General features: G+C 68.7%; 205 protein-coding genes, 8 tRNA genes, 1 other RNA gene and 3 pseudogenes (1 of these 217 only partly in view). 106 read left to right on the top strand and 111 right to left on the bottom strand.

What is annotated here, in order from left to right; all coding sequences use genetic code 11:
• Positions 1–233 precede the first annotated feature (233 nt).
• The 4 genes from WOA58_RS08445 to WOA58_RS08430 all read left to right on the top strand — a co-directional run bounded on the left by WOA58_RS08445 (position 234) and on the right by WOA58_RS08430 (position 3,736).
• Positions 234–1,058, top strand: a complete 825-nt coding sequence (locus WOA58_RS08445) for an FkbM family methyltransferase (RefSeq protein WP_340603743.1) — start codon at positions 234–236, stop codon at positions 1,056–1,058.
• Complete coding sequence (locus WOA58_RS08440) at positions 1,051–1,815, top strand: CDP-alcohol phosphatidyltransferase family protein (protein WP_340603742.1); 765 nt, start codon at positions 1,051–1,053, stop codon at positions 1,813–1,815. Before WOA58_RS08445 ends, WOA58_RS08440 begins: the two co-directional genes overlap by 8 nt.
• A gap of 92 nt (positions 1,816–1,907) precedes the next feature.
• Positions 1,908–2,918: a zinc-binding dehydrogenase gene (locus WOA58_RS08435; protein ID WP_340603741.1), complete on the top strand. Its 1,011-nt coding sequence runs from the start codon at positions 1,908–1,910 to the stop codon at positions 2,916–2,918.
• Positions 2,915–3,736, top strand: coding sequence for a class I SAM-dependent methyltransferase (locus tag WOA58_RS08430; RefSeq protein WP_340603740.1), 822 nt, complete (start codon positions 2,915–2,917; stop codon positions 3,734–3,736). Before WOA58_RS08435 ends, WOA58_RS08430 begins: the two co-directional genes overlap by 4 nt.
• Here WOA58_RS08430 and WOA58_RS08425 read toward each other — a convergent pair.
• Positions 3,733–5,022 carry an O-acetylhomoserine aminocarboxypropyltransferase/cysteine synthase family protein gene (locus tag WOA58_RS08425; protein WP_340603739.1) on the bottom strand — a complete coding sequence of 430 codons (1,290 nt, stop codon included), beginning with the start codon at positions 5,020–5,022 and terminating at the stop codon, positions 3,733–3,735. The genes WOA58_RS08430 and WOA58_RS08425 overlap by 4 nt on opposite strands.
• 67 nt (positions 5,023–5,089) lie before the next feature.
• Here WOA58_RS08425 and WOA58_RS08420 point away from each other — a divergent pair, with 67 nt between their 5' ends.
• A complete protein-coding gene (locus WOA58_RS08420) occupies positions 5,090–5,389 on the top strand; it encodes a MazG-like family protein (RefSeq protein ID WP_340603738.1) in 300 nt (99 codons plus the stop codon).
• Here the strand turns inward: WOA58_RS08420 and WOA58_RS08415 are convergent, their stop codons facing one another.
• Both WOA58_RS08415 and WOA58_RS08410 read right to left on the bottom strand, forming a co-directional pair.
• A complete protein-coding gene (locus WOA58_RS08415; protein WP_340603737.1) occupies positions 5,390–5,587 on the bottom strand; it encodes a hypothetical protein in 198 nt (65 codons plus the stop codon).
• Positions 5,588–5,611: 24 nt separating this feature from the next.
• Positions 5,612–6,160: an Ntn hydrolase family protein gene (locus WOA58_RS08410; protein WP_340603736.1), complete on the bottom strand. Its 549-nt coding sequence runs from the start codon at positions 6,158–6,160 to the stop codon at positions 5,612–5,614.
• A 109-nt stretch (positions 6,161–6,269) separates the two neighbouring features.
• On the opposite strand from WOA58_RS08410, the gene WOA58_RS08405 reads away from it, so the two are divergent.
• Together WOA58_RS08405 and WOA58_RS08400 are read left to right on the top strand one after the other, a co-directional pair.
• On the top strand, positions 6,270–6,788 hold the full coding sequence (locus WOA58_RS08405) for an amino acid-binding protein (protein ID WP_340603735.1): 519 nt from the start codon (positions 6,270–6,272) through the stop codon (positions 6,786–6,788).
• Positions 6,785–7,732 carry a homoserine dehydrogenase gene (locus WOA58_RS08400; protein ID WP_340603734.1) on the top strand — a complete coding sequence of 316 codons (948 nt, stop codon included), beginning with the start codon at positions 6,785–6,787 and terminating at the stop codon, positions 7,730–7,732. The genes WOA58_RS08405 and WOA58_RS08400 overlap by 4 nt, the downstream gene beginning before the upstream one ends.
• Positions 7,733–7,741: 9 nt before the next feature.
• On the opposite strand, the gene WOA58_RS08395 is transcribed toward WOA58_RS08400, so the two are convergent.
• The 3 genes from WOA58_RS08395 to WOA58_RS08385 form a co-directional block, all read right to left on the bottom strand.
• Positions 7,742–9,208 carry a proton-conducting transporter transmembrane domain-containing protein gene (locus WOA58_RS08395; protein ID WP_340603733.1) on the bottom strand — a complete coding sequence of 489 codons (1,467 nt, stop codon included), beginning with the start codon at positions 9,206–9,208 and terminating at the stop codon, positions 7,742–7,744.
• An 87-nt stretch (positions 9,209–9,295) separates the two neighbouring features.
• The gene (locus WOA58_RS08390) at positions 9,296–11,050 is read right to left on the bottom strand and encodes a proton-conducting transporter transmembrane domain-containing protein (RefSeq protein WP_340603732.1); all 1,755 of its coding nucleotides are present in this window, start codon (positions 11,048–11,050) and stop codon (positions 9,296–9,298) included.
• Positions 11,047–12,636 carry a proton-conducting transporter transmembrane domain-containing protein gene (locus WOA58_RS08385; protein ID WP_340603731.1) on the bottom strand — a complete coding sequence of 530 codons (1,590 nt, stop codon included), beginning with the start codon at positions 12,634–12,636 and terminating at the stop codon, positions 11,047–11,049. Before WOA58_RS08385 ends, WOA58_RS08390 begins: the two co-directional genes overlap by 4 nt.
• Before the next feature lie 255 nt (positions 12,637–12,891).
• On the opposite strand from WOA58_RS08385, the gene tuf reads away from it, so the two are divergent.
• From tuf to WOA58_RS08365, 4 genes are all read left to right on the top strand, one after another.
• Entirely contained in the window at positions 12,892–14,157 is a 1,266-nt protein-coding gene (gene tuf / locus WOA58_RS08380) for a translation elongation factor EF-1 subunit alpha (RefSeq protein WP_340603730.1), read from the top strand.
• Positions 14,158–14,160: 3 nt separating this feature from the next.
• Entirely contained in the window at positions 14,161–14,469 is a 309-nt protein-coding gene (gene rpsJ / locus WOA58_RS08375; RefSeq protein ID WP_340603729.1) for a 30S ribosomal protein S10, read from the top strand.
• A gap of 100 nt (positions 14,470–14,569) precedes the next feature.
• Positions 14,570–15,160, top strand: coding sequence for a rhomboid family intramembrane serine protease (locus tag WOA58_RS08370; RefSeq protein ID WP_340603728.1), 591 nt, complete (start codon positions 14,570–14,572; stop codon positions 15,158–15,160).
• A gap of 93 nt (positions 15,161–15,253) precedes the next feature.
• Positions 15,254–15,325: transfer RNA gene (locus WOA58_RS08365), tRNA-Ala, on the top strand.
• Positions 15,326–15,439: 114 nt separating this feature from the next.
• On the opposite strand, the gene WOA58_RS08360 is transcribed toward WOA58_RS08365, so the two are convergent.
• The 5 genes from WOA58_RS08360 to WOA58_RS08340 all read right to left on the bottom strand — a co-directional run bounded on the left by WOA58_RS08360 (position 15,440) and on the right by WOA58_RS08340 (position 20,559).
• Positions 15,440–15,691, bottom strand: coding sequence for a hypothetical protein (locus WOA58_RS08360; RefSeq protein WP_340603727.1), 252 nt, complete (start codon positions 15,689–15,691; stop codon positions 15,440–15,442).
• Between the two features lie 54 nt (positions 15,692–15,745).
• On the bottom strand, positions 15,746–17,845 hold the full coding sequence (locus WOA58_RS08355; protein WP_340603726.1) for a beta-glucosidase family protein: 2,100 nt from the start codon (positions 17,843–17,845) through the stop codon (positions 15,746–15,748).
• A gap of 106 nt (positions 17,846–17,951) precedes the next feature.
• Positions 17,952–18,338 (bottom strand): DUF7522 family protein, encoded by a 387-nt coding sequence (locus WOA58_RS08350; RefSeq protein ID WP_340603725.1) that lies wholly within the window; start codon positions 18,336–18,338, stop codon positions 17,952–17,954.
• Positions 18,339–18,914: 576 nt separating this feature from the next.
• Entirely contained in the window at positions 18,915–20,192 is a 1,278-nt protein-coding gene (locus WOA58_RS08345; RefSeq protein ID WP_340603724.1) for a ribonuclease R family protein, read from the bottom strand.
• 61 nt (positions 20,193–20,253) lie between these two features.
• A complete protein-coding gene (locus WOA58_RS08340) occupies positions 20,254–20,559 on the bottom strand; it encodes a DUF7562 family protein (protein WP_340603723.1) in 306 nt (101 codons plus the stop codon).
• Between the two features lie 95 nt (positions 20,560–20,654).
• Here WOA58_RS08340 and WOA58_RS08335 point away from each other — a divergent pair, with 95 nt between their 5' ends.
• Together WOA58_RS08335 and WOA58_RS08330 are read left to right on the top strand one after the other, a co-directional pair.
• Positions 20,655–20,930, top strand: coding sequence for a hypothetical protein (locus tag WOA58_RS08335; protein ID WP_340603722.1), 276 nt, complete (start codon positions 20,655–20,657; stop codon positions 20,928–20,930).
• A gap of 44 nt (positions 20,931–20,974) precedes the next feature.
• Positions 20,975–21,454 (top strand): RNA-binding protein, encoded by a 480-nt coding sequence (locus WOA58_RS08330; protein WP_340603721.1) that lies wholly within the window; start codon positions 20,975–20,977, stop codon positions 21,452–21,454.
• Here the strand turns inward: WOA58_RS08330 and WOA58_RS08325 are convergent.
• On the bottom strand, positions 21,451–21,918 hold the full coding sequence (locus WOA58_RS08325) for a GNAT family N-acetyltransferase (protein ID WP_340603720.1): 468 nt from the start codon (positions 21,916–21,918) through the stop codon (positions 21,451–21,453). The genes WOA58_RS08330 and WOA58_RS08325 overlap by 4 nt on opposite strands.
• Before the next feature lie 81 nt (positions 21,919–21,999).
• On the opposite strand from WOA58_RS08325, the gene WOA58_RS08320 reads away from it, so the two are divergent.
• Complete coding sequence (locus WOA58_RS08320; RefSeq protein ID WP_340603719.1) at positions 22,000–22,374, top strand: cell division protein SepF; 375 nt, start codon at positions 22,000–22,002, stop codon at positions 22,372–22,374.
• On the opposite strand, the gene WOA58_RS08315 is transcribed toward WOA58_RS08320, so the two are convergent.
• Together WOA58_RS08315 and WOA58_RS08310 are read right to left on the bottom strand one after the other, a co-directional pair.
• A complete protein-coding gene (locus WOA58_RS08315; RefSeq protein WP_340603718.1) occupies positions 22,375–22,710 on the bottom strand; it encodes a NifU family protein in 336 nt (111 codons plus the stop codon). It lies immediately after the preceding gene.
• Between the two features lie 127 nt (positions 22,711–22,837).
• Positions 22,838–23,815: an ROK family protein gene (locus WOA58_RS08310; protein WP_340603717.1), complete on the bottom strand. Its 978-nt coding sequence runs from the start codon at positions 23,813–23,815 to the stop codon at positions 22,838–22,840.
• A 119-nt stretch (positions 23,816–23,934) separates the two neighbouring features.
• Between WOA58_RS08310 and WOA58_RS08305 the strand changes: the two genes are divergently transcribed.
• The gene (locus tag WOA58_RS08305) at positions 23,935–24,828 is read left to right on the top strand and encodes a putative sodium/potassium/calcium exchanger (protein WP_340603716.1); all 894 of its coding nucleotides are present in this window, start codon (positions 23,935–23,937) and stop codon (positions 24,826–24,828) included.
• 3 nt (positions 24,829–24,831) lie between these two features.
• On the opposite strand, the gene WOA58_RS08300 is transcribed toward WOA58_RS08305, so the two are convergent.
• Positions 24,832–25,278: a universal stress protein gene (locus WOA58_RS08300; protein WP_340603715.1), complete on the bottom strand. Its 447-nt coding sequence runs from the start codon at positions 25,276–25,278 to the stop codon at positions 24,832–24,834.
• Between the two features lie 79 nt (positions 25,279–25,357).
• On the opposite strand from WOA58_RS08300, the gene WOA58_RS08295 reads away from it, so the two are divergent.
• The 9 genes from WOA58_RS08295 to WOA58_RS08255 all read left to right on the top strand — a co-directional run bounded on the left by WOA58_RS08295 (position 25,358) and on the right by WOA58_RS08255 (position 35,970).
• Positions 25,358–26,095 carry an SDR family NAD(P)-dependent oxidoreductase gene (locus WOA58_RS08295; RefSeq protein WP_340603714.1) on the top strand — a complete coding sequence of 246 codons (738 nt, stop codon included), beginning with the start codon at positions 25,358–25,360 and terminating at the stop codon, positions 26,093–26,095.
• Positions 26,096–26,275: 180 nt separating this feature from the next.
• A complete protein-coding gene (locus WOA58_RS08290) occupies positions 26,276–27,802 on the top strand; it encodes an ABC transporter substrate-binding protein (protein ID WP_340603713.1) in 1,527 nt (508 codons plus the stop codon).
• A 52-nt stretch (positions 27,803–27,854) separates the two neighbouring features.
• Positions 27,855–28,844 (top strand): ABC transporter permease, encoded by a 990-nt coding sequence (locus WOA58_RS08285; protein ID WP_340603712.1) that lies wholly within the window; start codon positions 27,855–27,857, stop codon positions 28,842–28,844.
• Positions 28,841–29,851: an ABC transporter permease gene (locus tag WOA58_RS08280; protein ID WP_340603710.1), complete on the top strand. Its 1,011-nt coding sequence runs from the start codon at positions 28,841–28,843 to the stop codon at positions 29,849–29,851. The genes WOA58_RS08285 and WOA58_RS08280 overlap by 4 nt, the downstream gene beginning before the upstream one ends.
• Before the next feature lies 1 nt (position 29,852).
• Complete coding sequence (locus WOA58_RS08275; RefSeq protein WP_340603708.1) at positions 29,853–31,112, top strand: ABC transporter ATP-binding protein; 1,260 nt, start codon at positions 29,853–29,855, stop codon at positions 31,110–31,112.
• On the top strand, positions 31,109–32,389 hold the full coding sequence (locus tag WOA58_RS08270) for an ABC transporter ATP-binding protein (protein ID WP_340603707.1): 1,281 nt from the start codon (positions 31,109–31,111) through the stop codon (positions 32,387–32,389). The genes WOA58_RS08275 and WOA58_RS08270 overlap by 4 nt, the downstream gene beginning before the upstream one ends.
• 158 nt (positions 32,390–32,547) lie before the next feature.
• Entirely contained in the window at positions 32,548–34,635 is a 2,088-nt protein-coding gene (locus WOA58_RS08265) for an acetate--CoA ligase family protein (RefSeq protein WP_340603706.1), read from the top strand.
• Positions 34,632–35,696 (top strand): phosphotransacetylase family protein, encoded by a 1,065-nt coding sequence (locus tag WOA58_RS08260; protein WP_340603705.1) that lies wholly within the window; start codon positions 34,632–34,634, stop codon positions 35,694–35,696. Before WOA58_RS08265 ends, WOA58_RS08260 begins: the two co-directional genes overlap by 4 nt.
• Before the next feature lie 97 nt (positions 35,697–35,793).
• The gene (locus WOA58_RS08255; protein ID WP_340603704.1) at positions 35,794–35,970 is read left to right on the top strand and encodes a DUF7511 domain-containing protein; all 177 of its coding nucleotides are present in this window, start codon (positions 35,794–35,796) and stop codon (positions 35,968–35,970) included.
• Position 35,971: 1 nt separating this feature from the next.
• Here the strand turns inward: WOA58_RS08255 and WOA58_RS08250 are convergent, their stop codons facing one another.
• The 6 genes from WOA58_RS08250 to WOA58_RS08225 form a co-directional block, all read right to left on the bottom strand.
• Entirely contained in the window at positions 35,972–36,202 is a 231-nt protein-coding gene (locus WOA58_RS08250) for a DUF2061 domain-containing protein (RefSeq protein ID WP_340603703.1), read from the bottom strand.
• A 69-nt stretch (positions 36,203–36,271) separates the two neighbouring features.
• Complete coding sequence (locus tag WOA58_RS08245; protein WP_390220743.1) at positions 36,272–36,733, bottom strand: GIY-YIG nuclease family protein; 462 nt, start codon at positions 36,731–36,733, stop codon at positions 36,272–36,274.
• A 60-nt stretch (positions 36,734–36,793) separates the two neighbouring features.
• The gene (locus WOA58_RS08240; protein ID WP_340603701.1) at positions 36,794–37,438 is read right to left on the bottom strand and encodes a helix-turn-helix domain-containing protein; all 645 of its coding nucleotides are present in this window, start codon (positions 37,436–37,438) and stop codon (positions 36,794–36,796) included.
• A gap of 55 nt (positions 37,439–37,493) precedes the next feature.
• On the bottom strand, positions 37,494–37,898 hold the full coding sequence (locus WOA58_RS08235) for a MoaD/ThiS family protein (RefSeq protein WP_340603700.1): 405 nt from the start codon (positions 37,896–37,898) through the stop codon (positions 37,494–37,496).
• Positions 37,899–38,005: 107 nt separating this feature from the next.
• Positions 38,006–38,332 (bottom strand): hypothetical protein, encoded by a 327-nt coding sequence (locus tag WOA58_RS08230; RefSeq protein WP_340603699.1) that lies wholly within the window; start codon positions 38,330–38,332, stop codon positions 38,006–38,008.
• A 76-nt stretch (positions 38,333–38,408) separates the two neighbouring features.
• On the bottom strand, positions 38,409–39,584 hold the full coding sequence (locus WOA58_RS08225; RefSeq protein WP_340603698.1) for an MFS transporter: 1,176 nt from the start codon (positions 39,582–39,584) through the stop codon (positions 38,409–38,411).
• 76 nt (positions 39,585–39,660) lie between these two features.
• On the opposite strand from WOA58_RS08225, the gene WOA58_RS08220 reads away from it, so the two are divergent.
• On the top strand, positions 39,661–40,602 hold the full coding sequence (locus tag WOA58_RS08220) for an ABC transporter substrate-binding protein (RefSeq protein WP_340603697.1): 942 nt from the start codon (positions 39,661–39,663) through the stop codon (positions 40,600–40,602).
• Here the strand turns inward: WOA58_RS08220 and WOA58_RS08215 are convergent.
• A complete protein-coding gene (locus WOA58_RS08215; protein WP_340603696.1) occupies positions 40,581–41,222 on the bottom strand; it encodes a TVP38/TMEM64 family protein in 642 nt (213 codons plus the stop codon). The two genes, WOA58_RS08220 and WOA58_RS08215, sit on opposite strands and share 22 nt — an antisense overlap.
• A gap of 91 nt (positions 41,223–41,313) precedes the next feature.
• Here WOA58_RS08215 and WOA58_RS08210 point away from each other — a divergent pair, with 91 nt between their 5' ends.
• Both WOA58_RS08210 and WOA58_RS08205 read left to right on the top strand, forming a co-directional pair.
• Complete coding sequence (locus WOA58_RS08210) at positions 41,314–41,913, top strand: TetR/AcrR family transcriptional regulator (protein ID WP_340603695.1); 600 nt, start codon at positions 41,314–41,316, stop codon at positions 41,911–41,913.
• Positions 41,910–43,385 carry an MATE family efflux transporter gene (locus WOA58_RS08205; protein ID WP_340603694.1) on the top strand — a complete coding sequence of 492 codons (1,476 nt, stop codon included), beginning with the start codon at positions 41,910–41,912 and terminating at the stop codon, positions 43,383–43,385. Before WOA58_RS08210 ends, WOA58_RS08205 begins: the two co-directional genes overlap by 4 nt.
• On the opposite strand, the gene WOA58_RS08200 is transcribed toward WOA58_RS08205, so the two are convergent.
• Complete coding sequence (locus WOA58_RS08200; protein ID WP_340603693.1) at positions 43,382–44,728, bottom strand: MFS transporter; 1,347 nt, start codon at positions 44,726–44,728, stop codon at positions 43,382–43,384. The two genes, WOA58_RS08205 and WOA58_RS08200, sit on opposite strands and share 4 nt — an antisense overlap.
• A gap of 172 nt (positions 44,729–44,900) precedes the next feature.
• Between WOA58_RS08200 and WOA58_RS08195 the strand changes: the two genes are divergently transcribed.
• Positions 44,901–45,302: a VOC family protein gene (locus WOA58_RS08195; RefSeq protein WP_340603692.1), complete on the top strand. Its 402-nt coding sequence runs from the start codon at positions 44,901–44,903 to the stop codon at positions 45,300–45,302.
• A 67-nt stretch (positions 45,303–45,369) separates the two neighbouring features.
• Here the strand turns inward: WOA58_RS08195 and WOA58_RS08190 are convergent.
• Positions 45,370–46,071, bottom strand: a pseudogene (locus WOA58_RS08190) (metallophosphoesterase family protein); the annotation flags it as partial.
• 17 nt (positions 46,072–46,088) lie between these two features.
• Here WOA58_RS08190 and WOA58_RS08185 point away from each other — a divergent pair.
• The 5 genes from WOA58_RS08185 to WOA58_RS08165 all read left to right on the top strand — a co-directional run bounded on the left by WOA58_RS08185 (position 46,089) and on the right by WOA58_RS08165 (position 49,450).
• Positions 46,089–46,679, top strand: a complete 591-nt coding sequence (locus WOA58_RS08185) for a hypothetical protein (RefSeq protein ID WP_340603691.1) — start codon at positions 46,089–46,091, stop codon at positions 46,677–46,679.
• Between the two features lie 64 nt (positions 46,680–46,743).
• The gene (locus WOA58_RS08180; protein WP_340603753.1) at positions 46,744–47,514 is read left to right on the top strand and encodes a GTP cyclohydrolase III; all 771 of its coding nucleotides are present in this window, start codon (positions 46,744–46,746) and stop codon (positions 47,512–47,514) included.
• A gap of 151 nt (positions 47,515–47,665) precedes the next feature.
• A complete protein-coding gene (locus WOA58_RS08175) occupies positions 47,666–47,932 on the top strand; it encodes a hypothetical protein (RefSeq protein ID WP_340603690.1) in 267 nt (88 codons plus the stop codon).
• Positions 47,933–48,023: 91 nt separating this feature from the next.
• On the top strand, positions 48,024–48,401 hold the full coding sequence (locus WOA58_RS08170) for a 6-pyruvoyl trahydropterin synthase family protein (protein WP_340603689.1): 378 nt from the start codon (positions 48,024–48,026) through the stop codon (positions 48,399–48,401).
• Positions 48,401–49,450 (top strand): glycosyltransferase family 4 protein, encoded by a 1,050-nt coding sequence (locus tag WOA58_RS08165; protein ID WP_340603688.1) that lies wholly within the window; start codon positions 48,401–48,403, stop codon positions 49,448–49,450. The genes WOA58_RS08170 and WOA58_RS08165 overlap by 1 nt, the downstream gene beginning before the upstream one ends.
• A gap of 8 nt (positions 49,451–49,458) precedes the next feature.
• Here WOA58_RS08165 and queC read toward each other — a convergent pair whose 3' ends face one another.
• Both queC and WOA58_RS08155 read right to left on the bottom strand, forming a co-directional pair.
• Entirely contained in the window at positions 49,459–50,127 is a 669-nt protein-coding gene (queC, locus tag WOA58_RS08160) for a 7-cyano-7-deazaguanine synthase QueC (RefSeq protein ID WP_340603687.1), read from the bottom strand.
• Positions 50,128–50,158: 31 nt separating this feature from the next.
• Positions 50,159–50,920 carry a 7-carboxy-7-deazaguanine synthase QueE gene (locus WOA58_RS08155; RefSeq protein ID WP_340603686.1) on the bottom strand — a complete coding sequence of 254 codons (762 nt, stop codon included), beginning with the start codon at positions 50,918–50,920 and terminating at the stop codon, positions 50,159–50,161.
• 87 nt (positions 50,921–51,007) lie between these two features.
• Between WOA58_RS08155 and WOA58_RS08150 the strand changes: the two genes are divergently transcribed.
• The 3 genes from WOA58_RS08150 to WOA58_RS08140 all read left to right on the top strand — a co-directional run bounded on the left by WOA58_RS08150 (position 51,008) and on the right by WOA58_RS08140 (position 53,219).
• Positions 51,008–51,562 carry a hypothetical protein gene (locus WOA58_RS08150; protein WP_340603685.1) on the top strand — a complete coding sequence of 185 codons (555 nt, stop codon included), beginning with the start codon at positions 51,008–51,010 and terminating at the stop codon, positions 51,560–51,562.
• Between the two features lie 68 nt (positions 51,563–51,630).
• Positions 51,631–51,774, top strand: a complete 144-nt coding sequence (locus WOA58_RS08145) for a hypothetical protein (protein ID WP_340603684.1) — start codon at positions 51,631–51,633, stop codon at positions 51,772–51,774.
• Positions 51,771–53,219: a sodium/proline symporter gene (locus tag WOA58_RS08140; protein ID WP_340603683.1), complete on the top strand. Its 1,449-nt coding sequence runs from the start codon at positions 51,771–51,773 to the stop codon at positions 53,217–53,219. The genes WOA58_RS08145 and WOA58_RS08140 overlap by 4 nt, the downstream gene beginning before the upstream one ends.
• Here the strand turns inward: WOA58_RS08140 and WOA58_RS08135 are convergent, their stop codons facing one another.
• Positions 53,220–53,615, bottom strand: a complete 396-nt coding sequence (locus WOA58_RS08135) for a hypothetical protein (RefSeq protein WP_340603682.1) — start codon at positions 53,613–53,615, stop codon at positions 53,220–53,222. It lies immediately after the preceding gene.
• 97 nt (positions 53,616–53,712) lie between these two features.
• Here WOA58_RS08135 and WOA58_RS08130 point away from each other — a divergent pair, with 97 nt between their 5' ends.
• Together WOA58_RS08130 and WOA58_RS08125 are read left to right on the top strand one after the other, a co-directional pair.
• Complete coding sequence (locus WOA58_RS08130) at positions 53,713–55,440, top strand: aldehyde ferredoxin oxidoreductase family protein (RefSeq protein ID WP_340603681.1); 1,728 nt, start codon at positions 53,713–53,715, stop codon at positions 55,438–55,440.
• On the top strand, positions 55,437–56,174 hold the full coding sequence (locus WOA58_RS08125; protein WP_340603680.1) for a DUF7124 domain-containing protein: 738 nt from the start codon (positions 55,437–55,439) through the stop codon (positions 56,172–56,174). The genes WOA58_RS08130 and WOA58_RS08125 overlap by 4 nt, the downstream gene beginning before the upstream one ends.
• On the opposite strand, the gene WOA58_RS08120 is transcribed toward WOA58_RS08125, so the two are convergent.
• The 5 genes from WOA58_RS08120 to WOA58_RS08100 are packed head-to-tail and all read right to left on the bottom strand — an operon-like array spanning position 56,171 to position 59,779.
• Positions 56,171–56,344, bottom strand: a complete 174-nt coding sequence (locus tag WOA58_RS08120; RefSeq protein ID WP_340603679.1) for a hypothetical protein — start codon at positions 56,342–56,344, stop codon at positions 56,171–56,173. The two genes, WOA58_RS08125 and WOA58_RS08120, sit on opposite strands and share 4 nt — an antisense overlap.
• A 38-nt stretch (positions 56,345–56,382) precedes the next feature.
• Positions 56,383–56,700: a hypothetical protein gene (locus WOA58_RS08115; protein WP_340603678.1), complete on the bottom strand. Its 318-nt coding sequence runs from the start codon at positions 56,698–56,700 to the stop codon at positions 56,383–56,385.
• On the bottom strand, positions 56,700–56,960 hold the full coding sequence (locus tag WOA58_RS08110) for a hypothetical protein (RefSeq protein ID WP_340603677.1): 261 nt from the start codon (positions 56,958–56,960) through the stop codon (positions 56,700–56,702). Before WOA58_RS08110 ends, WOA58_RS08115 begins: the two co-directional genes overlap by 1 nt.
• A 46-nt stretch (positions 56,961–57,006) precedes the next feature.
• A complete protein-coding gene (locus WOA58_RS08105; protein ID WP_340603676.1) occupies positions 57,007–57,630 on the bottom strand; it encodes a TorD/DmsD family molecular chaperone in 624 nt (207 codons plus the stop codon).
• A gap of 1 nt (position 57,631) precedes the next feature.
• Positions 57,632–59,779, bottom strand: a complete 2,148-nt coding sequence (locus WOA58_RS08100; protein WP_340603675.1) for a 4Fe-4S binding protein — start codon at positions 59,777–59,779, stop codon at positions 57,632–57,634.
• Between the two features lie 190 nt (positions 59,780–59,969).
• Here WOA58_RS08100 and WOA58_RS08095 point away from each other — a divergent pair, with 190 nt between their 5' ends.
• Genes WOA58_RS08095 through WOA58_RS08080 form a run of 4 tightly spaced genes read left to right on the top strand, consistent with a single transcriptional unit; the run spans position 59,970 to position 65,548 of the window.
• Complete coding sequence (locus WOA58_RS08095) at positions 59,970–63,296, top strand: formate dehydrogenase subunit alpha (RefSeq protein ID WP_340603674.1); 3,327 nt, start codon at positions 59,970–59,972, stop codon at positions 63,294–63,296.
• Between the two features lies 1 nt (position 63,297).
• Positions 63,298–63,972 carry a 4Fe-4S dicluster domain-containing protein gene (locus tag WOA58_RS08090; RefSeq protein ID WP_340603673.1) on the top strand — a complete coding sequence of 225 codons (675 nt, stop codon included), beginning with the start codon at positions 63,298–63,300 and terminating at the stop codon, positions 63,970–63,972.
• Positions 63,969–64,547 carry a hypothetical protein gene (locus tag WOA58_RS08085; protein WP_340603672.1) on the top strand — a complete coding sequence of 193 codons (579 nt, stop codon included), beginning with the start codon at positions 63,969–63,971 and terminating at the stop codon, positions 64,545–64,547. Before WOA58_RS08090 ends, WOA58_RS08085 begins: the two co-directional genes overlap by 4 nt.
• Complete coding sequence (locus WOA58_RS08080) at positions 64,544–65,548, top strand: cytochrome b/b6 domain-containing protein (protein WP_340603671.1); 1,005 nt, start codon at positions 64,544–64,546, stop codon at positions 65,546–65,548. Before WOA58_RS08085 ends, WOA58_RS08080 begins: the two co-directional genes overlap by 4 nt.
• Before the next feature lie 294 nt (positions 65,549–65,842).
• Here WOA58_RS08080 and WOA58_RS08075 read toward each other — a convergent pair whose 3' ends face one another.
• Entirely contained in the window at positions 65,843–66,241 is a 399-nt protein-coding gene (locus tag WOA58_RS08075; RefSeq protein WP_340603751.1) for a hypothetical protein, read from the bottom strand.
• A gap of 87 nt (positions 66,242–66,328) precedes the next feature.
• Here WOA58_RS08075 and WOA58_RS08070 point away from each other — a divergent pair, with 87 nt between their 5' ends.
• A complete protein-coding gene (locus WOA58_RS08070) occupies positions 66,329–66,505 on the top strand; it encodes a hypothetical protein (protein WP_340603670.1) in 177 nt (58 codons plus the stop codon).
• Here WOA58_RS08070 and WOA58_RS08065 read toward each other — a convergent pair.
• Positions 66,471–67,724 (bottom strand): MBL fold metallo-hydrolase, encoded by a 1,254-nt coding sequence (locus tag WOA58_RS08065; protein WP_340603669.1) that lies wholly within the window; start codon positions 67,722–67,724, stop codon positions 66,471–66,473. The two genes, WOA58_RS08070 and WOA58_RS08065, sit on opposite strands and share 35 nt — an antisense overlap.
• Before the next feature lie 111 nt (positions 67,725–67,835).
• Here WOA58_RS08065 and WOA58_RS08060 point away from each other — a divergent pair, with 111 nt between their 5' ends.
• From WOA58_RS08060 to WOA58_RS08050, 3 genes are read left to right on the top strand one after another with little or no spacing between them, the layout of a single operon-like run.
• Positions 67,836–68,240, top strand: a complete 405-nt coding sequence (locus WOA58_RS08060; protein ID WP_340603667.1) for a 30S ribosomal protein S6e — start codon at positions 67,836–67,838, stop codon at positions 68,238–68,240.
• Between the two features lie 9 nt (positions 68,241–68,249).
• Positions 68,250–68,678, top strand: coding sequence for a DUF7112 family protein (locus tag WOA58_RS08055; RefSeq protein WP_340603666.1), 429 nt, complete (start codon positions 68,250–68,252; stop codon positions 68,676–68,678).
• Complete coding sequence (locus WOA58_RS08050) at positions 68,675–69,112, top strand: DUF5807 family protein (protein ID WP_340603664.1); 438 nt, start codon at positions 68,675–68,677, stop codon at positions 69,110–69,112. The genes WOA58_RS08055 and WOA58_RS08050 overlap by 4 nt, the downstream gene beginning before the upstream one ends.
• Before the next feature lie 70 nt (positions 69,113–69,182).
• Here the strand turns inward: WOA58_RS08050 and WOA58_RS08045 are convergent, their stop codons facing one another.
• The gene (locus WOA58_RS08045) at positions 69,183–70,004 is read right to left on the bottom strand and encodes a BtpA/SgcQ family protein (protein ID WP_340603663.1); all 822 of its coding nucleotides are present in this window, start codon (positions 70,002–70,004) and stop codon (positions 69,183–69,185) included.
• Between the two features lie 107 nt (positions 70,005–70,111).
• Here WOA58_RS08045 and WOA58_RS08040 point away from each other — a divergent pair, with 107 nt between their 5' ends.
• Together WOA58_RS08040 and WOA58_RS08035 are read left to right on the top strand one after the other, a co-directional pair.
• On the top strand, positions 70,112–70,807 hold the full coding sequence (locus WOA58_RS08040; RefSeq protein ID WP_340603661.1) for a hypothetical protein: 696 nt from the start codon (positions 70,112–70,114) through the stop codon (positions 70,805–70,807).
• A 36-nt stretch (positions 70,808–70,843) separates the two neighbouring features.
• Complete coding sequence (locus WOA58_RS08035; RefSeq protein ID WP_340603660.1) at positions 70,844–71,434, top strand: arsinothricin resistance N-acetyltransferase ArsN1 family B; 591 nt, start codon at positions 70,844–70,846, stop codon at positions 71,432–71,434.
• Here the strand turns inward: WOA58_RS08035 and WOA58_RS08030 are convergent.
• Together WOA58_RS08030 and WOA58_RS08025 are read right to left on the bottom strand one after the other, a co-directional pair.
• On the bottom strand, positions 71,417–72,586 hold the full coding sequence (locus WOA58_RS08030) for a DHH family phosphoesterase (RefSeq protein ID WP_340603659.1): 1,170 nt from the start codon (positions 72,584–72,586) through the stop codon (positions 71,417–71,419). The genes WOA58_RS08035 and WOA58_RS08030 overlap by 18 nt on opposite strands.
• A gap of 50 nt (positions 72,587–72,636) precedes the next feature.
• On the bottom strand, positions 72,637–73,092 hold the full coding sequence (locus WOA58_RS08025; protein ID WP_340603658.1) for a universal stress protein: 456 nt from the start codon (positions 73,090–73,092) through the stop codon (positions 72,637–72,639).
• An 80-nt stretch (positions 73,093–73,172) separates the two neighbouring features.
• Between WOA58_RS08025 and WOA58_RS08020 the strand changes: the two genes are divergently transcribed.
• Positions 73,173–73,625, top strand: a complete 453-nt coding sequence (locus WOA58_RS08020) for a universal stress protein (RefSeq protein ID WP_340603657.1) — start codon at positions 73,173–73,175, stop codon at positions 73,623–73,625.
• Here WOA58_RS08020 and WOA58_RS08015 read toward each other — a convergent pair.
• Together WOA58_RS08015 and WOA58_RS08010 are read right to left on the bottom strand one after the other, a co-directional pair.
• Complete coding sequence (locus WOA58_RS08015; RefSeq protein ID WP_340603656.1) at positions 73,622–74,158, bottom strand: GNAT family N-acetyltransferase; 537 nt, start codon at positions 74,156–74,158, stop codon at positions 73,622–73,624. The two genes, WOA58_RS08020 and WOA58_RS08015, sit on opposite strands and share 4 nt — an antisense overlap.
• Positions 74,159–74,527, bottom strand: a complete 369-nt coding sequence (locus WOA58_RS08010) for a universal stress protein (RefSeq protein ID WP_340603655.1) — start codon at positions 74,525–74,527, stop codon at positions 74,159–74,161.
• A gap of 75 nt (positions 74,528–74,602) precedes the next feature.
• Between WOA58_RS08010 and WOA58_RS08005 the strand changes: the two genes are divergently transcribed.
• Positions 74,603–75,265, top strand: coding sequence for a DUF5806 family protein (locus tag WOA58_RS08005; RefSeq protein ID WP_340603654.1), 663 nt, complete (start codon positions 74,603–74,605; stop codon positions 75,263–75,265).
• A 13-nt stretch (positions 75,266–75,278) separates the two neighbouring features.
• Here the strand turns inward: WOA58_RS08005 and WOA58_RS08000 are convergent, their stop codons facing one another.
• Together WOA58_RS08000 and WOA58_RS07995 are read right to left on the bottom strand one after the other, a co-directional pair.
• Positions 75,279–76,580, bottom strand: coding sequence for a dihydroorotase (locus WOA58_RS08000; protein WP_340603653.1), 1,302 nt, complete (start codon positions 76,578–76,580; stop codon positions 75,279–75,281).
• Between the two features lie 24 nt (positions 76,581–76,604).
• Entirely contained in the window at positions 76,605–77,291 is a 687-nt protein-coding gene (locus WOA58_RS07995) for a lipoate--protein ligase family protein (protein WP_340603652.1), read from the bottom strand.
• Positions 77,292–77,343: 52 nt separating this feature from the next.
• On the opposite strand from WOA58_RS07995, the gene WOA58_RS07990 reads away from it, so the two are divergent.
• Positions 77,344–78,159, top strand: coding sequence for a hypothetical protein (locus WOA58_RS07990; RefSeq protein WP_340603651.1), 816 nt, complete (start codon positions 77,344–77,346; stop codon positions 78,157–78,159).
• 30 nt (positions 78,160–78,189) lie between these two features.
• Positions 78,190–78,639 carry a PaaI family thioesterase gene (locus WOA58_RS07985; protein ID WP_340603650.1) on the top strand — a complete coding sequence of 150 codons (450 nt, stop codon included), beginning with the start codon at positions 78,190–78,192 and terminating at the stop codon, positions 78,637–78,639.
• Between the two features lie 53 nt (positions 78,640–78,692).
• On the opposite strand, the gene WOA58_RS07980 is transcribed toward WOA58_RS07985, so the two are convergent.
• A complete protein-coding gene (locus WOA58_RS07980; protein ID WP_340603649.1) occupies positions 78,693–79,265 on the bottom strand; it encodes a cysteine hydrolase family protein in 573 nt (190 codons plus the stop codon).
• Positions 79,266–79,343: 78 nt separating this feature from the next.
• Between WOA58_RS07980 and WOA58_RS07975 the strand changes: the two genes are divergently transcribed.
• On the top strand, positions 79,344–80,900 hold the full coding sequence (locus WOA58_RS07975) for an Hvo_1808 family surface protein (RefSeq protein WP_340603648.1): 1,557 nt from the start codon (positions 79,344–79,346) through the stop codon (positions 80,898–80,900).
• A 39-nt stretch (positions 80,901–80,939) separates the two neighbouring features.
• On the top strand, positions 80,940–82,079 hold the full coding sequence (locus WOA58_RS07970) for a nicotinate phosphoribosyltransferase (protein WP_340603647.1): 1,140 nt from the start codon (positions 80,940–80,942) through the stop codon (positions 82,077–82,079).
• A 5-nt stretch (positions 82,080–82,084) separates the two neighbouring features.
• Here WOA58_RS07970 and WOA58_RS07965 read toward each other — a convergent pair whose 3' ends face one another.
• The gene (locus WOA58_RS07965) at positions 82,085–82,696 is read right to left on the bottom strand and encodes a TIGR00296 family protein (RefSeq protein ID WP_340603646.1); all 612 of its coding nucleotides are present in this window, start codon (positions 82,694–82,696) and stop codon (positions 82,085–82,087) included.
• Positions 82,697–82,801: 105 nt separating this feature from the next.
• On the opposite strand from WOA58_RS07965, the gene rnpB reads away from it, so the two are divergent.
• From rnpB to WOA58_RS07930, 7 genes are all read left to right on the top strand, one after another.
• Positions 82,802–83,152: RNase P RNA component (gene rnpB / locus WOA58_RS07960), an RNA gene on the top strand.
• 169 nt (positions 83,153–83,321) lie between these two features.
• A complete protein-coding gene (locus WOA58_RS07955; RefSeq protein ID WP_340603645.1) occupies positions 83,322–84,248 on the top strand; it encodes a cation diffusion facilitator family transporter in 927 nt (308 codons plus the stop codon).
• Between the two features lie 31 nt (positions 84,249–84,279).
• Positions 84,280–84,960, top strand: coding sequence for a metal-dependent transcriptional regulator (locus WOA58_RS07950; protein WP_390220696.1), 681 nt, complete (start codon positions 84,280–84,282; stop codon positions 84,958–84,960).
• Between the two features lie 292 nt (positions 84,961–85,252).
• Positions 85,253–86,236 carry a metal ABC transporter substrate-binding protein gene (locus WOA58_RS07945; RefSeq protein WP_340603644.1) on the top strand — a complete coding sequence of 328 codons (984 nt, stop codon included), beginning with the start codon at positions 85,253–85,255 and terminating at the stop codon, positions 86,234–86,236.
• 66 nt (positions 86,237–86,302) lie between these two features.
• Positions 86,303–87,049, top strand: a complete 747-nt coding sequence (locus tag WOA58_RS07940; protein WP_340603643.1) for a metal ABC transporter ATP-binding protein — start codon at positions 86,303–86,305, stop codon at positions 87,047–87,049.
• On the top strand, positions 87,046–87,999 hold the full coding sequence (locus WOA58_RS07935; protein ID WP_340603642.1) for a metal ABC transporter permease: 954 nt from the start codon (positions 87,046–87,048) through the stop codon (positions 87,997–87,999). Before WOA58_RS07940 ends, WOA58_RS07935 begins: the two co-directional genes overlap by 4 nt.
• 80 nt (positions 88,000–88,079) lie before the next feature.
• A complete protein-coding gene (locus WOA58_RS07930; RefSeq protein WP_340603641.1) occupies positions 88,080–88,994 on the top strand; it encodes a ZIP family metal transporter in 915 nt (304 codons plus the stop codon).
• Positions 88,995–89,002: 8 nt separating this feature from the next.
• Here the strand turns inward: WOA58_RS07930 and WOA58_RS07925 are convergent, their stop codons facing one another.
• The 4 genes from WOA58_RS07925 to WOA58_RS07910 form a co-directional block, all read right to left on the bottom strand.
• Positions 89,003–89,251: a hypothetical protein gene (locus WOA58_RS07925; RefSeq protein WP_340603640.1), complete on the bottom strand. Its 249-nt coding sequence runs from the start codon at positions 89,249–89,251 to the stop codon at positions 89,003–89,005.
• A gap of 79 nt (positions 89,252–89,330) precedes the next feature.
• Positions 89,331–90,422, bottom strand: a complete 1,092-nt coding sequence (locus WOA58_RS07920) for an aminopeptidase (protein ID WP_340603639.1) — start codon at positions 90,420–90,422, stop codon at positions 89,331–89,333.
• Between the two features lie 43 nt (positions 90,423–90,465).
• Complete coding sequence (locus WOA58_RS07915; RefSeq protein ID WP_340603638.1) at positions 90,466–90,900, bottom strand: CBS domain-containing protein; 435 nt, start codon at positions 90,898–90,900, stop codon at positions 90,466–90,468.
• A gap of 137 nt (positions 90,901–91,037) precedes the next feature.
• Positions 91,038–93,656: a valine--tRNA ligase gene (locus WOA58_RS07910; protein ID WP_340603637.1), complete on the bottom strand. Its 2,619-nt coding sequence runs from the start codon at positions 93,654–93,656 to the stop codon at positions 91,038–91,040.
• 175 nt (positions 93,657–93,831) lie between these two features.
• Between WOA58_RS07910 and gnd the strand changes: the two genes are divergently transcribed.
• Positions 93,832–94,737, top strand: a complete 906-nt coding sequence (gnd, locus tag WOA58_RS07905; RefSeq protein ID WP_340603636.1) for a phosphogluconate dehydrogenase (NAD(+)-dependent, decarboxylating) — start codon at positions 93,832–93,834, stop codon at positions 94,735–94,737.
• Between the two features lie 18 nt (positions 94,738–94,755).
• Here the strand turns inward: gnd and WOA58_RS07900 are convergent.
• A pseudogene (locus WOA58_RS07900) lies at positions 94,756–95,373 on the bottom strand (DJ-1/PfpI family protein); the annotation flags it as partial.
• A 78-nt stretch (positions 95,374–95,451) separates the two neighbouring features.
• Between WOA58_RS07900 and WOA58_RS07895 the strand changes: the two are divergent.
• From WOA58_RS07895 to WOA58_RS07880, 4 genes are all read left to right on the top strand, one after another.
• On the top strand, positions 95,452–96,621 hold the full coding sequence (locus WOA58_RS07895; RefSeq protein WP_340603635.1) for an MFS transporter: 1,170 nt from the start codon (positions 95,452–95,454) through the stop codon (positions 96,619–96,621).
• A gap of 50 nt (positions 96,622–96,671) precedes the next feature.
• Positions 96,672–97,259: a 2Fe-2S iron-sulfur cluster-binding protein gene (locus WOA58_RS07890; protein ID WP_340603634.1), complete on the top strand. Its 588-nt coding sequence runs from the start codon at positions 96,672–96,674 to the stop codon at positions 97,257–97,259.
• Between the two features lie 76 nt (positions 97,260–97,335).
• Positions 97,336–98,802 (top strand): MATE family efflux transporter, encoded by a 1,467-nt coding sequence (locus WOA58_RS07885; RefSeq protein WP_340603633.1) that lies wholly within the window; start codon positions 97,336–97,338, stop codon positions 98,800–98,802.
• A gap of 47 nt (positions 98,803–98,849) precedes the next feature.
• Positions 98,850–98,922: transfer RNA gene (locus WOA58_RS07880), tRNA-Arg, on the top strand.
• Between the two features lie 275 nt (positions 98,923–99,197).
• Here the strand turns inward: WOA58_RS07880 and WOA58_RS07875 are convergent.
• Positions 99,198–99,851 carry a ribonuclease HI family protein gene (locus WOA58_RS07875; protein WP_340603632.1) on the bottom strand — a complete coding sequence of 218 codons (654 nt, stop codon included), beginning with the start codon at positions 99,849–99,851 and terminating at the stop codon, positions 99,198–99,200.
• A 437-nt stretch (positions 99,852–100,288) separates the two neighbouring features.
• On the bottom strand, positions 100,289–102,481 hold the full coding sequence (gene katG, locus WOA58_RS07870) for a catalase/peroxidase HPI (protein WP_340603631.1): 2,193 nt from the start codon (positions 102,479–102,481) through the stop codon (positions 100,289–100,291).
• A gap of 83 nt (positions 102,482–102,564) precedes the next feature.
• On the opposite strand from katG, the pseudogene WOA58_RS07865 reads away from it, so the two are divergent.
• Both WOA58_RS07865 and WOA58_RS07860 read left to right on the top strand, forming a co-directional pair.
• A pseudogene (locus WOA58_RS07865) lies at positions 102,565–102,861 on the top strand (hypothetical protein); the annotation flags it as partial.
• Positions 102,862–102,916: 55 nt separating this feature from the next.
• Positions 102,917–103,132, top strand: coding sequence for a hypothetical protein (locus WOA58_RS07860; protein WP_340603755.1), 216 nt, complete (start codon positions 102,917–102,919; stop codon positions 103,130–103,132).
• A gap of 159 nt (positions 103,133–103,291) precedes the next feature.
• Here WOA58_RS07860 and WOA58_RS07855 read toward each other — a convergent pair whose 3' ends face one another.
• Complete coding sequence (locus WOA58_RS07855) at positions 103,292–103,609, bottom strand: hypothetical protein (protein ID WP_340603630.1); 318 nt, start codon at positions 103,607–103,609, stop codon at positions 103,292–103,294.
• A gap of 257 nt (positions 103,610–103,866) precedes the next feature.
• Between WOA58_RS07855 and WOA58_RS07850 the strand changes: the two genes are divergently transcribed.
• Positions 103,867–104,067 carry a hypothetical protein gene (locus WOA58_RS07850; protein ID WP_340603629.1) on the top strand — a complete coding sequence of 67 codons (201 nt, stop codon included), beginning with the start codon at positions 103,867–103,869 and terminating at the stop codon, positions 104,065–104,067.
• 9 nt (positions 104,068–104,076) lie between these two features.
• Here WOA58_RS07850 and WOA58_RS07845 read toward each other — a convergent pair whose 3' ends face one another.
• A complete protein-coding gene (locus tag WOA58_RS07845) occupies positions 104,077–104,862 on the bottom strand; it encodes a hypothetical protein (protein ID WP_340603628.1) in 786 nt (261 codons plus the stop codon).
• A gap of 232 nt (positions 104,863–105,094) precedes the next feature.
• Here WOA58_RS07845 and WOA58_RS07840 point away from each other — a divergent pair, with 232 nt between their 5' ends.
• On the top strand, positions 105,095–105,331 hold the full coding sequence (locus WOA58_RS07840) for a DUF7385 family protein (RefSeq protein ID WP_340603627.1): 237 nt from the start codon (positions 105,095–105,097) through the stop codon (positions 105,329–105,331).
• Positions 105,332–105,352: 21 nt separating this feature from the next.
• Here WOA58_RS07840 and WOA58_RS07835 read toward each other — a convergent pair whose 3' ends face one another.
• The 4 genes from WOA58_RS07835 to WOA58_RS07820 all read right to left on the bottom strand — a co-directional run bounded on the left by WOA58_RS07835 (position 105,353) and on the right by WOA58_RS07820 (position 106,781).
• Positions 105,353–105,514, bottom strand: coding sequence for a hypothetical protein (locus tag WOA58_RS07835; RefSeq protein ID WP_340603626.1), 162 nt, complete (start codon positions 105,512–105,514; stop codon positions 105,353–105,355).
• Between the two features lie 128 nt (positions 105,515–105,642).
• Positions 105,643–105,879 (bottom strand): hypothetical protein, encoded by a 237-nt coding sequence (locus WOA58_RS07830; RefSeq protein ID WP_340603625.1) that lies wholly within the window; start codon positions 105,877–105,879, stop codon positions 105,643–105,645.
• A gap of 476 nt (positions 105,880–106,355) precedes the next feature.
• Positions 106,356–106,430: transfer RNA gene (locus WOA58_RS07825), tRNA-Ile, on the bottom strand.
• A gap of 278 nt (positions 106,431–106,708) precedes the next feature.
• Positions 106,709–106,781: transfer RNA gene (locus tag WOA58_RS07820), tRNA-Asn, on the bottom strand.
• 93 nt (positions 106,782–106,874) lie between these two features.
• Between WOA58_RS07820 and cca the strand changes: the two genes are divergently transcribed.
• Entirely contained in the window at positions 106,875–108,224 is a 1,350-nt protein-coding gene (gene cca, locus WOA58_RS07815; RefSeq protein WP_340603624.1) for a CCA tRNA nucleotidyltransferase, read from the top strand.
• Here cca and WOA58_RS07810 read toward each other — a convergent pair.
• The 5 genes from WOA58_RS07810 to WOA58_RS07790 all read right to left on the bottom strand — a co-directional run bounded on the left by WOA58_RS07810 (position 108,206) and on the right by WOA58_RS07790 (position 112,984).
• Entirely contained in the window at positions 108,206–109,210 is a 1,005-nt protein-coding gene (locus tag WOA58_RS07810) for a histone deacetylase family protein (RefSeq protein WP_340603623.1), read from the bottom strand. The genes cca and WOA58_RS07810 overlap by 19 nt on opposite strands.
• 16 nt (positions 109,211–109,226) lie before the next feature.
• Positions 109,227–109,658 carry a histone gene (locus tag WOA58_RS07805; protein ID WP_340603622.1) on the bottom strand — a complete coding sequence of 144 codons (432 nt, stop codon included), beginning with the start codon at positions 109,656–109,658 and terminating at the stop codon, positions 109,227–109,229.
• Between the two features lie 43 nt (positions 109,659–109,701).
• On the bottom strand, positions 109,702–111,012 hold the full coding sequence (locus tag WOA58_RS07800) for an aminotransferase family protein (RefSeq protein WP_340603621.1): 1,311 nt from the start codon (positions 111,010–111,012) through the stop codon (positions 109,702–109,704).
• 34 nt (positions 111,013–111,046) lie between these two features.
• Positions 111,047–112,492 (bottom strand): single-stranded DNA binding protein, encoded by a 1,446-nt coding sequence (locus tag WOA58_RS07795; RefSeq protein WP_340603620.1) that lies wholly within the window; start codon positions 112,490–112,492, stop codon positions 111,047–111,049.
• An 81-nt stretch (positions 112,493–112,573) separates the two neighbouring features.
• Complete coding sequence (locus WOA58_RS07790; protein WP_340603619.1) at positions 112,574–112,984, bottom strand: universal stress protein; 411 nt, start codon at positions 112,982–112,984, stop codon at positions 112,574–112,576.
• 270 nt (positions 112,985–113,254) lie between these two features.
• Between WOA58_RS07790 and WOA58_RS07785 the strand changes: the two genes are divergently transcribed.
• Complete coding sequence (locus WOA58_RS07785) at positions 113,255–114,016, top strand: DUF5781 family protein (protein ID WP_340603618.1); 762 nt, start codon at positions 113,255–113,257, stop codon at positions 114,014–114,016.
• Positions 114,017–114,113: 97 nt separating this feature from the next.
• On the opposite strand, the gene WOA58_RS07780 is transcribed toward WOA58_RS07785, so the two are convergent.
• Together WOA58_RS07780 and WOA58_RS07775 are read right to left on the bottom strand one after the other, a co-directional pair.
• Entirely contained in the window at positions 114,114–114,728 is a 615-nt protein-coding gene (locus WOA58_RS07780) for a 30S ribosomal protein S7 (protein WP_340603617.1), read from the bottom strand.
• Complete coding sequence (locus tag WOA58_RS07775; RefSeq protein WP_008416337.1) at positions 114,728–115,156, bottom strand: 30S ribosomal protein S12; 429 nt, start codon at positions 115,154–115,156, stop codon at positions 114,728–114,730. Before WOA58_RS07775 ends, WOA58_RS07780 begins: the two co-directional genes overlap by 1 nt.
• A 121-nt stretch (positions 115,157–115,277) precedes the next feature.
• On the opposite strand from WOA58_RS07775, the gene WOA58_RS07770 reads away from it, so the two are divergent.
• Positions 115,278–116,159, top strand: coding sequence for an MBL fold metallo-hydrolase (locus tag WOA58_RS07770; RefSeq protein WP_340603616.1), 882 nt, complete (start codon positions 115,278–115,280; stop codon positions 116,157–116,159).
• Between the two features lie 33 nt (positions 116,160–116,192).
• Here the strand turns inward: WOA58_RS07770 and WOA58_RS07765 are convergent, their stop codons facing one another.
• The 6 genes from WOA58_RS07765 to WOA58_RS07740 are packed head-to-tail and all read right to left on the bottom strand — an operon-like array spanning position 116,193 to position 124,393.
• Positions 116,193–116,612 (bottom strand): NusA-like transcription termination signal-binding factor, encoded by a 420-nt coding sequence (locus tag WOA58_RS07765; protein WP_340603615.1) that lies wholly within the window; start codon positions 116,610–116,612, stop codon positions 116,193–116,195.
• Entirely contained in the window at positions 116,612–117,799 is a 1,188-nt protein-coding gene (gene rpoA2 / locus WOA58_RS07760; protein WP_340603614.1) for a DNA-directed RNA polymerase subunit A'', read from the bottom strand. Before rpoA2 ends, WOA58_RS07765 begins: the two co-directional genes overlap by 1 nt.
• Positions 117,792–120,755 carry a DNA-directed RNA polymerase subunit A' gene (locus WOA58_RS07755; RefSeq protein WP_340603613.1) on the bottom strand — a complete coding sequence of 988 codons (2,964 nt, stop codon included), beginning with the start codon at positions 120,753–120,755 and terminating at the stop codon, positions 117,792–117,794. The genes rpoA2 and WOA58_RS07755 overlap by 8 nt, the downstream gene beginning before the upstream one ends.
• Positions 120,756–120,768: 13 nt before the next feature.
• Positions 120,769–122,595 (bottom strand): DNA-directed RNA polymerase subunit B, encoded by a 1,827-nt coding sequence (gene rpoB / locus WOA58_RS07750; protein WP_340603612.1) that lies wholly within the window; start codon positions 122,593–122,595, stop codon positions 120,769–120,771.
• Between the two features lie 7 nt (positions 122,596–122,602).
• Complete coding sequence (locus WOA58_RS07745) at positions 122,603–124,168, bottom strand: DNA-directed RNA polymerase subunit B'' (RefSeq protein WP_340603611.1); 1,566 nt, start codon at positions 124,166–124,168, stop codon at positions 122,603–122,605.
• A complete protein-coding gene (locus tag WOA58_RS07740) occupies positions 124,169–124,393 on the bottom strand; it encodes a DNA-directed RNA polymerase subunit H (RefSeq protein ID WP_340603610.1) in 225 nt (74 codons plus the stop codon). It abuts the gene before it with no gap.
• A gap of 187 nt (positions 124,394–124,580) precedes the next feature.
• Here WOA58_RS07740 and WOA58_RS07735 point away from each other — a divergent pair.
• Positions 124,581–124,653, top strand: a tRNA-Asp gene (locus WOA58_RS07735).
• Between the two features lie 191 nt (positions 124,654–124,844).
• Here the strand turns inward: WOA58_RS07735 and WOA58_RS07730 are convergent.
• The 9 genes from WOA58_RS07730 to gap form a co-directional block, all read right to left on the bottom strand.
• Entirely contained in the window at positions 124,845–125,024 is a 180-nt protein-coding gene (locus WOA58_RS07730) for a hypothetical protein (RefSeq protein ID WP_340603609.1), read from the bottom strand.
• Between the two features lie 30 nt (positions 125,025–125,054).
• Entirely contained in the window at positions 125,055–125,798 is a 744-nt protein-coding gene (locus WOA58_RS07725) for a protein-L-isoaspartate O-methyltransferase family protein (protein ID WP_340603608.1), read from the bottom strand.
• Positions 125,799–125,869: 71 nt separating this feature from the next.
• The gene (locus WOA58_RS07720; RefSeq protein ID WP_340603607.1) at positions 125,870–126,781 is read right to left on the bottom strand and encodes a methyltransferase; all 912 of its coding nucleotides are present in this window, start codon (positions 126,779–126,781) and stop codon (positions 125,870–125,872) included.
• Positions 126,782–126,808: 27 nt separating this feature from the next.
• Complete coding sequence (locus WOA58_RS07715) at positions 126,809–127,432, bottom strand: protein-L-isoaspartate(D-aspartate) O-methyltransferase (RefSeq protein WP_340603606.1); 624 nt, start codon at positions 127,430–127,432, stop codon at positions 126,809–126,811.
• Positions 127,433–127,434: 2 nt separating this feature from the next.
• Positions 127,435–128,082 carry an HVO_0476 family zinc finger protein gene (locus tag WOA58_RS07710; RefSeq protein WP_340603605.1) on the bottom strand — a complete coding sequence of 216 codons (648 nt, stop codon included), beginning with the start codon at positions 128,080–128,082 and terminating at the stop codon, positions 127,435–127,437.
• A gap of 60 nt (positions 128,083–128,142) precedes the next feature.
• Positions 128,143–129,084 (bottom strand): aminopeptidase, encoded by a 942-nt coding sequence (locus WOA58_RS07705; RefSeq protein ID WP_340603604.1) that lies wholly within the window; start codon positions 129,082–129,084, stop codon positions 128,143–128,145.
• A gap of 37 nt (positions 129,085–129,121) precedes the next feature.
• Positions 129,122–130,054 carry a sodium:calcium antiporter gene (locus tag WOA58_RS07700; protein ID WP_340603603.1) on the bottom strand — a complete coding sequence of 311 codons (933 nt, stop codon included), beginning with the start codon at positions 130,052–130,054 and terminating at the stop codon, positions 129,122–129,124.
• A 4-nt stretch (positions 130,055–130,058) separates the two neighbouring features.
• On the bottom strand, positions 130,059–131,258 hold the full coding sequence (locus WOA58_RS07695; protein ID WP_340603602.1) for a phosphoglycerate kinase: 1,200 nt from the start codon (positions 131,256–131,258) through the stop codon (positions 130,059–130,061).
• Between the two features lie 55 nt (positions 131,259–131,313).
• Complete coding sequence (gene gap, locus WOA58_RS07690; RefSeq protein WP_340603601.1) at positions 131,314–132,363, bottom strand: type I glyceraldehyde-3-phosphate dehydrogenase; 1,050 nt, start codon at positions 132,361–132,363, stop codon at positions 131,314–131,316.
• A 222-nt stretch (positions 132,364–132,585) separates the two neighbouring features.
• Between gap and WOA58_RS07685 the strand changes: the two genes are divergently transcribed.
• Positions 132,586–133,638, top strand: a complete 1,053-nt coding sequence (locus WOA58_RS07685) for a type II glyceraldehyde-3-phosphate dehydrogenase (protein ID WP_340603600.1) — start codon at positions 132,586–132,588, stop codon at positions 133,636–133,638.
• Positions 133,639–133,679: 41 nt separating this feature from the next.
• A complete protein-coding gene (locus tag WOA58_RS07680) occupies positions 133,680–134,057 on the top strand; it encodes an Hsp20/alpha crystallin family protein (RefSeq protein ID WP_340603599.1) in 378 nt (125 codons plus the stop codon).
• A 244-nt stretch (positions 134,058–134,301) separates the two neighbouring features.
• Here WOA58_RS07680 and WOA58_RS07675 read toward each other — a convergent pair whose 3' ends face one another.
• Complete coding sequence (locus WOA58_RS07675; RefSeq protein WP_340603598.1) at positions 134,302–135,150, bottom strand: ATP-grasp domain-containing protein; 849 nt, start codon at positions 135,148–135,150, stop codon at positions 134,302–134,304.
• Positions 135,151–135,681, bottom strand: a complete 531-nt coding sequence (locus WOA58_RS07670; RefSeq protein ID WP_340603597.1) for a 50S ribosomal protein L16 — start codon at positions 135,679–135,681, stop codon at positions 135,151–135,153.
• Positions 135,682–136,107: 426 nt separating this feature from the next.
• On the opposite strand from WOA58_RS07670, the gene WOA58_RS07665 reads away from it, so the two are divergent.
• The 3 genes from WOA58_RS07665 (at position 136,108) to WOA58_RS07655 (ending at position 140,508) form a co-directional block, all read left to right on the top strand.
• Positions 136,108–138,501, top strand: a complete 2,394-nt coding sequence (locus WOA58_RS07665; protein WP_340603596.1) for a carboxypeptidase-like regulatory domain-containing protein — start codon at positions 136,108–136,110, stop codon at positions 138,499–138,501.
• Positions 138,502–138,652: 151 nt separating this feature from the next.
• Positions 138,653–139,546: an archaeosortase A gene (gene artA, locus WOA58_RS07660; protein WP_340603595.1), complete on the top strand. Its 894-nt coding sequence runs from the start codon at positions 138,653–138,655 to the stop codon at positions 139,544–139,546.
• Positions 139,543–140,508: a hypothetical protein gene (locus tag WOA58_RS07655; protein ID WP_340603594.1), complete on the top strand. Its 966-nt coding sequence runs from the start codon at positions 139,543–139,545 to the stop codon at positions 140,506–140,508. Before artA ends, WOA58_RS07655 begins: the two co-directional genes overlap by 4 nt.
• Here the strand turns inward: WOA58_RS07655 and WOA58_RS07650 are convergent.
• Positions 140,505–141,209 (bottom strand): DUF7504 family protein, encoded by a 705-nt coding sequence (locus WOA58_RS07650; protein ID WP_340603593.1) that lies wholly within the window; start codon positions 141,207–141,209, stop codon positions 140,505–140,507. The two genes, WOA58_RS07655 and WOA58_RS07650, sit on opposite strands and share 4 nt — an antisense overlap.
• 158 nt (positions 141,210–141,367) lie before the next feature.
• Here WOA58_RS07650 and WOA58_RS07645 point away from each other — a divergent pair, with 158 nt between their 5' ends.
• Positions 141,368–143,482, top strand: coding sequence for a caspase family protein (locus tag WOA58_RS07645; RefSeq protein WP_340603592.1), 2,115 nt, complete (start codon positions 141,368–141,370; stop codon positions 143,480–143,482).
• Here WOA58_RS07645 and WOA58_RS07640 read toward each other — a convergent pair whose 3' ends face one another.
• The gene (locus WOA58_RS07640; protein WP_340603591.1) at positions 143,483–143,617 is read right to left on the bottom strand and encodes a DUF7503 family protein; all 135 of its coding nucleotides are present in this window, start codon (positions 143,615–143,617) and stop codon (positions 143,483–143,485) included.
• A 623-nt stretch (positions 143,618–144,240) separates the two neighbouring features.
• Positions 144,241–144,314, bottom strand: a tRNA-Phe gene (locus WOA58_RS07635).
• Between the two features lie 337 nt (positions 144,315–144,651).
• On the opposite strand from WOA58_RS07635, the gene WOA58_RS07630 reads away from it, so the two are divergent.
• Genes WOA58_RS07630 through WOA58_RS07610 form a run of 5 tightly spaced genes read left to right on the top strand, consistent with a single transcriptional unit; the run spans position 144,652 to position 151,294 of the window.
• Entirely contained in the window at positions 144,652–146,583 is a 1,932-nt protein-coding gene (locus WOA58_RS07630; RefSeq protein ID WP_340603590.1) for an asparagine synthase-related protein, read from the top strand.
• Complete coding sequence (locus WOA58_RS07625) at positions 146,580–148,190, top strand: alkaline phosphatase family protein (RefSeq protein WP_340603589.1); 1,611 nt, start codon at positions 146,580–146,582, stop codon at positions 148,188–148,190. The genes WOA58_RS07630 and WOA58_RS07625 overlap by 4 nt, the downstream gene beginning before the upstream one ends.
• On the top strand, positions 148,187–149,197 hold the full coding sequence (locus tag WOA58_RS07620; protein WP_340603588.1) for a lipid II:glycine glycyltransferase FemX: 1,011 nt from the start codon (positions 148,187–148,189) through the stop codon (positions 149,195–149,197). The genes WOA58_RS07625 and WOA58_RS07620 overlap by 4 nt, the downstream gene beginning before the upstream one ends.
• A gap of 8 nt (positions 149,198–149,205) precedes the next feature.
• The gene (locus tag WOA58_RS07615) at positions 149,206–150,351 is read left to right on the top strand and encodes a DegT/DnrJ/EryC1/StrS family aminotransferase (RefSeq protein ID WP_340603587.1); all 1,146 of its coding nucleotides are present in this window, start codon (positions 149,206–149,208) and stop codon (positions 150,349–150,351) included.
• A gap of 31 nt (positions 150,352–150,382) precedes the next feature.
• Positions 150,383–151,294 carry a TIGR03571 family LLM class oxidoreductase gene (locus tag WOA58_RS07610; RefSeq protein ID WP_340603586.1) on the top strand — a complete coding sequence of 304 codons (912 nt, stop codon included), beginning with the start codon at positions 150,383–150,385 and terminating at the stop codon, positions 151,292–151,294.
• A gap of 1 nt (position 151,295) precedes the next feature.
• Here the strand turns inward: WOA58_RS07610 and WOA58_RS07605 are convergent, their stop codons facing one another.
• Together WOA58_RS07605 and WOA58_RS07600 are read right to left on the bottom strand one after the other, a co-directional pair.
• Positions 151,296–151,691, bottom strand: a complete 396-nt coding sequence (locus WOA58_RS07605; RefSeq protein WP_340603585.1) for a hypothetical protein — start codon at positions 151,689–151,691, stop codon at positions 151,296–151,298.
• Between the two features lie 283 nt (positions 151,692–151,974).
• A tRNA-Val gene (locus WOA58_RS07600) sits at positions 151,975–152,048 on the bottom strand.
• 83 nt (positions 152,049–152,131) lie between these two features.
• Here WOA58_RS07600 and WOA58_RS07595 point away from each other — a divergent pair.
• Together WOA58_RS07595 and WOA58_RS07590 are read left to right on the top strand one after the other, a co-directional pair.
• Positions 152,132–152,611, top strand: a complete 480-nt coding sequence (locus WOA58_RS07595; RefSeq protein WP_340603584.1) for a DUF192 domain-containing protein — start codon at positions 152,132–152,134, stop codon at positions 152,609–152,611.
• Between the two features lie 57 nt (positions 152,612–152,668).
• Positions 152,669–154,585, top strand: coding sequence for an ABC transporter ATP-binding protein (locus WOA58_RS07590; protein WP_340603583.1), 1,917 nt, complete (start codon positions 152,669–152,671; stop codon positions 154,583–154,585).
• Positions 154,586–154,687: 102 nt separating this feature from the next.
• Here WOA58_RS07590 and WOA58_RS07585 read toward each other — a convergent pair whose 3' ends face one another.
• Entirely contained in the window at positions 154,688–155,068 is a 381-nt protein-coding gene (locus WOA58_RS07585) for a DUF5789 family protein (protein ID WP_340603582.1), read from the bottom strand.
• A 92-nt stretch (positions 155,069–155,160) separates the two neighbouring features.
• Here WOA58_RS07585 and WOA58_RS07580 point away from each other — a divergent pair, with 92 nt between their 5' ends.
• Entirely contained in the window at positions 155,161–155,898 is a 738-nt protein-coding gene (locus WOA58_RS07580; protein ID WP_340603581.1) for a creatininase family protein, read from the top strand.
• Positions 155,899–155,901: 3 nt separating this feature from the next.
• Here WOA58_RS07580 and WOA58_RS07575 read toward each other — a convergent pair whose 3' ends face one another.
• Together WOA58_RS07575 and WOA58_RS07570 are read right to left on the bottom strand one after the other, a co-directional pair.
• Positions 155,902–156,378, bottom strand: a complete 477-nt coding sequence (locus tag WOA58_RS07575) for a DUF5790 family protein (RefSeq protein WP_340603580.1) — start codon at positions 156,376–156,378, stop codon at positions 155,902–155,904.
• Positions 156,379–156,442: 64 nt separating this feature from the next.
• The gene (locus WOA58_RS07570) at positions 156,443–156,781 is read right to left on the bottom strand and encodes a dihydroneopterin aldolase family protein (protein ID WP_340603579.1); all 339 of its coding nucleotides are present in this window, start codon (positions 156,779–156,781) and stop codon (positions 156,443–156,445) included.
• 92 nt (positions 156,782–156,873) lie between these two features.
• On the opposite strand from WOA58_RS07570, the gene WOA58_RS07565 reads away from it, so the two are divergent.
• Both WOA58_RS07565 and azf read left to right on the top strand, forming a co-directional pair.
• Positions 156,874–157,485, top strand: a complete 612-nt coding sequence (locus WOA58_RS07565; protein WP_340603578.1) for a translation initiation factor IF-2 subunit beta — start codon at positions 156,874–156,876, stop codon at positions 157,483–157,485.
• Positions 157,486–157,578: 93 nt separating this feature from the next.
• Positions 157,579–158,322 carry an NAD-dependent glucose-6-phosphate dehydrogenase Azf gene (gene azf, locus WOA58_RS07560; RefSeq protein ID WP_340603577.1) on the top strand — a complete coding sequence of 248 codons (744 nt, stop codon included), beginning with the start codon at positions 157,579–157,581 and terminating at the stop codon, positions 158,320–158,322.
• Here the strand turns inward: azf and WOA58_RS07555 are convergent.
• Both WOA58_RS07555 and WOA58_RS07550 read right to left on the bottom strand, forming a co-directional pair.
• A complete protein-coding gene (locus tag WOA58_RS07555) occupies positions 158,313–158,609 on the bottom strand; it encodes a hypothetical protein (protein ID WP_340603576.1) in 297 nt (98 codons plus the stop codon). The genes azf and WOA58_RS07555 overlap by 10 nt on opposite strands.
• Before the next feature lie 40 nt (positions 158,610–158,649).
• Complete coding sequence (locus tag WOA58_RS07550) at positions 158,650–159,270, bottom strand: DUF309 domain-containing protein (RefSeq protein ID WP_390220741.1); 621 nt, start codon at positions 159,268–159,270, stop codon at positions 158,650–158,652.
• Between the two features lie 180 nt (positions 159,271–159,450).
• Between WOA58_RS07550 and WOA58_RS07545 the strand changes: the two genes are divergently transcribed.
• Positions 159,451–159,597, top strand: a complete 147-nt coding sequence (locus WOA58_RS07545) for a DUF1328 family protein (RefSeq protein WP_340603574.1) — start codon at positions 159,451–159,453, stop codon at positions 159,595–159,597.
• Between the two features lie 284 nt (positions 159,598–159,881).
• Here the strand turns inward: WOA58_RS07545 and WOA58_RS07540 are convergent, their stop codons facing one another.
• Entirely contained in the window at positions 159,882–160,382 is a 501-nt protein-coding gene (locus tag WOA58_RS07540) for a hypothetical protein (RefSeq protein ID WP_340603573.1), read from the bottom strand.
• Positions 160,383–160,850: 468 nt separating this feature from the next.
• Positions 160,851–160,923, bottom strand: a tRNA-Arg gene (locus WOA58_RS07535).
• A gap of 189 nt (positions 160,924–161,112) precedes the next feature.
• Here WOA58_RS07535 and WOA58_RS07530 point away from each other — a divergent pair.
• The 4 genes from WOA58_RS07530 (at position 161,113) to WOA58_RS07515 (ending at position 167,281) form a co-directional block, all read left to right on the top strand.
• Positions 161,113–162,363 carry a hypothetical protein gene (locus WOA58_RS07530; RefSeq protein ID WP_340603572.1) on the top strand — a complete coding sequence of 417 codons (1,251 nt, stop codon included), beginning with the start codon at positions 161,113–161,115 and terminating at the stop codon, positions 162,361–162,363.
• A gap of 195 nt (positions 162,364–162,558) precedes the next feature.
• Positions 162,559–163,827: an Nramp family divalent metal transporter gene (locus WOA58_RS07525; protein WP_340603571.1), complete on the top strand. Its 1,269-nt coding sequence runs from the start codon at positions 162,559–162,561 to the stop codon at positions 163,825–163,827.
• A 101-nt stretch (positions 163,828–163,928) separates the two neighbouring features.
• Positions 163,929–164,696, top strand: a complete 768-nt coding sequence (locus WOA58_RS07520; protein ID WP_340603570.1) for a sulfite exporter TauE/SafE family protein — start codon at positions 163,929–163,931, stop codon at positions 164,694–164,696.
• A gap of 395 nt (positions 164,697–165,091) precedes the next feature.
• Positions 165,092–167,281, top strand: coding sequence for an elongation factor EF-2 (locus WOA58_RS07515; RefSeq protein WP_340603569.1), 2,190 nt, complete (start codon positions 165,092–165,094; stop codon positions 167,279–167,281).
• A gap of 267 nt (positions 167,282–167,548) precedes the next feature.
• On the opposite strand, the gene mce is transcribed toward WOA58_RS07515, so the two are convergent.
• The 3 genes from mce to WOA58_RS07500 form a co-directional block, all read right to left on the bottom strand.
• The gene (gene mce, locus WOA58_RS07510) at positions 167,549–167,935 is read right to left on the bottom strand and encodes a methylmalonyl-CoA epimerase (RefSeq protein WP_340603568.1); all 387 of its coding nucleotides are present in this window, start codon (positions 167,933–167,935) and stop codon (positions 167,549–167,551) included.
• A 78-nt stretch (positions 167,936–168,013) separates the two neighbouring features.
• Positions 168,014–168,883 (bottom strand): 2-oxoacid:ferredoxin oxidoreductase subunit beta, encoded by an 870-nt coding sequence (locus WOA58_RS07505; RefSeq protein ID WP_340603567.1) that lies wholly within the window; start codon positions 168,881–168,883, stop codon positions 168,014–168,016.
• The gene (locus tag WOA58_RS07500) at positions 168,880–170,628 is read right to left on the bottom strand and encodes a 2-oxoacid:acceptor oxidoreductase subunit alpha (RefSeq protein WP_340603566.1); all 1,749 of its coding nucleotides are present in this window, start codon (positions 170,626–170,628) and stop codon (positions 168,880–168,882) included. The genes WOA58_RS07505 and WOA58_RS07500 overlap by 4 nt, the downstream gene beginning before the upstream one ends.
• 224 nt (positions 170,629–170,852) lie before the next feature.
• On the opposite strand from WOA58_RS07500, the gene WOA58_RS07495 reads away from it, so the two are divergent.
• A complete protein-coding gene (locus tag WOA58_RS07495) occupies positions 170,853–171,473 on the top strand; it encodes a ferredoxin--NADP reductase (protein ID WP_340603565.1) in 621 nt (206 codons plus the stop codon).
• A gap of 291 nt (positions 171,474–171,764) precedes the next feature.
• Here WOA58_RS07495 and WOA58_RS07490 read toward each other — a convergent pair whose 3' ends face one another.
• Positions 171,765–173,159 (bottom strand): dihydrolipoyl dehydrogenase family protein, encoded by a 1,395-nt coding sequence (locus WOA58_RS07490; protein WP_340603564.1) that lies wholly within the window; start codon positions 173,157–173,159, stop codon positions 171,765–171,767.
• Positions 173,160–173,216: 57 nt separating this feature from the next.
• On the bottom strand, positions 173,217–174,170 hold the full coding sequence (kdgK1, locus tag WOA58_RS07485) for a bifunctional 2-dehydro-3-deoxygluconokinase/2-dehydro-3-deoxygalactonokinase (protein ID WP_340603563.1): 954 nt from the start codon (positions 174,168–174,170) through the stop codon (positions 173,217–173,219).
• Between the two features lie 104 nt (positions 174,171–174,274).
• Between kdgK1 and WOA58_RS07480 the strand changes: the two genes are divergently transcribed.
• On the top strand, positions 174,275–174,532 hold the full coding sequence (locus WOA58_RS07480) for a hypothetical protein (RefSeq protein WP_340603562.1): 258 nt from the start codon (positions 174,275–174,277) through the stop codon (positions 174,530–174,532).
• Between the two features lies 1 nt (position 174,533).
• On the opposite strand, the gene mutL is transcribed toward WOA58_RS07480, so the two are convergent.
• From mutL to WOA58_RS07465, 3 genes are read right to left on the bottom strand one after another with little or no spacing between them, the layout of a single operon-like run.
• Positions 174,534–176,501, bottom strand: coding sequence for a DNA mismatch repair endonuclease MutL (gene mutL, locus WOA58_RS07475; RefSeq protein ID WP_340603561.1), 1,968 nt, complete (start codon positions 176,499–176,501; stop codon positions 174,534–174,536).
• The gene (gene mutS / locus WOA58_RS07470; protein ID WP_340603560.1) at positions 176,498–179,173 is read right to left on the bottom strand and encodes a DNA mismatch repair protein MutS; all 2,676 of its coding nucleotides are present in this window, start codon (positions 179,171–179,173) and stop codon (positions 176,498–176,500) included. Before mutS ends, mutL begins: the two co-directional genes overlap by 4 nt.
• Positions 179,174–179,217: 44 nt before the next feature.
• Positions 179,218–179,586, bottom strand: a complete 369-nt coding sequence (locus tag WOA58_RS07465; RefSeq protein WP_340603559.1) for a cupin domain-containing protein — start codon at positions 179,584–179,586, stop codon at positions 179,218–179,220.
• An 80-nt stretch (positions 179,587–179,666) separates the two neighbouring features.
• Between WOA58_RS07465 and WOA58_RS07460 the strand changes: the two genes are divergently transcribed.
• Positions 179,667–180,365: a 5-formyltetrahydrofolate cyclo-ligase gene (locus WOA58_RS07460; RefSeq protein ID WP_340603558.1), complete on the top strand. Its 699-nt coding sequence runs from the start codon at positions 179,667–179,669 to the stop codon at positions 180,363–180,365.
• On the opposite strand, the gene thiD is transcribed toward WOA58_RS07460, so the two are convergent.
• Together thiD and WOA58_RS07450 are read right to left on the bottom strand one after the other, a co-directional pair.
• The gene (gene thiD / locus WOA58_RS07455; RefSeq protein ID WP_340603557.1) at positions 180,362–181,669 is read right to left on the bottom strand and encodes a bifunctional hydroxymethylpyrimidine kinase/phosphomethylpyrimidine kinase; all 1,308 of its coding nucleotides are present in this window, start codon (positions 181,667–181,669) and stop codon (positions 180,362–180,364) included. The genes WOA58_RS07460 and thiD overlap by 4 nt on opposite strands.
• Positions 181,666–182,688, bottom strand: a complete 1,023-nt coding sequence (locus WOA58_RS07450; protein WP_340603556.1) for an AIR synthase family protein — start codon at positions 182,686–182,688, stop codon at positions 181,666–181,668. Before WOA58_RS07450 ends, thiD begins: the two co-directional genes overlap by 4 nt.
• 88 nt (positions 182,689–182,776) lie before the next feature.
• Here WOA58_RS07450 and WOA58_RS07445 point away from each other — a divergent pair, with 88 nt between their 5' ends.
• The 3 genes from WOA58_RS07445 (at position 182,777) to WOA58_RS07435 (ending at position 183,597) form a co-directional block, all read left to right on the top strand.
• Positions 182,777–182,917 (top strand): hypothetical protein, encoded by a 141-nt coding sequence (locus WOA58_RS07445; RefSeq protein WP_340603555.1) that lies wholly within the window; start codon positions 182,777–182,779, stop codon positions 182,915–182,917.
• A 65-nt stretch (positions 182,918–182,982) separates the two neighbouring features.
• On the top strand, positions 182,983–183,126 hold the full coding sequence (locus WOA58_RS07440) for a hypothetical protein (RefSeq protein ID WP_340603554.1): 144 nt from the start codon (positions 182,983–182,985) through the stop codon (positions 183,124–183,126).
• Positions 183,127–183,171: 45 nt separating this feature from the next.
• A complete protein-coding gene (locus WOA58_RS07435) occupies positions 183,172–183,597 on the top strand; it encodes a zinc ribbon domain-containing protein (protein WP_340603553.1) in 426 nt (141 codons plus the stop codon).
• Here WOA58_RS07435 and WOA58_RS07430 read toward each other — a convergent pair.
• The 6 genes from WOA58_RS07430 to trpC all read right to left on the bottom strand — a co-directional run bounded on the left by WOA58_RS07430 (position 183,584) and on the right by trpC (position 189,289).
• Entirely contained in the window at positions 183,584–184,765 is a 1,182-nt protein-coding gene (locus tag WOA58_RS07430) for a 3-dehydroquinate synthase II (RefSeq protein WP_340603552.1), read from the bottom strand. The genes WOA58_RS07435 and WOA58_RS07430 overlap by 14 nt on opposite strands.
• A 63-nt stretch (positions 184,766–184,828) precedes the next feature.
• Positions 184,829–185,617, bottom strand: a complete 789-nt coding sequence (locus WOA58_RS07425; RefSeq protein ID WP_340603551.1) for an SDR family NAD(P)-dependent oxidoreductase — start codon at positions 185,615–185,617, stop codon at positions 184,829–184,831.
• A gap of 41 nt (positions 185,618–185,658) precedes the next feature.
• Positions 185,659–186,453: a 2-amino-3,7-dideoxy-D-threo-hept-6-ulosonate synthase gene (locus WOA58_RS07420; protein WP_340603550.1), complete on the bottom strand. Its 795-nt coding sequence runs from the start codon at positions 186,451–186,453 to the stop codon at positions 185,659–185,661.
• Between the two features lie 27 nt (positions 186,454–186,480).
• Complete coding sequence (gene trpA / locus WOA58_RS07415; protein ID WP_340603549.1) at positions 186,481–187,311, bottom strand: tryptophan synthase subunit alpha; 831 nt, start codon at positions 187,309–187,311, stop codon at positions 186,481–186,483.
• A complete protein-coding gene (trpB, locus tag WOA58_RS07410) occupies positions 187,308–188,540 on the bottom strand; it encodes a tryptophan synthase subunit beta (RefSeq protein WP_340603548.1) in 1,233 nt (410 codons plus the stop codon). Before trpB ends, trpA begins: the two co-directional genes overlap by 4 nt.
• Positions 188,537–189,289: an indole-3-glycerol phosphate synthase gene (trpC, locus tag WOA58_RS07405; protein WP_340603547.1), complete on the bottom strand. Its 753-nt coding sequence runs from the start codon at positions 189,287–189,289 to the stop codon at positions 188,537–188,539. Before trpC ends, trpB begins: the two co-directional genes overlap by 4 nt.
• A gap of 77 nt (positions 189,290–189,366) precedes the next feature.
• Between trpC and WOA58_RS07400 the strand changes: the two genes are divergently transcribed.
• Entirely contained in the window at positions 189,367–189,825 is a 459-nt protein-coding gene (locus WOA58_RS07400; RefSeq protein WP_340603546.1) for an MGMT family protein, read from the top strand.
• Here WOA58_RS07400 and WOA58_RS07395 read toward each other — a convergent pair whose 3' ends face one another.
• Together WOA58_RS07395 and lonB are read right to left on the bottom strand one after the other, a co-directional pair.
• The gene (locus WOA58_RS07395; RefSeq protein ID WP_340603545.1) at positions 189,826–190,533 is read right to left on the bottom strand and encodes a CPBP family intramembrane glutamic endopeptidase; all 708 of its coding nucleotides are present in this window, start codon (positions 190,531–190,533) and stop codon (positions 189,826–189,828) included.
• 3 nt (positions 190,534–190,536) lie between these two features.
• A complete protein-coding gene (gene lonB / locus WOA58_RS07390) occupies positions 190,537–192,573 on the bottom strand; it encodes an ATP-dependent protease LonB (protein ID WP_340603544.1) in 2,037 nt (678 codons plus the stop codon).
• Positions 192,574–192,692: 119 nt separating this feature from the next.
• Here lonB and WOA58_RS07385 point away from each other — a divergent pair, with 119 nt between their 5' ends.
• Genes WOA58_RS07385 through WOA58_RS07375 form a run of 3 tightly spaced genes read left to right on the top strand, consistent with a single transcriptional unit; the run spans position 192,693 to position 194,420 of the window.
• Positions 192,693–193,214 (top strand): nicotinamide-nucleotide adenylyltransferase, encoded by a 522-nt coding sequence (locus tag WOA58_RS07385; protein ID WP_340603543.1) that lies wholly within the window; start codon positions 192,693–192,695, stop codon positions 193,212–193,214.
• Entirely contained in the window at positions 193,211–193,990 is a 780-nt protein-coding gene (locus WOA58_RS07380; RefSeq protein ID WP_340603542.1) for an SAM hydrolase/SAM-dependent halogenase family protein, read from the top strand. Before WOA58_RS07385 ends, WOA58_RS07380 begins: the two co-directional genes overlap by 4 nt.
• Before the next feature lie 34 nt (positions 193,991–194,024).
• Positions 194,025–194,420 carry a hypothetical protein gene (locus tag WOA58_RS07375; RefSeq protein ID WP_340603541.1) on the top strand — a complete coding sequence of 132 codons (396 nt, stop codon included), beginning with the start codon at positions 194,025–194,027 and terminating at the stop codon, positions 194,418–194,420.
• A gap of 1 nt (position 194,421) precedes the next feature.
• Here the strand turns inward: WOA58_RS07375 and WOA58_RS07370 are convergent, their stop codons facing one another.
• Positions 194,422–195,306, bottom strand: coding sequence for an SDR family oxidoreductase (locus tag WOA58_RS07370; RefSeq protein WP_340603540.1), 885 nt, complete (start codon positions 195,304–195,306; stop codon positions 194,422–194,424).
• A gap of 104 nt (positions 195,307–195,410) precedes the next feature.
• Here WOA58_RS07370 and WOA58_RS07365 point away from each other — a divergent pair, with 104 nt between their 5' ends.
• Positions 195,411–196,187: the 5' portion of an MFS transporter gene (locus tag WOA58_RS07365; protein ID WP_340603539.1), read on the top strand. It continues 432 nt past the right edge of the window; the window shows 777 of its 1,209 coding nt (coding positions 1–777); it begins with the start codon at positions 195,411–195,413; its stop codon lies off the right edge, out of view.

Raw genomic sequence — 196,187 nt, 5'->3', positions numbered from 1 at the left:
TCGGTGAGGCCCTTGCCGGAGCGAAGCGCGCTTCGCTCCTCGTTTTTGTGATCGAAGCGCTCCTGGTTCTTCGTGAGTTCTTCCGAGCTCATGTCTTCGGGTACGGAGCGAACGCGTAAGAACCTGTGCACGAACTCCCGATGTCGAAACCGTTAGTGGTTACGCGGTCGCGCTTCCGTGGCCGATACCCGGGGAAACACCAAAGCCCGTCCCGCCCGTCGTTCGGGACGTTCATGCCCCGGACCACCGCCCTCGGGAGCGCCGTCGGCCGTGCCGCACGAGCGCTCCGTCGGGGCGTCTCGGCCGGGCGCCACCTCCCCGACGCGCTCTACTACCGGTTGGCGGCGGCGAACCACCGCCATCGTGCGGTCGCGACCGAGAAACGGGTCCACGACGGCTCCTTCCGGAGCTACGAGCTCTACGACCGCCACGGGAACGACTGGCTGCTCGCGGCGCTGCTGGATCGCTGTCGCGACGGCCAGATCGTCGTCGACGTCGGCGCAAACACCGGCGTTTACGCCCTCTCGGTCGCCGCCGAGCACCCCGACGCGACGGTGGTGGCGATCGAGCCCAACCCCGACACGGCCGCGGCGCTGCGGGCGAACGTCGAGGCCAGCGGGTTCGAGGATCGGATCGCTACCCTCGAGCTCGGGCTGGGCGAGGAGGACGGCACGCTCCCCTTCCATCGCTCCTCGTACCACGAGCTGAGCTCGTTCAATCGGTTCAACGCCGAGCGCTGGGGCGCCCGGGTCGTCGGACGCGAGGAGGTACCCATCCGGACGCTCGACGGCCTGATCGACCGGGGCGAGATCCCGCCGCCGGACCACCTCAAGATCGACGTCGAGGGGTTCGGCCCCGCGGTGCTGCGGGGCGCACGCGGGACCCTCCGAACCCACCGCCCGACGGTCTACCTCGAACCCCACGCCCGCACCGAGGGCGAGTCCGACGCGACCGGCGGGACCGCGGACGAGCTCGAGGCGCTGCTCGGGGCGGCGAGCTACGACGTCATCCGCGCCGAGGAGGGGTGGGTCGGCGTCCCGGAGGGCGATCGTGGGTGACGCCTACGCCGGCCGGACGCTCCGACGGCTCCGGCTGCGCTGGGTCCTCGTCGCCTGCCTCGCGGCGTGTGCGACCGCCCTCGCGTTCGCCGGGCTGCGCGCGCTGCTCGCCGACGCCCTCGCCCGGCGCTGGCTCCTCCTCGTCGTTCCGGTCCTGGCCTACGAGCTCGCCCTGCTCTGGCGCTTCCTCCCCAGAAACCGGGCTGGCGAGCGCCTGCTGCCCTCGCTGGGCCCCGGGACGCTGCTGACGATCGCCCGCGGCGTCCTGATCGCCTTCCTCGCGGGCTTCCTCCTCCTCCCCCAGCCCACGGAATCGCTCGTCTGGCTGCCCGCCGTCCTCTACGGGACGGCCGCGCTCGCCGACTACGCCGACGGGACGGTCGCGCGGCTGGCCGACCACGTCACGACGCTCGGCGCGCGCCTCGACACCGAGTTCGACGCGCTGGGGATCCTGATCGCGCCGCTGCTGGCCGTCCTCTACGGTCAGCTCCCCCTGTGGTATCTCGCGGTCAGCGCCGCGCGCTACCTGTTCGTCCTCGGACGATGGCTCCGGCGACGGCGCGGGCTCCCGGTCTTCGACCTGCCGCCCCGGCGGAGCCGCAGGGTCCTCGCCGGCCTCCAGATGGCGTTCGTCGCGCTGGCCCTCTCGCCCGCGGTCGGCCCGCCCCTGACGACCGCCGGGGCCGCCCTCGTCGCGACCCCGTTCGTCGCCGGCTTCGTCCGGGACTGGCTCCACGTCTCCGGGCGGCTGTCCTGAGCCGACACAAGAACAATGTCGCCGTCGGCCGTACTCCCCGCCGTGTCACGCTCGCGTTCGACGACGGCCCGGCCCCTCTATGGAGGGTGTCGATGACCGCCCGCGAGGTCTCCTTTCGCGCGCCCGGCGAGATTCGAGTCGAGGAGCGTCCCGTCCCGGAGCCCGGCTCCGACGAGGTCCTCGTCGAGACCGAGTGCTCGGCGATCAGCCCCGGCACCGAGCTGCTGCTCTACCGCGGCGAGGCCCCCGAGGACCTCCCCGCCGACGAGAGCATCCCCGCGCTATCGGGCGGCCTCGAGTACCCGATCTCCTACGGCTACGCCGCCGTCGGCAGGGTGATCGAGGCCGGTGAGGGCGTCGAGGAGGGGTGGCTCGGCGAGCGGGTCTTCGCCTTCCACCCCCACGCGAGCCACTTCCGCATCGACCCCGCCGACCTCCAACCCGTTCCCGAGGAACTCTCCGCGGCCGAGGCGGCCCTGCTCCCGAACGTCGAGGCCGCCGTCAACGTCGCCATGGACGCCGCGCCGATCGTCGGCGAGCGTGCGGTCGTGTTCGGACAGGGCGTGCTGGGCCTGCTCACGACCGGCATACTCGCCCAGCACCCGCTCGAGGCGCTCTACACGGTCGATCACCACCCGCTGCGCCGGGAACGTTCTCGCGCCCTCGGGGCCGACCGGGCGTTCGAGCCCGGCGCCGACCTCCGGGGGGAGCTGACCGACGACCATCGGGAGGGCGCGGACCTCGCGGTCGAGCTCTCGGGCAACCCCGCGGCGCTCGACGCCGCGATCGAGGCGACGGGCTACGACGGGCGCGTGCTCGTCGGATCGTGGTACGGGAACAAACGCGCGGAGCTCGATCTGGGCGGCTGGTACCACCGCAGTCGGATCGAACTCGAGAGCACGCAGGTCAGCACCGTCGCCCCCTCCCTCCGGGGCCGTTGGGACAAGGACCGCCGGCTCGCCCTCGCGTGGGACCGTCTGAGCGGCCTCGCTGCCGACGCGGTCCTGACCCACCGTCTCCCGGTCGGGGAGGCCCCTGAGGCCTACCGGCTGCTCGACGAGCACCCCGAGGAAGCGATCGGGGCGGTACTGACCTACCCATGAGCGACTTCCGGGAGTACCTCCGCGCGAAGCGGGCCGTTGACGACCGCGCGCTGAACCGCCGGGTGCTCGAGGAACTCCGTGGGGAGCTTCCCGAGGGCCCCCTCGACGTCGTCGAGGTCGGCGCGGGAATCGGCACCGGGATCGTCCGCCTGCTCGAGTGGGAGGTGCTGCCCGAGGCGGTCTCCTACACGGCGATCGACCGTCGGCCGGGGAACGTCTCCGCCGCCCGCGAGCGCCTCCTCGACCGAGGGTTCGTTGAGGGCGACGACGGCCGGCTCCGGCGGGACGAGACGACGGTCTCGCTCGTCGCCGGCGACGCCTTCGACGTTCTGGGGGAGGGAAACGAGGAGTACGACCTGCTGGTCGCCCAGGCCTTCCTCGACCTCGTGGAGCTCGACGACGCGCTCCCCGCCCTCCTCGCCTCGCTCTCGCCGGGCGGGCTCGCGTACTTCCCGATCACCTTCGACGGGGAAACGATATTCGAGCCCGCCCACCCGCTTGACGATCCGGTTCTGGAGGCCTACCACCGCGACATGGAGCGCGAGGGCTCGAGCGAGACGGGCCGGCGGCTGCTCTCGGCGATCCCCGCGGCGGGCGGGGAGATCCTCGCGGCCGGGAGCTCGGACTGGGTCGTCTACCCGCCCTACCCCGACGACGAGCGGCTCTTCCTCGCCCACGTCCTCGACACGATCGAGGGAGCTCTGGCAGGGGATCTCGGCGACGGTTTGGAGGAGTGGCTCGCGGCGCGCCGCGGGCAGCTCGAACGCGGCGAGCTGGTCTACGTCGCCCACCAGCTCGACGTCCTCTGCCGTGGTTAGGTCGCCGCCTCGATCGCTTGCTCCAGATCGGCGATGACGTCCGCGGGGTCCTCGATCCCGATCGACAGCCGGACGAGGTCGTTCGTGACGCCGCCCGCGGCCTTCTCCTCCTCGGAGAGCTGCTGGTGGGTCGTCGAGGCGGGGTGGATGATCAGCGTCTTCGCGTCGCCGACGTTCGCGAGCATGCTCGCGAGCTCGACCCCGTTGCAGACCGCCCGCCCGGCCTCGTAGCCCCCTTCGAGGCCGAAGGCGATCATCCCGCCGTAGCCCCCGTCGAGGTACTCGCTCGCGGTTTCGTGGGTCTCGTGGCCCTCGAGCCCAGGGTAGTAGACCCACTCGACCGCGGGATGGTCCGCGAGGAACTCCGCGACCAGTTGGGCGTTCTCGCAGTGTTTCTCCATCCTGAGGGGAAGGGACTCGAGCTTCTGGAGGGTGACCCAGGCGTCGAAGGGCGACTGCTGGTTGCCCAGATCGCGCAGCCCGCGGGCCCGGGCCGCGTAGGCGAAGGCCGCCTCGCCGAAGGTCTCCCGGAAGTTCAGGCCGTGGTACGCGGGGTTGGGCTCGGTGATCTCCGGGTAGTCGCCCGCCTCCCAGTCGAACGTGCCGCCGTCGATCAGCGCGCCGCCGACCGTCGAGCCGGCTCCATGAATCCACTTGGTGGTCGAGTTCCAGACCAGGTCCGCGCCGTGTTCGATGGGGCGACACAGGTAGGGCGTCGCGAAGGTGTTGTCGACGAACAGCGGGACGTCGTTGTCGTGGGCGATGTCGGCGACGCGCCGGATGTCCGGCGTCACCAGCGCGGGATTGCCGATGGTTTCGAGGTGGACGTACGCGGTGTCCTCGTCGATCGCTTCTTCATACCCCTCGTAGTCGAGCGTGTCGACGAACCGGGTCTCGATCCCGCGCTTCTCGACGGTGTGGGTGAGGTAGGTGTAGGTGCCGCCGTAGAGCGCCGACGCGCTGACGACGTTGTCGCCGGCCTCCGCCAGGATGAAGGTCGCCAGATCGAAGGCGGCCATCCCCGAGGCGGTGGCGATCGCCGCGACCCCGCCCTCGAGCGAGGCCAGGCGCTCCTCCAACATCGCGTTCGTCGGGTTCATGATCCGCGAGTAGATGTTGCCCGGCTCCTCGAGGGCGAACAGCCGCGCGGCGTGGTCGGTGTCCTCGAACTCGTAGGAGGTCGTCTGGTAGATCGGCGGCGCGCGCGCCCCGGTGGTCTCGTCGGGCTCCTGGCCGGCGTGGATGCTCCTGGTAGCGAACCTCTCGCTGTCGTCTCCATCTGCCATGCGAGGGGTGTGAACGCGTATCGAGGTAAAACCCTACTACTAATCGTCCGGGACCCGACCTACCGCCATGTCCCGCGTGAGCGAGTTCAACGACGAACACGGCCTCGCGATGGAGCCGGAACACCGCCTGCTCGACCTCGAGAGCGAGACGGGCGAGCTCGCGAAGGAGCTGCTGAAGGCGAGCGAGTACGGCACGGACGAGTTCGAGGCGACCGAGGGGTTCGAGGACGAGTTCGGCGACGTGTATTACTCGCTGCTCTCGCTGGCCGACGAGTGCGGGATCGACCCCGAGGAGGCGCTCGAATCGAGCATGGGGAAGTACCGCGAGCGCTTCGATTCCTCGGACTCGGTCGGCTCCGGCGCGTAGCTACCCGCGCCAGGGCTCGGGCGCGACCCCGAGCGCGAGGACCAGCGGCCGGTAGAGCGCGCCGATCCCCAGCGCGAGGACGACCCCGATCCAGAACGGGAAGTCCACGAGGAGGTCGATGCCGGCCACGACGACGAACACGAGGACCATCACGGCGACGTAGTGCGGGGCCACTTGTTTCGCCTCAGTCCTGTCCATGTCGGGACGTGTGGGCCCCGCCGATCATAGACCCCCCGACTCCGCGTCCGGGAGCGTCCAGACCTCGCAGTCGGCGCCCGTCTCCGTGTCGCGCTCGGCCACGCTCCCGATGATCGATTCGAGCGCGTCGACGGCCTCCGCGACCCCTTGCTCGCGGTCCATCCCGTCGAGCCCGCCGAGCGCGAACTCCGCGCCGGTCCCGCGCGCGGCGACCTCCTCGTCGAGCTCCCCGCCCGCGGCATCGACCGCTCGCAGCCGAACGACGCCCTCGCCGTCGCGGGCGGCGACGACCGCCTCGACGCCGGCCTCGTCCGCCAGATCGCTCGCGAGCCGCGAGAGGGGGTCGATCCGGATCGCCTTGCCCCGTTCGGTTTCGCGGCTGCGGACCTCGCTCTCGAGCTTCCGGCCGAAGGTCTGGATCGCGCCCGGCTCGCCCACGGCGGCCGCGGCCGCGGCGTCGAACGCGAACAGTTTCTCGAGGCTCTCGCTTCTGACCGCGCTCCCGCTCGTCGCGCGTTTGTCGGCCGCAAGCGCGACGCCGTCCGCCAGTCGAACCCCGACGATGGTTCCCATACCGGGGCGAAGGCGGCCCGTTACAAGAACGTTGGTCTCCGAATGACTCAATCCTTATAACCTCCCACGCGCGAGGGGGAGGCATGTACCGACCACGAGGTGGGCGTCGGTGAGCGACGCCCGCGCGCACACCGTCCGGCTCGAGCTCTCCGACGAGCCCGGCGAGCTGCTGAACGCACTGCGCCCGATCGCCGAGAACGGCGGCAACCTGCTGTCGATCTACCACGAGCGGGGCAACCTCACCCCGCGCGGGCGGATCCCCGTCGAGGTCGACCTGGAGTGTGCCCCCGAGCGCTTCCCGGGCATCGTCGAGGCCCTCAGGAACGCCGGCATCAACGTCATCCAGGCCGGCGAGGAGCGCTACGCCGAGGAGGTCTCGGTGATCCTCGTCGGTCCGCTCATCGAGACGGACCTCTCCGATACGCTGCGCTGGTTCGAGGAGTGTGCGAACGTCTCCGTGCTCGACCTCTCGCTTTCGGCCCCCGAGGACGATCGCCCGAGCGCCCGGCTCCGGCTGGCCGCCGAGGCCGGCGGCGTCTCCGACGCCCTCGCGCGGGTCCGCGAGCTCGCCGACGAGAAGGGGCTGCTCGCCATCGAACCCCAGCTCGACCGCGGGGTGGAGGCATGAGGCTCGCCGTCGTCGGTGCGGGCGCGGTCGGCCGCTCGGTGATCGAGCTCGCCGGGGAGTACGGCCACTCGGTCACGGCGGTCGCCGACTCGCGGAGCGCGGCGATCGCCCCGGACGGGCTGGATCCCGAAACGGTCCTCGCCGACAAGGACGGGGAGGGCCGGGTCGGGTCGTCGGCTCCCGAGGAGGCACTCGACGCGGAGTACGACGCCCTGATCGAGGCGACGCCCACGACGCTCGGCGACGCCGAGCCCGGCTTCTCGCACGCCGTCGGGGCGCTCGAACGCGATCGCCACGTCGTGCTCGCGAACAAGGGACCGGTCGCCGAGCGCTACGGCGAGCTGCGTGCCGCCGAGCGCGAGAGCCGGGGCGAGATCCGCTTCGAGGCGACCGTCGGGGGAGCGATCCCCGCGCTCTCGACGATCGAGGACTTCGGCCCCGACCACATCACCGCCGCACGGGGCGTGTTGAACGGCACCGCGAACTTCATCCTCACCCGGATGGCCGCCGAGGGGCTGGACTACGAGCACGTGCTCGCGGAGGCCCAGGACCTCGGCGTCGCGGAGGCCGACCCCTCCTTCGACGTTGAGGGGACCGACGCCGCCCTCAAGTGTGTGATCATGGCGAACGTGCTCTCGGAGGGCGAGCGGGAATTCAGCCTCGCCGACGCCGAGGTCGAGGGGATCGAGGGCGTGCCGGGAAGCGCGCTCGAACTGGCCGGCGAGGACGGCCGGACCGTCCGGCTGATCGGCGAGGCGACCCCTGAAGGAGTGCGGGTCGGCCCGCGGCTCGTGCCCGGGAACGGCACCCTCGCGGTCTCAGGTACGAGAAACATCGTCCAGTTCGAGACGACCAATGCGGGCCGGCTGAACGTCAGCGGGCGCGGGGCGGGCGGGCCCGAGACGGCGACGGCGGTGCTGTCTGACGTCGGCCGGCTGGGCTGATCGCGCGGCTCACAGCAGTCCGTCGATTGCGGGGCGGAGGAGGCTCTCGATCCACGCCGAGGAGAGCCCGATCGCGAAGGCGCTGGCGGCCGCGATCGCGACGAGTAGCAGCGTCCAGCGGGTGACCGTCCCGCCCCCGACGCGCTCGGCCCCCGGGTCCGGATCGTGGAAGTAGAGCCGGTCGATAAAGGGGACGACGTAGCCCAGCGAGAACAGCGTGCTCACGAGGACGACCCCGGCGACGGGCCACAGCCCCGCCTCGACCGCGCCCAGCGCGATGTACCACTTGCCGACGAAGCCGACCGTCGGCGGCAGGCCGATCATCGCGATCCCGAGCGCGACGAACGACGCGCCGACGACCGGCATCCGTTTCGCGAGCCCCGCGTACTCCTCGAGGGACTTCGCGCCGAAGCGAACGAAGAGGATCCCGGCGACGACACAGAGCGCACCCTTGACCAGCCCGTGGCCCACGAGCTGGAAGATCGCGCCGAAGACCGCCGTCTCGTTGGCGATGGCCAGACCCGCGACCACGAGCCCGAACTGCGAGATCGTCGAGTACGCGAGCATGAGCTTGATCTCGGTCTGGGCCAGCGCGAAGAGGCTGCCGATCAGCACGGTCGCGACGCCGAACCCGATCAGCCCGACGACGACGACGCGGTTGGCCGCGAGGAACTCGGCGGTGAAGACGGTGTAGACGACGCGGACGAACGCGTAGACGCCCGCGGCGGGCACCACCCCGGAAAGCAGCGCGCTCACCGCGTCGGGAGCGACCGCGTGGGCCTCGGCGAGCCAGGTGTGAAACGGCACCATCGAGACGACCACCGCGAGCCCACCCGCGCTCGCGACGAACGCCGCCACGACCAGCGGGTCGGAGTGGCCGATCGCCGCGACCCCCTCGGCGACCGTCTCCATGTAGACCGAGCCGGTCGCCCGGGCGAGCAGGGCGGCGCCGAGCAGGTAGACCCCGCTTCCGACCGAGCCGACGACCAACAGTTTTCGAGCGGCGTAGTCGGCCCGCTGGGAGTCGGCGCTGGTGACGAGGCGAGCCGACGCGGCGATCATCACCTGGACGCCGAGAAAGGTCGTCAGCAGGTCGCCCGCGAGCGTGATCGCGAGGACGCTCGCGACGAACAGGAGATACCCCCCATAGAAGCGGTTGCCCCGCGGGCCCGCGTGGCGCGTGTACGCGAGCGCGCCGAGCGCGAGCACGACGTCGAGCAGCGCGATGATCGCCGAGAAGGCGTCCGCCCGGACCCCGATCTCGACGAACCCCTCGCCGCCCAGCGTCGCGCGGACCGGGCCGCCCGCGGCGATCAGGACCGCGAGCCACGCCGTCAGCAGCGTCGTCGCCCCGAGCGCGAGCACGGCGATCGGCCAGCCGGTGCGCTCGACCCGTCGGCCGGCGAGGACCGAACAGAGCGCGCCGAGGAGGGGAGCGGCGATCACCGCGCCCGCGAGCCACGTCGCGTCGGTCATTCCGTGGGGCCGCGCCACGGATCTCCGGTCGACGGGCGCCCCTCTCTCATTGCCCGTACGTGGGTCGATCGACACATGAGGGTTTCTCTACACGGCCAGGGCGACCAGCAGCGAGGCCGCGAGCACCGCCAGGACGAGGGCGACGCTCGGCCCGATCGCGAGCGTCGCGCTGAGCTCGCCGTCCTCGCCGCGCAGCCATACGGGTAGGACCGTCCTGATCGGGGCCTCGGCCCCCCGCGTCAGCCCCTCCACGCGGGCGGCGACCACGGCAGCGAGCCGGTCCGCTCGCTCGAAGCCCCACGCGAGCGCGCCCGAGACGGCCCGCGTCCCGTAGAGCGCGAGCGGATCGTGGAGCGCGTCGACGTCGGTCCCGCCCTCGAGGCGCTTCAGGAGGGGCTTCGAGACGAGGAAGGCGACCGCTCCGACCGCCCCCAGCGCGAGCTTCTCGAGGACGGTCCCCGTCGCGTAGGGATCGACGGACCACGTTCCCGCGGCGGGCAGCAGGGCGAACAGGAGGTCGTAGCGGAGCCCGAACAGGAGACAGCACCCGGCCAACGGGAGGGTGAGGGCGGCGTACGCGCGCCCGGACGCGACGCCCTCGGGGATCCCGCGGTCGGGCGGCTCCCCGTCGAGGAAGGCGTAGTAGCCGAACTTGGCGAAGGAAGCGGCCGTCCCGACCGAGCCGGCGAGCAACAGCCAGTACAGCGGCCGAGCCCCGGCGTCGTCGGCGGCCGCGAACACCAGCTCCTTGCTGACGAAGCCGTTGGTCCCCGGCATCCCCGCGATCGAGAGGGCGGCCACGGTGAACGCGGCCAGCACGACCGGCATCGTCGCGCCGAGCGCGCCGAAGTGGTCGAGGCGTTCCTCCTTCAGCCGGAGGAGGACGATCCCGGCGAGCATGAACAGCAGCCCCTTGTAGAGGACGTTGTTGAACAGGTGCGCGAACCCGCCGGCGACTCCCAGCGCGCCCCCGATCCCGACGCCCGCGAGCATGTAGCCGACCTGGGCCTGGATGTGGTAGGCCAGCAGCCGGCGCATGTCCGATTGGGCGAGCGCGTAGCCCGCGCCGTAGACCGCCATCGCCCCGCCCGCGTACGCCAGCAGGAGGTTCCCGTCGGGAAAGGCTCGGTGGGCGGTGTAGACCGCGACCTTCGTCGTGTAGGCACAGAGGAAGACCGACGAAGCGACGTGCGGGCGGGCGTAGGAGTCGGGCAGCCAGGCGTGGACGCCGATCACGGCGGCGTTGACCGCGATCCCGATCCCGACGCCGGCCGCCGCGAGCCCCGGGGCGATCCCGTCGCCGAACCACAGCGCGTCCGGGGCGGGTCCGACCGAGGAAGTATGGATGGCGAGCCCGACCAACAGCGCGGTGCCGCCGATCGCGTGGGCGAGCGCGTAACGGTAGCCAGCCCGAACGGCCGGCCCCCGATCGAGCCAGAGCAGCAGCGTCGCGCTCACGGCGAGCAGCTCCCAGCCGACGATCAACGAAAGCCAGTCGCCGACCGTCACCGTCCACAGCGCCGCGGCGGCGTAGACGAGCGCGCAGGTCAACCGTATTCGCCCCATCCCCGAGAGGTGGGCGTAGCCGACCGCGGCGAGCCCGAATCCGCCGAAGACCAGCGTGACGAGCCGGGTCACGGCATCGACGCGGACGACCCGGAGTTCGAAGCCGAGGAACGTGGTCGTAGGGCCGACCCCCGCGGGGACCGCGAGCGCCCAGGCGACGACCAGCGCGAGCGAACCCCCTGCGACCGCCGAGCCGACCCGTCGGGAGAGCAGCGGGACGAGCGCCGCGGCCGCGAGGACGAGGAGCGCCGGCGGGAGCTGCAGCAGCCCGTTCACGGGACGCTCACCCCGAAGGCCCCCTCGGCGACGAGCCGGGCGGCATCGAGCACGAACAGGTGGTCGGGGGCGATCCCGAGCGCGACGACGAGCCCGGCGGTCGCGAGCACCGGCCAGAGCATCGCGGGGGCGGCCTCGGAGCCCGGCCGACCCGATCCTCCGTCGGCCCTGACCTCCCCGCCCCCGTTCTCGCTGCCGCCGAGCGGCCCCGTCGTGACGGGTTTGAGGTCCGCGCTTCCGGGCGTCTCGAAGAACGCCGTGTAGACGACCGGCCAGAGATAGGCGACGGTGAGCACGCTCGACCCGAACAGAACGGCGAGGGCGGCGGGGTTTGCCTCGGCGCTCCCGACCAGCAGGTACCACTTGCTCGCGAAGCCCGCGAACGGCGGAATGCCGGCGAGGCTGAGGCTACCGACGGCGAAGGCGCCCATCGTCAGCGGCAGGCGCCGGCCGACGCCGGCACAGTCGCTGACGCGTTTGACCCCGCACTCGGTCGCGAGGACGCCGGCACAGAGAAAGAGCGTGAGCTTCCCGACGGCGTGGGCGGGCAGGTGGACCAGCGCGCCGACGACGCTCGCCGGGGCCAGCAGCGCGAGCCCGAGGACGATGTAGGAGAGCTGGGCGACCGTCGAGTACGCGAGGCGGCGTTTCAGCTCGTCCTGGCGGAGCGCGAGCAGGCTCGCGACCAGAACGGTCACGCCCGCGACGGCCGCGAGCGCGGCGGCCCCGCCGAGGGCGGTCGAGAGCTCGGGCCCGAAGACGTCGAGGATCACTCGAGCAATGCCGAAGACGCCCGACTTGACGACGGCGACCGCGTGGAGGATCCCCGAGACGGGGGTGGGCGCGACCATGGCGCTCGGGAGCCACGAGTGAAGCGGGACGAGCGCGGCCTTCACGCCGAAGCCGGCAACGAGTAGGCCGAAGGCGAGGCGGGCGGGCCACGGGTCGGCCGAGGCGGCCTCGGCGAGGGCGTCGACGCCGCCGGCCGCGAAGTCGACGGTGCCGGCCATCGAGAAGACCAGCACGGTGCCCGCGAGGATCGGGACGCCGCCGCCGAGCACGTAGGCGAGATACTTGTAGCCGACGTGTCGGGCCCTCTCCGACTCCTCGTGGACCACCAGCGGGTAGGTCCCGACGGTCATCAGCTCGTAGCAGACGAACAGCACGAGCAGGTTTGGGGCGAAGGCGACGCCCATCGCCGCGCCGAGACAGATCGACAGGGCGACGAAGTAGCGCGTCCTCCCCGCGGCATCGAGGTAGCCGACGCTGTAGACGACGGTGACGGCGTAGAGCACGCTCGCGGTGGCGGCGAAGAGGAGCCCGAGGGGATCCGCGCGAAAGGCGACCTCGATGCCGGCGACGAGGGTCCCGACCGGGGTAACGTACGTCACTCCGACGAGGGCGCCGGGGAGCATGCTGCAGACGGTGCCGGCCATCGCGAACGCCGAGCCGACCGCGGCGCCGTCGCGCAGTCGCGGTCTGTCCGCCAACGCGCCGATCAGGACGACCGCGACGGCGGCGAGGCCGACGGCGGCGAGCGGCCTGAATGACATGACCTCCGTCGTCCCCGTGACCGCGCCGCTCATCGCGAGCCCCCCTCGGCGGGCCGTTCGATATCGCCGTCGGTCACTGGTCGTCCGTCGGGTCCGCCGGCGCACAGGTGTTGTGGTTTCGGAGCGTTCCGGACGCCGACCGCGGGCGCCCCGTGCGCGTTCAGCCCGTGGCAGTGGTTGGCAGGAATCGCCCGAGGGCGGCGGTCTCGGGCGGGTAGCGTATCGAAATCGTTTTATGAACAACTGCCGAAACCACCTGTATAGCGCCACCCACGCGCGAGACACATCATGGCTGACCAACCACACCAGAACCTGGCCATCATCGGCCACGTCGACCACGGGAAGAGCACGCTCGTCGGGCGACTGCTGTACGAGACCGGCAGCGTCCCGGAGCACGTCATCGAACAGCACAAGGAGGAGGCCGAGGAGAAGGGCAAGGGCGGCTTCGAGTTCGCCTACGTCATGGACAACCTCGCCGAGGAGCGAGAGCGCGGTGTAACCATCGACATCGCCCACCAGGAGTTCGACACCGACGAGTACAACTTCACCATCGTCGACACGCCCGGCCACCGTGACTTCGTCAAGAACATGATCACCGGGGCCAGCCAGGCCGACCACGCCGTGCTGGTCGTCGCCGCCGACGACGGCGTCGCACCCCAGACCCAGGAGCACGTCTTTCTGGCCCGGACGCTGGGGATTGGCGAGCTGATCATCGCGGTCAACAAGATGGACCTCGTCGACTACAGCCAGAACGACTACGACGAGGTCGTCGAGGAAGTCAAGGACCTCCTCAATCAGGTCCGCTTCGACACCGAGAACGCGAACTTCATCCCGGTATCGGCGTTCGAGGGCGACAACATCTCCGATCGCTCCGAGAACACCGACTGGTACGACGGCAAGACCGTCCTCGAGGCACTGAACACGCTTCCGGAGCCCGAGCCGCCGACGGACGCGCCGCTTCGCCTGCCCATCCAGGACGTCTACACCATCTCGGGCATCGGTACCGTCCCCGTCGGACGCGTCGAGACCGGGATCCTCGAGACGGGCATGAACGTCTCGTTCCAGCCCAGCGACGTCGGCGGCGAGGTCAAGACCGTCGAGATGCACCACGAGGAGGTCCCCCAGGCCCAGCCCGGCGACAACGTCGGATTCAACGTCCGCGGCATCGGCAAGGACGACATCCGCCGCGGCGACGTCTGTGGTCCCGCCGAGGACCCGCCGTCGGTCGCCACCACGTTCCAGGCCCAGATCGTCGTGATGCAGCACCCCTCGGTGATCACCGCGGGCTACACGCCGGTCTTCCACGCCCACACCGCGCAGGTCGCCTGTACGATCGAGTCGATCGATCAGAAGATCGACCCCGCATCAGGCGAGGTCGAGGAGGAGAACCCCGACTTCATCCAGTCGGGCGACGCAGCGGTCGTCACCGTCCGACCGCAGAAGCCCCTCAGCCTCGAGCCGTCCTCGGAGATCCCCGAGCTCGGGAGCTTCGCAGTGCGTGACATGGGCCAGACCATCGCGGCCGGTCGGGTCCTCGAGGTCAACGAGAACTAAACGATGCAACAGGCACGCGTCAGACTCGCCGGCACGAGTCCGAACGACCTCGACGACATCTGCGACGACGTGCGAGAGATCGCGGACAAGACCGGCGTCTCGGTGTCGGGTCCGATCCCGCTGCCGACCAAGACGCTCGAGGTACCGGCACGGAAGTCGCCGGACGGCGAAGGGACCGCGACCTGGGAGCACTGGGAGATGCGTGTCCACAAGCGCCTGATCGACCTCGACGCCGACGAGCGCGCGCTCAGACAGCTCATGCGCATCCAGGTCCCCAACGACGTCTCGATCGAGATCGTCCTCGAGGACTGATCCGAGCGACGACGCCCCGCGGGACCGTTTTCCGTTCTTCCGACCGCGAGCCGCAGCGTTCGATGTAGCGATTTTTGGTCGTCCGTTCCCTGGGTTCGCTATGAGCCGCCGCGGAAACCCGACGATCGAGACGCTGTTCGTCATGGGGATCGTCTTCCTCCTCCAGACGGCGGTGGATATCGTCGGGCTGATGACGTTCCTGTTCGTCCTCGCGCCCCCCGTCGACGTCCGGCCGTGGACGCTCGTGACCAGCGTCTACGCCCATGGCGGGCTGGGCCACCTGCTCTCGAACGCGCTCGCGCTGTTGATCTTCGGCCTGCTGGTCGAGCGCCGCACCAGCCGGGCTCGCTTTCATGCCTTCTTCGTCACGACCGGCATGCTCGCAGGTGTCGCCCAGATCACCCTGGGCGGCCTCGCGGGACCCGCACAGGGCGTGCTCGGGGCCAGCGGCGCGATCTTCGCGCTGATGGGCTACGTGCTCGCGGGCAACGTCGTCTCGGCGACGCTGCTCGATCGGGTCCGATTGAGCCGGCGCATGCAGTTCGTCCTGGCCGTCGTCCTCGCCGCCGTGGTGACGCTCGCAACGGGCGCGCCGGGGGTCGCGCTGATCGCCCACTTCACCGGGCTCGTTCTGGGCCTCGTCGCCGGACGGGCGGGGCTGCTCGACGTCCGAAACGGAAGTCACAAATAACCCGAGCCGGTAGNGCCTCGTCGCCGGACGGGCGGGGCTGCTCGACGTCCGAAACGGAAGTCACAAATAACCCGAGCCGGTAGGAACGGATGCGGGCTCGTAGATCAGTGGTAGATCGCTTCCTTCGCAAGGAAGAGGCCCTGGGTTCAAATCCCAGCGAGTCCACTTCCCTTCGTCTCGCTTCGCTCGACTCCGGTCAGTGGACTCGCTAAGTCCCCCTCGCTCACTTCGTTCGCTCGCGGGACTCCCAGCGAGTCCACGAATCGCGGTGTTATCAGTTCAGTCGAGCCACCGGATCTCGGTCCGGCCGTCGTGGCCGTGGACTCGGATCGCGTCCTCGATCCCGCCGGGGTAGGAGGCGTGGCCGTTCATCCGCGCGTCGACGTCGTTGCCGTCGTCGTTGAGCCACTGCAGCTCCACGTAGCCGTTTGGGAACTCGACCCCGACCGCGACGACGCCCGTCCCCGAGACCCCCGACTCGTCCTCCTTCCTGACGAGGTCGAACCGCCGCACGTCGGTCGCGTCGGTCATCCTTCCCCCGTTTTTCGTGTGGGATTCCCTAACTCTGTCGCTCCCTCGGGAACCCTACCGCTCGAACTCCGCCGTTACCCTGATATCGCGCGAGGAGCGGCCCACCTCGACGGTGTAGGTCCCGGGGTCGGTCGTCCACCCCTCCTCGGGGTCGTACCGGGCGAACGCCCGCTCGTCGAGCTCCACCTCGACCCGCTGGGACTCCCCCGAGTCGACCTCGACGGACTCGAACCCGGCGAGCTCCCGGACGGGCCGCTCGACCCCCTCGGGTGCGGCCGGGGGCCGGACGTACGCCTGGACCACCTCGCGGCCCGCCCGCTCCGAGGCGTTCTCGACCTCGACCCCGACGGTCGAGCCGTCGGTCTCCACCTCGCCGTAGCGGAACTCGGCGTAGGACTTGCCGTGGCCGAAGGGGTAGGCGGGCTCGGTGTCGGTCGCGTCGAAGGCCCGATAGCCGACGAAGACCCCCTCGTCGTAGCGCGCCTCGTCGTCAATTCCCGGATACCGCTCCTCGTCGGCGGTCGGGTACTCCTCCTCGGCGCCGAAGCTGACCGGGAGCCGGCCCGAGGGGTCCCGATCGCCGTAGAGCACCGACGCGATCGAGCTTCCGTCGGCCTGGCCGGGGTACCACGCCTCTAGGACCGCCGCGACCTCCTCGCGCCAGGGCAGCTCGACGGGTCCACCCGAGTTGACGACGACCACCGTGCGGTCGTTGGCGTCGGCGACGGCCTCGACGAGCTCGTCCTGCTCGCCCGGCAGGCGGAGGCTCTCGCGGTCCCGCCCCTCGGTCGTGGCGTCGCGGACGAACACCACCGCGACGTCGGCCGCCTCCGCGGCCGCGACCGCGTCGGACAGCGAGGGTTCCGGGCGCTCCTCGTCCGCGTCGTCCGCCTCGCCCCCGTCGCCGTGGCCGCCATCGACGAAGGGCAGGAGGTCGAACAGTGAGAGGTCCTCGATTGCGTCGATTCCCCGCTCGACGGTCACCGACCCCTCGGCTCGGTTCTCGATCCCGTCCCGGGGAGCGACCGAGCGGAACGGCGTCGTCTCCGAGGAGCCCCCGCCGCCGAGCTTCGGCTCGCCGACGTTGGGGCCGATCACGGCGACCGTGGCGTCCTCGTCGAGCGGGAGGAGAGCGTCGTTCTCCAGCAGGACCGTCCCGCGGGCGGCGACACGCTCGGCGAGCGCGCGGTGCTCGGGCGTGTCGAGCGCCCCGTCGTCGCGCTCGCCGTCGAGCGCTCCCGTTCGAGCCATCGCGCCGAGGACACGTCTCACCATGTCGTCGAGGCGCTCCTCGGGGACCTCGCCGCTCCCGATGGCCTCGGCGAGCGGCTCGCCGAACAGCCCGGCCTTCGTCCCGTCGGGGATCCCGTCGATCGAGCCCATGTCGACCTCCTCGCCCTCCGGGGCCGCTACTGGAACGCCGGGCATTTCCAGGTCGAGTCCGGCGTTCGCCGCGCCGACGGTGCTCTCGATCCCGTACCAGTCTGAGACGACGTAGCCGTCGAACCCCCATTCGCCCTTGAGGACGTCGGTCAGCAGCCGCCGGTGGTCGCTCATGTGCGTGCCGTTCACCCGGTTGTAGGCGGTCATCACCGAACCGGCCCCGGCCCCGACGGCCGCGCGAAAGGCCGGCAGGTAGAGCTCGCGAAGCGCCCGTTCGCCGACCTCGGCGCTGACCTCCGTGCGACCGGTCTCCTGGTTGTTCGCGACGTAGTGTTTCGCCGTCGCGACCACGCTTTCGCCCTCGATCCCGGCGACGAGTTCCCCCGCGAAGCGCGCGGCGTGGTGGGGGTCCTCCGAGAGGTACTCGAAGTTCCGGCCACAGTTCGGCACCCGCAGCAGGTTCATGCCGGGCGCGAGCAGCGCGTCCTGCCCGTGGGCCTTCGCCTCGCGGGCCATCGCGGCCCCCTGCTCGCGTGCGAGATCGGGATCGAACGTCGCCGCGAGCGAGAGCGAAGCCGGGAACGCCGTCGAGCGTTTCCCTTCGGCACGCACCCCGAGCGGGCCGTCGACGAGCCTGAACGAGGGAATGTCGAGGCGCTCGACGTCCGGGACGTAGCCCGTCGCCGTTCCGTCGGGGTCTTCGGCCCCTCGAACGAGCCGTAGCTTCTCCTCGAGCGTCAGTTCGTCCACCAGTTGATCGACGCGGTCCATATGTCGGTCCGTTGTGCGACTCGACTGTTAGGTGTTGAGATCCCGGCACCTCGAACCGCGTTCGCTCGGCCGACCTCGCGACCCGTCGACCGCCGCCGCCGACCCGCTACGCCGTATCGTACTCGCCCAGTACCGACTTCAGGGCGGAGGAGAGCTCCTCGAACCGGTCGATGTCCATCGAGTCGGTCGTCACCCAGACGCCGTGTTCGCCCTCGATGACGCGGGTGAGAAAGCCGTACTCGAACATCCGGATCGTCGCGCCGTACTCGCCCAGCTGGGTGTCGCGGTAGGCCGACTGGGAGCGAAAGCCCATCCGCTCGTGGTCGGCGAAGCCGACGAGGTCGGCCGTCCGCTCGAGGTCGCTTCGCAGATACACCTGCTCGACCTCCTCCTCCGTGAAGTAGGTGACGCTGCGCAGCTCGTCGCCCACCGTGGTTCGACACACGCTGATCAGCTCGTCGACCTGCTCGGGGTCGATGGCCCTTTCGTCCATACTACCACCCCGACCGCGAACCGCAATAGTATGACGGTGTGGAATGATGACGTTTCACTTACTACCGTCCGTCTTCCACGATCGTCCCCCAAATTACGGGGCGGATCATGACGACTTCATTATATTCCGATCGATGATCAACGAAGTGTCAACGTTCCATAGGACTTTTACCGTTCGGGCGTATATTAACTCGTGTATGAGTAAAGCAGAGAACTACCGATTGCTCGCACAGGACGCGAAGAAATGGGCCACGAAGAAGGTCAACGGCAGCGAGCGGCATTACTGAGCCAGCGCGCTTCCATTCGACTCTGTCAGTCGTTCGCTTCGACCCCCGAACGGACGGGCCATGAGATCCTCCCTGCCGACAGGACCGATCGGCAGAGAGGCCCCATCTTCCTGGTTTTCGACTCCGTCTCGTCACCCATGGCGATAAGCTCGCCCCCCGACTCGCTACCGATCGAGTCCTGTTCGGATTCGACGACAGCGCGAAACGGCGTTTCGTTGGCAATCGACTCGCTACTCTTCGTCGACGACAACGAGAGACTCGCTAACGCTCGTCTCTCTGGCCGTCGAGTCCTACTCGGACTCGACGACTTCGATCCCGCGGTTGTTCACCGCGCTGGGATCGAGTCCGACCTCCTCTAAGAACTTCTTGTACTCGCGCTCGCACTGTTCGCCGGCCTTCTGGCGCTCGGAGGCCCGGTCACAGAGCGCGACGAGGTCCTCGGGAACGTCGTTCGTGTGGACGATCCAGTGGTTGATCAGGTCGCTCAGTCGGCGGATCGGGCTGGTGAAATGCCCATAGATCTCGAAGTTGAGCGCGTGGTGCCCGCCGAAGGGGTCGTTCATGTACTGGGCGCGGGGCATCACCTTCATCACCGCCCACTGGATCTTCCCCAGCTGTCTGCCGGGCGCCTCCTCGAGGGTGGCGTTGACGGCCATCCGGGGGTCGTCCCAGGCCTCGCCCGGGATCGAGACGCCGTCGAGCTCCTGGATCTCCTGGAGCGCCTTGTCCCACTCGTCGGGGCTGGGCTGGGGGTGAACGCGGTACATGGCCTCGACCCCGCGGCCCCACATCAGCTCGTGGGTGACTGCTTTGTTCGCCTTCAGCATGCACTCCTCGATGATCGTGTGGGCGCGATCGCGCGCCGGGTTGAGCACCAGAGAACCGTCCTCCTTTCGCTGCTCGTGCATTCGGTCGGCCACCTCGTGGACCAGCACGCACTCCTCGTGAAGCGGCGCGTCGGGTTCCTCGAGGCGCTGTTCGGCCTGCGCGTAGGTCAGGCGTTCGTCCGACTCGATCACCGACTTGTAGATTTCGATCTCCTCGTAGCCCAGGGTCTCCTTGTCGAGGTGCATCTCCACCGTATGTGCGAGCCGGTCCTCGTTGGGGACCAGCGAGCAGACCGTCTCGGCGAGGATCGGCGGCAGCATGTGGACGGTGTAGGCGGGGAGATAGACGGTGTTGGCCCGCTCGACGGCCGAGGACCACATCGAGGTCTCGGGGGTGACGTAGTGGGTGACGTCCGCGATGTGGACCCAGAGCACGTACTCCTCCTCGCGCTCCTCGATGGAGATCGCGTCGTCGAAGTCCTGGGCGTCGATCGGGTCGGTCGTCCAGGTCGTCATCTCCCGGAGGTCGCGGCGCTCGTCGACCTCCTCCTGGATCTCCGTCTGGATGTCCTCGGTGCGGGCTTCCGCCTCCTCGATCACCTCGGGCGGGAACTCGTCGGGGATCTCGAACTTCTCGAAGAGCTCCTCGCGTTTGTTCTCGAGGTGGCGGGCCATCTCCTCGTCGATCTCGACGGGGCCCTGGCCCTCGACGGTGCCGGCCTCGGACTGGGCGTCGCTCATAGCGCGGCCTCCTGCGTGTTCATGCCTTCGCCTACGAACGAAAGGAAAGTATAGGTGTCGCCTACCGCTCGCGCTCGCGTTCCGACACCGAGCCGTAACGCTCCTCGACGAGCGCGCAGTACCACGAGAGGAACTCCGCCTGGGGGTGGCTGCCGGCGTTGATCTCGACGAGCAGCCCCTCGAGCTCCTCGCGGGGCTGGTGACAGAGGTCGCGATAACAGCCCTTACAGAGGTGTTCGAACTCCTTGCCGTCGCGATCCCAGCGATCGCCGTACTTGTCGTATTCGCGCGCCTCGGACCTGCCGACGGAGCTTCCACAGGCGATGCAGGTGACCGTCCGCTGGCCCTGATTGTGGGGGCCCCACATACCGACACAGAGGGAAGGGGGCCACTTAGCACTTTTCGCGCCGTTCCGAGACGTTCGCCGCCGGGGTTTAGTGTGCGAGGCGCCTCCCTCCGGCCATGGCATCGACCGAGGAGTTCGAGGCGCTGCGCGAGCGGGCGATCGAGGGGCTGGAGGACGACGACGTCGTCTCGCTATACGTCGGGCTCGTCCACGAGGAGGGGCGGGACGCCTACTACTTCGCGAACGACGTCGACGACGAGGAGCTCCAGGAGATGGCCGCAAGACAGCTGGGCATGCTCACCCGGGTGCTCGCGACCAAGTCCGACCTGAGCCTCGAGGAGGTAACGGACCTCGCACTGGAACAGGCCGACGAGATGGGGCTCCAGCCGTAGGGCGGAACGGATCGTTTATTGACGAGCCCCGAGAGAACCCCCGTATGGAGATCTCATCCCGCCACCACCTGCGCAGCGACGAGGTACGAACGCTCGAGGAGCGCGTCGAGGACGCGCTCGGCGTCTCGCTCGACGGCGACGCCTACGAGCTCGTCGAGCTCGCCGACAGCCCGTTCGACCTCGTGCTCGTCGACGGCGATCCCGACGCGCTGTACTACGAGGACGAGCCCTTCGTCACCGTCCGCGGGGCCAACGCCTACGAGCCCGCACGCGGGATCGTCACCGTCGACGCCGGTGCGGTCTCGTTCGTCTCCGACGGCGCCGACGTGATGCGCCCCGGCATCGTCGGGGCCGACGACTCGATCGCCGAGGGCGACCTCGTGGCGATCGCAGAGGAGTCCCACGGGAAGGTGCTCGCGATCGGCCGGGCGATGACCGCGGGCGACGAGATGGTCGGCGACTCGGGGAAGGTCGTCGAGTCGATCCACCACGTCGGCGACGACCTCTACACCTTCAGCGTCTAGAGCGACTCGACGAACCGGTAGCCGTCCCGTTCCATCCCCTGTTCCTCGTAGAACTCGTGGGCCCGCTCGCGGTCGATCGCCGAGCACAGCACGAGCGACTCGTAGCCCTCCTCGCGCGCGCGATCTTCGAGGCGCTTGATCAGCTCCCGACCGAACCCCTCCGAGCGCCGGTCGGTGGCGACGACGGCGTCCCGGATCCGGACGTGTTTGCCGTACCAGACGTCGAGGTCGGGGTAGACCCCGACGGCCGCGATCGGCTCGCCGTCCTCGCGGAGCGCGAACAGCTGGTACTCCCGGTCGCGCAGCCGCCGGCGGTAGTCGAGGAACTCCTCGCGGCCCATCTCGGGCCAGAAGGGTTCCATCACGGGCCAGGCGGCGAGCCAGTCGTCCTCGGTCTCGAGCTCCACGAACTCCACCGATCGGTCCTCCTCAGTCCGTCCGTCGGCGCGTGTTTCAGTCGTCATAGGGGTCGTAGGTCGCACAGAACGAAAACCCCCTCGCTCGTCTGACGCAAGAACTATACGCGCCCGGGCGGACCCTCGGCTATGGGGTTTATGGACAAGCTGCTGGGCGAACAGGGCACCCAGCGCCGGAGCCGAGGACGGAGCGTCGAGGACTACGCCGAGGTCGACGTCGGCGACCTCGCGGCGGCCCCCGACGAGGCGGGCACGCAGGTACACATCGCCGAGATCGACGGCCAGCGCGATCTCATCGCGATCAAGGACGCCATCTACGACGGCGACGTCGTCGTCGCCGATATCGTTCGTCTGCGGACGACCGACAGCACGGTCGAGCACGTCATCGACGAGCTCCGACAGGTCGCCGACGAGGTCAACGGCGACATCGTCCAGAAGGGCGACGACCAGATCATCGTCACGCCGACGGGCGTCTCGGTCAACCGCAGCAAGCTCGGGCGCTGATCAGCCCCGCCCGCCCTCCGAGCGGTCGATTCCCATGATGCTCTCGGGCTGATCGACGCCGAGGCTCTCGCCGCTCTCGGGCGCGCGGACCGTTATCTCCTCTATCTCGGGCCACTGCAGCAGCTCGGCCTCGATGTTGCCGGTGGTGATCTCGCTGACCTCACAGCCCCGACAGCCCCCGCCCAGCTCGATGATCACCTCGCCGCCGGGCTCGGCCTTCCGGACGGCGCTGGTCCCCCCGTGCATCTGGATGATCGGCATCTGTTTTACGAGCCACGTCTCGACCCGGGACTCGAGGTCCTCGGCGTCGTCGGGCTCGCCGGTGTCGGTGCTCATTGCCGGACCTAGGCCGCCAGGACTCGAAAGGGTTTGGGTCCCACCCGCCACCGTCCCCGTCGGGGGAGCTCCGGCCGCATCCGGGCGTGATCGCCGGTTCCGCCGATCGAAGCCCTGGTGCAGGACCTCAGCTTCGCATTCGGCCCCGGTCACCGGTGCCGCCGGTCATCGCGCTCGCGATCGCCCCGTGGAGCACGACGTCGTCGCCGAGCGTCGTCAGCTCGATCTGCGGGATGTTGACGAAGACCATCTCATCGAGCTGCTCGCGGATGGGGTCGAGCGTGAGTTCGGGGTTGTTGATCGCGACCGCGCCCCCGACGTAGACCACCAGCGGCGCGTAGGCGTGGACGAGGTTCGCGACGCCCATCGCGTTCCAGTGGCCGAGCTGCGTGATCACGTGGCGCGCGAACTCGTCGTTCTCGGCGTTCTCGAAGACGTCCACGGCCGAGAAGTCGGGGTCGGCGATCGGGAGGGCGGTGTCGATCTCCCGGGCGTCCTCGTAGAGCAGGCGGGCGTACTCGGGGATGTTGTTGCCCGAACAGTACGCCTCCCAGTGGCCGTCGTGGCCACAGCCACAGGTCCGGCGTCCCTCGGGGTCGATCGTCATGTGGCCGACCTCGCCGGCGTTGCCGTCCCAGCCCGAGAGGACGTTGCCGTCGACGCAGACCCCGGCGCCGATCCCCGAGGAGATGGTGAGATACACCATGTCGTCGGGGTTGCGCTCGGCGTGGAAGCGCTCGCCGATGACGCCCGCGATGGTGTCGTTGTGGAGGTAGACCCGCTCGGAGCCGATCAGCTCCTCGACGGGGCCGGTCAGCGGGACCGTCTCGACGGTATCGGGGAGGTTCGCGGGGCTCTCGATCGTCCCGGCCGCCAGATCGAACGGGCCGAAGCTGCCGATCCCGGCCGCCTCGACCGCCCGGGGGTCGACATCGGCCGATCCGCAGGCTTCCCGGAGGGTGCGAAGGACGGCCTCGGTCACGTCGATCCCCGTCGGACCCTGTGGGGTCTCACGCCGGGCGACCGCCAGTATCTCTGCCTGCTCGTCGGCGACCGCCGCCCGGATGTTCGTCGCCCCGAGGTCGACGCCGGCGTAGTGCGCCATTACTTCCGAAACGACCCGCGCGCCACTTAACTGCATAGATTCGACGAACTGATGGTGGATACGCTATCCATGCACAGTCCGGGTCGTGTTTTATCCCCCTCGGCGCCCTCGTTCGGGGTATGGCAACCGACGACCGGACCCGACCGACCGAGGACGACGAGGGGAAGAACGTGGTCGACTCGACCGGCGAGCGGATCGGCATCGTCAGCGCCGTCGAGGGGGGGACGATCCACGTCGAGAGCGACCCCGGGCTCACCGACAGCCTCAAGGCGACGCTGGGCTGGGGGGACACCGAGGACACCCAGACCATCGAGGGCTCGCACGTCGCGGAGATCACCGACGACACGATCCATCTGGCGGCCGACGACCCCGCCGCGACCGCCGTCGACACCGAGGACGTCTCGGAGGGCGACGCCGCCGCGGGCTCGACGATCGCGGGCGATACGGGCACCGGGACGGGCCACGAGGAGAACGCCACGACCGACCGCGACGACCTCCCGCCGGAGGAGCGAGACGACGACCCCGTCGACGGCGACATCTCGGGCGACGAGACCGCCGCCGAGATGGACGACGCGGGCGACGTCACCGACGAGCGGACGATCGACGAGGGCGGCGCGGGCGCCATGGGCGACGAAGGGGTCTCCGAGCGAAGCGAGGACGACGCCGCCGATGAGATGGGCGTCCCCGCCGGCGACGACCCCGACCCCGACGACGTCGGCGGGATGGAGGGTCGCGACGCCAACGAGCGCCCGCCGGCTACCGAGGACACCCCCGGACGTGGCGACGTCCAGGACGCCCAGACCGACGCCCCTCGCGGCGAGGAGGACGTCCAGGACCCGGTCCCCGAGGAGCCACGCGATGCGGAGGACGTCCGGGAGACGGCCGGGGAGCTGGACCCCGAGTCGGAGGCCGACCCCGAGGACCAGCCCTCGACGGGCGAGGCCGCGACCCGCGGGGCCGAGGAGGACGCCGACCTCGGGCGTGACGACGAGGACGAGGACGACCTGCTCTGAGGGTCAGTCCCGGACGAACGTGACGGGACAGGGCGAGGAGAGCATCACTTCCTGTGCGGTGCTGCCGAAGACGGCCTTGCCGGTCGGGCTGCGCCGCCGGCCGCCGACGATCACGCGGTCGGCGTCGACCTCCTTTGCGAGCTCGACGATCGTCTCGCCACGATCGCCGATCGAGCCGCTGATCTCGTAGTCGACGTCCGCGGCGTCGAGCGACTGGGCGATGGTTCGAGTCGTCACGTGTCGCGAGGCGACGTCGCTCGGGTCGGGGCTGTCGCTCGCGTCGAAGTCGAGCCGGTCGACCACCTGGTCGAACTCCCGGTCGGTGAAGACGTGCGAGAGGATCACGGTCGCGCCCGTCGGCTCCGCGACGTCGATCACGGTCTCGGCCAGGCGCTTGGCCCGGTCTTCGTCCTCCTGTCCGATCGCCAGTAGGATGGTTTCGATCGCCATATCGCCCCGTACACGCCCCGCAGTTATAAACATGGGTCGACATCGACAAGGGCTATGCGGCCGGGGGCCAAGCGGGGCCATGATCGAGCCCGACCTGGAGGGGCGGACCGTTCTCGTGACCGGCAGCGCGATCGGCCTCGGGCGCGCGTTGACCCTCGCCTGCGCCGAGCGGGGAGCGGACGTCGCCGTCCACTACAACACCAGCGAGGGCGCCGCCCGAGAGGTCCGCGAACACGCCCGCGAGGCGGGCGCGGAGGCGACGACGGTCCGGGCCGACGTCACCGACCCCGGGGCCGTCGACCGGCTCTTCGGGACCGTCGAGGACGCGCTCGGCCCGGTCGACGTGCTCGTGAACAACGTCGGCGCGTTCGCCCCCCAGCACTGGGAGGAGATGGAGTTCGGGACCTGGCAGCGAGTCATGGAGACCAACGTCAACGCCACCTACCTCTGCTCGAAGCGCGCGCTGCCGGGGATGCGCGAGCGGGGCTGGGGCCGGATCGTCAACGTCGGCTACGCCTCCGCCGAGAAGGGACTGACCAACCCCAAGAACGCCCCCTACTTCATGGCGAAGACGAGCGTGCTGCAGTTCACCCGGATGCTCGCCGCCGACACCGAGTCCGATGGAATCACCGTCAACGCCGTCTCCCCCTACGTGATCGAGAACTCCGACGAGTTCCCCGACGAACTCCCTCGCGACCGTCCGGCGAGCTTCGAGGACGTCGTCCAGGCGGTCTTCACCTTCCTCGAGGAGGGAAGCGACTACATCAGTGGCGCGAACCTCGAGGTCTCGGGCGGCTGGCTGCCGGAGGACGTCTGACCGTCCGCACACCCGAGGCGCGAACTGGTTCATAGATATCCATTTATATGCACTAGAGTGCCATATAGTCCATCGCTGGATCCGGTCGGCGGTCGTTCGCGTACCAACACATATTAATACCAACACTGATTCCAACAGGTCATGCGAAGTAACCGCAAACGATCGGTGGGACGTCGACGGATGCTGCAGCTGCTCGGGACGGGCGTCGCATCCGCGGGGATCACGGCGACCGCCGGCTGTCTGGGCGGGGACGGCGACGACGAGGACGAGGTCGAGGAGTTCGTCGTCACCCAGGGGGAGTTCATCGAGAACACCGACCCGAACGACCACAATGCGACGCCGTACTACAACGTCCTGGATCAGGTCTACGAGCCGCTCTTCAACGTGACCGACGACGGCGAGATCGAGGAGCGGGTCGTCACCGACTGGGAGCACCCCGAGGACGGGGTCGTCGAGCTGACGATCCGCGACGACGTCGTCTTCCACGAGGGCGAGGAGCTGGTCGCGAGCGACGTCGCCTACACGATCAACCGCCAGATCGACGAGGACGTCGGCATCGTCAGCGACCAGGTCGCCGGCATGACCGCCATCGAGGGCGCCGAGGCCGACGGCGACACCACGGTGCTCGTCGAGCATAGCGCCGCCGAGTCGCTCGCGGAGTTCCAGCTCGCGAACTTCGCGCGGGCGGTCAACGAGGAGTGGATGGAGGGCCAGGACCAGCCGGTCGATGGCGAGATGAACGGCACCGGCCCCTACCAGCTCGAGGAGTACGAGTCGGGCGTCCAGGCGGTCTACACCCGCTTCGACGACTACTGGGGCGACGAACCCGCCTTCGAGACGGTCCGGTTCAACGCCGCGGCCGAGTCGAGCTCGCGGGTCGGCGGGCTCCAGGCCGACGAGAGCGACCTCGTGGTCAACGTCCCGCCGACGGACGTCGAGACCGTCGACACCGAGGACGGGATCGAGGTCCGCAACGTCACCAGCTTCCGGAACATCTTCCTCGTGATGAAGAACGAGGTCGAGCCGTTCGACAGCCAGGAGTTCCGCCAGGCGCTGAACTACGCCGTCGACAACGAGGGGATCATCGACAGCGTGCTCGGCGGGTTCGGCGCGCCGATGACCCAGCCCATCCCGGAGGGGCTGTTCGGCTACAACCCCGAGCTCGACCCCTACGAGCAGGACCAGGAGCTCGCCGAGGAGCTGATCGAGGAGAGCGGCTACGCCGGCGAGGAGATCACCCTCCAGTCGATGGAGGGCCGGTACCTGAACGACGCCGAGGTCGCCCAGACCGCCGCCGACCAGATCGACCAGCTCGGGAACGTCTCCTGTGACTTCGAGACGGTCCCGTTCGACCAGATCTCCGACGCCGCGGGCGAGGGGCCCGACTTCGAGGAGATCCCCTTCTTCCTGATCGGGTGGGGCAACCCGACGGGCGACTCGGACTACGGGCTCTCGCCGTGGTTCACCAGCGGCGGCGGGCAGTTCAACTTCCGCGACGAGGAGCTCGAGGAGCGCCTGATCGAGAGCCAGCAGGAGGACGACGAGGACGAGCGCGAGGCGCTGCTCCAGGGGATCAACGCCGACCTCCGCGAGGAGGCCCCGTGGGTGTTCCTCCATCTCGAGGAGAGCATCTACGGCGTCCGCGACGACCTCGAATGGGAGCCCCGTCAGGACGAAAGCATCTACATCGACGAGATGGGGCTGTAGCCCCGGGATCGAAAACGTATTGCTGATCAACTGATACGGTTCGCACACTTCGATGTCATTCGGGAAGTTTCTGAGCAAACGGATACTACAGGGGGTGATCGTCGTCTGGGGGGTCATCACGGGGACGTTCGCCCTTCGGGCGGCCTCGCCGGGCGATCCGGTCAACCTGATCGTCGACCCGGCGGCCAGCCCCGAGCTCCGCGAGCGGATCCGCGAGGAACTCGGGCTCAACGAGCCGCTGTACGTACAGTACGCAGACTATCTCGGGGGGATCCTCACCGGCGACTTCGGCTACTCCTATCAGTCGGGCCAGGACGTCCTCCCGTTGGTCGTCCAGCGCCTCCCGGCGACCCTCGAGCTGGCGGTCGCGGCGACGGTCGTCGCGATCGTCATCGCGATCCCGCTGGGCGTGGTCAGCGCGACCCGGCGCAACCAGCCCGCCGACTACGGCGCGACGCTGTTCTCGCTGGTGGGCATCAGCACGCCGAACTTCTGGCTGGGGATCATGCTGATCCTCGTGCTCGCGGTGCAGTTCGGGATCTTCCCGACGGGCCAGCGCCCCGTCGGCTTCGCCGAGGCGATGGGGACGTTCGTGACGACGCTGCACGCCGACGAGCTGCTCACCTGGGTCCGGCATATCACGCTGCCGGCGATCGCGCTGGGGACCTACTTCACGGCGCTGATCACCCGTCTGACCCGCAGTGGGATGGTCGACGAGCTCGGGAAGCCCTACGTCACCGCGACGGAGGCCAAGGGGCTGCCGGCGGTGCTCATCAGGTACAAACACGTGTTGCGAAACACCATGATCCCGATCATCACCGTTCTGGGCCTCCAGCTGGGAACGCTGATCGGCGGGGCGGTGATCACCGAGACCGTCTTCGCCTGGCCCGGCCTCGGGCTGCGCCTGATCAACGCGATCTACACGCTCGACTGGCCGCTCATCCAGGGGATCATCATCGTCATCGGCGTCGGCTTCGTACTGATCAACATCGTCGTCGACTCGCTGTACGCCTATCTCAACCCGCGGGTGATCGACGAGTGATCTCCGATCGGCTGAAGTCCAACCTGAAACGCGAGTTCGGCCGGAGCCTGCTCGCGAAGCTCGGGCTCGCGATCGCGGTCGTCATCGTCTTCATGGCACTGTTCGCGCCGGTGCTCGCGACCCACCACCCCGGAACGACCGGGCAGTTCGACGAGCACGGCAACTCCTACCCGCCGTGGGGGGTCAGCCACGACACCCACACCTGGGAGGAGGGCGAGACCGGCCAGGAGCGGGTCTCCTACACGGTCGAGCCGAGCTCCGAGCACTACCTCGGGACGAACAACATCGGCCAGGACGTCTACTCGCGGGTGCTGTTCGGCGCGCGCACCTCGCTGCTCGTCGGGGTGATCGGGACCGGGCTGGCGACGCTGTTCGGCGTCCCCTACGGGCTGATATCGGGCTACTACAGCGGCCGGGTCGACGACGCCATGATGCGGGCCGCCGACGTCATGCTCGCCTTCCCGTCGCTGGTGCTCGCGATCGCGCTGATCGGCGTCTTCGGCGCGGGCACGCAGCTCATCCCCGACCCGATCGTCAGGGCGGGCTTCGCCGAGGGGATGCCCGAGAACGCGATCCTCCCGGGGACGGTGACGCTGGTCGTCGCGCTGGTCAACTGGGTCTGGTTCGCCCGGGTTGCCCGCGGCGAGGCGCTCTCGATCCGCGGCGAGGAGTACGTCAAGGCCGCGAGAAGTCTCGGAGCCAGCAACTGGACGATCCTGTTCAAGCACGTTCTGCCCAACAGCCTCACGCCGATCATCGTGCTGGCGACGATCCAGGTCGCCGCGATCATCCTGCTCGAGAGCTCGCTGTCGTATCTGGGCTTCTCGGGGACGACCCTCTCGTGGGGCTACGAGATCCAGCAGGGCCAGGACTACCTCGCGACCGCCTGGTGGATCGCCACCATCCCCGGGATCGCGATCCTGCTGGCGGTGGTCAGCATCAACCTGCTGGGCGACTGGCTTCGCGACTCGCTGGACCCGAACATCGGCGGGGAGGGGGGTGTCTGAGATGGCCGAGGACGTCCTCCGCGTCGAGGGGATCTCGACGCGTTTCTTCACCGAGCAGGGCCAGGTCAACGCCGTCGAGGACCTCGACCTGCGAATCGAGCGCGGCGAGGTCTTCGGGATCGTCGGCGAGAGCGGCTCCGGGAAGAGCGTCACCGCCCGCTCGGTGATGGACCTGATCGACTCGCCGGGCCGGATCACCGAGGGCGCGATCCGCTATCGCGACGCCGATCTGGCCGCGGCGGTCCGCGAGGACCACCCCGAGGCCGTCGACGGCGAGTTCGTCGACCTGCTCTCGGTGCCCGAGGCGGTCCGCCGGTCGCTGCGTGGCTCGTCGTTCAGCATGATCTTCCAGGACCCGATGAGCAGCTTCAACCCGAGCCTGACGGTCGGCGAACAGCTCGCGGAGGCCGCGGAGGTCCAGCGCCGCGCCAGCGCGAACCCGCGTTCGACCCGCGCGCGGACGACGTCCGCGGAGTACTCGCTCGGTTCGTACGCGCTCTCGACGCTCATGCCCTCGAAACGCTACGTCTCGAGCGAGAGCCGCGACCGCGCGGTCGAGCTGCTGGAGATGGTCGGCATCCCCGACCCCGCGAAGCGCGCCGAGGAGTACCCCCACGAGTATTCGGGCGGGATGCTCCAGCGCGCGATGATCGCCCAGGCGCTCGCGGGCGAGCCCGACGTGCTGATCGCCGACGAGCCGACGACGGCGCTCGACGTGACGATCCAGGCCCAGATCCTCGACCTGCTCGCCGACCTCCAGGCCGAGACCGACATGACGATCCTGCTGATCACGCACAACCTCGGCGTCGTCGCCCGGATGTGCGACCGCGTCGGCGTGATGTACGCCGGCGAGATCGTCGAGCGGGGCACCCTGGGGGACGTCTTCGACGACCACGTCCACCCCTACACCGAGGGGCTGCTCGGGAGCGTTCCCGACCTCCAAGGAGCGGCCGGCCGCCTCGAACCCATTCCGGGCAACGTCCCGAGCCTGCTCGACCACGAGATGGGCGATCGCTGCTACTTCGCCGATCGCTGCCCGAAGGCGATGGAGGAGTGTCTCTCCCACCCGCCGGAGTACGACGCGGAGGGCTCGGGCGAACACCAGGTACGCTGCGTGCTCGCCGAGACGGAGTACGACGAGGCGCGGGCGCTGCCCGATGGCTACTTCGAGGACGGAAACGGATCGACCGGGGCCGTCGATTCCGAACGGCCGGAGCACGACGCGGCCGAGGAGCCCGAACCGGAGGTGGAGGGCCGATGAGCGCCGACGACCCGCTGGTCCGCGTCGACGGCCTCCGCAAGTACTTCTGGGAGCAGGACTCGGTCATCGACCGGCTCATGCGCCGCGAGCCGGTCCCGGTCCGCGCGGTCGACGGCATCAGCTTCGACGTCCGGCGCGGCGAGACGCTGGGGCTCGTCGGCGAGTCGGGCTGCGGGAAGTCGACCGCGGGCGAGACCCTGCTCGGCCTCCAGGAGCCGACCGAGGGCCGCGTCGACTTCGAGAGCGAGGACGTCTTCGGGATGGGGAGCGACGAGCGCGACGCCTTCCGCCGGGAGGCCCAGATCGTCTTCCAGGACCCCTTCTCCAGCCTCGACCCACGGATGACGATCGGCGAGAGCGTCGCCCAGCCGCTCGCGATCCACGACGTCGGCTCGAAGGCCGAACGCCGCGAGCGCGTCGAGGAGCTGCTCGAGCGGGTGGGGCTGTCGGCCGACCAGTTCGACCGCTACCCCCACGAGTTCTCGGGCGGCCAGCGCCAGCGCGTCGGCATCGCCCGCGCGCTCGCGCTCGAACCCGAGTTCGTCGTCCTCGACGAGCCCACGAGCGCGCTCGACGTCTCGGTGCAGGCCCAGGTGCTCAACCTGCTCGACGACCTCCAGGAGGAGTTCGACCTGACCTACCTGCTGATCAGCCACGACCTCTCGGTGATCCGCCACGTCTGTGACCGGGTCGCGGTGATGTACCTCGGCGAGCTCGTCGAGATCGGGCCCGTCGCGGAGATCTTCGAGGAGCCCAACCACCCCTACACCGAGGCGCTGCTCGAGAGCGTTCCCCGGGCCTCGACCGACGAGCGCCACCGCGAGCGCGAGACCATCTCCGGGGACGTCCCCTCGCCGCGGGACCCACCCTCGGGCTGTCGGTTCCGCACCCGGTGTCCAAAGGTGATCCCGCCCGAGGGGTTCGACGCCGACCAGGGGCTCTACCGCGAGCTGATGACGTTCCGCCAGCGCGTCGAGGGCCGCGACATCACCGTCGAGGCCGTCGGCGACGACGACTTCGAGGTGACCGACGAGGGCGTCCCCGAGGAGGACGTCCCCGCGTTCGTCGAGAGCGTCACGGACCGGCTCTTCGACCACGAGCTACCCGCGCCCCACGACGCGATCGTCGAGGAGGCGCTCGCCGCGGTCGCAAAGCGGGACTGGGAGGCCGCCGAGGCCCGGCTCCGAGAGGAGTACGAGAGCGTCTGCGAGCGGGAGAACCCCGCGCTCACCGGCGAGCCCCACCCCGCCGCCTGCCACCTCCACGGCCCCCGGTAGGCGGGGAGGCCGTTCGGCTAGCCCGCGATCCGGCATGACCGATCGTGTGGTTTCTGTCCGTCGCGTGACTTATACGACCCGCGGGCGAAGATCCGGCGTATGGAGACCGTACCGAACCCGAGCCGTCGCTCGCGTGATCGCACGGAGGTGGCGCCTCGATGGCGGAGCTGACGGGCCTGTTCTCGCCCGGCCGGGTCGCGGTCGTCGGCGCGACCCCCCGGGAGGGGGCGGTCGGCCACGCCATCACGTCGAACCTGATCGAGGGCTTTTCCGGCGAGGTCGTCGGCGTCAACCCGAACCACGACGAGGTGCTCGGCGTCGACTGTGTCGATTCCCTCGCCGACGCCGGCGACCCGGACCTCGCGGTCGTGGTCGTCCCGCCGGGGATCGCCGTCGACGCGGTCCGCGAGGCCGGCGAATGCGGGGTGGGGGACGTCGTCGTCATCACCGCCGGCTTCGGCGAGACCGGGAGCGAAGGGGCGACCCGCGAGCGCGAGCTCCGCGAGGTCGCCGAGGAGTTCGACCTGAACCTCGTCGGGCCCAACAGTCTGGGCGTAATGAGCACCCCCGTCGGGATGAACGCCACCTTCGGGCCGGACGACGCCCTCGAGGGGAGCCTCTCGTTCATGAGCCAGTCGGGCGCGTTCATCACCGCGGTCGTCGACTGGGCCAACGACCAGGGGATCGGCTTCAAGGACGTCGTCTCGCTGGGCAACAAGGCGGTGCTCGACGAGGGCGACTTCGTCGAGGCGTGGAACGACGACGAGGAGACGGACGTGATCATCGGCTACCTCGAGGGGATCTCCGAGGGCCGGGAGTTCATCGAGACGGCCCGCGAGGTCACCCGGGAGACGCCGGTCGTGCTCGTCAAATCGGGGCGGACCGACGCGGGCGCGCAGGCGGCCTCCTCGCACACGGGGACGATCGCCGGCTCCGAGCGAGCCTACGAGGCCGGCCTGGAACAGGCTGGGGTCCTCAGGGCGGAATCGGTCCAGGAGCTGTTCGACTCCGCGCAGATGCTCGCGAACCAGCCCCTACCCGCGAACGAGTCGATCGCCGTCATCACCAACGCGGGCGGCCCCGGCGTGATGTCGACCGACGCGGTCGGCGACTCGCGGCTCTCGATGGCCTCCTTCTCGGAGGACACCCTCGATAGCTTCCGCGAGGCGCTGCCCGCGGAGGGCAACGTCCACAATCCCGTCGACATCGTCGGCGACGCCGACGTCGAGCGCTTCACGGGCGCGCTCGAGGCGGCGCTCGCGGACCCGAACGTCGGGATGGCCCTCGTCCTCTCGGCGCCGACCGCTGTGCTCGATTACGAGGAGCTGGCCGAACGGACCGTCGAACTGCGCGAGAAACACGACAAGCCCGTCGCGGCCTGCTTCATGGGCGGCGAGCGGGTCGCACCCGCGGCCGAACTCCTCCGAGAAGCCGGCATCCCCAACTACTTCGACCCCGCCCGCGCGGTCGAGAGCCTCGACGCGCTCGCGGAGTACCGTGAGATCCGGGGGCGAGAGTACGACGACCCGACGGAGTTCGACGTCGACCGCGAGCGCGTTCGGGAGCTGCTCGACCGCGCCGAGCAGCGGGGCGACAACCGGATCGGCGTCGAGGCGATGGAGATATTGGAGGCCTACGGCATCCCGATCCCGGACGGGGAGGTCGTCTCGGACCCCGCCGAGGCAGAACGCGTCGCGGGGTCGATCGACGGCGAGGCCGTGATGAAGATCGTTTCTCCTGATATCATGCACAAGTCGGACATCGGCGGGGTGAAGGTCGGCGTTCCCGAGAGCGAGGTCTACGACGCCTACGAGGACCTCGTGACCCGCGCGCGCAACTACCAGCCCGACGCGACCCTGCTGGGCGTCCAAGTGCAGGAGATGGTCGACCTCGATTCGGGGGTCGAGACCATCGTCGGGATGAACCGCGACCCGCAGTTCGGCCCGCTTCTCCTCTTCGGCCTGGGCGGGATCTTCGTCGAGACCCTCGAGGACGTGACCCTCCGGGTCGCGCCCGTCAGCGAACGCGAGGCGGACGCGATGATCGACGAGATCGACGCCGCGCCCCTGTTGCGGGGCGCCCGCGGGCGCGAGCCCGTCGACGAGGCGGCGATCACCGAGACGATCGGACGCCTCTCGCAGCTCGTGACCGACTTCCCCGAGATCGTGGAACTGGACATCAACCCGCTGGTCGCCACTCCCACTGGAACGACGGCCATCGACATCGCCCTCACCGTAGAGCAATGACCCGAACCGTACTCATCACCGGCACCGAGGACAGCACAGGAAAGACCGCGATCGCGCTCGCGCTCGGCCAGTTGGCGGTCGAAAACGGCCTGAGCGTCGGCTACATGAAGCCCAAGGGCACGCGCCTCCAGAGCAACGTCGGCAAGACGATCGACGAGGACCCGATGCTCGCCCGGGAGCTGCTCGATCTGGACGCGGAGATGCACGAGCTCGAACCGATCGTCTACTCGCCGACGTTCGTCGAGCAGGCGATCCGGGGACGCGAGAACCCCGCGCAGCTGCGCGAGACGGTCCGGGAGAACTTCGAAGCGCTCGCCGCCGAGAAGGACCTGATGCTCGTCGAGGGCGCGAGCGACCTCGACGTCGGCGGGATCGTCGACCTCACGGACGCCGACCTGGCCGAGCTGCTCGACGCCGAGGTCGTGCTGGTCTCGCCGTTCGAGACCGCGGGCGACGCCGACGCGGTCCTCGGGGCCGCAGACCGGCTGGACGAGCGCCTCTCGGGCGTGATCTTCAACGCCGTCGCCGACGCGAGCTTCGATACGCTCGACTCGGACGTGATCCCCTTCCTCGAGGGGCGGGGGATCCCGGTCTTCGGCGCGCTCCCGCGGACACAGGAGCTCGCGGGCGTCACCGTCGGCGAGCTCGCCGACGAGCTCGGCGCGGAGCTGCTGACGAGTGCGTCCACCGACGAGTTCGTCGAGCGATTCCTCGTCGGCGCGATGGGCGGGGACTCGGCGCTCCGGCACTTCCGGCGCACCCGCAACGCCGCGCTGATCACCGGCGGGGACCGCTCGGACGTTCAGACGGTCGCCATGGAGGCCTCGGGCGTGAAGTGTCTCGTCCTCACCGGTGGGCTCCGCCCCTCCAGCGCGGTGATCGGCACCGCAGAGGAGAAGGGCGTTCCGATCATGGCCGTCCAATCGGACACCCTCGCGACGATCGACCGCGCGGAGGACGTCGTCCGCCGGGGACGGACCCGCAGCCCCGAGACGGTCGAGCGCATGCGGGCGTTGCTCTCGGAACACGCCGACAGCGGGGCAATCGTCGACACCGAGTAGGCCGCTCGAGCCGGATCACCCGCTTCGGTACGGCGAATCGGCCACTGCATCTGCAAGCGTGCCGTAGTTATCCCGTCGCCCGTAACGTGTTGGTGTGATGAGGACCTCCCTCTCGCACGGTGGCGGTGGATCGCTCCGGTTCATCACCCACGAGGACGGCGATCCGCTCGACGAGTGGACGCTCGTCCCCGAGGACCTCGACGAGGGCCAGCGCTACACCGCCTGGATCAGCGCCGACCCGTCGTCGGTCGTCGACCTCGACGGACATCGATAGACTACCGAACGCCCCACGTCACGCGTGCCCAGGCCCGTTCGTAGACGTAGTACGTCCCCGTTTTCAGGAGGTTCGTCGCCAGTCCGATGCTGAGCGCCTCGCTCGCCGTCCCGGTCACGAGAAAGGCCACCGCCGCCGTGATGGCGAACATGAAGAGCCGATAGCAGACGGTCTTCACGAGCGCGCGCGACCGGGTCTGTGTCGGTCGCTGTGAGATGGTCGCGGCTCCCATACCCGTTGCCCGGGGTCCACCCACTTCGATCTACCGATCACGGTTATCTATTCGAAACAAATAACCGAATCAGGTTACATCGCCCGTGGCGGCCCGGTGGGCCCGCTCGACCCGTCCGAGCAGGCCTCGCTCGGCGGACGCCAGATGTGACCCGCAGCCGCAGTCCGAGGCACCGAAGCCCCCGATCCCGGCATCGGGCAGCGCCCGGGCGACCGCGCACTCGACGTCCCGCTCGGGCGTGCGAACGACCTCCTCGATCGTCGCGGCGGGGTGGCCGAGCAGGTAGTCGACGTGCCAGTGACGGACCTCGCGCTCGCCGCGTGCGAGCTCGCGGTGGCGGTCACGCGTATCCCGCGTGACCACCTCGGAACACAATTTCCGATGGCGGTCGATCCGCGAGAAACCCCCGGGGCCGAACGCGCTGCCGGTGTAGGCGTACTCGCCCGCCGGGAACTCGCATTCGCCGAGCGCGCCGACCCCGATCGTCGCCGGCTCGGCGAGCGCGATCACGAGCGTGTAGGTGCCGCCCATGTCGGGTGATGGACGGGCCATGGGAAGTACGCCCCGTCTCGCCGCCCGACCGTCGTCCTGTCAGTCGACGGGATCCGCCGCCAGCCCCGCCACGAACCGCTCGATCACGGCCCCCTCGGCGCGGTGGAGCGTCTCGCTCGCGGTCGACTTCGCGATCCCGAGCTCGTCGGCCAGATCGGTGAGCGAGCACCGACGGGGCGTCTCGTAGTAGCCGCGTTCGACAGCCAGCGAGAGGACCTCGCGCTGGCGCGCCGAGAGCAGCCGCTCGGGGTCGACCCCCTCGCGGACGTACTCGACGTCGAAGGAGAGCCCGAACGCCCGGAGCTGCTCGCCCAGCTCCGAGAGGCGCTCGCGAGGGGCGGTCACCTCGACCGTCGCGACCCCGTCCCGGATGTCGATCGGGAGCTCGATCGGCACCCCGGCCTCCCGGGCCGAGAGCACCAGGAGTGGCTGGTTCGTCTCGAACCGGACGACGGCCCCCCGATCACCCCGGTGGAGCACCGACAGCGACGTGACGTCGCCCGCGGCGCCCATTCCCTCGATCACCGACTCGACGTCGGGGCCCGTGATCCGCACCAGCCCGAACCCGACTCCCTCGTCGGGCATCGCCGCCAGCACGCGGACGGTCGCCTCGGGGTGGGCCCGCGAGAGCTCCCCGATCCAGACGCCCTCGGGGAGGTCGATCGCCAGCCTCGCCTCGGTCATCGCCCCGCCCCCCGGGGACGGCACGCGCCCCCGACGACTCGCGGGACCCATGGCCCTAACAGCAGAACATGAACGGGTAGATCAGGCCCACGCGGTCGCCCTCCGTGAGCTCGGTGTCCAGCCCCTCGTAATGCTCGTTGAACCGGCCGTTGACCGTGACGCGGGCGTACGCGCGGGTCTGTTCGCTCTCGGGGTTCTTCCGCCAGGTGCCGGGCAGCTCCTCGGGCGCGGGCGCCCAGCCGTGGGCGGTCGCGTCGGCCTCGGTCTCGGCGATCAGCAGGTCCGCGATGTCGTACTCGGCGAACAGCTCCGCGAGCAGCTCTCTGAGCGTGGTTCCCTCGAACGTGTAGGGGAAGCGGTGTTTCCCGACCGCGCTGTAGACGTGGCCCGTACAGACGACGGTGACGGTGGTTCGCTCCGACTCGTCCCGGCTTCCGGCCTCGGCCTCGGTCGTGCTCATACCCGAAGGAAGGGTCCGACCGACCGAAACCACGGCCCCGAACGTGTTCGGCCAGACGGGCCGACGGCGCTCGGGGCGGGGCCGGGGTGGCGCTCACGGGTCGTCCGTCACCCGGTTTCGCCGTCCGCGTCGTTCCCGCTCCCGTCACCATCGCTGTCCCCGTCTCCCGCATCCTCGCCGGCAGTCTGTTCGCCGTCCACGTCCACGCCCTCCTTATCGACGCCCCAGTCGTCAGTCTCGCTCTCTTCGGCCCCCTCGCTTCCGTCCTCGTCGGCTTCGCCCGCGTCGTCGGCCATCTCGCCGGCGTCCTCCGGCGGGCCCTCCGGCGGATGCCTGTGGAGGACGGCGGCGAAGAGCAGCGGGGAGAGCAGCGCCACCCCGATGATCGATCCGATCACGACCAACACCAGCGTCAGCCCCGGCCCCAGCGTCATCCCGCGACCCCCGGTGTGTCCGTGCGTGTGACGTCCATGTCCCTCCGTGTATCGAGACCCGACATAAGCATGCCCCTCACAGGCCCAGTTCGAGGCCCCGGTTGGCACCGATGGCGAGGACCACGACCGAGAGCAGGCCGACGAACACCGAGAAGGCGATCCCCCACGTCGAGAGGTCCGCGACGGCGCCGACGACGACGCTGCCGGTCGCGCTCACCAGCATGTAGCTCGTGCGCACGAGCCCGAAACCCGCGCCGCGCTCCTCGGGCGAGAGGTGGTCCATGAACCGGGGTAGCACCGCCGCCCCCCAGCTCATCGCCGTGCCCACGAGCAGGATCGCGATCCCCATGGCGAGCAGGCCCGAGCCGACGATCAGCAGACCGTAGCCCGCGATCCCCACCGCCGCACAGCCCGCCGCGACGCGATCGCGGCCGAACCGATCGGACAGCGAACCGATCCCCGGCTGGGTGAGGCCGTGGATCACGAAGTACGCCGAGAACAGCGCGCTCGCGAGCCCGATCGAGTAGCCGTGATGGACCACGAGAAACGTCGGCAGGAAGGAGGCCGTCGCCTGCCAGACGAACTCGAAACAGATCGCCAGCAGCGCGGTGAAGGCGATCTGCGGGCGGGTCAACAGCTCCGTCACCGGCCCCAGCGCGATCCGCTCGCGCATGGGCTGGTCCGGGCGAGCGGGCTCGGTTTCCCTCACTTTCCAGGCGAACAGGAGGGCGATCGGCGCGGCACACAGCGCCCCGAGCGCGATCGAGTAGCGCCAGCCGACCCAGCCGGCGACCGCCGCGGCGGCGATCGGCGCGAGCAGGCCGGCAAGCGGCGCCCCGGAGTTGTGGATCCCGATCGCGGCGCCGATGTCGTCGAACTCCTTGGTCAACAGCGTGGTCGCGACGCTGTAGTGGAGCCCCGCGACCCCGCCGAGCACGATCGTCAACAGGAGGAAGGCCCATATCGACGGCGAGAGCGCGAGCAGCCCGCTCGCGAGCGCCGTCAGCCCGACCGCCGCGAGGATGATCGTCCGCTCGCCGTAGCGATCGGCGAGGATCCCCGAGGGGAACTGCGAGAGCGAGTAGGCCATCCACATCCCCGTGAGCGCGGCGCCCGTGACCGTCGAGGTGACGCCGAACTCCGCCTCGATCTCGGGGACCACGGGGCTGATCACGAGCCGGGCGACCATCGTCGCGAAGAACGCGAGCGTACACAGCGTGATGACCGTCGCCCGGTAGCTCCACCGACCCATCGGCCTAGGCTCGACGGCCCGCCCCGAAGTCCCCATCGGTCCCGGAAGCTATGTCGCACCGTGTCGTACGGAGTCCATGAACGTCGTCACCCTGTTGCCCTCGGCCACGGAGATCGTCTCGGCGCTCGGCGTCTCGCCCGTCGGGACCTCCCACAGCTGCGACCACCCGCCCGAGGTGCGCGAGCTGCCCGAGATCACCCGCTCCTCGGTCGACGAGGACGCCGACAGCGCGACCATCGACGAGCAGGTGCTGAGCGCCGAACGGGCGGGCGGGGTCTACGAGGTCCGCATGGACGCCCTGGAGCGCGCCGACCCGGACCTGATCGTCACCCAGGGGATCTGCGACGTCTGTGCGGTCGACACCGTCCTCGTCCGGGAGGCCGTCGCGGAGCTGGACCTCGACTGCGAGGTGCTCACGACCGATCCCCATAGCCTGGAGGACGTCTTCAGCGACATCGAGCGGATCGGGCGCGCACTGGGTCGGGAGGAGCGGGCCGCGGAGCTGGTCGCGGACTGCCGGGCGCGCGTCGAGCGGGTCCGCGAGCGCGCGCCCGCCGACCCCGAACAGCGCCCTCGCGTCCTCGACATCGACTGGATGGACCCGGTGATGATCGGGGGCCACTGGGTGCCCGAGCTGGTGGAGGTCGCGGGCGGGGAGTACGGCATCGTCGATCCCGGCGAGGCCTCGACGCCCGTCGAGTTCGAGCGAGTCGGGGAGTACGACCCCGAGGCGCTCGTGGTCGCGCCCTGCGGGTTCGGGATCGAGCAGACGACGGAGAACATAGACGAGCTCCGCGAGCGCGAGGGCTGGTCCGATCTCGCGGCCGCCCGCGCGGGCCGGGTGAGCCTGATCGACGGCTCGGCGTACATGAACCGGCCGAGCCACCGGCTGGTCGACTCCCTGGAGCTCGTCGCGAGCGCGCTCCATCCCGACCGCTTCGACCCGCCGGCCGACGCGATCCGCCGGCTCCCGACCGATCCCGGGCGGCGGGCGGCTCACCCCCGCAGCCGCACGTAGAGGGGCTTGCCGACGAGCAGGAGGGCGATCAGCGCGAGGAGGGCAACGGCCTCGACGGGCAGCGCGTCGATCCCCTCGGTCGTCAGCGTCTCCAACTGTGTCCCGACGTAGACCAGCCCGAGCAGCCACGGCAGGTCCCCGATCAGGGTGCCGAGGGTGAACGCCCGCGGCGAGACGCCGGCGACGCCGGCCCCGTAGGAGACCAGGTCGGCGGGGATCGGCAGCAGGCGTGCGCTCGCGACCGAGCGGGCCTCGCCCGCCGCGTCGGTGAAGCGCTCGCCGAACGCGCCCAGGCGCTCGAGCGCGCCCTCGTCTTCGCCCAGATACCGCCCGACCGCGAACGGCGGCAGGCAGGTCAGCACGAGCCCGACGAACGCGACGAGGCTCCCGCCGAGGAAGCCGAAGTAGAAGCCTGCGGCCGCCGGAAACGGGCTGTGGGGCCAGCCGATGAAGGGGCGCAGGAGATACAGTCCGAACAGCAACGGGAGCAGCCAGGACGAACTCTCGAGCCCCAGCAGGACCTCGATGACCCGCTCGGGGCCCAGCGCGAGCGCAGCGAGGAGGATCGCCACGAACAGCCCGATCCCGAGGACCGTTCGGAGCCGAGCGCGCCCGTCCATACCCCTCCCGTAGGCGGACGGGCCGAATGAAACCCCCAGTCCGACCGCCGGCCGAAACCCCTTTCAGCGTTGCTGACTGACTAGTCAGTCAATGACCGACGACTCCCGTGAGGCGATCATGGAGGCGACCCATCGCGCGCTTCGCGAGCACGGCTACGCCGATCTGACGATGCAGGACATCGCCGACGAGTCGGGCAAGAGCACGTCGCTGCTGCACTACCACTACGACACGAAACACGATCTGCTGGTCGCGTTCGTCGGGTACCTGATCGAGGAGTTCGAGGCCGAGGAGCGCGGGATGGCCGAGAAGCCCGCCGAGGAGCGCCTACGGGAGTTCGTCGACTGGTTCGTCTTCGCACCCGGAGAGGACGACCGGGCGGCCTTCCACCTCGCGTTGCTCGAGCTGCGCGCGCAGGCGCCGTTCGACGAGGCCTACCGCGAGCAGCTCCGGCGAAGCGACGAGCTGGTCAGGGGGACGATCGTCGGGATCGTCGAGGACGGCATCGAGAGCGGGGTCTTTCGCGCGGACGCCGAGCCCGAGGCGATCGCCCGACTCGTTTTCGCGACGATGGACGGCGCACGCACCCGCCAGGCGACGCTCGCGGAGGCCGGCTACGCGGCCGAGGTCCGCGACGCGCTCTACGAGCACGTCCTCGACGACCTCCTCGTCGATCCCGAACGGGCCGAATGAGCAAGCGAGACCGCTCCGTCAACGTCACCGACGGGGCGCTGTTCAAGCCCCTGGTCGTGCTCTCGGCGCCGATCGTCGGATCGCAGGTGCTCAACGTCGGCTACAACCTCGCCGACACCTACTGGGTCGGCCGACTGGGTGCCGACGCGGTCGCGGCGCTCTCCTATGCCTGGGTGATCGTCTTCCTGATGGTCAGCGTCGGCGGCGGGCTCACGGTCGCGGGGACGATCCTCGTCTCCCAGAACAAGGGCGCGGGCAACCTGCTCGAGAGCCACCACGTCGCCGGCCAGACGCTCTCCTTCGTCACCCTGGTCGCCGCCGTCTTCGGGGTCGTCGGCTACCTGACGACGCCGTGGCTGCTGGCGCTGGTCGGCGCGACGCCGGGGACCGATCCCCACACCTACGCGGTCCAGTACACGCGGATCGTCTTCCTGGGCGTCGTCTTCATGTTCTGGTTCTTCATCTTCGATGCCCTCTCGCGGGGCTGGGGCGACACGCGGACGCCGCTGTACCTGATGGCGATCAGCGTCGCGATCAACGTCGTCCTCGACCCGTTCCTGATCCTCGGGTTCGCGGACAACCCGGTCTTCGCCTGGGTCGGACTCTCGGGGCTCGAGGGTACCCTCCACGCCGCCACCGGCTTCGAGGGGTTCGGCGTGATCGGCGCGGCGGTCGCGACCGTGTTCTCGCGGGCGACGGCCGCCGGGGTCGGGCTCTACCTGCTCTTCTCGGGGCGAGTCGGGCTCGAGCCCTCGCTGTCGGACCTGTGGCTCGACCGCGGGACGGTCTATAAGATAGTCGACATCGGCGGGCCGACCGCGCTCGAACAGAGCCTCCGGGCGGTCGGGATCGGCGCGCTGACCGCGATCATCGCGCTCGCGGGCGACGACGCGGTCGCCGCCTACGGCATCGTCAACCGCCTCTCGTCGCTGATGTTCCTGCCCGCGCTCGGACTCGCCCGCGGCACGGAGACCGTCGTCGGCCAGAACCTCGGGGCCGACCAGATCGATCGCGCCAAACGGGCGGTGCTCATGAGCGGCGCGATGGTCGTCTCGGTGTTCGCGGTCGTGATCGCGCTCGCCTACCCCTTCGCCGAGTCGATCGTCGGCTTCTTCATCGCGGTCGACGGCGGAGGCGCCGAACGGAGCGTCGTCGAGATCGGCGCGGCCTACATCGCCATCGCGGGCCCGGCCTACCTCTTCCTGGGCGCCTTCCAGATCGCGCTGGGTGGCTTTCGGGGCAGCGGTAGCACCAAGCTCGCGATGGCGTTCTCGATCCAGGAGCTCTGGCTCTACCGGATCCCGATCGCGTACGTCCTGCTCGCGTGGGTCGGCATGGGCGTCACCGGGGTGTGGTACGCCGTCGCGGCCTCCTACGTCCTGAGCGCGCTCACCACCTGCGGCTGGTTCCTCCGGGGGACCTGGACCGAGGGGGTCGTCGAGCGCGGACCGGACGTCGCGCCGGGTGATTAGGCGTACGCCTCGAACTCCTTCCCGAACGCGAGGAAGTACGCCGTTCCGACGACCCCGATCAGGCTCGCGAGCGCGAACGCGACGGTCGGGCTGCCGGCGTAGGCGAGGTCGGTGCCGGGGATCGAGAGGCCGCCGTAGATCGCCCCGCCGAGGGCAGCGCTGGGGACCACGACCGCGTTTCGCACGAGGTAGTACGCTCCCGAGACTCGCCCTCCAGTGTCGCGCTCGGCGGGCCCGACGATCAGCGCCTTGTGGGCCGGGAGGCCGGCGAAGCGAAGCCCCGAGAACGCGAAGAGCAGCGCGACGATCAGGGCGCTGTCGGGCGCGGAGATGAGTAGTACCGGAAAGACCGCATACACCGCGAAGCCGAGCGCGACGACGGGTTTTAGACCGACTGACTCGGCGAGCTTCGCGGCGGGGGGCATCGAGACCAGCGCGACCACCATCTCGATGGCCAGCAGGACGCCGAAGAAGACGGCGGGCGAGAGCGAGAGTGGGCCGAGTTCGAGGCCGACCTCGAGGAACTGGGTGACGACGATGACGAAGAAGACGTAGACCATGCCGTTGGCGAAGCGCACGAGGCTGTCGCCGATCAGGAGGGGGCGGAGTTCAGGAGGGAGGTCCCGCAGGTCGTTGCGGATCGCGACCAGCCCCTCGAACTCCTTGCCGAAGGAGTCCTCCTCCGATTCATAAAGGAAGTGCTGGGCGGCCGTCGCGATCACGCCGAAGACGACCGCGATCGCGAGCACGTACTGGAAGCCGACGGCGAAGTCCGTGAAGAAGTACAGGACGCCGGCGGCGATGAGCGGGCCGACGAGGAAGGCCGAGCGCCGGAAGACCTCGGTGCTCGCAAAGCCGCGGGCGAGCTGTGAGGGCGGGACCGACTGCTTGACGATGGCGAACGTCGCGCCCAGCCCGAAGGACTTCCAGGCCTGTGCGAGGAAGAGCCCGACGAAGATCCAGATCCAGGGCTCGAGGACGACTCCACCGACGACGATCGTCCCGAGGTTCGGCGCGAGAAGCCAGAACAGGAAGCCGAGACTGGAGAGCAGGCCGAAGACGGTGAGCGAGATCCGCGAGCCCATCCGATCGGAGAGCGCGCCACCGGGATAGGGGTAGACGGCGCTGATGACGTTGCCGACGGTACCGAACAGGCCGATGACGAACGCGCTGGCGCCCAGTGCGGCCATGTACTCGGGGACGTACCGCGAGGTCATCTGGAAGCCGAGGCTGAACGCGAACATCGCGAGCGAGAGCACCAGCACGTCGCGTTCGAGCGAGAAGAACTGCCGGTAGGCCGCGAAGGTGTCGGGCGATTCGGCGTCCGGGTCCTCGGTGGCCATGGCGCGGAGATCGTTCGCGATCGGTATCAAGCCAGGGGTTCAGTGGGCGGCCGAACGGCGGGTCCCCACAAGCTTTGGCCTTCGGCCCGCATCGTCCGGGCATGGACCGCCATTCGACCGGCCGGGCGGACGGATCGTCGGGCGAGCCGATCGGGAACTGCGGGGGTGGGCGATGATCGAGGTCTCGGACCTCGACCACGTCGCGATCCGCGTCGGCGACCTCGAGGAGGCCCTGGGGTTCTACCACGACCTGCTCGGGCTGCCGATCAGGGATCGGGGGAAGTTCGAGGACGGCGAGCTGCCGTTCGTCGCGGTCGCCGCCGGCGGCAGACACCTCCACCTCGTCCCCGTCGACGAACCGTTCGACGTCGGCGGCAAACACGTCTGCCTGCTGCTTCGCTCGGACGACACCGACACCCGGGCGGCGATCGAGGAGTATCTCGACGAGCTCCGGGAGGCCGGCGTCGAGGTGGAGGAGGGCGAACCGCGCGAGCGTTTGGGCGCCTACGGCCGGGACTGGGCCGCCTACGTCCGCGATCCCGACGGTCGGCGCGTCGAGCTGAAGTTTCACTGAATTCTACTCGGGATCGCTGCGACGTCGAGTTCTTCGCCGCGTTCCGGCCGTAGAGTGCCGCGGACTGTTACTCCGACGGCGCCTCGTGACGTTCGAGCGCGAGCGTTCCCGGATCGAGCGTGTAGTAGCCCTCCCAGACGGGGGCGAGGCTCACGACGCGGGCGTCGCCGACCCTCGCCTCGGCGTGGCGATGGTGGTGGCCGACCAGACAGAGATCCGGCGAGAGCTCCTCGATCAGCCGGTCGACCGGCTCGCAGCCCACGTCGTGGCCCGCGGTCTCCAACAGCCCGTGGGGCGCCTCGTGGGCCAACAACACGTCCACCTCGGGGAGCGCCATCGCCCGCTCGACGTCATCACGGACGAAGTGGCGGCGTCGCTCGCCCGAGAGCTTCCCCCGAGAGCGGTCGTACTGCGTCGGGGCGTGGTTGCCCGAGAGGCCGGCGATCCGCAGTCCCTCGAGCTCGACGGCACTGCTCGCGAGCAGGCGCGGCCGGGAGTCAGGGTCGAAGAGCGCCGCGTCGCCCCGGCGGAGCGACTCGACGACGTCGAACGCCTCGTTGTTGCCGGCGACGAACCACGTCGGTAGGGGGAGATCGTAGTGTAGCAGGTCGCCGACCTGGAGGGCGCGCTCCTCGTCTGCCGCGCGATACGCCGAGAGCAGCGCCTCGCGGTTGTCGGGGTCGTCCGCGTGGGCGTCGCCGAGGACGAGCATGGCCTCCCGTTCGTCGTCGCTCGGGGTAAGTGCCGCGACGACAGGGATAAGTCGCTGCTGGCGCTCGTGAACACGTGTCTCGGCTCACGAGGCGGGAGCGCCGCGCGGCCCGGCGCGTCCCCCGCGAGGAGGTCGTCCGCGCGTGGCTCGCGCGCGAGCGGGAGGGGAGCGAGCCGCCCCCGACGGCGAGCGGGGCGTTCGACGCGCTGTTGAGCGAGAACCCCGGCGCGGCGGCCTTCCTCTGGCGCGACGCGCCCCACACCTGTTACCGACTGCCCCTCTCGCGGGCGCGCTTCGACCGCCTGCACGTCGTCGAGGGGCCCTCCGAACTCGGCTGGGGCGCGCTCTCGCCCGACGGCACCGTGCGAGGATGCGCCCGCCGGATCGACCGGGGTGATCCCGACCGGCTGGCCCACGCGACCGGCGTGGACGTCCCCCGGATCGAACGCCTCTCGGCGGAGCCGTCCGACGACGACCCGCTGGTGCTCTCGACGCGCCGGGGGGCGGTGCCGTGGCACGTCGCCGACGGCAACCACCGGGCGGTCGCGCTCGCGCTCTCGCTCCGTCGCGGCGCGGGCTACGAGCCGGCGGCGGCGTACCTCTGTGTCGGCGCGAACCCCGTCCTCGGGCCGCTCGTGCAGCGCCTGTGGGGCCGTCTACGGTAGCGACCGTCCGTTTCCGTGGTCCCATTTCCAAAACGCAATAAGGGCATGGCCCCACTGTTCGCCCATCGTGACGACACAGATCACGCTGGTCCAGATCGACAACTACGGTCCGTGGACCGTCACCCCGGAGCCGCGCCGGGAGGTCGATCTCCAGACGCTGCAGTCGCGCCTCTACGCCGACCTCTCCCAGCAGGTGGGCCGGGAAGGGGGGTACGTCTTCTTCACGCGCTTCGACAACATGATCGCCGTCACCAACGGGCTCTCGCGTGCGGACCACGAGCTGATCCAGGAGTCGGTCGCCAACCGCTATCCCGTCACGGTCAGCATGGGTATCGGCACCGACCCCTCCCCACGGGTCGCGCTGGCCGACGCGACCCGGGTCCTCCAGACCGCCGGCAGCGCCCAGGACCGCGACCGCCGCGAGATCCTCGGCGGCGACCTCCTCCCGGAGGACGACCGCACCGACGGGGACGTCCGGATCGCCCATTTCGACGTGATCGACGCCACGGGGACCTACACCGACCGGGTCGACGCCTTCGAGACCTTCATCGCCATCGAGCAGGGCTACGCCGCGCTGATGCGCCACATGCACGCCGAACACGACTCGCTCTCCTTCTTCGTCGGCGGCGACAACATCATCGCGACCTGTCCCGACCTCTCGGCGGCCGACTACGAGGACGCCATCGCCCACGTCTCGAACGAGGTCGGCGTCGAGCTCCAGGTCGGCGTCGGGCGCGGCCGCACGGCCCACGACGCCGGCATGGCCGCGAAACACGCCCTCGAGGACTGTCGCCACAACGGCACCCGCGTCGAGCGCGCGCTGCCCGCCGACTGACCCTCGCCTTCCCTCCGAGCCCACCGCGATCAGCACCGACACCAGCGGTAGCGCCGGCGCCGTTCGGTCAACCGAACGCCGGCCGGTACGTTTCTTCGGACTGTAGTTAATCATGGAAAGGATTAATACCCATGCCCACTAGTAGCATACCATGAGCATTCAGGAGACCGCCGGTCGATCCGGAGCCGCCGACCGGAAGCTCGCGATCCTCGACGCCGTCCACCAGCGCGACAACGTCCGTCTCAGCGCCCTGACGGGGCCGAGCCCGTTCGACGCGGAGCTCCGGGCGACCGTCGAGGAGCTGCGGGCCGACGGCCTCGTCTCGGCCGCCCCGGTCGAGGGCGACCTGGTCCTCACCTCGCTGCCGCGTCTGCGCGCCCAGGAGCGGACGAAGCTCCACCGTCTGCTGTACAACTAGCGCGCCCGACGCGATCCGTGGCTGTTCGCTGGCCGCGCCCGCTCAGACGCGGCGCCGAGTTATTTGGGAGTGCGGTCCCTACCTCCGCCCCATGTACCGGGTTTCGGTCTCGACCGAGTTCGTCGCACAGCACTTTCTCACGGTACCCGATCCCGGCCCGGAGGGCGAGGTCCACTCCCATCACTACGGGCTCGACGTCGCATGCGAGGGTCCGGAGCTAAACGAGTACGGCTACCTGCTCGACATCGACGACCTCACCCGCGCGGTCGACGGAATCGAGGAACGCTACCGCGACGAGCTGCTGAACGACCGCGAGGAGTTCGCGGGGCTGAATCCGAGCGTCGAGCACTTCGCGCGGATCGTCGCCGACCGGCTCGCCGGCGACCTCTCGATGCCGGAGGTCGAGACCGTTCAGGTGACCCTCCACGAGGACGACGTCGCTCAGGTCTCCTACGAGCGGGCGGTCTGATGCACGTCGGTCTCGCCGTCTACGGCGACCTCGAACCCCGCTCCGGAGGATATCTCTACGATTGGCGCCTCGCCGAGGGGCTCAGGGCGCGGGGCGATCGCGTCGACGTGGTCTCGCTGCCCGAGACGAGCTATCCCCGGAGCCTCGGGCACAACCTCTCTGGGCGGCTCAAACGCGAGCTCGAACGTCCCTTCGACGTGCTGTTGCAGGACGAGCTCTGTCACCCCTCGCTCGTGGGCTTGAACCGTCGAATCGATCGGGAGTACCCGATCGTCTCGATCGTCCACCACCTCCGCGCGAACGAGACGACCGGCCCGAAACGGCACCTGTTTCGCGCGATCGAGCGGGCATACCTCTCGACGGTCGACGCCGTGGTCTGCAACAGCCGGCCCACGCGGGCGGCCGTCGCCGAGCTGACCGACGTCCCCGGCGTCATCGCCTGGCCCGGCGGCGACCGCTTCGGGAGCTACCCGTCGGACGACGCGATCGTCGAGCGCGCCCGCGAGGAGCCCTTCGAGGTCGTCTTCGTCGGCAACCAGATCCCGAGAAAGGGCCTCGACTCGCTGGTCCGCGGGCTCTCGCGGGTCGAGGAGGAGTGGCACCTCACCGTCGTCGGCGGGGCGGCCGACCCCGAATATAGCGAGGGAGTCCGCGCGCTCGTCCGCGAGAACGGCCTCGCGGATCGCGTCGAGTTCACCGGCCGGCTCGAGGAGGAAGCCCTCGCCGACCGGCTCGCGTCCGCCCACCTGCTCGCGGTGCCCTCGATCCACGAGGGGTTCGGCATCGTCTACCTCGAGGGGATGGCCTTCGGGCTGCCCGCGCTCGCGACGACCTCCGGGGGCGCCAGCGACGTCGTGACCGACGGCGAGACGGGCTATCTCGTCGAGCCGGGCGACGAGGCGGCGATCGCCCGCGCGGTCGAGGAGTGTGCGAGCGACCGCGACCGCCTCGTCGAGCTGAGCCTCGCGGCCCGCCGGCGCTTCGAACGCCACCCCACCTGGGACGGGATGGCCGGGCGGATCCGGTCGTTCCTCGAGACGCGCGTATAAGTCCCCGTTCAGCCCTCGGCGTACTCGATGGGGTCCTCGCCGCCCGCGTTCTCGAAGGCCTCCCGACGGTAGGTACAGGAATCACAGGTCCCACAGGCCGGCGCCTCCTCGCGATAACAGCTCCAGGTGTGCCCGTAGGGGACCCCGAGTTCGAGCCCGCGCTCGGCGATCTCGGTCTTCGAGGCCTCGACGTAGGGGACCTCGATCGAGATCCCCGTTTCGGGGCGCGTTCCCGTGTCGACTACGTCCTGAAAGGCCTCGAAGAAGGCGGGCCGGCAGTCGGGATAGCCCGCGAAGTCCTCGGTGTGCGCGCCGACGTAGATCGCCTCGGCGCCGCGGGTCTCGGCGTACGAGACCGCCATCGACAGCAGGTTCGCGTTGCGAAACGGGACGTAGGTGTCGGGGATCCCCTCCTTCTCGTCAGCGTCGCCGACCGCCATCGACTCGTCGGTCAGGCTGGAGCCCCCGATCGCTTGGAGGTGGTCGGTCTCGACGTGCAGGAAGTCGGCGGCGTCGAGCTCGCCCGCGAGCCACCGGGCGCACTCGTACTCCTTTCCCTCCGTTCGCTGGCCATACGAGGTGTGTAGCGCCGCGATCTCGTAGCCCTTCTCGCGCGCCTCGTAGGCGGCAGTCGCGCTGTCCATGCCCCCCGAGAGGAGGACGACGGCTTCTGGCATGGGTGGGTTTCGTCGGCCGCTCGTATCTCCGTTACGTCCCCGGCGCGTCGTTCCACAGGTCGACGTGCAGCCGGGGGGTGTACCGGAAGCCGTGCTCCATCGCCAGCTCGGCCACTCGATTGCGGGTCTCGTCGAGGCGTTCCCGGGTCGCCCCCTCGGGCATCAACAGTACGTCCTCGTCCCTGACCTCGACCCGCTCGTGCAGGCGAGAGAGCAGGTCGGTGATCTCGGCCATGTCCTCTCGACCCGTGACAACGAACTTCAGCTGGTGGTCGTAGCGCTCGCAGATCGTCGCGAGCGCCTCGTAGTCGATCCGCCGCTCCTCGTGGCGTTCTTCCCACTCGCCCTCGCCCTTCGGGTCCTTCTCGGGGGTCGGTGTGCTGCTCGCGAGTTTGGGGCTGACGCTCGCGAGGTCGACGGGTGCGTCGGGGGCGATCGTCCCGTTGGTTTCGACGGTGGTGTGATAGCCCCGTTCGGCGAGCCGCTCCAACAGGACCTCGCTCGCGTCGTGGAGCAGCGGCTCCCCGCCGGTGAGGACCACGTGCTCCGCGCCGTGGCCCTCGACCTCCCCGAGGACCTCCTCGATCCCCATCCAGTCGCCCGCGGGCTCCCAGGAGGTGTGATAGGAGTCGCAGAACCAACACCGGAGGTTACAGCCGCTCGTCCGGACGAACGTCGAGGGAACCCCCGACAGCTTCCCCTCGCCCTGCAGCGAGTGAAAGAGCTCGTTGACCGGCAGGGCGGGTTCGTCCCCGCTCTCGTCGGGTTCGGCGACCTCCAGCGAATCGCTCATACCAGTCCGAGGCCCCCGAGGGGGGTGAGGGTTACGTCTCGGACGGGCCGCCTGCACTTTTAAGGGGCCCACGGCTGTGGATAGGGTATGGCACTCATCGACGTCACGATCGAGAACCCGTCGCTGGTCAGCACCGGCGGGGAGGGATCGCAGACCATCGCCTCGCCCTCCGGAACCGAGAGCGAGGACGCGGACGCCGACTCCGAAGCCGATTTCGAGGAGCCTACCGCGGACGCCGCCGCGGAGGGGACCGACGACGACCTCGCGGAGACGCTGAAGACCGTCAGCACGCTGCTGACCGCGGCGACGACGGTCGCGGGCGTCCTCAAGCAGCTCCGCTCCGAGGACGAGAGCGAGGGCGAGGCCGGCTCGGCGGTCGAGGCCGCCGAGGGGCTGTTCGAGGACGAGGAGGTCGGCGGCGAGGACGAGGTCGAGTCCTTCGAGGAGGAGCTCGTCGAGGACGACGTCGACGAGGAGGGCGACGAGCTCGGCGAAACCGACGAAACCGACGAGGTCGACGAGGACGACTCCGGGCGCAGGCCCGGCCTGAAGGTCGCGTTCGTGCTCGTGGTCCTCCTCGTCGCGCTCGTGCTCTGGACGCGCGGCGACGACGAAGAGGACCTCGACGACGACTGGGACTGAGCCCCAACCCAGCGACGTCCCGTCCGATGTACGTATGATTTTTTGAGCCCCGGGTGGGAACGGATCGCATGATCGCTACAGGGACGGCGCTCCCGCTCGATACGACCATCGCCCTCGTACTCGTCACAGTCGGCCCCGTTCTCGCCGTGCTGCTCTACCTCGTCGACCGCCGCCGTGGCGACGGCGAGGTCTCCGTCGCGGGGCGGCGATGAGCCTCGGCCTCCAGCTCACCTTCGGGGCCTACCTGCTGGTCCTGATCGCCATCGGCGTCTACTTCTTCCTGACGACCGAGACCAGACGGCTCTCCGATTACCTGCTCGCGGGGCGGGACGTCGGCGCGTGGCCGATCGCGGTCTCGGAGGTCTCCTCGGTCGCGAGCGGCTGGACGTTCTTCGCGTGGGTCGGCGTCGGCTTTACCGTCGGGCTGGGCGGCCTGTGGTTCTCCGTGACGATGGTCTTCCTCGTGCTCCTGATGTATCGGTACGTCGCCTCGCCCTTTCGCCGCCAGTCCGAGGCACTTGACAGTTTGACGGTCGTCGACCACATCTCCGCGGCGTTCGGCGACGACCGCCTCGGCCCCGCGATCCGGGTCGTCGCGACGCTCGCGCTCGTCGTCTTCATGGTGAGCTACGTCGGCGCGCAGGTCATCGCGGTCGGCCAGGCGATGGACACCGGGCTGGGGATCGACTACACCACCGCGATCGTCGTCGGCGGGCTCGCGGTCGGCCTCTACACCGTTCTCGGCGGGTTCAACGCCTCCGTCTGGACCGACTTCTTCCAGGGGATCCTGATCTTCGTCGCCGCGATCGCGCTGCCGGTCGTCGCGATCATGGAGATCGGCGGCTTGACGGCCTTCCTCGCCGAAGCCAGCGCCGAGAGTCCCGCGCTCCTCTCGCTGTCGGCCGGCGAGGCCGGCACCGGGCTCGCGATCTTCGCGCTCGGCTACATCACCTTCGCGATGGGGACGATCGGCCAGCCCCACTCGCTGATGCGCTTTCAGGCGATCCGTTCGACCCGCCTGGTGAGCGCCGCCTCGGCCATCGCCGTGACCTTCCAGGCGCTCCGGCTCGTCGTGCCGCTGTTCATCGGGATCGCCGCGCGCGTGCTCTACGACCTGCCCGACGCCCAGGCCGAGAACGCCGCGATGGTGATGCTCGTCGACCTCTTCCCGGCCGCGATCGCCGGGATCCTGCTCGCGGCGATCGTCAGCGCGATCCTCTCGACCTCCGACTCGATGCTGATCGTCACCTCCTCGGACGTCACCCGCTTCTACGAGACGTACGTCGACCCCGAGGCGAGCGAAACCGAACTCATCGCGTTCGGTCGGGTCGTCGTCGCCGTCGTCGCGCTGCTGGGGATCGCGCTGGCGTGGGTCCAGCCGGGGACGATCTTCGAGATCATCGAGTTCGCCTACGTCGGCATGGGCGTCACCTTCGGGCTGCCCCTGCTGTTCGTCCTCTTCTGGGAACGCACGACCGCCGAGACGGTGCTGGCCGGCGTCTCGGTGGGGCTCGCCAGCTCCGTGATCAACCTCTACGTCCCGCCGTTCGACGCGCTGTTCCCGATCCTCGTCTGGCCCGCCACCCTCGGGGCGATGGTGCTTGCGACCTACCTCACGGCCGACCGGGGGACGACCGCCGCGGCCGGCGCGGACTGATCACTTCCAGTCCCTTTGGGAGCGCTCGCGCCACCGCGCCTGCTGTCTCCGCTCGTGGAGGTGGGGCGTGCCGTCGGCCAGCTCCTCGCGCAGGTCGCGCTCGAAGGCGGCGGTCGACGCGAGCATTCCGGTTCGGAACCCCTCGACGAGCTCGTAGCTCCACCTGTCGTCGATCACCCCCGCCGGCAGGTGGTCGTCGCGCAGCTCGTCGGCGAGCGCCCCGTGGCCCATCGCGCGCAGCTCCCGCTCGGCGACGGCGAAGCGATCCATCGCGTGGCCGACCGCGTGGTGGAACGCCAGCAGGTCGCCGTAGGCGCGATGGAGGTACTCGATCGCGAGCTGGCACTCGTGGAGCACCTCGAGCTCCTTCCCGTCGACGTCGCTGTACTCCTCCATGTTCCTTGATAACACATATGTCATCATAACCCTTGCCCGGCCGGCGGCTCGCCCATGGCAGGGTTTATGCACGCCTCGGCCCCTAACGGTGTCACAGATGGCCCAGCCCCCTCATTGCCTGCTCCGGGTCGATCTCTCCGCCGGGTCGGTCTCGCGGGAGCCGATCCCCGACCGGTGGCTCCGACGGTACGTCGGCGGCAAGGGGCTGGGTGCACGCTACCTCTACGACGAGCTCGACCCCGGAGCCGACCCGCTGGGCCCCGAGAACGCGCTGTTGTTCATGGTCGGGCCGCTCACCGGGCGCGCCCCGGGCGAGCCCCGGTACGCCGCGATCACCAAGTCCCCGCTCACGGGGGCGTTTCTCGACTCCTACAGCGGCGGCGAGTTCGCCGGCGCGCTCGCGGGCGCCCTTGACGACTGTCTCGGGGTTCTGATCGTCGGGCGGGCCGACGAGCCGATGGCGCTCACCGTGGAGAACGGCGGGGCGAGCCTCGAACCCACCGACGCGTGGGGGATGGACGCCGCCGAGGCCGACGGGGCCTTCGAGGGCCGGGTCGCCTGCATCGGTCCCGCCGGCGAGAACCGGGTGAGCTACGCGACGATCGCCGCCGACGGCGGCGACCACCACGCGGGCCGGGGCGGCGCGGGCGCGGTGATGGGCGCCAAGCGACTGAAGGCCGTCGTCGCCCGCGGCGAGCCCCCCGAGGAGCACTCGGCGCTCCGGGAGATCCACGAGCAACGGTTCGCGGTCGACGACACCGGGCGCTGGCAGGCCGCGAGCGAGACCCTCGAGTCGGTGGACTTCGCCGACGCCGTCGGCGCGCTCGCGACGCGGGGCTGGCAGGAGAACCGCTTCGAGGGGACCTCGGGGATCGGCATCGAGGCCGCCCGCGCCGCCGCGACCGGCCGCGAGAGCGAGGGCCCGATCCCCGGCGGGTTCGAGGTCGACACCGACGAGGGCGAGAGCGTTCCCCGGGGGGCGACCCAGATGACGCTCGGCGCGGGGCTGGGGATCGACGAGTTCGACGCGGTGGCGGCGCTGGGCGCGCGCTGCGATCGGTTGGGGATCGACGTGATCTCGGCTGGCAACGCCGTCGCGTGGGCGATCCGCGCGAGCGAGGCGGGGCTGATCGAGCGCGATCTCTCCTTCGGCGACGACGCGGCCGCACGCGACCTGCTCGAGGAGGTCGTCGCCCGCGAGACGGAGCTGGGTGACGCGCTGGCCGACGGGGTCGAGCGCGCCGCGGGGGAATTCGGCGGCGAGGGGTTCGTCCCCGCCATCAAGGGGATGGCGCTACCCTCCTACGACCCCCGCGGCGCGCGCTCGATGGCGCTGGCCTACGCGACCAGCGACCGCGGGGGCTGTCACCGCCGGGCCCGTCCCATCGAGGACGAGCCCCTCTCGACGGGCTGGAGCGACGAGCAGTGCGTCCGGCGGGTGATCGAGGAGCAGGACCGTCGCTCCGTGCTCTGGAGCCTGATCGTCGACGACTTCGTCGGCGAGTCCTTCGCCGACCTCGGGGCGGCGTGGCTCTCGGAGCTCGGCTACGGGCTCTCGCCCGCGGAGCTCGCGACCCTCGGCGAGCGCGTCTGGACGCTCACCCGGCTGTTCAACGTCCGCGAGGGGCTGGACCGCGGGGCCGACCGGGTGCCCGAGGCGCTGGCCGAACCCGTCGAGGGCGGCGAGGCCGACGAGGCGATCGACCCCGAGGGGTTCGAGGCGCTGCTCGAACGGTACTACGCCGCGCGCGGCTGGGACGAGCGGGGCCGATCGACCGAGGAGACGCTCGCCCGACTGGGGCTCGACGACATCGATACAGCATGACCGACAGCATCGACCTCGACGAGATCGAGACCGAACCGGACGACGAGCCACGGCCGAACCGCGGCGACTGGTTCTGGCGCGGCGAGGGCGACTTCGAGGGCGAGACCGAGGCGCTCGGGACCGACGCCTCGCCGTCGGAGGGCGACGCGGGCGCGCCGGGAAGCGATCCGGACGGGACGACCGACGCGGACGCGGCGGCCGCCTCGACGCCGGATCCCGCCGACGCCTCGACGCCCCACGTCCCCCATCAGAACCGGGACAAGCCCGTCGGCATGCCCGAGAACCAGGGCGGGGCCGGGGGCACCTCGGCGCGCGCGGCCGCCGAGGAGCGCGACACGAGCGGGGGCGTCCCCGAGGACGCCTCGGGGCCCCACGGCGGGGGCGCCGACGACATGACGATGGCGTTCACCTACGAGGCCGCGAAACGCCTCGCGGACCCGGCGTTCGTCATCACGGGCGCGGCCTTCGCCGACTGGGTCGGCATCGTCGGCGAGGTCGACGCCCACGTCATCAACAACTTCCAGCGCTCCCATGGAGTGGACGCCGACTTCTTCAACGGCACCGGAACGGGTCCGGGCGAACGGCTCGCGGAGATCACCGAGATGTCAATGTTCTTCGCCGAGCGAATGGTCGTGCTCGGCTGCGAGGACGAGGAGTGGATCGCGGAGAAGGCGGGCTGGGAGTTCGTCCCGATCGAGGTCGCGGCCGAAAAAGCGGGCTGGGAGCTCGACTAATCGTCGCCGTCATCTGCGCGGTCCTCGGGCGCGAGGTCGAAGGAGACCTCGCCGTCGACGACGCCGTCGTTGATCATGTGCGGGCCCGTGTGCGACCAGGTCTCGTGACCGTCGATCTCCTCGACGGCGGGCTTCGGCTTCCAGTCCGTGTTCTTGATCTCGTGTGTCATGGTTCGACAGTGCCGCTCGATCGGCTTATACTCTACCCTTACTCGTCGAGGAAGACCCGCGCGAAGAGGTTCACGTGCAGCTCGAGGACCGTCGTCCGGTCGACCCCCGCGGCGGCGGCCTGCTCGTCGAGGAAGGCCGCGAGCTCCGCGCTCGGCTCGTAGCGAACGATTCCCTCACGGACCTCGAACTCGACCTCCGTGGCGCCCGAGACGAGATGTTCGATCTCCAGAAGGGCCTGCTCCGCTTTCGACCGGATCGCCTCCTCCTCGTCGAGCATCCGGCTGTCGCCCCATTCGTCGGCGGCCTCCAGAAAGCGATCGCTCGGTCGGATCTCGATCGGCTCGGGTCCGGCCATCAGCGCTCGGGCGGGAAGGTGTCCGGTGCGGGGTCCACCTCGGCGAGCTCGGCGTAGAGGTAGACCAGCAGGACGCCCAACACGAGCATCACACCGAGGCCGAACAGCCCGCCGGCGCCGTTCGGGCCGACCCAGTTCCCGCCGACTACGGGGCCCATGCTCGCGAAGACGTTCATCACCGTGAGCGCGATCCAGCCCCCCGCCAGCAGGAAGCCGACCGTAAGCACCGGGTTGTGCTCCAGTGCGGTCTTCAGTCCCATACTCCGTTGTCAACGGGTATCGTACCAAAAACGTTGTGCCTGGCACTCAGGCCATCTGGCCCGCGAGCTCGCTCTCGAACCCGACGACCCCCGCGAGCAGGTGGCCGACCGCCTCGTAGAACTCGCCGTCGGCGAACTCGACGATCTCCGCCGCGCAGTCGTCGATCCAGTGGGCCATGTGCTCCTCGAGGAAGACCCGCTCGTAGCCGAAGGCCTCCTCCATCCCGCCGCGCTGGCGCGCGATCAGCCACCGGAGGAAGGCGAGCTCGACCGCGACGAAGTCGGGCTCCTCGGGGTAGTCCTCGGGCGGGTTCCAGCCCGCCGCGCCGTAGCTCGCCTCGATCTCCGAGGTGCCCTTCCCGAGGTAGTCCATCCCCTCGCGGTAGTACGTCTCGTGGGCGATCACCGGCGGGCGTGGCCCGACGAACACCCGGGTGTACTCGCGTTTGAGCTCCGTCCGAACCTCCTCCGGATCCCGACTCTCGTTGGCCGCGATGAACGACCGGAGCTTCGCGAACCCCTCGTCGAACCCCTCGTCGACGCTCTCGGGGGTGCGGATCTCCCCCGAGAGCAGCTCCCCGACGAACTCCTCGCTCGGCGGGTTCCAGAGCGCCTCGATCAGGAAGTCGACCAGCTCGATCCGCGCGGCGTAGATCTCCCCGTCGTCCATCTCAGTCACCCCGGTCATAGAGTAGAAAGGCCCGACAGTCCGGGCAGTAGTTGAAGATGCTCTCCTCGGCACTCGGGGCCAGCCCCGCCACGAGGTCGCCGACCTCCTCCTCGATCTTCGCCGCCGAGCGCTCGCTGGTGAAGGGGTCGCCACACCGGGCGCATTCGAGCATCTCGCCCTCGAACGTCTGGACCCAGGCGGGATCGCCGTCCGCGCTCTCCGTTCCCTTGGCGGCGGCGCGGTTCTCGGGCAGCAGCGAGAGGTCGAGCCCGTCGTGCATCGTGATCGCGTTCTCGGGACAGCCCTCCTCGCAGAGCCCGCAGTTGACGCATTTCTCGTGGTTGAACTCCAGTCCCCACTCCGTCCTCCTGATCGCGTCGGTCGGACAGAGATTCGAACACGTCGGCGTGAGCGTGCAGGCGTCGTTCACCTCCATCCGGCCGAAGTCCTCGAGCCCACGGATCACCTCGCGGTCGGGCTCCGCGTGCTCGAGGATCGCCCGCACACTTTCGAGGGTCCAGCCGTGGTTGTAGAACTCGGGATTCTCGTGGTCGCTGTGCAGCAGGGTGCCGTCGGCACGGTGCTCGCCCTCCGGGACCGGCGAGGGCGAAAGGGAGTCCTCGAACGCCGAGAGCGACTCGACGAACTCCTCGGGTTCGCCGGCCTCGGGCGCGAAGAAGCCGACGCGCTCGCCGAGCCCGAGGTCCCGCGTGGCCCGATTGAGCCGCTCGACGAGCTCTTCTTTGGGGTCGGGCCCGGAGTGGCGACAGTCACAGCCACAGCCCAGCACCGCGACGCCCGCCGCGCCGCAGGCCAGCGCGTGCGCGACATGTGATTCACCCACCGTGTCCGCGCAGTTCACGCCGACGGGGAGGATCGGCGGGTACTCGATCTCCCCGCCCGAAGCGGCGCGCTTGCCGAACTCCGAGAGGGCGTCGTCGGCGCGCTCGCCGCAGGTGAACGCGACGATGGGTTTCTCGATGCCCGAAGACCCTCGAGAGAGCCAGCCGCCCTGGTCGGCGCCGGTGCCGAGCAGCGCCTCGACCTCGCGAGCGATCCGCTCGTTGGAGGGTTCGCGCAGGCTCACCGCGCCGGTCGGACACGAACTCGTACAGGCCCCGCAGTTCTGGCAGGCGATCGGGTCGATGTCGACCTCGTCGGGCCGGGGTTTCGCGACCGCGTCGTGCGGGCAGGCGTCGTAGCAGGCCCGACAGCCCTCCTGGTTCGAGGAGCCGGAGGCACAGACGTCCATCTCGAAGTCCAGGAAGTCGGGCTTCGTGATCCCACCCAGCAGGCTCTCGACGGCGGCCATCGTCGCCGGCCCCGCGTCGGTGTAGTAGCCGATCCGGCCCGCGCGCGATTTCGGGTCGCCGCCCGGATAGACCACCTGGTCGGCCTCGATCTCACGGGAGACGCCGTCCATCTCGATGGCGTCGGTCGGACAGACGTCGGCCCATTCCCCGTCGGGCGCGTCGGGATGGATGTCGACCGGCCGGCGTGTAACCATCCCGTCGGGTCCCTCATGGACGCACTTCATACAGGAGATGCAGTCCTCCGTCACCCTGGCTTCGAGCCCGATCGAGAACTCGCCGAACTCGCCGGCGACGCCCGTGACCCGCCCGCGCTCGATGGTCACGTCGTCGAGCCCGTCGACGCCGGCGAGCTCCTTCCCGTCGGCGATCAGCGTCACCTCGGCGTCCTCGCTGAGGGTGGCGGCGGCCTCCGGGTCGCCGACGACGGCGACGTGTTCGCCGGCCTCCCGAGAGACCGATCGGGCGATCGCCTCCTCCTCGAGGCCGGCGTGGCGGGCGTTCATCAGCCGGGCGGTCTTGTCGGTGGCCTCCCCCTCGGGGTGGACCCAGCCCGCGCCCTCGCGCTGGTCGACGAAGGAGACCGCGTCGGGGTGCAGGCCGTGCTCCTCGGCGACGCCGCCCAGTTTCTCCTGGACGCCGGGCTCGGGACAGCTGATCAGCAGCTGGTCGAGCTCGTACTCCTCGATCACCTGTTCCATCGCCGGCAGCCCCTTGCCCTCCCCACAGAGCAGCTCGGAGCTGGCGGCGACGTCGACCTCCTCGATCCCCTCGCGGGCGTCCTCGAGGTCGATCTCGCAGGTGCCAGCACACGAGCACACGAACGCACCGGTCTTCATTAGCGGTCGGTAGTGAGGGGTGCAGAAAGGTCTTGCGTCCGACGGAATCCCCGCGTCCTCGCCGCATTTCTCGCTGACAAGCACAACGTTAATGGACGTCAACTCAATAGCAGTGTAGCATGAGTGGAAACCTCACGGTTCATCAATCACATCGCGTCGCGGCGGACCCGACTCGGGGGGCCGCAAGCGGATGAGCGCGGAACCGGTTTCGCTGGATCTGGATCGTCGTTCGTTCCTGAAGGCGAGCGCGCTGGCGGGCGCGGTCGCGCTCGGCGGGGGTGCGGCGGGCCAGACGCTGGCCCAGGACGAGGAGGAGGAGAAGCCCGGAACCGGGCCGGACGCCGAGATGTCGAAGACGATCTGTAACTACTGTGCGGTCGGCTGTGGGTTCAAGGGAGTCAAGGACGGCGATAGCTTCGTCGCGATGGAGCCCTGGCACGAGAACCCGATCAACAACGGCTCGCTCTGCTCGAAGGGCGCGGGCATCCTCGAGACCGAGCACTCCGATCGCCGGCTGAAACGGCCGATGCGCCGGGTCGACGGCGAGTGGGAGACGATCACCTGGAACGAGGCCTACGACGAGATCCAGGAGAAGTACGAGGAGATCCAGGAGGAGTACACCCCCGAGAGCATCATGATGCTCGGGAGCGCCCACCACGCAAACGAGGAGGCCTACGCGTTCCGGAAGATGGCGGCGTTCATGGGGACGAACAACTGCGACCACCAGGCGCGGATCTGTCACTCCCCGACGGTCGCGGGCCTCGCGAACACGTGGGGCTACGGGGCGATGACGAACACGATCAACGACTACCGCAACTTCGATCTGAACGTCATCGTCGGGCAGAACCCCGCGGAGGCCCACCCGATCGCGATGCAGCACATCCTCGAGGGCCAGGCGCGGGGCGGGACGATCGTCTCGATCGACCCCCGGTACACGAAGACCTCCTCGCACGCCGACCACTACTACCGCAACCGCCCCGGGACGGACGTCGCGTTGATGTTCGGGCTGATCAACTACCTCGACGAGAACGACGCCCTCGACGAGGAGATGATCGAGGGGCGGGTCAACGGCTGGCCCGACGTCGAGAGCGAGTACGAGCAGTACGACCTCGAGACCGTCTCGGAGATCACCTGGATCGACGTCGAGGACCTCGAGGAGATCGGCGACATGATCATCGAGAACGCCCCGAACGTCCAGATCGAGTGGGCAATGGGTGGCACCCAGCACAACAACGGCACCCAGAACATCCGCTCGTACGCGCTGCTCAGCCTGGCGTCGGGCAGCGCCGCCCGCAGCGGCGGCGGTCTGCAGGTGATGCGCGGACACGCCAACGTCCAGGGCGCGACCGACATGGGCGTCGACAGCACCTACCTGCCGGCGTACTACTCGGTGTCGGCACCGGGCTCGTGGGCCCACTGGGCGAACGTCTGGACCGAGAGTCCCTGGACCGACGGCGAGACCTCCTTCGCGGACCTCTACCAGCGCTTCGACCTGATGCCCGAGGACCTCTGGGAGCACCAGGGTGGCGGCGAGGGCGTCGCAGAGCTCGCCGAGGACGAGGCCGAGACCGCCGACGACACCGGTGAGGAGCTGATCGAGGAGCAGGAGCAGGGCCGCGAGGACACCATCGGAACCGGTGCGGACCAGCCCATCGGCGACGCCGAGGACGAGCAGTTCATCGACGAACGCTCGATGATGTTCCAGGACGGCCTCTCGGTCTCGCGCTGGTACGAGGCGGCGCTCCCCCAGGAAGAGCGCCTCCACGAGTCGGAGATCTACCAGCCCGACCCCCTGAAGATGTGTTTCTTCTGGGGGCACTCCGCGAACTCCATCAGCGAGATGGACAAGATGAAGAAGGCGATGGAGGCGCTCGACCTGCTGGTCGTCGTCGACGTCTTCCCCGCGGTCGCGGGCACGCTCGCGGACGCCGAGGCCGACAACGTCCTCCTGCTGCCGGCCTCGAGCCAGTACGAGCACTACCGCTCGCTGACCAACACCCACCGCTCGGTGCAGTGGAGCGAGCCCGTCTCGCCGCCGGCCCACGACTCCAAGCCCGACATGCAGATCATCCAGGAGCTCGCCAGTCGCTTCGGCTTCGGCGAGCATTTCAACTGGGGCTCGGGCCAGGAGCTCTACAACGGCAAGACCACCTACGAGGACGCGCTGCGGGAGATCAACCTCGGGGCCCGGACGATCGGCTACCAGCAGAGCCCCGAACGCCTCCAGCAGCACCTCGAGTACGACGACGAGTTCAGCACCGAGACGCTGCGGGCGGACTCCGAGGGCACGCCGGTCTCGGGGGACTTCTGGTCGCTGCCGTGGCCCTGCTGGGGCGACGAACACCCCGGGACGCCGATCATCTGGCGCGACGACATGGACCCCCGCGAGGGCGGCCACGACTTCCGGGCCGACTGGGGGACGAGCACCCCCTTCCCCGAGGAGTGGGAGGACCTGGGCATCGAGAAGGAGTACCCGCTTCCCGAGACCGTCGAACAGGAGGGCGAGGAGGGTCTGGACATGCTCCGGGACGCCTACGAGCCCGACTGGCACGACGAGGAGATCATCGGCGTGCCCCAGTACCCCGCGTTCACGACCCACCTGCCCGAGGACCCCTCGAACCCGACCGAGCTCTCGTTGCCCTACGAGTACGCGCTCGACCCCGACTCCTCGATCTACGACGCCGCGGTGGCGATGAACGAGGAGCTGGGCCACGAGCACGACCTCGAGTTCTACGAGCAGTTCGACAACGCCCAGCCCGACCCGCCGACGGGACGCGGCCGGGCCCGCGGGGTGGCGTGGAACTTCCTCGACACCGTGCCGGTCCATCGGGAGCCGATCCAGAGCCCCGAACCGGAGCTCGCGGAGCAGTGGCCCGCCAACGGCCAGCAGCGCAACTTCTTCCGGCTCGACCAGAACAACGCCGCGACCCAGCAGGTCGCCACCCAGGCGGCCTACGACGAGGGGATGGACGTCATCCTCACCTCGGGCCGGCAGGTCGAACACCAGGGCGGCGGCGCCGAGACGCGCAACAACGTCTACACGGCCGACCGCCAGCCCCACATGTACGCCGAGATCCACCCCGACCTGGCCGAGGAGCTCGATCTGGTCGGCGGCGAGGACCACGTGATCATCACCTCGGCCGACGCCGACAAGGGCTCGATCCTGGTGAAGGCGAAGGTGACCTACCGACCGCAGGGCGACGACGAGGTGTTCCTCCCCTACCACTGGGGCGGGATGGCCCACGGCAAGGACATGAGCGACAACTACCCGGACGGGACCCAGCCGATGGCGATCGGCGACAGCGCGAACTTCGTCACGCCGAGCGGGTTCGACGTCGAGACCCAGATGCAGGAGACGAAGGCGGGGCTCGTCCGGGTCGAGAAGGCGACCGAGGAGCGCATCGAGGAGTACGACATGGAGTTCATCGACGAGTACCCACAGGACGAGGCCGGCATCGGTCGCTCCTACCAGTGGGACGTGCGAAACCACGACATGCAAGCGACGGGGGACGACTAAAATGTCAACGAACGAACCGACGGAAGCGAGACTCAGCAACGGCGTGATGAGCACCGGCGAGGGGATGCGGATCTTCCCCGACGTCGAGGCCTGTATCGACTGTGGCGGCTGCGTGGTCGCCTGCAAACGCACCTGGGACGTCGAGATCAGCAACCAGCGCATCGACATCACGACGATGCTCGAGGGCCACGAGGCCGACGAGGGGTTCAACGGCCACCAGACCCGGGCGATCGACGAGGGCGCGAACCCGGGCGAGACCCACCTCCCGATGCAGTGTTATCACTGCGAGAACGCCCCCTGTGTCTCGGTCTGCCCGACCGACGCCCTCCAGAAGAAGGACAACGAGTTCGTCGAGGTCGTCGACGACCTCTGTATCGGCTGTCAGTACTGCCTTTCCGGATGCCCGTTCGGCGCGCCCCAGTTCCCCGAGAGCGAGGACGGCCTCAACGCCGTCGTCGGCTCGGGTGGCGTGATGGACAAGTGTACCGGCTGTGAGGAGCGCCAGGACGCCGGCCAGGGACCGGCCTGTGCCGAGGAGTGTGCGACCAACGCGATCCTCGTCGGCTCGTCGGGCCAGATCGCCGACGAGCTCGAGAAGCGCGACAGCGGCGCGTTCTTCAACGAGACGGCGATGGAGATCATCTTCGGCGACGACGCGAGGATGTTCGACCAATGAGCGACGGCCAGGGTTCCGAGGCCGACGCGGACACGGATCCTGACTCCGAGACCGAGGTCGCCGCCGCAGAGGATCCGAACGAGCCCACCGAGGTGCGCCGCGGGCTCTCGGACCGGGCGGCGTTCTGGACCAGCGGGGTCCTCGCGCTCGTCATCGCGGTGGGGTCGGTCTGGCTGGTCGGCATTCGGGGCATCCACTTCGAGGCGCTCAACCGGGTCTCGCCGACGATCGAGGGCGGCGGCGTCGGCGCGGCGTGGGTCCAGGGCAACACCCTGCCCGCGCTCGATTGGATGATCACGCTCGTCCACGTCGCCGACGTGCTCATGGGCGTGGGCATCCTCGTGATGTTCTTCGTCCACTGGATCGCCTTCCGCCGGCTGGCCGCGCGTATGCGCCCGCCGGACGCACCCCGGCGGAGCGACGAGGCCGTCGCGACGGACGGTGGTGAGCGATCCAATGGATCGCGATCCTCGTCGGATTTCCGATCCGACGGAGGCAGCGAGGCGCGACCGACGGGAGCGCCTCGGGACCGCGAGCGGGCCGGACCCGCGAGCGATGGAGGTGAGGCCGAATGACCAACCTCGACCACGGGAAGTTCTCCCGCGTGACGACGATGTTCCACTCGCTGCTCGCGCTGACGGTGTTTCTCCTCTTCTTCACGGGCTACGCCGTCGCGTTCAACGCCGAGCTGTGGTGGCTCGTCGAGCTCATGGGCGGCAACCAGGGCGTGCTCGCGGTCCACCGGATCGCCGGCTTCGCGCTGATCTTCCTGACCGCCTTCTGGGTGCTCTACATGCTGCTTCGGATGGGTGGCTCGGTGGGCATCACCGCGGTGCTCCCGAACCTCGCCGACATCCAGGCGTTCGTTCAGGACGTGAAGTTCGCCTTCGGGATGGTCGACGAGCGCCACCCCAACGCCCGCCAGTTCGCGGGCTACTCGGCCGACGAGATCCCGCTGATCTCCTACATCGGCAAGGGCGTCATCGCGATCTTCACCGTCGAGCTCATCCTGCTGATGGTCTCCGGGCTACTGATCTGGCAGCAGTCGGTGCTGATCGACTTCTACAACTCCCAGTCGGTCGTCACCGCCTTCGTCGGCTTCCACGGCCTGCTGGGCGTGATCATGATGATGGGTGTGATGTTCCACACGTTCGAGCACGGCTTCCACCCCGCGTTCTACCCGGTCGAGATGAAGGCGTTCCTGCCGAAGGCCGACACCCCCGAGTTCCACGGCGAGGCCGAGGGCGAGTCGGTGACCGGCATCGAGCGCCTCCGACTTAAACCCAGCTGGGGCTGGGTGACGAACGTGATGGGCGTACTGACGCTGATCGGGATCGTCAGCGTATTGATCGCGAGCATGGACTACGGCGGCTACCCGATCAGCGAGACGCTGGTGTTCGACGAGGGCAGCCTGCTCCGGACCGTCGGCGTGAATATCGGCATCCTCGTGCTGTTCGTCGGGCTGTTCCTCTCGATGTACGGCAACGTCCTCCGGGCGCGATACATGCGCCAGATCGAACGGGAGGACCGACGCGCGGCCGCGACCGACGGCGGCGAGCCGAGCGACGCGAGGTGACCGTCGGAAGGCGAGCGAGACGAGCCTTCCGGAAGCAAGCGCGAGTGACACGAGCGCGATCCATATCGGGAAAACGGTCGGATAGCGGTGAGCCGAACGAAGCGCAGTGCTCCCGTCGAAGCGAGGTCCGTCGGCGACACGACCGCCGACTGACCCGGCGCTAGTTCCCGCCCGAAGGCGACTTTCGATAGACGACTCCGTTTCTCGGGCCGAATCCGGTTCCGCTCCGGATTGGTCTATCGATCACCTCGACGGCCGTTCCCGTCGTGGAGTCGATCGAACGTTCGCGGCCGGTCAGTTGACCATGTCGGTCGCCTCCTCGGAGAGCTCGACCATCACGTCGTTTCTCGTCTGGCTGTCGATCTGGTCGAGGTTTCGGGTCAGGACCTCGAGGATGTCCTTCGGCTCGGGGTAGACCAGCATGTTGCCGTCGGCGTCCTCCATCACCAGCTGGGTGTCGGCGAGGTTCACCCGGTTGCCCTCGATGCTCGCGACGATGGCGGGCAGCGCCTCCGCACCCCCCGTGTCGCCGTCCTCGACCATCGTGATGTAGAGGCTCTCGAGGCCGATCATGTCCTTGTACTCGCGGACCTGTTTGGCGCACTCGACCATGTCCTGCGTGACGGTGGTCTTCTGGGGGTTGCCGTGTTCGCCGTCGAAACAGTGCTTGCACACCCGCAGCTCCATTCTCATGCCCTCGACTTGCCGGCGCGGAGCCATTACGCTGTTGCCCTCGTGGCATCCGAAACGCTTAGTGAGACGCGCGGGTAGCCAGAACGTATGGTAGAATACTACGTGTACGTCTCGCTCGTCATGCTCATGGCGGTGGGCGGGATGCTCGCGGTCGCGTTCACGACCCGCGACATCCGCGGGCGGGGGGGATTCGCCCTCGACATCGCCTCGGCGGTCGTGGTCGGCCTCTTCATCGCTGCCCTCGCCTGGACGACGGTACTGTGACGTCTTCGCCGAGCTCCGGCGCGCTCGCCTCGTACCCCCCTTCTCGAAGCTCCTCCGCGAACGCCCCACACCGATCGCCGTGGTTCACCAGTATCGGCGTCTCCTCGTAGCTCGAGAGGAACGATAGCAGCCCCTCGCGGTCGGCATGTGCCGAGAAGTCGTAGGACTCGACGCGCGCGGCGACCGGCATCACTCTGCCGTCTATCTCCGCGCTGCCGGTATCGAGCAGCTCGCGGCCGGGCGTGCCCTCGACCTGGTAGCCCGTCATCGCGATCTTGTTGACCGGGCTCCCCCTGATCTCGGGGATGTACGTCATCGCCGGGCCCCCAGACAGCATCCCGCTGGTGGTGACGATCGCCGCGTTCTGCTCGGCGATCCGTTTCCGCTGGCCGTCCCGGCCGGTGACGAACCGGGCGTGGGAGGTCGCGCGTTTGAGCGCCGCGGGGTCCCGGACGAACCCCGGGTGCCGTCGCAGCATCCGCGTCACCCCTTTGCCCATCCCGTCGACGTAACAGGGGATGTCGTACTCCGCACAGACCAGCAGCAGCTCCTGTGTCCGTCCGATGGCGAACGCGGGGACGACGACGGTGCCGCCCTCCCAGAGGGTCGTCCGGACGCTCTCGGCGAACCGTTCCTCGACCTCCGAGCGCGGATCGTGTTCGACGTCCGAGTAGGTGCTCTCGCAGATCACGAGGTCGGCCTCGGGCCGGGCGGTCGTGGCCGGGACCAGCCGTTGGGAGTCGGTGTGGAAGTCGCCGGTGTAGAGCAGCCGGCTCTCGCCGTCGCTGATCAGGACGTGCGCGCTGCCGGGGATGTGGCCCGCATTGTAGAGGGTGACCTCGTAGCCGGCGGCCTCGAAGGGCTCGCCGTAGCCGTGGGTCTCCGAGACCTGGGTGAGCCGCGCGACGTCGGTCTCGGTGAACGGACAACGGTAGGAGCCCCCGTGGAGCTTCAGGGTGTCGCGGGCGAGCGTCGTCGCGAGCTCCCCCGTAGGGGGTGTCCAGTGAACTGGCGGGCGTGCCTCGCCGGAGAGCAGCGCGGGCACCGCCCCGGCGTGATCGAGGTGCCCGTGGGAGACGACCACGGCGTCGGGCTCGCAGTCGAGCGGCAGGCGCGGCGGGTTGTCGGTGCTCATCCCGAAATCTATGAGCAGCGACCCGTCGATGAGAACCGCGCTGCGCCCGATCTCCCCGGCGCCGCCGAGGAACTCGATGTCCATTACCCCGTATCGGAACCCGGGCGGTTTGTGCCCGTCGATACGTGAGACCCTCACTCGGTGGAACGAGGCCGGTTCAACACCCTTTTTACCCGCGCCCGTCTGATTTCGGGCATGGCAGACTTCAAGGTCGTCGTCTCGGACCCCGAAACGGGTGCGACCTACCAGCGCGACGTGGACGGACAGGACGCGAACCGGTTCCTCGGCCGCGACCTCGGCGAGGAGGTCGACGGGGACTCGGTGGGCCTCTCGGGCTACTCGCTCGAGCTCACCGGCGGCTCGGACAGGGCGGGTCGTCCGCTCCGCGACGACGTCTCGGGCCCGAACCTCAAGCAGGTCCTGCTCACGGGCGGCACCGGCTACAAGCCCCAGCACGACGGCGAGCGAAAGCGCGTCACCGTCCGCGGTCGCGAGATCAGCGAGGAGGTCGTCCAGATCAACGCCAAGATCTCGGCCTACGGCGACGGAAGCGTCGAGGACGCGTTCGGCGAGGGCGGCGAGGACGCCGACGACGAGTAACCCTCTTTCATGGATCGGATCTCGAGCGAGAACCCGGCAGTCGAGACGCTGCGCGCGACCGTCGCGCGCCACGGCGGCTCGCGCAAGCGCATCGACCTCCCGGAGGGTTCGCTGCCCGAGGGCGAGGTCGTCCGCCTCGTGATCGACGGGACGACCTACCACGCGAAAGTCGAGGGCGGGTTCGCCGACGGCCCGCACATCAGCGGCGCCTACGAGAGCCCGGACATGGCCCGCGAGCGCACCGGGACCGACCACCTCGGGAGCTGGCTCGAGGACGTCGGGCGGTCCGTCGACGGCTCGGTGCTGGTCGACGTCATCGAACCCGACTTCGCCTACGGGCTGCGCGAGCCCGGCGAGGAGGCGGTCTACGAGGCCGTCGAGAAGCCGAAGGAGAGCCTCGCGAACATCGCCCGGAACCTGGAGGACGCCGACTCGTGAGCCGGCTCGAGGAGTTCCTGGCGGGCGAGCGCCACGAGGACGTCGCGATCTACCTCGCCGAGGACGTCGTCGACGACCTGGGCAAGCTCGCCGACTACGGCGAGGAGGTCGAGGACGGGATCGTGCTCGTCGTTCCCGGCGAGAGCGGGCGAAACGCCTTCTCGAAAGTCGCCGGGAAGGACGCGATGGGCTTCGCGAAGGAGGCCATGGGCGAGGAAGGGGAGATCGAGACCGACCTCGCCGGAGGGACCTGCCCCGCCTGCGGGAGCGCGGAGTTCCGCTTCACCTTCGCCTTCTCCGAGGAGCAGAACGAGGAGGTCGGCGGCCGGTACGCCGAGGGCGACGTGATCCACGCCTACGCCCAGTGCTCGTGTGGCACCGCCTTCTCGGATCGCTGGGTCGTCGGCGAGCGCGACGCGGACGGTTCCGACTGATTCGTTCCCGCAAACCGTTTATCGACGGGTTCCCCCCCCGCCGTCCCGATGAGCGACCTCGAGGCGGTCGCTAGCGGACCTCGTCGGCGGCAGCCACGAGCTCCCGGACCCGCTTTTCGTCCACGGACGCGGTCGTCTCGGCACCCTCCTTGAGCGCGGTGCCGACGATGGCCCCGTCCGCCACCGTGAGCACGTCGCCGACCGTTTCGGCGGTGACCCCGCTGCCGACGAACACCGGCGCGTCCAGCCCCCGCTCGTCGCGGGCCGCCACCGTCGCCGAGAGGCGGTCGCCGGCGACGGCGTGGCCCGTGCCGGCGCCGCTGACGACGAGCCCGTCGGCGAGCCCGCGCCCGATCGCCTCGGCCACCTCCTCTCCGTCAGGCTCGTCGGGTGCGCGCTCAGCGAGCGGCGCGGAGTGTTTCACGTCGACGTCGGCGAGGACGGCGACGTCGCTCTCGAGCGCCTCGCGCAGGCGCATGGTCTCGTGAGCCCGACCCTCGACGATCCCCTGGTCGGTCACCCGCGCGCCGACGTGGACGTTCACCCGGACGAACTCGGCACCGGTCGCGCTCGCGACCGAGAGGGCGGCCGCGGCGTCGTTTCGCAGGACGTTGATCCCCAGCGGGAGGTCGACGGCCTCGCGGAGCTCGGTCGCCACCCGGGTCATCGACGCGACGACGTGTTTGGGCACGTCGTCGGGGTAGAAGGGCGCGTCCCCGAAGTTCTCGACCATCAGGGCGTCGACCCCGCCCGCCTCGAGCCGGCGCGCGTCGCGTACGGCGGCCTCGCGGACCGCCTCGAAGTCGCCGTCGTGTTTCGGCGCGCCGGGGAGCGCGGCGAGGTGGACCATGCCGACGATCGGCCTCTCGACACCGATCGCGTCGAGGTGCATACACGGCGATACGGGGGTCGGCAGTTAAGCGTCGCGTTCGCTCCCGGCGAGCTCAGGAGACGAACGGCTCCGAGGGACCTATTCCGCTCCGGTGGGTAGGGCCCGACATGTCCCACGAGACGCGCGGCGAGACCCGCCGCGGGCTGTTGCTCTCGACGCGCGAGTGGAAGGTCGTCTTCATCGCGACCGCGCTGATGGTGCTCAACGTCCTGCTGATGGCCGTCCTCGCGACGACGCCGCTCGCGGCGGTCAACGACGCGCTGTTCTCGGCGCCGATCCTCGGCGTGCTCGTCTACGGCGCGGCGCTGTTCGTCGGCGAATGGGTGGCCGAACGGGGCGTGACGAACGGCAACGGTCCCCTGGCGCTCGTCGGCCTGGTGATCCTCCAGGGCGCCTTCGGCACCTTCGGCGCGGGCGTGCTCTCCTTCGCCCCGCCCGAACTCCGGCTCACCGCGCTCGCGATCACTGCCGCCGTCACCGGCGGGCTGACCCTCCTGCTCGCGCTCTACGTCTACGCCCGCTCGAAGTCGTTCGACCGGTGGTCGACCTACTCCATGGGCGCCTTCCTGCTCGGGATCGGTGCCATCGCCGTCGGCACGTTCGTCGAACCCCTCCTGTTGCTCGCGGGGTTCGTCCTGATCCTCGCGGGCTTTCTCTTCCGGCTGGGCTGGGAGATCTGGCGCGTGCGCGAGCGTCGCGACCTTCCCGCTACCCTCGCCGGGATCGGGGTCTATATCGCCGCCATGGGCGTGTTCGTCCACGTCCTCCAGATCGTCCTGCGCCTGCTCGCCCGCCGGGAGTGAGGGAAGGTTTTTCGCCCCCCGCCGTGAGCGGGTGGTATGTCGCTCACGCTGCGGCCCGCGACCGCCGACGACGCGGCCGCGATCCGCCGTATCTACGCCCCGTTCGTCGAGGACTCGATCGTCTCCTTCGAGACCCACCCGCCGACCGCCACCGAGGTCGGGACCCGGATCGCGAAGAAAACCGAACGCTACCCGTGGCTCGTCTGCGAGTCCGAGGAGGTCGTCGGCTACGCCTACGCCGGCGCCCACAGGGATCGTGACGCCTACCGCTGGTCGGTCGACGTCTCCGTCTACGTCGACCCCGATCACCACCGTCGGGGGATCGCACGCGCGCTCTACGCCGCGCTGTTCGAGCTGTTGGAGGAGCAGGGCTTTTTCAACGCCTACGCCGGGATCGCGCTGCCCAACGACGCGAGCACCACCTTTCACGAGTCGACCGGGTTCGAGCCGGTCGGCACCTATCACGACGTGGGTCACAAGGACGGCGAGTGGCACGACGTCCGGTGGTATCAGCGGGCGCTCGACGACCGGCCGGCCGACCCGGAGCCGCCGACCCCGTACCCGGCGATCGCGGGCGCTACCGTCGACGGCGCGGTCGAGACCGGCGCGTCACTCCTCGAGGGCTGAGTCGTCCCCTGCGGCCGCCTCGCCCTCGTCCGCCCCGCCTTCCGCTTCGCTCTCCTCGTCTCTCTCGTCTCCCTCGGCTTCCCGTTCCTCGTCCGCCTCAAGCGTCCGGAAGGCCTCCAGGATCACCCGCTTGGTCGTCGCGCCGCGGGTCGTCCAGTGGTGGGCGTAATCCAGCATGTCCTCGTAGATGTCGGGCTTGCAGCCCGCGGCCTTCGGGTGGCCCCCGCCGTTGACCTGCCCCGCGACCTCGTGGCACCGCTCGAACGCGTCGGTCCCGCGGATCGACGCCGACCCGGCGGGCTTGACGATCACCGAGGCGTCCGCGCCCTGCTCGCGCATGGCTTCCGCGACCTCGTTCTGCGAACACCGCCCGTAGGTGACGCCGACGGTCCACGGGCCGATCTCCTTGAGCTCGCCTCGCTTCACCGCCAGCTCGATCAGCGCCTCCTTCTCGACGCGCTTCTCCGCGAGGAACTCGAGCACTTCCTCGGGGAGGTCCGCGCCGTGCTCGGCGACGACCTCGACGTAGTCCTCGGGTTCCGACCAGTAGGAGAAATCCGCCAGGTCGTCGCTGCGGGGGTCCTCGCGCAGCCAGAGGTCGTGGTCGCGGGTGACGGCCGCCAGTTCGACGAGGTGGCGGGGAACATCGAAATCGAGCGACCGGACCGCCACGTCGGCGGTACACTCCTCGTCGCTATCGCCGACGACGAGGTCCGCACCGGCCTCCCGGACGCTTTCGGCCACCTCGTCGTCCCACTGGTGGTGGTCGAACCAGCGAACCTCGCTCGCAGTCCCGACGGCGGCGTCGAGCTCCTCGTCGACGTACTCGAACTTGTCGGGACAGAGGTCGCAGACGAACAGCCGGATCCCCTCCTCGCCGTACTCGGCGACCCGTTCGAGGGAGTCCTCGATCTCGTGGGGGCTCGTCGGGAGCAGTGCGGCCGCGCCGTACAGTTCCCGGAGGATCGCCACGCAGGCCAGCCCGTCGGCGTCGGGGTCGGCGATGACCGCGGTCTCCACGCCGTCGAGCGCTTCCTCGGCGGCCGCGTCCTCGGCGGCCTCCTCGAACTCGTCGGGGTAGAAGAAGCCGGTGCCCGGCAGCACGGACTTCCGGGAGAGCGGCAGGTCGCCGTCGATGAGGGTCTCGTCCATGGCCGATCCAGCGCGCCCGGAGGGAAAGCGTCCCCGGTTCCCGGCGCCAGTCAGGCGCCGACCGCGGATTCGGCGTCAGCGCTCTCCTCGAGCTGGCGGACGGTCAGCACGGGCACGGGGCAGGTCCGGACGACGCCCTCGGCGATGCTACCGAGCAGGAGGCGGTTCTCGCCGTGGCGGCCCCTCGTTCCGGTGGCGACGACGTCGACGTCGTGATCGCGGGCGTATTCGCAGATCTCGACGACGGGCCGGCCCTCGCGGACGGCAGTGACGACCTCGCCGCCGGCGGCCTCGCGGACGGTCTCGAGGGCGTCCTCGCCCTGCCGTTCGAGCGCCTCGTGGAGGTCGCCCTTGAGCCCCTCGGGCGAGGCGTCGACCTCCGTGCTGTCGACGACGTACAGCGCGTGGACGGTGGCGTCGAACCGGTTCGCGAGGTCGGCCGCGACGTTCACGGCGCGCGCGACGCTCTCGGAGCCGTCGGTGGCGATGACGACGGTATCGAACATGCCGGCCCTACCGCGGCGGGGAGGATAAAACCATCTCCTGGGGGGATGGGTTTTTGGCCCGGGCTGACACAGTGGTTCACATGAGCGAGCCACTCGCGGTCGGGACGGTCCTCGTTCCGGTCGACGGAAGCGACGAGTCGGTCACGGCGGTCGAGTACGCCGTCGCGATCGCCGAGAAGTACGACGCGTCGGTCCACGTCGTCTACATCCTCGGCGAGGAGGTCGTGCGCGCGATCGAGTCGGGCAGCGTCGACGACGACGCGGTCGCGGCCGAGACCGACGCGTTCGTCGAGCGGACTGCCGAGATCGCCGAGGAGTCCGGCGTCGAGGCCAACACCTCGACCGCCTACGGCTTCTCGCCGACCCAGAAGACCCGCCATCCCGGCAGCGCCGTCCTCGACTGTGCGGAGTCGGTCGAGGCGGACTTCCTCGTCATCCCCCGGGAGCCGACGACCGACGGCCCCGGCGAGCTCCTCGAACGCGCCGCGGAGTACGTCCTGCTGTACGCGAGCCAGCCCGTCCTCTCGACCTAGCGCAGCCGGAGGGTCATCTCGAGCTCGAAGCTCTCCACGCTGCTCGACTCGAAGCCGACCGACTCGTAGAGGCCCACCGCGGGGTGGTTCCAGCGCTCGACGGTGAGCCAGACCTTCTCGACGCCCTCGCGCTCGCCGTGGCCCAACAGCGCGCGGATGAGCCGCGAGCCGATCCCCGCCCCCTGGTAGTCCTGGTGGACGAAGATCGCCAGTTCGGTCGCGTCGTCGCCGTCGGGAACGAGCGTGGCGTGGCCGACCACGCGCTCGTCGTCATCGGAGGTGTCGACGGCGATCACGTCCTGGCCCTCGTCGAGGATGACGTCGAGCCAGCTCCGCACGCGCTCCTCGCGGGCCGGCGGGATCCCCTGGGCTCGGTCCGAGGGGTCGAAGGTGTCGTACATCTCACAGAGCGCGTCGAACCACCGCTCGTCGTAGACGAGCAGTTCGATATCGCGGCCCTCGCGGTCCTCGAACTCGATCGGCGGGGCCTCGAACGGGCCCGCGGGCTCGTCGGGATAGTCGTAGTCGGGCATCTATCTGACGAGGGTGACGCTGGTTTCGGCGTTCAGGACGACGAACTCCGCGACCTGCCCGACCCGGATCTTGCCCATCGGGCTGCGTTCGCCCCCGCCGATGACGATCTGGTCGTACTCCCCGCCGTCGCCCTCCTCGACGAGCATCGCGCCGGGATCGCCCTCGAGGTGGCGGATGTCGGGTTCGAGGTCGTACTCCGAGAGGGTCCGCTCGACCTTCGATTCGATCTCGTCGGGGCTCATCTCCGTGTCCGGGTTGTCGAGGATCGCGACGGTCAACGAGTCGCCCGCCTCCGCCGCCCGCTCGGCCGTCTGCGTGAGCGCGTGCCAGGAGTCGTCGCTACCGCCGATACCAAGCAGGAGTCTCATAGCCGGCGGTTCGGGGCCTCCTCGCAAAAGCCTACCGGGCGATACGCTTTTTCCCCCGCCTCCGAAAACCCATCCATGCCCAACCGCCCCTCGGACCCCGAGACGACCGACGACGAGCCCCGCGACGCCGGAGCGAACGCCGACGGGCCTAACGACGATTCGGGCCCCGACCCGGCCGCAAACGCGGACGCGGAGGAGCCCGAGATCCCGGCGGACGTCCGCCGGTACGCCCGCTTCACGAAGATGGACGGCGCGGCCTACGACCGGGTCAACGGCTTCCTCCGGGACCGCACGTACGTCACCGCCCGCGAGTGGGCGATCGCCCGCCTGTGTGCCGATTTCCGCACCGAGACCGGCGTCGAGATGACGAAGATCGGTGAGAACCTCCCGGAGCTCGTGCCCTTTATGACCGACACCTACTCGCCCCAGGCCGTCAACCAGGCCCGCTCGTCGTTCGACGACAAGGTGACGAAGTCGGGCGCGACCTTCCTCTACGGCGCGATGAGCGGCTTCTACACCGCCGAGGAGCTCGACGATCTGATGTACGAGGTCACCGAGGTCGCGAAGTTCCTGCTCGAGGTCGAGGGCGCGGACCTGGCGGTCAGCGAGGAGCTCGACGTCGAGGACCGCATCTCGGAGGTGATGCGCGACGTCCGCCGCTCGAGCGAGCAGCTGCGCGCCGAGGAGACGGGCCATGACCACGACGTCTGTCCCCACTGCGGCGAGAAGCTGGAGTGAGCCAGCCCGCCAGCTACCCGCGGACGTTCCTGCCGACCGCCCCGCCGAACGCCTCGTCCTTTCCGTCCGCCTCGCCTCGCTCGTAGACGACCGACCCTCGGACCAGCGTCAGCTCGGGGAAGACCCCGTCGCGGCCCTCGAAGGGGGTCCAACCCGCCTTCGAGTGCAGCGCCTCGCCGCGGATCGTCTCCACTCGTTCGGGGTCGTACAGCGCGAGATCGGCGTCCATCCCCTCCCTGACTTCCCCTTTCCGGGGCAGCTCGAAGAGCCGTGCGGGGTTCGTCGCCGTGAGGTCCCGTACCCGCTCGCGGCTCAGCTCGCCGCGCTCGGCGGCCGCGAGCAGGAGGGGAACCATCGTCTCGACGCCGGGGACGCCGCTCGGCGCTTCACGGATCCCCGTCTCCTTCTCCTCGCGGGTGTGGGGCGCGTGGTCGGTCGCGACGAGGTCGACGGTGCCGTCCCGGACCCGCTCGAAGACCGCCTCCCTGCGCTCCTCGTTCCGGAGCGGCGGGTTCATTCGGCCGTAGGTCCCCAGGTCGTCGAGGTCGTCCCGGGAGAGGAAGAGGTGGTGGGGACAGACCTCGCAGGTCGCGCCCGCCTCGCTCGCGGCGTCGATCCCCTCGGGCGTGGTCGTGTGCGCGACGTGGACCCGCGCGCCGCTCCCGCTGCCGACCTCGCAGGCGCGTTCGATCGCCCTGACCTCGGCGTCGGCGCTCCGGTAGGTGCTCCAGGCGTCGGCGTCCGCGTCGCGGCCGACCCCCTCGCCCGCGTTCGAGAGGGCGTCCTCGTCGAACAGCGTCGCGTCCTCGGCGTGGACGGTGACGGTCACGTCCTCCGCGGCGGCCCGCCCGACCGCCTCCTCGAACAGTTCGGCGTCGATCCCCATCTCACCGGTCGAGTCGGCCAGGAAGACCTCCCCGAGGGCGAACAGCGGGCGGTCGAACAGCTCGTCGGGATCCCAGTCCTCGATCACGCCGCCGTTGATCCCGTAATCGACGTACGACTCGCGGGCCAGCTCGGCCTTCCCGTCGAAGCCCGCCCCGTCGACCGTCGGCGGGTCGGTGTTGGGCTGGTCGACGACCGTCGTGACCCCGCCCGCGGCGGCGCTCCTCGACCCCGTCTCCCAGGTCTCCTTGTGTGGAAAGCCCGGCTCGCGGAAGTGGACGTGGGCGTCGATCGCGCCCGGCAGGAGCAGCTTCCCGTCGGCGTCGACGTCGGGCTCGCCCCCTAGGGAACCGACGGCGTCGATCCGTTCGCCCTCGACCCGCACGTCGACCGTCCGGCCGTTCGCGAGCGTGGCGTTCGCGATGAGCATACCCCCTCTCTCGGGCCCCGCGGCCTACGGTTTTCGGTCGGCCCGTTCGATCTCCCGCGAAGCGTCGCCGACCAGTCGCTCCTCGATCGCCCGCACGACCCGCACGGGATCGTCCGGCCCGCCCGCGCGGGCGACGCTGCCCACCGAGTCGGGGTCGAAGGGGATCGAGAGGGCGTCGTACACGGGAGAAAGGACGCCCCTGATCTCCCCGCGATCCGCGACGATCACGACCCCGGAGACGAGCGCAGCTCTGTTGGTAACGCGCTGGGCGATCCCGACGATCTTCCCGTCGCTCGACAGCGAGTGGGCGCCCGGACAGAAGCTATTGGGGGGTTCGCCCCGCTCGGCCGCGACCCCGAGGTCGGCCAGAGCTTCTCGCACCCGGTCGGCCGCCTCGTCATAGCGCTCGTCCAGCCCCGTCCGAGCGTCCTCGATCGGAACCGCGCGGGCGAACGCCAGCGTCGACCCGGCGTAGGCGACCGCCCGGCCGCCGACGCTTCGTTCGACCGGCTCGAATCCGCGCTCCTCGGCGATTCGCCGGGCCTCCCCATAGCCCGGTTCGTTCGCGTCCCGCCGGCCGAACGCGAGCTGCCTGTGGGGCGTCCAGACCCGGACTGCGGGCTCGCGGGTCTCGCCCGCCCTGTCGAGCAGCTCCCGCGTCAGTCGCCGGTCCGCCTCGAGGGAGCCCGCCCGTCCACGAACCACGCGCATGCGCCCTCTAGAAGGCGACGGGGCTAAACCCCCGCGCCCGAATCCCCCGGTCATGGTCGTCCTTTCCGCGGAGGTCCTCTCGCGCTACCCCCGCTTCTCGCTGTACAACTCGCCGTACCCGGCCCACGACCGGGGGTGCGCGATCGACCTCTACCCCGCCGAGGGCGCGCCGAGTCCCGTCGCCGGCGAGGTGCTCGAGACCCGGACGGTTCGCGCCCCGCAGAAACCCTACGCGCCCGAGAACGACCACCTGCTCCTGATCGACTGCGGGGAGCGAATCGCCCGGATCCTCCACGTCGATCCCGCGGTCGCGGCCGGCGACCGTATCGAGGTCGGCGACCCGTTGGGAACCACCCTCCGCGCGGGCTTCTTCGCGCCCTGGGTCGACGACCACGTTCACCTGGGGTTTCGCGCGCCCGACACGAACCCCTATCGGGCCTCAGGGTCGCTCCCGATAGAGCTCGAAACGGCGGTCGAGCCGGTCGCGTGGGACGGGACGGGACGCGTGATCGCCGTCGGCGAGACGTTCGTCGTGCTCGACTCGCCGGCCCATCCTGCACCCGGCGACCGATTCGCGGGGATCGCCGCCGGTTCAGGGGAAACGGCGCTCGACGGCGGCCTGCCCCACTACGAGGGCGGCGGGGCGCTCGCGGGCGCGTCGGGACCGATCGAACTGCTCGGCGAGCGGGTCGGTCTCGCCGAGGGGCGCGACGTAGCGTGGGACCCGATCGAGGTCCGCGCGAACGGCGAGGCGATCACCGGACTCTCGCTGTTCGCCGGCCGGGAGACGCTCGGCGCGAAGCTCGTCTGTCCGGGCCACGAGTTCTCGATCGGCGACCGGATCGAGGTCGCGATCCGAGGCCGGTGAGTACAAGTCCTCGGGCTCTGGACTGGGCGTATGACCGACATCGCCGTCGACGGCGCGTTTCTCCAGGAGTACATCGACGAGCACCACGAGTTCCTCTCGTGGCTCGGGGCGGGCGTCGACGAGCTGGAGGAGGGTCGAATGGTCATGTCGATCCCCTACGACGACAAGCTCACCAACGCCCATCCCGAGGGCCGGGACGTCCGCCCGGAGGTCAACGGCGGGGTCGCCGCCACGCTGATCGACACCGCCGGCGGGCTGGCGCTGCGGACGACCCTCGACGACCCGCTGGAGGGCGGGGTGGCGACGATCAACCTGAACGTCAACTACCTCGAACGCGCGACCGACGACCTGCGGGCGACCGCGGAGGTGGTCCGCTCGGGACGGTCGGTCGGCGTCAGCGAGATCACCGTCGAGAGCGAGACCGACGACGGCCCGAAGTCCATCGCAACCGGCCAGGGCGCCTACCGGCTGTTTCGGTAGGCGCGACGTGCTCGCGTCGAACCGCCGCCAACCGTCGCGGGCGCCTCCCGGCCTCACTCGAACTCGAGCCCCGCCCTGGTCGTCGCCTCGCCGAACAGCCACTCGGAGTGCTCGACGGCGTACTCCAGGTGGTCCTCCTCGATGTAGCCCAGCGCGTCCTCGACCACGACGGGCCGGAAGTCGCGCAGCCCGGCGCTTGCGGCCGTATGGAGGACGCAGACGTTCGCCAGCGTGCCACAGATCACCAGGTCGTCGATCCCGCGGGCGGTGAGCCAGCCCTCGAGCTCGGTCTCGTAGAACGCGTCGTAGGTGTGTTTCTCGACGACGTGGTCGCCCTCCTCGGGTTCGAGCGCCTCGACGATCTCGGCCTCCCACGATCCTTCGACGACGTGCTCGCCCCAGCGCTCGAACTCGTCGTAGTAGTGGTTCCCGTCGAACTGGCCCGGCGGGTGGACGTCCCGGGTGTAGAGCACCTGCGCGCCGACCTCACGGGCGGTCTCGATCACGTCGCCGACGGGCTCGATCGCCTCCCCGATCGCGGGCGCGTAGAGACTCCCCTCCTCGTGACAGAAGCCGTTCTGCATGTCGACGACGACGAGCGCCGTCGAGTCGGGATCGAATCGCATACCCTCTACTGGAGTCCGGGGAACCGTAACTGTGTGGCACGGCGCATGGTTTTTCCTCCCCCGGTCCGACGGGTGGGTATGCGCCGTCCCGCGGTCCTCCTCGTCGCCCTCGCGTTCTGCCTGCTCGCCGCCGGAAGCGTCGCGCCCCTCGCGCCGACCCCGGTCGAGCCCGCGAGCGCCCAGGCTCACTGGAACGAGTACGAACCCGACGACGAGCTCGGGCTCGGGGCCGACGACGAGCTCACCGACGAGGAGCTCGAGGCGGTCGTCGAGCGCTCGATGGTCCGCGTCGAGGAGGTCCGTGACGTCGAGTTCGATGAGCGCCCGCCCGTGACGGTCGTCACCCGCGAGGAGTTCCGGGAGGAGTACGCCGGCATGGGCGTCGACCCGACCGAGGAGCAGGCCGCCTTCGAGAACGCGCGCCTGCAGGCGCTGTTCCTCGTCGGGGGCGACGAGGACGCCGCCGACGTCCAGGCCGAGAACCTCGACGCCTCCGTCGCCGGCTTCTACTCGTCGGCGACCGGCGAGATCGTCCTCGTGAGCGAGGGCGAACAAGCACGGGTGAACGAGATCACCCTCGCCCACGAGCTCTTCCACGCCTACCAGGACGACGAATGGGGGATCGCCGAGTACGACCGGACGACCCAGGACGGCTCGGGCGCCGACCTCGGGCTGATCGAGGGCGACGCGGTCTACGTCGAGACGCTGTACGCCGAGCGCTGCGAGGCCGACTGGGAGTGCGTGATCCCCGAGGGTGCCGAGCCCGGCGCCGACGAGGGCGACGGGCCCGAACAGCCCGCGAACGTCGGGCTGCTCGTCCTGGAGTTCTTCCCGTACGACGCCGGCCCGGCATTCATCGAGCACGTCCACGAGCAGGGCGGCTGGGACGCCGTCGACGCGCTCTACGACGAGCCGCCCGCGACCGCCGAGCAGGTGATCGACCCCGACGCCTACCCCGACGAGGAGCCCCGCGAGGTGACGATCGAGGACTCCCACTCGGGCGACTGGGAGCGCATCGAGCCCGAGGGCGGCCCCGACCACGACCGGATGGGGATGGCCGCGATCACGACGATGTTCGCGAACCCGCTCTACGACAGCGGCGGGCAGGACTGGGTGCTGCCCGCCGACGACTGGTTCGCCTACGAGGGCACGGAACCCCCGGCCTACGGCGCCTTCGACTACGGCAGCGAGTACGCGACCGGCTGGGACGGCGACCGGCTGCACGCCTACGCCGACGGCGACGAGCTCGGCTACGTCTGGACGCTGGCATGGGAGGGCCCCGAAGACGCGGAGACCTTCGCGGGCGGCTTCGACGACCTTATCGAGTACTGGGGCGGCGAGCGCGCCGAGGACGACACCTACGTCGTCGACGACGGCGGCTACGAAGGGGCGTATCACGTGAGCGTCGAGGACGACACGGTGACGATCACCCACGCGCCCGACGTCGACTCGCTCGCGGAGGTCTCGGCGGACGCCGAGCCCGGCACCGACGAGGGCGCGCCCGAAACCGATGAGGACGCTGAGCCCGACGCGGACGAGGACGACGCCGGAAGCGAGGAGCTGCCCGGCTTCGGGGTCGGCGCCGCGCTCGCTGCGCTCGCGATCGCCGTCGCCCTCCTCGTCCGGCGGCGCTAACCACCTGGTTTTTTCGAGGTCGCCCCCCGAACCCGGGGCATGGACGATCCCTTCGACACGCTCGCCCCCGAGTCGGTCCTCGACGGCTCGGCGACCGATGCCTACTTCCTGCGCACCGAGACGACCCTCGAAGGCGCGGGCAGGAACCCGGACGTCGTCGCCGAGGTGACCGCCGACCAGTTTCCCACGGGGGAGTTCGAGGCGCTGGGCGGCGTGAAGGACGTCGCGAACCTGCTCTCGGGCCGCGACCTCGACGTCCACGCCATCCGCGAGGGGCGGCTGTTCGACGGCGGGCCAGTGATGCGCATCGAGGGCCCCTATCTGGAGTTCGCGCGCTTCGAGACCTCGATCCTGGGCTTCCTCTCGCAGGCGAGCGCCTTCACCAGCGCCGCCCTCGACGTCCGGCGGGCGGCTCCCGACTCGCAGGTGCTCTCCTTCGGCGCCCGGCATCTCCACCCGATGCTCGCGCCGGTCGTCGAGCGCTCGGCGCTGGTCGCCGGCCTCGACGGCATCTCGCACGTCGCCGCCGGGGAGCTGCTGGGCCGGGAGGCCGGCGGGACGATGCCCCACGCGCTGTTGCTCTGCTTCGGGCGCGGCGAGCAGGAGGCGGCGTTCCGGGCGTTCGACGAGGCCGTCGACGAGTCGGTCCCCCGGGTCGCGCTCTGTGACACCTTCTCCGACGAGGTCGAGGAGGTCCTCGGGGCCGTGGCGGCGCTGGGCGACGACCTCGACAGCGTGCGTATCGACACCACCTCCTCGCGCCGGGGTGACTTCCGACACATCCTCCGGGAGCTGCGCTGGCATCTCGACTCGCGGGGCCACGAGGACGTCGGGATCTTCGTTTCGGGCGGGCTCGGACCCGACCAGCTACGCGAGCTCCGGGACGTGGTCGACGGCTTCGGCGTCGGGAGCGCGATCACGAGCGCCGACCCGGTCGACTTCGCGCTCGACATCGTCGAGATCGACGGCGAGCCGATCTCCAAGCGCGGGAAGCTACCAGGAATAAAGGAGGTCTACCGGACGGAGGGGGGCCACCACGTCGGGCTCGCCGGCCGGGAGGACCCCGAGGGCGGGGAGGCGCTGTTGAAGCCGCTGCTCGAGGGTGGGGAGGTCGTCCGGGAGTTCGACATCGACGCGGCGGCAGAACGATTGGGCGAGGACGCCGCGGACGTCCTCTGAGCCGGTTACAGGTTCGAGCGGTGCTCGATCGAGCCGTTGGGCTCGCGCTCGCGGAACACCTCGCCGCTGAACAGCACGACCATCACGTCGTCGTCCTGCCAGGCGGTCGGCGGGAGGCCGGCCTTCCGGCAGGTGCGATCGAGATACTCGCGGGCGCTCCAGTCGTTCTCGGTCGGGATCGTGGGGTAGAGCCAGCCACCCTTGTCGCCGGCATCGACCGCGACCCCGTGGTGGCCGAGCTCCAGGTCGGCCAGCGGGTCGTCGGTCAGCAGCACGTCCCGGACGATGCAGGTCGAGACGACCACGCTACCGAGCTCGGCGGCGTTGAGCTCGGAGCCACACGAGTCGTCGCTCGCGGCGGTGATCGCGGCGTCGACGATGGCGTGGCCCAGGTGATCGTTCGTCTGATAGGTTCCGGCACAGCCCCGGAGGCTCCCGCGACCGCGTGTCGACTCGATTCGAACGAGCGCACCGGTCCGTTGGTAGAAGGCCTCGCGCATGCTTCCGGGCTGCTCGCGCTGGCCGTGACTGACGTAGGACTCGATCGCCTCGCGCGCCAGCTCGACGGCTCGGATGCCGTCCTCATAGCTAAGACGTACGGTCTGGGCCTCGGACATATCCTCTATATAGGAAGTGTCCGCCTTCAAGGCTTCTGTTTGGAGCAGAGCGTCAGACGCGGCCCGTGCGAACGACTTATCCTCCCCAGCCGTGTAGGACGAGTCGGTAGAGGGAGCCCGGCCACCGCGTGCGTGGTTCCGGACGGAACCACGCTAGCGAGGAAAGTCCCCCCACCGTCCGGGCAGGCGACCGGGCGCAAGCCCGGGACGGGAGACCGTCGGCACTGGAACAGAAACGATACCCCTCCCCCCGAGCGATGAGGTCCGCGAACCCGACCCGAGAGGGCGGGGAGTCACCGACCGAGCCTCGACGGGGGAGAACGGATGGAACGGCCACCCTCGCCGGTGCAAGCCCGCTCCACGCGGCGGTTCACGCCGCTACGGTAGCCCGGACACACGGGGCGGGCGCTCAGCCGAATGCCGGGCCGAACAGAAGGGGGCTTACTCCCCTCAGCCGGTTTCTATCGACCCGTACCCGCGGGTGTTCGCCGGGAGTTATTAACCTATCTCCATCGAGATACTAGAGACTAGCTAAAAACGCCGCCGAATTGGCCGCGCGGTTAATAGAAGACGGGAGCCAAGGGTCGACCATGAGCCCCCGGAGTCCCCGCTCCGTGATCGCGCGGTGAGCGGCCACGGCCACGGTCACGACCACGACCACGGCGGCCACGGCCGGCGCGCCCTCGCGATCGCGCTGCTCATCAACACGGTCTTCTTCGTCTTCGAGCTCGCGGGCGCGCTGTATGCGGGCTCGCTGGCGCTGCTGGCCGACGCGATCCACATGCTCACCGACAGCGCGAGCCTCGGGCTCGCCCTGCTGGCGGCCTGGGTAGCGACCCGACCGGCCGACGAGAAGCGGACCTACGGCTACCAGCGCACGGAGGTGCTCGCGGCGCTCGCGAACGGCCTCCTGCTCGTGGTGACGGTGGGATACATCCTCTACGAGGCGGTCGGCCGGTTCCGGGACCCGCCGGCCGTCCAACCGGAGGTGATCGTCGTCGTCGGTCTCGTCGGGCTCGCGGCGAACCTCGCGGCCGCCTACGTGCTGATGGGCGATCGGGACAACCTCAACGTCCGCGGGGCCTTCCTCCACCTGATCGCCGACGCCGGCAGCAGCGTCGCCACCGTCCTCGTCGGGGTCGCGCTGCTCTACACCGACTACCTGATCCTCGACCCTCTCTTCGCCGTCCTGATCTCGGCGGTGATCCTCTACTCCACTCGAGGTCTGCTCGGCGACAGCCTGAACATCCTCCTGCAGGGCACGCCGGGCGACGTCGACGTCGGCGAGGTCCGCTCGTTCCTCGCGGATCTCGATGGGGTGGAGGACGTCCACGACGTCCACGTCTGGGCGCTCTCCTCGAACCGCTACGCCCTCTCGGCCCATCTGGTGGTACGCGAGGGTGTCGACTCCGACGCCGTCCTCGAGCGCTCCCGGTCGGCGCTCCACGACCGTTTCGGGGTCGACCACGCGACGATCCAGACCGAGTCGCCGGCCTACGAGCACCCCGTCGAGCCCGACTGCTACGACGCCGACGGGGTTCGACAGCGATAGACTTAGGAATTCGGCGCGTCTAATACGAGCGATGATGCTCAGTGCCGTCATGGAGGACTACCTCAAAGGCATCTACCAGCTCCAACACGAGGGGAGCGACGAGCGCGTCCGGACCTCGGCGATCGCCGAGCATCTCGACGTGACGCCCCCGACGGTGACGAGCATGCTCTCGAAGCTCGAGGAGCGGGGACTGGCCGAGCGCGAGAAGTACAAGGGCGTCTCGCTCACCACCGAGGGTGAGCGCGTCGCCCTGGAGGTGATCCGCCACCATCGCCTGCTCGAGGCCTACCTCACCGAACACCTCGATTTCACCTGGAGCGAGGTCCACGACGAGGCCGACAGGCTGGAACACCACATCAGCGAGGCCTTCGAGGAGCGCGTGGCGGCGACCCTCGAGGACCCGACGGTCGACCCCCACGGCGCGCCGATCCCGAACGCCGACCTCGAGCCCCCCACCGAGCCCACCGGCGAGGCGCTCGCCGAGTGCGAGGAGGGCACCGTCGTCGAGGTCCGCGAGGTCAGCGACCGCGACCCCGAGGTCCTCGAGTACCTCTCGGAGCACGGCGTCAACCCCGGCGTCCCGCTGACCGTCGAGGAGGTCGCGCCCTTCGGGATGGTGACGGTTCGGGTCGAGAACGGGGCAACGACCTCGCTACCCGAGGACGTCGCGCGCCACGTCCGGGTCGCGCCCGTTCAGACGGCCGGCGGCTGAGCCGCTCGACCGAACTCTAGTTAGACGTACAAAATCTATAAATTAGATCAGCCTAAACCAAATGGCGTGGAGGTGATCCGCACGCGCCCGATGACGGTCGCATCGTGACCGAACGGCCGAGGCCGATACCGGATGAGCTCCTCCACGCCATGTCCGCCATGGCGACTCTGGCAGTCGTGTGATCCACGGACCGAACGCGGTCCGCCATGCGTTCGAGGTTTCTTTCGATCCCTGGTCGGTAACTGATTAGCAACGAGAAACTATTTAGTTAGCCATACCTAAATATCGGCCGATGACGACGAAACGGAACCGACGGGACGTATCGCGCCGGAGCGTGCTCGCCTCGAGTGCCGGGGTCGCGGGGTTCGCGCTGGCCGGATGTGTGGGCGAGGACCCACAGAACGGCGAGGACGAGGGGGTCGGCGGCGACGAGGCGGGCGGCGAGGGTGGCGACGATGCCGAGCACTCGGCCGCGGCCTCCTTCTTCATGCCGTTCGACGTGACCCGACAGGTCGCGGGCGATTCGGTGGACGTCGAGGACCTCGTGCCCGTCGGCGAACACGGCCACGACTGGGACCCCGATCCCGGCACCGTCGAGGGGATCGAGAACGCCGACATGTTCGTCTATACTCGCGAGTTCACGAGCTGGCAGGACGACGCCGCCGACAGCCTCGGGGACGACGAGGACACGATCGTCGTCGATCTCTCGGAGGGCATCGAGTTCATCGACAGCCCCGCCGAGACCAACGACGAGCACTTCTGGATGAACCCCCGGTCGATGCAGGAGGGGGTCCCGAACGTCGTCGACGCTCTCTCGGAGCTCGATCCCGACAACGCCGAGAGCTACGAGGAGAACGGCGAGGCGTTCGTCGAGGAGCTCGAGGCGCTTCACGAGGAGTTCGTTGGGCTCGTCGACGACGCGGAGCGAAACGAGGTCGTCGTCGGCAGCCACGACTCCTACCAGTGGTGGTGGGACGAGTACGACTTCGAGATCCACTCGCCCGTGGGCACCTCGCCCGACGACGAGGCCTCGGCGGCCGACATCGAGGAGGTCGAGGCGCTCATCGCCGAGCACGACATCGAGTACATCCTCTACGACATGTACGAGCCCCGCACGCTCGCGGAGTCCCTCGCCGAAGAGACGGACACGGAGATCCTGCCGCTGTCGCCGATCGAGGGCACGACCGAGGAACAGCTCGAGGACGGTTGGGGCTATCTCGAACACCAGCGCGAGATCAACCTCGACTCGCTCGCACGAGCGCTCGACGCCCGATGACTCATGCGAAAGGACGAATACCTCGAAACATCTCGGTAGACACATCGAAACCATGAGTGGGGAACGATGAACACCGTCGTCGACGTCGAGGGTGTGGGGTTCGCCTACGGCGAGCAGCCGGTCCTCGAGGACGTCTCGCTGTCGGTCGAGGCCGGCGAGTTCGTCGGGCTGATCGGCCCGAACGGCTCGGGCAAGACGACACTGGTCAAGGTCATGCTCGGCCTGATGGAGCCCGATTCGGGGTCGGTCCGGCTGTTCGGCGAGCCCGCGACCTCGTTCTCGGACGGCACCCGACTGGGCTACGTCTCCCAGAAGTCGACCGAGGCCGATCAGGTCATGCCGATCACGGTCCGCGAGGTCGTCAGGATGGGCCGGTACCCCCACGCGGGCCTCCGGCGGCTGACCGACGAGGACGCGCGGATCGTCGACGAGGCCCTCGAACGCGTCGGAATCGCCGACCTCGCCGAGAAGCGGGTCAACGAGCTCTCGGGCGGGCAGAAACAGCGCGTCTACATCGCCCGGGCGCTGGCCTGCGAGGCGGACCTGCTCGCGCTCGACGAACCCACGGTGGGGGTCGACGCCGACTCGCGGGACGCCTTCTACGACCTGCTCGAGGAGCTCAACGAGTCGGGAATCACGATCCTGCTGATCGAACACGACATCGGCGTCGTCACCGAGCACGTCGACACGGTGGTCTGCATCAACGGCGAGCTCTACCACCACGGTTCCACCGAGTCGTTCCTCGAGAGCGACGCACTCGAGCGGGCCTACGGGCGGAGTAGCCGGCCGCTGGCGGGCGGCATCCGCTCATGAACGCCGCCGTCTCGCGTCGGCAGATCGCCGGAGCCGTTTTGGGGGCCCCGCTGGCGATCGCCGCCTTCTACCTGCTGATCGGCGTCCTCTTCCCGCCGGCCTACGAGGCCTTCTGGGGGACCGCCTGCTCCGCAACGGACACCTGGCTGGTCTGTAGCGGCTTCCTCCAGCGGGGCTTCACCGCGGGGATCCTCATCGGGATCACCGCGCCGCTGGTGGGCGTGTATCTGGTCAACCGCCAGATGGCGCTGATCGGCGAGGCGCTCGCCCACACCGCCTTCGGCGGCGTCGCCGTCGGCCTCTTTCTGGGAAGCGTCGTCGAGTGGGCCAACTACCCCCTGCTGGTCGCGCTGATCGTCGCGGCGGCCGCGGCGCTGGGCATCCAGTACCTCTCGACGCACACCGACACCCACGGCGACGTGCCGATCGCGATCATGCTCACCGGCGGGTTCGCCTTCGGGATCGCCGTCATCTCCTACGGGGTGACCTTCGGGCGCACGGTCGAAAGCTACCTCTTCGGCGACATCCTCTTCGTCCCCTTCGAGAACGTCCAGCTGATGACCGGGCTGACGCTGGTGGTCATCGGGACGGTCGCGCTGACCCACAAGCAGCTGCTCTTCATCACCTTCGACCGCGAGGCCGCCCGCCTCGCGCGGATCAACGTCTGGCTCTACGACACCCTCCTGATCGTCCTCACCGCGCTGGTGGTCGTCGCCGCGATGCAGATCCTCGGGGCGATCCTCGTCGCGGGGATGCTCGTTATCCCCGTCGCGGCCGCCATGCAGGTCACCGACAGCTTCAACCACGGACTACTGCTATCGGTCGCCTTCGGCGAGGCGGCGGTGATCGGCGGCATCCTGCTGTCGTACTACTGGTCGATCGCGACCGGCGCGATGATCGTCCTCGTCGCGATCGCGCTCTATCTCGGTGCCGTCGCCCTGAACCGATGACCGGCGTCACAAGGTACTTGCGTTAGAGTCGCCGAACACGAAGTAATGGCTCCTCTAACTACGCTTTCGCGGGCGATGTCATGACCCTCCTCGAACGCGACCCGCCCCGCTGGCTGCTCGCAGTCGGGCCCGTTCTCGTGCTCGCGCTCGCCGTCGGGACGCTGTTTCTCACCTCCCCCTTCGGCGACGCGGCGGCGGTCGCCGACGCGAGCTCCCTGGAGGTGCTCTGGTCGCTCACGGTGATCGGGTTCTTCGCCGGGATCCTCCCGGTCGTTATCGGCATGCTCTGGTTTCCCTACATCAGGACCCTCGACGCCCACCTGGTCCACGCCGTGCTCGCGCTCTCGGCGGGGATCCTGACGTTCGTCGGGATCGAGATCGTCGCCGAACTGTTCGGGTTCGTCGCGGGCGTCGAGGCCGCCTACCTCGGCGAGGGGGTCGCCATCGTCGCGCTCGTCGGCACCTTCCTCGCGATGCACGCCGTCAGCGTCTGGCGGCGCCGGACCGTCGTCTCCGGCGGGTTCGGGGACGGCCTGCACGTCGCCTACCTCGTGGCCATCGCGCTCGGCCTCCACAGCCTCGGCGAGGGATTGGCCATCGGCAGCGCCTTCGCGCTCGGCCAGGAGGAGCTGCTTACGCTGCTGGTGATCGGCTTTCTGCTGCACAACGTCACCGAGGGGCCGACGATCATCGCCGCGGTCGCCCGGGACCGCGAAACCCCGCCGATCCGCCATTTCGCCGTCATGGGTGTGCTCGCGGGCGGGACGGTGATCGTCGGGGGCTGGATCGGCTCGCTGTCGGTCTCGCCGCTCGTGGCGACGGTGTTCTTCGCCGTCGCGCTCGGCGCGATCGGCCAGGTGATCCTCGAGGTCGCCGAGCTCGTCCGCGAGGACGCCGGGCGGGTCCTGACGCGGCTCAACGCCGCGACCTTCGCGCTCGGGATCGGCCTGATGTTCCTGCTCGAGGAGGTGCTCGTCGACGGGTTCCTTCTGTAGCCCTCGGATCAGATCTGGCGGATCCAGACGCCGTCGTCGTCGACGCGATCGACCGCCGCGTCCGAGAGCTCGTGGGTCCGTCCCGATCCCCCGTCCTCGTCGTCCCAGCCGAGCGCCTCCTTGATCGCGTCGGTCAGCCCCTCCTCCTCCTCGACGCTCGCGCGGCCGTCCTCGACCTCCGAGACCGTAGCGACCCGTTCGCCGTCGTCGGTTCTGACCGGGCGGCCGTGATCCTCGTCGGTGAACTCGTGTGCCATATCGGGTGGGAGAGGTTCCGGAGCCCTTTCGCTGCGGGCGGCGATCGCAAGCGGTTTTCAAGGAACTCGTGGCAGGAGGCTATCCCTCGAACCCGTCCTCCCAGCGGAAAGTGCCGTTTCGCTGCACTACTTCGCCGTCGATCTCCATGCGCCCCTCGCTCATGTCGGTGATCAGGTCGACGTGGACCGCCGACTCGTTGCCCGCCTCGCCCCCGGGCAGGCAGGCGTCGTAGGCCCGTCCGAGCGCCAGATGGACCGTATCGCCCATCTTCTCGTCGAACAGGACGGTGTCGGTGAAGCGGTCGATCCCGCGGTTCATCCCGATCCCGAGCTCCCCGAGCCGGCGCGCACCGTCGTCGGTCCCGAGGATCGTCTCGAGTTCCTCCTCGTTGGCTCCAGCAGAGAAGTCGACGACCTCCCCGCCCTCGAAGGTCAGCGAGACGTCCCGCAGGCGCTTGCCGTTGATCGTCATCGGCACGTCGAAGAACACCTCGCCCTCCGTGGCCTGGGGTGCGGTGAAGACCTCCCCTGAGGGCAGGTTGTGCGAGTCGTAGGCCACCGAGGCGGCGGAGTTGACGGCAGTTCGGTTCTCGATCGACATCGTGAGGTCGGTCCCCTCCGTCACGAGGCGGACCTCGCTGCCCGAATCGAGCAGCTCCTTCATCCCGGCCATCTCGGCGGCCAGCGACTCCCAGTCGCGCAGGATCGCCCCGTAGACGAACTCCCGGTACTCCTCGTAGGCCATCCCTGCCTGCTGAGCGAGCGAGCGGGTGGGATGTACGGTGGAGACCCAGTCGGTGTCCATCCGGGCTTCCTTGAGTTCGGCGGTCGCCGTGCTGTGGGCTTGGCGGACCTCGCCGGGCACGTCCGCGAGCGCGCTGGTGTTTCGCCCGCCGCCCAGACGCAGGTAGACGTCGGCGTTCTCGACCATCGCGAGCTCGTGGTCTCCCGTACCGAACTCCCCGTCGTGGCCGCGGAGATACGCGCGGGTCACCTCGTCGGAGTCGTAGGTCACGAGGGGGTTCGCGCCGCGCTCGCCCAGCTTCTCGGCGACCGCTACTGCGAGATCGTGGGCGCCCTCCGCGACCGAGAGCACGACGTCGTCGCCGGCCTCGACGCGCGCGCTCCAGTCGACCAGCACCTCGGCGTGCTCGTGAACTCGTTGATCCATGCCCGAAACGCGCACAGCGAGGAGAAAAGCGCGGCGATCGGATCTATCGCTCGTCGGGCGCGTAGCCGGGCGACTGGGCCTCGATGACCTTCGCGGCCTCCTCGAGCTCCTCGGCGCTCGTCGCGATCACGTCGTCGAGCGAGACGATCCCCGCGAGCGAGCCGTCGTCGTCGACGACCGGGAGCCGCCGGACCTTCGCCTCGCCGAACTGAACGGCGAGTTCGTAGGCCTCGGCGTCGGCCGCCACGGTCTCGGGGTCCTCGCTCATCAGGTCCTCGGCGGTCAGGCTCGCGGGGTCGTCCTCCTGTCCGACCGACAGCCCGAGGGTTCGGTCGGTGACGATCCCCGCGGGTTCGTCGTCCTCGACGACGACGACCGCACCGACCCGCTCGTCGTCCATGGTCCGAGCGACCTCCGATGCCTCGGCGTCCCTCTCGACCGTTACGACGTCCTCCTGGGCGATGTCTTGAACAGGCATTTCGTCCGGCAGTACGGCGACTCGGTCGGTAAAGGGTTGGGTTGCAATGGCCCGCGTTTTAGGAGTGGCCGTGATCAGGGGGACTCGGTCGTCCCGTTAGCAGTTCGCTCCCCGCCCCGCGATCGTGGCCCGGTCGCTCACGGGAACACGAGCACGGTCGCCCGGTCGGTCTCGAGCACCGCGACCTCCTCGCCGCCCTCGGAGCGTCGCTCCTCGCGGACCTCGACGGCCTCCGCGGGGATCGAGAGGCTCTCGCCGTCGACCTCGACCTCCAGTGCGTCCATCTCGGCCTGGGCTTTGACCTCCGCGGGGTCGGCTTCCGAGAGCGCCTCGAGCACTGCGCCGGCCCGGTCGCGGAACTCGGGGCCGATGACGCTGCGGTCGGGGTCGACCTCGACGGGGACGAGCTCGACGTCGGGCCGGCCCGACTCGATGTAGACGGGGGCGTTGACCGCCCCGCTCAGGTCGTAGCTGTCGAGCCCCTCGAGGTCCGCGTCGGCGTAGAGCTCGACGCGCTCGAGGTCGGCGTTGAGCGCCATCCCCTCGTCGGACTTCCAGCCGCGGATCGTGCTCGCGACCGCGGCGATCAGTTCGCCGTCGCTCCGGGCCTCCTCGGCGTCCCAGTCGGCCTCGATGGCGGGCCAGTCGGCGTTGTGGACGCTGCCCTCGGTTCCGGGCAGCTCCCGGTAGATCTCCTCGGTCAGGAACGGCGAGAAGGGCGCGAGCATCCGCAGCGACGACGACAGCGCGACGTACAGCGCGTGGCGTGCGGCGTCGCGCTCGCCGGGCCGACCCTCGTAGAGCCGCCCTTTGATCAACTCGAGGTAGTCGTCGGCGAGGTCGTGCCAGACGAACTCCCTGATCCTCCTGAGCGCCGAGTCGAACCGATACGCCTCCATGTCGGCCTCGACTTCCCGTGCGACCGAGTCGAGCTCGGTGAGGATCCACCGGTCGGCGTCGCGGTACGCGGGGGCGTCGACGGCGGGGGTGTCCTCGTCGAGGTGGCCGTCGGCGAAGCGGCTGATGTTCCAGAGCTTCGTCAGGAACCGAGACGCTGATGTGACCTCCTTCGACTGGAACTGGATGTCCGAACCGGGCTGGCCGCCCAGCGCGATCGCCTGGCGGAACGCGTCGGCGCCGTGTTCCTCGACGACCTCCTCGGGCTGGACGAAGTTACCTCGGGACTTCGACATCTTGTGGCCGTCCTCGCCGAAGACCATCCCGTTGATCAGTGCCTGCTCCCAGGGCACCTCGTCCTCCAGGGCCGCCGTCCGCAGGATCGTGTAGAACGCCCACGTCCGGATGATGTCGTGGCCCTGTTCTCGCAGCTGCACGGGCGAGAACTCCTCGTCGGGCCAGCCCGCGACGTGCAGCGCCGAGATCGACGAGTCCATCCACGTGTCCATCACGTCGGTCTCGCCGGTCCAGTCCTCCGAGCCACACTCGGGACACGCTTGCTCAGGACCCTCGCTGGTCGGCGTGACCGGCAGCTCCTCGCTCCCGGCGACGTGGACGTACTCACACTCCCCGCAGAACCACGCGGGGATCGGGGTCGCGAAGACCCGCTGGCGGGAGATCACCCAGTCCCACTCCATCCCCTCGGTCCACTCCTCGAGGCGGGCGTACATGTGCTCGGGGATCCACTCGATCTCCCGAGCGTTCTCGAGGATCTCCGCCTGGTCGACCCGGATGAACCACTGTTCCTTCGAGAGGATCTCGATGGGCGTGTCACATCGCCAGCAACAGCCCACCGACTGCTCGACGACCTCCTCGCCCTGGAGGTAGCCGCCCTTCTGGAGCGCCGAGGCGATCCGTTCCTTGGCCTCGTCGACGGTCAGCCCCTCGAACTCCTCGGCGCGCTCGTTGAGCCGGCCGTCCTCGGTCAGGACGGTCCTCAGTGGGAGGTCGTACTCGGCCCACCAGTCGACGTCCTGCTTGTCCCCGAACGTACAGATCATCACCGCGCCGGTGCCAAAGTCCGAGTCGACCTCCTCGTCGGCGATGAGCTCGACCTCCTGGCCGAACAGCGGCACGTCGAACGTCTCGCCGACCCGGCCCTCGTAGCGCTCGTCGTCGGGGTCGACCGCGACCGCGACGCAGGCCGCGAGCAGTTCGGGCCGGGTCGTGGCGATCTCGATCGCGTCGTTCGATTCCGCACCGTCGAATCGAACGGTAAAGAGGGTCCCCCCGCGGTCCTCGTTCTCGACCTCGGCGTCCGCAATCGCGGTCTCGCAGCGCGGACACCAGTTGACGGGGTGTTCGTCGCGGTAGACGTAGTCCTCCTCGGCCATCTCGACGAACGACTCCTGGGTCTTCCCCCAGTACTCGGCGTCCATCGTCTTGTACTCGTGCTCCCAGTCCTGCGAGAAGCCGAGCAGCCCCATCGTCTCCTTCATCGCGTCGATCTGTTCCTCGGTGTGCTCGACGCAGAGCTCGCGGAACTCCTCGCGCGAGACGTCGGTGCGGTGGATGTCGTGGTTCTCCTCGACCTTCACCTCGGTCGGGAGACCGTGACAGTCCCAGCCCTGCGGGTAGAGCACGTCCTTGCCCTGGAGGCGCTGGAACCGGGCGGCGAAGTCCATGTAACACCAGCCAAGCGCGTTGCCGATGTGGAGGTTGCCCGTCGGGTACGGCGGCGGCGTGTCGATGACGTACTCCGGCCGTTCCTCGCTGCCCTCGTAGCGATACACGTCCTCGTCGTCCCAGCGCTCGCGCCATCGGGGCTCGACGGCGCCGGGGTCGTAACTATCGTCCATGTGGTGAGTCTCTCCAGTGAGCGTAAGTCGATTGCGTTGTCGAGAGGAGCCTAGCGACGTACTACCGGCTGAGCCACGCTCATACCTACGGGGTACGGTCGGGTTTTGATAAAGCTTCGCGTCGCGCCCCTGCCGAACCGCAACCGGTATGCCCGCGCCCTTTCGACCACCTCCCATGCAACTGGGCGTTATCGGGCTCGGACGGATGGGACTGATCGTCGCGGACCGGCTGATCGAGGGCGGCCACGACGTGGTCGCCTACGACCTCGACGAGGCGGCCGTCGAACGCGCCGGGGAGGCGGGCGCGACCCCGGCCGACTCGATCGACGACCTCGCCGAGCGGCTGGGCGAGGAGAAGCGCATCTGGCTGATGGTCCCCGCCGGCGAGGCCGTCGACGCCACCCTCGCGGAGCTCGATCCCCATCTCGATTCGGAGGACGTCGTCGTCGACGGCGGCAACTCGCATTTCGAACGCTCGGTCGAACGTGCCGAAGCGACCGACGCGGCGTATCTCGACTGCGGGACGAGCGGAGGTCCCGCGAGCGCCGAGGCGGGCTTCTCGCTGATGATCGGCGGGCCCCGGTGGGCCTACAACGAGCTCGTTCCCGCGTTCGACGCCGTCGCCACCGGCCCCGCGGGCCACGACCGGATGGGGCCCGTCGGCTCGGGCCACTACGTGAAGATGGTCCACAACGGCGTCGAGTACGCGCTGATGCAAGCGTATGGGGAGGGGTTCGAGCTGCTCGCTGAGGGGCGCTACGACCTCGATCTGGAGAGCGTCGCCCGGACCTGGAACAACGGCGCCGTCATCCGCTCGTGGCTGCTCGAGCTCTGCGAGGAGGCGTTCCGCGAGGAGGGGACGGACCTGGGCGACGTCGACGACTACGTTGCCGGGGGCTCCACCGGAACGTGGACCGTCCAGGAGGCCCTCGAACAGGAGATCGCGCTGCCGATCATCTACCAGGCGCTCTCCGAGCGCTTTGGCTCGCGCTCTCCCGAGGAGGGGCGCTTCTCGCGACGGCTCGCGAACCGGCTCCGCTATGGCTTCGGGCGACACGAGGTCGCTCGCAGGGAGGAGTAACCGGCTACGCCGGAAGACGGTTTCTCGCTCGTATTCGAGCGTCGTCGCCACGCCCTCGGCGAGGTCCCCGCCGATCTCCCGCTCGACGAGCCACAGCGCCAGGTCGATCCCCGAGGTGACCCCGCCCGCGGTCAGAACGTCGCCGTCGTCCACGACGCGGGGTACGGCCCCGCTCGTGTGGTCAGAGGGACTTCGTCCCTCGCTGTCGACCACCTCGGCCCCCGTCCCGCGCAGATCGCCGAGCGCGCTCGCGTGTGTGACTGCGGGCCGTCCATCCAGGATCCCCGCCCTCTCTAGGAGCATCGTGCCGGTGCAGACCGACGCGAGGGTCGCCCCGCGGTCGTAGCGCTCGACGAGCAGGGGTGGGAGGTCGTTCCATTCGTACTCGCCCCAAGTGCCCCGCTCGTTCCGCGAGCCCCACCCGCCGCCGGGCACCACCAGCAGGTCGGGCTCGCCGAGGACGCCGTCTGGCTCCACGCGGAGGCCGTGGCTCGCGGCCACCCGCTCGGTCGGTTCGTGAGTGACGAGCGAGGTCCGCAGGTCGCCGCCGGCCTCGCTCGCGGTCCGGAAGACCTCGTAGGGGCCGATCGCGTCGAGCTCGTCGAACCCCTCGTACAGCAGGATCTCGATCTCCATGTCCGCGGTTCGTGAAGCGGGCCCATAGCGGTTCGCGGAACGAAACCCCGAAACCCCTTCATATCACACCAACCGGGCGTGAACGATTCGCCCTCCACCTCCTTCGTCGGCGGCCACGGACGCATGCTCTCGGTCCTCTCGGTCGGTGTCGTGGCGCTGCTGGCCGGCCAGCTCGTGCTCGCGCCCGCGCTCCCCGCGATCATCGAGGAGTTCGACATCGCGCCGACGGCGGCCGGCGCTAGCCTGACGGTGATGTGGGCCTGTGCCGCCCTGGCGATGTACCCCGGCGGCCGCTCGTCGGACCTGCTCTCGCGAAAGACCGTCCTCGTCGCGAGTATCGCGGTGCTGGTCGTCGGCTTTCTGGCCGTCGCGAGCGCCCCGACGTTCCCCGTCTTCCTCCTCGGGCTCGCGGTCGTCGGCCTCGGCGTCGGGCTCTACGAGCCGACCAACATGGCGCTGGTCTTCGAGTCGTTCGCGAACCGTCGGGGCCGCGCGCTCGGCGTCATCGCCGCCTCCTACAGCTTCGGCAGCGCGGTCGCCGGCGGGCTCGCAGGCGTGGCGCTCGCGCTTGCGAGCTGGCGGGTCGCCTTCCTCCCGCTCGCCGCCGGCCTCGGGGTCGTCGGCCTGCTGATCCATCGCTGGAGCCGGGAGCCCTACGTGGTCTCGCCGGTCGACCTCGACGGTCGCGGGACCGTCCGCCGGCTGTTCGCCTCCCGGCAGCTCCGGCGCGTGCTCGCGTTGTTCTGCCTGTACATGCTCGTCTGGCAGGCCTCGGTGAGCTTCCTGCCGACCTTCCTGCGCGTCGAGAAGGGCTACGCGCCGCTGCCCGCGACCGCGGCGTTCGTGTCGGTCTTCCTGATCGGGCTCGTGATCAGCCCGACGGTCGGCGAGCTCGGCGACCGCTTCGGCCACCGCCGCGTCGGCGGGAGCGCCCCCCTGATCGGCGCCGTCGGCCTCTCGCTGTTCGTCGTCGCCGAGCACCCGCTCGCGGTGGCGGCCGCGACCGTCCTGTTCGCCGTCGGGCTGATAAGCTTCTGGCCGGTGATGAACGCCTTCCTGATGGCCCGGCTGGCGCCCGACTCGCTGGGCGGCGAATACGGGTTGAGCCGGGCTGTCTTCTTCGGCGTCGGCAGCCTGGGGCCGACCTACACCGGGTTCGTCGCCGAGCACGCGAGCTACCGGGTCGCCTACGCCGGGCTCGTCGGCTGTTTCCTGCTGAGCGCGCTGCTCGTGCGCCGCATCGAGTAGCCGGGTGGATCACAATATCCTTAACCCACCCTTCCGTAACCCCCGAATATATGGTAGAAGCCTCCGCGTTCGCCATCTCGATGGGCGCCTTCCTGGCGCTTACGATGGTGGCGCTTCACTTCGCGAAGGGCACCGAACGGGTGATCCCGGACGACATCGCAGAGGAGGTCCTCGAACAGCGCGCCTCGACCGTCCCCGAGATCGACTTCCCCGAGCCGTCGAACCGGGCGATCGGCGGCGGTGGCGGGGCCGCGGCGGCCGTCGGCGGTGGCGAGGGCGCGGAGGGCGAGCTCGAGGAGGGCGGTGCCGAGGAAGCCTCGGGCCCCGGCGACATCCCCGAGGACGAGGTCGAGTACTTCGAGATCGAGTTCGCGAAGGAGGGCGAGACCATCGAGGTCGCGAACAACGAGACGCTGCTCGAAGCCGGCGAGGACGAGGGCTGGGACCTGCCCTACGCCTGCCGGCAGGGCCAGTGTGTCTCCTGTGGGGGTCAGGTCGCCGACGGCCCCTCCGAGGACTACATCGAGCACGACAACCAGCAGATGCTCGACGACAACGAGATCTCCGAGGGCTACACCCTGACCTGCGTCGCCTACCCGCGCGGCGAGTTCACCCTCGAGACCAACGAGACGCCCTGAGGACCGGCGAACCGGCACCCTGAGGGCCCGGCCGGTTCCGGTGATTTCTTAGCGACCCCTTTCGTTTCGAAACGTAGTGGCCGACTCCGAGAGCACCCTCACCAGCGGCGGGCTGATCCGCCCGATGGCCCGCCTCGCCTGGCCGATCGTCGTCTTCCAGGTCCTGCAGGTCGCCTACAACCTCGCGGACACGCTCTGGCTCGGGCAGCTCTCGGCCGACGCCGTCGGCGCGATCAGCCTCGCCTTCCCGCTGGTCTTCCTGCTGATCGCCGTCGCCGCCGGCTTCACTACGGCGGGAAGCATTCTCGTCGCCCAGTACACCGGCGCAGAGAGCGAGCAGTCGGCGGGCCTGTTCGCCGGTCAGACGCTCGCGTTCGTCGGCATCCTCGCGACCGTGCTGGGGATCGCCGGCTACTTCTACACCGCGCCCGCGCTCTCCCTGCTCCCGAGCGATCCCCAGACCACCGAGCGGGTGATTCCGCTCGCGGCCGACTACATGCGGATCTTCTTTTTGGGCCTGCCCTTCCTCTTCGGCTTCTACGTCTTCGAGGCGCTGATGCGCGGGTCGGGAAACACCCGCCTGCCGATGCGGCTCATGTTCGTCAGCGTCGTCCTCAACGTCGTCATCGACCCGTTCCTGATCTTCGGCTTCGACGACAACCCGCTGTTCGCGTGGCTCTCGCTGACCGGCCTCGAGTCCGCGTTGTTCTCGCTGTCGGGCTTTGCGGGCTACGGCATCGAGGGGGCCGCCCTCGCCACCGTCTTCTCGCGGGGTGTCGCGAGCGCGCTCGCCTTCTACGTCCTCTTTCGGACGACCGCCGGCCCGGACGTCCGCCTCGAACACCTCCGGCTCGACCCCGCGAACGTCTGGGAGATCACCCGGCTGGGCGTGCCGACCTCGCTCGAACAGTCCGCGAACGCGCTGGCGCTCGTGGTGCTGACGGCGATGGTGGTCTCCTTCGAGCCGCCCGTGGTCGCGGCCTACGGGCTCGGAAACCGGCTGATCTCGCTGGTCTTCCTGCCCGCCCTGGGGCTCTCGAAGGCCACCGAGACGATCGTCGGCCAGAACCTCGGCGCCGAGAAACCCGAGCGCGCCGAACGGACCGTCCGGCTCGCGGCGGGGACCGGCGGCGGGGTGATGATCGGGGTCGCGCTCGTCGCGGTGGTCTTCGCCCGGCCGATCAACACGGTCTTCCTCCGCTCGGACGTACCCGGCGCCGCTGAAACGGTCGCGCTCGCGACCGACTACCTGCGGATCCGCTCGGTGGAGTTCGCCTTCATCGGCGTCATGCAGGTCGTCCTGGGGGCCTTCCGCGGCGCGGGCAATACCAAGACCGCGATGGCGCTGTCCTGGCTCAACCTCTGGGGCGTGCGGGTGCCCGCCGTCTACCTGCTCGCCTTCGCCACCGGCTGGGGCCCGACCGGGATCTGGGTCGGGATGACGCTCGGCCACATCGTCGGCGCGGTGCTCGCCGGTGCGTGGTTCCTGCGGGGAACCTGGAAGGAGTCGGTGATCGAGGACCGGACCCCCGCCGAGGCCTGAGTTCGCTTCACAACGGTTAAACCCCGTCCTCCGGTACGGAGGGATGAGGGCGCGTAGCTCAGTGGATAGAGTACTTGGTTCCGAACCAAGTTGTCGCGGGTTCAAATCCCGTCGCGCCCGTTCTCTCGCTTCGCTCGTTCACGGGCGCTCCTGACTGCCGTTCGGTTTCCCTCACGGCAGTCCCGTCGCGCCCGCGAGTGGCCGGAAGGAACGAGCGGGCGTTCCTGAGTCCCGTTCGTTTCGTCACCGGCAGTTTCGCCGCCGGTTTCCAGCGCGACCGGAGGTCCCGCACGGCTCACGACAGTCCCGTCGCGCTCATGAGTTCTGCCGAACGGTACGGATCCGATCTAGTCCAGTATCCCGATCGGTGTTCGCACGACACACGGCATGACTCTCTATCCAGGTCCGAGGGCCGCGATATCGGCGCCCACCGTCGCCAGTGCGTCGGCGGGATTCGGGTCGCTGTCGGCCAGATGCGTATACTGGTGATCCGGAACCCTCGACAGTGCCGCCGCGACGGCCTCGCTGTATCCCTCGACGCCCGGTTCCGTCGGGTTCTCGCCGCCCCAGACGTCCCGGATGACCGTCATCGAATCGATGCGCACCTCCAGCCTGCGTGGCTCGTAGCGAGCCACCAGTTCCGAGAGCCCGAGCTGGAGGGCGACGTACTCGGCGGTGTTGTTCCCCGTCCGGGAGCCGACGGGTCGGCCGAGGCGGGCGAGTTCGTTCTCCGCAGCGTCCACGATGACGGCGCCCGCACCCGCGGGGCCGGGGTTACCGCGTGAACTGCCGTCGACGTAGAGGACGAACGCGTCGCTCGTCGGCTCGGGGACGGATGGCCGGGTGAGTCCCGACTCCAGCAGGCTTTCGAGCGCAGGACGCAGCTCGGCCGGGGTGGTCGCCGGATCGAACAGCCCGCCGTAGCCGGGGACGGCGTCGTCGACGGTGTCGATGGCGGCCGCCACCTCGTAGCCGACGCCCACGAGTACCTCGTCGACGAGCGTGGCGAGCGGCGAGAGGTGCTCGGCCGGGAGGGGGTCGTCGGTCACGCTCCGTCCCCCGTCGGACTTCGGTTCCGGGCCCCTACGTCCTCGTTCCCGAATGGTCTCACCGGCTGGTCGCACCACTGCATGGAGGTCCTTGATCGTCGAACGGAATAACCCCTTCCGGCAGCACCGGTGGCAGGCCGTTTCGAATCAGTCGGTCCCGTAGGATCCTCAGCGTCCGACACGTACGACCTGCCGACTGGAGAGGCTATGGCCGTCGGACCGAGTTCGCCCGGTCGGTATACGACTTGCAGGTGCTCCTCTCAAAGCTTCCCGTCCGTTAACCCCTGTGTGTGAACGAGTGCCCGCCGCGTCCATATTCGTGTTCCCGTTCACCACGGCTCCTACGGCCTTCGCTTCCTACCGGTTTCGTCGTTCGGTGAGTACGTAACGCTCCGCGATCGGCCGCGAAAAGAACTCCCGCGAACGCTCGGCCGCGATTACTCGAGGTCGAAGCGGTCGAGCTTCATGACCTTCTCCCAGGCGTCCACGAAGTCGTTCACGAGCTTCTCCTCGGCGTCGTCGGCCGCGTAGACGTCCGCGACGGCGCGAAGCCGGGCGTTCGAGCCGAAGACGAGATCCACGCGGGTCGCCGTCCACTTGGTCTCGCCCGTCTCCCGGTCGCGGATCTCGTAGACCTCCTGGGCGTTCTCGGGCTCCTCGCGCTCCATGATGTCCTCGGACTTCGATTCCTCGTCGTCCTCGGCGCCCTCCCACTCGTAGTCCATGTCGAGCAGGTTCTCGAAGAAGTCGTTGGTCAGCGTCCCCGGCCGGTCGGTGAGGACGCCGTGGTCGGCGTCCTCGTAGGTCGCGCCCAGCGCGCGCATCCCGCCGACCAGAACCGTCATCTCGGGGGCCGTCAGGTCCAGCAGGTCGGCCCTGTCGACCAGCAGCTCCTCCTCCGAGCGGTCCGAGTCGATCCCGAGGTAGTTACGGAACCCGTCGGCCTCCGGCTCCAGCGCCTCGAAGGAGTCGACGTCGGTCTGTTCCTGTGAGGCGTCCGTTCGACCGGGTTCGAACGGGACCTCCACGTCGTGGCCGGCCTCGGCGGCCGCCTGCTCGACGGCCGCGTTGCCGCCCAGCACGATCAGGTCGGCCAGCGAGACCCGCACCTCGTCGGATCGCGAGCCGTTGAACTCCTCTTTGATCCCCTCGAGGGTGTCGAGCACGGTCGCGAGCTCGGCGGGCTCGTTTGCCTCCCAGTCACGCTGGGGTCGGAGCCGGATCCGCGCGCCGTTGGCGCCGCCGCGCTTGTCGCTGTCGCGATACGTCGACGCCGACGCCCAGGCGGTCTTCACGAGCTGGGAGACCGAGAGGTCCGAGTCGAGGACCTCCTCCTTGAGCTGATCGATCTCCTCCTCGCCGATCAGCTCGTAGTCGGCGTCGGGAACCGGGTCCTGCCAGAGCATCTCCTCGTCCGGGACCTCGGGGCCGAGGAACCGCTCGGGCGGGCCCATGTCGCGGTGGATCAGCTTGTACCAGGCCTTCGCGAAGTTCTCCTGGAACTCGCTCGGGTTCTCCCGGAAGCGCTCGATGATCTCGCGGTACTCGGGATCGCGCTTCAGCGCGACGTCCGTCGTCAGCATCATCACGTCCTCCTTCTCGTCGGGATCCTCGGCGCCCGGCGCGGTCTCGTTGAGCTCGCCGTCCACCGTGGTCCACTGCCACGCGCCGCCGGGACCCCGCTCGGGCTCCCACTCATGGTCGAGCAAGTTGCTGAGATAGCCCATGTCCCACTGGGTCGGCGTGTCGTTCCAGGGCCCCTCGATCCCGCTGGTGATCGCGTCGCTCCCCTTACCGGAGCCGTGACTGCTCTCCCAGCCGAAGCCCTGCTGGTCGATGGGGGCCGCCTCGGGTTCGGGGCCCATGTGCTCGTCGGGGTTCTCGGCGCCGTGGACCTTCCCGAACGTGTGTCCGCCGGCGATGAGCGCGGCCGTCTCCTCGTCGTTCATCGCCATCTGACCGAACGACTCGCGAATGTTCTCCGCCGATGCCTCGGGGTCCGGGTTGCCGTCCGGCCCCTCGGGGTTCACGTAGATGAGCCCCATCACGGTCGCGGCGAGGTTCCCCTCGAGCCCGCCGTCCTCGTCGAAGCGGTCGGAGGCTTCCCACTCGTCCTCGGGGCCCCAGTCGACGGCCTCGTCGGACTCGTAGTCGTCCTCACGCCCGCCGGCGAAGCCGAACGTCTCGAAGCCCATCGACTCCAGCGAGACGTTCCCGGCCAGGACGATCAGGTCGGCCCACGAGAGGCTGCGGCCGTACTTCTGCTTGACGGGCCAGAGCAGCCGGCGTGCCTTGTCGAGGTTCGCGTTGTCCGGCCAGCTGTTCAGCGGCGCGAAGCGCTGCGTGCCGCCGGTCGCGCCACCGCGGCCGTCGGCGATGCGGTAGGTGCCGGCGCTGTGCCACGCCATTCGGATCATCAGCGGTCCGTAGTGGCCGTAGTCCGCGGGCCACCACTCCTGGGACGTCGTCAGTACGTCCTCGATGTCCGATTTCACCTCGTCGAAGTCGAGCTTCTCGAACTCCTCGGCGTAGTCGAACTCCTCGTCCATCGGGCTCGCCGGATCCACGTTCTGGTCGAGGATCTTCAGGTTCAACCGGTTCGGCCACCAGTCCTGATTGGACCTACTCATGTCCGGTGGTTGTTTCTCTCCCCTGTTAAGGTTGTCTATCCGCAACGTAGTCTTCGCTGCAGCCCAAGAAATTTATATAATCCATGAACCCCGCGGGTGTGACCCCCGTGTCGTGTTCGGATCGGGATCCAGTCCCGTTCGGCGGGCTGCGATGGAGCACGACGCGAGACAACCGTGGACACAACTATCTCCCGACGGACCGGTCGGGGAACAGGGGGGACCGACCGGACGTCGTATCGCTTCGGGGGATGGACGGAGTCATACGGCCACGGGGGAACTCTACTATCGTGCAGGTCGGCCCGGTCAGCTGTACGAAACCGAAGCGCGACCGCCCGGCAGCCCCGCGTGATCTGTACGACACCTCCGCGCTGTTCCGAAAGGCCCGGGCCCACTGCGAGCGCCACCACGACCGCTGGTACGTCCTCTCAGCGAGACATGGGTCTGGCACCTACTGGGCCGGAGATCCCACCGTACGACGAGACGCTGACTACCGCGACCATCGACGAGGGACTGCTCACGGGGACCATCGTCCTGGTCGTCCACGCCGGGACGGCCTACTACGAACAGCTGTTCCCGCTCGTCGAGCCGGCAGTCGACGAGGTCAGGATCCCGACCGAGGGGCTGGCGATCGGCGAGACGCTCGCCTGGTAGGGCGATCGCTGACACCCGAGCTACGGGGTCTACTCTAGGGGTTCGCGCTGACCATCGCTCGACGTCTCGAAGCGCGTGACGATAGTTCCCTGGAGTCCCTGCTCCGCTGCAAGCGAACCGTGTTATCATCCGAGACCGTCGGTTCGAACCGGCTTCGGATCAGTGACCGACCGACTCGGGTTCGGGGACCGACCGCGCGTAGGAGTCGTACTCGGTGGGGCTGTAGCGCTCCGTGAGGACCCAGTAGAGGCCGGCCCCCACGACGAACAGCCCGACGCCGACGAGGGGCGCGAGCCAGTACGCCAGCGCGACGTTGCTCGCCGTCATCGCGAGGATCGCGCCCGCGAGCATTGCCCCGATCGATACGCGTTTCACCGCCGCGACGGGCTGGTTCCCGCAGTCGGGACACGCGGCGAGATCAGTCTCGATCACGCTCCCGCAGTGCTCGCAAGGCGCGCTGTCCCGATGGAGGGACACGACCCCTCGCGACCCGGGTCCGGTCTCGGTCACGAGCCCCACCCCGCGGACCTCCCGCCGGCTGCTATATATTTGTCCGCGGACGTTACCGGACGAGCGTCGGGTGTGGAACGCCGCTCTCCCATGTCGACCTCTGGGTGCGCTCAGGGTAAAGTGATTTCTAGGAGAAATATATAGCTGCCCGTATCGGATCGTCGATCGTGCACCGCGACTTCGTGACCCGGACCTTTTAGGGCGACGAGTGACCTCCGTCCCGTATGAAGGTCGTCTACAAACCCGGCAACGCCTACGAGGAAGTGAACTGCTTCGACTTCCGCGAGTTCGAACACGGGGTCGTCCTCCGCAACGAGGAGGGGTACAACATCGGCTACGTCCCCCACGAGATCCTCAGCCACATCGAGCCCCACCCCGAGGAGGAGGTCGACTTCGAGTCCGACGGGAGCGACGACGTGGAATAGCCTCCCGGGCTACGACCGTTCGTACCGCGTCTCGATTCCCTCCTCGGCGTCCCCTTCGACTCGAATCGACCCGTCGGTCCATTCGTTCAGGGCGTCGTCGGTATCGTCGGTCGTGTAGACCTGATATCCGTCGATCTGGGCGTGGAAGGTGTTCAGGAGCCGTGCTCGGTCCCCCGGCGATAGCGACTCACACAGCGTCGCATAGGAGTCGACGATCAGGTGGACGCGTCCCGCGGGGGACGTCGAGAGCGCCCCGACCAGTTCGACGACCGACATCGCGGTCCGTTCGATGTCGCTGTCGGCGGTCGTGTAGTGGACCGGGCTCTCGCGGTAGACGTCCTCGACGTACTGGCCCGCCGAGCGCGTGTCGATGACCCCGATCGGCGCTCGCTTTTCCTCCGTCCCCGCCAGATGGGTCTCGAGGACCTCGGCCGCGGGCCGCTCGGTCGTGAGGACGATCACCCCGTCGACCGGCGGCGTGTTCCGGTAGACCTCGTGGAGGTAGTCCTCGATGCCGCCTCGTGTGGGGGCGCTCGCCGTCACGGTCCGCCCCTCCCGGTAGACCGACGACGGGAGCAGCGTCCCGTCCCGATCGCCATCCGTGGGCTCTGCGGACGTGGACTCCTCGTCGTCGGCCGAACCCGTTCGCGAACCGCCCTGTCGGTACCGGAGGGCCGCTCCGCCCTCCTCGCCTGGTTCCGTATCGTCGCCGGGCGACCCCGACGCCGTCGCCCGTGTCGTGTTCGTCCGCGCGTTTCTCCGGTCCGTCCGCCGTCGATCTCGTTCGTCGTTCATATCTGGTCCCTACTATACGACGTCTCGCCGGCCGCTACCGGACGCTCCGGACAGGGGCCGAGTAACGCGTGTCGGTTCGCACCGGTGCCCGCGGGAAACCCCCGACGGGAACACCGAGATACCTGTACGGCTTGTCACGCCAGCGCCATGAGTCTTCTCCCACGACCCGACCGGCTCCGATCCGCGGATCCCGGAGCGTAGATTTATTTCTCCCCCGATTGCATTCCCTACCATGAGCAGCGTTGACAACCTCGACGAGATGAAGAGCTACCTGACGCCCCGCGAGGAGAACCCGATGACCGCGAGCTACCAGAACACCACCTCGATCGCCTGCCCGGTCTGTGAGGAGTCGTTCGACTACCTCGTGGTCTGCAAGCACGACGAGACGAGCCTCTCGCTGGGCAAGGTGATGAACCTCTGTACCGTTACGAACGAGGACGGGCGCCTGTTCCTGTTCACCCACGAGTAGAACGCCGCTCGGGGGACTGCCTCACCCGGCCGCGGGATCGAGGGAGTCGTTCGTGACCTCCCTGAGCTCCGTCCCGTCACAGTCGGGACACGCGCTGGTCCCGATCGGCCTGATCGTGGCGTTCGTCTTCTCCCCCGTCAGTACGCGCCCGCAGTCGACACATCGCGCCAGCACCTTCGTCATGTCCTTCGATTGGCCGTCCGGCTGTATCAATGTGCTGACCCCGCCCCGCCGTGTGAACTGCTACCAGAACGCCGTCATTCCCTCCCCGAACACGCGCTCGACCGTCGCTACGCCGATCGATCGCTGGATTACGGTCGCTGCCAGCCCGATTCGCTCATCCTGCCGTCGACGGTGACCTCCATCCGATCGTCGTCGTTCGAGGCTTCCGGACCCTGATCGCCCTCGTCGTTTCGTGACGCCGTTCCCTCGCTGCGTGCCTTGTCGAGGACCCTCGAGCGGGCGGTGCGTTCCTTCTCGGCGAGACTGTCCAGCCATCGATCCGTCCGTTTCGTGACCGAGCGCGTGATGCGGCGTTTGTCTCCCATTGTTACACCGGTGTAGCCCACAGAGGCACTTGTACTCTTCTGATCGCCGTTTCGATATTCCATGTATCCCCCCACCGACCCGGCGAGATCGAGAAATCGCTATAATAAGTGCCACATTTCGATGTCCATGACATCAACCAACACGGGTCACGATCGGGAACCGCGTCGTGACCTCCGTCGGCCAGCAGGTCGGTACGGTCGCCGAGGTCGACCGCGGGCACCTCTACGTGGATCTCGCCGGGACGGGGCTGCCCACGGGGATCAGCGAAACGTCGGGGACCGAAGTCGTCGCCGCAGAACCCGGGGGCCCACCAATGAGACGCACGGGGTCGGCCCCATCGGGCTCGTCGGCGCTCATGGGCCCGCTCGGATTCGAACCACGGTCGTTTCGCTCGCTCCCACTCGCTTCTCTCCCTGATTCAATCCTCGGGACGGGCGTTCCTGTGGCTCGCGGGGATGCGTGTCTCAAGGAAACGTGGGCCCGCTCGGATTCGAACCAAGGACGAGTCGGTTATGAGCCGACCTCTCTAACCAGGCTGAGATACGGGCCCTCGATCCACCGTACCGGGTCGTCGAACAAAGGTCTGCCGGATGGGACAGGGGCCGCAGGCGGTCGTGACGGGGCCGCCGGAGAACCACCCGTCGCTGTCCGTCATCGGTTTCCGTAGAAGGTTCACGCCGTCGCGGGAACTCGTCGAGTTCCCGCGGGCCGTCAGATGAAGTCTGACGCCGTCACCGGAAATCGAAGATTTCCGGTTGGGCGTCGAACTCCGTTCGACGCCGTCGCAGGACTCCGTCCTGCGGGCCGTGAATTTTCGCAGAAAATTCACGCCGCCGCCAGGGCTCGAACCTGGGACAACCTGGGTAACAACCAGGTGCTCTACCAACTGAGCTACGGCGGCTTCACCACAACGTAGCCCGACTCGCCAAATAGGGCTTTCGTTTCGTCGTCGGGTCATCGACACCCTTTCGGCGCCACCGGGGGTAGCTCCGACATGACCGACGCCTTCCGCGAGACGGTCGCCGCCGTCCGCGAGCGCGCGACGCCTACCGACCAGGAGCGCGAGCGACTCGCGGCGGCGACCGATCGGCTCGTCGCCCGGGTCGAGTCGGCGACCGCGGACCTCCCCGTCGGAACCGACGTCGTCCGCGTCGGCTCCACCGCCAGGGGGACCTGGCTCTCGGGCGACCAGGACATCGACCTGTTCGTCCGCTTCCCGCCCGACCTCCCCCGCGAGGAGCTCGAATCCCTCGGACTGGAGGTCGGCCACGCGGTCCTGCCCGACGGCCGCGCCGAGTACGCCGAACACCCCTACGTCACCGGCGAGTTCGAGGGCTATGACGTCGATCTCGTCCCCTGTTATCGCGTCGACTCCGCCACCGAAGCCCGCTCGGCGGTCGACCGCACCCCCTTCCACACCGCCTACGTCGAGGAGGCGATCACGCCCGAGCTCGCCGCCGACGTCCGCGTCCTGAAGCGGTTCCTCACCGCCTGCGGGATCTACGGCAGCGACCTCCGTACGGAGGGGTTCTCGGGCTATCTGACCGAGCTCCTGATTCTCGAACTCGACGGGTTCGAGCCGCTGATCGAGGCCGTCGCCGACTGGCACCCGCCGGTCGAGCTCGATCCCGCCGAGCACGGGAGCCGGGCGTTCGACGACCCGCTGGTCGTGATCGACCCCACGGACCCCGAGCGCAACGTCGCGGCGGTCCTTTCGAGTACGAACCTCGCGCGGTTCCAGCACCACGCCCGTGCGCTGCTCGCCGAGCCCGCCATCGAGCGGTTCGAACCTGCCGAACCCGACCCGCTCGACGGGGCGACCCTCGAGTCCCATCTCGAACGGCGGGGGACGACCCCGCTCGCGCTCCGGGTCCCCGCGCCCGACCTCGTCGACGACCAGCTCTACCCCCAGCTCGGGAAGTCCCGCTTGAGCCTCGCCGGGGAGCTCGACCGACGGGGGTTCCCGGTGATCCGGTCGGCGGCGTTCGCGAACGATCACGCGGTTCTGTTGATCGAGCTCGCGAACGACGAGCTCCCCGCGATCGAGCGCCACGCGGGCCCGCCGGTGGCCGTCGGCGAGCACGCAAGCGCCTTCTACGAGAAATACGAGGCGGGCGACGCCTACGGCCCCTTCGTCGATGGCGGGCGCTACATCGTCGAGCGCGAGCGCGAGTACACCACCGCTCGGGACTGTCTCGAGGGCGAGCTGTTCTCGGTGGCCCTCGGGCCAGCCGTCGAGAACGCCCTCGAGGACGGCTACGACCTGCTCGCGGGCGACGGCCTCGCCGCCCTGCTCCCCGAGTTCGAGGTCGAGCTCGCGCGCTACTACGATCCCAGCCCGTGACGGTCCCGGAGGTCGGCGACCAGCTCCTCGACCTCCTCGTCGGGTTCGGAGTCGGGCGCGACGGGGGTGTGGCCGTCGAAGGTCTCGTGGACCATCGCCACCCCCTCCGAGAGGGTGTCCAGCCCGTAGCCCCCCTCGAGGACGAACGCGATCGGCGCCCCGGCCCGCTGGGCGATCTCCTTGAACGCGATCGTGAGGTGTCCGTAGCCGTCGGTCGAGACGCGCATCCGCGATATGGGGTCGTGGCGGTGGGCGTCGAAGCCCGCGCTCACGAGCAGGAGCCCCGGATCGAACCGCTCGATGGCCGGCGCGAGAACCTCCTCGACGGCGTAGAGATAGCCCGCGTCGCCGGTGCCCGCCGGGAGCGGGACGTTGCAGGTCGCGCCCTCGCCCTCGCCGGTCCCGACCTCGTCGGCCTCGCCCGTCGCGGGGTAGAGCCCGTCCTCGTGGATCGAGGCGTAGAGAACGTCGGATCGCTCCTCGAAGATCTCCTGGGTGCCGTTGCCGTGGTGGACGTCCCAGTCGACGATCGCCACCCGGTCGACCTCCGCGAGGGCGGCCTGGGCGGCGACCGCCGCGTTGTTGAAGAAACAGAAGCCCATGGCGTCGTCCGACAGTGCATGGTGGCCCGGCGGGCGCCCGATCGCGAAGGGGGTGTCCCGGCCCTGCTTGCCCTCGAGCGCGGTCTCGGCGGCCCACTGGGCGAGTCCCGCGCTCTGGAGGGCCGCGTCCCAGGTCGCCCCGACGGCGACGGTATCGGGGTCCCAGTTGCCCCCGCCAGAGGCACAGAACTCCTCGACCTCGGTGACGTAGTCCGGGTCGTGGACCGCCTCGATGGCCTCGATGCTCGCGGGCTCGCTCTCGACGTACTCGACGCCGTGTTTCCTGGTGAGCCCACGCTTGATCGCCCGAAGGCGATCGGGCGTCTCGGGGTGGCGCCCCCCGGTGTCGTGCTCGAGGCAGGTGTCGCTGTATCCGAATCTCATGTCAATGTCCCCCGTCTCAGTCGGCCAGTTCGATGTACGTCCGGACGTCCTCGGCCTTCACGGTCCTGCGGTCGGCGTGGTGTGCGAGCGTCGTCGCGGACTCCGCGATGTCGTCGGCGTAGGCCTCGAGCAGCTGTGCGAGCGCGATCCGCGCGTCCATCGAGACCCGGTACCGGTCGGCGATGTCGAGGCGGGCGATCCGGTCGATCGGCGCGATCGGCAGCTCGAGGGCGTCGGGATCGACCACCTCGCTCACCCCGAAGTCGGCGGGCATCAGCGTCTTTCGCCCCTCGGCGTCCGCCCGCTCGGCGGCCGTCTCGGCGAGGGCCGCCCCCCGGCGCTGGATCCGCCCCGCGAGCTCCTCCGCCGCCTCGGCGCTGACACGCAGCCCGCCGGCGTTGCGCCGGATGATCGTGTCCACCGGCGCGAACGGTAACTCGACGCTCATACTCGAAACCGTTTGCAGGGACGCTTAAGCGTTTTCGTCGCCCTCATTCGAGTACCGCCTCGATCGCGTCCGACAGCGCCGCCACGCCCTCGTCGATCTCCTCGCGGCCCGCACACAGCGGCGGCGCGCAGATGACCTGGGTCGCCGGCCGGCCCGCACCCAACAACACGTTCCGCTCGGCGGCCTCCTCGATGACCGCCTCGACCGGGTTCTCGGCGTCGGGCTCGATCCACGGGTCGACCAGCGGCTCTTCCCGCTCGCCGCCCACCCCGAACTCGATCCCCCAGAGGAACCCCCGCCCGCGGACGTTCGCGACGGCGTCGTACGCCTCCAGCTCCCGGAGCTCGCTCTCGAAATACGCCGCGTTCTCGCGGACGTTCTCGAGCAGGCCGTCGCGGTACGCGGAAAGCGCACCGAGTCCCGCCGCACACGAGACGGGGTGGCCGCCGAACGTCTGGCCCAGATCGTAGCCGCCCTCGCGGACGCTCGCGGCGATCTCCGGACCGACGAGCACGCCCGCCAGCGGCGCATACGCGCTCGTAACGCCCTTCGCGAACGTCAGCATGTCCGGCTCGACTCCTTCCGTTTCGATCCCGAACCACTCGCCACACCGCCCGAAGCCGGCGATCACCTCGTCGGCGATCAGGAGGACGTCGTACTCGTCACAGACCTCCCTGACTCGCTCGAAATACCCTTCGGGGGCGGGGTAGGCGCCGCTGGTCCCCGCGACCGGCTCCATCAACACGGCCCCGACGGTCTCGTGGCCCTCGTTTCGGATCACGTACTCCAGGTGGTTCGCGGCCCTCTCGGCGAGCTCCTCGCCCTCGGCGTCGAACGCATCGGGCAGCGGCGGCAGGAACTTCGCGGCCGCGGTCCCCCCGTAGGGTTCGAGGGCGGCCCGCGTCGAGGGGTCGCCCGTCAGCCCGCCCGCGCCGTAGGTCCCGCCGTGATAGGACTGGTAGCGCGTGAGGACCTTCGGCGCGTCGGTGTACTCGCGGGCGATCTGCACCGCCGCCTCGTTGGCCTCGCTGCCCGATACTGAGAAGAAGGTGTTCGAGAGGTCTCCGGGTGCGATCGCTGCGAGCTCGTCGGCGAGCTTCGCGCGCGTGTCGTTGTGCTTCGCGGAGGAGACGTAGGCGACCTTCGAGAGCTGCTCCTCGATCGCCGCGTTGATCGTCTCGTTGCCGTGGCCGGCGTTGACGCAGTAGAGCTGGGCGATGAAGTCGAGGTGTTCGGTGCCCTCGCTGTCGGTCACGTAACAGCCCTCGCCCTCGACGATCGTCGGCGGGTCGCCGTCGGGGCTCGACCAGTGGGCGAGCGTCGCGCTCGCCGGCTCCGCGCGTTGCTGTGACATACCGGGTCATCGCGTCCGGTAATGAAAAAAGGTTCTAAACGACGTCCTCGGCGTCGATGCGCCCCTCGTGCATCGGGCCCCGGACCGTGACCTCCTCGCCAAGCGAGAGCTCCTCGCTCGTGAGAACGGTGACGGTCTCCTCGCTGTTGTCGAGCTTCGCGGGGTTGCCCGGCTGGACCACCGTCCCGGTGAACTCGACGACCTCGCCGTTCGCGTCGGCGTCGTCGCTCCCGGATCCGCCGGAGCCGCTCGGCCCCGACCCGTTCGTCCCGGCCGATCCGGACGCCTCGTCGTCGGCCGACGACTCGTCCGAGCCGCCGAACGACGAGAGCTCCGCGGAGTCCGAGCTCCCGCCGGCCGTCGGGGCCGACGACCCGGAGTCGGTGACCGTCACCGTCGCGCGCCAGCCCGCCGAGGCCTCGATGTCGTCCTGCCAGCCGTCCTGGATCTCGACGTCGGCGAACTGGACGGTGTCGCCCGGCCCCATCTCGATGTCGGCCTTCTCGCCCCACATCGCGACCCGGATGTCGCCGGTCTCGTCCTGGATGCGGACGTTCCGGACCTGCCCCTCCGAACCGTCGTCGCGGTCGAAGGTCCGTTTTGGGTCCGCCGAACGCACCACGCCGCCGATGTCCGCGACGTCCTCGATCTCCAGCTCCTCGATGGGCGTGGTCTCGGGGACGTACTCGATCTCCTCGTCGATCCCCTCGATCGTCCCGCGGTTGCCGACGTGGAGCTCGATGTCGCCGTTTCGCTCGCGGACGTAGCCGTCGACGACCTCGACGGACTCGCCGGCCGAGAACTCCTCGACGGCTTCGGTGCGCTCGTCCCACAGCGTCACGCGGATCCGCCCCGTCTCGTCGCCCAGGGTGAGGTTCGCGACCCGTCCCTCCGAACCGTCGTCGCGGTCGAAGGTACGCACGGAGTCGGTCGCGAGCACCTTCCCCTGAACGTCGACGTCCGACAGCCCCATCGAGAGGTCCTCGATCCGGTAGGTGTCCTGGATCTGGACGTCGACCTCGGCGTCGGGGTCCTCCTCGGCCTGGCTGACGCTGACCTCGAGGCCGTTGTAGCCCTCCTTGGGGCGGCCCTTCACCCGGAGGACGGTGCCCGGTTCCATGCCCTCGTTCTCGATCGCTTTCGCCTGTTCGTCCCAGAAGGCGAGCCTCACCGAGCCGGTCGCGTCGGCGGCCTCGACGTTGATCACCATGCCGTCCTCGTCCTCGTCGTCGCGATCGAAGGTCCGGAGCTCGCCGACGCCGGTGACCTTCGCGAGGAACTTCGCCTCGTCCATCCCCGGCTCGATGTCCGCGATCCCGTTCACCTCCTCGTCGCGCAGCTCGTGGGCGATCAGCATCGCCGCCGTCTCCTCGTCCGCGAGCCCGCCCATCTGTTCGACCTTCGACTCGACGGCCTCCTCGAACTCCTCGAACTCCACGTCGGTATCGAGGTCCGCGTACACGTCCTCTATCGCGCCCATCGTTTTAGAAAGGGTGTCGTGGCGCGCGCATAAGCGTTGTCGTTGCCCCACGAACCCCTCGCCTTCTGGCAGTTTCGGAATTCAGCGCACGACCGTCACTGGCACGGGCGAGCGCCGCGTGACCGTCTCGGCGACGCTGCCCAACAACACCCGTGAGGCCCCCTCCCGGCCGTGCGATCCCATGACGATCGCGTCGACCGGGTTCTCCTCTGTGTACTCGATGATCTCGTCGGAGGGTTTGCCCTCGCTGGTCACCGTCTCGAGGGTCGCGCCGTGTTCGTTTGCGAACTCCCGGACGCGGGCGAGCAGCCGCTCGACGTCGTCGTCGTCGGCCCCGTCGTCGGGCTCGCGCCAGGCGAACCCCTCGCCGTAGACGGGTTCGTGGACGTGCAGCGCGACGAAGGCTGCGTCGGGATGGGAGTCGAACGCGAACTCGAGGGCCTCCGTCGAGCGCTCGGAGTCGTCGATCGGGACGAGGATCGTCTCTGACATGGGCGGGTCTACGCCGCCACGGGCCAAAAACACGGGGGCTCACTGAGCGCTACGGCGCGGACGCGGTGGCCGGCGCGAACGGGGTCGCCGAACCGGGCGACCCCGTTCGCGGGGCGGGGAAGGGCTGGCGTCCCCGAGAGCGGTGCGCAATCGCGCACCGCGACTCGGCGGAGCCTGGCGGTCATAGAAAGGGCGAGCGAGGGACGCCAGTCCCGAGCGAGGGCTTTCGGGGGAACAGTCATACCCCTCGAACCCCTGGTACGGGTAGACATGGACCTTCGAGTGACAGGTTCCGCCCCTCCGTCCCCGTTTCTGAGCGCCCGCGACCTCTTCGAGACCGAGTACGACCTCTCGCTTCCCGTGCGCGTTCGGATCCGCGAGGACCCCGATGAGCGGACCTGGACCGCCCATCCCGGCGAGTACCACGTGCTCAACATCTCCCGACAGGCCGCCACGAGCGCGATGGCTCGCGAGCTCGCCCTCCACGAGTTCGCCCACATGCACCGAAACGAGGGGGGCCACCCCTCCCACACCCAGTCGACCGAGGAGGCGCTCTTTCTCGCGCTCTCGGGGCGGACGGTCGAGCGCCGCAAGCTCGCGCACTGCTATCAGATCGCGAACCACATGAAGGACATCTACGCCGACGACATCACCCTGACGCTGGGGCCGGCCGACAAGCTGGTCTCCTTCCTCGAATCGGGGCTGGCGACGGCGCTCGCCGACCGCCCCGAGCCCGCCACGCGGCCGGGCTCCGAGCGGATCTCGCCGAGCGCGGACCCGGAGATCACGGCCGTCAACGCCGGGTTCGCGCTCGCGCTCGTCGAGCGCCACGACCTCGTCGAGGAGGACCACCGACTCTACGACCTGGCGTACGCGGCCGCCCGGGACGCCCCGGGGATCGACTTCGGCGCGTTCAAACGGCGCTTTCGCGACCTCGCGGACGAGCCAGGCGAGAGCGAGTACCGCAAGGCGCTGGTCTCGGTCACCCGGAGCTACGCGACCGGGACGAACGGGTCGACGGCGGCGGACTGACGGCGGCCACGTCAACGTTCGAGGCGTCGAACGCTCGGCTCGGACGCCTCCTCGTTCGGAAGGCTCGATTCGGGCGACGAGAAAAACGGAGAGAGACTTAGCGAGCGGCGGCCGCGACGCGCTCCTTCTCCTCTTTCTGGTTGATGGCGTACGTCTGGACGTCGTAGTCCGCGGCGCCGATCAACTGCTGGGCGAGCGCATCGCTCGCGTCGGTCGAAGTCTTGAACGAGGCGTTGTACGCGCCCTCGGCGAGGAACTTCAGCGACTGGTCGACGCGGCGTTGGGGGCCGACGTCCACCGCTTTGGGAACGGAGATCCCGCCGTACTTCAGGCGGACGGTCTCCTCCCGGGGGCCGGCGTTCTCGACGGCGGTCACGAGCACCTGCACGGGGTTCTCCTCGGTGCGCTCGTGGATGGTCTCGAAGGCGTCACGGACGATGCCGAGCGCCTGCTGTTTCTTGCCGGTGTTCTCCTCGGTCTGCATCAGGCGGTTGATCAGCCGCTCGACGATGCTGATCTCGCTCTTCTGGAACTGCTTGCCGGCGTGGCGCCCCATCGTGTGGGCGATGGGCGTCACCGTGATGTAGCGCTTGGTGCTCGGGTCGGCGTACTCGATCTCGCCGGTCTCCCAGCGGCCGAACAGCAGCGCGTCGGTGTCGACTTCCTCGGAGCCGGCCGGCTGCTCCGGCTCGGGGGCTTCGCTTTCGGACATTATCGCACCGGTTTCTCCGCGTTTCCGCGGACGAGTTCGATCAGGCTCACGCCGTTCACTTTGTCCACCTTGTAGTTCACGCCCGAGAGGTCGCCCATCGCGCGGCCCTTCGCGCCGCCGATCCCGGCGATGGTTACCTCGTCGTGCTCGTCGATGAAGCTGATCGCGCCGTCACCGGGACAGAACGCGGTGACCTGCTTGCCGTTCTTGATCAGCTGAACCCGGACGCACTTCCGGATCGCCGAGTTGGGCTGTTTCGCCTCGATTCCGACCTTCTCGAGGACGATGCCCCGGCCCTGGGGTGCTCCCTCGAGGGGGTCGGATTTCTTCTTCAGACCGCGCTCCCGGCGGGCGTACTCCGAGTCCGACCACCGGTGGTTCTGACGGTCACGCTTGAGTTTACGTGCCGCATACTTGCCGTTTCCCATAGTACCGGTTTCTACCCGATGAAGCCACTTAAGGCTCGCCTTTCGCGGTGCCCGCCCGCATCGGGGCGGATCCGGCGAGCTATCAACACCCGTATCTGGAAGGCGAGGGGCGTAAGTGACGATGGATCGACTATCCGCCGTGATCCGAACCCGAGCACTCGACCTCCTCAGCGACGGGAACGGGGCCGACGCCGACCTCGAGGACGGTTCGATCTTCTTCGTCGGGAACGCCACGGTGATCGTCCGGTACGCGGGGTTTACGATCCTGACCGATCCGAGCTTCCTCCACGAAGGCGATCACGCCCACGTCGGCTACGGGCTGCGAACCGAACGCCAGACCGACCCCGCGATCGACATCGACGAGCTCCCGCCGATCGACTTCGTGTTGCTTTCGCACATGCACGGCGACCACTTCGGCCGGGTCGCGGAGGAGGGGCTCGATACGGACCTCCCCATCGTGACCACGCCGCACGCGGCGGCCGAGCTCTCGGAGAAGGGGTTCCGCGAGACGTACCCGCTCGAGACGTGGGAGACGCTGACCGTCCGCAAGGGCGACGTCCGGCTCGACGTCACGTCGACGCCCGCCAGACACGGCTCGCGACTGGTCTCGAAGGCGATGCCGCCCGTGATGGGAAGCATGCTCGAGTTCCACGTCGGGGAGACGACAGCGCTTCGGCTGTACGTTACGGGCGACACCGTCATGTACGATTCGTTGGCCGAGATCGCCGAACGGTACCCCGATATCGACATCGCGCTGCTCCACCTCGGCGGGGCGAAGGTCCTCGGTCTCCAGGTGACGATGGACGAACGGCAGGGCACCGAGGCCATCGAGCTGTTCGATCCGACGACGGCCATCCCCATCCATTACGACGACTACGGCGTACTCCGATCCTCGCTCGAGGAGCTCCAGGAGGCGATACGGGAGGCGGGACTCGACGATCGGGTCGAGTACGTCGACCGCGGTGATACCGCCCGGTTCGAAGTGCCGTCGGGTCGGCTGTAGAAGGTGCGTCCGGTTGCACCGTGAACCGCCGGATCAGGTCAACTGGATGTCGTCGATGTCGAAGTGGCGCTTCGCCAGCGTCCGGGCGGTCTCGATGTTCCGTCCCCCTGAACCGATCGCGACGCCGCGATCGCCCTCGGCGACCTCGGCGTAGGCCACGGTCGTCTCGTTCTCGCTGATCGTGACGTGATACACCGCCGCCGGCGCCAGCGCGTTCGCGACGAACGCCTCCGGCGTGTCGGCGTCCTCGACGAGGTCGATCTCCCTGTCGAGTCGCTCCTCGAGCCGGGAGACGGTCTCGCCGCCGGGACCGATGGCCTGCCCCATCTCGCCGACGCCCACGACGAAGACGAGCCGCTCCTCGCCGATCACGCAGTCGGTCGCGGTCGCGCCGGTCTCCTCCTCGAAGCGCGCGATGAACTGCCGGGCGTCGTCCGAGAGGGTTCGGGCCATCAGTCCGAGCTGGTCGGCGAGGCGAGCGACCCCATCCGGAGGTCGACGTCGCCGGTACCGAGCTTGACCGGTTTGCCGACGATGACGTTCTCGATCACGCCGTTCAGGTCGTCGACCTCGCCGTGGATCGCCGCGTCGAGCAGGTGGTTGACCGTCACCTCGTAGGCCGCGCGCGCGAGCACGCTGTCCTTGCTGCCCGAGATCCCGTGACGGCCGATCGACTCGATCGTCCCGCGGGTGGTCATGATGTCCGCGACCAGCATCAGATGGCGGATGTTCACGTCGTCGAGACCCTGCTCGCGGAGCGTGTTCATCGTCTCGTTGATGATGACCTCGCGGGCCGCCTCCACGCCGAGGTTGCGGTAGATCTCGTGGATGTTGTTACAGGTGGTCCGCGAGGCGTCGACGCCCTCGATCGCCAGCGCGTCGCCGAACTCCGAACCCTCGGTGTAGAGGACGAACTCGTCCTCGTCGCCCTCGTCGGTGTCCTCCTTGCGGACGACCACCCGGGAGACCTCCTCGATCCCCTTGAAGACGATCCCGCGCAGCTCCTCGACCAGCTGCAGCAGGTCCCGATAGCTCGGCTGCTCGGGACCGAACTGGATGGCGGTCCCCTGCTGGATCACCGAGACGCCGAGCGAGTCCTCGATGATCTCCGCGACCTCCTCGGGGGTGATCATCCGCTCCTCGAGGGTGTCCTCGTTCAGGTCGATCTGGACGTTCATGTCCGCGACGTTCGTCGAGACGTCCCCCAGCGCGAGGATGCGCGTCGCCTCGATGTTCCAGACGACCTCGTGGGCCTTCTCGCGATCGGTCGCGTACTCGCCGTCGAGATACACCGTCATCATCGGCGTGTCGGGGGTCTTCCGGGCGTCGACCAGCTCGATCAGCCGGGGCAGCCCCTGGGTGACGTCGATCTCCGCGACGCCCGCGTAGTGGAACGTGTTCATCGTCATCTGGGTGCCCGGTTCGCCGATGGACTGGGCCGAGACGGTCCCGACCGGGTCCAGCGGGTCGACCCGGGTGTCGAGGTACTGGCTCTCGACCCCGCGGGCGATCTCGTCGGCCTGCTCGACGGTCGCGTCGTGGTCCTCGATCGTCGCGTAGACGCGCTCCTTGAGCCGCCGGGGCAGGTCGGTGTCCTCGACGACGGCCTCGACGTCGTCGCTCACGTCGTGCTCAGTCATCCGAGCTCACCCCCTCGACCGGCGTGTCGATGCGACGCGCGTCGGCGTGCTCCGAGAGGTTCGTCGGCGGCTCGCGCCGGCCGAGGAACTCGCGTTTCTCGTCCTCGTCGGCGAACTCCTCGTCCATGACGCGGCCGGCGATCGCCTCGACGTCGACGTCGCCGTCCTCGTCCGAGGAGACGCGTACGGGCGAGGTGCCGTCCTCGCCGAACTCGAACTGGACGATGTTGTCGCTGGTGTCGCGGACGGTGCCGTCGTACTGGGTCTCGAGCTCCGAGAGCGCGTTGATCAGCCGGCGCTGGAGGTAGCCGGACTTCGAGGTCCGGACCGCCGTGTCGACCAGCCCCTCGCGGCCACCCATCGCGTGGAAGAAGAACTCCCGCGGGGTGAGCCCCGCCCGATAGGAGTTCTCGACGAACCCGTGGGCCTCCGCCGAGAGGTCGCCCTCCTGGTAGTGCGAGAGGGTCCGACCCTCGTAGCCGCGGTTGATCCGCTCCCCCCTGACTGCCTGCTGGCCGACACAGCCGGCCATCTGCGTGAGGTTCAGCAGTGACCCACGCGCGCCCGACTCGGCCATCACGACGGCGGGGTTGTCGTCCGCGAAGTGGTCCTCCGCGATGTCGCCCGCGCTGTCGCGGGCCTTCCCGAGCGTCTGCATGATCTTCATCTCGAGGGTCTCATCGACCGTCCGACCGGGCAGGCTCTCGAGGTCGCCGTTCTCGTAGGTCGCGATCAGCTCCTGAACGCGGTCGTAGGCGTTCTCGATCGCCTCGTCGATCTGCTCGCCGGCCTCCTCCGGGATCGACTCGTCGTCGATCCCCAACGAGAAGCCGAAGTGCATGATCGCGCGCATCGCGAGGCTCGCGACCTCGTTGACGAAGACGCGTGCGCGCGTCTCGCTGTACTGCTTGACGAGCCGGTCGACGACCTCGCCGCCGAAGGCGCCGACGCCGTCCTCGTCGACGGTCCCCTCGAGCAGGGTGCCGTCCTCGATGACGACGTTATCGCCCGCCGAGGAGGTGAACTCCAGATCCAGCCCGTCGGGCAGCAGCTGGGAGAAGATCGTCCGTCCCGTCCAGTACGGGCCGGTCTCGCCCTCGCCGTCGGGTTCGGGCAGCTCGTCGACGTCGGTGCCACGTAGCAGGTCGAGCGCCTGGGTCTCGTTGAACTGCGGGTTCTCGTGGGTCAGCAGGTACAGCCCCGAGATGTGGTCCTGGATCGCCCCGATGATGTTCTCGCCGAAGCGCGGCGAGAGGATCTGCTCCTGGACGCGCATCAGCACGCGCGCCTCCGCGCGGGCCTCCTCGCTCTGGAGCGCGTGCATGTTCATCTCGTCGCCGTCGAAGTCGGCGTTGTACGGCGGACAGACGACGGTGTTCAGTCGGAACGTCTTGTACGGCATCACCACGACCTCGTGGGCCATGATGCTCATTCGGTGCAGCGACGGCTGGCGGTTGAAGATCACGATGTCGCCGTCGACCAGGTGGCGGTTGACCTCCCAGCCGGGCGCGAGGCTCTGGATCTCCGAGGCCTCCTCATCGAGACCGGCGAGCGCCTCGCAGTTCTTCTCGGTGACCTTCAGCCGGCGGCCGTCCGGGCGGGTGACGTAGTTCGCGCCCGGGTGCTCGTTGGGTCCGTTGGCGACGTACTGGCGGGCCTGCTCGATGTTGCGCTCGGTGACGACCATCGTCTGGGTCATCTCGTTTGCGACGTGATCGGGGACGCCGACCTCGTTCAGCGAGAGCGTCGGGTCCGGGCTGATGACCGTCCGGGCCGAGAAGTTCACGCGCTTTCCGGACAGCGAGTTGCGGAACCGGCCGTCCTTGCCCTTCAGGCGCTGGCTGAGCGTTTTGAGGGGGCGACCCGAGCGGTGACGGGCCGGCGGCGTGCCGCTGATCTCGTTGTCCATGAACGTCGTCACGTGGTACTGCAGCAGTTCCCAGAGGTCCTCGATGATCAGCTGGGGCGCACCCGCTTCACGGTTCTCCATGAACCGCTGGTTGATCCGGATGATGTCGACCAGCTTGTGGGTCAGGTCGTCCTCGGAGCGCTGGCCGTTGTCCAGCGTGATCGAGGGCCGGGAGGTGACCGGCGGCACCGGCAGCACGGTGAGGATCATCCACTCGGGGCGCGACTTCTCGGGGTTCATCCCGAGGACCTCGATGTCCTCGTCCGGGATGTCCTCGAACCAGTCGCGGATGTCGCTCGGCATCAGCTTGTTGAGGTCCTCCTCGGTGAGGTCGACGTCGAGCGCCTTCTCGAGGGCCTCGCGGTCCGCACGCCGGGGTCGGAACTCCCCGGAGAGGATCTGGTTGACCCGGGAGACGTCGATGTCGGTCTTCTCGGCGAGTTCCGGCGGGGCCATCCCGACGTCGTCCTCGTCGTCCTCGTCGGGCTGCATCGCTTGGGCGATGCGCTCGGAGTACTCGCTGGTCAGCACCTGTTGGACCTCGTAGTAGGTCGTGGGCTTCTCGTGCTGGATGTCGAACTGCGTCTCCCCACAGTGGGGGCAGGTGTCGGCCTTCCGGGCCTGGCGGATCGCCGCCTTCGTCACGTCGTTGGGATCGTTCGACAGCTCCTTGGTGCGGGTGAGATCCTCGCGGAACTCCTCCTTCTCCTCCTCGGTGAGCAGCAGGCGCGAGCACTCCCGGCAGGTACCTCGCAGCAGGCGACGGATGAGCTTCGTGAAGCCGACGTGGATAACCGGCGCCGCGAGCTCGATGTTGCCGAAGTGGCCGTTGCACGATCCCGAGTGTTTCCCGCAGGTCTTACACTCGAGCCCGGGATCGATCACGCCGAGCCGGGGGTCCATCAGCCCCATGTCGATGGGGAAGCCGTCGTCGTCGTAGGTGTCGGCGGTGATGATCTTCGTCGCGCTCATGTCCCGGTACTCCTCGGGGTCCATCAGCCCGAAATCGATGCTGTCGATCTCCTTGGGTGTCGTTTGTGGTGGCATGGTAGTGGTAGAGTTAGACCGCGTCCGAGAGTTCGAGGCGCGGCGCGATGCCCAGCGCCTTCATCTCGTCGAGCAGGAGGTTGAAGGCGTAGCTCATCTCGATCTCGTGGATGTCGGTCTCCTCGCCGCAGTTCGGACAGTAGACGCGCTGTTGCTGGACGTTCTCGACGGCGGTCATCCCGCAGTTGCCACAGACGTCGATGTACTCGCGGTCCGAGGAATCGAGCAGGCGCTCCTTGAGCACCATCGCCGCCCCGTGGCCGATGACCGTGTCCCGTTCCATCTCGCCGACCCGGAGCCCGCCCTCGCGGGCCCGGCCCTCGGTGGGCTGGCGGGTCAACACCTGCACCGGCCCGCGCGAGCGGGCGTGCAGCTTGTTCGAGACCATGTGGTACAGCTTGTGGTAGAAGATCGTGCCGACGAAGATCTCGGCCTCGATCTTCTCGCCGCTCACGCCGGAGTACATGACCTCCTTGCCCGAGGACTTGAAGCCGCGCTCCTCGAGCGCGTCGCGCAGTTCCTCCTCGTCCTCGCCGGAGAACGGCGTGCCGTCGACGCGCCGTCCCTCCAGGGATCCGACCTTCCCGCCGAGCATCTCGAGGACGTGGCCGACGGTCATCCGCGAGGGCAGCGCGTGAGGGTTGAGCACGAGGTCCGGAACGACCCCCTCCTGGGTGAACGGCATGTCCTCCTGGGGTGCGATGTGGCCGATGACGCCCTTCTGACCGTGCCGGGAGGCGAACTTGTCGCCGAGCTCGGGGATCCGCTCGTCGCGGACCTTCACCTTCGAGAGCTTCGAGCCGTCCTCGCCCTCCATCAGGGTGACGGTGTCGACGATGCCCGACTCGCCGGAACGCATCGTGACGCTCGTCTCCCGGCGCTTCTGGGGGCTGAGTCCGCCCATGTCGTCGGGCTCCTCGAGGAAGCGCGGGGGGGAGGTCTTACCAAGCAGCACGGAGCTCTCGTCGACGTCGGTCTCGGGGTTGACCAGCCCGTCGTCGTCCAGATGGGTGTAGGACTCCTCGCCGCGGGCACCCCGGACGTCCTCGCCGGGGATCTCGAAGCGGTCCTCCTGGCCGCCCGGGTACCGGCGTTCCTCGCCCTCGTAGGTCCGGAAGAAGTGCGATCGGGCGAGCGCGCGGTCGACCGACCCGCCGTTCATCACCAGCGCGTCCTCGATGTTGAACCCCTCGTAGCTCATCACCGCGACGACGAAGTTCTGGGCCGCGGGCCGCTCGTCGAACCCGATCTGCTCGGTGGTCTGGGTCTTGACCATCGAGAGCTGCGGGTAATGCAGCAGGTGCTGGCGGGTGTCCGGCCGAATACGGTAGTTCGCGCTGGGCAGCCCCAGCGACTGTTTCATCATCCCGGCGCCCATCGTGATCCGGGGCGAGGCGTTGTGCTCGGGATACGGGATCATCCCCGCGCCGATCCCGAAGATCAGCGACGGGTCGATCTCGAGATGGGTGTGCTCGTCGTTGACCTCCTCGCGGTCGACGGCGACGTAGATGTCCTCTTCCTCCTCGGCGTCGATGAACTCGATGTAGCCGTGTTCGACGAGCGAATCGAACTCGATCTCGCCGTTCTCGAGGGACTCGATCGCCTCCTCGGTGATGAGGGGCTCGCCGTCCTCGACGACCAGCAGCGGCCGCCGGGCCCGGCCGGCGTCGGCGTTGATCACGACCTCCTGGGTACGCTCCTTCACCGAGACGTTGACCATCTCGCTGACCTCGCCGCGCCGTCGTGCCTCACGTACCTGTTCTGCGAGCTGTTCGGGGTCGGGGTGGGTGCCGACCAGACTGCCGTTGACGTATACTTTCGCGTCTCGTGCCTGTGCCATGGTGATGTCAGTCGTCCGCGGGCGTTCGCGTGGTCGAGTCGAGGCTCGGAATGCCCTCGACGCCCATCGACGCCAGTTCTCGTTTGAGTCCCTGTTCGTCCTCGATGTCCTGGGTCAGCTCCATCGCCTGCGCGAAGTTCTTCACCAGGCCACAGTTCGGTCCCTCGGGGGTCTCGGAGGGACAGATCCGCCCCCATTGGGTCGCGTGGAGGTCACGCGCCTCGAAGTGGGGCTGGCTGCGCGAGAGCGGCGAGCGAAGCCGCCGGAGATGGGAGAGAACCCCCATGAAGTCCGTCCGGTCGACCAGCTGGGAGACGCCGGACCGGCCCCCGACCCAGTTGCCCGTCGCGATCGGGTGTTCGAGCCGTTCGGTCAGGACGTCCGAGCGGACCACGGTGCTGACCGAGAGCTGCCGGTTTCGCATGTTCGCACGTTCGAGCTGGTACTTCACGTCCCGGGCGAGCTTGTTCAGCGCCGTCCGGAACAGGTCGGTCATCAGGTCACCGGAGACCTTGAGACGCTTGTTGGCGTAGTGGTCCTTGTCGTCGGACTCCCGGCGCTCGAGCGCCAGTTCGAAACACGCCTCGGCCATCCGACAGAGGTAGAACGCCTTGTTGATCCGGACGTCCTCGTCGGGGACGCCGTCCTCGTGGAGGTGGGGCAGCAGATACCGGTCGATGACGTAGTTCGCCCGCTTGAGCTGGTAGTTCTTGCCCTGGCCCGAGGCGACGCGTTTCCCGAGGGTCTCGATGGCCTCCTCGGTCGTCTGGACGTCGGCCTCCTCCAGGTTCTCGAGCATGAACTTCACGATCTCGGGGTCGTCGCTGACCCGGTGGACGATCTCCTCGTCGCTCTCGAGGCCGAGCGCCCGAACGAGCGTGACGAAGTTGATCGATCCCGAGACCGAGGGGAACGAGACCTCGAGCAGGCCGTCCCGGCCCCGCTCACAGAGCACGAGCGCGCGGTAGCCACGGCGCTGGCTGAACGTTTTGGCGACCTGGATCTCGTCGCCGTACTTGCTGTCGTACTCCGCGAGGATCTTGTTTGGCGCGAGGTCCTCGCTGGTCATCAGCACGCGCTCGGAGCCGTTGACGAGGAAGAACCCGCCGGGGTCCTCGGGGTCCTCGCCGATGTCGATCAGCTCCTCGTCGGAGAAGCCCGCGATGTTGCACTTGTCGGAGCCGACCATGATCGGCATCCGGCCGACCTTCGTCTCGGTCGAGTCGACGACCCGCTCTTCCTCCTCCTCGCCGCCCTTGACGATGCTCATCTCCATGAACACCGGCGCGGAGTAGGTGATGTTGCGGAGGCGTGCCTCCTGTGGGTAGAGCAGCTCCTCGCTGCCGTCGGCCTCCCGGACCCGGGGCGTGACGACCCGGACGTCGCCGAGTTCGACGTAGACGGGCTCCTCGCCCTCCTTGTCGCCGATGTCCGTGTCGATCGTCTCCTTCTCGTCGACGACCTGCTGCATCCCCCGGTTGAGGAAGTCGTTGAACGAGCGGAAGTGATGCTCCGCGAGGCGCTCCTTCGAGAAATACTCCTCCGAGACCGTGCGTCGGTATGATTCTTCCATTTATTCGATCACCAGTCGGTAGACGATGGCCCGGTCGGTCGTTCGAGAGTCGCGAACGACCTCGATGACGTCACCGACCTCGGCCTCGTCCGGCAGCGCGGGGTCGGTGCGTTTGATCTTCGGTAGGTCTGTGCGGTCGATATCGTACTCCGCGAGCACCTCATCGAGGTCCTCCTCCTCGATGAGGTTGTGCTCGGGAACCAGTGTATGGTCGCTTACATCCATGTGTATGCTGTGTCTGACGGCTGGCTGGCGAGAGAAGCGGCTGTCACGAGATACTACAGATACGTAACGGGGGCGAGCATTTAAGCGTTGTCAAGTAGAACGCGCGTGCGAAACATGTGGCCTCGACGCACACGGCCCGGCTTTGGAAAGCCTTAAGTCTGCAAACCGGAAAGGAGGAGATGCGTTGGCCCGGATGGTGTAGTGGCCCATCATACGACCCTGTCACGGTCGTGACGCGGGTTCAAATCCCGCTCCGGGCGCTTCTGTTGATTTCAATCCGCGAGCAACCGCGCCAGCGTGTCGTGAGTACATACACGAGATCGACGAACGCCCACGAGGGATTTGAATCAGGGAGCGAGTGAGCGCCAGCGAACGAAGTGACCGGGGTTCGAATCCCGCTCCGGGCGCTTCTCTCCACCTGAATCGCGAGCGGCCAGTCTCTCTTGTTCTCTTATCGCGTCACGACGTGGGTGATCACCATCAACAGTGCCGTCGTGCCCGCGATCAGGGGCCACGAGAACTCGAGGGCGCCGATGAAGTCGAGCCCCCAGACGACCGTATAACAGAACGTCGCCGAGAGGACGAGGTTCATCGCGAACAGCACGCGCGGGTCACCCTGTGACCGAGCCATACCGGCCAATCAGCCGGCGGCGGCTTATCGCTACCGACCCGCGTCCCAGTCGATCCACTCCTGCTCCCAGCCCGCGCGCCGCCGGGCGTCGCGTTCGGCGAACTCGCGGTCCTCGCGCTCGGTCCGGTTGCGTTCGAGCCGGCCGGGCTGCTGGCCCTCGATCAGCAGCGGCCGGAAGGCGACGGGACAGACCCGCTCGATCGGCTCGCCGTCCGGATCGAACGCCGACAGCGTCTGCCCGCCGGCCCCGACGGGCATCGCCAGCCGGCCGTCCTCCGCGAGCTGCTCGAGCAGCGCCCGGGGCGGGCGGACGGCCGCGGCTTCCACGAGAACCCGGTCGAACGGGGCGTATTCGGGCAACCCCCGCGAGCCGTCGCGGCGGTCGACCAGGACGCCGCCGAAGCCGGCCCGTTCGAGGTTCGATCGGGCGGTATAGACCATGTTGCGATCGATGTCGACGGCGTGGACGTTCTCGGGGCCGGCGATCTCGGCGAGGACCGCGGCGGTGTAGCCGACGCCGCTGCCGACGACGAGGACTGAGTCGCCCTCGCGGGCGTCGAGCGCGTCCAGCAGGCGGGCGGCGGTGCTCGGCGCGAGGACGGTCGTGCCGTCGACCTCGGTCGCGCGGTCGGCGTAGGCGGCGTGTCCCTCGGGGACGAACGCCTCACGGGGGACGTCGCGCATCGCCAGCGCGACCCGCTCGTCGTCGAGGGCGGCCTTGGCCTCGTGTTCGAGGCTGTCGACCATGTCCTCGCGCAGTACTGCGGGGTCCATGCCCGCACTCGGTGATCGAGCGGTATGAATCGCGCGCTTGTCCCGATCGGCTACCGGTCCCCGCCGTCGAATCAGCCCTTGTGGCCGACGATCGCCTGCATCTCGGTCCCCGGGATCTCCCGGATCGCCGACTCTTCGAAGCCCGCTTCCGTCAGCCAGTCGCGGTACTCGCCCTCGGCGTAGGTGTCGCCGTTCTCGGTCTGGGCGAGCATGTTCACCGCGAAGCTCGCCGCGCGCGGCGAGCGCCCGCGCACGAAGTCCGTACAGACGACCGCGCCGCCCGGCGAAAGCGCCTCGTAGCAGTTCCCGAACAGCCGGCGGTTCTCCTCCGGGCCGAACATGTGGGTGATCCGCGAGCAGAAGACCAGGTCGAAGCCCGACGGTAGCTCCTCGAGCATGTCCCCCGAGACGAGGTCGACCGGCTCGTTCTCGAGAAGCGGCGCGACGACCTCGACGACCTCGGGCCGGTCGAGCAGCGTCACCTCGGCACCCCGGCGGGCGAACTCCCTCCCGAACGTTCCGGGCCCGCCCCCGACGTCGAGCACGCGCTCGGGGCGCGGCCGGGCGTGCTCGGCGGCCGTGACGCTCGCTCGCACCGTCCGGGAGTCGACGCTCGCCATCGCGCCCATGAAGTTCCGCGTCCAGTCCTCGGGGGCGTCGGGCACCTCGCCCGTCTCCATCGTCTCGGGGAGCGCGACCCACCGCGAGAGCGTATCGAGAGCGTGGGGCGCCGAGCCGATCGATCGGACGTCGGTCTTGGTGAGGAAGCCGAGCGCGCGGTTGGTCGGCTCGTAGCTCCCGTCGACGCGCTCGACGTAGCCGCCGTCGGCGAGCGCCCCCACGACGATCCGGGCGGCGCGCTCGGTGACCCCGGTCGCGTCAGCGACCTCCTTCGGGGTTCCGGCCTCGGTCAACAGCGCCTCGAGGACGCCCGTCTCGCGGGCGGCCCACAGCAGGAGCTGCTCCTCGTGGTCCATCTCCATGCCCTCTCCTCGAGGCCTGCCGACAAATCAGCCCCGGACCGTGACGAACCGGACCCCGCCGTGGGTCTCGCGCTCGGCGATCCCCACGTCGCCGACCCGCGCCCGGACGAGCCGTTGGGTCCCGTTGCCGACCGGCGCGAGGACCGCCCCGCCCTTGCGCACCTGTTCGACGACCGCGTCGGGGATCTCGGGCACCGCACACGTGAAGTAGGCGGCGTCGTAGGGCGCGCCCTCGGGCCAGCCCTCGCGGCCGTCGCCCTGTCTAATACTGATCGCGTCGTAGCCGATCCGTGCGAGGGTCTCGCGGGCCCGCTCGGCGAGCCCCTCGCCGAACTCGACGCTGAAGACGTTCTCCGCACCCACTACCTCGGCGGTGACCGCGGCGTGATAGCCACAGCCGGTGCCGACCTCCAGCACCCGGTCGCCCTCCTCCGCGTCGAGCAGCTCGGTCATGATCGCGACCATGTGGGGTGCGCTGATGGTCTGGTCGTCGCCGATCGGCAGCGGGCGGTCCGCGTAGGCGTCGTCCTTTCGGGCGTCGGGGACGAACTCGTGGCGCGGCACCGCCTTCATCGCTTCCACGGTACCCTCCGAGAGGTCCTCGCGGCGGGCGAGCCGGTCCGCGAGTGCCTCGCGTTCGGCTTCGTACATGCTTACCAGACCGACCAGGCGGTCGGCGAGTCGTCCTCGCCGAAGAGGCGTTTGACGTCCTTCGCGTGGACGGTGTCGCCCTCGAAGTCGAGCTTCGACTTGTGGTAGCCCGTCGCGTCGCGCTTGACGTGGATGCCAGTGATCACGAACTCCTCGTCGCCCATCTCCTCGCGCTCGCCGACGGTGAACTCGTGGTCGCCGGGCACCTGCAGCTTGACGCTGCGGCTCTCCTCGCGCTTCTCGTTGGGGTGGACGGTGAGGTTGACCGAGACGTTGTCGACCGCGCGGGTCCACAGCGTCTCGATCTCCTCGACCGGGGCGCTCTCCTCGCGGCGCTCCCCGCCGAGCTCGACGCTCGTGATCCGCACGAGCATGATCGCCTCCTCGGTGTCGAGCACGAACTCCTCGCCGACCGCGAGCTCCTCGCCCTCGGGAACGGCGGCGCTCGCCGAGAACGACTCGCCGTCCTGCGAGACGATCACGTCGATCTCCACCTCGCTCTCCTCGTCGATGCTCGTCTTGTGGGTGTGTCCGCAGGCCGTACACCGCACCGTCGCCTGCCCGCCGGGTTTCAGCACCTCGTGGACCGTCTCCTCGCTCGGCGAACACGAGGGACAGGGAAGCGCCACCTGACTCGCTGTATTGCTCATTGACGGTGAATAACGGGCCGCGCTATAAAAGTCGTGTGCGCCCGGCCCGACGGCCGCCGCTCACTCGACGCGTGGAAGCTCCACTTCCACGCCGTCCACGTACACGGTCGGCTCGCGCAGGATCCCGTCCGAGTGGATCGGCGCGTCCGTGTCGCCGCCGATGCCCGCGTCGTCCCCGATCGCGATGTGGACCGTCCCGGCGGCCTTCTCGTCCAGCAGGACGCTCCCCACGAGCTCGGTGACCGCGAGGTTCGTCCCGATCCCCAGCTCGGCGAGGTTGTAGGCGTCCTGCCCTACCTCCACTTCGGCCTCCTCCAGTTCGGCGGCGACCTCGGAATCGCTCACCGAGATGACGAAGCCGTCCTCCACTTCGATCTCGATGGGGTCGTCGAGCAGCCCGTGGGGGTGCATCGTCCCGTCGACGACGTAGGTCCCCTCGGCGCTCTCGGGGCTGACGAACACCTCGCCTGCGGGGAGGTTCGAGAACCCGCCCGCCTCGTGGACGATCCCCGTATCCGAGAGCCACTCCCGACTCCCCGGCTCGAAGATGACGTCCGTGCCCTGCGGCGAGGTCACGCGGACCTCCTCGGCATCCGCGACCCGTTCGAGCATCCGATCGCACTCCTCGCGGATCCGCTCGTAATCGGCGTCCAGACCCGTCGTGAAGACCTCCTCGGTGATCCCTGGCAGCGTCGCGGCCCGCGCCCCCGCGTCGGTGGCCCTGCCGCGCGCGCGGGTGTGGCTCAGGCTCTTGGAGGTCGGCGCGAGCACCACGTCCGCGTTCGCCATCGCCGCCGCCACGGACTCCGGCGGCTCGGCGCCGTGCTGGGGCCCGGGCGGGTATCTGAGCAAAACGGTATCGGGGGTGATCCCGCGGGCCACCGCGTACAGCGCCTCGCCGATGGGCGCTCGCTTATCGTCGGTGACGACCGCGCACGATTCGTCCTCTTCGAGCGCCATACACTGGCGAATCGCCGTCTCGGCGGCGGGTTCGAGGTCCATGTCGGTCCGTCGACGGGCGGCGGGTTAGTCGTGACGATCACCGGAGGAACCCGAGCGCCCACCGCGTCAGTTCGGAACCGACGAGGACGCCGCCCTCGGCCCTGGAGAGGCGATGACCGCTCCACAGCGAGACGGTGACGAACCCGGTGACGACGAGCAGCCAGCCCAGATCCGCGAGGGCGGCGGGGTCGATCGCCAGCGGCCGGACGAGCCCCGCGATCCCGAGGACGCCCAGCACGTTGAACACGTTGCTCCCCAGTAGGTTCCCGAGCGAGACTCCCACCCGTCCGCGCCGGAGCGCGAGCACGGAGACGGCGAACTCGGGCGTCGAGGTGCCCGCGGCGACGACCGTCGCCCCGATCGCCCACTCCGAGACCCCGACCGACCGCGCGAGGGTGACCGCCGCATCCACCAACACGGTGCCGCCCACGAGCACGAGCCCCAGCCCGGCGATCAGGAGGACCGGGTCGCGAGCGCGAAACGGCCCGTCCCCTCCACCGTCGGTCGGCGGCGCCTCCCCGGCCCGCGCGAGCACGAGCAGGTAGCCCGCGAGCGCGAGCACCAACACCCCGGCTTCGAGCCGTCCGAGACGCAGGTCCACGAGGACGAGCGCCGCGAGCGCGCTCGCGCCGAACAGGACGACCCCGTCGCGCCGGGCGAGCGATCGAGGGATCGAAATCGCGCCGAACAACGCGACGAACCCGAGGATCAACGCGAGGTTGAACACGTTCGATCCGATCACGTTCCCGACCGCGACGTCGCCGGTTCCCGCGAGGGCGGCCTCGACGGTCACGGCGATCTCCGGCAACGACGTGCCGACCGCGACGACGGTCAGCCCGATCGCCACCTCCGAGAGCCCCAGTCGGCGGACGAGGCGGACCGCGCTCTCGACGAAGAGATGCGCGCCCAGCCAGAGGCCGGCCACCGATCCCGCAAGCAGCGCGATCGGCACGGCGAGGTCGGCGACCACCCGCCTACCGCTCCAGGGCCTCGATCGCGACCAGCGACTCGCCGGTCAGCGCCCGGACGTACGCCCCGCCCGCGATCGAGACGTGCGAGAAGTCGCCCTCGTCCATCCCGTACATCTCGACCGCCCGAGAGGTGTCCCCGCCGCCGACCACCGAGAAGCAGTCCGTCCCGGCGATGGCCTCGAGGACCCCGACCGTGCCGTCGGCGAAGCGCTCGTCCTCGAAGACGCCGAGCGCCCCCTTGACGAAGACCGCCTCGCTGTCGGCGACGACTTCCTCGTACTCGCTGACGGTATCGCTCCCGACGTCGAGGAAGGACGTCTCCTTCTCGACGCCCTCGACGGCGACCTCCGCGCGTTCGTCGTCCCCGTCCTCGTAGGCGAGGTCGACGGGCAGACGGATCCGGTCGCCGTACGAATCGAGCAGCTCCCCGATCGTTTCCTCCTGGTCGTCCCACTGTTCGTCGAAGAACTCCGTGCCCTCGACGTCGTAGCCCACGTCGTGGCCCGCCGCGCGGAGGAAGAGTTCGCCGACGATCCCGCCCATGAGGAAGGTGTCGACGGTGTCGTCGACACGCTCCATGACGCCGATGAGGTCGTCGGCCTTCGTCCCCCCCAGCACCATCGCGACGTGGCCGTCGAACTCCCGCTGTTGAATGGCGGAGTTGGCCTCGTACTCGGCCTCCATCACGCGGCCCGCGTAGGCGTCCATCACCTGCGGGAAGCCGACGATCGAGGCGTGGCCCCGGTGCGCCGTCGAATAGGCGTCGTTGACGTAGGCGTCGAACTCGGGGGCGAGCGCCTCGACGAACCCGCTTTCGGCGTGGGCTTCGGGCGAGCGGTCGGCCAGCTCCTCGTCGATCATGCGGACGTTCTCCAGAAGCAGGACCTCGCCGCCATCGAGGTCCCGGATCGCCTCGAGCGCCGCCTCGCCGTAGGTGTCGGCGACGTACCCGACCTCCCGATCGAGATGCTCCGAGAGGATCTCGGCGTGCTGCTCGAGGTCGACGAAGGTGTCCCGACCGGGGCGGCCCTGGTGGGCGAGGACCCCCAGGGAGTAGCCGGCGTCGGCGAGCTCGCGCAGGGTCCCGGCGTGCCGTTCGAAACGGCGGTTGTCCTGGACCGCGCCGTCCTCCACCGGGGAGTTGACGTCGATCCGAACCAGCAGGCGCTCCTCGTCGGAGAGGTCGTCGAGCGTCTGAAACATGGTCGAACGGTAGTCGACCGCGATAATAAAGGCCGGTCCTATCGCCGCGACCGGATCAGGCCGCCGCCTCGGCGCGCGCCTCCTCGTCCTCGGCGATCACGTACTGCGCGAGGTCGAGCATCCGGCTGGCGAAGCCGTACTCGTTGTCGTACCAGGCCAGCACCTTGACCTGCCCGTCCTCGACCGACAGCGTCGAGTCGAGGTCGACGTAGGAGGAAAAGGGCAGCCCGAGGATGTCCCGCGAGACGATCTCGTCGTCGGTGTAGCCGAGAACCCCCTTCAGGTCGCCGTCGGCGGCGTCGCGGAACGCCTCGTTGACCTCCTCCCTTCCGACGTCGGCCTCGAGGTCGACGGTGAAGTCGGTGATCGAGCCGTTCGGGACGGGCACGCGCATCGCCATCCCGTCGAGCTTGCCCTCGAGGTCGGGCAGGACCTCGGTGGTCGACTGGGCCGCGCCCGTCGAGGTCGGGATGATGTTCTCGCTGGCGGCCCGGCCGCGCCGGGTCTTGCCCGAGGGGCCGTCGACGAGGTTCTGCGTGCCCGTGTAGGCGTGGACGGTGGTGAGGAGCCCGGACTCGATGCCGAACTCCTCGTCGAGAACCTTCGCGACCGGCGCGACGCTGTTGGTCGTACAGGAGGCGTTCGAGACGACGTCGTCGCCGTCGTACTCGTCCTCGTTGACGCCGTAGACGATCGTCGTGACCGGTTCCTCGCCCTTCGGCGGCGCGCTGATGATGACCTTCTCGGCGCCCGCCTCGAGGTGCTGGGCGGCGTCCTCGCGGGTCCGGAAGATGCCCGTCGCCTCGAAGGCGGCGTCGACGTCGAGCTCGTCCCACGGGAGCTGCGTGGGGTCCTTCTCGCTGAACGTCGGGACCTCGCCTCCCTCGTAGACCAGCGAGTCGCCCTCGAGCTCGAGCCCGTCGAGGCGCCCCTGGACGGTGTCGTACTTCGCGAGGTAGTGCATGTCCTCGACGTCCATGATGTCGTTGATCCCCACGAGCTCCACCTCGGGGGTGTCGACGACCGCCCGGAAGACGTTCCGGCCGATCCGTCCGAACCCGTTGAGCCCCACCCGTACCGGATCCTCCTCGAAGTCCTTACTCATATCCGAGTGATTGGGCCGCGCGGACCAAGTATCTTGCGTCGGCAGGTACGGACCGCCTAATCGCCCGCGAACGTCCGACGGCGCCGCGTCGTTGACCCGTAGGCACCCGCGACACTTAGTCACTCCCCAACCCCGGAGCCCAGCGAGTTACTCGGGCCCGAGTTACTTTCCTATCAATTAACTCGTAAATATTATTCCCCCGCGCGACCCAGTGGGACGTGTATGCTCAAGGTCGGAATCAACGGTTACGGCACCATCGGAAAGCGCGTCGCCGACGCGGTCGCCGCCCAGCCCGACATGACCGTCTGTGGCGTCGCGAAGGCCAGTCCCGATTTCGGTGCCGACGGCGCGGTGCGTCGCGGATACCCGCTCTACTCCGCGCGCGACGACCGCGTGAACGCGTTCCGGGAGGCGGGCTACGAGCTCGCGGGCACGAGCGACGACCTGATCGCCGAGAGCGAGGTCGTCGTCGACGCGGCCCCGGGGGGGATCGGCGCGGAGAACCTGCCGCGCTACGAGGCCGCCGGCGTGCCCGCGATCGTTCAGGGCAAGGAGAGCGACGACCTGGTCGAGACCAGCTTCAACGCCCGGGCGAACTTCGAGGACGCGGAGGGCGCCGACGCAGTCCGCGTCGTCTCCTGTAACACCACGGGCCTCTCGCGGCTCGTCGCACCCCTGGAGGAGAACTACGGCGTCGAGAAGGTGCGCGCGACGCTGGTCCGACGCGGCGGCGACCCCGACCAGACAGGCCGGGGGCCGATCAACGACATCCTTCCGGACCCGATCGCCGTGCCATCCCATCACGGCCCCGACGTCAACACGATCTTCCCCGAGCTCTCGATCGACACGATGGGGCTGAAGGTGCCCGCGACGCTGATGCACATGCACAGCCTCAACATCGAGCTCGGGAGCGACCCCAGCTCCGAGGAGCTCCGCGAGCTGCTCGGCGGCGAGTCGCGGGTCTTCGTCGTCGGCGACGACTTCTCGATCGACGGCACCGGGAAGCTCCGCGAGTTCGCCCGGGATCGGGGTCGACCGCGGGGGGACCTCTGGGAGAACTGCGTCTGGGGCGAGTCGATCACGGTGAAGGACTCGGAGCTGTACATGTTCCAGGCGATCCACCAGGAGAGCGACGTGATCCCCGAGAACGTCGACGCGATCCGCGCGATGACGGGGCTTGCCGACAAGGAGGAGAGCATGCGCATCACCGACGAGGCGCTCGGGATCGGCCTGCCCGAGTCGCGCGAGAGTTCGGCGGTCGTCTCGCCGGTCTAACGCCCGCAAGACCTTTTGCAGTACGGCGCCCTTCCCCGGGTATGAGACGCGACGACCGCAACGACCCCTTCGACGATATCTTCCGCGAGATCGAGCGGATGATGAACGACGTGATGGGCGACGGCGTCGAGGTCAGCGACGCGGGCTTCGGCAGCGACACGCACGTCGACATCCACGAGACCGACGAGGAGGTCCGCGTGATCGCCGACATGCCGGGCGTCGCGAAGGACGACATCGGACTGACCTGCGACGGGAAGGCCCTGACCATCAGCGCCGAGAACGACCGCCGGGCCTACGACGAGCGGGTCTCGCTGCCCGGGCGGGTCGACGAGCACTCCGCGCGCGCGACCTACAACAACGGCGTCCTCGAGGTCCGCCTCGAACGCGCCGACGGCTCGGCGGAGATCGACGTCGACTGAGCGGACGGTCGACGCGACCCGCCGGTATGAGCCGACTCGGAGCCGTCGGGATAGGGTATGATTCACGACGGCGACCGTTCCTTCCGCTCCGCAGCGTGCGCGCGGTCCCTCAACGACGATCCCGCTCGGGGGTTTGGCGCGGTGCGGGCCGGTATACGGCGACGAGATACATCAGCGATGCAAACGCCCGACGGCATGAGTCCTCGAAGGTCGGTGTCACACCGGCGATCAAGACGGAAACAACTCAGCCCTGCGCGCGCGACCGGATCAGCCCGGCGAGCCGTTCGTCGAAGCCCGGCTCGTACTTGGTCGCCTCGTCGACCGTCGGTCGGGCGTTGGTCTCGGAGACGACTGCCCGATCGCCCGAGACCAGCAGATCGACGCCGAGGAAGTCGATTCCGAGGGCCGCCGCGGTCCGTTCTGCGAGCCCGCGCAGCTCCCCGGGGAGGTCGACGCCGGTCGCCCGCGCGCCCGCGTGGACGTTGTGCTTCCAGCCCTCGCCCTCTCGCTCGACGGCGCCGACGTACTCGCCGTCGACGACCATCGCGCGGTAGTCGCGGGTCTCGGGGAGGTACTCCTGGACGAGAAAGGACCGGTCGCCGGTCGCGGGGAACTCGTGGACGAGCGAGAGGTAATCGCAGATCCCCAGAAACGAGTCGCGATCATGGGCCAGCGTGATCCCGATCCCACGGGTGGTCGAGTTGGGCTTGATCACGACGGGGGGGTCGAACCGCTCGAACGTTTCGACGAGCTCCTCCCGGGACGCGGGGTTCGAGACGAGGGCGGTCTCGGGGGTCGGGAGCCCCGCCCGTTCGAGGCGTGCGAGCACCTCGGCCTTGTTGCGGGAGGTCAGGACCGACTCGCGGTCGTTGACCCAGGGGACTCCGAGCAGGGCGTCGGCGACGCCGCCCTCCATGAGCCGCGGGGGGTAGACGAGGCCGACGTCGAACTCGCCGTAGGGGGCGCCGTCGGGAGAAAGCGGGATCGTTCGTTCGGTCGTTTCGAGATGGGTGACCTCGATGCCGTGGTCGGGGAGCGCTCGGTCGAGGCGGTCGTAGGTCTCGGCGCGGGTCGCGACCGCGAGCGTGAGCACTTACGAGACGAGCAGCGTCTCGCCGCGCTCGACCGTGATGGTACAGGGCGGCGAGATCTTGTTGTACGCCCGGCGCATCGCCTCCTTCGCGACGTCGGCGTCCTCGACCTCGCACCAGATGGTGAAGACGCGGTCGTTCTTCTCGATCCGTGCGGCGGTGCCGACGATCTTCCCGAACGCCTGGCGCATCCCGTCGGAGACACGGTCGGCGCCCGCACCCGTCGCCTGCTTGTTCTCGCGCAGGACGTGGTGGGGGAACTTCCGGAGCATGGCGGCGTAGTTGAACTCGCCGAGCTCCTTGATCAGGTGGCGGTTCATCGCGAGCCGGGAGGCCTCGAGCGCGCCGTTTCGGATCTGGAGCTCCTCGTCGACGTAGAGGCTGATCTGGACCGGCCAGTCCTCGGGGTCCCTGTCGCGGTCGCCCATGCGGTGCTGTGCGATCTTCGAGCCAGGGATCCCAGTGATGTACTCGCGGCGCGTGTACGGCTGTTTGGAGATCTCCCGGTACATCGAGGCGGGTTTGTCTACCATAGATACTCTTGTCGGTTCCCAGGCAGACGCGACACATAACCCCTTCGAAGCGGGGGCGCCAGCCGCGAGCAGCGACGATACGGCCTCCCATACCCGCGAACCCGCGCCCCGGCTTCGCCCCGGGTGGATCGACGTCCCTCGCTCGACCGAACCGGTATCAGTCGGTGGAGGGGTTCGAGCCCCGTCCCGGGGCGATATTCCCGGCTGATATCGAAAACGGACCCGCTGGGATCTCTGGGCGGGAAACGGGATGAATCGTCCTCGGCAGTTCGTATAAATATTTGTAGCTAAAACTCACAAAACTTACTACAGGTCCCTTACTGAATCCAGATACCCCTACCCAATGGCAGCGTGAGTATCACCCGGTCGGTGGCCCTCCGGGGTCCTGGCGGGTGAGAAACCGATGTCGACCGATCAAAACGAAACATGAGTACACAAACACACACGAAACGCGAGAAGGGGCAGGCGCTGTTCCTCTCTGCTCTGATGGTCCTCTCCGTGTTCGCCATGTCCGCAGCGTTTGCGGGTGCGGCGGCTGCGGACGAGCACGAGCCCGTGAAAGAAGAGCTCGACGACATGGATCTCTATCAGGGTCAGGAAATCGAGATCACGGATCTCGTTGGCAGTACAGTAGAGGTTCACGAAGGTACGAGTGAGACTGGTGACGTTGTCCACTACCTCCGTGCACAGAATGATCACACGTTAGATGTCGACGAACTCGAAACGGGTCCACACGTCATCGTGGATGATGAAGGGACCTACGGTCCGTTCTGGGTGAACGAGCACACAGCGGACATCGAGTTCGACTCTGAGACCGTCGCTCAGACCAGCACCTCGCTGAACTACGAGAGCGACCGCTCCGACGACGTGACTCTCGAAGTCAGCTCGGACGAACTCGACGGTGACGACCTTCAGGACGTCTTCGGTGATGAATACAACACCGACGACGACGTGATTACGATCACTGAGGTTTCGCCTGGCGATAACGTTGGCGCTGACTTCAGTGACGTCGACACCGGTGAGTACAACTTCACCGTGACTGTCGCTGACACGACCGTTGAGGAGGACCTCTCGATCGAGGTCACTGAAGCAGTCGAGGACGGCGCGCAGTTCGACTCCTCCACTTACTCCCAGACCGCCGGTGACATAGCTGAGTTCACCGTCGAGATGGAGGGCGATCAGGACAGTGCTGTCGTGAGCCTCGAAGACGAGGACGGTGGCTACTGGGCTGACGTTCTCGTCACCGCCGACGATGGTGAGGACGAAGTGACGGTCGAGTTCAACACCTTCGAAGCGGGCCAGGATGAGCCTGGAGTGGAGAACGATGCCTTCTCGTCTGAGGACGGTACTGTCAATGTCCTCGACGAGCGTGACTTCACGACCGATGACGATGGTGAAACTGTGTCGGAGTACCGACTCCTCCCCAGTGCCCTTGACATGCAGCTCTACGTTGGCGACGACACTGCAGTTGACAACGTAACGAGTTCAGATCCTGCGACTGATGAGGACGACCGACTCGACCTGAGCGGCTTTGATGAAGTCGATGTCGCGACGCTCTTCCTAGAGGAGCGATCGATCGGCGACATTGACTCCGCTATCGCACCCGCTGGCTCGCTTGAGGACCTTGACGACGATGTTGATGATCTCAACGAGATCTCCACTGCGGGTGACGAGGTTGCCGAGGACGACTACTTCGTTGTTGGCACTGGCGTCAACGGTGTCTTCGGATACCTTGATGGCCTTGCAGAGAACGATCTGGGTGACTCCCTCGATCTCGAGATCGAGCAGTCCAACCCGGACCGATACGACTCGCCTGACAATGTCGATAACTTCAACGTTATCGTTGACAGCGAGAACGACCAGCTCTTCTTCGTGATCGACACGGAAGCAGAAGGGCTTGAAGCCGGTGCGGAATACGACGTGACCTTCAGCGTTGACGAGGAGTACGTCGAATACTACGCTGAAAACGGTGCTGACGATGAAGAGCTCGAAACGAGCTTCTCCGTCATCGACCGCGACCTCGAGGTCACCGGCGACCTTGACGATGAAGACCGCGTGCAGGTAGAGAACAGTGAAGAGGCCAACGTCACTGGTGAGTCCACCGCTGCGGCTGGTACGGACGTGCAGGTCAACCTGCGCGCAACCGGTGACGACCCCTTCCACCTGACCCAGACCGGAGAGGTTGACGAGGATGGCGTCATCGACGCTGACTTCGACCTCAGCGGGCACGAGGAAGGTCAGGACTTCACCATCACCATGACCGACCGTAACGGTGCTGGTGATGATGTGGACGCCACCGCTGAAGCAGTCCTCGTCGAGTCCGCTGACGACCACGACCAGGACCCCCACCCGGTGACGGTCACCGTGACGGACGCTGACGGCGAGCCTGTCGAGGACGCCGATGTCGAGATCGACGGACAGACCGAGACCACCGACTCCAACGGTGAGGCCACGTTCGAACTCCAGCACGGCGAGTACGACGTGAGCGCCACCCACGACGGTGAGAGCGCATCGGGCACTGTCACCGTTGACGACGAGTCCTCGGACACGGGTTCGCTGACTCTCGGTGAGGAGGATGCCGGTGAGATCAACGACCCCGCTGACGACGCCGACGACGGCGTCGACGACGAGGACGACGACACCGGTGTCGATGACGACGACGCCACGGACGCCGACGACGATGACGCGACCGACGACGACGCCGCCGACACCGACGACGATGACGACCCTGAAGACGAGGAGCAGCCCGGCTTCGGGATCGCCGTCGCCCTGATCGCGCTGCTGGCCGCCGCCGGCATCGCGCTCCGGAACCGCGCATAGAACCGCCCACGAACCACCCGGACACGCGTCCGGTTCCCGCTGACGCACTCCAACCGCCTTTCTTTCGACGCCACTCACACAGCGACGGCGTCGGTCTATTTCCATACGCCAACTCGACACATCTATTAGGAATGGGGCCCGCTCTAGAGCCATGCTCCCCGACCTGACGCCGGTGACCGACCCACTCGGCTGGGTGGTGGTCGGGCTCTTCGTCCTGGGGATCGCGGCCGACTGGCGCGACCGGGGGACCGCGCGGGCGGTCACGACCGCCGCGTGGGCGCTGTTCGCGCTGTTCTGGCTGCTGATGGTCCCCTTCTTCGCGTTCGATCACCGAAGCGTCGTCCAGTCGATCCTGGCGGCCGTCGCCGTTCCCGCCTGCCTTTATGTCGCCTACCGCCTTCTCCGGGGGCGGGACTCCCTGCTCGTCCTCTCGCGGGCGGTGGGCGTCATGGGCTTGATCTACCTCCCCTTCGGCGCGATCCCCGCCTTCCACGACGCGCTGATCGAGGTCGTCGCGGCCCAGACCCACGCCGGCCTCCAGCTACTCGGCTCGACGCCCGCCTTCGAGACCGACGAGGCCGGGCTGCAGAACACGTTCGCCTTTACCCTCGCCTCGGGCCAGCAGTACTCGACGCGGATCGTCTTCGCCTGCACCGGCATCGGCAGCATGGCGATCTTCGGCGGGCTGATCGCGGCGGTGCGCGCCCCCCTCGAACGCCGGCTCGCCGCGCTCGCGGTCGCCCTCTCGACCATCTGGGTGCTCAACATCGCGCGCAACGTCTTCATCGCGTACTCGACGGGCCACCAGCTGTTCGCCCGCGAGGCGCTCGTCGGGCCCGTGATGTGGCTGTTCGGGCTCGAGGACCCGATCCGGGTCTCCTTTTTCGTCGCCGACCGGGTCCTCTCGCAGGGGCTCGCGGTGTTCGCGCTGCTCGCGATCGCCTGGCTCGTCGTGAAGCTGCTGCCCGAGCTCTACGTGATCGTCGAGGACCTCGCGTACCTCGTCACCGGCGAGGAGTACGACCTCGGCCGGAAGGGGGCGTGACCCGACTCACCCGACGCGGGCTGCTCAGGACCGGCGGCGCCGGTGTGCTCGCGCTCGCCGCCGGTAAGACCGTCGACAACGTCGCACTCGGCTACGGCGTCGTCGGCGGCGGGACGAACCTCCGCGAGCAGGAGCTCGGGCCGCTGCTCTCCGAGCGTCGCTCGCTCGCCGGCGAGGTCGTGACCGCCGACGCGACCTACGGGATCGACGGCGGAACGCTACGGGTCGATCGCGGGACCGACTCCCGGGCGTATTCCTTCGAGAATGGGGCGTCCGACGCGCCCGGGGACGGCGAGGACCGTGCCCTGTTCGAGGACCTCCGGGGGCTCGAGGACGAGTCCACGTACGAGTTCCACACGCTCGAGGGGTTCCTCGAACGCCTCGACGGAACGACTCCGCGGGCGCTCGCGACCGAGGCGCTTCGGGGAGGCGTTTCCGATCCGGTCGAACCGTCCGTAGTGAATCGGTTCGCCGGCGTCCCGCCTGCCGATAGCGTCGGCCTCCTCTCAGGGCTCAAACGTGGCTTCCGCGAGCACGGCTACTACGACGTCCCGCGCTACGTCGGCGGCTCGGTTCAGGACAACGTCCTTCGCGGGGCGGTCGACCTGCGCGCGCCCTTCGAGGGACCGACCGACTTCGAGACGCTCATCGAGGAGGAACGGACCGGCCTGTTCTGTGGCGAGATGACCGTCCGGGCGATCGAGGCGCTCCACTCGGTTCCGGCGACCGAGCAGGACCCGCCACTGGCGGCGTTCTGGGTGCGCGACCGGCGCCACAAACACGTCTACAACGGGCTCGCGAGCGTCGTCCGCGACGGCCCGTCCCTCGCGGTCCCCGTGACGTTCGTCGACTACACGGACTCGACGCTGGCCGACGACCTGTGGGTGCGGTCGATCGCCGGCGAGATGCTCTGTGCGTACGATCGACGACACCGGGCCGACGAGATCGGCTGGGGGGTTTAGAGCTGCAGCCAGCCCGTGGTGAGGCCGCTGTCCCGGAGATACCAGCGCTGATAGAGCTCGTCGTCGCGCAGACAGAGCTCGATGACCGCGTCGAACAGCGGCTCGAGCAGCGCGACAGTCCGGTTCGACCGCTCGGCCGTGAGGTGGTAGTGTGCCATGCCGTCGACGGTACGCACGCGGCGGGTCAACAGGTGAAGGAACCGGAATGCGGTCTCGGAGTCGTGCTCCGAGATCAGCGGCGTGAGCGAGTCGAAACAGAGCCGGAGCTCGGCCGGACTGAGCCCCCCGCTCGTGACCTCGAACTCGGCGATCGCCTCCGAGACGGCCAGCCCGAGCGCGCCGAGGTCGCCCTCGATGCGACGTTCCGGTACCGCCGTGTCGTTCGGTACGGCCGCGTCCCCGGACATGGCCGCGGCGCTCCGGCTCGCCGCATCGTGTCGGATGACCGCCGATCGGCCCGGCTCCCCGCCCGAGATCCGCTCGGTGGCGGGGGTACAGGGATCGGCGAGGACGAACAACTGCCGGCGCGCTTCCATGGCTGCCTCGCCCAGGAACTGTCGGCAGGCGGCTTCGTGAGCGGCCGGCATCCGCGACCCGACCACGAGGAGGTTCGAACCGCGCCCCTTGAGCGCGTCGAGCTCCTGTACGAGCGCCGTCGTCTCCTCGTATGCCGGCCCGTCGGACCCTTGCTCGCGTCGCATTCTCTCCTTGTAGTCTCAAGGCTTCAAAATATAAACGTTGCCCCAATCGTTTTCATTGCTGATAATCGAGACGGACCCCGATCGGCCGTCGGCCCGCCGACCGGGCGATTCGGGCGATAGACTTTTGTCCGATATCGGTGATGTCTTACCGTGACGCCATGATTCCATCGGCTCCACGCGGGCAGTCGGCCGATTCGGCAGCGATCCGGTTCGAACGCGGCGGCGGAACGCTGGACGTCGTCGACACCGTCGAGCGCCGGCGGTACTCGTTATCGCTGATGGCTGCGACCGCGTCATCGCCCGCGCGAGCGTCGTCGTTCCGGTTCCCGGTCGACGAGGCGATCGCCGTCGAGACCGGCACGATCTCGCTCCCGTCGGTGATCGCGGTCTACGTCCGCGACGACGACGGCCGGATGCTCGCGGAGGTCGGCCAGTTCGCCGAGGAATCGTTTTCGGACGGTTCGTACAGCCTCGAGCTGTGCGCGCCGATGAAGCTCTACGTCCGGATCGACGGCCCCTTCGAGATCGAGGCCGACGCCTCCCGGATGACGATCGCGCTCCCGGAGCCGGCCCGGGTCGCGATCGGCGCGCGATCGAAACACGACCGGCCCGCGGCGACGATCACGACGACCGACGACCCGGAGGACGTGATGGCCGCGATCTCCGCGTTCGGCTCGGCGCTGAAGACGACGAGTCCCGAGCGCTCCTACCCCACGCTCCGGGGTCACCCGCCGACCCTCGAACGCGGCTCGGAGCTCTCGATCCCCGAGGGCCTCTCGGCGCCCGAGACGGGGATCTCGATCGAGGTCCCGCCGACGCTCGGCCACGCGTACGTGGTCGCCCCCCTCGCGTACTATCTGGGCGCGGGGGTCGAACCCGGCGACGACGCGTGGATCCATACGGAGTCGGGCTTCTCGCACCCGCTCGGCTCCGGCGACGCCTTCGAGCGCGAGGTCGAGCGGGTGCTGAAGCAGACGTTCTTCCTCGACTGTGTCACCCGCACCGAGGGGCTCTATCCCATCGACCTCCACGAGCGCCGCGCGATCGAGGAGCACGTCGACCTGGACTTCGCCGCACTCTACGACCGCTCGCCCGCCGACCGACTCGAGGCGTATCTCTCCGTTCCGTACTCGGACGTCGAACCGCACGTTCCCGAGTGGAAGCTCACCTCCCACGTCTCGACGAGCCCCTCGAGCATCGAGATGCTGCCGTTCCTGGTCGACGACCTGGCGGTGATCCACACCCCCGACAGCGGCTTCGTCTCCTCGACGGGGGTCGAGACCACGGCGGTCGAGGGGTTCCTCAGAGGCCCCGGCGACGGGACCCGTGAGGCGGCGACCGCGACGGCCACGCCGACGGGGTCGTACGTCGAACCGACGACGACCGACTCGCTCGAGCAGTCCTGGGTCGGCAGCGAGACGCCGATGGGTGCGAGCAAGGCGACCCCGCAGGCGTATCACAACCGCCTCGCGCGCGAGGGGTCGAGCGGCGACGTCTCGATCACCGTCGTCTGCAACGATCCGGAGATGATCGAGGAGCGCGACCTCGTCGACGACGTCTACGGCTCGCGCGAGGAACTCCCCTTCGAGGTGACGCCACACCACGACCTCACCCGCGAGGAGCTGCGGGCGGTCCTCGAAACGGATGTCGATTTCCTGCACTACATCGGCCACATCGAGCCCGACGGCTTCGAGTGTGCCGACGGTCGCCTCGACGCGCGGGAGCTCGATTCGATCGGCGTCGACGCCTTCCTGCTCAACGGCTGTCGGTCCTACGATCAGGGGATGGCGCTGATCGACGGCGGCGCGATCGGCGGGATCGTCACCCTCGCCGACGTGGTCAACGCCGGCGCGGTCGAGATCGGCTCGACGCTCGCGAGGCTGCTGAACAACGGCTTCCCGCTGCGGGCCGCACTCGAGGTCGCGAAGGGCGAGAACGTCATCGGCGAGCAGTACATCGTGGTCGGTGACGGCGGGATGTCGGTGACGCAAGTAGATGGAGGAACCCCACTTCTGTTCGATGTCCGAAAAACGGACAACGCCTTTTGCTTGGACATGACTGCATATACAACTTCCTTGGAGGGAATAGGTAGCCTAATCCGGCCATGTATTGGCGAGGGTGTTGTTCACCATCTCAACTCGGGCACAATACATGAGTTCGAGATGTCTCTCAAGGAATTGGAAGAGTTCTTACAACAGACTACGGGTGCTCCCATTCGAGTCAAGGACAAGCTCGTTTGGAGTGGCGAAGTCGACCTCAGCGCGTATTTCTAATCAGGGTCCTGCTGTAGTAACAGCGTGACTTGCTGCCGCGTTCCCCGCCTGCGTCAGCAGCAGCAGGGCGGTGAACAGGACGCCGGTCATTCGTGGGTGGTTCGCCAGGTACGTTTTGATGCTTTCGTTGGACATCACAACATACCCATACACCGCATCCAATATGAATTTATTCGAATATTGGAGACACTAAATATAGTCATTTAACTAACGTCAAATAGACAATAAAAATGTTAACGAGTTTAGATAATAGGAAACCGAGGGACGGGGCCGACTTCCTCTGTAGTATGTTCGGTATATTGGATGAAATGCGCGCCGATTGTATTGACACGTCTCGTTGACGTTTCGTCGGGGACGAAGATCGTTCGCGCATGGCTACGCACCGGCTTCTCGCCGAAGCCGGTTGGCGTATCGCGTATGAGGATGATCGAAACGGAGCTTCCTGCTGGGTCCGAGTCGGAGCCGGAGTCGAACGCGCTCGCCACGCCCCGTACGATCAGGTCCGGGATCCGTTCGGATCGTCCTCCTTCGGCTACGGATCCGTGGCGAGAGACGGCTGCTACTCGATCCTCTGCCGAGTTCGACAACTCTCCGAACGAGATCCCGTAAAACCGGATGCCGCCTCCCGGATTTGAACTTCCGAAAGACTTCGCTGCGCTCGTCTTTCGACTTCCCGCTCGCTCCGCTCGCTGGAACGAGGACAGCTCGATCCTCAGTCGAATTCGACAACTCTTCGAACGAGATCCCGTAAAACCGGATGCCGCCTCCCGGATTTGAACCGGGGACAGCTCGATCTTCAGTCGAGTGCTCTCCCAGTCTGAGCTAAGGCGGCGCGTCCGAAGCGAGGACGACCGCCGCAAAAAGGATTTCGAAAGGCACCGGTCGCTATCGCGGCGCCCGCCTGTGTTATTGCTTCCCTTATCCCGCTCAACGTCGGCTTAGCGTTCGGTTATCGACCGCCGGAAGTCCGGCTCCGATCGATCAGTCGGTGGACCGGTCGGACCAGCGCGCTCCGTCGCTGGTAATTGTTGAATGGGTTACACACTCTATAATAAACACCCTAGGAAGCGGTGAGGTAGGTATGCTGAATCGCCCTCGCCCCGCCGAACTGGGATCGGTTTCCGAATCGGACCGCAGCATTGAATCCCCTCGCGCGTGCAGTGGGGAACATGGTCGGTCAGCAGGAGGTGGCTGAGCGGATGGTCGGGTTGCGCGGAGCCGTCGGCCACGAGCTACCGACGAACGGGACGAAGCCGTCCGAGAACGGCGTCCTGTCGGAGCAAGCGGGCGCGGACGTGTCGCTGCAGCTCAATACCCATCCCCTGCTGTCCGGCGAGCAACCGATCGAAGCCGAGGACGGCGTCGACGTCTGGGTGCTCGGCGAGGTCTACGGCTTCGACGACACCCCGCTCGGCGGAACGACCGGCCACGTCCCGCTTCCGACGGGTCAGGACAGCGTCGAGTTCTGCTCGCAGCTGTACGCCGACCACGGCCGCGAGTTCGTCCACGGTCTCAACGGTAACTGCGTCGGGATCATCCACGACCGCGACGCCCGCGAGCTCTCGGTGTTCACCGACCGGCTCGGGTCCGTCCCGATCTACTACGCGACGCCCGACGAGGGGATCGTGTTCGCGACCGAGATCGACGCGGTCGCGCGCCACCCCGCCGTCGAGACCGAGTTCGACCTGGGCTACCTCCACGAGTATCTCGTCTATCGGCGTCCCTTCGGGGTCAAGACCCCCCTGGTCGGGATCGAGGAGCTCCAGCCCGCCTCGATCACCACGATCGACATCGACGACGGTTCGATCGACGTCGAGCAGTACTGGCGCCCCCAATATCGACCCCAGGAGGCCCCCTTCGAGGAGTTCGTCGGCGAGTTCACAGACCGGTTCACCGAGCTCTTCGAGGAATGGCGCCGCGACGACCTCGAGTACGGCGTGTTGCTCTCGGGCGGAAGCGACTCGCGGCTGAACCTCGCCGCCCTCGGACCCGGAACGACCGCCTTCCACATGGCGGGCTGGATGAGTCGGGAGGCGCGCACCGCCGAACGTGTCGCCCTCGAGTCGGACAGCGAGTTCGTCTTCCTGCGGCGCAACCACGACTACCAGAAGGAGGCGCTCGTCCGCAACCAGCCCTTCTCGAACTTCAACGGCTGGTTCACCCAGGGCTACGCGACCGGCTTCGAGGAGGAGATCACGAGCCGCGTCAACGTGCTGCTCTCGGGGATGTACGCCGACACGCTGTTCAAGGGCCACGTGATCCCCTCGCCCAGCTACGACCTCGGCCAGGTCGGCAACCTCTCGATCCCGATCGAGACGAAGATCGAAACGGTCCCGGAGTTCATCGACTGGCTCGTCGAGATCGCCCCGAGCGACGACAACCTCCCGTTCCCCAACGACCTCCGTTCGACGCTCGAGGAGAACATCTACCGCGAGGACGGCGGGATCATCCACCACGGCGTGCGCTACGACTCGATCCAGGACCTCGTCTACTGCAGCGGTTACTTCCCGCTGACCAACGACGACGACGTCATCTTCCGCAACAGCCTCCGCGAGATGCTTCCCTACCGGACGCCGTTTCTCGACAACCGGATGGTCGACCTCTCGCTGCGGATGCCGATCCGGTATCGTCTCCGGCGAAACGTCATCAACGAGGCGGTCAAACGCCTCGACCCGAAGCTCGCGTCGATCCCCCACGCCGACGCGGGGCTCGGTCTCGATCACTCGTTTCCCATCGACTTCACGGGCCGGAAGCTGAAGGCGCTGTGGCGAAAGCACGTCGCACAGGAAACCCCCCCGCGTTCGTATCTCAGCAACGGCTCGTGGGTCAACGACGCGGAGCTGATCCGCCAGGACGACTTCTACTGGCGGGCGGTCGAGGCCAACGCCGACGTCATCGAGGGCCTCGAGTTCCTCGATTTCGAGGACGTGCGCGCCTGCTACCAGGACCACCTCGACGGCCGGAACAACGTCGTGGAGCTCTATACGCTCCTCACCGTACTTACCATGCCCATAACACGACAACTAGCCGGCGCGCGGAGCGCCCACCGTCCCGAACCGACCGGCGACTACCGATCGATCCTCCAGGGTGGCCCACAGTGAGCGACAGCCTCGATACCCTCCTGATCGGGATCGACTCCGCCTGTGACTCGGTCCTCGAACCGATGCTCGAGAAGGGCGCGCTTCCGAACCTCGAATCGATCCTCGAGGAGGGTGCGAGCGGCCCCCTCGAGTCCCAGATCCCGCCCTGGACCGCGAGCGCGTGGCCGTCGATGTATACGGGCGTGAACCCCGGCAAACACGGTGTCTTCGGCTTCCTCGACTACGACGGCTACGACTGGGACGTCGTCAACGCGAGCCACGTCCGCGAAGCGGCGCTGTGGGACCTGCTCTCGTATCACGACATGACCAGCGTCGTCGTCAACGTCCCCGTCACGGCGCCGCCGCCGGAGATAGACGGCGCGGTGATCCCCGGATACACGGCCCCCGAGAACCCGACGTGTCACCCCGAGGGCACCCTCGAGGAGGTCCGCGAGGCAATCGGCGAGTACCGGGTCTACCCCGACCCAGACCGGGAACAGCCCGGCGAGTACGTCGATCTGATACGTATGCGCGGGGCAGCCTTCCGCCACCTCGCCGAGGAACACGATCCCGAGTTCGGGTTCATCGAGTTCCAACAGACCGACAGCGTCTTCCACGAGCATCCGGGCCGCGAGGACTACGTCGAGGCGATCTACCGCGCCGTCGACGAGGAGATCGGCGACCTGCTCGAGAGCTGCGACCCCGATACCGTGGTCGTCGCGAGCGACCACGGGATGGGCCCCTACGACAGGTACGAGCTCCGGGTCAACGAGTTCCTCGACGAGGCGGGCTACGTCGAGACGACCACCGGCGGCTCGGGGATGCCCGCGTGGCTCCCGATGCTCAACAGCCAGCTGCGCGAGGGCAGCGAGGCCGAAGCGCCCGATCCGGGGCTGGCGGGCCGGGCGATCGGCGCCGCCGCCCAGGTCGGGATCACTCCCGCCCGCGCGGGCAAGGCGCTTCGGGCGGTCGGCCTCGAGGGGATGGTCAAACGGTTCGTCCCCGCCGACGCCCGACGGGCGGGCAACGAGCAGGTCGACTTCGCCGAGTCGACTGCCTACATGCGCTCGCGGATCGAACTCGGCCTCCGGATGAACGTCAAGGGTCGCGAGCCCGAGGGGATCGTCCCCGAAAGCGAGTACGAGTCGGTCCGACAGGAGATCATCGACGTGCTCGCCGATGTCGAGACCCCCGACGGCGAGGCGATGTTTGAGGAGGTCGCCCCCCGCGAGGAGTACTTCTGGGGCCCCTACGCCGACGGCGGTGTCGACGTCGTGATGATCCCCAACGAGTTCGAGCAGTTCCTCTCGGCGGACTTCAAGGGCGAGGTCTTCGGCCCGCCGACCGAACCGTACAACCACAAGCTCGACGGGATGGTCGCGATCAGCGGCGCGGGCGTCGACACCGATGCCGATCTCACGGGCGCCCACCTGTTCGACGTCGCACCGACGATCTGCTCGCTGCTCGGGATCGAGCGCAGCGACCGGATGGACGGTAGCGTTCTTTCCGCCACTGAAGCAACCGAAGAATATGAGTACCCCCGGCTCGACGAGGGTACACAGGAGACCGACGACGAGGAGATCGAAGATCGCTTATCGGCGCTCGGCTATCTAGAAGGAAACGAATGAGTATCACCGTACGACGCGCAGACGACGAGGAACTCGAACAGTGGGACAGCTACGTGAACAGATCGGAGGCCGCCGGTCCCTTCCATCAACGCGAGGGGATCGAGCTGCTGGCGGATCACACCGACACGACCCTCCACCCGCTGGTCGCCTACAAGGGCCAGCAGGCCGTCGGGATTCTCCCGGTGTTCGAACAGCAGAAGGGCCCTTTCACGATGGTGGTCACGCCGCCCAGCCACACCGAAGTCTACTACCTGGGCGCGGCGCTGCTCGACACCCACCAGCTCAAACAGCGCAAGCTCGAGCGGCGAAACCGCCGCTTTGCCTACACCTGTCACGAGTGGATCGAGGAGAACATCGATCCCGACCTGACCCATATCCGGACGGTCGACCGGTATCAGGACCTCCGGCCGTTCAAGGAGAAGGGCTACGAGGTCGAGCCGTACTACACCTACATCACTGACCTCACGCCCAGCGAGGACGACCTCATGATGGAGCTCTCGAGCGACGCGCGCTCGAACATCCGCAACACCGACGACGACGAGTTCGAGATCGAGGTCGGCGGGCTCTCGGAGGCGAAGGAGATCATCGACCGAGTCCGCGAACGCCACGAGGACCAGGAGGTGGACTACTTCATCGACGACGAGTACATCACTCGCCTCTATACGAAGTTCCCCGATGGCCAGGTCAAGCCCTACACCTGCTGGAATTCGGACGGCAAGATGGCCGGCGGGATCGTCGCCATCGAGCACAAGGACACGGTGTATCGCTGGCAGGGCGGGACGAAGGGCGACACCGAGATCCCGGTCAACGACCTGCTCGACTGGCACGTCATGACCGACGCCAAGTCGAGGGGGATCGAGCGCTACGACTTCGTCGGCGCGAACCAGCGCCGGATCTGCCGGTACAAATCGAAGTTCGCGCCCGACCTGGCGACCTACCACGGCGCGCTCAAGCGCTCGCCGCGCGCCAACGCGGTCAACACCGCCAGGACGCTGTTGCCGTTCTGAGAGCACGAATGACCCGCTCCACCCCGCGACTCAGCCCCCGCACCGTGTTCGGCCGCGTGAGAAGCGCCAGCGTCCGCGAGTACCTCTCGGAGCACGGCGGCGCGCGCCACTCCTTTTACGGCTACGGGAAGGTCGCGGTGCGGGATGGGATCGACCTCCTGCTCGAGGAGCGCCCCGAGGCGACGAACGTCGTCCTGCCGGCATACCTCCCCTACGGGATCATCGAGCCGTTCCGCGAGGCCGGCCTCGAACCGCGCTACTACGGCTGTGATCGAGGGCTCCGGCCGGACCTCGACGCGCTCGAGGCTCGGCTCGATTCGGACTCGCTCGCGGCCATGTTCGTCCACTACTTCGGCCAGCCCCAGGCGCGGGAGACGATCGACGCGATCACGGAGCTGTGTTCGGAGTACGGCGCGTATACGATCGACGACAACGCCCATTCCGTGCTGAGCACGCTCGACGACCGGCTGCTCGGGACGTTCGGCGACATCGGGATCACGAGCCTCCGGAAGACACTGCCGATCCCCAACGGCGCGGCACTCTTCCTCGGCAACGAGGCGCTGCCGGCCGACTCGCTGTCGCGCAACGAGGTCCGAGAGAGCTACACGAGGGCCGACTATCGCTACTGTGCGCGGGCGTTCGGCCGGTCGATGAGCGGGCGACCGGGGTTCGAACAGGCGATCTCGATGCTCCGTTGGGCGAACGACCACCGGCCCTACCGGACCAACGGTCACGTCCACAAGAGCGACATCGAGGAGGACCCCCACGAGATCTACGAGTCGACCAAGGTCCCCATGTCCCGCCTCTCGATGCACGTGATCGAGCGCACCGACCCGCTCGACGTGATCGCCGCCCGGCGGGCGAACTATCGGGTCTGGGACCGCGAGCTACGCGACCTAAACGGCGTCGAGCCGGTCTTCGACTCGCTGTCGGAGGGGACCTGCCCGCAGTACTTCCCCGTCATCGTCGACGACCCCGACGACCTCGGACCGCTGTCGTCGGTGGCGAAGCCGTGGCCTCCCCTTCCCTACGAGATCAGGGATGACGGCGAGTTCGCCACGGAGAACCACCTCTCGACGCATCTCCACACACTGCCGGTCCATCAGGGATTGGACCTCCGCGATCTGGGACCGTTGCTCGAGGAGGAGGCGTAGACCGAAGTCGCTCGGCGCCAACGATCGAACCATGACCGGCGGACACGCGAACGCGGGCTATCGGAGGCTGTTCGACAGCGACGCGCTGACCTTCGGGACCGGCTTCCCGCTCTCCGAACGCGGTCGGGGAACCCCCCCGATCGACCGGGAGCTTGAGATGGCCGAACACGCCGAAGCGGTCGGGTTCGACGCGCTCTGGGCCCGCGACGTGCCGACCGACTGGCCCGACTTCCGGGATACGGGCCAGGACTACGACGTCTGGCCGTGGCTCTCGGCGGTCGCTGCCCGGACCGACGAGGTCGCGCTCGGCACCGCGAGCGTCGTCCTCCCGCTTCGTCACCCGTTGCACGTCGCGAAGGCGGCCGCCTCGGTCGACCGACTCTCGGAGGGGCGGCTCGTGCTCGGGATCGCCTCCGGGGACCGCCCGCCCGAGTACGCGGCGTTCGGGGTCGACGAGGACGACCGCGGGGCACTGTTCCGCGAGAGCGTCGACCTGCTCAGGACCGTCTGGCGCGAGGAGTTTCCCGAACACGACTCACGGTGGGGCCGGCTCGACGGGAGCGTCGGCGTCGTGCCCGATCCCACAACCGAAACCCTACCGCTTCTGGTGACCGGCCACGCCCGCCAGTCGCTCCCGTGGATCGGCGAGCACGGCGACGGCTGGCTGTTCTACCACCTCCCGCGGCGCACCCTCGAGGACTACCTCGACGACTGGCGGGAGGCGGGCGGCGGCAAACCGTTCGCGATGTCGATGGGCGTCGAGCTCGCCGACACCGACCCCGAACACATCGAACAGGGCTTTCGCGCGCGAAGCGACTGGTTCGTCGAGTACTTCCGCGAGATCGGCGAGTGGGGCGTCGATCACGTCCTGGTCTCCGTGCGCGGCGAGGACCGCGAGGCGGCGCTGGCGCGCTTCGCGAGCGAGGTGATCGAGCACGTGTGACTCACCAGATCCCGAGCGCGAGCCCGAGCAGCTCGACGATCACGTAGAGCCAGAGGACGTAGGCCAGCCCGGAGAGCGCGACCGTGATCGCGACCAGGTTGACGACCCGCCGACGGCTGCGTCGCGCCTCGTCGAGGCTACAGATCCCCTCGCTTCGATAGAGATAGACCCCCAGTGCACAGAGGAGGAACGTTAACCCGGCCAGCCGGAATACCCAGGCGTACTGGTAGTAGAGCAGGTCGGTGAGCGAGGCGGCGTAGCTCACGCTCCCCAGGCCCAGTAGGACGGTCACGACCGGGGTGAAACAGCAGAGCCCGCCGACGAACGCCGAGGCCGGCACCGCAAGCGAGAGAAAGCGCCTGTCCTCGGCCGTCAGCTCGTCGTCTGCCCCCTCCATGCGAGGGGAGAGGCCCTCCTCGTAGAAAGATGCCGCGGCTCGCGGGTTGCTCGTCGTGTCTCCATGGGTTCGGGCGGATTCGAACCACGAGGACTTCGCTCTGCTCGTCCTCTGGGTCCGAACCCCCCTCTCGTCACGTCGCTGGCGCTCGCGGAAGTGCTCGCGCCAGCAAAGTGGGTTCGGGCGGATTCGAACCACGGTCGCTCCACTTCGTTCCGCTCCCTGCTCCGAATCGCCCTCACGAAATTCCGGCGCGACTCGCGGGATGCTCGTCGTGCCTCCATGGGTTCGGGCGGATTCGAACCACCGATCTCGGCCTTGTAAAGGCCGCGTCATAACCAACTAGACCACGAACCCGTATCCGGACGAACTCGTCCCGATCGAATAACGGTTTCTTTCTCGACCGGAAGCCCTTACCCCGATGGCGCCCACCCTCGAACATGGCCTCCCGTCGGCTGTCGCTGCTGGTCGCCGCCCTCCTGATCGCCGCGGTCGTCCTCGCTTTCGCCTACCAGCTCGGACTGCTCGCCTACCTCACCGGCACGGAGGACCGCGCGACGGTGACGATCTCCGAGGAGGGCGGCGAGACGCTCGCGACCGTCGAGGCGGAGGTCGCCGACACCCCGCCCGAGCGCTACACCGGTCTCTCCGATCACGAGTCCCTCGGCGAACACGAGGGCATGCTGTTCGTCTTCGGGAGCGAGGACACCCAGAGCTTCGTGATGCGCGACATGGCCTTCCCGATCGACATGATCTTCGTCGGCGAGGACGGGACCATCACGACGATCCACGAGGCGCCCGTCGAGGACGACGATTCGAGCTACCGCGGCGAGGCCAAATGGGTCCTCGAGGTGAACTACGGCTACGCCGCCGAACACGGGATCGAGGAGGGCGACCAGGTCGGCATCGAGTACCGGTGATCGGCCGGGTTTCGGTTCGTAACAACCCTTTTTGCCGCGCGTCGCCTCGTTCGCGTAATGGCTGTTCAGGAGGGTGACGACGACCCGTTCGAGGAGCAGCGAGAACGGGTCGACGACTCGATGCAGCGGCTCTTTCGCCGGTACGGCTCGGAGAACGCCTTCGAGTACGCCGTCGCGATCGTCGCGAGCGTCCTCGCCCGCCTGCTCGATCTGGTACCGCCGGTCATGCTCGGGGTCGCCATCGACGCGATCTTCACCGACTCGCGGGCGTTCGGCCTCGGACCCGTCCCGGCGGAGTGGCTGCCGGCGACCCAGGAGGGCCAGTTCGCCCTGACGGTTGCGATCATCGCCGGCTCGTTCGCGCTCGGCGCGGTCTTTCACTGGCTGCGGAACTGGGGCTGGAACGCCTCCTCCCAGAACATCACCCACGACGTTCGGGTCGACGCCTACAACCAGATGCAGCGCCTGGGGATGGACTTCTTCTCCGACAAACAGACCGGCGAGCTCATGAGCATCCTCTCGAACGACGTCAACCAGCTCGAGCGCTTCCTCAACGACGGGCTGAACTCCGCCTCGCGGCTGATCGTGATGGTGATCGGGGTCTCGCTGGTGCTGTTCACCTACAACTGGCAGCTTGCGCTCGTGGCGCTCGTTCCGGTGCCGCTGATCGCGCTGTTCACCTACGGCTTCATCTCGATCATCCGCCCGAAATACAAGACGATGCGCGCGACCGTCGGCGCGCTCAACTCCCGCCTGGAGAACAACCTCGGGGGGATCCAGGTGATCAAGTCGAGCAACACCGAACGTTACGAGGACGACCGCGTCGACGACGCCTCGATGGAGTACTTCGACGCCAACTGGGACGCCATCTGGACGCGGATCAAGTTCTTCCCGTCGCTGCAGGCGATCTCCGGGTTCGGCTTCGCGCTGACGTTCGTCGTCGGGGGCTACTGGGTGTTCGCCGGCGCGCCGGGCCCGCTGACCGGCGAGCTCACGCTGGGGACGTTCGTCGTCTTCATCCAGCTCAGCCAGCAGCTCACCTGGCCGATGGCCCAGTTCGGGCAGGTGATCAACATGTACCAGCGCGCCGAGGCCTCGAGCGCCCGCGTCTTCGGGCTGATGGACGAACACGGCGCGCTCGCCGACGACGACGAGCTGCCCGACCTCGCGGTCGAGGGCGGTCGCGTCGAGTACGACGACGTCACCTTCGGCTACGACGAGGAGCCGATCGTCGAGGGGGTCAGCTTCACCGTCGAACCCGGCGAGACGGCCGCGCTGGTCGGGCCCACCGGCGCGGGCAAGTCCACCGTGCTGAAGCTCCTGCTCAGGATGTACGACGTCGACGAGGGCGAGATCCGGATCGACGGCCAGGACGTTCGTGACGTGTCGCTGCGGAGCCTGCGTCAGTCGATCGGCTACGTCGGCCAGGACACGTTCCTCTTCTACGGCACCGTACGGGAGAACATCGCCTACGGCACCTTCATCGCCGACGACGAGGAGATCGTCGAGGCCGCGAAGGCCGCGGAGGCCCACGAGTTCATCCGGGACCTGCCGGAGGGCTACGATACGATGGTCGGCGAGCGGGGCGTGAAGCTCTCGGGGGGCCAGCGCCAGCGGATCTCGATCGCCCGCGCAGTGCTGAAGGACCCCGAGATCCTCGTCCTCGACGAGGCGACCAGCGACGTCGACACCGAGACCGAGATGCTGATCCAGCGCAGCCTCGACGAACTCACCGAGGACCGGACGACGTTCGCGATCGCCCACCGGCTCTCGACGATCAAGGACGCCGAACGGATCGTTGTTCTCGAGGACGGCCGGATCGTCGAACACGGCGGCCACGACGAGCTGCTCGAGAACGGCGGGCTCTACGCCCACCTCTGGGGCGTGCAGGCGGGGGAGATCGACGAGCTTCCCGAGGAGTTCATCGAGCGAGCGGCGAAACGTCAGGCCCGAACGGAAGCGGGCAACGATTGACGCAACGACGCCTCGATCGGCGCGATCGATGTCCCTCCGCGACCGCAGAAATACGCAGCATCGGGCGATCCTGCCGTCTCGTTCGGGTCGGAGCCGAGCGCCTCAGAGCGACTCGTCGCCGGGGTTGACGTCCTGACCGGGGGCGCCCTCCTCCTGCCTGTCTTCCCCCGCCGCGGGGGGCGTGCGGTCGGAGTAGTTCTTCCGGCCGATCGCCTCGTCGCCGACGAAGTTCATGATCATCGTCTCGAGGTCGCCCGCGTCCTGGTAGGTCTGGTCGTTGTCCTGTAGCGGCGCGAGGATCTCCTCGAGGGTGGTCGTCTCCTCGGAGAGCTGGAACTCGGCGTCGCCGTACTGCTCGATGAGGTCGTCGTTGTCGATGGGGTAGTCGATCTCCTCCTCCATCGTCTCCTCGAACTCGCCGAACTCGACGCCCTGCTCCCTGCTCTCGTCCTCGCCCATGGTGGTGGAATCGTCGTCGCTCATAGCACTCGAACGTCGATGCCCGCACACAAAACGGTTCCTCCTGCAAGCCCCGCTACCGCCGGAACTAACTCGCCGCTCCGCGACCTGCCCGCATGCACCTCCCCGACTCCACGTGGACCGAGGCGGGCGCCCTCGACACCGACCTCGCCCTTCTCCCGGTCGGCAGCACCGAACAGCACGGCCCCCATGCCGCCCTCGGCACCGATGTCGCCACCGCCGAGGCCGTCGCCGACGCCGCCACCGACGCCTACGACGGCGAGGTGGTCGTCGCTCCCTCCATACCCGTGGGGGTCGCCGAGGAACACCGCCAGTTCCCGGGGACGCTGTGGGTCAGCCCCGACACCTTCCGGTCGTACGTCCGCGAGACGGTCGCCGCCCTCGCCCACCACGGCTGGGACCGCGTCGTCGTCGTCAACGGACACGGCGGCAACGTGCCCGCCCTCGGCGAGGTCTGTGCGACGATCTCCCGGCGGGACGCGGCCTACGCCGTCCCGTTCACCTGGTTCGAGGGGGTCGGCGATCACAGGGAGGAGATGGGCCACGGCGGCCCCCTCGAGACCGCGCTGTTGCGCCACGCCGCCCCCGACCTCGTCCGTGAGGGCCGGATCGAGGAGGCCGCAACGGAGGCCGCCGAGCGCTGGGGCGAGTGGGTCTCGCGGGTGAACCTCGCGGTCGATTCGGCGGAGTTCACCGAGAACGGCGTCGTCGGCGATCCACGCGAGGGTTCGAAAGAGCGCGGCGAGGAGCTGCTCGCCCTCGCGAGCGCGGCGCTCGTCGAGCTGCTTTCGGCGATCGAGGGTCGCGACCTCGCGCCACCCGAACGGCGGTAGGCGTTACTCCTCGGTCTCTTCGTCGTCGCTCTCCTCCGACGACTCCGTTTCGTCCGCATCCTCGTCGTCGCTTTCCTCCTCAGTCCCCCCGGTGCCGGCGTCCTCGAGCTCGCCGCGGAGCTCGGGGACGGTGCTCGCGAGCTCGCCGACCTGGCCCTGGGCGGTCTCGACGGTCTCGATCAGCGCCGCCAGCTCGTCGAGCTCCTCCTCGAGCTCCTCGGGGTCCTCGAAGGCGTCGGCGCGCTCGCCGACCATGAACCACTTGCGGGCGTCCCGGAGGTTCTCGTCGGCCTCGCCGACGTCGAGCGAGGACTTCAGCGAGTTGAGCACGCCGAGGGTGTTCTCGGCGTCGACCGCCCAGATATCCCCGGCCGCCGGGAGCTCGCTCCGGGCGGCGTCCATGTTCGCCTCGACGTCCTCGCGGATCTCGCTCGCGGCCTCGCCGAGCAGGTCGTCGTCGTCCAGTGTCGATTGGCTCATGACGAACGGTTCGCCCCCCGTCCGTTTAATACTGACCCGACCGCGAGGTGAAAGTGAAACCGACTCATTCGACGCTTTCGACCCGCATCCGCGGGTAGCCGTCCTCCAGTTCCATCTCCGTATGTACTGTCACGCCTTCGTAGTCGACGCGGATCTCGACGTCCATCAGCGGGCCCTGAAGCTCGGTGTAGCCGATCGTGGGGTCGATCGCCTCCTGCAACCTGTCCTCGCGGATCGCCACCGACGCCTCGACGCAGTGGGGCTGGTTCTCGATCGCCTCCTCGATGGCGCGCTCCAGTCCGGGGGCGCTCTCGCGGTCGACCGGCGTCCCCGTGAACTGGTGATAGAGCGTGCCGAACTTGATGCCCGCCTCGAAACAGGCGACCTCGCTGTCGGTTGGCATGAGGGGAGGTGGATCGGTCGGCGAAAGGCCCTTTCGGTGTCTGCGTCGGCGTGTCACGAAGACCCTATACAGGAGCGGTCCGTTCTCCCGATATGGACTACAGCGCGAGCCTCGACAGGGCGATGGACGAGGTCCCGGACATCGAGGGCAGCAGCGAGCGCCTCTCGATCCCCGACGCACAGGCCCAGAAGGACGGCGCGTTCACCCGACTCACGAACCTCGGGGAGATCGCCGACCAGCTCAACCGCGAGGCCGAACACCTCCACCGGTTCATCCAGCGCGAACTCGGCACCAGCGGGAAGTTCGACGACGGGCGGGGCCGATACAACGGCAACTTCGGTGGCGAGGAGCTCGACGCCGCGGTCTCGAGCTACGTCGAGGAGTACGTCCGCTGTTCGGAGTGTGGGCTGCCCGACACCCGTCTCGTGCGCGAGGACCGCACCCCGATGCTTCGCTGTGACGCCTGCGGGGCGTTCCGCCCGGTCACGAAGCGCACCCAGTCCACGGGGACACAACAGCAGGACGCAGTCGAGGAGGGTCAGACCTATGAGGTCAAGATCACCGGCACGGGCCGGAAGGGCGACGGCGTCGCCGAGCGCGGCGAGTACACGATCTTCGTCCCCGGCGCGAGCGAGGGCGACGTCGTGACGATCTACATCGAGAACATCAGCGGCAACCTCGCCTTCTCGCGGATCTCCCAGTAGCCCGCGCCAGCCCGTCGCGACGAGGCCGGCGAATCGGCGGATCGCCGCGCGAATCGCACGTTTCTTAGGGTTCGGCGGCGACCCCTCAACTGAATGGACGCTCCCGTCTTGCTGACCGGGTCCGAGGGACGGGTCGGCCGCGCGATCGTCGAGCGTCTCGCCGATGAGTACGACTGGCGCCTGCTCGACCGCGAGCCGCCGGCCGAGGATCGGCCCGGCGAGTTCGTCGTCTGCGATATCACCGACTACGACGACGTTCGCGAGGCGATGGAGGGGATCGGCGCGGTGGTCCACCTGGCGGGCGACCCCCGCCCCGAGGCCCCCTGGGACAGCGTCCTCCGCAACAACATCGACGGCACCCACACGGTGCTGGAGGCGGCCGTCGACGCCGGCGTCGACCGGTTCGTCTTCGCCTCCTCGAACCACGCGGTCGGCGCCTACGAGACCGCCGATCGGACCCCCGACATCTACCGCCCCGACGACGGGTTCGCCCTCGACGGCGCGGAGCTGCCCCGACCGAGCAACCGCTACGGCGTCTCGAAGGCCGCCGGCGAGACCTTAGGGCGGTTCTTCCACGACGAACACGGTCTGAGCGTCGCCTGCGTGCGGATCGGCAACCTCACGGAGGGCCACCCGCCGAAGGACTACGAGCGCGGACAGGCGATGTGGCTCTCCCATCGGGACTGCGCGCATCTCTTCGATCGGTGTCTCGAAGCCGATTACGGCTACGAGATCGTCTACGGTATCTCCGATAACGACCGCAAGTACTACTCGATCGAGCGCGCCCGGGAGGTGCTGGGCTACGACCCGCGGGACAACTCCGCCGACTACGACTGAACGCCGGTGATCTCGAGCTCGCCCGAGCGGTTCTCGACGCGCGCCTCGATCGTCCGCGCGCCGGTATCCCCGAGCGGTTCGACCTCGATGCGCGCCGGCCGGTCGCTGCGCGCGAGCTCCTCGATCGAGTCCTCGTCGGTCCGGCTGCGGATGCGGCCCTCGATCTCGTTTTTGTGAACCGAGACGGTCACCTCCTCGAACTCGATCTCCCTGTCGGGATCGTTGTTGACCTCGCCGGCAGTGATGAACACGCGGATGTCGTCGCCGTCTGCGGTGCTGTACTGCATGTCCGTCCCTTGGTTGCGCCCGCCTATTGAAACATTGCCGTCAGTTGCCGGGGTCGAACAGTCCCTCGACGTCGCGCTCGCGGACCCGCCGCCGGTCGACGTGCTCGGCGAGCCGACCGTAGACGAGCCCACGGCGGGCGGGATCGCGGACGAAGTCGGTACAGAGCGCGAGGAAGGCGTTCGATTCGTCGGCCGCGATTGCCTCGCGGGCGTACTCACAGCCCCGTTCGACGGGTTCGACCCCATAGCCCTCGGCTGCCGCGACGAGCGGGGCGGCGTCGAGACACTCCTCGACCCTGAGCCCCGGAAGTGAGGGCGCCTCGCCCCGGTGGACGAGCGGGGGCGGGCTCGTCCGTTCGATCCACTCGGGATCGCTCTCGAGAGCCGAGAGCGCCTCCCGGACCGGCCCGAGGTCCAGACCTCTGTAGTCGGTCGGAAGCCCGTCGAGATACTCCCGGGCGCTCCCGGCGAGGCCGGTCGCGCCCGCCCAGTTCCGGTTCCGTGCGTGGTGGATCGCAGCGGTGTACTGGATCAGCCCGTGAAGCAGGCGTTCGTCGTCGCCCTCGGGGAGCTCGAGCCACGGCTCCTCCCACGCGTCGTGGGCGGCGTGGTAGTGGCCGGCGTTGTGGATCGCGACGCCGACGTGGAGCGCCCGCTCCATCGCCGATTCCCGGCCGCGGGGCGCGTTTCCGTCGTCGTTCATATAAGATGTCTGCATTTGCAAGCGCCGAATATCTCCGGCGAGTCGTAGTTTGTTGGTGTGACATGAACACTACTCATGTCGGTCGACAGACGGCGCTCGCGACGACGCACGCCGCGGACGGACAGGGAGGTGTGAGCCATGCTTGAGCTCGCGATCCTGTTTTTCATCCTCGCGATCGTGGCCGGGGCTCTCGGCGCCGGCGGGGTCGCGGGACTGTCGATGACGATCGCCAAATGGCTGGTGCTCGCGTTCCTGGTCCTGGCGATCATCTCGCTCGTTCTGTGAGGTCGGCCGACGGCCTCGCGGACGACGCGGTTTACTGGATACCGTAGTGGCCTGATTCTCCGGGAATACGGTCCGAGACGTTGCAGATCCCACATACCCAGGTCTCCCCCTGTCGATCGTAGGACCCGACGGTCTTCGCCCCACACCACCCACAGTACTGCTCCTGCATACACCCTTGTCTAGGGGTACCATGGGATATAGCTTTGGTTAGCGATCGGATACGATTCGGGGATGACGGTGACAAGAAACGCGAAAAAACCGAACGCCCGTGACCGCCGGGCCGATCAGCCCTCGTCTTCCTCTTCCGCTTCCTCCTCGTCGACGTCGGCGTCCTCGTCGGCCGTCGCGCCCTCGAGGGTGAAGGTGACTTCTTCCTCCTCGCCCTCCTCGAGGGTGACTTCCTCCTCCTGGGGCTCGAACTCCTCTTCGAGGCTCTCGACGGTGATCAGGTAGTCGCCCGGCTCGAGTTCGGACTCGGGGCTGGCCTCGCCGTCCTCGAGGGTCTCCTCGCTGATGTTGTGGGTCGTGACGCCGTCGAGCTCCTCGACCGAGATCTCGACGCCGGTCGAGACCGGCTCGCCGTCCTCGTTCTCGAGGCTGATCGTCAGCTCCGGCGCGTCGTCTCCCTCGTCGAGGTCGATGTCGTCGCCGTCGTCATCGCCGTTTTCGCCGTTCTCCTCCTCGTCGTCGCCGTTCTCGTCGTCGGCACAGCCCGCCAGTCCGACGAGTGCGGCGCTCCCGGCGGCGAGGACGACCCGCCTCCGGCTGTATCTCCGATCGTTCATACTCCTCTAGTCTCATATAAATATATAAAAAAGGTTTTGTAGTTGGATGGTAACAGTATGCAAAGAACCGCCGGACGCGGCCAGCTTGCCGTCCGGATCGGAGCATCACTACCCCTCGACCGAGATGCGGGTGACGGCTCGGTCGCTGCGTTTCGCTCGTACCGACAGAAGAAACGTCTCGACGGCAGTTCCACGCACGAGAGCGACAGCGGGTGGAGTACACGTCGGGATACGGATCTACCGGATCTTCGACTCGTCAAAAACCGGCGCGGTAGCTCCGGTGTGAAACGAACCTCCTGACGGAGTCTCACGCTCACTGCGTTCGCTTCACTCCCTGTTCAAATCCTCGCACCGTCCGTTCTCGGAACACGAACGGTTCGCTTCGCTCGCCGGGTTCCGAAAGCGTCCTGACGGAGTCTCACGCGAACGCAGTGAGCGTGAGGCAAGTCAGGCCGCGAATGAAATGAGCGTCCTGACGGAGATTTGAACTCCGGTCACAGGCTCCGCAAGCCCGTAGGATGGTCCACTACCCTATCAGGACTCATCTCACGCTATGCCGGTTCCGTTTAAAGGGGTTACGATCCGACCCGCTTACCGTCACGTGACCGCGTCTGATCACCCAGTCGTTATTTAGAACTTATATATTATTTCTGTCTTGTTTCTGGCGTGACCTCCCGTGAGCGACTCTGAGCCGACACGGCGGCCATCTCCCGACGAGGATGGTCGTGGTGTGACACGTCGATCGGTGCTTGCCGCCGCGTCGGTCGTCGCCACGGCGGTCACCCCGGTGCTTGGCGGGGCGACGGCGACGACGAGATCGGTCGACGCCGACCGGTCGTTCGACCCGACCCGCCACGGCTTCGGGTTTTACAACTGGCGCGTCCAGGACGGACCCTTCCCCGGTACCGATGCGGCCCTCAAGGAGGGCTGGCGCGAGCCGTTCGAGCGTGTCTTCGACCGGCCGATGTCGGACCTGCCCGACGGGCTCGTCGACGCGCTCGCCCGCCACGCCCGCGAGGGCCTGCTCGAGGCGACGCGGACCAACGGCTACTGCTACGGCATGGTCTTCGCCGCCCAGCAGTACTTCGAACGCCCCGGCTCGATTCCCGGCGGTTTCGACCTCGCGAGCGACGTCATGGACCCGTACGCACCCCGAACGAGCGACCGGACGCCGGTCCTCGACGAGATCATCGACTACCATACCACCCAGTACCTCGATCTCCACGCCTGGCTCGGTCGGTACGCCCTCCTCGATCCGTCGCTGATCGACTACGAGTCCCAGATCGCCGACCTGATCGCGATGATCGACACGTTCGGAACGGCGGGCATCACCGTCTTCTCGGAGGATTCGCTTCGCTCCCACCAGATCCTCGTCTACGACTACGAGCGCCACTCCGATCGGGTGGATCTCATCGCTTACGACCCGAACTACCGCGCGGAGGTCTACGATCGGTTTACCTACACCATCGAAGTCCACACGGGCGGCGGGTCGCCCGCCCCGGACCCCATCGAGTACGGGGCGGGGTATGATCACTTCCTCCACAACGAGTACGATCGCTCCATCAGCGCGCGCGACGAGTCCGGTCCCCTCGCGGACGCCTCTCTCTACGACAGGCTGTTCGGCACGACGCTGTTCGTCACGGGCGACCCCGCCGTCCGGACGCACGTCGTCGACCCGAGCGGCCGCCGGCTCGCCCGTACCGGCGGCGTCGATCCCCTCCACTATCGGTACGGCGCATCCGAGGGCACTTACAGGATCTCGGTCACCGGCCGGGAGGCCGGCGAGTACGCCATCGACCTCTACGCCGGCGGTCGGAACCGGACCTATCTCGAGGAGACGCTCGAGGGGTCGGTCGGCGCCGGCGAGACCGACCGATACGACGTGACGATCGACGCCGACGGCGCCACCCTGGACTCCGGGCTCGCCGGCGCGGCGCTGCTCGGCACCGCCGGCGGATACGCCTACCACCGCCGCTCGTGAGCGATCCCGGTTCGATCGGGAGAGCACGCTCTTCGATCCCCGCCATCGAAGGATCTCGGTGCCGTGGTCTGCGACATCGTTGCCCGGCGGGCGACGACGGCTCCCGAAAGCGGAGCGCTTATTTTCAATAACCGGATAGTAACGGGCAGGTCCGTAGCGAGGGAGTTTCCGGGACCTATTTTACTACTGACATCAATGGCAACGGATCACACGTCACGCGGTCGGCTCGGCGGGGTATCGGCGGTAATCAAGGAATACGGGCTCGCGTTCGTGATGGTCGCGAGCTACTTCGGCTCCGGCTCGGTGTTCATCGCGAGCCAGGCCGGCGTCGCACACGGCTACACCCTGCTGTGGGCGGTCGTCGGCGCGGCGCTGCTGGGCTTCATGGCCCAGGACATGAGTGCCCGGCTCGGCATCCACGGCACCTCGTTGATGGTGTTCGTCAGGCGCAAGCTCGGGCGGGGCGGCGCGACGGCCGTCGCGCTGTTCCTCTCGATCGGCTGTGTCGCCTGGACCATCGGCCTGGTCGCCGCGGTCGGGGCAGCCGTCCAGTTCGTCACCGGCGGGGCGGTCGCCTGGCAGCCGGTCGCGGTCGTGACGACGTTCGTCGCGATGGGGGTCGGCCTGCTGAACTACGACCTCGTCGAGAACTTCATGATCGCGATGATGCTCGCGCTGATGGCGATGTTCCTGATCGTCATGATCCCGAGCGGCGCGGACCCGACGGCGGTCGCGACCGGGTTCGTCCCGACGGTGCCCAACACCGCCGCGCTCACCGTCGCGGCCGGGCTGCTCGGGACGACCGCGCTCTGGCCCAACTTCTTCCTCGAGTCGATCCTCGTCGAGAAGAAGGGCTGGACCACTGAATCCGACCTCTCGACGATGCGAAAGGACCTCGCGGTCGGCTATACGGTGGGAGGGATCACGACGATGGCGATCCTGATCGTCGCCGCCGCGCTCCTGCCCGCGCTGGGCTACACCACCCTCGAGTCGTTCATCACGCCCGGCGAGGCGCTCGTCGAGGTGTTCGGCGCGTGGGCGATGATCCTCTTCGTCGCCGGGACCGCCGCCGCGGCGTTCAACAGCATCATCCCGATCATGTGGACGCCCGCCTACATCATCCCGCAGGCGATGGGCGAGGAGCCGACCAAGGAGAGCCGGCTGTTCAAGCTCATCTTCGTCGGCGGGACGAGCTTCGGCGTGTTCTCGCCGTTGGTCGCCTCCACGCTCGGCCTCGGCGTCGTCGACATGGTCGTGCTGTTCCCGACCTACAACGGCATCTTCGGGCTGCCGCTGGCCGCGGCGTTGCTGTTCTGGGCGGTCAACGACCGCGAGACGATGGGCGAGCACACGAACACGCTGAAGTACAACGCCGTCAACGCGGCGCTCGTCCTGCTCGCGATCGTCCTCGCGGTGCTCGCGGTGCAGGACTTCATCGACATGCTCTTCGGCGGCGGGCTGTAGGCCGTCGACCGACCGCGTCCCGGGATCCCGTCGGAGCGGCTCCCCAACGACGACGCGCACCGACCACCAGACGTATTACCCCCGGCCGTTTTCGCCCGACAGTGTCCCCCGAACTCGCCGCCCTCCTCGCGCTGATCGCGCTGTTCGCCGGCGTCGGGATCACCGCGATCGGCCCCGGCGGCGTCTTCGTCACGATCGCGCTGTTCGCGCTGTCGCCGCTCTCGACCGCGGAGGTCGCGGGCACCGCCAGCGCGACGTTCGTCGCGACCGGCCTCCTGGGAAGCCTCGTCTACCTCCAGTCGGGCGAGTTCGCACAGGGCCACGCCCGCGAGATGGCGATCGTTCTCAGCGTGACGAGCATCCTCGGCGCGCTCGCGGGCTCGCAGCTCAACCTCCTGTTGCCCGAGGCGGTCTTCGGCTACCTGCTATCGGCGTTCGTCGCCTGCATCGGCGGCGTGATCGTCTATCGCGAGCGAGTCGGGCTGCGCCCCTCGAACCGCCTCGACGCCGTCCCCGACCGCCAGCGCCGGATCCTGATCGGCTCGATCGGCTTCGGGGTCGGGGTGCTCGGCGGGCTGCTCGGGGTCGGCGGCCCCGTCGTCGCCGTGCCGATCCTCGTGGTCCTCGGGGTGCCGATGCTCGTGGCCGTCGCGGTCGCGCAGGTCCAGTCGGTGTTCATCTCCGGGTTCGCGGCCGCCAGCTACGCGCTCGCGGGCGCGGTGTCGATCCCCGTCGCGCTGCTCGTGGGGATCCCCCAGCTGATCGGCGTCGTCGCCGGCTGGAAGGTCGCCCACCTGGTCGATCCCGGCCGGCTGCGGGTGATCCTGGGGGTCGTCCTGATCGTGGTGGCGCCGACGCTGCTGCTCTGAAAAGCCCTCGGGCTGGCTTGGCAGCCAGCCCTCGCCCTTTTTATGTCGCTAAGAAAGGCCGCGAAGCGGCCTTTCTGGGTCCCGGAAATCGAAGATTTCCGAGGACCACCAGGTGCCGCCGAGTCGCGGCGCGTGATCACGCGCCGCTCTCAGGGCGCCAGCCCTCCCCCGCCCTACTCGCAGAGCCGCCGTGAGTGGCGGCTCCGCTCGAACCGGCCATCGAAGTGGGACGAGGATTCGATGGTCGCCATCGAGAGTGGGCCCTCCTCCCCGTTCCTGAAGATCCTCGCTCCCGTGTCGCTCACCGAAACACTGCGGTTCGCTTCACCTCCCGCATTCGCCGCAACGGGGCCGAAACACTACCCTTTTCACCCCGCTTCCGATATAAGACGGTAATGGGCCGACGAAAGAAGATCGTTCAGGAGTGTGAACGGCTGATGGACAACCCGGACCACATCCGGAACATCGCCATCGCCGCACACGTCGATCACGGGAAGACGACGCTGACCGACAACCTGCTGGCCGGCGCGGGCATGATCGCCGACGAGGGCGAGGCCACCCGGCTGATGATGGACACCGAGGAGGACGAACAGGAGCGTGGCATCACCATCGACGCGGCGAACGTCTCGATGACCCACGAGTACGAGGAGACCAACCACCTCATCAACCTCATCGACACGCCGGGTCACGTCGACTTCGGCGGCGACGTCACCCGCGCGATGCGCGCGGTCGACGGCGCCCTGGTCGTCGTCGACGCCGTCGAGGGCGCGATGCCCCAGACCGAGACCGTCGTCCGCCAGGCGCTCCGGGAGGGCGTCAAGCCGACGCTGTTCATCAACAAGGTCGACCGGCTCATCAGCGAGCTCCAGGAGGGGCCCCAGGAGATGCAGCAGCGTCTCATGTCGGTCATCGGCGACGTCAACGAGCTCATCCGCGGGATGACTGAGGACATGGACGACATCGACGAGGACTGGACGGTCTCCGTCGAGGACGGCACCGTCGCCTTCGGCTCGGCGCTCTATCGCTGGGGCGTCTCGATGCCCTCGATGCAGGCGACCGGCATCGACTTCGGCGACATCATCGAACTCGAGCGCAACGACGAGCGCCAGGAGCTCCACGACCGGACGCCCCTGTCGGACGTCGTCCTGGACATGGTCTGTGAGCACTTCCCGAACCCCGTCGAAGCCCAGCCCCGTCGTATCCCGCGCATCTGGCGCGGCGACGACGAGTCGGACCTCGCGGAGGGCATGCGGTTGGTCGACGACGAGGGCGAGGTCGTCCTGATGGTCACCGACATCGGTATCGATCCCCACGCCGGCGAGATCGCCGCGGGCCGTGTCTTCTCGGGCACCATCGAGAAAGGTCAGGAGCTCTACGTCTCGGGTACCGCGGGCAAGAACCGCGTCCAGTCCGTCGGCATCTACATGGGCGGCGAGCGAGAGGAGGTCGAACACGTCCCCGCGGGCAACATCGCCGCGGTCACCGGGCTGCGCGACGCGATCGCCGGCTCGACGGTCTCCTCCGTGGAGATGACCCCCTTCGAGTCGATCGAGCACATCTCCGAGCCCGTCATCACCAAGAGCGTCGAGGCCAAGAGCATGGACGACCTGCCGAAGCTCATCGAGACGCTGCGACAGGTCTCGAAGGAGGACCCCACGATCCAGATCACGATCAACGAGGACACCGGCGAGCACCTCATCAGCGGGCAGGGCGAGCTCCACCTCGAAGTGATCACCCAGCGCATCGAGCGAAACCAGGGAATTCCCGTCAACACCGGTGAGCCGATCGTCGTCTTCCGCGAGGCGATCCAGCAGCCCACCGACACCGTCGAGGGGATCTCGCCGAACCGCCACAACCGCTTTTACCTCACCGCCGAACCCCTCTCGGAGGAGATCGTCGAGCAGATCAAGCTCGGCGAGGTCTCGATGGACATGCCCGAACAGGAGCGCCGCGAGGTGCTTCAGGAGACCGGCATGGACAAGGACACCTCCCAGAACGTCGAACACATCTTCGGTAGCAACATCCTGATCGACGACACGAAGGGGATCCAGCACCTCAACGAGACGATGGAGCTGGTCATCGAGGGCCTCGAGGACGCCCTCGACGAGGGTCCCCTCGCCGGCGAGCCCGTCCAGGGGACGCTGCTGCGCCTGAACGACGCGCGCCTGCACGAGGACACCATTCACCGGGGTCCCGCACAGGTCATCCCCGCGGTGCGACGCGCGGTCCACCGCGCGCTCATCGCCGGCGAGATCGCGCTGCTCGAGCCCATCCAGAACGTCCGCATCGACGTTCCCAGCGAGCACATGGGATCCGCCAGCGGCGAGATCCAGGGCCGCCGTGGCCGCGTCGACGACATGTATCAGGAGGGCGACCTCATGGTCATCGAGGGAATCGCCCCCGTCGACGAGATGATCGGCTTCTCGAGCGACATCCGGAGCGCCACCGAGGGCCGGGCCTCCTGGAACACCGAGAACGCCGGCTTCCGCGTGATGTCTGACACCCTCCAGCGCGAGACCATCATGGAGATCCGCGAGCGAAAGGGCATGAAGCTCGAACTGCCCGAGTCGATCGACTACTTCTAAGGGACCTTTTTCATCGTCGGGTGTGCTCACTTCGTTCGCACACCTCTCTCGAAAAATCTCCTCCATCACCAGAACGCTTCGCGTTCTGGTTAGCAGCCGGAAATCTGAGATTTCCGGCGACAAAAAGCCGGCGCGGCTTCGCCGCGCCGGTCCGCCACCGCAGACGCCCAGTTCCGGCTCTCTACGGACAGTCGTCCACCGAGCCACGAGTATGTCTCGACGGGGTGGTCGTCGGCGGGAACCCAGCACGGGTCCCTAGCGACCGGACTACCCGTGCTCGACGAACTCGATCAGCACCCCGCCCGTGGACTTCGGGTGCAGGAAGGCGACCTCGTGGCCCCACGCGCCGGGACGGGGCTCCTCGTCGATGAGCTCGACCCCCTCCGCGCGGGCGTCGTCGAGCGCCGCCTCGACGTCATCGGTCTCGAGTGCGAGGTGGTGGATCCCCGGCCCGTTTCGCTCGAGATACCGGGCGATCGTCCCGCCCTCGCGGGGCTCGAGCAGCTCGAAGCAGCCGTTCCCGAGGTCGAGAAAGCGCACGTCCATCCCGTCGAACCGCTCCTCGTGGACGAGCGGGGCGTCGAAAACGGTCCCGAACAGCTCGGTCAGCCCCTCCGCATCGTCGGTCGCGATGCCGGCGTGATCGAAGCGCATACGTCCCGTAGCGTGCCGGTCGGTATAGTCTCGCCCCTCGGCGACTCGCTGCCTCCTCCGAAAACGAAAAACCCGACGTCAGTAGAACTCGCGGACGAGGTCCATCGCGCCCTCGGGAGCACCGTCGGGGATCTCGTTCATCGGCTCGTCGATGCCGAGGCGCTTCTCGTAGCCCACGCTGTCGTCGTCCTGGTAGAGCACGCCCTGATAGATGTTATCGAAGTCCATGATCTTCTCGCGGGCCTGGTCGTAGTCGGTGGGGTCGTGCTCCTCCTCCTCGTCCTCGAGGTCGATCAGCGAGTCCCGGAAGAAGTCGTAGGTGTCGACGTCGTTGAACGTCACACACGGGCTGTAGGTGTTGACCAGCGAGAAGCCGTCGTGCTCGATGGCCTCCTCGATGATCTCGGTGTGACGCATCGCGTCCGAGGAGAACGACTGGGCGATGAAGCTGCCGCCGGCGGCCATCGCCAGCGCGAGCGGGTGGACCGGCGACTGCTTGGTCCCCTCGGGCGAGGTCGAGGTCTCGAAGTCCTCGCGGCTGGTCGGCGAGAACTGCCCCTTCGTCAGCCCGTAGATCCTGTTGTCCATGACGACGTACGTCATGTCGACGTTCCGCCGGACGGCGTGGATGAAGTGGCCCGCGCCGATCGAGTAGCCGTCGCCGTCCCCGCCCGCGACCATCACTTCGAGGTCGGGGTTCGCGAGCTTCACGCCGGTGCCGACCGGCAGCGCGCGCCCGTGGACGCCGTGGAGCGCATACGAGTGCATGTACGTGCCGATCTTGCCCGAGCAGCCGATCCCCGCGCAGATGAAGGTGTCGTCCGGGCTGTTGCCGGTGTTCGCCAGTGCCTTCATCATGCCGTTCATCGTCCCGAAGTCGCCGCAGCCGGGACACCACGTGGGTTGCTTGTCCGACTTGAAGTCGGTGAAGTGTGCCTGAGAGCTCATGCTGTAACCTCCGATTCGGCGGCGAACGCCTCCGTGATCCGATCGACGAGTTCGTCCGCGTTGAACCGGACGCCGTTGTATTTGTTGATGCGCTCGACGCGTGTAAGGGTGTCGCGCTCGACGACGTCCGCGAACTGGCCCGTCGCGTTACACTCGACGACGACGGTCTTCTCGGCGCTCTCGACGGCCTCGGTCAGGTCCGGCCGCGGGAACATGTACGGCACCGAGATGAACCGCACGTCGATGTCGAGCTCCTGCATCGCCTCCCTGATCGCGCCCTCGTTCGAGCCCCACGAGAGCACGAGGTTCTCCGCGTCCTCGTTGCCGAACTCCCGGGGCGACCAGTCCTCCTCGTTCTGGGCGGTCTCGACCTTCCGGTTTCGTTTGTCGACCTGCTGGACCCGCTCGTCGGTGTCCTCCGTCCGCCGGCCCAGCTCGTCGTGCTCGAGGCCGGTGGTCATGTGTGCGCCCTCGACGGTGCCGGGGAACGCCCGGGGGCTGATACCGTCGGCGGCGTCGTAGTGGGGCTGGAAACGACCCTGCTCGTCCATGTACTGGTCGATGTCGTCCTCGTCGACGACCTTCCCGCGGTCGATCTCGACGGCGTCCATGTCGAACTCCTCGGGCGAGAACGTCTGTTCGGTCACCGCCATCGCGAGGTCCGAGACCACGTAGACCGGCGTCTGGTACTTCTCGGCGAGGTTGAACGCCTCGATGGTCTTGTGGAAACACTCGGCGATCGTCGTCGGCGCGAGGACGAAGCGAGGGATCTCGCCGTGGCCGCCGTACAGCGTCATGTTCAGGTCGCCCTGCTCCTGTTTGGTGGGCATCCCCGTCGAGGGGCCCGAGCGCATCACGTCGGCGATCACGAGCGGCGTCTCGGTGGTCGCGATGAGGCCGAACGTCTCGGTCATCAGGTCGATCCCCGGCCCCGAGGTGGCGGTCATCGAGCGGGCGCCGGCCCGTGCCGCGCCCAGCGCCATGTTGATCGCCGAGAGCTCGTCCTCGGCCTGCACGACGGTGCCGCCGTACTCGTCGATCCGACCGGTGAGGTACTCCATCACGTTCGTCGCGGGGGTGATCGGGTAGCCCGCGTAGAACCGACAGCCGGCGACGAGCGCGCCCATCCCGATGGCCTCGTCGCCGTTGAGCAGCACGTAGTCCTCGTCGGTGGTGTCGAGGTCGTAGCCGAAGTCGTGGTCGTAGTTCTCGCGGACGTAGTCCCGGCCCTTCCGGGCGGCCTCCTGGTTGTTGTCCACGAGCTTCTGGCCCTTGTCGCCGAAGCGCTTCTCGAGGGCGCTGTCGAGGTGTTCGATCGGGAAGTTCGCCACTTCACAGGCGGCCCCGAGCGCGACGACGTTCTGCATGATAGCGCCGCCGGCGTCCTCCGCCAGCGACTTGAGCGGCACGTCGAGGGGGATCTGCTCGTCGGGCACCTCGGCGTCCCACGAGCGCTCGCCGTCGTAGATGACGACGCTGTCCTCGTGGAGCTCGTCGAGGTTCTCGTCGATGGTGCGCTGGGTCAGCGCAACGAGGATGTCGAGCCGGTCGACGACGCTGTTCAGCTCGTCGACTGAGGTCCGGATCTTGTAGGCGGTGTAGCCGCCGCGGATCCGCGATGCGAAGTCCTTGGATGTGAAGACGTGTCGTCCAGCCCGTGAGAGAGCCTGGGCGAAGATCTTCCCCGTCGAATCGATCCCGTCGCCGGCTTCGCCGCCGACGGCCCAGTTTAAGTCCTCAGGCATGTGGGTTAGGGGTAGCCCGGCCGCGGACAAAAAGCCTTCCGTAACCGCCCTTTGCTGCCCGCTTGCCGGCGCAAGCAGCCGACTACGGGACGTCGGAGGCCGGGGCGCCGATATGCCACCCTCTACCGACGCCCCCAACCGGTCGGGACGACCCGGCCGTCGTACCCTCGGCAGGGCCGTCGGGGAGGGGAAGCCCTTTGTTCGAACCGCGGGTATCCCCGGACATGGAACCCACTGACGTGACGATCGAGGCGGTCAGGGACGTCGGCAGCGACACCGTCGCGGTCGACCTCGAGACCCCCGAGGGCTTCGACGCGCGGCCCGGCCAGTTCGTCAAACTGTCGACCGACGTCGACGGCGAGCACGTCTCGCGCTTCTACACCCTCTCGTCGCCCGACGTCGGCGAGACCTTCGAGACCACCATCGGGATCGACCCCGAGGGCGAGCTCGGGCCGTGGATCGTCGACGCCGAGGGCGAGACCGTCACCGTCGAGGGCCCCTACGGCAGCGCCTACTACGAGGACGAACCCGACTCGCTGATCCTCGCGGGCGGGCCGGGCGTCGGCCCCGCGGTCGGCATCGGCGAGCGCGCGCTGGCCGACGGCAACGACGCCACGGTCGTCTACTGCGACGACGAGCCCGTCCACGAGGACCGGCTGGCCGAGCTTCAGGGGGCGGGCGCGACCGTCGTCGTCACCGACGAACTGGCCGACCACGTCGCGAGCTACTACGACGGCCAGCAGGTCTTCGTCTACGGCTTCCAGGAGTTCGTCACCGAGGCGCTCGACGCCCTCGAGGACGCCGGCGGCGACCCCGACGACGCGAAGGTCGAGAACTTCGGATGAAAGCCCTCGGGCTGGCTTGGCAGCCAGCCCTCGCCCTTTTCATGTCCCAAGAAAAGACCGCTTCGCGGTCTTTTCGGGCTGAGCGGCGACGACGTCGCCGCGAGGTCCGCGGGAACCCCGTTCCCGCGAGATCCCGGAAATCGAAGATTTCCGAGGACCACCAGGTACCGCCGGGTCGCGACGCGCGGTCACGCGCCGCTCCCGAGTGAACCAGCCCTTCCCCGCCCCACTCGCGGAGCCGTCGGAAGTGACGGCTCCGCTCGTGCCGGCCGCCACTACCGTGAACCGCGACTATCCGTCTAGCCGGGCGCTCGTCTCCCGGAACAGCCCGTCGAGGATCTCCGGCAGCGTCGGGTGATACGCTCTATCAGGTAGCTCCCGGACGTCCAGCCCGAGCTCGACGACGATCTGCATCGTCTTGGCCATCGAGTCGGCGTGGTGGTGTAGCCCTTGGTAGCCGAGCACAGTCCCGTCCTGTGCGACCACGAGCGTCGCGAGCCCCTCGGGGACGTCCTTCACCTTGAACACGCCGTCGCTGGCGGCCGCGCGGGTGACGACCTCCGGGTCGTACCCCTCCTCGCGGGCGCTCTCCTCGGTGTGGCCGACGCGGGCGAACGGATACACCCCCAGCCCGCTGAAGATCACGCGGTGGACGACGTTCTCGTAGGGCAGCAGCTCGCGGCCCGCTTTGTGGGCGACGAGGTTGTCCGCGGCGTGATAGCCCTGCTCCTTCGCGACGTGGAGGATCGGCTCGCGGCCGTTGGCGTCCCCGACGACGAACGTATGAGGGTCGTCGCGTGCCCGCATCGTGTCCTCGACCCAGCCCTCCTCAGGCGAGAGGTCGGTGTTCTCGAGCCCCAGCCCGTCTAGGTTCGGCTTCCGGCCGGTGAACGCGAACAGCTGGTCGGCCTCGAGGCTCTCCGTCCTCCCGTCGTGTTCGACCTCCATGCGGACCCCGCCGTCCTCGCCCCGCTCGACCGAACGCTCGGTCGCGTCCGTCAGCACCTCGATCCCGAACTGCTCGCGGTAGAGGTCGAGAACGGTGTCGCCGTACCCTGGGGGGGCCTCGTCGATCGGCCGCTCGTCGTGCTCGATGACGGTGAGCTCCATCCCGGCGGCCTCCGAGAGATAGGGGACGAGTTCGAGGCCGACGTAGCCGAAGCCCATGACGATCCCCGAGTCGGGGAACTCCGTCGTATCGAGGACGTCCGCGCTGGTCATGGGATCGACCTCGTCGATCCCCGGGAGGTCGGGGACGTTCACCGTCGAGCCGGTCGCGATCACGACGTAGTCGGCCTCGATCTCCCGATCGCCGACCGCGAGGGTATGCGAGTCGACGAAGCGCGCCGTCTCGTGGATGAACTCGACGTTCTCGCGCTCGGCGAGCTCGTGGACCGCGTCACGGCGGTGTTCGGCGAACTCCGAGACCTGGCGGTCCTTTCGCTCGACGACCGCCCCGATGTCGACCTCGGGGATCCCGGAGAGCCGGTTGTCGTGGCGGGCCTGGAACCGGTGAGCTGCGGCCGAAAGCACCTCTTTCGAGGGCATACAGCCCCGGAGGATACAGAGCCCGCCGCCCGGGTCGCCGTCGTCGATCAGGGTCAGCTCGACGCCCCTGTCGGCCAGTGACTCCGCAACGGCGACGCCGGCGCTGCCGTAGGCGCCGACGATCGCGACGTGTGTCATGCCCCCTGGTTCGGTGTGGATCGGTTTAGCCGTTCCCCGTTCGCGCTCCGCTCCCGGCTACCGCGAGATCCCGTCGCTCCCCTCGTCGATCACGCGTTCGACCTCCGCGGGGGTGACGACCGCGATGTCCCCCGGAACGGTGCGCTTGAGCGACGCCGTCGCCGCCCCGTATTCGAGCGCGCTCGCGACGTCCCCGCCCGCGATCCGCCGCGCGAGGAAGGCGCCGACGAAGGCGTCGCCCGTCCCGATGGGGTCGTGGGTCTCCGTCTCGAAGGCGGGCTGCTCGATCAGCTCCCCGTCGTGATGGGCGAGCGCGCCCTCGGCTCCCAGCGTGAGCACGACCGTCTCGAAGCCCCACTCGTCGGCCAGCCCGCGGGCGACCGCCTCCCGGTCGCCCTCCGCACCGAGGACGTCCCGCGCGTCCCGGACCGCGGTCACGAGCACGTCGACGTCCTCGAACAGGCCCGTCAGCGTCTCACGGGCCTCCTCGGGCGACCAGAGCTTGCTCCGGTAGTTCAGGTCGAACGCCGTCCTCGTCCCCGCGTCCTGGGCCGTCCAGAGCAGCGTTTCGGTGGTCTCTTCGAGGGTCTCGGAGAGCGCGGGGGTGATCCCGCTCGTGTAGAACCACTCCGCCTCGCGGATCCGCTCGGTGGGCAGCTCCTCGGCGCGGGCGGTCGTCACCGCCGCGTCCGCCCGGTCGTAGATCACGTCCGTCCCGCGGGGCTCGCCCGCGAACTCGATGTAGTAGGTGCCCTGACGGCCCTCCTCGCTCAGGACGGCGTCGGTCTCGAGCCCGTAGCTCTCGAGCTCGCCCGTGACGCGCCGTCCCAGCGGGGAGTCGGGCAGCTTCGAGGTCCAGACGGCGCCGGCGCCCAGTCGGGCGGCGGCGACCGCGACGTTGCTCTCGGCGCCGGCGGCCCGCACTTCCAGCTCGGTCGTCGTTTCGAGGCGCTCGTTGCCCGGCGGCGAGAGGCGCACCATCGTCTCGCCGAACGTCACGAGATCGGTCATGGCCCGTCCTTGTGTGGGGTCCCTAAAAGCTCCCGTCATCCGTCGACGTTCACTTTCACCGCGGTTGGCCCACCTCTTTTATCCCCGGGCGTGTAGTCGGGGGCATGCGACCGTTCCAGTCCCCCGGTGAGCCGGTCGGCGAGATCGACGCGACCCGCCGCCGGCTGTACGCCGGTGCGGGGTTGTGCCTCGGCAGCGCCCTCGGCGGTGCGGGGGCATCGACGCTCGGCGTCCCGGCCGCCCCACTGTTGTTCGGCGCCGCCGTTCCCGTACTGGCCGCGCAGGTCTGGCGCGACCACCGCCTCCTGCGGCGCTATCGCCACCCCGGCGCCGACGTGACCGGTCGGGAGACGGCCCAGTAGGTCACTCCCGCCGGTCGGCGTGGCCGGGGTAGTCACGCTCGAAGCGCTCCTCCAGTTCTTCCCGATCGACGCGGATCACCGTCGGCCGGCCGTGCGGGCAGGCATACGGGTTCTCACAGCCGTCGAGCGCCGCCAGGAGGTCGACGACCGATCCCTCGGTCAGCGAGGTGTTGCCCGTCACGGCGGGGTGACACGCCAGATCCCCCAGGAGCTCGTCGACGGTCGCCTCGACGGTGTCGCCGGGCTCGCCCGCGACGCAGTCCGACAGCGCGTCCCGCAGGCGCTCGGGCGAGAGGGCCGTATCGAAGGCGGCGGGGACCGTCGTCACCCGAACCGTCCGCCCCTCGCGACTGGCGGCGAAGCCCAGATGCGCGAGCGCCTCCCGATAGGCCTCGAACAGCTCGGCCTCGCGGGCGGTGAGCTCGATCTCGACCGGCTCGACGAGCGCCTGCGTGCTCGTCTCGCCCGCGAGCTCCGCCCGCAGGCGCTCGTAGTGGACCCGCTCGTCGGCGGCGTGCTGGTCGACGATCACCAGCCCGTCGTCGGCCGCACAGACCACGTACGTGTCCCGGTGCTGGCCGAGCACCCGAAGGTCGGGCAGCCGGTCGTAGTCCGCGTCGGGCTCGTCGCGGTCGCCGGGCCCGCCGAACGTGGCCTGAGTCGTCGGCCCCGAGAAACGGCCCTCCTCGGCCGGCCCCGAGGTCGCGTTCGGCGTGCTCACCTCGCTCTCGGCCGTCGCGTCCCGTTCGCCTCCTCCGCCCTGGTTGGGCGTGGTGCGATCGGTCCCCGTCGCCGCCGAACCCGACCACCCGCTCGCGCCCGGGGACCGATCGGCGTCCGACTCCGATCGCGATCCCGCGTCGGTTCCCTCTCCCTCGCCGTCCTCGCGGGTCGGCTCCGGCGCGACCGACGCCTCCTCGGGCGCCGAACGCCCGCGCGGGGCCGACGACCGGATCAGGCCGTTCTCGAGCAGCGCCTCCTCGACCGTCTCCTCGATCTGGTCCCGGATCGCCCCCTCCTCGCCGAAGCGGACCTCGGTCTTGCGGGGGTGGACGTTGACGTCGACCGTCCCCGGCGGGACCGCCAGATCGAGGACCGCGAAGGGGTAGCGGTCGGGCGCGAGCTGCGTGCCGTAGGCGTCGACGACTGCCGATCTGATCGCTTTCGAGCGGACGTACCGGCCGTTGACGTACGTCGAGATATAGGTCGAGCCCGACCGGGTGGTCTCGGGATCGCTCACGTAGCCCGAGATGTCCTCGAGGGGCCCCTCCGCGAGTCCCTCGATCGGCACCATCGCGCGGGCGACCTCCCGGCCGTAGATCGAGAGCACCGTCGACTGCAGGTCGCCCTGGCCCGTCGTCGAGAACACTTCTCTACCGTCGTGTTCGAGGACGAACCGCACGCCGGGATTGGCGAGCGCGTAGCGCGTGACAACGGTGTTGACGTGGTCGAACTCCGTGGGCTCGCGCTTGAGGTACTTCTTGCGGGCCGGCGTGTTGTAGAAGAGGTCGGTCACCTCGACCGCGGTTCCCTCGGGACAGCCCGCCGGATCGCACCCCTCGACCTCGCCGCCCGCGAGCGTCAGTTTCGTTCCCGACTCCCCACCTCGGGGCTTGGTCGTGATCGTCAGCCGGGAGACGGCGCCGATGGTGTACAGCGCCTCGCCCCGGAACCCGAGCGTCGAGATGCCCCGATCCAGCTCCGAGACGTCCCGGAGCTTGCTCGTGGTGTGTTGCTCGACGGCCTTTCGCACGCTCTCCTCGCCCATCCCGATCCCGTCGTCGGCGACGCGGATCCGCTCGGTCCCTCCCGCATCGACCTCGACGGTGATCTCCGAGGCGCCCGCGTCGAGAGCGTTCTCGACGAGCTCCTTCACGACCGAGGCGGGCCGTTCGACCACCTCGCCCGCAGCGATCTTGTCGACCGTCCCGGGGTCGAGCGCGCGGATCTCGGCTCTCTCGGGGCTCATTCGTCGACCCGCCCCTGCCACTCCTGGACCCGCGTCATCAGCTCGACGGGCGAGACGTCGGCCAGTTCGAGGCCCGACAGCTCCGAGAGCACCGCCTCGGTCTCGGGGTCGAGCGCTCCTTCGGGCTCCCCGTCCGGCATCGATCCCTCGTCCTCGCTTCCCCCGTCGGCCGAGGCCGTCGTCATCTCGCCCGAGCCGACGTCGAAGACCACCTGCTGGGTCCCCGAGCCGCCGTCCGCGCTCGCGTCTCCGCCCTTCGCCTCGATCGCCTTCTCCGCTCGCAGGCGCTCGAGCACCTCGTCCGACCGCGAGACGACGGGATCGGGAACGCCCGCGAGCTGCGCGACGTGCACGCCGTAGGACCGATCCGTCGGCCCCTCGCGGATCGTCCGCAGGAAGGTGACGTCGTCGCCGCTGTCGTCGACGGCCACGTGGACGTTTTCGACGCGCGGGAGGTGATCCGCGAGCGCCGTCAGCTCGTGATAGTGGGTCGCGAAGAGCGTCTTCGCGCGGATCTCGTTGTGCAGGTACTCGGTGGTCGCCCAGGCGATGCTGATCCCGTCGTAGGTCGCGGTTCCCCGGCCCACTTCGTCGAGGATCACCAGCGACTCGTCCGTCGCCGAATGGAGGATGTTCGAGAGCTCGCCCATCTCGACCATGAACGTCGAGCGCCCCTGCGCGAGCTCGTCGAGCGCGCCCACGCGGGTGTAGATCCCGTCAACCAGCCCGATCCGCGCGCGCTCGGCGGGGACGAAGCTGCCCACCTGGGCCAGCAGGACGATCAGCGCGACCTGGCGCATGTAGGTCGACTTGCCGCTCATGTTCGGGCCGGTGACGATCAGGAACTCCCGGTCGTCGGTCAGGGAGAGGTCGTTGGGGACGAACTCGGTGGTCCGCTCGACGACCGGGTGGCGACCCGCCTCGATGTCGAGCGCCCGCGAGTCCTCGAGCTCGGGGCGGATCCAGCGGTTCTCGACCGCGTGGGTCGCGAGGCTCGCCAGGGTATCGAGCTCGGCGATCGCCCGCCCGACGTCCTGGAGCAGGGTCGCCCGCCTCGCCACGCGCTCGCGCAGCTCGCAGAAGAGCTCGTACTCGAGTTCGCCGCGCTGTTCCTCGAGTCGGAGGACCTCGCGTTCTCGCTCCTCGAGGGCGTCCGTGGTGAAGCGCACCGAGTTCTTCAGCGTCTTCACCTGGCGGTACTTCTCGGGAACGTCCTCGGCCTCGCTCTTTCCGACCTGGATGTAGTAGCCGTCCGTCTTGTTGCGGTCGACCTGCAGGTGGGTGATCCCGTGAGTCTCCTTCTCGCGCTCGCCGAGGGTATCGATCCACTCGAGGGCCTCCTCGTGGCGCCCGACCAGCTCGTCGAGCTCGGCGTCGTAGCCCCGCTCGATCAGCCCGCCCTCCCGTAGCGTCTTCGGCGGGTCGTCGGCCAGCCCTTCGTCGAGCGCCTCGCGGAGCCCCGCCGCGGCCTCGCGGTCCGGGCGTTCGACGATCTCCGAGAGGGGTGAGTCCGCGAGGCGGTCGTCGCCCGCGATCAGGTCGGCGAGCTTCGGCAGAACCGCCAGGCTGTCGCGCACCCGCAGGAGGGCGTGGGCGTCGGCGCTGCCGTGGGTCGCCCGTCCCGCGAGGCGTTCGAGGTCGTAGGCTTCCCCGAGCAGCTCCCGGAGGTCCTCGCGGGCCAGCGCGCGCTCTGCGAGCGCCGCCACCGACTCCTGGCGGCGATGGAGCTCGCGAAGCGACCGCCGGGGTCGCCCGAGCCACTCCTTCAGCAGCCGGCCGCCCGCGCTCGTGACGGTGTGGTCGACCGTCCCGAACAGCGACCGGCCCGCGCCGGTCATCGTCTCGGTGATCTCGAGGTTGCGCTGGGTGGTCACGTCACACGAGGCGAAGTCGTCGGCGCCGTAGGGCTGCAGGCGCGTCATCGAGGGGAGCACCCCCAGTCCCGTCTCCTCGACGTACGAGAGCACCGCGCCCGCCGCGCGGACCTCCGGGCCCTCCGGCTCGAGATCCAGGCTCGAGAGGGTCTCGCGGCCGAACTGCTCTCTGGTGGTATGGGTCGCCGCCCCGGGCGCGAAGGCGTTCGCCTCGTGGTTCGTCACCTCGGCGTCGGTTCGCTCCGAGAGCGACTCGAGAAAGTCCTCGTCCTCGCGGAGCTCGGGCCCCGGCAGGATCTCGACGGGGTCGTAGCGGTAGCACTCGGTGATCGCGCGGGCCGCGGCGTCCTCGCCCTCGACCCGGGTGACGAGAAAGCGCCCCGTCGTGACCTCCGCGAACGCGAGCCCGTAGCAGTCCTCGGCGACGCGGACGACCCCCGCGAGGTAGCGCGCGTCGTCGTCGCTCGTCTCGATGAGGGTGCCCGGCGTCGCCACGCGCGTGATCTCACGGGCGTGACCCCCGTCGTCGGTGTCGTACTGCTCTGCGACCGCGACCCGGTAGCCCCGTTCGACCAGCGCCTTCAGATAGGGAGTGAGCTCCGAGAGGGGCACCCCGGCCATCGGATACGACGAGCCGTGGGAGGACTTCTCCGAGACCCTGAGGTCGAGCTCCTCCGCTACCAGCTCCGCGTCGGCGGCGAAGAACTCGTAGAAGTCCCCACACTGCATCGCCAGCAGATCGGCGTCGGTTCCCTCCTTGAGCCCGAGGAACTCCCCGACGATCCCGCCCTCTGTCATATCCGAGGATCGTCCGTCGGGGCCAAAACCGTGTCGGGTTCGCGCTACTCCAACACCTCGCCGTCGTTCTCCGCGGGGGGCGCGCCGATTATCAGCCACTGGTGGTCCCCGTCCGTGTCGTTGAACACCTGCCGCGGGGTCTCGGGCGGGATCCTGAGCGCGGTCCCCTCGGGGACGTCCAGTCGCTCCTCGCCGATCCGGATCCGGGCGGGCCCCTCGAGGACGTAGTAGAACTCCTCCTGTTCGCGCTGGCGGTGGTAGCTCATCGCGTCGCCCGGCGCGAGGTCCCAGACCCGCGGGCGCATCTCCGTACAGCCCAGCTCGGCCGCGAGGTCCACGGTGTCGGTCCCCGACGAGGCCGAGGGCGTTCGCTCCGCTTCGGTGACGTCGATGACGCTGTATCCGTCCGGCATGCCTCTCTTTCGCGGCCCGACGGTGAAATATCCCGACGGCGGATCGGCGGGTTTTCCCTCCGGCCTTCCTTCCCACATCTATGGACAAACAGGCGCTTCGCGAGCGGACCTGGGACGCGCTCGAGGAGGAGGGGATCGCCCGCTTCCCCTTCCCGCCCCACGGCCGGATCCCGAACTTCGCCGGGGCCGACGACGCGGCGGAACGGCTGGCCGACACCGCCGAGTGGCGGAAGGCGGACACGGTCAAGGCGAACCCCGACGCCCCGCAGCTCCCGGTCCGCAGGCGCGCGATGCGCGAGGACAAGACCCTCTACATGGCCCAGCCCCGGCTGAAGAGCGAGCGACCGTTCCTCGAGCTCGACCCCGCCGAGGTGAGCGATATCGACGAGGCGACGACCGTCTCGGGGGTCTCGAAGCACGGCGTCCCGGTCGGGCCGAGCGAGATGCCCGAGATCGACCTCGTGGTGTCGGGAAGCGTCGCCGTGACCGAGGCGGGCGCGCGGATCGGCAAGGGCGAGGGCTACTCGGATCTGGAGTTCGCCCTCCTCCGCGAGCTCGACCTCGTGGGCGACGATACCCCAACGGCCACGACCGTCCACGAGACGCAGGTGATCGACAAGGCCCCCGACCCCGCTCCCCACGACGTGCCGATGGACCTGCTGGTCACGCCCGAGCGCGTGGTTCGGACCGAGGGCGGCGAGAAACCGGCCGGGATCGACTGGTCGCTCCTCTCGGAGGAGCGGATCGCTGAGATCCCGGTCCTCGATCGGGTTCGCTAGTCCAGCGCGTCGTGGACGGCGAGGGTCCGCCCGATCAGCGTCTCCGGGTCGGGCGCGACGATCCGGAGGGTCGCCTCCCGACCCGTCTCGGCGCGCTCGATCACCGCTGCAGGGGTCTCTCCATCCACCTCGTCCCCGAACCCGCCGTCACCGGCTTCGACGACGGGAGCGTCGAGCGCGCCGAGCGCCCCCTCCACCTCGTCGTCGAACCGGCAGCTCACGGCGTACCGGAGGTCCGAGTCGAGCTCGCGGGCCGACAGCAGGAACCGCGCGACGTGGCTCGACGCGCCGAAGCGCACGCCCCCGTTGGGGCTGATCCCCGTCATGGTTCGAGTGATCCGTCCCTCGACGGCGGCGGTCTCGCTAACCGATTCGGCGGAGGGCGTCGCCCCGACGACGTTCATCCCCACCTCGGGGACCAGTGCGGAGACGCCCTCCTCCACGAACCGATCGACGATCTCCTCAACGTCCTCGGCCGTCGGCTCGCGCTCCGCGCGATCGCGGAGCTCGGCGAGGTGATGGACCGCGCCCGGACCCTGGCCCACGTCCAGCGAGTATCTGACCGCCCGCTCCATGAAGTCGAGTGCCCCCTCGACGGCCCCTTCGAGGGCCTCGCCGCGCGCGAGGCGGGCGGCGATCGCCGAGGCGAGCGTACAGCCCGAGCCGTGGGTCGCCTCGGTGTCGACCCGCGCGTGCTCGAACGTCGTCGCGCCCTCGCCCGTCACCAGCACGTCCTTCACGTCCTCGGTCGGCAGGTGCCCGCCCTTGACGAGCGCGGCTTCGGCGCCGGTCTCCACCAACTGCTCGCCGACATCGCGGGCGTCGGCGGCGTCCTCGGGATTGATCCCCGTCAGCACCCTCGCCTCGTCGGCGTTGGGCGTCACCAGCGTCGCCTGCCCGATCAGCGCCTCGTAGGCCGCCTCGGCCTCGGGTTCGAGCAGCCGATCGCCCGTCGCCGCGACCATCACCGGGTCGATCACCGTCGGGCCGTCGTAGTCCGCGAGCTTCTCGGCCACTAGCCCGACCACCTCGCTCGTCGCGAGCATCCCTGTCTTGATCGCGCCAACGTCGAAGTCGCTCGTCACGGCCTCGATCTGGGCGTCGATCTCCCCGATCGGGAGAACGTGCGAGCCCGCCACCCCTTGGGTGTTCTGGGCGGTGACGGCGGTGATCGCGCTCGTCGCGAACACGTCGTGGGCCTCCATCGTCTTGATGTCGGCCTGGATCCCCGCGCCGCCCCCCGAGTCGCTGCCCGCGATCGAAAGCGCCACGGGCGGGGCGTGGGGTGCGACTCGTCGGCTCATTCCGCGCCCTCCAGCTCCTGCATTCCCTCCTCGAAGGCCGCCCAGAACGGGTCGCGCTCGGGGCGCTCGACGGGCTCGCCGTCGAAGTACACCCCTTCGCCCTCGCTCGCCTCGCCGACGACCGCCGCCGGGATCCCCTCCGAGTCGAGCGCGGCGAGTACCTCCTCGCCGTGTCCCCCCTCGACCGTCAACAGCAGGGTGCCCTCGCTGATCGAGATCCAGGGGTCGATGTCGAACGCCCCACAGGTCTCGCGGACGCCGTCCATCACCGGCACCGCCTCGCGCTCGACGTCGATGCGCACGCCGCCGGCGCGGGCGGTCTCGTGGAGTCCGCCATAGATCCCGCCCTCGGTCGCGTCGTGCATCGCCGTGACGGGCCCGGCCGCGGCCGCAACCAGCGCGTCGCGAACGGGGCTCATGTCGTAGAAGCGGTCCTTCGCCGCCTCCATCGCTCCCGGATCGAGATCGAGGAGCTCCTCGAACTGGATCGCGAGCAGCCCCGTTGCCTCGATCGCGGGGCCCTTCGTGACGATCACCTCGTCGCCCGCGCGCGCGCCGTCGGGCCGGACGAGGTCCGCGGGATCGCCGACCGCGAGCGCGGTGCCCCCGCCGACCATCGGGTAGTTACAGCCCGCGTAGCGGCCCGTGTGTCCGGTCACGATCGAGACGCCGAGCTCCGCTGCCTCCTCGTGCATCCGCCCCCAGAGGGTCGCGAACTGCTCGTCGGTGATCTCCGCGGGCAGGTTCAGGTCGATCGAGAGATGCGTCGGTCGGAGCCCGGAGACCGCGACGTCGCTCATCAGGATGTGAAAGGCGAACCACGCCGCCCGGTCGAAGCCCAGCGACGGCATGACGAAGACGGGGTCGGTCGCGAGCGCGAGGACCCGATCGGCCACGTCGACCACCCCGAAGTCGACGCCGTGTCGCGGCCCGAGTCGGACGTCCTCGCGGTCGGCGCCGAGGTTCGGGTAGATCTCGCGGTCGAAGAACTCCCGGTCGGCCTTGCCCAGATCGCTCATACGCGAGGGATGACGCTGTGGTACTTAGCGGTGGTGGTCACGCATTCGCTGGCCCAACGCCTTTTTATCGGCGCCGACTCGTGGGGGTATGGTCAACGCATCCACCGTACTGATCCCCGTCGGGCTCGTCGGCCTGCTGTTCGGGGCGATCCCCCTCCCGGGGACCGGCCTGCTCTTCGCCGTCCTGGTGATCCTCGCCGGCGTCGGCGCCTGGCTGGCCGGCTACTGAGCCGGCCCGCGACACGACGCAGCTGCCGGGCCAAGCCCTTTTGTCGTTCCGGGGCTCGTACCGGTATGATCAGGATCTCGACGATCGTGATGGTGCTCGGCGTGATCATCGGCATCGGGCTGCTGCCGGTCCCCATCCCCGGCATCGGGATCGGGCTCGGGCTGCTCGTCGTCGCCCTCGGGGCCGTCATGCGGCTGCTCGGCTTCTGATCCCGGTCGAACGCATTAAGTATCAGGGGGGCGGACCCGACTACAATGAGCGGGGGCTCGCACAAACGACCGTGGTTGGCGGCGCTGTTCGCCGTTCTCGTCCCCGGCCTCGGCCACGTCTATCTGCAGGCCTGGCTGCGAGCCCTGCTGTGGTTCTGGATGGCCGTCCTCTCGTTCGTGCTGTTCGTCCCCGAGGAGCTCGTCGACGGCGTCGGCTCCGTCGGCGACGCGATGGCCCTCTCGACCGAGCTGCCGATCGAGGCCCAGATCGCGCTGTTCGTCGTGATCGCCATCAGCGCCGCCGACGCCTACTGGCAGGCGACCCAGACCAGACAACGCGTCACCGGCCAGCGCTGTCCCCACTGCGGGCGCGAGATCGACGACCTCGAACTGGAGTTCTGTCACTGGTGTACCGAACCGCTTCCCGGCGCCGACGCGGAGGCCGACAAGCCGGAGCCTACTTCTCGATGATCCGCTCCTCGACGGCCTCGCCGAAGTGCCGCGCCACCGACTCGTAGTACAACAGCACCTCGTCACCGGCCTCGAGATCCGTCACTGCTTTGCGGCCCTCCCGGGTCCGTACCTTGATCGTCTCGGCGTTCTGTAGCAGCGTCGCGACCCGGTCGCCCTCGTCGGTCTCGGCCTCGACCCGGAACATCGGGCGTCGCTCGATCTTCACCCGGCCCACGATCGCCTCACGGGTGTTCCCGTCGGCGTCGACGATCTGGACCTCGTCGCCGCTCTCGAGCTCCGAGAGGTACTTCGTGCCGCCGTCGGGCGTGCGCACGTAGGCGTGGACCGCCCCCGCGTTCACCCGGAAGGGTCGGGAGGCGACGTAGGGCGACTCGGCGGTCTCGGCGTGGACGAAGAACAGCCCGCGGGACATCGAGCCGACGAGCATTCCCTCGTCGCCCTCCATCAGGCTGCCCGTGTCGACGCAGACCCGATCCGCACTGCCCGTCTGTTCGATCTCGGTGATCTCGGCCCACTCCAGATCGAGGTGCTCACGCTCCGATCGATCGCGCGCCGCGACCGTCTCACGGATCGTGTCGGGGTCGTCGGAGTCCAACAGGACGGCGTCGGCTCCGATCTCGAGGGTCTCGAAGGCGGTGCGGGCCTCCTCGGCGCTCTGAACGCCCGCGATCAGCTCGGTCTCCTCGCCGATACGGGCGATGAGGTTCTCGAGGGGGATGATGGTCCAGTCCTCGCCGATCACGATCGTGTGGTCGGCCTCGGCGGCCGCCTCCTCGGCGAACGCCTCGTAGTACTCGTCGTGGATGCGGACGTAGGCGCCCGTTTCGGCTTCCTCCTCCCGGCGCAGTGCCGAGAGGTCCGCCGAGCCCGAGAAGTCCTCGGGCAGGTCGACGGTGCCGTCGCCCTCGCCCTTCTTGCCGATCACGACGGCGTCGGGCTCCGCGTCGGCGTCGGTCTCGGGCTCCTCGGCGTCCATCACGTGGACGTCCCCGCCCGAGCGGAACGCCGCGACGTTCACGCTGCCGAGTTCTCGCACGCGCTCGACGTCCGACTCGTCGACGAGCACCCAGTCGACGCCGGCCTCCAGGCCGGCGGTGATTCGTCGTCTGCGCGCGTCCCAGTCGCCGACCGCGTCGTCGGCCTTCAGCCACACGGATCGCGTCATGGTTCGGGGGTCGGGCGGGGTGGGCTTCAATCCAACCGTTTGGCCCGAGCGGGTCCCCTGACCTCAGGCGATCTGCCAGCCGCCGTCGACCGACAGCAGCTCGCCGGTGGTGTAGCCGGCGGCGTCGCTCGCGAGATAGAGGGTGGCGTCGGCCACGTCCTCGGGGAAACCGGCCCGTCCCATCGGGATCGGCTTGAGGAACTCACCGTCGCCGGCGCGTTCCTGCGTGCTCTCGGTGCCGTTCTCGGTGAACTCGGTGGCGATCTGGCCCGGCGCGGTGGCGTTGACCCTGATCCCCTCGGAGGCGAGTTCGAGGGCCGCCCCGCGGGTGAGCATCCGCAGCGCGCCCTTGGTGGTGTCGTAGGCGACCTGCCCGTGCTGGGCGAGGTTCGAGCTGATCGAGGCCGTGTTGACGATCGCCCCCTCGGCGTCGCGGTCGAGCATGTCGCTCGCGGCGGCCTGCGTGCCGACGAACATCCCCCGAACGTTGACCTCGTAACCCGTATCGAGGTCCTCGCTGTCGTACTCGGTGAAGGAGCCGCCGATGAACACGCCGGCGTTGTTGACCATCACGTCGACTCCCCCATAATCGCGGGCGGCCTCGACCACCGAGTGGACCTGCTCGGGGTCGGCGACGTCCGTCTCGACGAACTCGGCCGCCCCTCCCGCCTCCTCGATGGCCTTGTGGGTCGGCAACTGTGCGTCGGGGTCTTTCGGCTCCTCGCGCATGTCGGCGACGATCACGGTCGCCCCCGCGTTCCCGAACGAAAGCGCGATCGCGCGGCCGATGCCCGATGCGCCGCCTGTAACGATCACCGTCTCGCCCGCGAAGTCGTAGTGGACGTCGCCCATGGCGGGCGTCCGGCCGGAACGGCGAAAAACGTTGGGCCGGCTTACGCCTCGACCGCGAGCCCCGCCTCCTCGATGGCCTCCTCGGCGCTCGCGTCCTCGTGGATCACCGCCGAGACCGCCCGCGTGATCGCCTCGGGGTCGTCGTGCTGGAAGATCGACCGCCCCATCGAGATGCCCGCGCCGCCGGCGTCGACCGCCCCGCGGACCTTCTCCAGGGTCTCCCTGTCCGTGCCGCGCGCGCCGCCGGCGATCACGACGGGCAGTCGGGTCGACTCGATCACGTGCTGGAAGCTCTCGGCGTCGCCCGAGTACCCCGTCTTGACGATATCGGCACCGAGCTCCTCGGCGAGCCGCACCGCGTGGCCCAACGCCTCGGGGTCGGCGCTGTCGATGCCCGGCCCGCGCGCGTAGGCCATCGCCAGCACGGGCATTCCGAAGCGCTCCGCTTTCCCGCTGAGCTCAGCGAGATCCTCGATCTGTTTCGGCTCGTAGTTCGAGCCGACGTTGATGTGGAACGAGACGGCGTCGGCGCCCGCGCGGATCGCCTCCTCGATCGTGCAGGTCACGCGTTTGTCGTTCTCGTCGGGGCCGATGGTGGTCGAGCCGTTGACGTGGACGACGTAGCCCGCGCCGTTGGTGTTGGGATGGACCCGCGGGGCGATCCCCTTCTGGGTGAGCACGCAGTCCGCGCCGCCGCGCGTCACCGCGTCGATCGTCCCCTCGATGTCCTTCAGGCCCTTCACCGCGCCCATGGTGATCCCGTGGTCCATCGGGACGATGAGGTAGTTCCCGTCGGTGCCGATCCGGTCGAGTCGCGCGTCGAATCCTGCGGTCATAGTATGAGACACTCCGGCATGGAGCGGTTATGGACGTTCCGGTTGCGGCCGGTCAGCCGCCCCGGCGAGCGCACCCTCCTTCAGTTCCCGCGCCTTTCGTTCGAGGCGCTCGGCGACGGTTCCCTCCTCGGTGTCGCCCTCAGCGACGATGTCGACTAGAGCCGAGCCGACGATGATCCCGTCGGCGCCGCCTGCGACGATGCGTTCGGCGTGTTCGCGCTCGCTGATCCCGAAGCCCACGGCCTTCGGGACGTCCCACTCCTCCAGGCGTCCGAGGCTCGTGTCGGTCTGGCCGCTCACGTCGGCGCGCGCACCGGTGGTTCCCAGCCGCGCCTGGACATAGACGTAGCCCGAGACCTGACTCATGATCCGTTCGAGGCGCTCGCCGCGCGTCGTCGGCGCGACGATGAAGACGAGATCGAGCCCGTACTCGTCGCAGGCCTCCCGAAGGGGACCCGACTCCTCGGCCGGCAGGTCCGGCACGACGAACCCGTCGATCCCGACCTCCGTGGCCCGGCGCACGAACGGCTCGGGCCCCTCTTCCTCACCATAGCGATAGATCAGGTTGTAGTAGGTCATGCAGACGACCGGCACGTCGATGTCCAGATCGTCGACCAGGTCGAAGTAGGTGTCGGGGGTCATCCCGCCCTTTAACGACCGGACGATCGCGTTCTGGATGGTCGAGCCTTCCGCGATCGGTTCCGAGAAGGGGAGTCCCAGTTCGACGATGTCCGCACCGCCCTGGACCAGCGCGCGGACGTACTCCTTCGTCGACTCGACGTCGGGATCGCCCGCGGCGAGATACGGGATGAACGCCGGGCCGTCCGCGAAGGCCTCATCGATGCGGCTCTGGCTCATAGTCCCCCCTGAAAGACGTCCATGTCGGGCGCACTTTCGATGTCGCGTTCCGCGGTCTCCTCGATCACCGACTCGAGGTCCTTGTCGCCCCGCCCCGAGACGTTGACGATCACGACCTCGCCCAGCTCCTCGTGTTCGTCTTCGAGGAAAGCAAAGGCGTGGGCCGTCTCCAGCGCGGGGATGATCCCCTCCAGTTGCGAGAGGCGATGGAAGCCCTCCAAGGCCCCGTCGTCGTCGACGTTCACCGGCGTCACGCGGCCCTCGTCGACGAGGTGTGCGAGCTCCGGGCCGACGCCCGCGTAGTCGAGCCCCGAGGAGACGGAATGGGACTCCATGATCTGGCCGTCCGAGTCCTGAAGCAGTTTGGTGCGCGCGCCGTGGAGCACGCCCTCGCTTCCGGTCGAGAGCGACGCGGAGTTGGGCGCGACGCCGCCCGCCTCGTCGACCTCCAGACTGCTTCCGCCGGCCTCGACGGCGTAGAGATCCGTGTCGTCGCCGACGAACTCGTGGAACGCGCCCATCGTGTTCGAGCCCCCGCCCGCACACGCGAGCACGCTGTCCGGAAGCCCGCCGGCCTTCTCCTGGACCTGCTCGCGGGCCTCCTCGCTGATGACTGCCTGAAAGTCCCGGACCATCCGCGGGAACGGATGCGGGCCCACGACGCTCCCGATCACGTAATGGGTGTCCTCGACCGAGGTGGCCCAGTCGCGCATCGTCTCGCTGATGGCTTCCTTGAGGGTTCCCCGTCCCGTCGTCACGGGGTTGAGCTCGGCGCCGTTGAGCCGCATCCGGAAGACGTTGGGACGCTGGCGGTTGATGTCGCGCTCGCCCATGTAGATCTCGCAGTCCATCCCGAGATGGGCACACGCCATCGCGGTCGCGGTGCCGTGTTGCCCGGCGCCGGTCTCGGCGATGATCCGCTCCTTGCCCATGTACTTCGCGAGCAGCGCCTGCCCGAGCGCGTTGTTCAGCTTGTGGGCGCCCCCGTGAAGCAGGTCCTCGCGCTTGAGGTACACCTCCCGACCGTAGCGCGCGGAGAGCGCCTCGGCGTGCTGGAGCGGCGTGGGCCGCCCCCCGAAATCCCGCAGCCGGGCGCGGAAGTCGTCCATGAACCCGTCCTCGTTCTCGAGGACGAACCTGTGATACGCGTCCTCGAGCTCCCCGATCGCGGGCATCAGCGCCTCCGGTACGTACTGGCCGCCGTAGCGTCCGAACTTGGTCGTGCTCATGCTGTGGTGAAATCGTTCGTGTTCTCTCGTACGTCCCCGTCCATGATGGCAGTGCCGATCAACAGCGCGTCGGCGCCCGCCTCGCGCATCCGCCGGACGTTCTCTCCACTACCGATCCCGCTTTCGGCGACCAGCAGCACGTCCTCAGGGGCCTCGATCGCCACCCGCTCGAAGGTGTCCAGATCCACCTCCAGCTTCCCGAGGTCGCGGTTGTTGATCCCGACGACGTCGGCGCCGGCCTCGATCGCCTCGGCGAGCTCCTCGCGGGTGTGGACCTCGACGAGCGGCTGGAACCCGCGCTCTTTCGCCGCTTCGACGAGCCCCGCGAGGTCGTCGACGAACCGAGCGATCAGAAGGACGAGATCGGCCTCGACGACGTCGAGCTGGTCCTCGCGGAGCAGGAAGTCCTTCCTGAGAACCGGCACGTCGACGGCCTCACGCACCCGCCGGAGGGTCTCGGGCGACCCACCGAAATGCTCGGGTTCGGTCAGCACCGACAGCGCCGCCGCCCCGCCGGCGACCATCTCCCGGGCCAACTCGACCGGGTCGTCCTCCCGGATGCCCTCCGTGGTCGGGCTCGTGGGTTTGACCTCCGCGATCACCGCCACGCGTCCCTCGCGCTCGGCCTCGGCGACCGCATCGGGGAACGACCGCGCCTCGACCGAGAGGCGTTCGTCGCCCCCGTCGCGCTCGCGCGCCGAGTCGAGGATCGACTCGACGGCCGGCGCGATCGACTCACTAGTGTTCATCACTGTACGCTAACGTACTGATTTGCACATAAGACTTGCGTCACGGGGTTGAAGTCGGGCTCGCTCCTCTCCCCGGTATGGACGACAGCGACACCGGGATCTACGCCCGACAGATCGACGGGATCGACCGCGCCGTCCGGATCGGGATCGCCTCCGGACGAGTGATCGACGTCTCGATACCCGACGAGCCCTCGCCGGAGGCCGACCCGGGCCACGAGCTGCTCGACCGGATCGAGCGCTTCCTTGGGGGCGAGGCCGACGATTTCGGGGACGTCCCGATCGCGCTGACCGTCCCCACCGACCAGCGGGCGACCCTCGAGCGGGTCCGGGAGCTCCCGTACGGCGGGACCACCGACGTCGCCACCCTCGCGCGGACGACTCCGGGGCTCGACGAGGAGGATCGGGAGGACGTTCGGGGCGCCCTGCGGGCGAACCCCGTTCCGATCCTGATCCCGGGCCACCGGGTCGTAGACGGCCCGAGCCCCCTTCCGGGCGAGCTCGACCGCCGCCTCCGGCGCGTCGAGTCGGGCGGCTGATCAGGTCCACTCGATCCCTAGCCCCTCGTGGACGACGAACTCCAGGGCGTTCACGAGGTAATGGGCGACGACGACGACCAGCAGGCTCTCGGTGACGACGAACCCCGCCGCGAGGACGAACCCCAACAGCCCCGTGACGAGGATCCCGGTGTTGCCCTGTGCGCCGTGGCCGATCGCGAAGAGCATCGAGGAGAGCACCGCGAGAAGCCACGGCGAGACGCCGTAGCCCGCCGCGACCGCGCCGATCAGCGCCGCCCGGAAGAGGAACTCCTCGAAGAAGGCGATCACCGGCAGGACGAGCCCCAGAAGGATCGCCCAGCCGCCAGCCGAGTCGGGCGCCAGCAGCTCGCGGAGCCCCTCGTCGTACTCGAAGCCGAGCCGCCCGGCGGCCGCCCCGCCCAGCTCCGAGCCGAGATAGAGCCCGATCCCCAGAACCGTTCCGGCCGCGAGCGCGCCCATCCCCGTGAGGCCCGCGCCGATCCCCAGGGCCTCCAGCGGGACCTCGGTGTACCAGGCGGCCGCCAGCAGGACGCCGAGGAGCAGCCCCTGCGAGAGCGCGACGTTCGCGAGCAACAGGCCCGAGGAGAGTTCGACGTCGGGCTCCGCCTCGGGATCGGTATCGAGGGCCTCCTGTGAGGCGTGAGAGAGCGCGAGGAGAAGCACCGTGACGACGCCCGTCAGGCCGACGAACGTCGCCCACTCGGTCACGGCTTACTGCGGGGTGGGACTGCCGCTCGGGACCTGGTGTTCCCGATCGAGCGCGGTCGTGATGTTCTTCAGGCGGTCGACCAGGCCGTCCTTCTCGGGCTCGCCGACCAGGGCGATCTCGAGCACCTCGCTGATATGCGAGACGGGGACGACCTCGACCTGCTCCTTGTACTCGTCCTCGATCATCACGTCCTGCTCGTTCGATTTCGGGATGATGACCGTATCGATGTCCGACTTCGCGGCGGCCTCGATCTTGTGGGTGACCCCGCCGACGGGCAGCACGTCGCCCCGGACCGACAGCGAGCCGGTCATGGCGACGTTCTGGTCGATCGGGATCTCCTCGAGGGCGCTGATCACCGCGGTGGCGATCGAGACGGACGCCGAGTCGCCCTCCACGCCCTCGTAGGACTGGAGGAACTGGATGTGGACGTCCATCTCGTTGATGTCCTTGTTGGTGAACTTCTTGATGATCGCCGAGACGTTCTGGACGGACTCCTGGGCGATCTCCTGGAGCTTACCCGTGGCGATGACCTCGCCGTGGCCCTGGGTGACCTCGGCCATGATCGGCTTGACGATCCCGCTGTCGCCGCCCATGACCGCGAGGCCGTTGACGCGGCCGACGACGCCGCCCTCGTTCATCGAGATGTCGTAGTCACTGTAGCGCTCGATGAACGTGTCGGCGAGCTGCTGTTCGATCGACCGCGAGCGGTCCTTCGCGTCGAGGACGTGCTGGCGGGTGGTGAACTCGGCGTCCTCCGCGCGGGCGATGTCGCCCGCCACGCGGACGAGCCCGCCGAGGTTCCGGAACTCGAGAGTCAGATGCCCCTTCCGGCCCGACCGGCGCTTGGCCTCGAGGATGACCTCCTCGATCGCCTGGCGGGTGAAGTGGGGGAGCCGACCGTCGCGGTCGACCTCCTGGGCGATGAACCGGGCGTACTTGCGGCGCATCTCGGGCTCGTCCTCGATGGTGTCGTCGAAGAACACCTCGTAGCCGTAGCCCTTGATCCGCGAGCGAAGCGCCGGGTGCATGTTCTCCAGCGCGTCGCGGTTGCCCGCCGCGACCATGATGAAGTCGGTGGGGACGGGTTCGGTCTGGACCATCGCGCCCGAGGAGCGCTCGGACTGGCCGGTGATCGCGAACTCGCCCTCCTGGATTGCCGTCATCAGGTGCTGCTGGCTGCGGACGTCGAGGGTGTTGATCTCGTCGATGAACAGCACGCCCCGGTGAGCCTTGTGGATCCCGCCGGCCTCGACGCGGTCGTGGCTCGGCGTCTCCATCCCGCCCGACTGGAACGGGTCGTGGCGGACGTCGCCGAGCAGCGCGCCGGCGTGGGCGCCGGTGACGTCCTCGAAGGGCGCGGTGGTGCGGTCGGCGTTGTTGATCAGGAGGTTCGGGACCATCGCGTCGCTGCCGCGGTTCGCGTACTTGAACGCGAGGTAGATGATCGCGGCGGCGATGATCCCCAGCAGGATGTTCCCGATGAAAAGCGAGTAGCCGAGGATCACGATGATGATCAGCCACATGAGGATGGTCCGCATCGTGTTGCGCTTGCGGGCCTCCTCCTTGTGGGCGTCGACGATCTGTTCGCCCTTGCCCGAGGGGACCGTCCGGACCTTCGGCTCGTTGCCGTCGTCGGGGTTGTGGTAGATCAGGACGTCCTGGAGGTCCTCGTTGGGCAGCAGCTGGGTCATCGCTTTCGCCAGCATCGACTTGCCGGTCCCCGGCGAGCCGATCATGAGGATGTGCCGTCGCTGCTTTGCGGCCTTGCGGACGATCTCCTGGGCGTGGTCCTGGCCGATCACCTGGTCGACCAGCTTCTCGGGGACCTTGATGTCGTCGGTGGACTCGATCTTCAGCCCACCCAGCAGGTCGTCCTCCTCGTCGGCGATGTCGGCGTCGAACTCGACGTCGACGTCGCTGCCGAACCCCCCGTCGGACTCCTCGCTCGGGGACTGGTCTTCGACGTCGCCGGGCTCCCGTTCCGGCGACTCGTCCACCCCGTCAGCGGGGTGCTCTCCGGTATCTCTCTCGTTGCTCATAGAACGTGGTCGCTGATGAAAACGAGGGTTGCGCAACTGATATACTTTCTCCCTGCCGTCCCCGATCTTGTGAACACGCTACGCTTTTAATCGTCCGCGTTGTCGATTTCCCCAGGACAATGACACGGGGGTTTTACATCGGCCGGTTCCAGCCGTACCACAACGGCCACCATCGTATGGTCGACCGGATCGCGAGCGAGGTCGACGAGCTCGTCCTCGGGATCGGCAGTGCCGGCGACTCGCACTCCCGACACGATCCTTTCACCGCGGGCGAGCGCATCATGATGATCACCAAGTCGCTCGTCGACTACGACCTGGTGACCTACGCCGTCCCCATCGAGGACCTCGATCGCAACTCCGTCTGGGTCAGCCACGTCCAGAGCATGTCCCCCGATTTCGACGTCGCCTACTCGAACAACCCGCTCGTGATCCGGCTGTTCAACGAGGCCGGCGTCGAGGTGCGCCAGTCGCCGATGTTCAACCGCGAGGAGCTGGAAGGGACCGAAGTACGGGAACGCATGATCGACGACGGCGACTGGGAGAGCCTCGTCCCCGAGCCCGTCGCCGACGTGATCCACGAGAGCAACGGGATCGAGCGGGTCCAGCAGGTCAGCGAGACCGACGCCAACGGCGTCCAATGATCACGCTCGCCTCGGACTTCGGCGAGCCGTACCCGGCCGCGATGAAGGGCGTGCTGCTCTCGCGGACCGACGCCCGCCTGGTCGACGTCGCCCACAACCTCCCCCGCCAGGAGCCCCGTACCGCCGCCTTCTGGCTGCGCGAGACGCTTCCCTGGTTCCCGCCGGCGGTCCACCTCGCGGTGATCGACCCCGGCGTCGGCACCGATCGGAACGCCCTGGTCGTCCGTGCCGGCGATAGCGCCCTCGTGGGACCGGACAACGGCGTGCTCATGCCCCCGGCCCGCGGGCTCGGCTATCCCGATCCCGAGGCGTTCGCCATCGATCCGGGCCACGAGGAGTTCCCCGCCACCGGCGGCGAGGGCAGCACCTTCGACGGTCGGGACGTCTTCGCGCCCGCCGCCGCGGCGGTCCACGAGGCCGGCGTCGAAGAAGTGGGAGAGATCGAGTGGCTCTCGCCGGTCGACGACCCCGAGGAGCTGCGCTTTCCCGAGCCCGACCTCCGGGGTCGGGAGGCGAGCGGCGAGGTGCTCGTGGTCGATCGTTTCGGCAACGCGATCACCAACGTCCCGGGGAGCGTGCTGGAGGACCGCTTCGGCGAGGAGGTCGCGGTCAACGGCACCGCCGTCCCCGCCGAGCGGAGCTATGCCGGGGTCGAACCCGGCCACCGACTGGCTACCGTCGGCAGCCACGGCAACGTCGAGCTCGCGGTCAACGCCGGCCGCGGCGACGAGGCCTTCGGCGTGGGCGTCGGCTCCGAGGTGACGATCTCCTACTGAAACGGCCGAAACGTTCACGCCGACTCCGCCTCCGATGGCTGATACCGTGTTCGAGTGGCTGTTCCCGGGCTGGCAGAACCCCGCCGCGCTCGCGGCGATCGTCGGGCTGCGAGCGCTCTGTAACGGCTCGCTCGTCGTTCTCCTAGTCCGATCGCTCGGGATCCGCCATCCCTTTACCACGATCGCTGCTGGCCTGGCGGTCTTCTCGACGGCGCTGACCGTTCTCCTGTTGCGCCCCGGTGGGCCCGGGCTGTACGCCTCCTACGTCGAGCTGGCCGGACAGGCGCTCCTGCTCGCCCTCGCGGGCGCCGGGCTCTCCCTGCGATCCTCTGCTCGCCGGACTGCTCTCGGGGGCGTCCTCATCGTCGGCGCCCTGTCGATCTCGGCGCTCATGATCCCGATCTACGGCGAGGCGTTCGTCGCGCCCTGAGCTACCCGCCGACGATCGAGCCGCCGTTGAGATGCAGCGTCTGGCCGCTCATATAGGACGAGTCCTCGCAGGCCAGATAGACGTACGCCGGGCCGAGCTCGCTGGGCTGGCCGGGTCGGCCCATCGGGACGTCCTGGCCGAACTCCGCGACGGCCTCGGGGTCGAAGTCGCCGATCGTCGCCGGGATCAGCGGCGTCCAGATCGGACCGGGAGCGACTTGGTTGACGCGGATCCCTTCGGGGGCGAGCTGCTGGGAGAGCGAGCGGGTGAACGCGACGATCGCGCCCTTCGTCGTCGAGTAGTCCACGAGGAAGTCGTTGCCCTCGAACGCGTTCACGGAGGTCGTGTTGATGACCGTGTCGCCGTCCTCCAGGTGGGGCAGCGCCGCCTTGGTCATGTAGAAGTAGCCGTGGATGTTCGTCGCGAACGTCTCCTCCCACTGCTCGTCGGTGATGTCGGTCAGTTCGGTCTTCACGACCTGGACCGCCGCGTTGTTCACGAGCACGTTCAGGTCGCCGAACTCCTCTATGACCTCCTCGACGGCGGCCTGACAGAACGCGCTGTCGCGGACGTCGCCGTCGATCGTCAGGGCCTCCTGGCCCTCGTCCTCGATCATTTCAGCCGTCTTCTCCGCGTCCTCCTCCTCGTCGAGGTACATCACGGCGACGTCGGCGCCCTCGCGGGCGAAGTGGACCGCGGCCGCACGGCCGATCCCGCTGTCCCCGCCGGTGACGATCGCGACCTTCCCCTCGAGCTTGCCGCTGCCCTCGTAGCCGTCGCGGATGAACTCCGCGGGCGGCTCCATCTCGCCCTCGACGCCGGGCTGGCGGTCCTGTTGTTGGGGCTCGATCTCCTCTGCCTTCTCGCGGGCTTCCTCGAGCGTCATGGGCGAAGATACTCCCGGAACCCTGTTGAGGGTGTCCGTTGCTATGGAATGCTTCGGTTCGCCGCTACCGGCGCGTTTAGGGCCCGCCGGCGAGGACGGCCCCCGTGGCGCGCGCCGCGAACCGCTGGGACCACCTCGCGCTCGCCCTCGGGGCCGCGAGCTACGCCTGCTTGCTGTTCGTCTGGTTCCTGCTGCCCGCCTTTCTCTCGCCGGTGATCGACGATCTCGGCCTGACGAACTGGCAGGCCGGCGTGCTCGTCGGGGCAGTGCCTCTCACCTACATCCCCCTCTCGCTGGTCAGCGGGCTCGCGATCGACCGGGTCGGTCCTCGACTGGGGATCGGCCTCGGCCTGCTGGTCTTCGGCGCCGCGGGCGCCCTCCGGGGCCTCGCGACGGGCTTCCCCTCGATGCTCGCGTTCACCCTCCTCATCGGCGTCGGCGCGACCGGGATCACCTTCGGCCTTCCCAAGCTGGTGGCGGCGCTCTACCCCCAGGAGCGGGTCGGCTCGGCCTCGACGGTCTACGTCCTCGGCTCCTACGCCGGCTCCGCCGGGGCGTTCGCGATCGGCCGGCCCCTGCTTGGCCCGACCCTCGGCGGCTGGCGCCCTGCCTTCCTCTACAGCGGGCTCGCGGTGCTGGCCTTCGCCGTCGTCTGGTTCCTCGGGACCGCACGGATCGAGCCCGAGGGGGGCGACGACGGTCGAACGTTCTCGCCCGGCTCGCTGCGCGAGGACGCCCGCCGGGTGCTCTCGAGCCGCGCGATGGTCCTGCTGGTCGTCGCCGGGACGGGCTACCTGCTGGTCAATCACGGCCTGCAGGGCTGGCTCGTGACGCTCTTCGAGGACCGGGGGATCCGGCCCGCGCTCGCGGGGCTCACGACC

This window comes from Halalkalicoccus tibetensis (assembly GCF_037996645.1).
Lineage (GTDB): Archaea > Halobacteriota > Halobacteria > Halobacteriales > Halalkalicoccaceae > Halalkalicoccus > Halalkalicoccus tibetensis.
Note: the sequence above shows the minus strand (reverse complement) of the source record. Positions and strands in the feature narration are given on the sequence as shown.

What these genes read in the sequence shown, in the direction of transcription:
- WOA58_RS07425 (WP_340603551.1), bottom strand. Translation starts at nt 185,617, where the DNA reads ATGGGCGACGTCCACTACGACTTCGCGGGCGAGACGGTGATCGTTACA.
- WOA58_RS07610 (WP_340603586.1), top strand. Translation starts at nt 150,383, where the DNA reads ATGACCGGCGGACACGCGAACGCGGGCTATCGGAGGCTGTTCGACAGC.
- WOA58_RS07570 (WP_340603579.1), bottom strand. Translation starts at nt 156,781, where the DNA reads ATGCCAACCGACAGCGAGGTCGCCTGTTTCGAGGCGGGCATCAAGTTC.
- WOA58_RS08410 (WP_340603736.1), bottom strand. Translation starts at nt 6,160, where the DNA reads ATGGGAACCATCGTCGGGGTTCGACTGGCGGACGGCGTCGCGCTTGCG.
- trpA (WP_340603549.1), bottom strand. Translation starts at nt 187,311, where the DNA reads ATGAGCCAGAGCCGCATCGATGAGGCCTTCGCGGACGGCCCGGCGTTC.
- WOA58_RS07370 (WP_340603540.1), bottom strand. Translation starts at nt 195,306, where the DNA reads ATGACGCTCGAGGAAGCCCGCGAGAAGGCAGAGGAGATCGAGCCCCAA.
- WOA58_RS07835 (WP_340603626.1), bottom strand. Translation starts at nt 105,514, where the DNA reads ATGACGAAGGTGCTGGCGCGATGTGTCGACTGCGGGCGCGTACTGACG.
- WOA58_RS08145 (WP_340603684.1), top strand. Translation starts at nt 51,631, where the DNA reads ATGATCGCTACAGGGACGGCGCTCCCGCTCGATACGACCATCGCCCTC.
- WOA58_RS08305 (WP_340603716.1), top strand. Translation starts at nt 23,935, where the DNA reads ATGGCAACCGACGACCGGACCCGACCGACCGAGGACGACGAGGGGAAG.
- WOA58_RS08085 (WP_340603672.1), top strand. Translation starts at nt 63,969, where the DNA reads ATGAGCGACGGCCAGGGTTCCGAGGCCGACGCGGACACGGATCCTGAC.
- WOA58_RS08370 (WP_340603728.1), top strand. Translation starts at nt 14,570, where the DNA reads ATGAGCCGCCGCGGAAACCCGACGATCGAGACGCTGTTCGTCATGGGG.
- WOA58_RS08210 (WP_340603695.1), top strand. Translation starts at nt 41,314, where the DNA reads ATGACCGACGACTCCCGTGAGGCGATCATGGAGGCGACCCATCGCGCG.
- WOA58_RS08175 (WP_340603690.1), top strand. Translation starts at nt 47,666, where the DNA reads ATGAGCATTCAGGAGACCGCCGGTCGATCCGGAGCCGCCGACCGGAAG.
- WOA58_RS08290 (WP_340603713.1), top strand. Translation starts at nt 26,276, where the DNA reads ATGCTGCAGCTGCTCGGGACGGGCGTCGCATCCGCGGGGATCACGGCG.
- WOA58_RS08055 (WP_340603666.1), top strand. Translation starts at nt 68,250, where the DNA reads ATGGATCGGATCTCGAGCGAGAACCCGGCAGTCGAGACGCTGCGCGCG.
- WOA58_RS08150 (WP_340603685.1), top strand. Translation starts at nt 51,008, where the DNA reads ATGGCACTCATCGACGTCACGATCGAGAACCCGTCGCTGGTCAGCACC.
- WOA58_RS08335 (WP_340603722.1), top strand. Translation starts at nt 20,655, where the DNA reads ATGGCATCGACCGAGGAGTTCGAGGCGCTGCGCGAGCGGGCGATCGAG.
- WOA58_RS08300 (WP_340603715.1), bottom strand. Translation starts at nt 25,278, where the DNA reads ATGGCGATCGAAACCATCCTACTGGCGATCGGACAGGAGGACGAAGAC.
- WOA58_RS08020 (WP_340603657.1), top strand. Translation starts at nt 73,173, where the DNA reads ATGAGCGAGCCACTCGCGGTCGGGACGGTCCTCGTTCCGGTCGACGGA.
- WOA58_RS07645 (WP_340603592.1), top strand. Translation starts at nt 141,368, where the DNA reads ATGATTCCATCGGCTCCACGCGGGCAGTCGGCCGATTCGGCAGCGATC.
- WOA58_RS08330 (WP_340603721.1), top strand. Translation starts at nt 20,975, where the DNA reads ATGGAGATCTCATCCCGCCACCACCTGCGCAGCGACGAGGTACGAACG.
- gnd (WP_340603636.1), top strand. Translation starts at nt 93,832, where the DNA reads ATGCAACTGGGCGTTATCGGGCTCGGACGGATGGGACTGATCGTCGCG.
- WOA58_RS08255 (WP_340603704.1), top strand. Translation starts at nt 35,794, where the DNA reads ATGAGGACCTCCCTCTCGCACGGTGGCGGTGGATCGCTCCGGTTCATC.
- WOA58_RS07970 (WP_340603647.1), top strand. Translation starts at nt 80,940, where the DNA reads ATGGACGATCCCTTCGACACGCTCGCCCCCGAGTCGGTCCTCGACGGC.
- WOA58_RS08235 (WP_340603700.1), bottom strand. Translation starts at nt 37,898, where the DNA reads ATGAGCACGACCGAGGCCGAGGCCGGAAGCCGGGACGAGTCGGAGCGA.
- WOA58_RS07595 (WP_340603584.1), top strand. Translation starts at nt 152,132, where the DNA reads ATGGCCTCCCGTCGGCTGTCGCTGCTGGTCGCCGCCCTCCTGATCGCC.
- WOA58_RS08325 (WP_340603720.1), bottom strand. Translation starts at nt 21,918, where the DNA reads ATGACGACTGAAACACGCGCCGACGGACGGACTGAGGAGGACCGATCG.
- WOA58_RS07930 (WP_340603641.1), top strand. Translation starts at nt 88,080, where the DNA reads ATGACCCTCCTCGAACGCGACCCGCCCCGCTGGCTGCTCGCAGTCGGG.
- WOA58_RS07640 (WP_340603591.1), bottom strand. Translation starts at nt 143,617, where the DNA reads ATGTCCAACGAAAGCATCAAAACGTACCTGGCGAACCACCCACGAATG.
- WOA58_RS07740 (WP_340603610.1), bottom strand. Translation starts at nt 124,393, where the DNA reads ATGGATGTAAGCGACCATACACTGGTTCCCGAGCACAACCTCATCGAG.
- WOA58_RS07790 (WP_340603619.1), bottom strand. Translation starts at nt 112,984, where the DNA reads ATGTCAGAGACGATCCTCGTCCCGATCGACGACTCCGAGCGCTCGACG.
- WOA58_RS07770 (WP_340603616.1), top strand. Translation starts at nt 115,278, where the DNA reads ATGGATCGACTATCCGCCGTGATCCGAACCCGAGCACTCGACCTCCTC.
- WOA58_RS08135 (WP_340603682.1), bottom strand. Translation starts at nt 53,615, where the DNA reads ATGGAGGAGTACAGCGACGTCGACGGGAAGGAGCTCGAGGTGCTCCAC.
- WOA58_RS07950 (WP_390220696.1), top strand. Translation starts at nt 84,280, where the DNA reads ATGATGCTCAGTGCCGTCATGGAGGACTACCTCAAAGGCATCTACCAG.
- WOA58_RS08165 (WP_340603688.1), top strand. Translation starts at nt 48,401, where the DNA reads ATGCACGTCGGTCTCGCCGTCTACGGCGACCTCGAACCCCGCTCCGGA.
- azf (WP_340603577.1), top strand. Translation starts at nt 157,579, where the DNA reads ATGGACGCTCCCGTCTTGCTGACCGGGTCCGAGGGACGGGTCGGCCGC.
- WOA58_RS07745 (WP_340603611.1), bottom strand. Translation starts at nt 124,168, where the DNA reads ATGGAAGAATCATACCGACGCACGGTCTCGGAGGAGTATTTCTCGAAG.
- WOA58_RS08170 (WP_340603689.1), top strand. Translation starts at nt 48,024, where the DNA reads ATGTACCGGGTTTCGGTCTCGACCGAGTTCGTCGCACAGCACTTTCTC.
- WOA58_RS07945 (WP_340603644.1), top strand. Translation starts at nt 85,253, where the DNA reads ATGACGACGAAACGGAACCGACGGGACGTATCGCGCCGGAGCGTGCTC.
- WOA58_RS07800 (WP_340603621.1), bottom strand. Translation starts at nt 111,012, where the DNA reads ATGTCACAGCAACGCGCGGAGCCGGCGAGCGCGACGCTCGCCCACTGG.
- WOA58_RS08270 (WP_340603707.1), top strand. Translation starts at nt 31,109, where the DNA reads ATGAGCGCCGACGACCCGCTGGTCCGCGTCGACGGCCTCCGCAAGTAC.
- WOA58_RS08285 (WP_340603712.1), top strand. Translation starts at nt 27,855, where the DNA reads ATGTCATTCGGGAAGTTTCTGAGCAAACGGATACTACAGGGGGTGATC.
- WOA58_RS07695 (WP_340603602.1), bottom strand. Translation starts at nt 131,258, where the DNA reads ATGTTTCAGACGCTCGACGACCTCTCCGACGAGGAGCGCCTGCTGGTT.
- trpB (WP_340603548.1), bottom strand. Translation starts at nt 188,540, where the DNA reads ATGAGCACGACCAAGTTCGGACGCTACGGCGGCCAGTACGTACCGGAG.
- WOA58_RS08045 (WP_340603663.1), bottom strand. Translation starts at nt 70,004, where the DNA reads ATGCACCTCGACGCGATCGGTGTCGAGAGGCCGATCGTCGGCATGGTC.
- WOA58_RS07580 (WP_340603581.1), top strand. Translation starts at nt 155,161, where the DNA reads ATGCACCTCCCCGACTCCACGTGGACCGAGGCGGGCGCCCTCGACACC.
- WOA58_RS08155 (WP_340603686.1), bottom strand. Translation starts at nt 50,920, where the DNA reads ATGAGCGATTCGCTGGAGGTCGCCGAACCCGACGAGAGCGGGGACGAA.
- WOA58_RS07920 (WP_340603639.1), bottom strand. Translation starts at nt 90,422, where the DNA reads ATGGATCAACGAGTTCACGAGCACGCCGAGGTGCTGGTCGACTGGAGC.
- WOA58_RS07995 (WP_340603652.1), bottom strand. Translation starts at nt 77,291, where the DNA reads ATGCGCGTGGTTCGTGGACGGGCGGGCTCCCTCGAGGCGGACCGGCGA.
- WOA58_RS07730 (WP_340603609.1), bottom strand. Translation starts at nt 125,024, where the DNA reads ATGGCTCGGTCACAGGGTGACCCGCGCGTGCTGTTCGCGATGAACCTC.
- WOA58_RS08015 (WP_340603656.1), bottom strand. Translation starts at nt 74,158, where the DNA reads ATGCCCGACTACGACTATCCCGACGAGCCCGCGGGCCCGTTCGAGGCC.
- WOA58_RS08075 (WP_340603751.1), bottom strand. Translation starts at nt 66,241, where the DNA reads ATGAGAATGGAGCTGCGGGTGTGCAAGCACTGTTTCGACGGCGAACAC.
- WOA58_RS08360 (WP_340603727.1), bottom strand. Translation starts at nt 15,691, where the DNA reads ATGACCGACGCGACCGACGTGCGGCGGTTCGACCTCGTCAGGAAGGAG.
- WOA58_RS07910 (WP_340603637.1), bottom strand. Translation starts at nt 93,656, where the DNA reads ATGGACGATAGTTACGACCCCGGCGCCGTCGAGCCCCGATGGCGCGAG.
- WOA58_RS07495 (WP_340603565.1), top strand. Translation starts at nt 170,853, where the DNA reads ATGGAACCCACTGACGTGACGATCGAGGCGGTCAGGGACGTCGGCAGC.
- WOA58_RS07375 (WP_340603541.1), top strand. Translation starts at nt 194,025, where the DNA reads ATGGCTGATACCGTGTTCGAGTGGCTGTTCCCGGGCTGGCAGAACCCC.
- WOA58_RS07785 (WP_340603618.1), top strand. Translation starts at nt 113,255, where the DNA reads ATGGACCTTCGAGTGACAGGTTCCGCCCCTCCGTCCCCGTTTCTGAGC.
- WOA58_RS07605 (WP_340603585.1), bottom strand. Translation starts at nt 151,691, where the DNA reads ATGGAGGGGGCAGACGACGAGCTGACGGCCGAGGACAGGCGCTTTCTC.
- WOA58_RS08385 (WP_340603731.1), bottom strand. Translation starts at nt 12,636, where the DNA reads ATGAGCGGCGCGGTCACGGGGACGACGGAGGTCATGTCATTCAGGCCG.
- WOA58_RS07630 (WP_340603590.1), top strand. Translation starts at nt 144,652, where the DNA reads ATGGTCGGTCAGCAGGAGGTGGCTGAGCGGATGGTCGGGTTGCGCGGA.
- WOA58_RS07435 (WP_340603553.1), top strand. Translation starts at nt 183,172, where the DNA reads ATGAGCGGGGGCTCGCACAAACGACCGTGGTTGGCGGCGCTGTTCGCC.
- WOA58_RS08025 (WP_340603658.1), bottom strand. Translation starts at nt 73,092, where the DNA reads ATGTTCGATACCGTCGTCATCGCCACCGACGGCTCCGAGAGCGTCGCG.
- WOA58_RS07805 (WP_340603622.1), bottom strand. Translation starts at nt 109,658, where the DNA reads ATGAGCGTCGAGTTACCGTTCGCGCCGGTGGACACGATCATCCGGCGC.
- WOA58_RS08350 (WP_340603725.1), bottom strand. Translation starts at nt 18,338, where the DNA reads ATGGACGAAAGGGCCATCGACCCCGAGCAGGTCGACGAGCTGATCAGC.
- queC (WP_340603687.1), bottom strand. Translation starts at nt 50,127, where the DNA reads ATGCCAGAAGCCGTCGTCCTCCTCTCGGGGGGCATGGACAGCGCGACT.
- trpC (WP_340603547.1), bottom strand. Translation starts at nt 189,289, where the DNA reads ATGAACACTAGTGAGTCGATCGCGCCGGCCGTCGAGTCGATCCTCGAC.
- WOA58_RS07445 (WP_340603555.1), top strand. Translation starts at nt 182,777, where the DNA reads ATGGTCAACGCATCCACCGTACTGATCCCCGTCGGGCTCGTCGGCCTG.
- WOA58_RS08320 (WP_340603719.1), top strand. Translation starts at nt 22,000, where the DNA reads ATGGGGTTTATGGACAAGCTGCTGGGCGAACAGGGCACCCAGCGCCGG.
- WOA58_RS07975 (WP_340603648.1), top strand. Translation starts at nt 79,344, where the DNA reads ATGCGCCGTCCCGCGGTCCTCCTCGTCGCCCTCGCGTTCTGCCTGCTC.
- WOA58_RS07480 (WP_340603562.1), top strand. Translation starts at nt 174,275, where the DNA reads ATGCGACCGTTCCAGTCCCCCGGTGAGCCGGTCGGCGAGATCGACGCG.
- gap (WP_340603601.1), bottom strand. Translation starts at nt 132,363, where the DNA reads ATGAGTAAGGACTTCGAGGAGGATCCGGTACGGGTGGGGCTCAACGGG.
- WOA58_RS08205 (WP_340603694.1), top strand. Translation starts at nt 41,910, where the DNA reads ATGAGCAAGCGAGACCGCTCCGTCAACGTCACCGACGGGGCGCTGTTC.
- WOA58_RS07775 (WP_008416337.1), bottom strand. Translation starts at nt 115,156, where the DNA reads ATGGGAAACGGCAAGTATGCGGCACGTAAACTCAAGCGTGACCGTCAG.
- WOA58_RS07420 (WP_340603550.1), bottom strand. Translation starts at nt 186,453, where the DNA reads ATGACCGCAGGATTCGACGCGCGACTCGACCGGATCGGCACCGACGGG.
- WOA58_RS07705 (WP_340603604.1), bottom strand. Translation starts at nt 129,084, where the DNA reads ATGGACCTCGAACCCGCCGCCGAGACGGCGATTCGCCAGTGTATGGCG.
- WOA58_RS08065 (WP_340603669.1), bottom strand. Translation starts at nt 67,724, where the DNA reads ATGGACATCGAGTTCCTCGGCGGCGCCGGGGAGATCGGGCGCAGCGCG.
- mutL (WP_340603561.1), bottom strand. Translation starts at nt 176,501, where the DNA reads ATGAGCCCCGAGAGAGCCGAGATCCGCGCGCTCGACCCCGGGACGGTC.
- WOA58_RS08395 (WP_340603733.1), bottom strand. Translation starts at nt 9,208, where the DNA reads ATGACCGACGCGACGTGGCTCGCGGGCGCGGTGATCGCCGCTCCCCTC.
- WOA58_RS07810 (WP_340603623.1), bottom strand. Translation starts at nt 109,210, where the DNA reads ATGAGATTCGGATACAGCGACACCTGCCTCGAGCACGACACCGGGGGG.
- WOA58_RS07940 (WP_340603643.1), top strand. Translation starts at nt 86,303, where the DNA reads ATGAACACCGTCGTCGACGTCGAGGGTGTGGGGTTCGCCTACGGCGAG.
- WOA58_RS07620 (WP_340603588.1), top strand. Translation starts at nt 148,187, where the DNA reads ATGAGTATCACCGTACGACGCGCAGACGACGAGGAACTCGAACAGTGG.
- WOA58_RS07850 (WP_340603629.1), top strand. Translation starts at nt 103,867, where the DNA reads ATGAAGGTCGTCTACAAACCCGGCAACGCCTACGAGGAAGTGAACTGC.
- WOA58_RS07525 (WP_340603571.1), top strand. Translation starts at nt 162,559, where the DNA reads ATGGCAACGGATCACACGTCACGCGGTCGGCTCGGCGGGGTATCGGCG.
- mutS (WP_340603560.1), bottom strand. Translation starts at nt 179,173, where the DNA reads ATGACAGAGGGCGGGATCGTCGGGGAGTTCCTCGGGCTCAAGGAGGGA.
- WOA58_RS08425 (WP_340603739.1), bottom strand. Translation starts at nt 5,022, where the DNA reads ATGGCAGATGGAGACGACAGCGAGAGGTTCGCTACCAGGAGCATCCAC.
- WOA58_RS08345 (WP_340603724.1), bottom strand. Translation starts at nt 20,192, where the DNA reads ATGAGCGACGCCCAGTCCGAGGCCGGCACCGTCGAGGGCCAGGGCCCC.
- WOA58_RS07550 (WP_390220741.1), bottom strand. Translation starts at nt 159,270, where the DNA reads ATGGAGCGGGCGCTCCACGTCGGCGTCGCGATCCACAACGCCGGCCAC.
- WOA58_RS07380 (WP_340603542.1), top strand. Translation starts at nt 193,211, where the DNA reads ATGATCACGCTCGCCTCGGACTTCGGCGAGCCGTACCCGGCCGCGATG.
- WOA58_RS08260 (WP_340603705.1), top strand. Translation starts at nt 34,632, where the DNA reads ATGACCCGAACCGTACTCATCACCGGCACCGAGGACAGCACAGGAAAG.
- WOA58_RS07840 (WP_340603627.1), top strand. Translation starts at nt 105,095, where the DNA reads ATGAGCAGCGTTGACAACCTCGACGAGATGAAGAGCTACCTGACGCCC.
- WOA58_RS08415 (WP_340603737.1), bottom strand. Translation starts at nt 5,587, where the DNA reads ATGGACAGGACTGAGGCGAAACAAGTGGCCCCGCACTACGTCGCCGTG.
- WOA58_RS07685 (WP_340603600.1), top strand. Translation starts at nt 132,586, where the DNA reads ATGCTCAAGGTCGGAATCAACGGTTACGGCACCATCGGAAAGCGCGTC.
- WOA58_RS08030 (WP_340603659.1), bottom strand. Translation starts at nt 72,586, where the DNA reads ATGGACGAGACCCTCATCGACGGCGACCTGCCGCTCTCCCGGAAGTCC.
- WOA58_RS07440 (WP_340603554.1), top strand. Translation starts at nt 182,983, where the DNA reads ATGATCAGGATCTCGACGATCGTGATGGTGCTCGGCGTGATCATCGGC.
- thiD (WP_340603557.1), bottom strand. Translation starts at nt 181,669, where the DNA reads ATGAGCCGACGAGTCGCACCCCACGCCCCGCCCGTGGCGCTTTCGATC.
- WOA58_RS08195 (WP_340603692.1), top strand. Translation starts at nt 44,901, where the DNA reads ATGATCGAGGTCTCGGACCTCGACCACGTCGCGATCCGCGTCGGCGAC.
- WOA58_RS07965 (WP_340603646.1), bottom strand. Translation starts at nt 82,696, where the DNA reads ATGTCCGAGGCCCAGACCGTACGTCTTAGCTATGAGGACGGCATCCGA.
- WOA58_RS07665 (WP_340603596.1), top strand. Translation starts at nt 136,108, where the DNA reads ATGAGTACACAAACACACACGAAACGCGAGAAGGGGCAGGCGCTGTTC.
- WOA58_RS07450 (WP_340603556.1), bottom strand. Translation starts at nt 182,688, where the DNA reads ATGAGCGATCTGGGCAAGGCCGACCGGGAGTTCTTCGACCGCGAGATC.
- WOA58_RS08275 (WP_340603708.1), top strand. Translation starts at nt 29,853, where the DNA reads ATGGCCGAGGACGTCCTCCGCGTCGAGGGGATCTCGACGCGTTTCTTC.
- WOA58_RS07795 (WP_340603620.1), bottom strand. Translation starts at nt 112,492, where the DNA reads ATGGGCGCGATAGAGGACGTGTACGCGGACCTCGATACCGACGTGGAG.
- WOA58_RS08110 (WP_340603677.1), bottom strand. Translation starts at nt 56,960, where the DNA reads ATGGGACTGAAGACCGCACTGGAGCACAACCCGGTGCTTACGGTCGGC.
- WOA58_RS08080 (WP_340603671.1), top strand. Translation starts at nt 64,544, where the DNA reads ATGACCAACCTCGACCACGGGAAGTTCTCCCGCGTGACGACGATGTTC.
- WOA58_RS07385 (WP_340603543.1), top strand. Translation starts at nt 192,693, where the DNA reads ATGACACGGGGGTTTTACATCGGCCGGTTCCAGCCGTACCACAACGGC.
- WOA58_RS08010 (WP_340603655.1), bottom strand. Translation starts at nt 74,527, where the DNA reads ATGAGACTCCTGCTTGGTATCGGCGGTAGCGACGACTCCTGGCACGCG.
- WOA58_RS07670 (WP_340603597.1), bottom strand. Translation starts at nt 135,681, where the DNA reads ATGGTAGACAAACCCGCCTCGATGTACCGGGAGATCTCCAAACAGCCG.
- WOA58_RS08070 (WP_340603670.1), top strand. Translation starts at nt 66,329, where the DNA reads ATGGTAGAATACTACGTGTACGTCTCGCTCGTCATGCTCATGGCGGTG.
- WOA58_RS07430 (WP_340603552.1), bottom strand. Translation starts at nt 184,765, where the DNA reads ATGACGCGATCCGTGTGGCTGAAGGCCGACGACGCGGTCGGCGACTGG.
- WOA58_RS08215 (WP_340603696.1), bottom strand. Translation starts at nt 41,222, where the DNA reads ATGGACGGGCGCGCTCGGCTCCGAACGGTCCTCGGGATCGGGCTGTTC.
- WOA58_RS08095 (WP_340603674.1), top strand. Translation starts at nt 59,970, where the DNA reads ATGAGCGCGGAACCGGTTTCGCTGGATCTGGATCGTCGTTCGTTCCTG.
- WOA58_RS08100 (WP_340603675.1), bottom strand. Translation starts at nt 59,779, where the DNA reads ATGAAGACCGGTGCGTTCGTGTGCTCGTGTGCTGGCACCTGCGAGATC.
- lonB (WP_340603544.1), bottom strand. Translation starts at nt 192,573, where the DNA reads ATGAGCAACGAGAGAGATACCGGAGAGCACCCCGCTGACGGGGTGGAC.
- WOA58_RS07925 (WP_340603640.1), bottom strand. Translation starts at nt 89,251, where the DNA reads ATGGCACACGAGTTCACCGACGAGGATCACGGCCGCCCGGTCAGAACC.
- WOA58_RS07710 (WP_340603605.1), bottom strand. Translation starts at nt 128,082, where the DNA reads ATGAGCAATACAGCGAGTCAGGTGGCGCTTCCCTGTCCCTCGTGTTCG.
- WOA58_RS07830 (WP_340603625.1), bottom strand. Translation starts at nt 105,879, where the DNA reads ATGGGAGACAAACGCCGCATCACGCGCTCGGTCACGAAACGGACGGAT.
- WOA58_RS08115 (WP_340603678.1), bottom strand. Translation starts at nt 56,700, where the DNA reads ATGGCCGGACCCGAGCCGATCGAGATCCGACCGAGCGATCGCTTTCTG.
- WOA58_RS07585 (WP_340603582.1), bottom strand. Translation starts at nt 155,068, where the DNA reads ATGAGCGACGACGATTCCACCACCATGGGCGAGGACGAGAGCAGGGAG.
- WOA58_RS08265 (WP_340603706.1), top strand. Translation starts at nt 32,548, where the DNA reads ATGGCGGAGCTGACGGGCCTGTTCTCGCCCGGCCGGGTCGCGGTCGTC.
- WOA58_RS07615 (WP_340603587.1), top strand. Translation starts at nt 149,206, where the DNA reads ATGACCCGCTCCACCCCGCGACTCAGCCCCCGCACCGTGTTCGGCCGC.
- WOA58_RS07460 (WP_340603558.1), top strand. Translation starts at nt 179,667, where the DNA reads ATGGACAAACAGGCGCTTCGCGAGCGGACCTGGGACGCGCTCGAGGAG.
- WOA58_RS08315 (WP_340603718.1), bottom strand. Translation starts at nt 22,710, where the DNA reads ATGAGCACCGACACCGGCGAGCCCGACGACGCCGAGGACCTCGAGTCC.
- WOA58_RS07720 (WP_340603607.1), bottom strand. Translation starts at nt 126,781, where the DNA reads ATGGAGATGGACCACGAGGAGCAGCTCCTGCTGTGGGCCGCCCGCGAG.
- WOA58_RS07715 (WP_340603606.1), bottom strand. Translation starts at nt 127,432, where the DNA reads ATGTACGAAGCCGAACGCGAGGCACTCGCGGACCGGCTCGCCCGCCGC.
- WOA58_RS08435 (WP_340603741.1), top strand. Translation starts at nt 1,908, where the DNA reads ATGACCGCCCGCGAGGTCTCCTTTCGCGCGCCCGGCGAGATTCGAGTC.
- WOA58_RS07990 (WP_340603651.1), top strand. Translation starts at nt 77,344, where the DNA reads ATGGTCGTCCTTTCCGCGGAGGTCCTCTCGCGCTACCCCCGCTTCTCG.
- WOA58_RS07915 (WP_340603638.1), bottom strand. Translation starts at nt 90,900, where the DNA reads ATGCCTGTTCAAGACATCGCCCAGGAGGACGTCGTAACGGTCGAGAGG.
- WOA58_RS08220 (WP_340603697.1), top strand. Translation starts at nt 39,661, where the DNA reads ATGAACGTCGTCACCCTGTTGCCCTCGGCCACGGAGATCGTCTCGGCG.
- WOA58_RS08340 (WP_340603723.1), bottom strand. Translation starts at nt 20,559, where the DNA reads ATGTGGGGCCCCCACAATCAGGGCCAGCGGACGGTCACCTGCATCGCC.
- WOA58_RS07515 (WP_340603569.1), top strand. Translation starts at nt 165,092, where the DNA reads ATGGGCCGACGAAAGAAGATCGTTCAGGAGTGTGAACGGCTGATGGAC.
- kdgK1 (WP_340603563.1), bottom strand. Translation starts at nt 174,170, where the DNA reads ATGACCGATCTCGTGACGTTCGGCGAGACGATGGTGCGCCTCTCGCCG.
- WOA58_RS08140 (WP_340603683.1), top strand. Translation starts at nt 51,771, where the DNA reads ATGAGCCTCGGCCTCCAGCTCACCTTCGGGGCCTACCTGCTGGTCCTG.
- WOA58_RS07400 (WP_340603546.1), top strand. Translation starts at nt 189,367, where the DNA reads ATGGACGACAGCGACACCGGGATCTACGCCCGACAGATCGACGGGATC.
- WOA58_RS08040 (WP_340603661.1), top strand. Translation starts at nt 70,112, where the DNA reads ATGTCCCACGAGACGCGCGGCGAGACCCGCCGCGGGCTGTTGCTCTCG.
- WOA58_RS07465 (WP_340603559.1), bottom strand. Translation starts at nt 179,586, where the DNA reads ATGCCGGACGGATACAGCGTCATCGACGTCACCGAAGCGGAGCGAACG.
- WOA58_RS08445 (WP_340603743.1), top strand. Translation starts at nt 234, where the DNA reads ATGCCCCGGACCACCGCCCTCGGGAGCGCCGTCGGCCGTGCCGCACGA.
- WOA58_RS07725 (WP_340603608.1), bottom strand. Translation starts at nt 125,798, where the DNA reads ATGGACCCCGCAGTACTGCGCGAGGACATGGTCGACAGCCTCGAACAC.
- WOA58_RS08240 (WP_340603701.1), bottom strand. Translation starts at nt 37,438, where the DNA reads ATGACCGAGGCGAGGCTGGCGATCGACCTCCCCGAGGGCGTCTGGATC.
- WOA58_RS07985 (WP_340603650.1), top strand. Translation starts at nt 78,190, where the DNA reads ATGACCGACATCGCCGTCGACGGCGCGTTTCTCCAGGAGTACATCGAC.
- WOA58_RS08400 (WP_340603734.1), top strand. Translation starts at nt 6,785, where the DNA reads ATGAGGCTCGCCGTCGTCGGTGCGGGCGCGGTCGGCCGCTCGGTGATC.
- WOA58_RS08125 (WP_340603680.1), top strand. Translation starts at nt 55,437, where the DNA reads ATGACCGACAGCATCGACCTCGACGAGATCGAGACCGAACCGGACGAC.
- WOA58_RS08120 (WP_340603679.1), bottom strand. Translation starts at nt 56,344, where the DNA reads ATGACACACGAGATCAAGAACACGGACTGGAAGCCGAAGCCCGCCGTC.
- WOA58_RS08295 (WP_340603714.1), top strand. Translation starts at nt 25,358, where the DNA reads ATGATCGAGCCCGACCTGGAGGGGCGGACCGTTCTCGTGACCGGCAGC.
- WOA58_RS08430 (WP_340603740.1), top strand. Translation starts at nt 2,915, where the DNA reads ATGAGCGACTTCCGGGAGTACCTCCGCGCGAAGCGGGCCGTTGACGAC.
- artA (WP_340603595.1), top strand. Translation starts at nt 138,653, where the DNA reads ATGCTCCCCGACCTGACGCCGGTGACCGACCCACTCGGCTGGGTGGTG.
- WOA58_RS07680 (WP_340603599.1), top strand. Translation starts at nt 133,680, where the DNA reads ATGAGACGCGACGACCGCAACGACCCCTTCGACGATATCTTCCGCGAG.
- WOA58_RS08090 (WP_340603673.1), top strand. Translation starts at nt 63,298, where the DNA reads ATGTCAACGAACGAACCGACGGAAGCGAGACTCAGCAACGGCGTGATG.
- WOA58_RS08200 (WP_340603693.1), bottom strand. Translation starts at nt 44,728, where the DNA reads ATGGCCACCGAGGACCCGGACGCCGAATCGCCCGACACCTTCGCGGCC.
- WOA58_RS07765 (WP_340603615.1), bottom strand. Translation starts at nt 116,612, where the DNA reads ATGGCCCGAACCCTCTCGGACGACGCCCGGCAGTTCATCGCGCGCTTC.
- WOA58_RS07500 (WP_340603566.1), bottom strand. Translation starts at nt 170,628, where the DNA reads ATGCCTGAGGACTTAAACTGGGCCGTCGGCGGCGAAGCCGGCGACGGG.
- WOA58_RS08310 (WP_340603717.1), bottom strand. Translation starts at nt 23,815, where the DNA reads ATGGCGCACTACGCCGGCGTCGACCTCGGGGCGACGAACATCCGGGCG.
- WOA58_RS07490 (WP_340603564.1), bottom strand. Translation starts at nt 173,159, where the DNA reads ATGACACACGTCGCGATCGTCGGCGCCTACGGCAGCGCCGGCGTCGCC.
- WOA58_RS08035 (WP_340603660.1), top strand. Translation starts at nt 70,844, where the DNA reads ATGTCGCTCACGCTGCGGCCCGCGACCGCCGACGACGCGGCCGCGATC.
- rpsJ (WP_340603729.1), top strand. Translation starts at nt 14,161, where the DNA reads ATGCAACAGGCACGCGTCAGACTCGCCGGCACGAGTCCGAACGACCTC.
- mce (WP_340603568.1), bottom strand. Translation starts at nt 167,935, where the DNA reads ATGCGCTTCGATCACGCCGGCATCGCGACCGACGATGCGGAGGGGCTG.
- WOA58_RS08230 (WP_340603699.1), bottom strand. Translation starts at nt 38,332, where the DNA reads ATGACGCTGGGGCCGGGGCTGACGCTGGTGTTGGTCGTGATCGGATCG.
- WOA58_RS08000 (WP_340603653.1), bottom strand. Translation starts at nt 76,580, where the DNA reads ATGCTCATCGCGAACGCCACGCTCGCGAACGGCCGGACGGTCGACGTG.
- katG (WP_340603631.1), bottom strand. Translation starts at nt 102,481, where the DNA reads ATGAGTAGGTCCAATCAGGACTGGTGGCCGAACCGGTTGAACCTGAAG.
- rpoB (WP_340603612.1), bottom strand. Translation starts at nt 122,595, where the DNA reads ATGGCACAGGCACGAGACGCGAAAGTATACGTCAACGGCAGTCTGGTC.
- WOA58_RS07540 (WP_340603573.1), bottom strand. Translation starts at nt 160,382, where the DNA reads ATGAACGATCGGAGATACAGCCGGAGGCGGGTCGTCCTCGCCGCCGGG.
- WOA58_RS07980 (WP_340603649.1), bottom strand. Translation starts at nt 79,265, where the DNA reads ATGCGATTCGATCCCGACTCGACGGCGCTCGTCGTCGTCGACATGCAG.
- WOA58_RS07650 (WP_340603593.1), bottom strand. Translation starts at nt 141,209, where the DNA reads ATGCGACGCGAGCAAGGGTCCGACGGGCCGGCATACGAGGAGACGACG.
- WOA58_RS07565 (WP_340603578.1), top strand. Translation starts at nt 156,874, where the DNA reads ATGGACTACAGCGCGAGCCTCGACAGGGCGATGGACGAGGTCCCGGAC.
- WOA58_RS07505 (WP_340603567.1), bottom strand. Translation starts at nt 168,883, where the DNA reads ATGAGCTCTCAGGCACACTTCACCGACTTCAAGTCGGACAAGCAACCC.
- WOA58_RS08105 (WP_340603676.1), bottom strand. Translation starts at nt 57,630, where the DNA reads ATGGACGACGGGGAGATCTACGCCGCGCGGATCGAGCTGGTCGACTTC.
- WOA58_RS07555 (WP_340603576.1), bottom strand. Translation starts at nt 158,609, where the DNA reads ATGCAGTACAGCACCGCAGACGGCGACGACATCCGCGTGTTCATCACT.
- WOA58_RS07545 (WP_340603574.1), top strand. Translation starts at nt 159,451, where the DNA reads ATGCTTGAGCTCGCGATCCTGTTTTTCATCCTCGCGATCGTGGCCGGG.
- WOA58_RS08060 (WP_340603667.1), top strand. Translation starts at nt 67,836, where the DNA reads ATGGCAGACTTCAAGGTCGTCGTCTCGGACCCCGAAACGGGTGCGACC.
- WOA58_RS07845 (WP_340603628.1), bottom strand. Translation starts at nt 104,862, where the DNA reads ATGAACGACGAACGAGATCGACGGCGGACGGACCGGAGAAACGCGCGG.
- WOA58_RS07935 (WP_340603642.1), top strand. Translation starts at nt 87,046, where the DNA reads ATGAACGCCGCCGTCTCGCGTCGGCAGATCGCCGGAGCCGTTTTGGGG.
- WOA58_RS07860 (WP_340603755.1), top strand. Translation starts at nt 102,917, where the DNA reads ATGGGTCTGGCACCTACTGGGCCGGAGATCCCACCGTACGACGAGACG.
- WOA58_RS08420 (WP_340603738.1), top strand. Translation starts at nt 5,090, where the DNA reads ATGTCCCGCGTGAGCGAGTTCAACGACGAACACGGCCTCGCGATGGAG.
- WOA58_RS08225 (WP_340603698.1), bottom strand. Translation starts at nt 39,584, where the DNA reads ATGGGTCGGTGGAGCTACCGGGCGACGGTCATCACGCTGTGTACGCTC.
- WOA58_RS07755 (WP_340603613.1), bottom strand. Translation starts at nt 120,755, where the DNA reads ATGCCACCACAAACGACACCCAAGGAGATCGACAGCATCGATTTCGGG.
- WOA58_RS07575 (WP_340603580.1), bottom strand. Translation starts at nt 156,378, where the DNA reads ATGAGCCAATCGACACTGGACGACGACGACCTGCTCGGCGAGGCCGCG.
- tuf (WP_340603730.1), top strand. Translation starts at nt 12,892, where the DNA reads ATGGCTGACCAACCACACCAGAACCTGGCCATCATCGGCCACGTCGAC.
- WOA58_RS07780 (WP_340603617.1), bottom strand. Translation starts at nt 114,728, where the DNA reads ATGTCCGAAAGCGAAGCCCCCGAGCCGGAGCAGCCGGCCGGCTCCGAG.
- rpoA2 (WP_340603614.1), bottom strand. Translation starts at nt 117,799, where the DNA reads ATGACTGAGCACGACGTGAGCGACGACGTCGAGGCCGTCGTCGAGGAC.
- WOA58_RS07890 (WP_340603634.1), top strand. Translation starts at nt 96,672, where the DNA reads ATGGTAGAAGCCTCCGCGTTCGCCATCTCGATGGGCGCCTTCCTGGCG.
- WOA58_RS08245 (WP_390220743.1), bottom strand. Translation starts at nt 36,733, where the DNA reads ATGGGCGGCACCTACACGCTCGTGATCGCGCTCGCCGAGCCGGCGACG.
- cca (WP_340603624.1), top strand. Translation starts at nt 106,875, where the DNA reads ATGACCGACGCCTTCCGCGAGACGGTCGCCGCCGTCCGCGAGCGCGCG.
- WOA58_RS08005 (WP_340603654.1), top strand. Translation starts at nt 74,603, where the DNA reads ATGCCCAACCGCCCCTCGGACCCCGAGACGACCGACGACGAGCCCCGC.
- WOA58_RS07590 (WP_340603583.1), top strand. Translation starts at nt 152,669, where the DNA reads ATGGCTGTTCAGGAGGGTGACGACGACCCGTTCGAGGAGCAGCGAGAA.
- WOA58_RS08355 (WP_340603726.1), bottom strand. Translation starts at nt 17,845, where the DNA reads ATGGACCGCGTCGATCAACTGGTGGACGAACTGACGCTCGAGGAGAAG.
- WOA58_RS08250 (WP_340603703.1), bottom strand. Translation starts at nt 36,202, where the DNA reads ATGGGAGCCGCGACCATCTCACAGCGACCGACACAGACCCGGTCGCGC.
- WOA58_RS08130 (WP_340603681.1), top strand. Translation starts at nt 53,713, where the DNA reads ATGGCCCAGCCCCCTCATTGCCTGCTCCGGGTCGATCTCTCCGCCGGG.